At 45.5% G+C, this 225,446-nt stretch carries 229 protein-coding genes, 19 tRNA genes and 1 other annotated feature (1 of these 249 cut by a window edge); of the genes, 167 read left to right on the forward strand and 81 right to left on the reverse strand.

Annotated elements, in window-relative coordinates:
* Positions 1–88 precede the first annotated feature (88 nt).
* On the forward strand, positions 89–820 hold the full coding sequence (locus EYQ95_RS00515; RefSeq protein ID WP_111914724.1) for a 1-acylglycerol-3-phosphate O-acyltransferase: 732 nt from the start codon (positions 89–91) through the stop codon (positions 818–820).
* A gap of 1 nt (position 821) precedes the next feature.
* A complete protein-coding gene (rraB, locus tag EYQ95_RS00520; protein ID WP_111914723.1) occupies positions 822–1,190 on the forward strand; it encodes a ribonuclease E inhibitor RraB in 369 nt (122 codons plus the stop codon).
* Positions 1,191–1,254: 64 nt separating this feature from the next.
* On the opposite strand, the gene EYQ95_RS00525 is transcribed toward rraB, so the two are convergent.
* Positions 1,255–1,992: a MipA/OmpV family protein gene (locus tag EYQ95_RS00525; RefSeq protein ID WP_207916184.1), complete on the reverse strand. Its 738-nt coding sequence runs from the start codon at positions 1,990–1,992 to the stop codon at positions 1,255–1,257.
* Between the two features lie 455 nt (positions 1,993–2,447).
* On the opposite strand from EYQ95_RS00525, the gene EYQ95_RS00530 reads away from it, so the two are divergent.
* The 5 genes from EYQ95_RS00530 to EYQ95_RS00550 all read left to right on the forward strand — a co-directional run bounded on the left by EYQ95_RS00530 (position 2,448) and on the right by EYQ95_RS00550 (position 5,671).
* Positions 2,448–2,723 (forward strand): hypothetical protein, encoded by a 276-nt coding sequence (locus EYQ95_RS00530; protein ID WP_111914721.1) that lies wholly within the window; start codon positions 2,448–2,450, stop codon positions 2,721–2,723.
* A gap of 99 nt (positions 2,724–2,822) precedes the next feature.
* Positions 2,823–3,581, forward strand: coding sequence for a hypothetical protein (locus EYQ95_RS00535; protein WP_111914720.1), 759 nt, complete (start codon positions 2,823–2,825; stop codon positions 3,579–3,581).
* A gap of 107 nt (positions 3,582–3,688) precedes the next feature.
* On the forward strand, positions 3,689–4,672 hold the full coding sequence (locus tag EYQ95_RS00540; RefSeq protein WP_111914719.1) for a hypothetical protein: 984 nt from the start codon (positions 3,689–3,691) through the stop codon (positions 4,670–4,672).
* 126 nt (positions 4,673–4,798) lie between these two features.
* Complete coding sequence (locus EYQ95_RS00545) at positions 4,799–5,032, forward strand: hypothetical protein (RefSeq protein WP_111914718.1); 234 nt, start codon at positions 4,799–4,801, stop codon at positions 5,030–5,032.
* 102 nt (positions 5,033–5,134) lie between these two features.
* Positions 5,135–5,671: a hypothetical protein gene (locus tag EYQ95_RS00550; protein ID WP_111914717.1), complete on the forward strand. Its 537-nt coding sequence runs from the start codon at positions 5,135–5,137 to the stop codon at positions 5,669–5,671.
* 380 nt (positions 5,672–6,051) lie between these two features.
* Here EYQ95_RS00550 and EYQ95_RS00555 read toward each other — a convergent pair whose 3' ends face one another.
* From EYQ95_RS00555 to pepA, 3 genes are read right to left on the reverse strand one after another with little or no spacing between them, the layout of a single operon-like run.
* Positions 6,052–8,895 carry a valine--tRNA ligase gene (locus EYQ95_RS00555; protein WP_111914716.1) on the reverse strand — a complete coding sequence of 948 codons (2,844 nt, stop codon included), beginning with the start codon at positions 8,893–8,895 and terminating at the stop codon, positions 6,052–6,054.
* A complete protein-coding gene (locus EYQ95_RS00560) occupies positions 8,888–9,358 on the reverse strand; it encodes a DNA polymerase III subunit chi (protein ID WP_165831941.1) in 471 nt (156 codons plus the stop codon). Before EYQ95_RS00560 ends, EYQ95_RS00555 begins: the two co-directional genes overlap by 8 nt.
* Positions 9,359–9,360: 2 nt before the next feature.
* Positions 9,361–10,863 carry a leucyl aminopeptidase gene (pepA, locus tag EYQ95_RS00565; RefSeq protein WP_111914714.1) on the reverse strand — a complete coding sequence of 501 codons (1,503 nt, stop codon included), beginning with the start codon at positions 10,861–10,863 and terminating at the stop codon, positions 9,361–9,363.
* A 258-nt stretch (positions 10,864–11,121) separates the two neighbouring features.
* Between pepA and lptF the strand changes: the two genes are divergently transcribed.
* On the forward strand, positions 11,122–12,243 hold the full coding sequence (gene lptF, locus EYQ95_RS00570) for an LPS export ABC transporter permease LptF (RefSeq protein ID WP_111914713.1): 1,122 nt from the start codon (positions 11,122–11,124) through the stop codon (positions 12,241–12,243).
* Positions 12,240–13,310: an LPS export ABC transporter permease LptG gene (gene lptG / locus EYQ95_RS00575; protein ID WP_111914712.1), complete on the forward strand. Its 1,071-nt coding sequence runs from the start codon at positions 12,240–12,242 to the stop codon at positions 13,308–13,310. Before lptF ends, lptG begins: the two co-directional genes overlap by 4 nt.
* Here lptG and EYQ95_RS00580 read toward each other — a convergent pair.
* On the reverse strand, positions 13,307–13,801 hold the full coding sequence (locus tag EYQ95_RS00580) for an RDD family protein (RefSeq protein WP_111914711.1): 495 nt from the start codon (positions 13,799–13,801) through the stop codon (positions 13,307–13,309). The genes lptG and EYQ95_RS00580 overlap by 4 nt on opposite strands.
* A 144-nt stretch (positions 13,802–13,945) precedes the next feature.
* Between EYQ95_RS00580 and EYQ95_RS00585 the strand changes: the two genes are divergently transcribed.
* Positions 13,946–14,032 (forward strand) — tRNA-Leu (locus EYQ95_RS00585).
* Positions 14,033–14,127: 95 nt separating this feature from the next.
* Here the strand turns inward: EYQ95_RS00585 and EYQ95_RS00590 are convergent.
* From EYQ95_RS00590 to EYQ95_RS00600, 3 genes are all read right to left on the reverse strand, one after another.
* The gene (locus EYQ95_RS00590) at positions 14,128–14,832 is read right to left on the reverse strand and encodes a nucleoside-binding protein (RefSeq protein WP_111914710.1); all 705 of its coding nucleotides are present in this window, start codon (positions 14,830–14,832) and stop codon (positions 14,128–14,130) included.
* 16 nt (positions 14,833–14,848) lie between these two features.
* A complete protein-coding gene (locus EYQ95_RS00595) occupies positions 14,849–16,792 on the reverse strand; it encodes a methyl-accepting chemotaxis protein (RefSeq protein WP_111914709.1) in 1,944 nt (647 codons plus the stop codon).
* A gap of 206 nt (positions 16,793–16,998) precedes the next feature.
* On the reverse strand, positions 16,999–18,837 hold the full coding sequence (locus EYQ95_RS00600) for a DUF885 family protein (protein WP_111914708.1): 1,839 nt from the start codon (positions 18,835–18,837) through the stop codon (positions 16,999–17,001).
* 129 nt (positions 18,838–18,966) lie between these two features.
* Between EYQ95_RS00600 and rnr the strand changes: the two genes are divergently transcribed.
* The 8 genes from rnr to alr all read left to right on the forward strand — a co-directional run bounded on the left by rnr (position 18,967) and on the right by alr (position 26,362).
* Positions 18,967–21,297 carry a ribonuclease R gene (gene rnr, locus EYQ95_RS00605; protein ID WP_111914707.1) on the forward strand — a complete coding sequence of 777 codons (2,331 nt, stop codon included), beginning with the start codon at positions 18,967–18,969 and terminating at the stop codon, positions 21,295–21,297.
* Entirely contained in the window at positions 21,294–22,040 is a 747-nt protein-coding gene (gene rlmB / locus EYQ95_RS00610) for a 23S rRNA (guanosine(2251)-2'-O)-methyltransferase RlmB (RefSeq protein ID WP_111914706.1), read from the forward strand. Before rnr ends, rlmB begins: the two co-directional genes overlap by 4 nt.
* 315 nt (positions 22,041–22,355) lie before the next feature.
* On the forward strand, positions 22,356–22,739 hold the full coding sequence (rpsF, locus tag EYQ95_RS00615) for a 30S ribosomal protein S6 (protein WP_111914705.1): 384 nt from the start codon (positions 22,356–22,358) through the stop codon (positions 22,737–22,739).
* Entirely contained in the window at positions 22,739–23,065 is a 327-nt protein-coding gene (priB, locus tag EYQ95_RS00620) for a primosomal replication protein N (RefSeq protein WP_111914704.1), read from the forward strand. Before rpsF ends, priB begins: the two co-directional genes overlap by 1 nt.
* 12 nt (positions 23,066–23,077) lie before the next feature.
* On the forward strand, positions 23,078–23,305 hold the full coding sequence (gene rpsR, locus EYQ95_RS00625; RefSeq protein WP_072155060.1) for a 30S ribosomal protein S18: 228 nt from the start codon (positions 23,078–23,080) through the stop codon (positions 23,303–23,305).
* Between the two features lie 11 nt (positions 23,306–23,316).
* On the forward strand, positions 23,317–23,769 hold the full coding sequence (gene rplI, locus EYQ95_RS00630; protein ID WP_111914703.1) for a 50S ribosomal protein L9: 453 nt from the start codon (positions 23,317–23,319) through the stop codon (positions 23,767–23,769).
* A 107-nt stretch (positions 23,770–23,876) separates the two neighbouring features.
* Complete coding sequence (gene dnaB / locus EYQ95_RS00635) at positions 23,877–25,274, forward strand: replicative DNA helicase (RefSeq protein WP_111914702.1); 1,398 nt, start codon at positions 23,877–23,879, stop codon at positions 25,272–25,274.
* Positions 25,274–26,362 carry an alanine racemase gene (alr, locus tag EYQ95_RS00640; protein WP_111914701.1) on the forward strand — a complete coding sequence of 363 codons (1,089 nt, stop codon included), beginning with the start codon at positions 25,274–25,276 and terminating at the stop codon, positions 26,360–26,362. Before dnaB ends, alr begins: the two co-directional genes overlap by 1 nt.
* A 20-nt stretch (positions 26,363–26,382) precedes the next feature.
* Here the strand turns inward: alr and EYQ95_RS00645 are convergent, their stop codons facing one another.
* Complete coding sequence (locus tag EYQ95_RS00645) at positions 26,383–26,850, reverse strand: chemotaxis protein CheX (RefSeq protein ID WP_111914700.1); 468 nt, start codon at positions 26,848–26,850, stop codon at positions 26,383–26,385.
* Positions 26,851–26,883: 33 nt separating this feature from the next.
* Positions 26,884–27,336: a zinc uptake transcriptional repressor Zur gene (zur, locus tag EYQ95_RS00650; protein ID WP_111914699.1), complete on the reverse strand. Its 453-nt coding sequence runs from the start codon at positions 27,334–27,336 to the stop codon at positions 26,884–26,886.
* A 134-nt stretch (positions 27,337–27,470) separates the two neighbouring features.
* Between zur and dusA the strand changes: the two genes are divergently transcribed.
* The 3 genes from dusA to EYQ95_RS00665 all read left to right on the forward strand — a co-directional run bounded on the left by dusA (position 27,471) and on the right by EYQ95_RS00665 (position 30,399).
* On the forward strand, positions 27,471–28,448 hold the full coding sequence (gene dusA / locus EYQ95_RS00655) for a tRNA dihydrouridine(20/20a) synthase DusA (protein ID WP_111914698.1): 978 nt from the start codon (positions 27,471–27,473) through the stop codon (positions 28,446–28,448).
* A 212-nt stretch (positions 28,449–28,660) separates the two neighbouring features.
* Positions 28,661–28,948 (forward strand): hypothetical protein, encoded by a 288-nt coding sequence (locus EYQ95_RS00660; RefSeq protein ID WP_111914697.1) that lies wholly within the window; start codon positions 28,661–28,663, stop codon positions 28,946–28,948.
* 242 nt (positions 28,949–29,190) lie between these two features.
* The gene (locus EYQ95_RS00665) at positions 29,191–30,399 is read left to right on the forward strand and encodes a dipeptidase (RefSeq protein WP_111914696.1); all 1,209 of its coding nucleotides are present in this window, start codon (positions 29,191–29,193) and stop codon (positions 30,397–30,399) included.
* Here the strand turns inward: EYQ95_RS00665 and EYQ95_RS00670 are convergent.
* Positions 30,396–31,187, reverse strand: a complete 792-nt coding sequence (locus EYQ95_RS00670) for an ABC transporter substrate-binding protein (protein ID WP_111914695.1) — start codon at positions 31,185–31,187, stop codon at positions 30,396–30,398. The genes EYQ95_RS00665 and EYQ95_RS00670 overlap by 4 nt on opposite strands.
* A gap of 187 nt (positions 31,188–31,374) precedes the next feature.
* Between EYQ95_RS00670 and EYQ95_RS00675 the strand changes: the two genes are divergently transcribed.
* The 30 genes from EYQ95_RS00675 (at position 31,375) to rplQ (ending at position 47,287) form a co-directional block, all read left to right on the forward strand.
* Positions 31,375–31,983, forward strand: a complete 609-nt coding sequence (locus tag EYQ95_RS00675; RefSeq protein WP_111914694.1) for a DUF6445 family protein — start codon at positions 31,375–31,377, stop codon at positions 31,981–31,983.
* 211 nt (positions 31,984–32,194) lie between these two features.
* Positions 32,195–32,506: a 30S ribosomal protein S10 gene (rpsJ, locus tag EYQ95_RS00680; protein ID WP_111914693.1), complete on the forward strand. Its 312-nt coding sequence runs from the start codon at positions 32,195–32,197 to the stop codon at positions 32,504–32,506.
* A 35-nt stretch (positions 32,507–32,541) separates the two neighbouring features.
* Positions 32,542–33,180: a 50S ribosomal protein L3 gene (gene rplC / locus EYQ95_RS00685; protein WP_111914692.1), complete on the forward strand. Its 639-nt coding sequence runs from the start codon at positions 32,542–32,544 to the stop codon at positions 33,178–33,180.
* A gap of 18 nt (positions 33,181–33,198) precedes the next feature.
* Positions 33,199–33,804, forward strand: coding sequence for a 50S ribosomal protein L4 (rplD, locus tag EYQ95_RS00690; RefSeq protein WP_111914691.1), 606 nt, complete (start codon positions 33,199–33,201; stop codon positions 33,802–33,804).
* Positions 33,804–34,103, forward strand: a complete 300-nt coding sequence (gene rplW / locus EYQ95_RS00695; protein WP_343142070.1) for a 50S ribosomal protein L23 — start codon at positions 33,804–33,806, stop codon at positions 34,101–34,103. The genes rplD and rplW overlap by 1 nt, the downstream gene beginning before the upstream one ends.
* Before the next feature lie 17 nt (positions 34,104–34,120).
* On the forward strand, positions 34,121–34,945 hold the full coding sequence (rplB, locus tag EYQ95_RS00700; protein ID WP_111914689.1) for a 50S ribosomal protein L2: 825 nt from the start codon (positions 34,121–34,123) through the stop codon (positions 34,943–34,945).
* 16 nt (positions 34,946–34,961) lie between these two features.
* The gene (gene rpsS, locus EYQ95_RS00705; protein WP_072155074.1) at positions 34,962–35,240 is read left to right on the forward strand and encodes a 30S ribosomal protein S19; all 279 of its coding nucleotides are present in this window, start codon (positions 34,962–34,964) and stop codon (positions 35,238–35,240) included.
* A 12-nt stretch (positions 35,241–35,252) separates the two neighbouring features.
* Positions 35,253–35,585, forward strand: coding sequence for a 50S ribosomal protein L22 (rplV, locus tag EYQ95_RS00710; RefSeq protein ID WP_111914688.1), 333 nt, complete (start codon positions 35,253–35,255; stop codon positions 35,583–35,585).
* 10 nt (positions 35,586–35,595) lie between these two features.
* Complete coding sequence (gene rpsC, locus EYQ95_RS00715; protein WP_111914687.1) at positions 35,596–36,288, forward strand: 30S ribosomal protein S3; 693 nt, start codon at positions 35,596–35,598, stop codon at positions 36,286–36,288.
* 11 nt (positions 36,289–36,299) lie between these two features.
* A complete protein-coding gene (rplP, locus tag EYQ95_RS00720) occupies positions 36,300–36,713 on the forward strand; it encodes a 50S ribosomal protein L16 (protein ID WP_111914686.1) in 414 nt (137 codons plus the stop codon).
* Positions 36,713–36,904 (forward strand): 50S ribosomal protein L29, encoded by a 192-nt coding sequence (rpmC, locus tag EYQ95_RS00725; RefSeq protein WP_111914685.1) that lies wholly within the window; start codon positions 36,713–36,715, stop codon positions 36,902–36,904. Before rplP ends, rpmC begins: the two co-directional genes overlap by 1 nt.
* On the forward strand, positions 36,904–37,167 hold the full coding sequence (rpsQ, locus tag EYQ95_RS00730; RefSeq protein ID WP_111914684.1) for a 30S ribosomal protein S17: 264 nt from the start codon (positions 36,904–36,906) through the stop codon (positions 37,165–37,167). The genes rpmC and rpsQ overlap by 1 nt, the downstream gene beginning before the upstream one ends.
* A 111-nt stretch (positions 37,168–37,278) precedes the next feature.
* Positions 37,279–38,520, forward strand: coding sequence for a carbohydrate porin (locus EYQ95_RS00735; RefSeq protein WP_207916185.1), 1,242 nt, complete (start codon positions 37,279–37,281; stop codon positions 38,518–38,520).
* A 265-nt stretch (positions 38,521–38,785) separates the two neighbouring features.
* Positions 38,786–39,154, forward strand: a complete 369-nt coding sequence (gene rplN / locus EYQ95_RS00740) for a 50S ribosomal protein L14 (RefSeq protein WP_111914683.1) — start codon at positions 38,786–38,788, stop codon at positions 39,152–39,154.
* Positions 39,155–39,164: 10 nt separating this feature from the next.
* The gene (rplX, locus tag EYQ95_RS00745; protein WP_111914682.1) at positions 39,165–39,479 is read left to right on the forward strand and encodes a 50S ribosomal protein L24; all 315 of its coding nucleotides are present in this window, start codon (positions 39,165–39,167) and stop codon (positions 39,477–39,479) included.
* 17 nt (positions 39,480–39,496) lie between these two features.
* Positions 39,497–40,036, forward strand: a complete 540-nt coding sequence (gene rplE / locus EYQ95_RS00750) for a 50S ribosomal protein L5 (protein ID WP_111914681.1) — start codon at positions 39,497–39,499, stop codon at positions 40,034–40,036.
* An 11-nt stretch (positions 40,037–40,047) separates the two neighbouring features.
* Positions 40,048–40,353, forward strand: coding sequence for a 30S ribosomal protein S14 (gene rpsN, locus EYQ95_RS00755; protein WP_111914680.1), 306 nt, complete (start codon positions 40,048–40,050; stop codon positions 40,351–40,353).
* Positions 40,354–40,379: 26 nt separating this feature from the next.
* On the forward strand, positions 40,380–40,772 hold the full coding sequence (gene rpsH / locus EYQ95_RS00760) for a 30S ribosomal protein S8 (RefSeq protein WP_111914679.1): 393 nt from the start codon (positions 40,380–40,382) through the stop codon (positions 40,770–40,772).
* Positions 40,773–40,784: 12 nt separating this feature from the next.
* The gene (rplF, locus tag EYQ95_RS00765; RefSeq protein ID WP_111914678.1) at positions 40,785–41,318 is read left to right on the forward strand and encodes a 50S ribosomal protein L6; all 534 of its coding nucleotides are present in this window, start codon (positions 40,785–40,787) and stop codon (positions 41,316–41,318) included.
* A gap of 9 nt (positions 41,319–41,327) precedes the next feature.
* Complete coding sequence (gene rplR / locus EYQ95_RS00770; protein ID WP_111914677.1) at positions 41,328–41,681, forward strand: 50S ribosomal protein L18; 354 nt, start codon at positions 41,328–41,330, stop codon at positions 41,679–41,681.
* A gap of 9 nt (positions 41,682–41,690) precedes the next feature.
* The gene (gene rpsE / locus EYQ95_RS00775; RefSeq protein WP_111914676.1) at positions 41,691–42,191 is read left to right on the forward strand and encodes a 30S ribosomal protein S5; all 501 of its coding nucleotides are present in this window, start codon (positions 41,691–41,693) and stop codon (positions 42,189–42,191) included.
* 7 nt (positions 42,192–42,198) lie between these two features.
* Positions 42,199–42,381: a 50S ribosomal protein L30 gene (gene rpmD / locus EYQ95_RS00780; protein ID WP_111914675.1), complete on the forward strand. Its 183-nt coding sequence runs from the start codon at positions 42,199–42,201 to the stop codon at positions 42,379–42,381.
* Positions 42,382–42,384: 3 nt separating this feature from the next.
* Positions 42,385–42,819: a 50S ribosomal protein L15 gene (rplO, locus tag EYQ95_RS00785; RefSeq protein ID WP_111914674.1), complete on the forward strand. Its 435-nt coding sequence runs from the start codon at positions 42,385–42,387 to the stop codon at positions 42,817–42,819.
* Between the two features lie 7 nt (positions 42,820–42,826).
* On the forward strand, positions 42,827–44,155 hold the full coding sequence (gene secY, locus EYQ95_RS00790) for a preprotein translocase subunit SecY (protein WP_111914673.1): 1,329 nt from the start codon (positions 42,827–42,829) through the stop codon (positions 44,153–44,155).
* Positions 44,156–44,178: 23 nt separating this feature from the next.
* Positions 44,179–44,292, forward strand: coding sequence for a 50S ribosomal protein L36 (gene rpmJ, locus EYQ95_RS00795; protein ID WP_072155090.1), 114 nt, complete (start codon positions 44,179–44,181; stop codon positions 44,290–44,292).
* Between the two features lie 121 nt (positions 44,293–44,413).
* A complete protein-coding gene (gene rpsM, locus EYQ95_RS00800; RefSeq protein ID WP_111914860.1) occupies positions 44,414–44,770 on the forward strand; it encodes a 30S ribosomal protein S13 in 357 nt (118 codons plus the stop codon).
* Positions 44,771–44,782: 12 nt separating this feature from the next.
* A complete protein-coding gene (gene rpsK, locus EYQ95_RS00805; RefSeq protein ID WP_072155091.1) occupies positions 44,783–45,172 on the forward strand; it encodes a 30S ribosomal protein S11 in 390 nt (129 codons plus the stop codon).
* 30 nt (positions 45,173–45,202) lie between these two features.
* On the forward strand, positions 45,203–45,823 hold the full coding sequence (rpsD, locus tag EYQ95_RS00810) for a 30S ribosomal protein S4 (RefSeq protein ID WP_111914672.1): 621 nt from the start codon (positions 45,203–45,205) through the stop codon (positions 45,821–45,823).
* Positions 45,824–45,848: 25 nt separating this feature from the next.
* Positions 45,849–46,838 carry a DNA-directed RNA polymerase subunit alpha gene (gene rpoA / locus EYQ95_RS00815; protein WP_111914671.1) on the forward strand — a complete coding sequence of 330 codons (990 nt, stop codon included), beginning with the start codon at positions 45,849–45,851 and terminating at the stop codon, positions 46,836–46,838.
* Positions 46,839–46,888: 50 nt separating this feature from the next.
* Positions 46,889–47,287 carry a 50S ribosomal protein L17 gene (rplQ, locus tag EYQ95_RS00820; RefSeq protein ID WP_111914670.1) on the forward strand — a complete coding sequence of 133 codons (399 nt, stop codon included), beginning with the start codon at positions 46,889–46,891 and terminating at the stop codon, positions 47,285–47,287.
* 60 nt (positions 47,288–47,347) lie between these two features.
* Here the strand turns inward: rplQ and EYQ95_RS00825 are convergent, their stop codons facing one another.
* On the reverse strand, positions 47,348–47,833 hold the full coding sequence (locus EYQ95_RS00825; RefSeq protein ID WP_111914669.1) for a YajQ family cyclic di-GMP-binding protein: 486 nt from the start codon (positions 47,831–47,833) through the stop codon (positions 47,348–47,350).
* A gap of 172 nt (positions 47,834–48,005) precedes the next feature.
* Here EYQ95_RS00825 and adk point away from each other — a divergent pair, with 172 nt between their 5' ends.
* The 6 genes from adk to EYQ95_RS00855 all read left to right on the forward strand — a co-directional run bounded on the left by adk (position 48,006) and on the right by EYQ95_RS00855 (position 53,235).
* Positions 48,006–48,650: an adenylate kinase gene (gene adk, locus EYQ95_RS00830; protein ID WP_111914668.1), complete on the forward strand. Its 645-nt coding sequence runs from the start codon at positions 48,006–48,008 to the stop codon at positions 48,648–48,650.
* A gap of 9 nt (positions 48,651–48,659) precedes the next feature.
* Positions 48,660–49,052, forward strand: a complete 393-nt coding sequence (locus EYQ95_RS00835) for an MAPEG family protein (RefSeq protein ID WP_111914667.1) — start codon at positions 48,660–48,662, stop codon at positions 49,050–49,052.
* Between the two features lie 3 nt (positions 49,053–49,055).
* Positions 49,056–49,808, forward strand: a complete 753-nt coding sequence (locus EYQ95_RS00840; protein WP_111914666.1) for an alpha/beta fold hydrolase — start codon at positions 49,056–49,058, stop codon at positions 49,806–49,808.
* Positions 49,808–51,157: an MATE family efflux transporter gene (locus tag EYQ95_RS00845; RefSeq protein ID WP_111914665.1), complete on the forward strand. Its 1,350-nt coding sequence runs from the start codon at positions 49,808–49,810 to the stop codon at positions 51,155–51,157. Before EYQ95_RS00840 ends, EYQ95_RS00845 begins: the two co-directional genes overlap by 1 nt.
* A gap of 85 nt (positions 51,158–51,242) precedes the next feature.
* A complete protein-coding gene (locus EYQ95_RS00850; protein ID WP_111914664.1) occupies positions 51,243–52,742 on the forward strand; it encodes a methyl-accepting chemotaxis protein in 1,500 nt (499 codons plus the stop codon).
* The gene (locus EYQ95_RS00855; protein WP_111914663.1) at positions 52,735–53,235 is read left to right on the forward strand and encodes a DUF6436 domain-containing protein; all 501 of its coding nucleotides are present in this window, start codon (positions 52,735–52,737) and stop codon (positions 53,233–53,235) included. Before EYQ95_RS00850 ends, EYQ95_RS00855 begins: the two co-directional genes overlap by 8 nt.
* Here the strand turns inward: EYQ95_RS00855 and hisIE are convergent.
* From hisIE to hisG, 8 genes are read right to left on the reverse strand one after another with little or no spacing between them, the layout of a single operon-like run.
* Positions 53,232–53,861 (reverse strand): bifunctional phosphoribosyl-AMP cyclohydrolase/phosphoribosyl-ATP diphosphatase HisIE, encoded by a 630-nt coding sequence (hisIE, locus tag EYQ95_RS00860; protein ID WP_111914662.1) that lies wholly within the window; start codon positions 53,859–53,861, stop codon positions 53,232–53,234. The genes EYQ95_RS00855 and hisIE overlap by 4 nt on opposite strands.
* Complete coding sequence (gene hisF, locus EYQ95_RS00865; protein WP_111914661.1) at positions 53,858–54,649, reverse strand: imidazole glycerol phosphate synthase subunit HisF; 792 nt, start codon at positions 54,647–54,649, stop codon at positions 53,858–53,860. The genes hisIE and hisF overlap by 4 nt, the downstream gene beginning before the upstream one ends.
* A complete protein-coding gene (hisA, locus tag EYQ95_RS00870) occupies positions 54,631–55,368 on the reverse strand; it encodes a 1-(5-phosphoribosyl)-5-[(5-phosphoribosylamino)methylideneamino]imidazole-4-carboxamide isomerase (RefSeq protein ID WP_111914660.1) in 738 nt (245 codons plus the stop codon). Before hisA ends, hisF begins: the two co-directional genes overlap by 19 nt.
* Complete coding sequence (gene hisH / locus EYQ95_RS00875) at positions 55,362–55,973, reverse strand: imidazole glycerol phosphate synthase subunit HisH (protein ID WP_111914659.1); 612 nt, start codon at positions 55,971–55,973, stop codon at positions 55,362–55,364. The genes hisA and hisH overlap by 7 nt, the downstream gene beginning before the upstream one ends.
* A complete protein-coding gene (hisB, locus tag EYQ95_RS00880) occupies positions 55,974–57,044 on the reverse strand; it encodes a bifunctional histidinol-phosphatase/imidazoleglycerol-phosphate dehydratase HisB (protein WP_111914658.1) in 1,071 nt (356 codons plus the stop codon).
* Positions 57,041–58,132 (reverse strand): histidinol-phosphate transaminase, encoded by a 1,092-nt coding sequence (gene hisC / locus EYQ95_RS00885; protein WP_111914657.1) that lies wholly within the window; start codon positions 58,130–58,132, stop codon positions 57,041–57,043. Before hisC ends, hisB begins: the two co-directional genes overlap by 4 nt.
* On the reverse strand, positions 58,129–59,472 hold the full coding sequence (hisD, locus tag EYQ95_RS00890) for a histidinol dehydrogenase (protein WP_111914656.1): 1,344 nt from the start codon (positions 59,470–59,472) through the stop codon (positions 58,129–58,131). Before hisD ends, hisC begins: the two co-directional genes overlap by 4 nt.
* 2 nt (positions 59,473–59,474) lie before the next feature.
* On the reverse strand, positions 59,475–60,374 hold the full coding sequence (hisG, locus tag EYQ95_RS00895; protein WP_111914655.1) for an ATP phosphoribosyltransferase: 900 nt from the start codon (positions 60,372–60,374) through the stop codon (positions 59,475–59,477).
* Between the two features lie 327 nt (positions 60,375–60,701).
* Here hisG and EYQ95_RS00900 point away from each other — a divergent pair, with 327 nt between their 5' ends.
* Positions 60,702–60,983, forward strand: a complete 282-nt coding sequence (locus EYQ95_RS00900; RefSeq protein WP_126266338.1) for a hypothetical protein — start codon at positions 60,702–60,704, stop codon at positions 60,981–60,983.
* 1 nt (position 60,984) lies between these two features.
* Here the strand turns inward: EYQ95_RS00900 and EYQ95_RS00905 are convergent, their stop codons facing one another.
* Positions 60,985–62,952 carry a YfiR/HmsC family protein gene (locus tag EYQ95_RS00905; protein WP_111914653.1) on the reverse strand — a complete coding sequence of 656 codons (1,968 nt, stop codon included), beginning with the start codon at positions 62,950–62,952 and terminating at the stop codon, positions 60,985–60,987.
* A gap of 72 nt (positions 62,953–63,024) precedes the next feature.
* Here EYQ95_RS00905 and EYQ95_RS00910 point away from each other — a divergent pair, with 72 nt between their 5' ends.
* The 10 genes from EYQ95_RS00910 (at position 63,025) to EYQ95_RS00955 (ending at position 72,251) form a co-directional block, all read left to right on the forward strand.
* On the forward strand, positions 63,025–64,959 hold the full coding sequence (locus tag EYQ95_RS00910) for an ATP-dependent DNA helicase (RefSeq protein ID WP_111914652.1): 1,935 nt from the start codon (positions 63,025–63,027) through the stop codon (positions 64,957–64,959).
* A 3-nt stretch (positions 64,960–64,962) separates the two neighbouring features.
* Positions 64,963–65,700 (forward strand): tRNA (adenosine(37)-N6)-threonylcarbamoyltransferase complex dimerization subunit type 1 TsaB, encoded by a 738-nt coding sequence (tsaB, locus tag EYQ95_RS00915; protein ID WP_111914651.1) that lies wholly within the window; start codon positions 64,963–64,965, stop codon positions 65,698–65,700.
* Between the two features lie 19 nt (positions 65,701–65,719).
* Positions 65,720–66,031, forward strand: a complete 312-nt coding sequence (locus EYQ95_RS00920) for a hypothetical protein (protein ID WP_111914650.1) — start codon at positions 65,720–65,722, stop codon at positions 66,029–66,031.
* A gap of 28 nt (positions 66,032–66,059) precedes the next feature.
* Positions 66,060–66,710 (forward strand): Slp family lipoprotein, encoded by a 651-nt coding sequence (locus tag EYQ95_RS00925; protein WP_111914649.1) that lies wholly within the window; start codon positions 66,060–66,062, stop codon positions 66,708–66,710.
* Positions 66,711–66,724: 14 nt separating this feature from the next.
* The gene (locus EYQ95_RS00930; RefSeq protein WP_111914648.1) at positions 66,725–67,576 is read left to right on the forward strand and encodes an alpha/beta fold hydrolase; all 852 of its coding nucleotides are present in this window, start codon (positions 66,725–66,727) and stop codon (positions 67,574–67,576) included.
* A gap of 117 nt (positions 67,577–67,693) precedes the next feature.
* On the forward strand, positions 67,694–69,355 hold the full coding sequence (fadD, locus tag EYQ95_RS00935) for a long-chain-fatty-acid--CoA ligase FadD (protein WP_111914647.1): 1,662 nt from the start codon (positions 67,694–67,696) through the stop codon (positions 69,353–69,355).
* Positions 69,355–70,500 (forward strand): ribonuclease D, encoded by a 1,146-nt coding sequence (gene rnd / locus EYQ95_RS00940; protein WP_111914646.1) that lies wholly within the window; start codon positions 69,355–69,357, stop codon positions 70,498–70,500. The genes fadD and rnd overlap by 1 nt, the downstream gene beginning before the upstream one ends.
* A 12-nt stretch (positions 70,501–70,512) precedes the next feature.
* Entirely contained in the window at positions 70,513–70,785 is a 273-nt protein-coding gene (locus EYQ95_RS00945) for a YcgL domain-containing protein (protein WP_111914645.1), read from the forward strand.
* Between the two features lie 3 nt (positions 70,786–70,788).
* Positions 70,789–71,766 carry a lytic transglycosylase domain-containing protein gene (locus tag EYQ95_RS00950; protein WP_111914644.1) on the forward strand — a complete coding sequence of 326 codons (978 nt, stop codon included), beginning with the start codon at positions 70,789–70,791 and terminating at the stop codon, positions 71,764–71,766.
* Positions 71,766–72,251 (forward strand): YkgJ family cysteine cluster protein, encoded by a 486-nt coding sequence (locus EYQ95_RS00955; protein ID WP_111914643.1) that lies wholly within the window; start codon positions 71,766–71,768, stop codon positions 72,249–72,251. Before EYQ95_RS00950 ends, EYQ95_RS00955 begins: the two co-directional genes overlap by 1 nt.
* Before the next feature lie 16 nt (positions 72,252–72,267).
* On the opposite strand, the gene dsbB is transcribed toward EYQ95_RS00955, so the two are convergent.
* Positions 72,268–72,786: a disulfide bond formation protein DsbB gene (gene dsbB / locus EYQ95_RS00960; RefSeq protein ID WP_111914642.1), complete on the reverse strand. Its 519-nt coding sequence runs from the start codon at positions 72,784–72,786 to the stop codon at positions 72,268–72,270.
* A gap of 177 nt (positions 72,787–72,963) precedes the next feature.
* Between dsbB and fadR the strand changes: the two genes are divergently transcribed.
* On the forward strand, positions 72,964–73,674 hold the full coding sequence (gene fadR, locus EYQ95_RS00965) for a fatty acid metabolism transcriptional regulator FadR (protein ID WP_111914641.1): 711 nt from the start codon (positions 72,964–72,966) through the stop codon (positions 73,672–73,674).
* A 70-nt stretch (positions 73,675–73,744) separates the two neighbouring features.
* Here the strand turns inward: fadR and sodB are convergent, their stop codons facing one another.
* Positions 73,745–74,326 carry a superoxide dismutase [Fe] gene (gene sodB / locus EYQ95_RS00970; RefSeq protein WP_111914640.1) on the reverse strand — a complete coding sequence of 194 codons (582 nt, stop codon included), beginning with the start codon at positions 74,324–74,326 and terminating at the stop codon, positions 73,745–73,747.
* A 197-nt stretch (positions 74,327–74,523) separates the two neighbouring features.
* Here sodB and grxD point away from each other — a divergent pair, with 197 nt between their 5' ends.
* Together grxD and EYQ95_RS00980 are read left to right on the forward strand one after the other, a co-directional pair.
* Positions 74,524–74,883 (forward strand): Grx4 family monothiol glutaredoxin, encoded by a 360-nt coding sequence (grxD, locus tag EYQ95_RS00975; protein ID WP_305764667.1) that lies wholly within the window; start codon positions 74,524–74,526, stop codon positions 74,881–74,883.
* 74 nt (positions 74,884–74,957) lie between these two features.
* Positions 74,958–75,563, forward strand: a complete 606-nt coding sequence (locus EYQ95_RS00980) for a peroxiredoxin (RefSeq protein WP_111914639.1) — start codon at positions 74,958–74,960, stop codon at positions 75,561–75,563.
* A 58-nt stretch (positions 75,564–75,621) separates the two neighbouring features.
* Here EYQ95_RS00980 and rnt read toward each other — a convergent pair whose 3' ends face one another.
* Complete coding sequence (gene rnt / locus EYQ95_RS00985) at positions 75,622–76,248, reverse strand: ribonuclease T (RefSeq protein ID WP_111914638.1); 627 nt, start codon at positions 76,246–76,248, stop codon at positions 75,622–75,624.
* A gap of 203 nt (positions 76,249–76,451) precedes the next feature.
* Between rnt and EYQ95_RS00990 the strand changes: the two genes are divergently transcribed.
* Positions 76,452–77,279 carry an OmpA family protein gene (locus EYQ95_RS00990; RefSeq protein WP_256432801.1) on the forward strand — a complete coding sequence of 276 codons (828 nt, stop codon included), beginning with the start codon at positions 76,452–76,454 and terminating at the stop codon, positions 77,277–77,279.
* Positions 77,280–77,328: 49 nt separating this feature from the next.
* Here the strand turns inward: EYQ95_RS00990 and EYQ95_RS00995 are convergent, their stop codons facing one another.
* Positions 77,329–78,246, reverse strand: a complete 918-nt coding sequence (locus EYQ95_RS00995) for a LysR family transcriptional regulator (protein ID WP_111914636.1) — start codon at positions 78,244–78,246, stop codon at positions 77,329–77,331.
* A 164-nt stretch (positions 78,247–78,410) separates the two neighbouring features.
* On the opposite strand from EYQ95_RS00995, the gene EYQ95_RS01000 reads away from it, so the two are divergent.
* Positions 78,411–79,097, forward strand: coding sequence for a type 1 glutamine amidotransferase domain-containing protein (locus EYQ95_RS01000; RefSeq protein WP_111914635.1), 687 nt, complete (start codon positions 78,411–78,413; stop codon positions 79,095–79,097).
* A gap of 104 nt (positions 79,098–79,201) precedes the next feature.
* On the opposite strand, the gene nth is transcribed toward EYQ95_RS01000, so the two are convergent.
* The 7 genes from nth to rsxA are packed head-to-tail and all read right to left on the reverse strand — an operon-like array spanning position 79,202 to position 85,543.
* On the reverse strand, positions 79,202–79,837 hold the full coding sequence (nth, locus tag EYQ95_RS01005; protein WP_111914634.1) for an endonuclease III: 636 nt from the start codon (positions 79,835–79,837) through the stop codon (positions 79,202–79,204).
* A gap of 13 nt (positions 79,838–79,850) precedes the next feature.
* Positions 79,851–80,546, reverse strand: coding sequence for an electron transport complex subunit E (locus EYQ95_RS01010; RefSeq protein WP_111914633.1), 696 nt, complete (start codon positions 80,544–80,546; stop codon positions 79,851–79,853).
* Complete coding sequence (gene rsxG, locus EYQ95_RS01015) at positions 80,543–81,190, reverse strand: electron transport complex subunit RsxG (RefSeq protein ID WP_165831938.1); 648 nt, start codon at positions 81,188–81,190, stop codon at positions 80,543–80,545. The genes EYQ95_RS01010 and rsxG overlap by 4 nt, the downstream gene beginning before the upstream one ends.
* Positions 81,187–82,272 carry an electron transport complex subunit RsxD gene (gene rsxD / locus EYQ95_RS01020; protein ID WP_111914632.1) on the reverse strand — a complete coding sequence of 362 codons (1,086 nt, stop codon included), beginning with the start codon at positions 82,270–82,272 and terminating at the stop codon, positions 81,187–81,189. Before rsxD ends, rsxG begins: the two co-directional genes overlap by 4 nt.
* Positions 82,269–84,374, reverse strand: a complete 2,106-nt coding sequence (rsxC, locus tag EYQ95_RS01025; RefSeq protein ID WP_132327464.1) for an electron transport complex subunit RsxC — start codon at positions 84,372–84,374, stop codon at positions 82,269–82,271. The genes rsxD and rsxC overlap by 4 nt, the downstream gene beginning before the upstream one ends.
* The gene (gene rsxB, locus EYQ95_RS01030; protein WP_111914630.1) at positions 84,375–84,962 is read right to left on the reverse strand and encodes an electron transport complex subunit RsxB; all 588 of its coding nucleotides are present in this window, start codon (positions 84,960–84,962) and stop codon (positions 84,375–84,377) included.
* Entirely contained in the window at positions 84,959–85,543 is a 585-nt protein-coding gene (gene rsxA / locus EYQ95_RS01035) for an electron transport complex subunit RsxA (RefSeq protein ID WP_111914629.1), read from the reverse strand. Before rsxA ends, rsxB begins: the two co-directional genes overlap by 4 nt.
* 320 nt (positions 85,544–85,863) lie before the next feature.
* Between rsxA and EYQ95_RS01040 the strand changes: the two genes are divergently transcribed.
* A complete protein-coding gene (locus EYQ95_RS01040) occupies positions 85,864–86,238 on the forward strand; it encodes a phosphatase PAP2 family protein (protein ID WP_243699859.1) in 375 nt (124 codons plus the stop codon).
* Positions 86,239–86,286: 48 nt separating this feature from the next.
* Here the strand turns inward: EYQ95_RS01040 and EYQ95_RS01045 are convergent.
* The 5 genes from EYQ95_RS01045 to EYQ95_RS01065 form a co-directional block, all read right to left on the reverse strand.
* Positions 86,287–86,363 (reverse strand) — tRNA-Asn (locus tag EYQ95_RS01045).
* 21 nt (positions 86,364–86,384) lie between these two features.
* Positions 86,385–86,461 (reverse strand) — tRNA-Asn (locus EYQ95_RS01050).
* A 21-nt stretch (positions 86,462–86,482) separates the two neighbouring features.
* Positions 86,483–86,559 (reverse strand) — tRNA-Asn (locus tag EYQ95_RS01055).
* A gap of 21 nt (positions 86,560–86,580) precedes the next feature.
* Positions 86,581–86,657 (reverse strand) — tRNA-Asn (locus tag EYQ95_RS01060).
* Positions 86,658–87,437: 780 nt separating this feature from the next.
* Complete coding sequence (locus EYQ95_RS01065) at positions 87,438–88,622, reverse strand: pyridoxal phosphate-dependent aminotransferase (protein WP_111914627.1); 1,185 nt, start codon at positions 88,620–88,622, stop codon at positions 87,438–87,440.
* Positions 88,623–88,825: 203 nt separating this feature from the next.
* Between EYQ95_RS01065 and EYQ95_RS01070 the strand changes: the two genes are divergently transcribed.
* The 5 genes from EYQ95_RS01070 to EYQ95_RS01090 all read left to right on the forward strand — a co-directional run bounded on the left by EYQ95_RS01070 (position 88,826) and on the right by EYQ95_RS01090 (position 92,667).
* Positions 88,826–90,172, forward strand: a complete 1,347-nt coding sequence (locus tag EYQ95_RS01070; RefSeq protein WP_111914626.1) for an MATE family efflux transporter — start codon at positions 88,826–88,828, stop codon at positions 90,170–90,172.
* A 1-nt stretch (position 90,173) separates the two neighbouring features.
* The gene (uvrB, locus tag EYQ95_RS01075; RefSeq protein WP_111914625.1) at positions 90,174–92,213 is read left to right on the forward strand and encodes an excinuclease ABC subunit UvrB; all 2,040 of its coding nucleotides are present in this window, start codon (positions 90,174–90,176) and stop codon (positions 92,211–92,213) included.
* A 146-nt stretch (positions 92,214–92,359) separates the two neighbouring features.
* Positions 92,360–92,435 (forward strand) — tRNA-Val (locus EYQ95_RS01080).
* Positions 92,436–92,475: 40 nt separating this feature from the next.
* Positions 92,476–92,551: transfer RNA gene (locus EYQ95_RS01085), tRNA-Val, on the forward strand.
* Between the two features lie 40 nt (positions 92,552–92,591).
* A tRNA-Val gene (locus tag EYQ95_RS01090) sits at positions 92,592–92,667 on the forward strand.
* A gap of 57 nt (positions 92,668–92,724) precedes the next feature.
* Here the strand turns inward: EYQ95_RS01090 and EYQ95_RS01095 are convergent.
* Both EYQ95_RS01095 and EYQ95_RS01100 read right to left on the reverse strand, forming a co-directional pair.
* Positions 92,725–93,120 carry an MAPEG family protein gene (locus EYQ95_RS01095; RefSeq protein WP_111914624.1) on the reverse strand — a complete coding sequence of 132 codons (396 nt, stop codon included), beginning with the start codon at positions 93,118–93,120 and terminating at the stop codon, positions 92,725–92,727.
* Positions 93,117–93,290: a DUF6435 family protein gene (locus tag EYQ95_RS01100; protein ID WP_111914623.1), complete on the reverse strand. Its 174-nt coding sequence runs from the start codon at positions 93,288–93,290 to the stop codon at positions 93,117–93,119. The genes EYQ95_RS01095 and EYQ95_RS01100 overlap by 4 nt, the downstream gene beginning before the upstream one ends.
* A gap of 144 nt (positions 93,291–93,434) precedes the next feature.
* Here EYQ95_RS01100 and gltX point away from each other — a divergent pair, with 144 nt between their 5' ends.
* The 6 genes from gltX to EYQ95_RS01130 all read left to right on the forward strand — a co-directional run bounded on the left by gltX (position 93,435) and on the right by EYQ95_RS01130 (position 97,228).
* On the forward strand, positions 93,435–94,865 hold the full coding sequence (gltX, locus tag EYQ95_RS01105; RefSeq protein WP_111914622.1) for a glutamate--tRNA ligase: 1,431 nt from the start codon (positions 93,435–93,437) through the stop codon (positions 94,863–94,865).
* Positions 94,858–95,496 (forward strand): carbonate dehydratase, encoded by a 639-nt coding sequence (gene can / locus EYQ95_RS01110; RefSeq protein WP_111914621.1) that lies wholly within the window; start codon positions 94,858–94,860, stop codon positions 95,494–95,496. Before gltX ends, can begins: the two co-directional genes overlap by 8 nt.
* A gap of 185 nt (positions 95,497–95,681) precedes the next feature.
* Positions 95,682–95,757, forward strand: a tRNA-Ala gene (locus EYQ95_RS01115).
* 15 nt (positions 95,758–95,772) lie between these two features.
* A tRNA-Glu gene (locus EYQ95_RS01120) sits at positions 95,773–95,848 on the forward strand.
* 172 nt (positions 95,849–96,020) lie between these two features.
* Positions 96,021–96,096, forward strand: a tRNA-Glu gene (locus EYQ95_RS01125).
* A 403-nt stretch (positions 96,097–96,499) separates the two neighbouring features.
* Positions 96,500–97,228: an SDR family NAD(P)-dependent oxidoreductase gene (locus tag EYQ95_RS01130; protein ID WP_111914620.1), complete on the forward strand. Its 729-nt coding sequence runs from the start codon at positions 96,500–96,502 to the stop codon at positions 97,226–97,228.
* On the opposite strand, the gene folK is transcribed toward EYQ95_RS01130, so the two are convergent.
* Positions 97,109–97,648 (reverse strand): 2-amino-4-hydroxy-6-hydroxymethyldihydropteridine diphosphokinase, encoded by a 540-nt coding sequence (gene folK / locus EYQ95_RS01135; RefSeq protein WP_111914619.1) that lies wholly within the window; start codon positions 97,646–97,648, stop codon positions 97,109–97,111. The genes EYQ95_RS01130 and folK overlap by 120 nt on opposite strands.
* A complete protein-coding gene (locus EYQ95_RS01140) occupies positions 97,648–98,298 on the reverse strand; it encodes an arylesterase (protein WP_111914618.1) in 651 nt (216 codons plus the stop codon). Before EYQ95_RS01140 ends, folK begins: the two co-directional genes overlap by 1 nt.
* Between EYQ95_RS01140 and EYQ95_RS01145 the strand changes: the two genes are divergently transcribed.
* Together EYQ95_RS01145 and EYQ95_RS01150 are read left to right on the forward strand one after the other, a co-directional pair.
* Complete coding sequence (locus tag EYQ95_RS01145) at positions 98,278–98,964, forward strand: ABC transporter ATP-binding protein (protein WP_111914617.1); 687 nt, start codon at positions 98,278–98,280, stop codon at positions 98,962–98,964. The genes EYQ95_RS01140 and EYQ95_RS01145 overlap by 21 nt on opposite strands.
* A gap of 78 nt (positions 98,965–99,042) precedes the next feature.
* The gene (locus tag EYQ95_RS01150) at positions 99,043–101,475 is read left to right on the forward strand and encodes an ABC transporter permease (RefSeq protein ID WP_207916187.1); all 2,433 of its coding nucleotides are present in this window, start codon (positions 99,043–99,045) and stop codon (positions 101,473–101,475) included.
* Here the strand turns inward: EYQ95_RS01150 and EYQ95_RS01155 are convergent.
* On the reverse strand, positions 101,467–102,360 hold the full coding sequence (locus EYQ95_RS01155; RefSeq protein ID WP_111914615.1) for a TIGR01777 family oxidoreductase: 894 nt from the start codon (positions 102,358–102,360) through the stop codon (positions 101,467–101,469). The two genes, EYQ95_RS01150 and EYQ95_RS01155, sit on opposite strands and share 9 nt — an antisense overlap.
* 168 nt (positions 102,361–102,528) lie before the next feature.
* Between EYQ95_RS01155 and EYQ95_RS01160 the strand changes: the two genes are divergently transcribed.
* Positions 102,529–103,623: an AI-2E family transporter gene (locus EYQ95_RS01160; RefSeq protein WP_111914614.1), complete on the forward strand. Its 1,095-nt coding sequence runs from the start codon at positions 102,529–102,531 to the stop codon at positions 103,621–103,623.
* A complete protein-coding gene (locus tag EYQ95_RS01165) occupies positions 103,616–103,867 on the forward strand; it encodes a hypothetical protein (RefSeq protein WP_111914613.1) in 252 nt (83 codons plus the stop codon). The genes EYQ95_RS01160 and EYQ95_RS01165 overlap by 8 nt, the downstream gene beginning before the upstream one ends.
* A gap of 9 nt (positions 103,868–103,876) precedes the next feature.
* Here the strand turns inward: EYQ95_RS01165 and trpA are convergent, their stop codons facing one another.
* Genes trpA through EYQ95_RS01195 form a run of 6 tightly spaced genes read right to left on the reverse strand, consistent with a single transcriptional unit; the run spans position 103,877 to position 110,552 of the window.
* Positions 103,877–104,683 carry a tryptophan synthase subunit alpha gene (gene trpA, locus EYQ95_RS01170; RefSeq protein WP_111914612.1) on the reverse strand — a complete coding sequence of 269 codons (807 nt, stop codon included), beginning with the start codon at positions 104,681–104,683 and terminating at the stop codon, positions 103,877–103,879.
* On the reverse strand, positions 104,683–105,870 hold the full coding sequence (gene trpB, locus EYQ95_RS01175) for a tryptophan synthase subunit beta (protein ID WP_111914611.1): 1,188 nt from the start codon (positions 105,868–105,870) through the stop codon (positions 104,683–104,685). Before trpB ends, trpA begins: the two co-directional genes overlap by 1 nt.
* Positions 105,871–105,872: 2 nt before the next feature.
* Complete coding sequence (trpCF, locus tag EYQ95_RS01180; RefSeq protein ID WP_111914610.1) at positions 105,873–107,330, reverse strand: bifunctional indole-3-glycerol-phosphate synthase TrpC/phosphoribosylanthranilate isomerase TrpF; 1,458 nt, start codon at positions 107,328–107,330, stop codon at positions 105,873–105,875.
* Positions 107,327–108,331: an anthranilate phosphoribosyltransferase gene (gene trpD / locus EYQ95_RS01185; RefSeq protein WP_111914609.1), complete on the reverse strand. Its 1,005-nt coding sequence runs from the start codon at positions 108,329–108,331 to the stop codon at positions 107,327–107,329. Before trpD ends, trpCF begins: the two co-directional genes overlap by 4 nt.
* Positions 108,328–108,945, reverse strand: a complete 618-nt coding sequence (locus EYQ95_RS01190; RefSeq protein WP_165831937.1) for an aminodeoxychorismate/anthranilate synthase component II — start codon at positions 108,943–108,945, stop codon at positions 108,328–108,330. The genes trpD and EYQ95_RS01190 overlap by 4 nt, the downstream gene beginning before the upstream one ends.
* A complete protein-coding gene (locus EYQ95_RS01195; RefSeq protein ID WP_111914608.1) occupies positions 108,945–110,552 on the reverse strand; it encodes an anthranilate synthase component 1 in 1,608 nt (535 codons plus the stop codon). Before EYQ95_RS01195 ends, EYQ95_RS01190 begins: the two co-directional genes overlap by 1 nt.
* Positions 110,553–110,603: 51 nt before the next feature.
* Positions 110,604–110,702 (reverse strand) — a sequence feature (Trp leader region).
* Between the two features lie 230 nt (positions 110,703–110,932).
* Between EYQ95_RS01195 and EYQ95_RS01200 the strand changes: the two genes are divergently transcribed.
* From EYQ95_RS01200 to EYQ95_RS01270, 15 genes are all read left to right on the forward strand, one after another.
* Entirely contained in the window at positions 110,933–111,826 is an 894-nt protein-coding gene (locus tag EYQ95_RS01200) for a PHP domain-containing protein (protein WP_111914607.1), read from the forward strand.
* Between the two features lie 3 nt (positions 111,827–111,829).
* Positions 111,830–112,453: an L-threonylcarbamoyladenylate synthase gene (locus EYQ95_RS01205; protein WP_111914606.1), complete on the forward strand. Its 624-nt coding sequence runs from the start codon at positions 111,830–111,832 to the stop codon at positions 112,451–112,453.
* 2 nt (positions 112,454–112,455) lie between these two features.
* A complete protein-coding gene (locus EYQ95_RS01210) occupies positions 112,456–113,304 on the forward strand; it encodes a ScpA family protein (protein ID WP_207801083.1) in 849 nt (282 codons plus the stop codon).
* 1 nt (position 113,305) lies between these two features.
* Complete coding sequence (gene scpB / locus EYQ95_RS01215) at positions 113,306–113,878, forward strand: SMC-Scp complex subunit ScpB (RefSeq protein ID WP_111914605.1); 573 nt, start codon at positions 113,306–113,308, stop codon at positions 113,876–113,878.
* A complete protein-coding gene (rluB, locus tag EYQ95_RS01220) occupies positions 113,871–114,710 on the forward strand; it encodes a 23S rRNA pseudouridine(2605) synthase RluB (protein WP_111914604.1) in 840 nt (279 codons plus the stop codon). The genes scpB and rluB overlap by 8 nt, the downstream gene beginning before the upstream one ends.
* A 3-nt stretch (positions 114,711–114,713) precedes the next feature.
* Positions 114,714–115,832, forward strand: coding sequence for an agmatine deiminase family protein (locus tag EYQ95_RS01225; RefSeq protein WP_111914603.1), 1,119 nt, complete (start codon positions 114,714–114,716; stop codon positions 115,830–115,832).
* The gene (locus EYQ95_RS01230; RefSeq protein WP_111914602.1) at positions 115,829–116,338 is read left to right on the forward strand and encodes a regulatory protein RecX; all 510 of its coding nucleotides are present in this window, start codon (positions 115,829–115,831) and stop codon (positions 116,336–116,338) included. Before EYQ95_RS01225 ends, EYQ95_RS01230 begins: the two co-directional genes overlap by 4 nt.
* Positions 116,339–116,446: 108 nt before the next feature.
* Positions 116,447–119,050 carry an alanine--tRNA ligase gene (gene alaS, locus EYQ95_RS01235; RefSeq protein ID WP_370451214.1) on the forward strand — a complete coding sequence of 868 codons (2,604 nt, stop codon included), beginning with the start codon at positions 116,447–116,449 and terminating at the stop codon, positions 119,048–119,050.
* A 242-nt stretch (positions 119,051–119,292) separates the two neighbouring features.
* Positions 119,293–119,484 (forward strand): carbon storage regulator CsrA, encoded by a 192-nt coding sequence (gene csrA / locus EYQ95_RS01240; protein ID WP_111914600.1) that lies wholly within the window; start codon positions 119,293–119,295, stop codon positions 119,482–119,484.
* Positions 119,485–119,630: 146 nt separating this feature from the next.
* Positions 119,631–119,723: transfer RNA gene (locus EYQ95_RS01245), tRNA-Ser, on the forward strand.
* Positions 119,724–119,734: 11 nt separating this feature from the next.
* Positions 119,735–119,811 (forward strand) — tRNA-Arg (locus EYQ95_RS01250).
* Positions 119,812–119,837: 26 nt separating this feature from the next.
* A tRNA-Arg gene (locus EYQ95_RS01255) sits at positions 119,838–119,914 on the forward strand.
* Between the two features lie 140 nt (positions 119,915–120,054).
* A complete protein-coding gene (locus EYQ95_RS01260; protein ID WP_111914599.1) occupies positions 120,055–120,294 on the forward strand; it encodes an OadG family protein in 240 nt (79 codons plus the stop codon).
* Entirely contained in the window at positions 120,291–122,075 is a 1,785-nt protein-coding gene (gene oadA, locus EYQ95_RS01265; RefSeq protein WP_111914598.1) for a sodium-extruding oxaloacetate decarboxylase subunit alpha, read from the forward strand. The genes EYQ95_RS01260 and oadA overlap by 4 nt, the downstream gene beginning before the upstream one ends.
* 5 nt (positions 122,076–122,080) lie before the next feature.
* A complete protein-coding gene (locus tag EYQ95_RS01270; RefSeq protein WP_111914597.1) occupies positions 122,081–123,211 on the forward strand; it encodes a sodium ion-translocating decarboxylase subunit beta in 1,131 nt (376 codons plus the stop codon).
* Positions 123,212–123,389: 178 nt separating this feature from the next.
* Here EYQ95_RS01270 and EYQ95_RS01275 read toward each other — a convergent pair whose 3' ends face one another.
* A complete protein-coding gene (locus tag EYQ95_RS01275) occupies positions 123,390–126,047 on the reverse strand; it encodes a response regulator (RefSeq protein ID WP_111914596.1) in 2,658 nt (885 codons plus the stop codon).
* A 78-nt stretch (positions 126,048–126,125) separates the two neighbouring features.
* On the opposite strand from EYQ95_RS01275, the gene gshA reads away from it, so the two are divergent.
* A complete protein-coding gene (gshA, locus tag EYQ95_RS01280) occupies positions 126,126–127,742 on the forward strand; it encodes a glutamate--cysteine ligase (protein ID WP_111914595.1) in 1,617 nt (538 codons plus the stop codon).
* 85 nt (positions 127,743–127,827) lie between these two features.
* Positions 127,828–128,451, forward strand: coding sequence for a hypothetical protein (locus EYQ95_RS01285; protein WP_111914594.1), 624 nt, complete (start codon positions 127,828–127,830; stop codon positions 128,449–128,451).
* Between the two features lie 23 nt (positions 128,452–128,474).
* Here EYQ95_RS01285 and EYQ95_RS01290 read toward each other — a convergent pair whose 3' ends face one another.
* Entirely contained in the window at positions 128,475–129,767 is a 1,293-nt protein-coding gene (locus EYQ95_RS01290; RefSeq protein ID WP_111914593.1) for an HlyC/CorC family transporter, read from the reverse strand.
* Positions 129,768–129,848: 81 nt separating this feature from the next.
* Positions 129,849–130,658: an inner membrane protein YpjD gene (locus EYQ95_RS01295; protein ID WP_165831935.1), complete on the reverse strand. Its 810-nt coding sequence runs from the start codon at positions 130,656–130,658 to the stop codon at positions 129,849–129,851.
* A gap of 119 nt (positions 130,659–130,777) precedes the next feature.
* On the opposite strand from EYQ95_RS01295, the gene ffh reads away from it, so the two are divergent.
* The 6 genes from ffh (at position 130,778) to EYQ95_RS01325 (ending at position 134,887) form a co-directional block, all read left to right on the forward strand.
* Positions 130,778–132,145: a signal recognition particle protein gene (gene ffh / locus EYQ95_RS01300; RefSeq protein WP_111914591.1), complete on the forward strand. Its 1,368-nt coding sequence runs from the start codon at positions 130,778–130,780 to the stop codon at positions 132,143–132,145.
* Positions 132,146–132,281: 136 nt separating this feature from the next.
* Positions 132,282–132,530 carry a 30S ribosomal protein S16 gene (gene rpsP / locus EYQ95_RS01305; RefSeq protein WP_111914590.1) on the forward strand — a complete coding sequence of 83 codons (249 nt, stop codon included), beginning with the start codon at positions 132,282–132,284 and terminating at the stop codon, positions 132,528–132,530.
* Between the two features lie 13 nt (positions 132,531–132,543).
* A complete protein-coding gene (gene rimM / locus EYQ95_RS01310) occupies positions 132,544–133,086 on the forward strand; it encodes a ribosome maturation factor RimM (RefSeq protein ID WP_111914589.1) in 543 nt (180 codons plus the stop codon).
* Positions 133,086–133,850 (forward strand): tRNA (guanosine(37)-N1)-methyltransferase TrmD, encoded by a 765-nt coding sequence (gene trmD / locus EYQ95_RS01315; RefSeq protein WP_111914588.1) that lies wholly within the window; start codon positions 133,086–133,088, stop codon positions 133,848–133,850. Before rimM ends, trmD begins: the two co-directional genes overlap by 1 nt.
* A gap of 30 nt (positions 133,851–133,880) precedes the next feature.
* Entirely contained in the window at positions 133,881–134,240 is a 360-nt protein-coding gene (gene rplS / locus EYQ95_RS01320; protein ID WP_111914587.1) for a 50S ribosomal protein L19, read from the forward strand.
* A gap of 59 nt (positions 134,241–134,299) precedes the next feature.
* Positions 134,300–134,887, forward strand: coding sequence for a DNA-J related domain-containing protein (locus tag EYQ95_RS01325; protein ID WP_111914586.1), 588 nt, complete (start codon positions 134,300–134,302; stop codon positions 134,885–134,887).
* A 4-nt stretch (positions 134,888–134,891) separates the two neighbouring features.
* On the opposite strand, the gene EYQ95_RS01330 is transcribed toward EYQ95_RS01325, so the two are convergent.
* The 3 genes from EYQ95_RS01330 to EYQ95_RS01340 are packed head-to-tail and all read right to left on the reverse strand — an operon-like array spanning position 134,892 to position 136,439.
* Positions 134,892–135,251, reverse strand: coding sequence for a response regulator (locus tag EYQ95_RS01330; protein ID WP_111914585.1), 360 nt, complete (start codon positions 135,249–135,251; stop codon positions 134,892–134,894).
* 60 nt (positions 135,252–135,311) lie between these two features.
* Positions 135,312–135,947 (reverse strand): cytochrome b/b6 domain-containing protein, encoded by a 636-nt coding sequence (locus tag EYQ95_RS01335; protein WP_165831934.1) that lies wholly within the window; start codon positions 135,945–135,947, stop codon positions 135,312–135,314.
* A gap of 21 nt (positions 135,948–135,968) precedes the next feature.
* On the reverse strand, positions 135,969–136,439 hold the full coding sequence (locus EYQ95_RS01340; protein ID WP_111914583.1) for a cytochrome c: 471 nt from the start codon (positions 136,437–136,439) through the stop codon (positions 135,969–135,971).
* 175 nt (positions 136,440–136,614) lie between these two features.
* On the opposite strand from EYQ95_RS01340, the gene EYQ95_RS01345 reads away from it, so the two are divergent.
* Together EYQ95_RS01345 and EYQ95_RS01350 are read left to right on the forward strand one after the other, a co-directional pair.
* Entirely contained in the window at positions 136,615–139,725 is a 3,111-nt protein-coding gene (locus EYQ95_RS01345; RefSeq protein WP_111914582.1) for an amidohydrolase family protein, read from the forward strand.
* Positions 139,725–141,011: an amidohydrolase family protein gene (locus EYQ95_RS01350; protein WP_111914581.1), complete on the forward strand. Its 1,287-nt coding sequence runs from the start codon at positions 139,725–139,727 to the stop codon at positions 141,009–141,011. Before EYQ95_RS01345 ends, EYQ95_RS01350 begins: the two co-directional genes overlap by 1 nt.
* 5 nt (positions 141,012–141,016) lie before the next feature.
* Here EYQ95_RS01350 and EYQ95_RS01355 read toward each other — a convergent pair whose 3' ends face one another.
* Positions 141,017–141,817 carry a response regulator gene (locus EYQ95_RS01355; protein WP_111914580.1) on the reverse strand — a complete coding sequence of 267 codons (801 nt, stop codon included), beginning with the start codon at positions 141,815–141,817 and terminating at the stop codon, positions 141,017–141,019.
* 152 nt (positions 141,818–141,969) lie between these two features.
* Here EYQ95_RS01355 and EYQ95_RS01360 point away from each other — a divergent pair, with 152 nt between their 5' ends.
* Both EYQ95_RS01360 and EYQ95_RS01365 read left to right on the forward strand, forming a co-directional pair.
* A complete protein-coding gene (locus EYQ95_RS01360) occupies positions 141,970–142,275 on the forward strand; it encodes an STAS domain-containing protein (protein ID WP_111914579.1) in 306 nt (101 codons plus the stop codon).
* A 5-nt stretch (positions 142,276–142,280) separates the two neighbouring features.
* Positions 142,281–143,948, forward strand: coding sequence for a SpoIIE family protein phosphatase (locus EYQ95_RS01365; protein ID WP_111914578.1), 1,668 nt, complete (start codon positions 142,281–142,283; stop codon positions 143,946–143,948).
* Here the strand turns inward: EYQ95_RS01365 and yciH are convergent.
* From yciH to EYQ95_RS01380, 3 genes are read right to left on the reverse strand one after another with little or no spacing between them, the layout of a single operon-like run.
* Positions 143,934–144,266: a stress response translation initiation inhibitor YciH gene (gene yciH / locus EYQ95_RS01370; RefSeq protein ID WP_111914577.1), complete on the reverse strand. Its 333-nt coding sequence runs from the start codon at positions 144,264–144,266 to the stop codon at positions 143,934–143,936. The genes EYQ95_RS01365 and yciH overlap by 15 nt on opposite strands.
* 3 nt (positions 144,267–144,269) lie before the next feature.
* Entirely contained in the window at positions 144,270–145,031 is a 762-nt protein-coding gene (locus EYQ95_RS01375; RefSeq protein WP_111914576.1) for a hypothetical protein, read from the reverse strand.
* A gap of 53 nt (positions 145,032–145,084) precedes the next feature.
* Complete coding sequence (locus EYQ95_RS01380) at positions 145,085–145,717, reverse strand: sensor histidine kinase KdpD (RefSeq protein WP_207916188.1); 633 nt, start codon at positions 145,715–145,717, stop codon at positions 145,085–145,087.
* Between the two features lie 130 nt (positions 145,718–145,847).
* Here EYQ95_RS01380 and cysB point away from each other — a divergent pair, with 130 nt between their 5' ends.
* Positions 145,848–146,822 (forward strand): HTH-type transcriptional regulator CysB, encoded by a 975-nt coding sequence (gene cysB / locus EYQ95_RS01385; RefSeq protein ID WP_111914574.1) that lies wholly within the window; start codon positions 145,848–145,850, stop codon positions 146,820–146,822.
* Between the two features lie 34 nt (positions 146,823–146,856).
* On the opposite strand, the gene EYQ95_RS01390 is transcribed toward cysB, so the two are convergent.
* The 3 genes from EYQ95_RS01390 to pabB all read right to left on the reverse strand — a co-directional run bounded on the left by EYQ95_RS01390 (position 146,857) and on the right by pabB (position 150,323).
* A complete protein-coding gene (locus tag EYQ95_RS01390) occupies positions 146,857–148,233 on the reverse strand; it encodes an L-serine ammonia-lyase (protein ID WP_111914573.1) in 1,377 nt (458 codons plus the stop codon).
* A gap of 83 nt (positions 148,234–148,316) precedes the next feature.
* Positions 148,317–148,916 carry a CoA pyrophosphatase gene (locus EYQ95_RS01395; RefSeq protein ID WP_111914572.1) on the reverse strand — a complete coding sequence of 200 codons (600 nt, stop codon included), beginning with the start codon at positions 148,914–148,916 and terminating at the stop codon, positions 148,317–148,319.
* Entirely contained in the window at positions 148,917–150,323 is a 1,407-nt protein-coding gene (gene pabB, locus EYQ95_RS01400; protein WP_111914571.1) for an aminodeoxychorismate synthase component I, read from the reverse strand.
* Between the two features lie 117 nt (positions 150,324–150,440).
* Here pabB and EYQ95_RS01405 point away from each other — a divergent pair, with 117 nt between their 5' ends.
* Positions 150,441–151,955, forward strand: a complete 1,515-nt coding sequence (locus EYQ95_RS01405; protein WP_111914570.1) for a fumarate hydratase — start codon at positions 150,441–150,443, stop codon at positions 151,953–151,955.
* Between the two features lie 33 nt (positions 151,956–151,988).
* Here the strand turns inward: EYQ95_RS01405 and EYQ95_RS01410 are convergent, their stop codons facing one another.
* Entirely contained in the window at positions 151,989–152,693 is a 705-nt protein-coding gene (locus EYQ95_RS01410) for a hypothetical protein (protein WP_111914569.1), read from the reverse strand.
* A 186-nt stretch (positions 152,694–152,879) separates the two neighbouring features.
* On the opposite strand from EYQ95_RS01410, the gene smc reads away from it, so the two are divergent.
* The 3 genes from smc to ligA are packed head-to-tail and all read left to right on the forward strand — an operon-like array spanning position 152,880 to position 159,476.
* Complete coding sequence (gene smc / locus EYQ95_RS01415; RefSeq protein WP_111914568.1) at positions 152,880–156,344, forward strand: chromosome segregation protein SMC; 3,465 nt, start codon at positions 152,880–152,882, stop codon at positions 156,342–156,344.
* Positions 156,345–156,365: 21 nt separating this feature from the next.
* Positions 156,366–157,430 carry a cell division protein ZipA gene (gene zipA / locus EYQ95_RS01420; RefSeq protein WP_111914567.1) on the forward strand — a complete coding sequence of 355 codons (1,065 nt, stop codon included), beginning with the start codon at positions 156,366–156,368 and terminating at the stop codon, positions 157,428–157,430.
* A 15-nt stretch (positions 157,431–157,445) separates the two neighbouring features.
* Positions 157,446–159,476 (forward strand): NAD-dependent DNA ligase LigA, encoded by a 2,031-nt coding sequence (gene ligA / locus EYQ95_RS01425; RefSeq protein ID WP_111914566.1) that lies wholly within the window; start codon positions 157,446–157,448, stop codon positions 159,474–159,476.
* On the opposite strand, the gene EYQ95_RS01430 is transcribed toward ligA, so the two are convergent.
* The 3 genes from EYQ95_RS01430 to gloB are packed head-to-tail and all read right to left on the reverse strand — an operon-like array spanning position 159,459 to position 162,451.
* Positions 159,459–159,980 carry a hypothetical protein gene (locus EYQ95_RS01430; RefSeq protein WP_111914565.1) on the reverse strand — a complete coding sequence of 174 codons (522 nt, stop codon included), beginning with the start codon at positions 159,978–159,980 and terminating at the stop codon, positions 159,459–159,461. The genes ligA and EYQ95_RS01430 overlap by 18 nt on opposite strands.
* Positions 159,981–159,982: 2 nt before the next feature.
* Positions 159,983–161,632, reverse strand: a complete 1,650-nt coding sequence (locus tag EYQ95_RS01435; RefSeq protein ID WP_111914564.1) for a LysM peptidoglycan-binding domain-containing protein — start codon at positions 161,630–161,632, stop codon at positions 159,983–159,985.
* 60 nt (positions 161,633–161,692) lie between these two features.
* Positions 161,693–162,451 carry a hydroxyacylglutathione hydrolase gene (gene gloB, locus EYQ95_RS01440; protein WP_111914563.1) on the reverse strand — a complete coding sequence of 253 codons (759 nt, stop codon included), beginning with the start codon at positions 162,449–162,451 and terminating at the stop codon, positions 161,693–161,695.
* Between the two features lie 48 nt (positions 162,452–162,499).
* Between gloB and EYQ95_RS01445 the strand changes: the two genes are divergently transcribed.
* The 6 genes from EYQ95_RS01445 to EYQ95_RS01470 are packed head-to-tail and all read left to right on the forward strand — an operon-like array spanning position 162,500 to position 168,749.
* Complete coding sequence (locus tag EYQ95_RS01445; protein ID WP_111914562.1) at positions 162,500–163,237, forward strand: methyltransferase domain-containing protein; 738 nt, start codon at positions 162,500–162,502, stop codon at positions 163,235–163,237.
* Positions 163,238–163,286: 49 nt separating this feature from the next.
* Entirely contained in the window at positions 163,287–163,688 is a 402-nt protein-coding gene (locus EYQ95_RS01450; RefSeq protein WP_111914561.1) for a rhodanese-like domain-containing protein, read from the forward strand.
* 57 nt (positions 163,689–163,745) lie between these two features.
* Positions 163,746–164,051, forward strand: coding sequence for a metalloregulator ArsR/SmtB family transcription factor (locus EYQ95_RS01455; protein WP_207801082.1), 306 nt, complete (start codon positions 163,746–163,748; stop codon positions 164,049–164,051).
* A gap of 49 nt (positions 164,052–164,100) precedes the next feature.
* A complete protein-coding gene (locus EYQ95_RS01460; protein WP_111914560.1) occupies positions 164,101–164,304 on the forward strand; it encodes a DUF2892 domain-containing protein in 204 nt (67 codons plus the stop codon).
* Positions 164,305–164,345: 41 nt separating this feature from the next.
* A complete protein-coding gene (locus EYQ95_RS01465; RefSeq protein ID WP_111914559.1) occupies positions 164,346–167,681 on the forward strand; it encodes an efflux RND transporter permease subunit in 3,336 nt (1,111 codons plus the stop codon).
* Positions 167,682–167,693: 12 nt separating this feature from the next.
* Entirely contained in the window at positions 167,694–168,749 is a 1,056-nt protein-coding gene (locus EYQ95_RS01470; protein WP_111914558.1) for an efflux RND transporter periplasmic adaptor subunit, read from the forward strand.
* On the opposite strand, the gene rnhA is transcribed toward EYQ95_RS01470, so the two are convergent.
* The gene (gene rnhA, locus EYQ95_RS01475; protein ID WP_111914557.1) at positions 168,701–169,213 is read right to left on the reverse strand and encodes a ribonuclease HI; all 513 of its coding nucleotides are present in this window, start codon (positions 169,211–169,213) and stop codon (positions 168,701–168,703) included. The genes EYQ95_RS01470 and rnhA overlap by 49 nt on opposite strands.
* Positions 169,214–169,266: 53 nt before the next feature.
* Here rnhA and dnaQ point away from each other — a divergent pair, with 53 nt between their 5' ends.
* From dnaQ to EYQ95_RS01500, 5 genes are all read left to right on the forward strand, one after another.
* A complete protein-coding gene (gene dnaQ, locus EYQ95_RS01480; protein ID WP_111914556.1) occupies positions 169,267–170,007 on the forward strand; it encodes a DNA polymerase III subunit epsilon in 741 nt (246 codons plus the stop codon).
* Positions 169,971–171,362 carry a TIGR03503 family protein gene (locus tag EYQ95_RS01485; RefSeq protein ID WP_111914555.1) on the forward strand — a complete coding sequence of 464 codons (1,392 nt, stop codon included), beginning with the start codon at positions 169,971–169,973 and terminating at the stop codon, positions 171,360–171,362. Before dnaQ ends, EYQ95_RS01485 begins: the two co-directional genes overlap by 37 nt.
* A gap of 124 nt (positions 171,363–171,486) precedes the next feature.
* Positions 171,487–171,563 (forward strand) — tRNA-Asp (locus EYQ95_RS01490).
* 42 nt (positions 171,564–171,605) lie between these two features.
* Positions 171,606–171,682, forward strand: a tRNA-Asp gene (locus EYQ95_RS01495).
* Positions 171,683–171,702: 20 nt separating this feature from the next.
* Positions 171,703–171,779, forward strand: a tRNA-Asp gene (locus EYQ95_RS01500).
* A 2-nt stretch (positions 171,780–171,781) separates the two neighbouring features.
* On the opposite strand, the gene EYQ95_RS01505 is transcribed toward EYQ95_RS01500, so the two are convergent.
* Entirely contained in the window at positions 171,782–173,857 is a 2,076-nt protein-coding gene (locus tag EYQ95_RS01505; RefSeq protein WP_111914554.1) for a bifunctional diguanylate cyclase/phosphodiesterase, read from the reverse strand.
* Between the two features lie 184 nt (positions 173,858–174,041).
* Here EYQ95_RS01505 and dnaE point away from each other — a divergent pair, with 184 nt between their 5' ends.
* From dnaE to tilS, 3 genes are read left to right on the forward strand one after another with little or no spacing between them, the layout of a single operon-like run.
* Positions 174,042–177,551 carry a DNA polymerase III subunit alpha gene (dnaE, locus tag EYQ95_RS01510; RefSeq protein ID WP_111914553.1) on the forward strand — a complete coding sequence of 1,170 codons (3,510 nt, stop codon included), beginning with the start codon at positions 174,042–174,044 and terminating at the stop codon, positions 177,549–177,551.
* A gap of 15 nt (positions 177,552–177,566) precedes the next feature.
* Positions 177,567–178,523 (forward strand): acetyl-CoA carboxylase carboxyl transferase subunit alpha, encoded by a 957-nt coding sequence (gene accA, locus EYQ95_RS01515; RefSeq protein WP_111914552.1) that lies wholly within the window; start codon positions 177,567–177,569, stop codon positions 178,521–178,523.
* A 39-nt stretch (positions 178,524–178,562) separates the two neighbouring features.
* Complete coding sequence (gene tilS, locus EYQ95_RS01520; RefSeq protein WP_126266337.1) at positions 178,563–179,498, forward strand: tRNA lysidine(34) synthetase TilS; 936 nt, start codon at positions 178,563–178,565, stop codon at positions 179,496–179,498.
* Here the strand turns inward: tilS and EYQ95_RS01525 are convergent.
* Positions 179,495–180,373, reverse strand: coding sequence for a GGDEF domain-containing protein (locus EYQ95_RS01525; protein ID WP_111914550.1), 879 nt, complete (start codon positions 180,371–180,373; stop codon positions 179,495–179,497). The genes tilS and EYQ95_RS01525 overlap by 4 nt on opposite strands.
* Positions 180,374–180,518: 145 nt before the next feature.
* Positions 180,519–181,664, reverse strand: a complete 1,146-nt coding sequence (locus EYQ95_RS01530; RefSeq protein ID WP_111914549.1) for a patatin-like phospholipase family protein — start codon at positions 181,662–181,664, stop codon at positions 180,519–180,521.
* Positions 181,665–181,855: 191 nt separating this feature from the next.
* On the opposite strand from EYQ95_RS01530, the gene EYQ95_RS01535 reads away from it, so the two are divergent.
* The 9 genes from EYQ95_RS01535 (at position 181,856) to EYQ95_RS01575 (ending at position 192,872) form a co-directional block, all read left to right on the forward strand.
* Positions 181,856–183,070: an efflux RND transporter periplasmic adaptor subunit gene (locus EYQ95_RS01535; protein WP_111914548.1), complete on the forward strand. Its 1,215-nt coding sequence runs from the start codon at positions 181,856–181,858 to the stop codon at positions 183,068–183,070.
* A gap of 3 nt (positions 183,071–183,073) precedes the next feature.
* On the forward strand, positions 183,074–186,217 hold the full coding sequence (locus EYQ95_RS01540; RefSeq protein WP_207916190.1) for an efflux RND transporter permease subunit: 3,144 nt from the start codon (positions 183,074–183,076) through the stop codon (positions 186,215–186,217).
* Positions 186,218–186,264: 47 nt separating this feature from the next.
* Positions 186,265–186,993, forward strand: a complete 729-nt coding sequence (locus EYQ95_RS01545; RefSeq protein ID WP_111914547.1) for a DUF599 domain-containing protein — start codon at positions 186,265–186,267, stop codon at positions 186,991–186,993.
* A 48-nt stretch (positions 186,994–187,041) separates the two neighbouring features.
* Positions 187,042–188,052 carry a succinylglutamate desuccinylase gene (astE, locus tag EYQ95_RS01550; protein WP_207916191.1) on the forward strand — a complete coding sequence of 337 codons (1,011 nt, stop codon included), beginning with the start codon at positions 187,042–187,044 and terminating at the stop codon, positions 188,050–188,052.
* Between the two features lie 119 nt (positions 188,053–188,171).
* Entirely contained in the window at positions 188,172–189,356 is a 1,185-nt protein-coding gene (locus EYQ95_RS01555) for a thiamine pyrophosphate-dependent dehydrogenase E1 component subunit alpha (protein WP_111914543.1), read from the forward strand.
* Positions 189,356–190,333, forward strand: coding sequence for a transketolase C-terminal domain-containing protein (locus EYQ95_RS01560; RefSeq protein WP_111914541.1), 978 nt, complete (start codon positions 189,356–189,358; stop codon positions 190,331–190,333). The genes EYQ95_RS01555 and EYQ95_RS01560 overlap by 1 nt, the downstream gene beginning before the upstream one ends.
* Positions 190,334–190,344: 11 nt before the next feature.
* Positions 190,345–191,931: a dihydrolipoyllysine-residue acetyltransferase gene (locus EYQ95_RS01565; protein WP_111914539.1), complete on the forward strand. Its 1,587-nt coding sequence runs from the start codon at positions 190,345–190,347 to the stop codon at positions 191,929–191,931.
* A gap of 155 nt (positions 191,932–192,086) precedes the next feature.
* Positions 192,087–192,440, forward strand: coding sequence for a hypothetical protein (locus EYQ95_RS01570; protein ID WP_111914538.1), 354 nt, complete (start codon positions 192,087–192,089; stop codon positions 192,438–192,440).
* 42 nt (positions 192,441–192,482) lie between these two features.
* Entirely contained in the window at positions 192,483–192,872 is a 390-nt protein-coding gene (locus EYQ95_RS01575; RefSeq protein WP_207916192.1) for a DUF1801 domain-containing protein, read from the forward strand.
* A 3-nt stretch (positions 192,873–192,875) separates the two neighbouring features.
* On the opposite strand, the gene EYQ95_RS01580 is transcribed toward EYQ95_RS01575, so the two are convergent.
* From EYQ95_RS01580 to EYQ95_RS01600, 5 genes are all read right to left on the reverse strand, one after another.
* On the reverse strand, positions 192,876–193,655 hold the full coding sequence (locus tag EYQ95_RS01580; RefSeq protein ID WP_111914534.1) for an SDR family oxidoreductase: 780 nt from the start codon (positions 193,653–193,655) through the stop codon (positions 192,876–192,878).
* Between the two features lie 10 nt (positions 193,656–193,665).
* A complete protein-coding gene (gene rnhB / locus EYQ95_RS01585; RefSeq protein WP_111914532.1) occupies positions 193,666–194,232 on the reverse strand; it encodes a ribonuclease HII in 567 nt (188 codons plus the stop codon).
* Positions 194,229–195,383 (reverse strand): acetylornithine deacetylase, encoded by a 1,155-nt coding sequence (argE, locus tag EYQ95_RS01590; RefSeq protein ID WP_111914530.1) that lies wholly within the window; start codon positions 195,381–195,383, stop codon positions 194,229–194,231. The genes rnhB and argE overlap by 4 nt, the downstream gene beginning before the upstream one ends.
* A 111-nt stretch (positions 195,384–195,494) precedes the next feature.
* Positions 195,495–197,051, reverse strand: a complete 1,557-nt coding sequence (locus EYQ95_RS01595) for an AbgT family transporter (protein ID WP_111914528.1) — start codon at positions 197,049–197,051, stop codon at positions 195,495–195,497.
* Positions 197,052–197,203: 152 nt separating this feature from the next.
* Positions 197,204–197,785 carry a hypothetical protein gene (locus tag EYQ95_RS01600; protein ID WP_111914526.1) on the reverse strand — a complete coding sequence of 194 codons (582 nt, stop codon included), beginning with the start codon at positions 197,783–197,785 and terminating at the stop codon, positions 197,204–197,206.
* Between the two features lie 152 nt (positions 197,786–197,937).
* Here EYQ95_RS01600 and EYQ95_RS01605 point away from each other — a divergent pair, with 152 nt between their 5' ends.
* Together EYQ95_RS01605 and rrtA are read left to right on the forward strand one after the other, a co-directional pair.
* A complete protein-coding gene (locus EYQ95_RS01605; RefSeq protein ID WP_165831931.1) occupies positions 197,938–200,364 on the forward strand; it encodes a S9 family peptidase in 2,427 nt (808 codons plus the stop codon).
* Positions 200,365–200,423: 59 nt separating this feature from the next.
* Complete coding sequence (gene rrtA / locus EYQ95_RS01610) at positions 200,424–200,972, forward strand: rhombosortase (RefSeq protein ID WP_111914523.1); 549 nt, start codon at positions 200,424–200,426, stop codon at positions 200,970–200,972.
* Here the strand turns inward: rrtA and EYQ95_RS01615 are convergent.
* A complete protein-coding gene (locus EYQ95_RS01615; RefSeq protein WP_207916193.1) occupies positions 200,922–201,656 on the reverse strand; it encodes a 2OG-Fe(II) oxygenase in 735 nt (244 codons plus the stop codon). The two genes, rrtA and EYQ95_RS01615, sit on opposite strands and share 51 nt — an antisense overlap.
* Entirely contained in the window at positions 201,619–202,068 is a 450-nt protein-coding gene (locus tag EYQ95_RS01620; RefSeq protein ID WP_111914520.1) for a hypothetical protein, read from the reverse strand. Before EYQ95_RS01620 ends, EYQ95_RS01615 begins: the two co-directional genes overlap by 38 nt.
* Positions 202,069–202,264: 196 nt before the next feature.
* Here EYQ95_RS01620 and EYQ95_RS01625 point away from each other — a divergent pair, with 196 nt between their 5' ends.
* Together EYQ95_RS01625 and EYQ95_RS01630 are read left to right on the forward strand one after the other, a co-directional pair.
* On the forward strand, positions 202,265–203,194 hold the full coding sequence (locus EYQ95_RS01625; protein WP_111914518.1) for an isopenicillin N synthase family oxygenase: 930 nt from the start codon (positions 202,265–202,267) through the stop codon (positions 203,192–203,194).
* A complete protein-coding gene (locus tag EYQ95_RS01630) occupies positions 203,194–203,736 on the forward strand; it encodes a thioesterase family protein (protein ID WP_111914516.1) in 543 nt (180 codons plus the stop codon). Before EYQ95_RS01625 ends, EYQ95_RS01630 begins: the two co-directional genes overlap by 1 nt.
* A gap of 74 nt (positions 203,737–203,810) precedes the next feature.
* Here EYQ95_RS01630 and fadE read toward each other — a convergent pair whose 3' ends face one another.
* Positions 203,811–206,246 carry an acyl-CoA dehydrogenase FadE gene (gene fadE / locus EYQ95_RS01635; protein WP_111914514.1) on the reverse strand — a complete coding sequence of 812 codons (2,436 nt, stop codon included), beginning with the start codon at positions 206,244–206,246 and terminating at the stop codon, positions 203,811–203,813.
* Between the two features lie 174 nt (positions 206,247–206,420).
* On the opposite strand from fadE, the gene EYQ95_RS01640 reads away from it, so the two are divergent.
* Positions 206,421–207,167 carry a DUF3108 domain-containing protein gene (locus tag EYQ95_RS01640; protein ID WP_126266336.1) on the forward strand — a complete coding sequence of 249 codons (747 nt, stop codon included), beginning with the start codon at positions 206,421–206,423 and terminating at the stop codon, positions 207,165–207,167.
* Here the strand turns inward: EYQ95_RS01640 and purN are convergent.
* Positions 207,164–207,808 (reverse strand): phosphoribosylglycinamide formyltransferase, encoded by a 645-nt coding sequence (gene purN / locus EYQ95_RS01645; RefSeq protein WP_111914510.1) that lies wholly within the window; start codon positions 207,806–207,808, stop codon positions 207,164–207,166. The genes EYQ95_RS01640 and purN overlap by 4 nt on opposite strands.
* Positions 207,805–208,848, reverse strand: coding sequence for a phosphoribosylformylglycinamidine cyclo-ligase (gene purM, locus EYQ95_RS01650; protein ID WP_111914509.1), 1,044 nt, complete (start codon positions 208,846–208,848; stop codon positions 207,805–207,807). Before purM ends, purN begins: the two co-directional genes overlap by 4 nt.
* Before the next feature lie 196 nt (positions 208,849–209,044).
* On the opposite strand from purM, the gene wrbA reads away from it, so the two are divergent.
* The 7 genes from wrbA (at position 209,045) to greA (ending at position 216,765) form a co-directional block, all read left to right on the forward strand.
* On the forward strand, positions 209,045–209,641 hold the full coding sequence (wrbA, locus tag EYQ95_RS01655) for an NAD(P)H:quinone oxidoreductase (protein WP_111914507.1): 597 nt from the start codon (positions 209,045–209,047) through the stop codon (positions 209,639–209,641).
* 42 nt (positions 209,642–209,683) lie between these two features.
* Positions 209,684–210,028 carry a zinc ribbon domain-containing protein YjdM gene (locus EYQ95_RS01660; protein WP_111914506.1) on the forward strand — a complete coding sequence of 115 codons (345 nt, stop codon included), beginning with the start codon at positions 209,684–209,686 and terminating at the stop codon, positions 210,026–210,028.
* 103 nt (positions 210,029–210,131) lie between these two features.
* Entirely contained in the window at positions 210,132–210,887 is a 756-nt protein-coding gene (locus EYQ95_RS01665) for a M48 family metallopeptidase (protein WP_207916195.1), read from the forward strand.
* A complete protein-coding gene (dapB, locus tag EYQ95_RS01670; protein WP_111914504.1) occupies positions 210,884–211,708 on the forward strand; it encodes a 4-hydroxy-tetrahydrodipicolinate reductase in 825 nt (274 codons plus the stop codon). Before EYQ95_RS01665 ends, dapB begins: the two co-directional genes overlap by 4 nt.
* Before the next feature lie 175 nt (positions 211,709–211,883).
* Positions 211,884–213,047 (forward strand): glutamine-hydrolyzing carbamoyl-phosphate synthase small subunit, encoded by a 1,164-nt coding sequence (carA, locus tag EYQ95_RS01675; protein ID WP_305792174.1) that lies wholly within the window; start codon positions 211,884–211,886, stop codon positions 213,045–213,047.
* A 20-nt stretch (positions 213,048–213,067) separates the two neighbouring features.
* Positions 213,068–216,292 (forward strand): carbamoyl-phosphate synthase large subunit, encoded by a 3,225-nt coding sequence (carB, locus tag EYQ95_RS01680; protein ID WP_111914500.1) that lies wholly within the window; start codon positions 213,068–213,070, stop codon positions 216,290–216,292.
* A gap of 11 nt (positions 216,293–216,303) precedes the next feature.
* Positions 216,304–216,765, forward strand: a complete 462-nt coding sequence (greA, locus tag EYQ95_RS01685) for a transcription elongation factor GreA (RefSeq protein WP_207916221.1) — start codon at positions 216,304–216,306, stop codon at positions 216,763–216,765.
* A gap of 73 nt (positions 216,766–216,838) precedes the next feature.
* On the opposite strand, the gene EYQ95_RS01690 is transcribed toward greA, so the two are convergent.
* On the reverse strand, positions 216,839–217,111 hold the full coding sequence (locus EYQ95_RS01690) for a helix-turn-helix transcriptional regulator (RefSeq protein WP_111914496.1): 273 nt from the start codon (positions 217,109–217,111) through the stop codon (positions 216,839–216,841).
* A 123-nt stretch (positions 217,112–217,234) separates the two neighbouring features.
* On the opposite strand from EYQ95_RS01690, the gene EYQ95_RS01695 reads away from it, so the two are divergent.
* A complete protein-coding gene (locus EYQ95_RS01695; protein WP_165924682.1) occupies positions 217,235–217,714 on the forward strand; it encodes a helix-turn-helix domain-containing protein in 480 nt (159 codons plus the stop codon).
* Here EYQ95_RS01695 and yhbY read toward each other — a convergent pair.
* Complete coding sequence (yhbY, locus tag EYQ95_RS01700) at positions 217,698–217,988, reverse strand: ribosome assembly RNA-binding protein YhbY (protein ID WP_111914852.1); 291 nt, start codon at positions 217,986–217,988, stop codon at positions 217,698–217,700. The two genes, EYQ95_RS01695 and yhbY, sit on opposite strands and share 17 nt — an antisense overlap.
* Before the next feature lie 137 nt (positions 217,989–218,125).
* Here yhbY and rlmE point away from each other — a divergent pair, with 137 nt between their 5' ends.
* The 10 genes from rlmE to nusA form a co-directional block, all read left to right on the forward strand.
* Positions 218,126–218,752, forward strand: a complete 627-nt coding sequence (gene rlmE, locus EYQ95_RS01705; protein ID WP_111914492.1) for a 23S rRNA (uridine(2552)-2'-O)-methyltransferase RlmE — start codon at positions 218,126–218,128, stop codon at positions 218,750–218,752.
* A gap of 39 nt (positions 218,753–218,791) precedes the next feature.
* A complete protein-coding gene (gene ftsH, locus EYQ95_RS01710; protein WP_111914490.1) occupies positions 218,792–220,741 on the forward strand; it encodes an ATP-dependent zinc metalloprotease FtsH in 1,950 nt (649 codons plus the stop codon).
* Positions 220,742–220,803: 62 nt separating this feature from the next.
* On the forward strand, positions 220,804–221,616 hold the full coding sequence (gene folP / locus EYQ95_RS01715) for a dihydropteroate synthase (RefSeq protein WP_111914488.1): 813 nt from the start codon (positions 220,804–220,806) through the stop codon (positions 221,614–221,616).
* A gap of 5 nt (positions 221,617–221,621) precedes the next feature.
* Positions 221,622–222,959, forward strand: coding sequence for a phosphoglucosamine mutase (gene glmM, locus EYQ95_RS01720; protein ID WP_111914851.1), 1,338 nt, complete (start codon positions 221,622–221,624; stop codon positions 222,957–222,959).
* 103 nt (positions 222,960–223,062) lie between these two features.
* Positions 223,063–223,800: a triose-phosphate isomerase gene (gene tpiA, locus EYQ95_RS01725; protein WP_111914486.1), complete on the forward strand. Its 738-nt coding sequence runs from the start codon at positions 223,063–223,065 to the stop codon at positions 223,798–223,800.
* Positions 223,801–223,802: 2 nt separating this feature from the next.
* Positions 223,803–224,123 (forward strand): preprotein translocase subunit SecG, encoded by a 321-nt coding sequence (gene secG / locus EYQ95_RS01730; RefSeq protein ID WP_111914484.1) that lies wholly within the window; start codon positions 223,803–223,805, stop codon positions 224,121–224,123.
* 20 nt (positions 224,124–224,143) lie between these two features.
* Positions 224,144–224,230: transfer RNA gene (locus tag EYQ95_RS01735), tRNA-Leu, on the forward strand.
* A gap of 95 nt (positions 224,231–224,325) precedes the next feature.
* A tRNA-Met gene (locus EYQ95_RS01740) sits at positions 224,326–224,402 on the forward strand.
* A gap of 158 nt (positions 224,403–224,560) precedes the next feature.
* The gene (gene rimP, locus EYQ95_RS01745; RefSeq protein ID WP_111914482.1) at positions 224,561–225,019 is read left to right on the forward strand and encodes a ribosome maturation factor RimP; all 459 of its coding nucleotides are present in this window, start codon (positions 224,561–224,563) and stop codon (positions 225,017–225,019) included.
* 21 nt (positions 225,020–225,040) lie between these two features.
* On the forward strand, positions 225,041–225,446 hold the beginning of the coding sequence (gene nusA, locus EYQ95_RS01750; protein ID WP_111914480.1) for a transcription termination factor NusA. The gene runs 1,100 nt beyond the window's last position; the window shows 406 of its 1,506 coding nt (coding positions 1–406); it begins with the start codon at positions 225,041–225,043; its stop codon lies beyond the right edge, outside the window.

The following is a 225,446-nucleotide window of genomic DNA, read 5'->3' on the forward strand; positions in this document are numbered from 1 at the left end:
GTCACACCTGTACCTTGTCTAAAAGCAAAGTTTTTGTCATGCGTAATGGGTATAATACGGCTTCAAATTAATTAACTTTAGTCATTTGATGTTAGCAGCAATTAGAATTTTTATCCTCGGACTTTTTTTTATTTTCGCAGGTGTGTTTGGTAGCTTGTTTTGCCTACTAAGACCCTTCCACCGCAACAATACTAGCTTGTGGGCTAATATATTTGGCTCCTTGCACAAGTTGTTAGGCGTAAAACTCGAAATTCGAGTGCCAGAAGCGGTTAAAAATGGTGGCCCATTCGTGTTTGTCGCCAATCACCAAAACTCTTACGATATTTTCACGCTAAGCCGCTCTTTACTGCCTGGAACGGTAAGCGTAGGTAAGAAAAGCTTAAAATGGATCCCATTTTTCGGTCAGCTATATTGGCTGGCAGGTAATATTCTTATCGACCGTAAAAACAGCAGTAAGGCTCATGGCACTATTGCCAAAACGGTTTCGGCGCTAAAAGACAAGAACCTTTCTATTTGGTTATTCCCAGAAGGAACAAGAAGCTACGGTCGTGGCTTGTTGCCTTTTAAAACTGGCGCATTTCATTCGGCTACGGGCGCACAAGTTCCAATTGTGCCGGTGTGTATGTCGACAACGCATAACCAAATTAAACTGAACCGCTGGAAAAACGGTAAGGTGATTATTGAAATGCTGCCTCCGGTCGATACCATTGGCTTTAAAAGAGAAAATATTCGTGAGCTGATGGCCACTGTTTATGAGAAGATGCGCCTTACCATTGAGCGTATCGACAACGAAGCTCACAAACCAGAAACAGGAGCTTAATATGAATAGCTTGGAAGACTTGCTAGAAGAAGGGCGCGAAACCATAGACGCAATGGTCGAAGACGGCCTTGATCCGGCAGAGATTTATGACATTGAGCACCACGTAGTAAGCCCTAACTTCGACAAGCTAGAAAAAGCTGCGGTTGATCTGGTGAAAGCTGGTTTTCAAGTCGACGACGCTGAAGAGTTTGAAAACGAAGACGGCAAAGTCTGGTATTACTTCGCCGCCGTAATCGAGTCTGAACTTAGTCACGCAAAGCTAGAAGAGCAAACCAAAGCCGTATACGAAATAACCTCTAAAGCAGGTGTAGAGTACGACGGTTGGGGTACTTATTTGGGCGAAGACGAAGAGTTAGACGAAGACGAATAGGGCAAGAATAATAAAAAGGGGTCAGGTGATTAAATCACCTGACCCCTTTTTAGTTGAAAGAAAGCTAGAAGTGGTAAATAAACCCAACACCTACCTCAGCTTCATAGTCGCTACGCGCAATCGGGCTTTCGCGAACGTCGCTACTGAAGTACTCGTATAAAGCTTCACCGTAAATCTGCCAGTTGTCGTTCACGTAGTAGCGGTAGTTGTAATCAATACCAATAGAACGAAGGCCACTACTTAAGTTAGTTTCGTTGTAACCCGAAGCAAGCGACTGCGCAGCGGTAATACCAAAGCTCTTATTCGCATAGTCGCTGTCGTGGAACGACAACACCACATTCACTTCAGAGCCAGAACCATCTGTTTGCTCACCAAAACGACGGCCAATCCCAAATAACCCCAAGTTACCTTCGTCGCTCGCGACCAAACGACCTACAAGCCAGTAGCGCCAGTTGGCATCAAAAGAACGACGCGCCGAAAGTACAAGTTCAGTGCCTTCGTCTTGGTTACCCAAACCATTCAGCCAACCCTCATCAGAATCACTTTCTCTTCGACCTTCCTCGAAACCTAAAACAGCTTCAAGCAACCAGTTGTCCGCACGAAGACCACGCCAACCAATCGCTTCACCAAAGAAGAAGAAAATGTCGTCGCCATTGCGCCACTGCAAACCACCAGCCGGCTCAATCTCGAGACCAAACTCGTCCGAACCCTCGTAAGCCGTCTCGTATTCAACACCAAGACCCAAACCAAAACTCCAACCGTCCTCACCACGGCTAAAGTCCTGCTGTGAAGGTAAAGGCACCAATACCGTATCGCTCTCTTGAGCATGTGCCTGCTGAACAGCCATAGCATTGATAGATACTAAGGCCGCTAAACCAATTAACTTTTTCATGTGAACCTCTGAGGTAATTTTGTACTTTGTGCAATGTTGATTTGCGTTACCTCGGTATTACGGCTGGTTTGGGGAAATGGTTTTTTGGTTAGGTGGATTATTCAGCGCGTACTCTGACTCTGCGAGATGCACCGTTTGCCGTTGTTTATTTCATTTATGTAGTTTAATGTAAAGGAATTGTTGCGAATTTTGCGTTTGATATTGTGCATGTCGTTATCGCGAAAGTGTTCATGCAGGGTATATCACGATACAGCTTACTTGATAAAGTTCTGTCGTCGCTGCTTTTTAGCGGTAGTTACAAATATACGGCTAGGGTGCAAAATGAGCATGCTTAGTATTCAAATGTTATGAAACTAGAGGAAGCCATGAGTCATAAAGAAATCATTCATGCGCTCTTTGATGAAATGGCCAGCGAAATGGCTTCCTTCATTAAAGAGTCTCAAAGTGGTTTTAATGAGGGATGGGTTCCAGCAACCTATATCAAAGACCAACTGCAGCTAAAAAAATCTGCTTACCCTCAAGGGAACAAAATAGATAACGAAACTGGGTGGTTATTTGCAACGTTAGCTCGCTATTTACAAGACAAAGAAAAGGTCGACTTTAAAAAGATTGGTGGTAGGTCATTTTACAAATGCAAATAGTTGCTCTTCATAATAAAGCGCAGCAGTTAGCCGTCTGCGTCGGCCGACTCGCTTCGCTCGTCGCTGTTCGCGTCGTTATGCATTAGGAAGCAAAGAACATTGAGCACTGTCGAGGATTGGGCTAAGCAAATCGTTGCAAAAGAGCTGGGCAAGGTAGTTGAAATCCATGATGATGGTTCCGCATCTGGAATGTATGATCTTAGGATAGGATCAGAGAAAGCTCCTGAATACGCAATTGAATGTGTCGGCGCTGTAGATCCTGTCGCAACTGAAACATGGAATATTGGCCCAGCAAGAGGCCCGATTAAGGTTAACTCAGAAGGGGATTGGATTGTCTCTATTAAGCGTTCTGCAAACATTAAATCGCTTAATCAAAGTGCTGCCAATATTATAGAGCAATGTGAAGATTTAGGTCTTACAGAATATACACCTGTTGATTGGCAGCTGAGGCACTTTAACGCTGAATTATTCAATGCCTTAGATGGTTTGGGAATAACTTCCTTGTATATGTATCGAGCAGCGGGAAGTAGTAATGTTCATTTGACCATGGATGGAGGAGGCGGCCCAGTCAGTCAAGTTGGTGATGATTTAGTCGCTTGGGTGTGCGAGTTTTTAAGCAGCGATGATAAAGCTGATGTCGTAAAGAAACTTCGAAACTCTAGCGCAAAAGAAAAGCATGCCTTTATTCCGATTGTTCTTGGCGGCGCACCTTGGAGCGTTGAGTCTTATTTTATTAGTGAGATGCCGGTTCTGAATATTCCACCAAAATTACCTGAGCCAATAACAGGGGTATGGATAACTTTGAATGGTAAGGGAGTCAGGTACATGGGTGGTCGGTGGCATGTATTTAATTGCTAAAATGCATAATAGGGCCATGCACGGCGACAGCGCATTCGTTAGAAGGCTTCGCCTTCACTACAAAGCTGCGCGTGTTGATGGTGTTATATTCTCTGGAAGGAATCTAGGTGAGCGAGCAACCACAAGACTTAGAAAGGCTTATTCACGAGTCCCTCGAGCAGTTAGGCTGGTCTGCCGATGCAAAAAGTCTTGCTGATAGAGTAAAGCGGCTAAATATTGGCATTCCACTCGAAGATGAGTTTTCAATCATCTGCGGCTGGCTCGGAAAGTGCCAATTAGTGCATAAACTTGACCAGCAACAATACCCCAAAGGTTCAGGCGAAAATTATCAAGTGCCAGACCTTCTCGCGAGCTTCGCTCGAACCGATGGAAGTGAAGCGACAGTGCTTATAGAGGTCAAGTACTGCAAAAAAAATGTAATGTCTTTTAAACCAGATTATTACTCAAAACTAAGGGCTTATGGCAATCTTCTAAATTTACCACTGCTCATTGCCTGGAAGCGCTGGGGTATTTGGTGCCTCGTTTCTATTGATGAATTCCAGAAGGCCACAAAAAACTACAATCTCAGCTTTAATGACGCAATGTGTAATAACTTACTAAGCTCTTTAGCGGGAGATTTTTCATACTCACTTAGTATAAATGCTGGAGTCCATATCAGCGCTAAGAAAGAAAAACTAGTCGATGTGGTTGAGACAAAAGAAGGGCGAAATGAAAGTTGGCACATGCTTATTGACGATGTCTACTTCACAAATGGGAATAATGAGAAGATTCGGGACCTTTCATCAATTGCACAGCAAGTGTTTTTTTCATGGGACCTTACGGAAGAGGAAACACACACAGAAACACATGTGACCTTGCACAATACCTGTAAAGAATCCTCAGGTCTATTTGCCCATATGGCTCTAACGAGGATTCTTTCTTTTCACAGCCGAGAAGATGGAGGCATACATTGGCGCAGTTATCTGCGTGACGACAAGGCTATATCCAATATTAGTGAGTATAGGAAAGGGATTGAGGAAAATATGCGCGCAGGTATTGTGCACCACATATTCGATATACAACCAACTAACGTGCCAAGTTTTATGAAATGAATATAACAAACCAATCAACTGCGCGCCTTTGGCGCCGGGCCGCTAAAAGCATGGCTTCGCCACAACGCGGCCGGTTATTGAGGTGTTAGCCAATGTTAAAAGCGACGATAAGGGATAGGGAGAGATATGAGTAAAGAAGACAATGGCACATCGTGGACGCTGTTCATCGTCCCGTTTATAGTGGCCTATATAGGTTCAAGGTTGATCTTTCATTTCTCTGAATTTGATTACAATTTATTTGCAGAGCCCTTAAGCGCAACAAAGCTTTTTATTGATGTTTCCGTTTTTGGAGGCCTCTTTTTCGCAACCTACATAGCAGCTCGAAAGTTACACCAGAGCTGCGAGCGGGAAGATGGTTAACCATGTCATTAAATTCGCTCCCTGCGGTCGCCGGACGCCCGTTCCTCGCGCCTTTAATGCGAGGTTAAGAACTCAACTTTCCGCAATTCTATGGTGGTTTAAATGATTTTCAGATTGCTAGCATTTTTACTGTTTACTGTTTTCATCTTAACGCCGGTGACTGCTGCTGAACACAACACTGAATTACAGCAACTGTTTGAAGCAGATCAAAATGCTCGTCGTGACCTAGATGTGGGTTGGGATGAAATTGATGCGTTAGATGAAGCGAATCGCGCTGAAGTGTTCTCGATGCTTGCAAAAGGCGAGATAAAAACAGGTTTAGATTATTTTTATGCAGCGGTGATTATGCAGCATAGCGAGAGCGTTGAGCACATTCGACTGGCACATTTCTTTGCTACTATTTCTGCGCAGCTGGGTTATGAGAGAGCCAAGTGGATGCAAGCAGCTTCCTGGGATCGCTTATTAATGTATTTTGAACAACCTCAATGGTACGGAACGCAATTTAGTACGAATGACCAAGGTGAGTGGCGTTTGCATGAGGTTCAAGAAGGGGCCGTGACCGATGAGCAACGGGCTGAGTGGAGAGTTCCCTCGCTTGAAGAGTCAAGAAACCGAGCTATTGAGCGAAATCGTAATTAGGAAAGCAAAGTAGTAATTAACACTATTAGTTCTGACATCCGTTTGGAGACCGCACAGCGGTCCGTACGATCTAAATAGATTCCTAGCAGCCAAGCATTAGAAAGGCACTCGATGTGCCTTTCTAATGCCGTGACTTTGATTTTGTTGCGAGTAACTTTGATGCGGCAACTAACCGATATCAGAGACTTGTGAGGTTTCTGTCACAGAGTCTCTGAGACAGGGATGTCGAAGAGAAGCCCCCATGGATGGGTTTACGGCGTCTCTGTGACAGATTCTCACGAGGCTCGTCGGTTAGTTGTTGATACGTGATCTGATACCTAGTTCACTACACCCGTGCAGACCGCACAGCGGTCCGTACGAGTGGTGATTCTAACTTTCAATTACATCGCAGCGATTTTAGAACGTTGTTGTTCTAACTGTTGCAACGTAGCTTCGTTCTCAGCAGCCTTTGCTTTTTCCTTCTCGATAACATCTGCAGGCGCACGGCTCACAAAGTTTTCGTTAGAAAGCTTACCTTGAACGCGCTTCAGTTCACCTTTAGCCTTGTCGATTGCCTTGTCTAATCGCGCAAGCTCCGCGTCTTTGTCGATTAAGCCAGCCATAGGAATGTGAAGCTCAACACGGCCCACAAGCGCAGTTGCACTTGCTGGCGCTTCTTCGCCAGGCTGCAAGAAGCCAATGCTGTCTAACTTAGCAAGAGCCTTTAAGAACGCTTCGTTTTCGTTAATACGGCGCTGTACTTGTTCGTCAGAGTTCGCAACCAGCACGTCTAAGCTTTGGTTCGGGCTTAAGTCCATTTCCGCTCGAATGGTACGAATAGACGTAATAACCTGCTTCAGCCATTCCATGTCTGCAAGTGATTCCGCATAACGCGAATCTTCAACTTGCGGGTAGGCTTGAACCATAATGCTTTCGGCATGAACACCTGCAAGCGGCGCCACTTTCTGCCAAATTTCTTCCGTAATATACGGTAGTAGTGGGTGAAGCATTTTAAGCAGCTGCTCTAGCACCTGAATTAGCGTGCTACGTGTGCCTTCAAGTTGCGCTTCAGTACCATTTTGCAAAATTGGCTTGGTGAGCTCTAAGTACCAGTCACAGAACTGGTTCCAAGTGAACTCGTATGCAATAGATGCAGCTTGGTCGAAACGGTAGTTGTCTAATGCACTTCTGAACTGCTCAACGGTTTGGTTGAAACGCTCAATAATCCACTTGTCGGCAAGTGAAAGCTCAAGCTCAGAAAGAGGGCGGTCGCACTTATGAGACTCTGTATTCATCAACACATAACGGCTTGCGTTCCAAAGCTTGTTACAGAAGTTTCTGTAGCCCTCTAAACGCTTCATGTCCCAATTAATGTCGCGACCGGTAGAGGCAAGTGCTGCCAGGGTAAAGCGCAATGCGTCTGTACCATGAGCCGCAATACCATTCGGGAATTCTTTCTTGGTACGCTTAGTAATTTTGTCTGCAAGCTTATCTTGCATCATGTTTGCTGTTCTTTTCTCAAGCAAAGCGTCTAAGCTAATACCGTCTATCATGTCGAGTGGGTCGATTACGTTACCCTTAGATTTCGACATTTTGTCGCCGTTCTCGTCGCGAATAAGACCCGTGACATACACTTTCTTAAACGGAACTTGCGGCTTGCCGTCTTCGTCTTTTAGGAAGTGCATGGTCATCATAATCATGCGCGCAACCCAAAAGAAGATAATATCGAAACCGGTCACCAATACATCAGTTGGGTGGAAGGTTTTTAAATCGTCCGTATTCTCAGGCCAGCCGAGTGTCGAGAACGTCCATAACGCAGACGAGAACCAAGTGTCGAGCACGTCGTTGTCTTGTGAAAGTTTACGGTCGCCAAGATTATGCTTTTCACGCACTTCAGCTTCGTTACGACCGACAAAGACATTGCCTTCTTCGTCATACCAAGCTGGAATGCGGTGTCCCCACCACAACTGACGTGAAATACACCAGTCTTGAATGTCGCGCATCCAACTGAAGTACATGTTTTCGTATTGCTTCGGAACAAACTCAATGTCGCCATTCTCTACAGCTTCAGTTGCTGTTTTAGCTAACGGTGCAACACTGACATACCATTGGTCGGTTAGGTACGGTTCAATGACTACGCCACTGCGATCACCATACGGCACGTTGTTGTCGTGCTCTTCAACTTTCTCAAGTAAACCAGCAGCTTCGAATGCAGCAACAATAGCTTTACGCGCTTCAAAACGTTCCATACCAGCAAATTCAGCCGGAATTGAGGCTGCAAACTCAGTGTTTTCTTTACCGTTAAGGTCGAAAACCTCTGGAGCAGAAAGAATATGTGCGTCGTCGGACAGCACATTTATCAGCGGCATGTTATTGCGCTTACCAATTTCGTAGTCGTTAAAGTCGTGCGCAGGGGTAATCTTCACACAGCCTGTACCGAACTCTTGGTCGACATGGTCGTCTGCAATAATTGGAATCTTACGGCCCACTAAAGGCAGTTCAATGTGCTTGCCCACGAGAGCTTGGTAGCGCTCGTCTTTTGGGTGTACCGCTACACAAGAGTCGCCTAACATGGTTTCAGGGCGAGTGGTGGCGACCACTAAATGGTCTTTTCCGTCGGCTGTAGTAACGCCGTCAGCGAGTGGATATTTTAAGTGCCAAATTTTACCGCGGCTTTGCTTGTTCTCAACTTCCAAGTCGGAAATTGCAGTTTTGAGTTTCGGGTCCCAGTTAACTAGGCGTTTACCACGATAAATAAGATTGTCTTCGTACAAGCGAACAAACACTTCTTGTACGGCTTTTGACAAACCTTCGTCCATGGTGAAACGTTCGCGATCCCAGTCGACCGAGTCGCCTAAACGACGCATTTGCTGAGTAATGGTTCCGCCAGACTCTGCTTTCCATTCCCATACTTTGTCGATAAACCCTTCACGACCTAACTCGTGGCGCGTTGGACCATTTTGCGCTGCAAGTTTACGCTCTACCACCATTTGCGTGGCAATACCGGCATGGTCGCTGCCCACTTGCCACAGCGAATTGTAACCGTCCATACGCTTGTAGCGTGTCAGGGTGTCCATTAACGTATGTTGAAACGCATGCCCCATGTGCAAACTACCCGTAACATTGGGTGGTGGGATCATGATGCAGTAAGAAGGGCCGGTTCCAGCAGGTTTAAAATATCCTGCTTTTTCCCAGTTGTCGTAAATACGTTTTTCGATAGCGTCGGGAGTGTAGGTCTTATCCATGGTTTCCTTCGGTTTCGGTATCTGGTTCGAGAACGGCAACAACGTTTGCTAAATTGCATTGCTGTTGGCGGTAGTGTCGATAGTTGTCACGAGCTTTTTCCCGTTGTTCTTTGTGAACAGGAACTAGCTCTATAATTTGCTGGATGCGAAAGGGAGGCTGTAAAGGCTTACCGCTTAAATTGATCACCACATGGCGGTGACTAATGTTCTGCGGAATTTCTCCCCACGCAATAATAGCTGGCGTGCCCTGCGATGGTCCTTCACCTATAAGGTTGTGCGGCACAAAATGGTCGCTGGGCAATTGCCATAATATTTCGTCGTACTGTTCGGCTTGCTCTTGGCTTTCAGCTAACACAAGCACACGTTGGCGTTGACTCACTTTGCTGTGAATCAATTGTGCGACGAAACGTTCTTTTGCCTCGTCGCCAATGGTGTCTAACGTGTAAAAGGTCGCTTGTGCCAAGGTTATTGTGCCTCGTCGTGCAAACGGTTCAGTAAGAACTGTGTAAGCATTGGAACAGGTCGTCCTGTACTGCCCTTATTTTTGCCGCCTTGCCAAGCCGTACCGGCAACGTCTAAGTGTGCCCAGTGGTACTTTTTGGTAAAACGAGACAAGAAGCAGCCCGCGGTAATAGAACCTGCTGCGCGACCACCAATGTTTTGCATGTCTGCAAATGGGCTGTCGATCATCGACTGGTACTCGTCCCATATCGGTAAGCGCCACGCGCGGTCGCCACTTTGCTCTGAAGCATTGAGTAATTCATGTGCTAATGGATTGTGAGTACTCATTAACCCTGTTGCATGGTGTCCTAAAGCAATGACACAGGCACCGGTTAACGTAGCTACGTCGACAACTGTGTCTGGATTAAAGCGCTCAACATAGGTGAGGGCGTCACATAGCACCAAACGGCCTTCAGCGTCGGTATTCAGCACTTCAATAGTTTGCCCAGACATCGAGCGAATAATGTCACCTGGACGGTACGCGTTGCCGTCTGGCATGTTTTCACAGCCTGCAATTACGCCGATAACATTCACTTTGAGCTGTAGGTCGACTAATGCATGCATAGTACCTAAAACACCAGCTGCACCACCCATGTCGTACTTCATCTCGTCCATGTTTTCAGACGGTTTGATAGAAATACCACCTGCGTCGAAGGTTAGACCTTTACCTACCAGTACGATAGGCGCACTGTCGTCGCCAGCACCGTTATAGTGCATAAGTGTCATAACAGCGTCGTTTTCAGAGCCTCGGCTTACCGCTAAGTATGCGTTCATACCTAGTTTTTCCATGTCGGCTTCGGTAACACGCTCAACAGTTAGGTTGTCGTATTGTTTACCTAACTCTTCGGCTTGCTCAGCTAAGTAAATTGGATTACAGATGTTCGGTGGCATGTTCGCCACGTCGCGACACGTTTTGATACCTTTCGATACACTCAAACCATGCGCTACTGCGCGCTCACCAATCGTGAGTTCACGGCGAGTAGGTACATTGAAGATAAGCTTCCGAAGTGGGCGTCTAGGCTCTTCGCGGTGCGACTTTAATTGGTCGAACGTATAAAGCTCATCGTGTGCAGCTTCTACTGCGTGGCGAACTTTCCAGTATGTGTCGCGGCTTTTTACGTGCAATTCACTTAAAAAGCACACAGCTTCCATCGCCCCAGTGTCGTTTAGGGTGCTAATGGTTTTCGCAATGATTTTACGGTATTGGCGCTCGTCTAACTCGCGCTCTTTACCACAGCCTACGAGAAGTACACGTTCGCTTAAAATATTCGGTACGTTGTGAAGAAGTAGGGTTTGCCCTGCTTTACCTTCAATATCGCCGCGGCGAAGAATATTGCTTAAATAGCCATCGCTAATTTTGTCGAGCTGTTCAGCGACTCCAGAAAGCCTACGCGGCTCAAAAACGCCAACCACTACACATGCTGAACGTTGTTTTTCTGGACTACCACTTTTTACACTGAATTCCATGAGAGCTCCGTTGTCTGGTGCGATAAGTTAAATCATGGCATTATTCCCCATGATTTTATTCAAGTTTGTGTGAAAGAAACGCAACACCGCTGAAAGTACGCGAGTGAACTAAAAGAATGATGTCTGCGTCTATTTATGTTCAAATTCACCAAAAGAAGTTAACGTTAGTATACGAATTTGAATTAAACTTGTAAAAATACAGAGTTTACTTAAATATCTGACGATTTCCAGTGAAAAACTAAGTTAAGGCCTAACGAAGTGCTGATTTTTCGATACCTCATCAAGGAGTCTTTTAAAGCGCAAATCGCTGTATTTGCCGTTTTGATGACCATATTTTTGAGTCAGCAGTTTGTTCAAGTGCTTGCAGAGGCTTCTGAAGGTGAATTACCTACCGGTTTGATATTTCAGGTTGTTGGTTTGCAAGTTCCTGGGCTAGCCGCACTTATTCTTCCAATCAGCTTATTTCTTGGGATTTTGCTGGCGCACGGTCGACTTTATACCGACCACGAAATGTCGGTACTGCATGCGTGTGGTATCAGTGAATGGTATGTCACCAGAATCACTTTAGTTTTTGCGCTAGTTGTTGCATTGGTTACTGGAGCTCTTACTTTATGGGGTGGGCCTTTAGCGTTAGCCCAGCAAGAGAGGTTAACCGAGTCTGCACAAAATGAAGCGGGCTTGAATGTTATTCAAAGTGGGCGATTCCAAGCTATTGCAGACAAGCGTGGCGTTATGTTTGTGGAAAGTGTGAACAGCGACCAGCAATTACAGCGTGTTTTTCTGGCACAAATTCCTAACTTAGACGACTTGGAAAATAATAACCTAGACGTTCGCTCTAGTGTGGTGATGGCTTCCACGGGAGAAATCCAAGAAGCGGCTAACGGTGCGCAATTGCTAAAGCTTAATGACGGCCGACGTTATTCGCAAAGCTTACGGTTTTTAGACCATCAAGTTATGAGCTTCGACACTTATCAAATGCAAATTCGAGAGCGTGACGAAACTGTCACAGCACAAGAATTCGAGTCTTTAACTACGTTGGAGTTACTTGCTGACAACTCAGCTCAAGCCAATGCCGAACTACAGTGGCGCATCGCAATTCCACTAGCCATGCCTCTACTTACCCTGATTGCTGTGCCGTTAAGTAGGGTAAATCCACGACAAGGTAAGTTTGCTCGCATGGCGCCGGCAATACTAATTTACTTGGGGTATTTCATGATTCTTATGGCCACTAAGCGGGCTATTGGGGCTGAGCGCGTACCTGAGTGGTTGGGCCTATGGTGGGTTCATTTTAGCTTGCTGTTGATTGGTGTTTCACTGCTGATGAAAGACCGCACTTTAGGGCAAAAAACCTGGGCCAAGCTAACGAGGCGGTTGCAATGATTAGTATTCTCGACCGCTATATTGGTAAAACCGTTATTCTTATGTCGTTTGTAAGCCTAGGCGTGCTTACAGGACTTTCTACGCTTATTCGTTTTGTCGAACAATTACGCGCAATAGGGCGTGGCACCTACGACATGATGGACGTTTTAGCTTTTGTATTATTAAGTGTTCCGCGCGACGTAGAAATGTTTTTCCCTATGGCCACTTTGCTCGGTGGTTTGCTTGGTATGGGGGCATTGGCGAATAACTCTGAGCTCGTAGTGATGATGGCAGCAGGGCGCTCCAAACTTAATTTAATGGGCTCGGTCATGAAGGCTAGCGTGGTGATGATGATCGCTGTGTTAGCCATTGGTGAGTGGGTCGCACCAGAAGCTGAAGCAGAAGCTCGCCAGTTAAGAGCGCAAGCTGTTTCTGGAGGCGCGTTGATTAGTGCCCCCCAAGGAGTATGGGCAAAAGACGGTGACGCGTTTATTCATATTGATCAGGTTGAAAATACCGGTTCATTAAACGACATATCCGTATACGAATTCCAAGACTTAGAGCTGGTTCGCGTTATTAGAAGCGAGCACGCGCGTTATATCAGTAACGATTGGGTATTCGACGACGTAACCATCACCGAGTTTTCAGAGCAGCAGGTGACTACTGAAGAGGTGGTAACAATGCCCTGGAGTTCAGGTTTAACGCCTGAGAAGCTAGGTGTTGTTACAGTGAAGCCAGAGTCGTTACCGATTTCTGGGCTACTCGAATATGTGGGTTACTTAAGAGACAACAACCAAAGCGCAAGTCGTTACGAATTGGCACTGTGGCGTAAAGTATTTGCGCCGGTAACTGTGGCGGTTATGTTGCTTGTGGCGCTGTCGTTTATTTTTGGGCCGCTACGTTCTGTAACGATGGGCGCACGGGTGTTGCTTGGTGTGATCACCGGGTTTGTGTTCTATGTGTCGAACGAGGTGTTTGGACCGTTCGCGCAGGTATACCAAGTACCACCTGCGCTCGCTGCCATTATGCCTAGCTTGTTATTTGCCAGTGCTGCTCTTTATTTCCTGGTGAAACAGCGCAGAGCTTAACGCTGTTGTTCCTTCCAGTTCTTAAACTGGTTAGCTTCTGGAGTAAGGCGTACAACTTCACACTTGGCGATCTTGTCTTGCCACGCAAGCTTGTCTTTAGCCCAAATAACGCGAAGATTACCCAACCCAACAATTGCCGTTACGCTGCGTAAGAAGGCCTGTTTCCAACTAATTCGTTTGCCGTTTTCATTTTGCACACGAAGGCGCCAAGCTTTCATTCCCAGTGTTTGCCCACCACGGTGCCAGAAGAGTGCAAAAAAACCGAATAACACGGTAAGTAAGTACAACGTATACAGAATGCTGCCGGAAAGCCGGTCTGCATGGTCTACAGCTTCTCCCAATGGCCAAATTCCTGTTTTGTCGAGCGCAACACTAAAAGCTAGTGCAACGGCTACTGCAAACATAAGAACCGCAAGAACCACTAAGAAGTCGTATACAATAGCGCCAATGCGAACTAAGAAACCTGCTCTTGGAAACCCGGTACTGCTCATAAATTCATCTCTCGTTTTTATTTTGCGAAAATTCTACCGAATTTTTGAATAGATTGCTTGATTAAGGCAAAGGCTTCCGTATAATTCACCTCGTTCCGCAGGTGACACATTTGTGAAGCAAGCGGTAACGGCACGGATACCAAAGCCAGAGTGGCGGAATTGGTAGACGCAGCGGATTCAAAATCCGCCGCCCGCGAGGGTGTGCCGGTTCAAGTCCGGCCTCTGGTACCATTCGTGCACTACCTTACTTGCAAAAGTAAGCGCAATAAAAAACCGACTCTCGAGTCGGTTTTTTGCGTTTTAGAGCTTGAAAAAGGTCAGCCTGCTTACAAATGCCATTTCACCAATAAATTCGCGTTTCTTTCGTCTACGCCATCAATGCCGAATTTGTTGGTCCAGTAAACATATTCCACGCCAACATAGAGTGGGGTAGACATGCCGAAGTGATGACCTATATCCCATTTTAATTGAGAAGTAAGGTTCATGCTTGCTGCACGGTTGTCGTCGTCGACTTCTGAAGTCCAGTCCATGAATCCGTCGTAAAGCCATTTACTATTGCCGATGGCGAAAGGGATGCCCCATACAACTGTGGTTTGCCAGTTGCTTTCACCACCGTCGTTGTTTCTGCGGTACAGATCAACATTAAAGTAGCTGAAGCCGGGAACTGACCAGTCTGAGCCAATACCATAAAGGTAATGCGTGAAGCCTTGGCCTACCTCTATAGTGCCACTTGCCGAAATAGCCTGAAGAAAACCGCCTTCGTCGAATGACATCATGCGTACCCGCGGAGAGAACTCACCGTAGGTTTCTGTGAAACCGTTAGAGGACTCTAAGCGGTCGAAGAATGTGAATAGGCTACCCCAGCTTGTACCTGCTGCATACTCGAAGGTAAGCACTTCGCGGTCGGGGTCACCAACCTCGTAGTCGGAGCCGTTCAAATACGTCAGGCTGTAGCTAGACCATTGTGTTTCAGCATGTGCTTGGCCAAAGCAAAGCAACGAGAAGGTTAACGACAATATTATTTTTTTCATGTCTTTGTTCCCTTGGTTAAACCTTAAATTGACTCACAATTTCTCTCATGTGCTGAGCTCTTGCTGTCAGTGTTTCTACTTCTTGTATTTGGCTTGTCGCACTTTCGTGAATGCTGTTGGCCATAGACGTAATCTGCTGCGCTGACTCGTTTACATGATCAACAACTGTAGTTTGCTCTTCAGTTGCGGTCGCCACTTGGTGGTTGCCTTCACTAATGCTGTCAAATCTTGCGCGAATAGCTTCTAGTGCGCTAGACGCTTGTTGCGCGCGCTCGGAGAGCTCGATACTGCTTTTCGTGCCGTCCTGTATTGACGTGAGTGAAACTGAAGTTGCTTGTTGCAAGCGCTCAATTTGATTTCTAATTTCCTGAGTAGAATCTTGTGTACGACTCGCTAGCGTTCTCACTTCGTCGGCCACTACGGCAAAGCCTCGGCCTTGCTCACCTGCGCGAGCTGCTTCAATAGCAGCGTTCAGTGCAAGTAAATTAGTTTGTTCTGAAATGCCGTTGATAACGTCGACCACAGAGTTAATGGCTTCAGCCTGGCTAGCCAAATCTGAAATTGAGTTTTCACTCTGTTTCATCGACTCTGCAAGCTCGGTCATGGTTCTTGAGAGGTGCTGCATAACTTCATTGGTTTCATGCGTGTCGTTCACTGCGCTAGTTGTGTCTGAAGCTGTTTTATGTGCAACCGATGAAACGTCTGCGATGGTGTGACCCATCTCGTTAATAGCTGATGCGACAATTTGCGTTTGTTTCTGCTGTTCGTCGGAATAGTCTACCGACTGCTCAGAAGTTTTACGTAAGTTTTTAACGCTCTGGTTAATCGCTTGTTCTGCCTCTTGGATTTCCTTAACCAAGTCAGAGAACTTCGCCAGAATAGCGTTAAAGCCGCCTGCCAAGTATCCAAGCTCGTTGTCGGTTGTGTCGTCTAAACGCTGAGTTAAGTCGCCACCTGAAGCGGACATTTCTTTCAAGCGGTCGCCAACTTGGGTGATATTGGTACTCACTTTGCTGGCAATATACCAAGCGAGCAGTACGAATAATGCTGCGAGTACGATAGCAGACCCAACAGAGAGCCAAACTACGGTACTTACCTTGCCCGTAATCTCACTTTTCGGCATAAGCGTAACAAGTTTCCAGTCTAGTCCTGCTAGGCCTGAAGTCGCTACATAATATTCTTCTCCGTCCACTTCACCGGTGAGTAGTTGGTAGTTTGAGCCCGAATTCAAAATTTGGCGTGACATTTCCCCGTAACGGCTAATCGATGATAGTGACTTGTTCACACTGCTACTGTCGCGGTGAGCAACGATGCTTCCGTTACCGTCTAGCAAGAACATGTAACCGTTTTCACCAACCTGAATGTCGTTGACCAGAGATATAATTGAAGAAACGTCGTAACCAAGGCCGGCAACACCGAGTGCATTGCCTCTATCATCTTCAGCTCTCACATTTACGAATACAGTGAGTGCGCCGGTTTCTTCATTCGGGTCTAGGTTGAGGTTCATGTCTTGGCCACTTTCGATAAAGTTAAAAAACCAAGAGTCTCGCTCAACGCTTCTGGACACTTGCTTGAATAGACCAGATTCGGTGTAGTAATTGTTGCTTCCGTTTACAACCCAAAACACGGTAGCTGCTCCGTTGCGGTCAACAAAGCTTTGCATGTAGTCGAGAACGTCATTTAATTCGGAACGGCTCTCGCCCGATTCAATCCAATCATGAACAAAAGTATTTTGCGCAACACTTTGAGAAAGTGCGATAGGAGTTCGTAATTCCGATTCAATTTGAGACTTTGCGCGTTCAACAACATTCGGCAAATGCTCTTGTTCGGTAACTTCGTAAAACATGGAAGAGAATCCGACGATATTTACGAACGAACTGATGAGAATGGTTAAGAACAGGGCTAAGGTCATGGCCCCTGCCAAAAGGGTTTTCAGCTTTAATTGATTTAAATTGAGCATAAGTAATTCCGATGAAAGAAACGAAATCGCAATTCAAACAGCATAGTTCAGTTGTTTGAAAAATACACGATATACATCGAGCAGATAGATAAAAAACTTTAGGGAAATTGGGGGATTAGTTGTGAGGTGGGAAGCAATAAGAGCAAATAAAAAGGAGCAACATGAAAGCTGCTCCTTTTGCGGATCACTAAATCAAATGCAATTCATTAACGACTTTCTTCAATCCACTGCATAACTCTGCGTTCAAGTAGCGGTAACGGCAATGCACCACCACCTAGAATTGTGTCGTGGAAACCTCTGATGTCGAAGTTTTCACCTAACTCTTGTTCAGCGTGAGCACGCAGCTCTTGGATTTTAATCATGCCCATTTTGTAGGAAGTTGCTTGTCCTGGCATGACCAAATAACGTTGAATTTCAGAGCGGGCTGATGCTTCAGCGGTTGGAACATTCGCCATGAAGTATTCGAATGCTTCTTCCTCTGTCCAGCCTTTGGCATGCATACCAGTGTCTACAACTAAACGAACTGCACGCCAAATTTCTGAACCTAGGCGGCCGAACTCTGAATAAAGTTCTTGGTAACCACCCATTTCAACTGCCAGTTCTTCCGCATATAGTGCCCAGCCTTCAACGAACACGGTAAAGAACATTGTGGTTCTGAACTTCGGAATGTTCTCTAACTCTTGTGCAATAGAGATTTGCATGTGGTGACCAGGATTACCTTCGTGGTAAGCAATCGCTTCCATGTCGGTTTTAGGCATAGAGGTCATGTCTGAAAGGTGTGCATAGTAAACACCAGGTCTGGAACCGTCTGGCGTTCCGCGAGAATAGTGCTGTGCTGCACCGTCTTGCTCACGATAGGCTTCAACACGCTTAACCACTAGGTCTGCTTGCGGAAGAATACCGAAGTACTCCGGAAGCTTTTCGGTGATGGCTTCGATGTATGCCGTAGAATCGTCTAAGTAACCTTGGCGACCTTCATCTGTATCTGGGTAGAAGAAACGTTCGTCGGTTCTCATGTATTCAAAGAATTCGGTAAATGTACCTTCAAAGCCCATTTGCTCTTGAATGTCTTCCATTTGTGCACGAATTCTAGCGACTTCGTCTAAACCAATCTGGTGAATTTGATCAGCAGTAAGATCTGTTGTGGTGTGCTGCTTTAAGCGGTCTTGATAATACGCTAAGCCACCTTCATGACGATTCACACCTGTGGGGTTAACCACGGTGTTCACGATGTCTGCTTCCAGCCAGTTCGCAAGAGCCGCGTAAGCTGGTTGAACTTCGCTCACTAATGCTTCTGAAGCTTGTTGCTTAAGGCTATCAGCTTGATCAGCAGTAATGGTTTCATTTTCTAATAAAGCGTTAACCTTATTATTTACGTCAGACCATAGCGGCGAAGGTCGTTCACTGTCGTCGAATGGTTGTCCAGAAATAAGTCCACGCGTTTCTAAAATAACAGTGTCGTAGGCAAACCGAGGAGCGCGTATACCCGCTTCCGCATTGCTTTGGGCACGTTCTGTTAGCTGACCGATAGCACGAGCAAGTTCGCCTAAGCGAGAAATGTAAGCTTCCATGTCTTCTGCAGTGTCGACACGGTGGTAGGCAATCATAAATTGTACTAGACCCGTATGAGCGCCTTGCATTTGATTAAAGATATAACCGTATTCGTTAAATTCTGCAGACGATTGCTGACGGTCGAGTGAGTATTCAATGATGTCCCAAGACAGTCTTGCGTCTGCAGTTAGCTCGTCGTAGTCGAATGTGTCGCGCATGGTTTGTACCATGTTTTGGTAGAACGCTAAATTTTCAGCTTCACCTTCGACAGACATATCGTCGAGTTCACCGTAGCGGTCTTTGCGACCCATAGTGGTAAGCTGCATAGGACTGCGTTGCAACATGATTTCGTACTGTTCGTCTAACCAAGTATTAAATGCTTCGGTGTGCTCTGCTTGGCTTGCCATAGTATCTTGTTCTTGCGTTTCTGTTTGTGGAGCTTGACCACAGGCGGCAAGAAAAAATACGACAACGAGGGGTATTATTTTTCTCATGAGTGGGTACCTTGTCGTGATTGAATTTGTAATTATCTCGCAGGTCTAGATTGTCACTGTTATACTGCAACAGAATGCCTGAAAAGCCCAGACTTATTAGTGCTGAGGCTTGATTAAACAAGAGAAACTATGTCAGAAGATAAATCGACACCACCACATTACGATGTAGAAATTCCTTCGCGCGACGAACTGCTAGCAACGGTGAAAGCAGAGCTTAAACCCGTTCCGTTTAGTCGCATTGTCGAAAAATATAAACTTACTGATGAACGCCAGCAAATCGGTCTTAAGCGACGGTTACGTGCTATGGAGCGTGATGGGCAACTTGTTTATACCAAAGGTGAAAGCTACGGCTTGCCGGAGCGTATGGATTTAAAAAAAGGTAGAGTTATAGGGCACAGAGACGGGTTTGGCTTTGTGCAACTGGAAACTGAAGGGCCGGATTTGTTCTTACCACACCATCAGATGCAAGGTGTCATGCATGGCGATACGGTGTTGGTTAAAGCCGGAAAGTCAGACGCTAAGGGTCGACAAGAAGCACGAGTAGTGAGAGTTATTGAACAGGGCAAACAAGAAGTAGTAGGACGCTACTTTGTTGAGCAAGGCTTAGGTTTTGTGGTTCCTGACGACAGTCGCCTTAGCCAAGACATTGTTATTCCTCCTGAGTCGAGTCATGGCGCGCGGCAAGGGCAAATTGTAGTTGCTGAACTACTTAACCGACCAACGCGCAGAAGTGCTCCTGTGGGGCGTATTAAAGAAGTGTTGGGCGAACACTTGGCGCCGGGAATGGAAATTGAAATGGCCATTCGCGAGCACGGCATACCGCAAGAGTGGTCGGCTCAGGTTCTAGAAGAAGTCGGAAAAATTGCGGAGGAAGTGCAAGATTCGGACAAAGAAGGTCGTGTTGATCTCAGGGAGTTGCCGTTAATTACCATTGATGGTGAAGATGCACGAGATTTTGATGACGCCGTATATTGTGAGCCCGACGGAAAAGGCTTTCGTTTATGGGTAGCTATTGCTGACGTAAGTCATTACGTGCGGGTTGGAACAGAGCTTGATCGGGAAGCGACTGACCGTGGTAATTCTGTTTACTTTCCGAATCACGTTATTCCCATGCTGCCAGAAAAGCTGTCGAATGGACTGTGTTCGTTAAACCCTGATGTCGACCGTTTGTGTATGGTTGCAGAGATGCAAATTGGCAGTCGCGGTAAGCTGCAAAATTATACTTTTTATCCGGCATTGATGCGTTCTCATGCTCGTCTTACCTACACTAAAGTGGCAAAAATTTTGGAAGGCGACCCTGAGCTGAGGCAGCGTTATCAGCATCAGCTCACTACTATTGAACAATTGCATGCTTTGTACAAAGTATTGCGTGCTAAGCGCGAGCAACGCGGAGCTATAGATTTCGATACAGTTGAAACGCGGTTTATTTTTAATGCTCAGCGCAAGATAGACAAAATAGTGCCGGTAAAACGCAACGACGCGCACATGCTCATTGAAGAGTGCATGATTATGGCCAACGTTGCTGCTGCTCAATTTGTGGAGAAGCACGAGGCGAAAGCCTTATTCAGAATTCACGACCTACCAGACGAAGAGCGTTTGCAAGGTTTCAGATTACTGTTAGGCGAGTTGGGTATAACCATGCCTGGCCATGAGAAGCCAACACCGGCCGACTTTAGTTCGGTGCTCGACCAAGTTAAAGATCGGCCCGACAAAGAACTCATTCAAATGATGCTACTACGTTCGCTTCAGCAAGCTGTTTACAGTGCGGAGAATCGTGGGCACTTTGGACTGGCGTTGGAAGCCTATGGACACTTCACTTCACCTATTCGCCGCTACCCAGACTTGATTTTGCACCGAGTGATTAAACACATTCTGAAGACCAAAAAGGCAGAACTGGCTGGCCTTGAAGGTGCGTGTTTTTATACCGACGAACAATTAGATTTTTTAGGTCCGCATTGCTCGTCTACTGAACGACGCGCCGACGAAGCCACACGCCAAGTGGATGAATGGTTGAAATGTGAATATATGCAGGACCATGTTGGCGATGAATTCTCAGGTGTTGTGAGTTCGGTAACCAACTTTGGTTTATTCATTCGTATTCCAGAGTTGATGATTGACGGGTTGGTGCACATTAGTGAGCTGCCTGGCGATTATTATCATTTTGATGCTGAACGACACTTATTGATCGGTGAGCAGTCGCGCAAGGTTTTCCGCATTGGAGATAGTGCAGAAGTAAGAGTGGCGAGTGTTGACCTAGATGAACGGAAGATTAACTTTATGCTGTTGAGCTCTACAGCGAGTGAGACAGAGTTAGCCACCCCGTCTACACCTAAACGAACGCCGCCAAAAGGGAGAGGGAAGGCTAAAAAGTCAGATTTGCCTCGGTCGAAGAAGCCGACAAAAGGTAAGAAGTTGAAAGCTAAAGCAGGTAAGAAAAAGACAAGGGCTCGCAAGAAATGAGTAAAAAAGAAGAAGTATTTGGGTTGCATTCAGTTGCCGCAATATTAGAGCACGCGCCAACGCGAGTTCTGGAGTTGTTTGTACAAAAGGAAAAAACACAAGACACTGTGCAGCCCGTTGTAGATCTGGCTAAAAAGGCAGGAATTCGTCCGCAGTTCTGTTTAAAGAAAACACTAGATCAACGAGCGGACGGCGGTAACCACCAAGGTGTTTTGGTGGTTGTGCAACCTGCGCCTCAACTTACCGAGTCTGCCTTACCTGACCTAGTTGATAATGCTGCTGGCGCGCCACTATTTCTGGTGCTGGACCAAGTAACGGATCCTCACAATTTAGGTGCGTGTTTACGTACGGCAGATGCAGCCGGCGTAACGGCTGTAATAGTGCCTAAAGACAAGTCTGCGGCGCTCAACAGTACAGTTCGTAAGGTTGCGAGTGGTGCAGCTGAAATTGTTCCTTTTGTTGTGGTAACAAACCTAGCTCGAGCACTAAAAGATTTGCAGCAGTTAGGGGTGTGGATATACGGAACAGCTGGCGAAGCCACAACGTCAGTGTATCAACATGATTACAAAGGCCCGGTTGCATTTGTTATGGGTGCTGAAGGTACGGGTATGCGCCGACTTACTCGAGAGCATTGCGACGAACTCATTTCTATACCGCTCCAAGGAACTGTAAGTAGTTTGAATGTTTCAGTGGCTACTGGGGTTACGTTATTCGAAGCTGTTCGCCAGCGCAGCTCTATGTAGTATGGATATACAAATAGGCCTAAATTGCCAGCCATTGTGGCTGTGTAACTCCATTAAGTGGATGATAGCACTCGTTTTACTTGTCGTTTTGGGCCTGTTTGTGCGTCGACTTTTTCGTGAATGGAAAAAGTTGAAGAACCAAGACCGAGAATAAAACCTTAAAACCTCGCCTATATCGCTGATCCAGGCTTGTATTGTGTGCTTAATTTGCGTACAATCGCCGCGCTTGAATCAGCCCTTTAACTTATCAAGTTCCTTGCCTCAATGTTAGCCGGGCTGAGCTAAACGTAGGCTTTAATCCATAAGGAGCACTTAATGCGTCATTATGAAATCGTATTTATGGTTCATCCGGACCAAAGCGAGCAGGTTCCAGGCATGGTTGAGCGTTACAGCGAAACCATTAACCAAGGTGGTGGTACTATTCACCGTTTGGAAGACTGGGGTCGCCGTCAATTAGCTTACCCAATCAACAAGCTACACAAAGCTCACTATGTTCTTATGAACGTAGAAGCTTCAGCTGAAGTGATTGAAGAGCTGGAAACTACTTTCCGCTACAACGACGCGGTTCTGCGTAACCTGATCATGCGTAAAGACGAGGCTATCAACGAGCCTTCTCCTTTCGCAAAGCCTAAAGAAGGCAAAGAAGACCGTCGCGAAGCGAAGCAAGAAACTACAGAGACTGAATCAGCTAGCGAATAATGGCTGACAAGGTTGATGAGCTGGGAGTGAATCAACTTATTTTAAGTGGTGTGTTGGTAAAACCGCCACGGCAAAGTAAGAGCCCCGCTGGAATACCGCATTTGCACTTGGTGTTAGAACATCGTTCAACACAAGTAGAAGCAGAACTGCCCAGGCAGTGTTACGCAAGAATGCAGGTGATAGCGAGTGGAGAATGGTCCCAGCGATGGTCACAACTTTTAACTCTGGGCGATGCAATAAAAGTAACAGGCTTTATTCAACGACATGAAGATAAACATGGAATGGGTAAGTTGGTACTGCACGCACAGAATATAGAACAGGTTTAACAGGAGAACATCATGGCTCGTTTTTTCCGTCGTCGTAAGTTCTGCCGTTTTAAGGCAGAAGGCGTTAAAGAAATCGATTACAAAGATATCGCAACACTAAAGAACTACGTTACCGAAAGCGGTAAAATTGTTCCTAGTCGTATTACTGGCACTTCAGCTAAGTATCAGCGTCAACTAGCTCGCGCAATCAAGCGTGCTCGTTACCTGAGCTTGCTGCCATACACTGATGGCCACAAGTAAGGAGTAACGCGATGAATGTAATTTTATTAGACAAAGTTGCAAACTTAGGTGGCTTAGGCGACCAAGTAGTTGTAAAACCAGGTTACGCACGTAACTTCCTTTTCCCATCAGGAAAAGCGGTTCCAGCAACTAAAGCAAATGTTGAAATGTTTGAACAGCGTCGTGCTGAACTTGAAGCGAAACTTGCTGCTGACCTTAAAGTTGCAGAAGAGCGCGCTGAAAAAGTAAACGCACTAGAAGCAGTTGTTATTGAGTCTAAAGCAGGTGACGAAGGTAAACTATTCGGTTCTGTAGGTACTCGTGACATCGCTGACGCAGTTACTGCTGCAGGCGTTGAAGTTCAGAAGAGCGAAATCTTGATGCCTCACGGTACTATTCGTGAAACAGGTGAATTCGAGATCGAACTTCATTTGCACGCGGACGTTTTTGCGAAAATCAACTTGGTTGTTAAAGCAGCTGAGTAAGTAAAAAAGTTCGAAAGTAAGAGAAGAAGCAGCACCTTGTGTGCTGCTTTTTTTTTGCTTGGTGTGTATCATCAGTAAGATTCCTATAACGATAACGAAGTTCTTCTATGGCTGAGCAACTCAAGAAAAAAGACTCTAAAATTGAAGCTTTAAAAACAGCGCCACACTCTATAGACGCTGAGCAGTCGGTTTTGGGCGGGTTAATTCTCGACAATCATGCGTGGGACAATGTTTCTGAGCGCGTAATACACGACGATTTTTACCTTAATGCTCACCGCATTATTTTTAAGGCTATAGAAAAGCTTGCGGAGCAAAATCAACCGATCGACCTTGTTACTCTCTCGGAGAGACTTGAAAGTGTCGATGAGCTAGAGCAAGCGGGCGGCTTTGCATACTTACTAGAGATTCAGAAAAACACGCCAAGTGCGGCAAACATTCTAGCTTACGCAGACATTGTTAGAGAGCGCGCTGTACTGCGAGAAATGATTGCTGTAGCGAACGAAATTGCCGAATCGGGTTATGATACTAGTGGCCAAGATAGCCGTGAATTATTAGAAGCTGCGGAAACAAAAGTATTCGCTATCGCCGAAAAGCGGGCGAAGAAAAATGAAGGTCCGAAGCTTGTTCATTCCATTCTCTCTGAAACATTAAAGCGTATCGAAGAACTCGCCGCTCAAGAAGATAATACCGGTATTACCGGACTGTCTACGGGCTTTTATAAACTTGACGAAATGACGGCAGGGTTACAAAACTCTGACTTAATTATTGTTGCAGCACGTCCTTCAATGGGTAAAACCACATTTGCGATGAACTTGGTTGAGCATGCTGCAATGAATGCTGAACATCCTGCTTTGGTGTTTAGTTTGGAAATGCCATCTGAACAGATCATGATGCGTATGTTGGCGTCTCTCTCACGAGTTGATCAAACCAAGATAAGAACAGGTAAGTTAGAAGACGAAGACTGGAACCGAATTGCTTCGGCAGTGCAAATGATGAAGTCTCGCGGTAAGCTTTTGATAGACGACGCTAGTGGCCTTTCACCTTCAGAAGTTCGCTCTAGAGCTAGACGCGTGCATAAAGAGCATGGCGGCGTGAGCATGATTATGGTCGATTATCTTCAGTTGATGAGCGTACCAGGTATGAGTGAGAACCGAACCTTGGAAATTGCCGAAATTTCTCGCTCACTGAAAGCATTAGCGAAAGAATTGAATTGCCCGGTCATCGCTCTTTCTCAGTTAAATCGTTCTTTGGAGCAGCGCTCGGACAAACGCCCTGTGAACTCAGATTTACGTGAGTCGGGCTCAATTGAGCAAGACGCCGACGTGATAATGTTTATATATCGCGACGAGGTGTACAACCCTGATGCCACTGAAGACAAAGGACTAGCAGAAATTATTATTGGTAAACAGCGGAACGGTCCGATTGGGCGGTTGAAGCTGAAGTTCCATGGCTCGCTTTCTCGTTTTGATAATTACACCAATGCAGAAATAGAGGATCTCTATTGATGCGTCCGGCTCGTGCCTACATAAACTTAGCGGCTTTAAGAAATAACCTGCAAGAAATACGCAGAGTAGCGCCAGGAAAGCATATTTTGGCGGTGCTTAAGGCGAATGCTTATGGTCATGGTTTAACGCGCATAGCGAAGACGCTAGACGATGTAGATGCGTTGGGCGTGGCACGCCTGAATGAGGGTATGGAGCTTAGAAAAGACGGCATTACCAAACCTATTGTATTGCTGGAGGGTTTTTTTTCCGAAGACCAATTGCCTCTTCTTGCTGCGAGCAACTTACAACCGGTACTGCACCATCAGTGGCAACTTGATGCCTTGTACGCGGCCAAGAACTTGCCCGCGTCACTTAAAGTGTGGCTGAAAGTAGATTCTGGTATGCACCGGTTAGGGATAGAGCCAAGCCAAGCTAAGCTTCATTTTGAGCAGCTTTCTGCCTGTGAGTGGGTTGTTGGCGAACCGATATTAATGAGCCATTTTGCCTGTGCAGACGAGCCCAAGCATCCACAAAATGCAGAACAATTGGAAATTTTTAAAGGCCTTGTGAACGAGCTTCGACCGACGGGTACTTCCTTGTCGAACTCAGCTGCTATTTTTGCTGGGCTAGGTAACAACACCGACTGGATTCGGCCAGGGCTGGCGATGTATGGCATTTGCCCTTTTGTTAATCAGGTCGATACCGACAGTTACACCTCAAACCTTAAACCGGTTATGAACCTACTTGCGGACGTGATTTCAACGAAGCGTATTCATGAAGGTGATTTTGTAGGGTATGGCGCAACTTGGCAGGCTAGCAAATCGACCAATATAGGTATTGTTTCGATTGGTTATGGTGACGGTTATCCGAGACACGCTCCGGTAGGCACTCCAGTGTGGATAAACGGAAAGCGTTACCCGCTAATCGGTCGAGTTGCAATGGACATGATTACAGTTGATCTAGGCGATGATAACGTAGAGCCTGGTGCTACGGCTGAACTGTGGGGCGATCACTTACCTGTTAAAGAGGTTGCTGAGCACGTAGGTACAATTGCATACGAGTTGCTTTGTAACGTAGCTAAACGGGTGTGGTTGGAATATTCAGAGTAGGTGTAACGACAAGCTCGTAATTAGAGCTTGTCGAAACAAATTTCCAGATGCGCCTTACCTGCAGGGTGAGAGAAAGGCATAATTATTTTCGGTCCTTCAGAGCGGTGGCGAATAGTGTGGTTGTGACCTGAAACAACTACCGGTGATGCCATATCGAAGTCGAAGCCTTTTTCACCCAAGATTCGCTTAGCGCCGCCTGTAACCATGTTGGTAATCTCTCCGACCATGTCAATGACTTCTTCATTTAACTCGGTCGGCTTCTCGCCCAACATTTTGTGCATGATTTCTACGGCTAAACCTTCCTCAAATGATATTGAGAAGGAACCTTTTGTTTTGGGACCAACCATACCGATTAACCCAGAAACATCACCACGCGCTCTGTCGTCTTTTTTCATAGCTGGCTTGCCGGGTTTTAGTTCGACTTGAGCCATCATTGAAAGCACGTTTTGTAGCGACGATAAAAACGGGTTTACAAACTCTACATTCATATTCAATCCATGTATTAACGCAATTTGTTTGAATTAGTTAGCTAATTTTTGACATTGTGCACACACACCGTGCGCTTCAACGGTTTGGTGATGTAAATCAAAACCGTATTTTTCAGCTTGAGCGAGCATTTCGGTGTCTACTTGAGCCGAGTGAATTTCTTGCACTGAGCCGCACTCTTTACATATTAGCATCTGTGCCGGATGTTGCTTCTCAAAATGCGAACATAAAACATAACTATTCGACGTTGACAGTTTGTGGACAAATCCTTGCTCCTGCAAAAAGTCGAGCGCTCGATAGATAGTAGGTGGTTTCGCATTTGGAACTTCACTTTTTAGAAGCTCAAGTAAGTCGTATGCGCCAATTGCACCTTCTTGTTGACTGAGAATAGAAAACACTTCTTTACGGGTAGGGGTCATTCTCACCCCGCGGTGTTCGCATACATTCTCGGCTTTCGCCAGTAATATTTGATTAAGCTCTGTAGTCATAGCTTCAATATACCATGAATTTACAGGTTGTTAATACAGAATCCGCTGCTTTGGAGAGGGCTATACATAAAAGCCGCAGGTATAAATTAGGGTGAATTTATTTTAAAATAAGCTCGCTTAAGAGGAGTTGTAAAATGTTTAGTGTTGCCCCAATGCTCGATTGGACAGATCGCCACTGTCGCTATTTTCATAGGCTCATGTCTAATGAAGTATTGTTATATACCGAGATGGTAACGACCGGGGCGATTATATACGGTAAGTACGACCTTCTTGAGTACCATCAGAGCGAACATCCGGTTGCTTTACAGCTGGGTGGCTCAGACCCCAAAGATCTTGCCCGCTGTACTAAAATAGCCGTGGAGCGCGGGTATGACGAAATTAACCTCAACGTAGGGTGTCCCTCCGACCGAGTTCAGAATGGTAGCTTTGGCGCGTGCTTAATGGAAAAGCCGCAACTTGTGGCAGATTGCATTAAAGCCATGCAAGATGCAGCAGGCAATGTTCCTGTGACCGTAAAAACTCGTTTAGGTATTGATCATAAAGATAGTTATGAATTCCTACAGGAGTTCATTGAAGCCGTTTCGGCTGTCGGTTGTGAACGATTTATATTGCATGCACGGAAAGCTTGGTTAAATGGATTAAGTCCAAAAGAGAACCGAGAAATTCCAGAGTTAGATTATGAGCGTGTCTATCGCGTTAAGAACGAATATCCAAATCTAACCATTGATATTAACGGTGGCGTGAACTCAATAGCGGAGGCAAAAGCCCACTTGGAATTTGTTGACGGCGTGATGATAGGGCGAGCAGCTTATCAAACACCATGGATTGTTTCGCAAGTAGATGAATGTCTAGGTCACACATCACCCGTGAGCGAGCGTGAAGAAGTCGTAGAGAAGATGATTCCCTACATAGAGCAGCATATAAAGGGCGGTGGGAAATTCTGGCATGTAGCACGGCATATGTTGGGTCTATTTCATGGTCAGCCGGGCGCGAAGCAATGGCGCAGATTACTCAGTGAACAAGGCCCAAGAGCAGACTCGTGCGAACCACTATTAAAAGGTTCTGCTTTGCTTGAAGAACATAAAAAACGAGCTGAGTTAACACCACTTTAAGCTGTTGGCGAATTTGACGAAGGCGGTGGTGAAAAACGCTAACAGTAGATATTAACGTTCATGCTGATTTTTTTGGGTTTCCACCTCACTTTAGGAAAGTTCATATAAATCAATTGCTTGCGTATTTTTAAAAAGTTGGCACAAGGTTTGAATTAGAGAGTGTGTCGAAGGGCATCGGGTTCTTCGAAAATACATACTTAATGAGGAAAACCATGAAAACTTTAATTATTGCATCATCAATCGCTTTAACTTTTGCAGCTTCTACTGCTTCAGCAAATCCATTGACTGACTTAGCTCAAGAAGTTCGCCAAGAAGTTCAGGTAACCAACCTAGTTTCTAAAGTTATAGACATGTCAGAAATTCGCAACTCATTGCGTCAAAGTGCGGTAGAACTATACAGTCGTTTGACTCTTGAATCACAAGCTCAAGTTTCTGATGAAGAAGATGACGATGTAGAAGCTGAAAGTGCACCAGAAAGCCAAGAAAAAGCTCCTGAGTAAGGTGACTCCATGCAGTGGATTTCACCTTACGCAGTGGGAATTTGGGCTTTATTGCCAGCACTCAGTATTGTCGCTACTTTAATGGTTACAACGCTAGTGCACCAGGGTTGGCAAAAACAAGTTAAGCACTGGTATAGGAAAGCGATGCGTTAGTTCGATAAGAACATGCGGTTGACGCACTCGCTGAATTCTTAATTATTTGATACGTTGTTGTCCTTCGACTTGGAAATGGAACAACAACAATGAAAACTGCCCTAAAGATTAGTGTACTTTCGGCTTTATCATTCTCTCTTTTAGGTTGTGCTCAAACTATGAGCGTAGCGGAAGAAGATAATCGCCAAAAGGCCGAACGTATCGCTCAAGAATCCCTTATTATTGATACCCACATCGACGTTCCATGGCGTTTGATGAATGACTGGGAAGACGTCACCCAAGCTACAGAGCGTGGTAACTTCGATTATGTACGCGCCACTCAGGGTGGGCTAAACGCTCCTTTCATGGCAATTTACATTCCTGCCTCGTATGAAGATAACGGCGCTTATCGTACCGCGAATCACTTAATCGACTTTGTTGAAAGCTTGGTTTACAAAGCTCCCGAAAAGTTTGCAATTCCTTATTCTGCAGATGACGTGGAAGAGCACTTTGAACAGGGTTTAATCTCATTGCCAATGGGAATGGAAAACGGTGCGCCGATAGAAGGTAAGTTTGAAAATTTACAGCACTTCTTCGACCGTGGAGTGCGTTACATTACATTGACGCACTCAGAAGATAACCATATTAGTGACTCTTCTTATGACATCAGAAACACTTGGGGTGGATTAAGCCCATTTGGTAAAACTTTGATTCCTGAAATGAACAAAGTGGGCATGATGATCGACATCTCACACGTTTCAGACAATGCATTCTATGATGTGCTTGAAATTACCGAAACTCCAGTGATTGCTACGCACTCTTCAGCACGTCGTTACACACCAGGTTGGCAGCGCAATATGAACGACGACATGATTAAAGCTTTAGCTGAAAATGGTGGTGTTATTCAAGTTACTTTTGGCTCGACGTTTGTAACTCGCATGGCGAACCAACATCGCGCGCGTTTACAAAGACTAGCTGATGAAATCAACGAAGAGCTTGGAGAAGGCACAGAAGAAGCCGAAGCGGCTATTGCACAGATGCGTGAAGAGAATCCGTTTCCTTACGCCAACCTAGATGACGTTTTGAACCACATCGACCATATCGTTGAGTTGGTGGGTATTGACCATGTGGGTATAGGGTCTGATTACGACGGGGTAGGCGACTCTCTTCCTGAAGGCCTAAAAGATGTAAGCACTTTCCCTAACCTTATTGAAGGTTTGTTGGAACGTGGTTATTCAGAAGAGCAAATTGATCAAATTCTGCATGGCAACACTTTGCGTGTTTGGCGACAGGTTGAAGCATACGCAGAGGCGCATTAGTTATAACTGCGGTACCTGTCGTATATTGCTCGATATTGGCCGCTCTCTTTGAGGGCGGCTAAACCTTGACGGAAAATGTCGGCTAATTCCTCGTCTTTGAATACAACGCTTGTGCTATGACTTTCATTCCAGAGTCGATGATAAGTCACCTCGTCAGACACATCTAATACCATACCAACCGGTCTTCTGTACCACTCAAAAATATGCTCGTCGAGCAGCACTAAATCTACGCGGTCTGACCAAAACATGGCGTTCTGTTGGTATTGGTTTGACAGCTCAAAGTATTTATCTTGCGATCTTTCTGCATTACCGAATAATGCTATGAATTCCTCGCCAAGCGCCGAACCGCTGCTCGCGGCTCCTTGCCATGCTAATAAACTGTATTCAGTGAGATCAGAAAAGGAATTGATTTCAATATTATTGCGGGTTTTAGAAACAATCACGTTATTAAAAAAGCTAAAATTCGGAATATATGTGAATTGCTCTAAGGTGCGGGTGCTCACTCCTGCTGCCGCATCGATAGACGGGAACGTTTCAAGTGCTTCTTCTAGGTTCTTGTAAGGTATGTAGAGCGCGTTTATTGAAACTCCCACGCGAGCGAACACTTCTTTTATGATGTCTACTTCAATACCACGGTCTGTCTCTTGTATCACGTAAGGCTCTTTATATTGTCCAAACGCTACGGTAATTGATTCGGGTAATTCGCTTGCTTGCGCAAAATGAATAACAAAGCTAGGGAGCAACCCTAGAATAATAAGGCATACCTTTACGGTTTTGATGAGCGGCATCTTGTTTACCTATCCAAACTTTATACGTAATCGTATAAAAAAAGCAGTCGGTAGATTTACATTACTCTTTCGTAACGTAGATAACAACTGCATGTTTTGTGAGCGCTGAAAGGGTTTATAAAGCCAGTGAAACTGGATAGACTCGTAACATCTCCACTACATGACAAAAATTAAGAGAGTAAGCGCTATGCCAACATCCATTATCGTCGTTGATGACTTTTTCGGAAACGCGAAGCAACTTCGAGAAGCAGCGTTAAAGTTTAATTACCCAGAAGGTAACGGACCTTTTCCAGGTCGTAATTCGGTAGAAAGAATTGAACTAGAAGGTCTTAGCCAAGAAGTGTCTCGAATTGTAGGTGAACCGTTAAAACCGATTATAGATGGTCAAGCGCACGGCAAAACGCGTATTTCTTTAGCCTCTGACGTTGCTAAAGCTAAAGTGCACGTAGATGCTTCTCACTGGTCGGGGATACTTTACTTGAGCGACCCGAAAGACTGTAAAGGTGGCACAGAGTTTTTCCGCCATAAAGCAACGGATACAGACCGAGCGCCATATAGCGATGAAGAAGCGATGCAAAAGTTTGGGGCGCCTTCTGCTAAGAAATGGACATCTGACATTTTAGACAACGAGTCGTTAGACGATTCAAAGTGGGAGATGACCATGCGCGTACCTATGCGGTTCAACCGATTGGTTTTGTTACGTCCATGGATGTGGCATACCGCAGGTGAAGCATTTGGCGATAGCATTGAAAATGGTCGCTTGATCTACATGATGTTTTTCCAGTCTGCGCGTTGACATTATTGCCAATAAAGGTATAATCCGCGCCACGTTTCTTTTTGGAACGTGAACTTACAGGCCAAGGATGTTGTATTTGAGGCCTGTCACAACAGCCCCGATTTGGGGTTGAATGGTGGTTAAAAAGACTCCCGCTTCGCACCGAAAGGTGGCTGAGGTGGCGTGTTTTTTTATGCTCTTTTTTAAATGCTCTTTTGGATGAGGCTTTGCTATGTCAAGTCAAAGAATTCGGATTCGCCTGAAAGCATTCGATCACCGCTTAATCGACCTGTCGACAGCGGAAATCGTTGAAACAGCGAAACGCACGGGTGCTCAGGTACGTGGGCCAATCCCATTACCAACCCGTAAAGAACGTTTCACAGTGTTGATCTCACCACACGTGAACAAAGACGCTCGTGACCAGTACGAGATTCGTACCCACAAGCGCCTTATCGATATCATTGAGCCTACAGAAAAAACTGTAGACGCTCTGATGCGTTTGGACCTGGCCGCTGGTGTTGATGTACAAATCAGCCTGGGCTAAGTGAGCAATAGGATTCTGGATAAGAGGTTTTAACAATGGCTATTGGTCTAGTCGGTCGTAAAGTAGGAATGACTCGCATCTTTCAAGAAGATGGCGCATCTGTTCCTGTGACTGTGATCGAAGTAACGGCAAACCGTGTGACCCAGATTAAAACTCTGGAAAACGACGGCTACCGTGCACTTCAGGTGACCACTGGCAGCAAGAAAGCCAATCGTGTCAACAAGCCTTCAGCAGGCCATTTCGCTAAAGCGGGTGTAGAAGCAGGTCGCGGCCTGTGGGAATTCCGTTTGAATGGTGAAGAAGGTTCAGACATCGAAGTAGGCTCTGAGCTGACAGTCGAACTGTTTAATGAAACAAAATTAGTTGACGTAACCGGTACCTCTAAAGGTAAAGGTTTCGCAGGCGCTGTTAAACGCTGGAACTTCCGGACACAGGACGCAACGCACGGTAACTCACTGTCGCACCGCGCTCCGGGTTCAATTGGTCAGAACCAATCTCCGGGTAAAGTTTTCAAAGGTAAGAAAATGGCCGGCCAAATGGGGAACGAGCAGGTTACTGTTCAGTCTCTAGAGGTTGTCCGTATCGACGCAGATCGCAATTTATTGTTGGTTCGAGGCGCGGTACCTGGAGCATCAGGTAACGACGTAATCGTGAAACCAGCGGTAAAAGCGTAACGTCTGAGGAGATTAGTGATGGAATTAGCATTAAAAGACGCGAAAGGCGCTCTTGAAGTTTCCGAAGCTACCTTTGGACGTGAGTATAATGAAGCGCTTGTGCATCAGGTAGTAGTTGCCTATGCGGCAGGTGCACGTCAAGGTAGTCGCGCGCAGAAAACTCGTTCTGAAGTAGCCGGTGGTGGTAAGAAGCCATGGCGTCAGAAAGGTACTGGCCGTGCGCGTGCTGGTACAATTCGTAGCCCAATCTGGCGCTCTGGTGGCGTTACATTTGCTGCGAAACCACAAAGCCATGCACAGAAAGTAAACAAGAAAATGTACCGTGGTGCATTGAAAAGCATTCTTTCTGAGTTGGTTCGTCAGGATCGTTTAACTGTTGTTGAGAATTTCAGTGTTGATTCACCGAAAACTAAACAACTAGTGAGCAAGCTTAAAGATCTCGGTTTACAAGACGTTTTGATTATTACTAAAGACGTTGATGAGAACTTGTTCTTAGCTTCACGTAACCTGCACAAAGTCGACGTTCGTGATGTGCAAGCAATTGACCCTGTCAGCTTGATCGCATTCGAAAAGGTACTCTTCACCGCGGACGCAGTGAAGCAGCTTGAGGAGGCATTGGCATGATGCGCGAAGAACGTTTACTGAAAGTTATCCTTGCGCCTCACGTGTCTGAAAAAGCCACGTTAGCAGCTGAAAACGCAAACACTGTAGTTTTCAGAGTAGCAACGGATGCAACGAAAGCAGAAATTAAAGCTGCTGTAGAGAAACTGTTCGAAGTCGAAGTAACCGGTGTTCGTACACTAAACGTGAAAGGTAAAACTAAGCGTTTTGGTATGCGTTCAGGTAAGCGTAGCGATTGGAAAAAAGCTTATGTAACGCTTAACGAAGGTGCTGATATCGATTTCGTGGGCGGCGCTGAGTAAACAGGAGGATATTGAAAATGGCTGTTGTAAAACAGAAGCCTACATCTCCGGGTCGTCGCCACGTCGTAAAAGTCGTTGGTCAAGACCTGTACAAAGGTAAGCCGTATGCTCCACTTTTGGAGAAGAACAGTAAAAGTGGCGGTCGTAATAATAACGGTCGTATCACAGTTCGTCATATCGGCGGTGGTCACAAGCACCACTATCGTCTAATCGACTTTAAACGCGACAAAGACGGTATCCCTGCGAAAGTAGAGCGTATTGAATACGATCCAAACCGTTCAGCAAATATCGCACTTGTGCTTTATGCAGACGGTGAGCGTCGTTACATTTTGGCACCTAAAGGCTTAAAAGCTGGTGACAAAGTAAGTTCTGGTTCTGATTCACCAATCAAACCAGGTAACACATTACCAATGCGTAACATCCCAGTAGGTAGTGTTGTTCACGCGGTTGAGATGAAGCCAGGCAAAGGTGCACAAATTGCACGTTCTGCTGGTGCTTACGTTCAAATCGTTGCGCGTGAAGGCATGTACGTTACTGTTCGTTTACGTTCAGGTGAAGTGCGCAAAATCCTAGCAGATTGTCGTGCGACTATCGGTGAAGTAGGTAACGCTGAACACATGCTTAAGCAACTTGGTAAAGCAGGTGCTACACGCTGGCGTGGTGTTCGTCCTACAGTTCGCGGTGTTGCAATGAACCCGGTTGATCACCCACACGGTGGTGGTGAAGGCCGTACATCTGGTGGCCGTCATCCGGTATCACCATGGGGTGTTCCTACGAAGGGTTATAAGACTCGTAAGAACAAGCGTACTGACAAGTACATCGTGCGTCGTCGCACTAAATAAGGCAAGGGGTTGAATAATGCCACGTTCTCTTAAAAAAGGTCCATTTATTGACCTTCACCTACTTAAGAAGGTGGAGAAAGCGATGGAAAGCGGGGACAAGAAGCCAATTAAAACTTGGTCCCGTCGTTCAATGATCATTCCAGACATGATTGGATTGACCATCGCTGTACACAACGGTCGTCAGCATGTACCAGTTTTCGTTACAGACGAAATGATTGGTCACAAGCTAGGCGAATTTGCTCCGACTCGTACTTATCGCGGCCACGCTGCTGATAAGAAAGCGAAGAAACGGTAAGAGGTGAATACAATGGAAGCTATTGCTAAACATAAGTTTGCCCGCCTTTCTCCACAAAAGGGTCGTTTGGTTGCGGATCAAATCCGTGGTCAAAACGTAGCGCAAGCTTTAGACATTTTGGCGTACAGCCAAAAGAAAGCAGCTACTCTAATCAAGAAAGTTTTAGAGTCAGCAATTGCGAATGCGGAGCATAACGAAGGTGCCGACATCGATGAGTTGAAAGTTTCAGCCATCATGATCGACGAAGGTCCCACGATGAAGCGCATCAAGCCTCGTGCTAAAGGTCGCGCAGATCGTATCTTGAAGCGTACCAGCCACATTACTGTGGTTGTGTCAGATAGCTAGGAGATTAGTTATGGGTCAAAAAGTACATCCTAATGGGATCCGCCTAGGTATCACTAAACCATATAACGCTACGTGGTACGCGGATTCTTCGGACTTTGCAGACTTCTTAGAAAGTGATCATCAGGTTCGTTTGTACCTGAACAAGGAACTGAAGAATGCTTCAGTTTCACGCATCGTTATCGAGCGTCCTGCTAAGAGTGTTCGTGTGACTATTCACACTGCACGTCCAGGTGTTGTTATCGGTAAAAAAGGTGAAGACGTAGAGAAGTTACGCCAAGCAATTTCAAAAATGACTGGTGTTCCTGCTCAAGTTAACATCTCAGAAGTGCGCAAGCCTGAGCTTGACGCGCAACTGGTTGCTGAAAACATCGCTGGCCAGCTAGAACGCCGTGTAATGTTCCGTCGCGCTATGAAGCGTGCGGTTCAGAACGCTATGCGTCTGGGTGCTAAAGGTATCAAAGTTGAAGTAAGTGGTCGTTTAGGCGGCGCAGAAATCGCACGTACCGAATGGTATCGTGAAGGTCGTGTACCTTTGCATACTCTTCGTGCAGACATCGATTATGCAACTGCTGAAGCATCAACTACTTACGGTATCATTGGCGTTAAAGTATGGGTTTTCCGTGGTGAAGTACTGGGTGGATTGCCTGTTCAAGAAGAACAGCAGCAACCTAAACCAGCGAAGCGCGGGAAAGGACGTAAGTAAGGAGAAGCGATATGTTACAACCTAAGCGTATGAAATTCCGTAAGGTTCATAAAGGCCGTAACCGCGGTATGGCGCAAGCGGGTAACAAAGTAAGCTTCGGTACTTATGCTCTTAAAGCAACTGAACGTGGTCGTATGACTGCGCGTCAGATCGAAGCTGCCCGTCGTGCGATGACTCGTCACGTTAAGCGTCAAGGTAAAATCTGGATTCGTGTATTCCCGGACAAGCCAATTACTCAGAAGCCTCTTGAGGTACGTATGGGTAAAGGTAAAGGTAACGTGGAATACTGGGTATGCCAGATCCAACCAGGTCGCGTACTTTACGAAATGGACGGTGTGCCAGAAGAATTGGCACGTGAAGCATTCCGCTTAGCGGCTGCTAAACTTCCGTTCAAAACCACCTTTGTTACTCGGACGGTGATGTAATGAAAGCAAGCGAATTGAAAAACAAAAGCGTTGAAGAGCTAAATCAGGAATTGATCGAGCTGCTACGTGAGCAATTCAACTTGCGCATGCAGGCAGCAACCGGCCAACTGAATCAGACTCATGTGTTTAAGCAAGTGCGTAAAAACATCGCACGTGTGAAAACTGTGCTTAACGAGAAGGCGGGTGCGTAATGACTGAAGCTAAATCAATCCGTACGTTGCAGGGCCGTGTGGTCAGCGACAAAATGGACAAGTCAATTGTTGTAGCTATTGAGCGTCGGGTTAAACACCCAATCTATGGTAAGTACATCAAGCGTACTACTAAGATTCACGCTCATGATGAGAACAATACAAGCCGCCAAGGCGATTTAGTTACGATTCGGGAAACTGCTCCTGTTTCTAAAACTAAGTCTTGGGCGTTGGTAGACGTTCTTGAGCGCGCAAGCGACATCTAACTCATTGTGAGTTAATGAAAAAAAGCGACCTTAGGGTCGCTTTTTTTTTGCAGCAATGTTTATCATGTCTATACTTAACGAACCTAAGCACAACCAACAAAGGAAAATTGAATGGTTTATTCAAACGTATGTAAGGGTGTAACTGCGTTGGTCGTACTGGGCTTGAGCGCAGCAACTGCGAATGCACAAGACTTGAGTCTAGATGAACTTCGTCAGCAGATAGAGCGCATCAGCGCAGAAAACCAAGAGCTCCAAGAAAAGGTAGATAGCATAGCTCCTGAAATGGATGCCGATGGCATTTCCTTGGGTGGTGCTGTTAGGTGGCAATATGTTTGGACTGACTATGGCGAAGGGAATAAAGATAGAGGCGGAGATATTGACTTTGATATCTTTCGGTTAGATTTAGACGGCAAAATGGGCGATGTAATTTTATCTGCTCAGTATCGTTGGTTCGAATACATGGAAGCATTGAGACATGCATATGCTGGTTACAACTTTGGCGAGGATTGGCAAGCACAGGTTGGTATAGTTATTCAGCCGTTCGGTGTCATGCCTTATAACTCCCATAACTATTTCTTTAGTTCTAACTTCTATATTGGACTCGAAGATAATAATGGTGCCGGTGTTCGATTCACGAAAAGAAGTGACGATTGGGACCTCGACTTTGCATATATACTAAATGACGAGCTTGGTGGTGCTGATGGAGCTGTGCGCAATAAAACGGCTCGATACAACTATGATGTGACCGGGATTCGACTACCTGGTGAGGGCGTATACGACGCGCCTACGCAGTTAGCCGCTGAAAACAACACATTAATGGTGCGCGCAGCGCGTAAGTGGGACTTGGGTGAAGACCGGATGTTCGAACTCGGCGGCTCGTTACAAGCGGGTGACTTCCACGACGGCATGAATAGTGTGGGTGATCGTCGTAACTATGGAATTCATGCTGTTTACCAAACTGGTCCTTGGGAGTTCCACGGACAGTTTGCAACCTATGACTATGACTTAGACATGGCGAATGAAGGTGTAATTGTCGCTGCTTATGGTTACCAAGATACAATAGCAAGCTCAGCGGACAGTTATACTGCCAACGTTGCATATAGTAAGCCGGTGTCTATCGGGCCGATTACAAACCTAACGTTCTACAACAATTATAGCCAAATCACCAACAAGACCGGCTACGAAGAAGACACCGTAATGAATGTTCTCGGTGTTGCCGTAACTTCTGGTGGTTTGTATACATATGTAGATTTGGTCACCGCGAAGAACCAACCGTTTATTGGTGGCACAATGGTTGGAGAAAGTGATAGCTACAATACGCGTTTTAATATAAACTTCGGCTATTACTTTTAGAGTTCTATTTCATGCGCAAAGGTTTAGCCAAAGCGCGTGAATACCACCTAGCAATTAGCTAGAATCAAGTAAGTTTTCTCGGGCATCGTCCGATATGCTCGAGAAGCTTATTTTCTTCAGAAAACACCTATCTTCTCCTATTTTTTTCTGTTACAATTTCGCGCCCTTTTAATATGGGGTCTTCTTTATCGAGATGGTTCGATATCGAAGTTGTAGCTTAAGTCCTTAGAGGCTTAGTTAATTTAAACTCAAGCGGAGCACTGAGATGATCCAAATGCAAACTATGCTGGAAGTAGCCGATAACTCCGGCGCACGCAGCGTACAATGTATTAAGGTTCTAGGTGGTTCGCACCGCCGTTACGCGAACATTGGCGATATCATCAAAATTACTGTTAAGGAAGCAATTCCTCGCGGTAAGGTGAAGAAAGGTGATGTTCTTAATGCGGTGGTGGTACGCACCCGGAAAGGCGTCCGTCGTCAAGACGGCTCTGTTATCCGTTTTGACCGCAACGCGGCTGTGTTGTTGAATGCAAACTCACAGCCAATTGGCACTCGTATATTTGGACCGGTGACTCGTGAATTGCGCGGAGAGCAATTCATGAAAATTATCTCACTGGCGCCAGAAGTACTATAAGGAGCTGACCATGGCGGCAAAAATTAGACGTGATGACGAAGTAATTGTGCTGGCAGGCAAGGACAAAGGTAAGCGCGGTAAAGTGCTGAAAGTCCTTACTGGCGAAGATCGCGTCGTGGTAGAAGGCGTTAACATTGTAAAGAAACATCAGAAATCGAACCCGGCTATGAATGAGCCAGGTGGCATTATTGAAAAAGAAGCCCCGATTCAAGTTTCTAATGTTGCGATTTTCAACCCGACAACCAGCAAAGCAGATCGTGTTGGTTTCAAGATTGAAGACGGCAAGAAAGTTCGCTTCTTCAAATCTAACAATGAAATCATCTAAACATATTGGAGTATACGATGGCGAAACTGCATGGTGTTTATAAAGATACTGTAGTTCCTGAACTGATGAAACAGTTCAGCTACACCAGTGTCATGCAAGTCCCTCGGATTGAGAAAATCACCCTGAATATGGGTGTTGGCGAAGCACTTACTGACAAGAAAGTTTTAGATAACGCTGTTGCGGATCTTGAAGCTATTGCTGGTCAGAAAGTGGTACGCACTAATGCTCGCAAGTCAGTTGCAGGCTTTAAAGTCCGTGAAGGCTTTCCGATTGGTTGTAAAGTAACTCTGCGTGGTGAGCGTATGTGGGATTTCCTACAGCGTCTTATCTCTATCGCAATTCCTCGTGTTCGTGACTTTCGTGGTCTGAATGCGAAGTCTTTCGATGGTCGCGGGAACTACAGCATGGGCGTTCGTGAACAAATCATCTTCCCAGAGATCGACTACGACAAAGTTGATCGGGTACGTGGTTTGGACATCACGATCACGACAAGTGCACAAAGCGACGATGAGGCTCGTGCATTATTGTCTGCCTTTAACTTCCCGTTTAGAAAGTAAGGTGTAGAGTTATGGCAAAAGTTTCAATGAAAATGCGTGAGCTCAAGCGTCAAAAACTTGCAGCAAAGTACGCTGAAAAGCGTAGCGCACTGAAAGCAATTATTGCGGATCCAGCGTCTAGCGACGATCAGCGTTGGGCTGCTGTTCTTGATTTGCAGAAGCTCCCGCGTGATTCTAGTTCTTCTCGTCAACGTAACCGTTGCCGAGTAACTGGACGTCCACATGGTTATCTACGTAAGTTTGGCATGAGCCGTATTAAGGTTCGTGAAAAAGCTATGCGTGGTGAAATTCCTGGCTTGAAAAAAGCTAGCTGGTAAGCGACGAATCACGGGAGAAAGCAAATATGAGCATGCAAGATCCAATTGCGGATATGTTCACTCGAATTCGCAACGCTCAAGCTGCGAATAAAGTAACCGTGGTAATGCCTGCATCTAAGCAAAAAGAAGCAATCGCTAAAGTTTTGCAAGACGAAGGTTATATTACTGGTTATAAAGTCGAGTCAGGCGTTAAGCCGGAGCTGGAAATCACTCTGAAATATTTCGAAGGCAAAGCTGTCATCGATTCAATTCAGCGTGTTAGCCGTCCTGGTTTACGTATTTATAAGAAGCGCAACGAGTTACCAACTGTTATGGGTGGTCTCGGTGTTGCTGTGGTTTCAACTTCTAAAGGCTTGATGACCGACCGCGCTGCACGTAGTGCTGGCTTAGGTGGCGAAATCATCGGCTACGTAGCTTAATGGAGGTAGGATATGTCACGCATTGCTAAGGCACCTGTTGCTATCCCTGCCGGCGTTGAAGTTACGTTGAATGGCCAGGAAGTAACCATTAAAGGTGGTAAAGGCGCATTAACTGTTGTTGTTAACAACGCAGTTGAAGTTGTACAAGAAGAGCAAGAGCTTCGTGCAGTACCTCGTGAAGGTGTTGCGAACTCTGTTGCTCAAGCTGGTACTGCGCGTTCACTATTGAATAACATGGTTCAAGGCGTTACTCAGGGCTTTGAGCGTAAGCTAACACTAGTTGGTGTTGGTTACCGTGCTCAAACTCAGGGTAAGAAACTGAACCTTAACTTAGGCTTCTCACACCCAGTTGAGTTCGAAGTTCCTGAAGGTATTACCATCGAAACTCCGAGCCAAACTGAAGTAGTGGTGAAAGGCGCCGACAAACAATTGGTTGGCCAAGTTGCGGCAAACATTCGCGCATACCGTAAACCTGAACCTTATAAAGGTAAGGGTGTACGTTATAGCGACGAGTACGTGCGTCGTAAAGAAGCCAAGAAAAAGTAGGGTAATACGATGGACAAGAAAGCAGCTCGCTTACGTCGTGCTACTCGCGCACGTAAAAAGATTCAAGAGTTGGGTGGTAACCGTTTGGTTATCTACCGTACCCCGCGGCACATTTATGCCCAGGTGATTGCACCAACTGGTTCAGAAGTATTGGCTAGTGCGTCAACTGTGGAAAGCGATATTCGTGGCCAAGTTAAAGGCACGGGTAACGTTGATGCCGCTAAAGTCGTCGGGAAAGTAATCGCTGAACGCGCGAAAGAGAAAGGTGTTGAAGCCGTATCTTTCGATCGTAGTGGATTCAAGTACCACGGTCGTGTTGCTGCACTGGCAGATGCTGCCCGTGAAGCAGGACTGCAGTTCTAGGAGACGAAAATGGCAAATATCGAAGCTCAAAACGGTGAACTGATGGAAAAACTCATCACTGTCAACCGCGTCTCTAAAGTGGTTAAAGGTGGTCGCATCTTTAGCTTCACTGCGCTGACTGTGGTAGGTGACGGGCAAGGCAAAGTCGGATTCGGCTATGGCAAGGCTCGTGAAGTTCCTGCAGCGATCCAAAAAGCGATGGAAAAAGCTCGTCGCAACATGGTAACCGTACAGCTTGTTAACGGAACATTGCAGCACCCAGTTAAGGGTCGCCACTCTGGTTCTAACGTTTTCATGCAGCCAGCATCTGAAGGTACTGGTATTATCGCCGGTGGTGCGATGCGTGCTGTATTGGAAGTGGCTGGCGTACATAACGTACTGTCAAAAGCATACGGTTCTACAAACCCAATCAACGTAGTTCGCGCAACGATTAAAGCACTAGAGGCTATGAAGTCTCCTGAGCAAATCGCTGCGAAACGTGGACTACCGGTTGACGCGATTACGGGGTAAGTGAACGATGGCTAAAAAGACTATCAAAGTAACACAAACCCGCAGCTCTATTGGTCGTTTGCCAAAGCATAAAGCGACTTTGCGCGGTTTGGGTTTACGCCGTATTAACCACACTGTTGAACTAGAAGATACTCCTTCAGTTCGCGGTATGGTGAATAAGGTTTACTACATGGTTAAGGTGGAGGAGTAAGACATGTTTTTGAACACTCTAGCACCTGCACCAGGCTCTAAGACAGCTAAGAAGCGCGTTGGTCGTGGTATTGGTTCTGGTCTTGGTAAGACTGGTGGTCGCGGTCACAAAGGTCAAAAGTCTCGTTCAGGTGGTTCTGTTAAGCCTGGATTTGAAGGCGGTCAAATGCCGATTCAGCGTCGTTTACCAAAATTTGGTTTTACGTCGCGTAAATCGGTAGTTACTGCTGAAGTTACTTTGACTGAAATTGCGAAAGTAGATGGCGACACAGTAACAGTAGATACGTTGAAGTCTACTGGTTTAATCACGAAGAACATCTTGTTCGTTAAAGTGATGAAATCAGGCGAAATCAATCGTGCAGTTACTGTACAAGGCATTAAAGTCACTAAAGGCGCGCGCGAAGCTATCGAAGCGGCCGGCGGTAAAATCGAAGGATAATTGACCCATGGCTAGACCAGGATTGGAAAAGTCGAGTGCGAAAGGTGGTTTAACAGAGCTCAAATCGCGTCTGCTATTTGTGTTAGGTGCCATCATTATATTTCGCGCCGCATCTTTCGTACCGATTCCTGGTATAGATGCAGCGGTTCTGGCTGATTTGTTCGCACAACAACAGGGTACCATCGTTGCCATGTTTAACATGTTCAGCGGTGGTGCACTGGAACGTGCATCGATTCTTGCGTTAGGCATTATGCCTTACATCACAGCCTCGATTATCATGCAATTGTTGACGGTGGTTCACCCGAAACTTGCAGAGATAAAGAAGGAAGGTGAAGCAGGACGTCGTAAGATCAGCCAATATACGCGTTGGGGTACCTTGGTTTTGGCAATTGGACAATCCATCGGGATTGCAACCGGATTGCCTAACCTGGTTCCTGGGTTGGTGTTGAATCCCGGGTTTGCATTCTATTTCACAGCGATTGTGAGTTTGGTTACCGGTACCATGTTCTTAATGTGGTTAGGTGAACAAATTACAGAGCGCGGAATAGGCAACGGTATCTCAATTATCATCTTCACCGGGATAGTGGCTGGATTGCCTTCGGCTGTAGGTCAAACAGCAGAGCAAGCTCGTCAAGGCGACTTGCACTTGTTGTTACTATTATTGATTGCGGTTGTTGTATTTGCAGTAACCTATTTTGTTGTTTTCGTAGAGCGCGGACAACGCCGAATTGTGGTAAACTACGCGAAACGCCAACAAGGGCGTCGTGTATATGCAGCTCAAAGCTCGCATTTACCACTAAAAGTGAATATGGCTGGTGTTATTCCACCTATCTTCGCTTCAAGTATTATTCTGTTCCCAGGTACAATTGCGACTTGGTTTGGTTCAGGTGATACAGGTGTTGCTAACGTACTTCAGGAGATCGCGTTGACATTGTCACCGGGTCAACCGTTGTACGTAATGTTGTATGCAGCAGCAATTATTTTCTTCTGTTTCTTCTATACCGCGTTGATGTTTAATCCTCGCGAAACAGCAGACAACTTGAAGAAGTCGGGAGCGTTTATCCCTGGTATTCGTCCAGGTGAGCAAACCTCACGTTACATCGATAAAGTAATGACGCGTTTGACACTTGCCGGCGCACTCTACATTACATTTATTTGTTTGGTTCCTGAGTTCATGATGCTTGCATGGAACGTGCAATTCTACTTCGGTGGCACTTCGTTGCTTATTATCGTAGTAGTTATCATGGACTTTATGGCTCAGGTACAGACCCATATGATGTCTCATCAATATGACTCTGTACTTAAAAAAGCGAATCTTAAAGGCTACGGCCGATAAGATTCCCGTTACGGAGAGTAGCAATGAAAGTTCGTGCTTCCGTTAAGAAAATCTGTCGTAATTGCAAGGTCATCAAGCGTCACGGCGTAGTACGTGTGATTTGTACTGACCCTAAGCATAAACAGCGACAAGGTTAACAACGTAAGAACGCAGCCCGGTTAATTAACTGGGCTGTGTTGAATTTGCAATTGGGCGATCGGTTGAGTATCCTATCGGGCTTTTCAAGCCGATGCCCCTTTAACTATAGGAGATATGTTAGTGGCCCGTATAGCTGGCATTAACGTCCCTGACAATAAGCATGCAGTAATTGCATTGACTTCGATTTATGGTGTAGGCCGTACTCGCTCTTCAGCGATCTTGGCTTCAGTAGGCATTGCCGAAAACACTAAGATTGGCTCTTTGTCAGAGGCCGAATTAGATAAGATTCGTGAAGAAGTTGCTAAATACGCAGTAGAAGGTGACCTTCGTCGCGAAATTTCAATGAACATTAAACGTTTGATGGACCTCGGTTGTTTCCGTGGTTTGCGTCATCGTCGTAGCTTACCTCTACGTGGTCAGCGCACTAAAACTAATGCGCGTACTCGTAAAGGTCCGCGTAAGCCGATTAAGAAGTAAGGAGAATAGGCAATGGCTAAAACACCTACTCGCACTCGGAAGCGCGTTAAAAAGCAGGTAACCGACGGAATGGCGCACATCCATGCGTCTTTCAACAACACCATTATCACTATTACTGACCGTCAAGGTAACGCTCTTTCGTGGGCAACTTCTGGTGGGTCTGGCTTCCGCGGTTCGCGTAAGTCTACGCCGTTCGCAGCTCAGGTAGCAGCAGAACGTGCAGGTGAAATGGCGAAGGAATACGGATTAAAGAACTTGGAAGTGTTTGTTAAAGGTCCAGGGCCAGGTCGTGAATCATCAATTCGCGCTTTGAACGCTGTGGGTTACAAAATTACGAACATTACCGATGTGACACCGATTCCTCACAACGGTTGTCGTCCGCCTAAAAAACGTCGCGTTTAATTGGCGTGATACGATAGTTGGAGAAAGAACATGGCTAGATATTTGGGTCCAAAACTCAAGCTCAGTCGTCGCGAAGGAACTGACTTGTTCCTTAAAAGTGGCGTCCGCGCTATAGATTCCAAGTGTAAACTGGAAACCGCACCAGGACAGCACGGCGCACGTCGTGGTCGCTTGTCTGATTACGGTGTTCAGTTACGTGAAAAACAAAAAGTACGTCGTATGTTCGGCATACTTGAAAAGCAATTCCGCAACTACTACAAAGAAGCGGCACGTATCAAGGGCAACACAGGTGAAAACTTGTTACAGCTTCTTGAAGGTCGTTTAGATAACGTAGTATACCGGATGGGCTTTGCATCAACTCGTGCGGAAGCACGTCAGCTGGTGAGCCACAAAGGTATTGTGGTGAATGGTCGCGTTGTGAATATCCCTTCATTCCAAGTGAAGGCTGAAGACGAAGTTAGCGTTCGTGAAAAAGCAAAGAAACAAGCACGTATCATTGCTGCACTCGAATTAGCAGAGCAACGTGAAAAGCCGACTTGGGTCGAAGTTGATACCAAAGAAATGAAAGGTATCTTCAAACGTGATCCAGAGCGGTCTGACCTATCTGCAGATATTAACGAACAGTTGATCGTAGAGCTTTACTCGAAGTAAGGCCTCAGCATAAAGAGAGGACATAATGCAGGGTTCTGTAACCGAATTTCTGAAACCACGGCTCGTTGATATCGAGCAAATCAGCAACAACCGCGCCAAAGTGACTTTGGAGCCGTTGGAGCGTGGATTTGGTCATACGCTGGGCAATGCGCTTCGCCGTATCTTGTTATCTTCAATGCCGGGATGTGCCGTCACTGAAGTTCAAATTGACGGTGTAGAGCATGAGTACAGCACGAAAGAAGGTGTCCAGGAAGACATCATTGAAATCCTGCTCAACCTGAAAGGTCTCGCTGTAAATTTACACGGCAAAGACGAAGCTACGTTAACTTTATCAAAGTCTGGCTCAGGCGCAGTAACAGCAGGTGACATCACTACTGACGGTGATGTAGAGATCGCTAACCCCGATCACTTAATCTGTACATTGACTGGCGACGTAGAGCTTAAGATGGAGATTAAGGTTGAACGCGGTCGTGGTTACGTCCCTGCAAACGCACGTCAGCAGAATGAAGACGAAGACCGTACCATCGGTAGTCTTTTGGTAGACGCTTCTTTCAGTCCAGTTGAGCGAATTGCATACACTGTTGATTCAGCTCGTGTGGAACAAAGAACGGATTTGGACAAGTTAGTTATCGATATGGAAACTAACGGTACGCTAGATCCAGAAGAAGCGATTCGTCGTGCCGCTACAATTCTAGCTGAACAGCTAGAAGCGTTCGTGGAATTACGCGATGTAAGTGAACCGGAAGAGAAAGAAGAGAAGCCGGAGTTTGATCCGATTCTGTTGCGTCCGGTGGATGATCTTGAGCTGACTGTACGTTCTGCAAACTGTCTGAAAGCAGAAGCGATTCAGTATATTGGTGACTTGGTTCAACGTACTGAGGTTGAGTTGTTGAAAACTCCTAACCTTGGTAAGAAATCGTTGACAGAGATTAAAGACGTTCTAGCGTCACGTGGTTTGTCTTTAGGTATGCGCCTAGAGAACTGGCCACCAGCTAGCTTAATCGACAACGACTAAGTCGTTGTCTAGTCACCTCGGTAAGAGTTTTACTTAGAAGGGTATTTGGTATGCGCCATCGTAAGAGTGGTCGTCAACTTAACCGCAACAGCAGCCATCGCAAAGCGATGTTTAGCAACATGGCAAGTTCATTGGTTCGTCACGAAGTGATCAAAACCACTTTGCCAAAGGCTAAAGAGCTGCGTCGCGTAATCGAGCCGTTAATCACAATGGCTAAACAAGACAGCGTAGCAAACCGCCGTTTGGCATTTGCTCGCACTCGCGACAAAGAAGTCGTAGGTAAATTGTTCAACGAGCTAGGTCCTCGTTACTCAGAGCGTCCGGGTGGATACACTCGCATTCTGAAGTGCGGTTTCCGTGCTGGTGACAATGCGCCAATGGCTTTCGTTGAATTGGTTGATCGTCCAGTAAACGAAGAAGTTGCAGAAGAAGCAGTTACTGAAGAGTAAAAGTTTCTCGCAATAAATAAAAAACGGAGCCTAGTGCTCCGTTTTTTGTTTTTAATGCTCTTAGTCTCGGAAATTTTCGTATTGTAGAGGTAGCTCAATATCAGAAGCTTTCATGAGTGCGATAGTTTGTTGTAAATCATCTCGTTTCTTCCCAGTAATTCGTACTTTCTCGCCTTGTATACTGGCCTGAACTTTCAATTTACTTTCCTTCACCATTTTCACAATTTTCTTTGCTAGAACACTGTCTATGCCTTGCTTGAACGTAATGCGAAGTGAATAGGTTTTACCACTATGGGTAGGTTCGTCGTCCATCTCTGTGCCAGATAACGAAATCCCCCGTCGAGTGGCGTTGTTACGTAGAATTTCTACCATTTGTTGGATTTGAAAATCAGACTCTGTAGATAGAACCACAGTTAAGTCGTTAAGCTCAAAAGAAGCCTCTACATTTCGAAAGTCGAAACGTGTTCCAAGTTCGCGTTGAGCGTTGTCTACGGTGTTTTTTAATTCAACCTGATCGATTTCAGAAACGATGTCGAAACTAGGCATTATTTTTCTCCAATAAGGTTTTTCGTTATTAGACCAAAACTTACCGCAAAAGCATACCTGTAACTGGTTAGAGTTGTTCTACTATGGTCTAGCTTTGATTGCCCTTAAAGCCTGTATCGGGTAAAGTTGGCATATTCTAAATTGCCAATAATTATTTGCTAGGGGACATACCATGCGCATTATCCTGCTGGGAGCGCCAGGCGCAGGAAAGGGCACTCAAGCCCAATTCATCATGAACGAATACAAAATTCCTCAAATCTCTACTGGGGACATGCTTCGTGCGGCTATTAAAGCGGGTACGGAGTTAGGCAAGCAAGCTAAAGCCGTTATGGACGCTGGGCAGCTGGTTTCTGACGATATTATGATTGGCCTAGTACAAGAACGTATTAAAGAAGACGATTGCGCGAACGGCTTTTTGCTAGACGGATTTCCAAGAACAATCCCACAAGCTGACGCTATGCAGGACGTAGGCATAAAGATTGATTACGTATTAGAGTTTGATGTTGCTGACGACGTTATTGTAGAGCGTATGGCGGGGCGTCGAGTTCACCCTGGCTCAGGTCGTGTATACCATGTTCAGCACAATCCGCCTAAGCAAGAAAACGTAGACGACGTAACGGGCGAAGAGCTAGTTATTCGTGATGACGATAAAGAAGAAACAGTACGTAAGCGTTTGGCGATTTATCACGAACAAACAGAGCCGTTGGTGGACTACTACCGCTCGCTTGCAGCGCAAGGTGAAGTGAAGTGTGAAAAAATTGATGGTACTCAAAAAGTAGATGCCATCCACCAAGAATTAAAAGCCTTGTTAGGCTAAGAGGTCCCTATGTTTTTACCCGTTACGAGTTTATATGCAGGTCTTCTTGCGCTCCTTTTGATTGTTCTAAGTGTTCGCATTATTCGCGAGCGTTGGATTCATAGAGTAGGTATTGGAACGGGTGAAGCAAAATCTTTAGAGATTGCGGTACGTGTACACGGAAACTTTGTAGAGTTCGTACCGTTCTGTCTAATTTTACTCGCGCTAATGGAGTTGGCTGGTGCATCACCTCAGTTGCTTCATGGACTAGGTGGACTGCTATTCGTAGCACGCATCAGCCATGCGATTGGCTTGACGAAGTCGGCAGGAACAAGTATTTACCGCACTATCGGTGTAGCAGGCACATTTGCGGTGTTATTGCTTCAGTCAGGCTTTTTGATTGGTGCGGTTATCGGTCACTAAGTTATGAAAGATATCGTCGCCCTGCACAGCTCACAAAGCCGTGGAAGTCAGTGGCGAGGGTTAGCAAAATCACTTGCACAAGAGAATCTGGAGTTAGCAACTCCAGATTTGATTGGATACGGTAAGTTCGCCGGTCATCCACTACCCTCACAACCCTTCCGGTTTGCTCACGAAATTTCGGCGTTACAAGACCAAGGCTACATGTTCGAGCAAAAGCCTTTTGTGCTTGTTGGACATTCTTATGGCGGCGCCTTAGCACTTAATATAGCTCTACATTTCCAAGAGCTTGTTAAGGGCTTAGTATTGTACGAGCCTGTTTCGTTTCATACCCTAACTGACGGCTCAGAAGCTCATAATGAAATTGTAAGTGTAGCTACTGCTATGGAAGAACTGTCTATTGAACAGGCTTGCGGACATTTTGTTGACTATTGGAACACTCCGGGCTACTTCGCGGGTTTACCTGAGCCCATTCAGAGGCTGATGATAAGACAACACCAAAAAGTAAACCTAGACTTTGATGCCCTAATTAACCAACCAACGACTCTAGAGGATTATGGTCAGTTGAGTTGTCCGGTCGTATTGTTCTCGGGTCATCACTCTCCTCATTCGAGCCAAGAGGTTGCTCGGTTACTGAAAAATACGCTTCCAAATGCGACCTCTGAGGAAGTTGACGCAGGTCATATGGGACCTATTACACACGCTGAGCTCGTTATGCCTAAATTAAAGCGAGCGGTAATGCGATTGGTCTCCAAGTAATGAAAATTCAAAGCGAGCTTAACCGTTTACTCAAGCTTACCGGCCCTATTCTTATAGCCCAACTTACCCATATGATGATGGGCGTTGTGGATACTTTAATGGCGGGAAGAGTGGGGGCAACCGACCTGGCTGCCGTCGCGGTAGGTTCGGCGATCTGGACACCTCTCACGTTACTTGTCTTTGGTCTCGGTTTAGCACTTGCTCCTGTAATTTCCCATGCTCATGGGGAAAATGACTTAGCTGCAATGCCAAGATACTTGCAACAGTCTCTGTATACCTGCATTGTCGCGGCATTCCTTACCGGCGGTTTACTCTATTTTGCGCCACAGTTTTTGGAGCTGATGACGATTACGCCTGAGTTTAGAGCAATGACGTTGAAGTATCTAAACTTCATTTTCTGGGGACTTCCTGCGTTTGTTCTTTATGTTGTGCTCAGGAACTATTGTGAAGGTGTGTCTCACACCATGCCTTCGTTGGTAATTGGCGTTATCGGATTACTGGTCAATATTCCGGTAAATTATATTTTCATTTATGGCAAATTAGGTATGCCGGCTTTAGGTGGAGCAGGAGCGGGTTTAGCATCGGCTATTGTCCTCTGGGCAATGGCAATTTCGTTCCTAATCTATGTAATGACCGCGATTCGGTACAGAGAGATGCGTCCTTTTCGGCGATTTTATCGACCAGATTGGGATGAAGTTATGTATTTTCTACGCATAGGAACGCCCATTTCTATGTCGCTGTTTTTTGAAACTAGCCTGTTTGCAGCGGTAGCCATTCTTATTGCCCCGCTGGGTGAAATTATGGTTTCAGGCCATCAAATAGCCTTAAGTATTACTTCAATTGTTTACATGTTCCCTTTAAGCCTGAGTATGGCGATAACGCTTCGTGTGGGTTTCGCGTTAGGCGCGAAACAATACCAAGATGCTATCGGTGCGTACAAATTAGCGCTCGTTGTAGGACTCTCGTTTGCAACGGTAAATGGCTTGGGCATGTGGTTAGGGGGAAGCTTCTTGGCACGACTATACACCAGCAACCAAGAGGTCATTGTATTAGCTGCCCAGTTACTTGGATTAGCTGCAATATTTACTGTTTCAGATACCTTCCAAGCACTGTCTATGGGGGCATTACGAGGTTATAAAGATACACGTATGCCGATGATTATTACTCTCGTTGCATATTGGCCCTTGGGTCTTACGATTGGAGCCATATTCGCGCTGACAGACTGGATTGTACCCGCCATGGGCGCAGCAGGTTTTTGGATTGGTTTTATTAGTGGTTTAAGCGTCGCAGCTGTACTACTCACTCTAAGGTTACTGCGAGTACACAAAGCTTACATATCAACCGTTTGATCTTGATCAATAATTGAATCGATTGAGTGATCTAGAAGTTCGATTCAGTTGTATTATTAACCATCATTTCTAAGTTGGTTAATCTATGCAGCAGTTATCTTTTCGAGAAAACGCCTTTCAACTCTCTTTTCTGATAAACATATTGCTCCTAGCGGTTTCAATTGTGCTAGGCATGGTTTACCAAAGCCTTATCCCGGCACTAGTTATTGGCGTACCTGCTGTAGTCGTCCCTGCTTGGTTGTATCGCACGTTAGGCGACCATCCGGTTTCTCGTATTTCTTATGGCGTTGCCTATATGTTTTTCGCGGCACTCCATATTCACCAGTCACTTGGTTTTATTGAGGTTCACTTCGGCATCTTTGTATTGCTGGCGATACTCATTGTGTTTCGTGACTGGGTAGTTGTAGCGGTTGCTGCGGCGACTATAGCCGTGCACCACTTGTTATTCATGTATTTGCAAACTAGTGGCGTAGGGGTTTACCTCGTACCTATGGATCATGCAACGATCCCGATTATTCTATTGCACGCTCTGTATGTAGTGATTGAGTCAGCAGTCCTGATTGTAATTAGCCGCAGAAGTCTTCGTGAAGCTAAAGTAAGCCAATCATTCTTCAATGTTACGGATGCGTTAGTGAACGAGAGAGGCGAGATTAATTTGTCGGTACGCGCTAATCATGTGAAATCGCCATTAATAGACAAATTTAATGGTGTTCTAGACGTTATCGAATCGAGTTTAGTGACTGTTTCCGCCACTATAGATAGCAATGCGGAGATTTCAGAGCGTCTGGTTTCTCAGAGCGAACAGCTCAACCAAGGTATTGAGCGACAAACAAATGAGGTGCGTCGTATAGCCTCAGCGGTGGAAGAAAACACGCATTCTATTTCCGAAACCGAAGATCGCTCAAAAGATGTGTTAAGAACTGCAGAGCGTTCCGGTGAATTGGCTGTCCAAGGGCAAAGTGCTGTGTCCGAAACTAGGGAAAAGGTTACAGACTTAGTAAGCAAGCTGGAAACGTCGAAAACCAAAGTGGCAGACATGGCTGCGGCAGCAGAAGAAATACAAACCGTTTTGGAAGTTATCGACACGATAGCAGAGCAAACTAATTTACTTGCGTTGAACGCTGCAATTGAAGCTGCGCGAGCAGGGGAGTCGGGTCGCGGATTTGCAGTGGTAGCAGACGAAGTTCGTGTGCTCGCCAGTAAAACTCAAGGTTCTACCGAAAAGATACAAAAAACTATTGGGCGCTTAACATCGTCTAGCCAAGAATCTGTTAAAGCGGTTTCTGAGAGTTTAGAAGTAGTACAGCATGCCTCTGCGGCAGCGGGTTCGAGTGAGCAATTGCTTGTAGAAATCACATCTGAGGCGGAAAGGCTCACCAGATTCGTAAATGAAATTACTGGCGCAGTCAGTCATCAAAGACAAGCGAGTAGCGAGATTACGGAGAGTACAAGTACTCTTAGTGATATGGCGTCTGAGCAAGTTGAACAGTCAAATGAACTCAGCCAAATCTCAGACCGTCTTCATGACTTAACCGAAAACCTAAAAGCCAAGGCTGCAACGTTCAAGTTTGAAAAGCATGCCTAAGAAAATCATTTTAGTATTCGTGCTTTGGGTAGGAGTAACCTCAGCGGGCTTATATTTTTGGGCACTCTCAGACTTTGGTTACTTTGATGAGGGTTCGGTTTGGCTCGGACAAACTTCCTTTCCTTTAGAGCAATTAGAGCCAACAGAAGACCAAGGCTGGCTTGTTGTTCATATTCGAAAGCCTAATTGTCGGTGTAACATTCTAGCAGACAGGCATCAACAAACTGTGGAATGGCCTGCAAACGTAACGCATTTAACACTCACCGAAGAGCAAGCTAGAGAGCTAGGATTGCAAGTTCCCGCTGCTCCGATGTTAGTTATGGCGCAAATGAATGACACAAGGCTGCGGGCGCGTTATGCCGGGCCGTATGCTTCCGGCCCACTATGTTCCGCAAACAACAGTTTTATTCCCGAAGTACTCGCGTCTGCAGAATCGCAACAAACGGACATGCTTTGGCTAAACGGCAATGTCAAAGCATGTCGCTGTACTTAGTTTGAACCTTTTCGTGCCTTTAATACGTTGATCACGTCTGCGAGACTCAGCTCTCGCGCCTCTAATACGACAAGTAGGTGATATATTAGATCTGCACTTTCATTTAATAGCGCTTGGTCGTCTTGCGCTACTGCTGCTAAAGCCACCTCGACGCCTTCCTCGCCGACTTTCTGAGCGCACCGGCGTACGCCGCTTTCTAACAACGACGCAGTGTAGCTTTTTTCAGTGTTTGATTCTTTCGCTCGCGACTGAATGGTGCGGGTAAGTGCTGCTAATTCCGCCACACTAGGACTCTCAGACTCTGACCAACAGGTTGTGGAGCCTGTGTGGCATGTCGGCCCATTCGGTTTGGCTAAAACCAACAATGAGTCGAGATCGCAGTCGGCAGCAATACTGCTCCATTCTAGTGTGTGATTAGAGCTCTCTCCCTTAGTCCACAGGCGGCTCTTACTACGACTATAAAAGGTCACTAAGCCTGTCTCTAGCGATTTTTCCAACGCTTCCGGACTCATATATCCTTGCATAAGAACTTCACCGCTGAACTGATCCTGCACAATGCACGGCATCAGGTTGTCCACTTTACTCCAAGACAACTCGTTGATTTGGCTCTGTTGAGTGATTTTCATAGCAATGCTGTCTCCTTTGGCCTTACCGTAATACCTGCTTGTCCAAGCTGTTCTTTTAATTCGTCGATCTCAATAATGTTTTTGTGGAATACAGACGCTGCAAGCGCACCGTCCACATGAGCTTGCGCAAATACATCGATGAAGTGTTGAATCTCCCCTGCGCCTCCTGAGGCAATTAGCGGAACAGGGCAGTGCGCTCTCATTATTTCCAGTTGGTTGGTGTCATATCCTTGGCGAACTCCATCTTGGTTCATGCAGTTCAACACGACTTCACCTGCACCACGGCTGACCACTTCTTGCAGCCACTCTGAGGTTGTCCAGCGGGTTTTCGAAGACTTTGCTTCATCTCCCGTGAATTGATAAACCTCGTATTGGCTAGACTCTTCATTAAAGTGACTGTCTATACCCACAACAATGCACTGCTGGCCGAACGCGTCAACTAGATCAGATATGAGCTCTGGGTTCTCTAGGGCTGGTGAGTTAATCGAAATTTTATCTGCCCCCATAGCCAGAATATCTCTCGCTTGTTCCAATGTTCGAATACCACCCGCCACGGTAAAGGGGATATCTATCACTTGAGCAACTCTGCTGACCCATGATTTATCTACGACGCGTGCGTCAGAAGAGGCAGTTATGTCGTAGAAGACAAGTTCATCGGCGCCTTCTTGAGCGTAACGCTCGGCAAGTGGAACAATGTCTCCAACGATTTCATGGTTTCTAAACTGAACACCTTTTACGACCTGTCCGTTCTTCACATCGAGACAAGGGATTATGCGTTTCGCCAACATGAAAGTGCCTCCTGAAGATTAAACTGACCGGTTAACAAGGCTTTTCCTAATATCGCGCTGTCACAGTTCACGCGCTTTAAGGCAACTAAGTCGTCTAGGCTAGATACGCCGCCCGAGGCCTGCCAGGTAATATTGGGGAACTGTGCTTTTAATTCTTTGTATAATTCAACGTTCGGCCCTTTTAGCGTTCCATCTTTGCTTATATCAGTACATAACACGTGTTTGAGCCCGGCTTGAGTGAAGAAGCGCACGCAATCTTCTAGCGCTGTAGACGATTGCTTCTGCCAACCATGAGTCGCTAGCCACTTATTACCGTCACTGTCGATATTAATATCGAGTGCTAATACTATGCGGTCGGGACCGAATTTGTTCATCCAAGTGGCAACCAACTCTGGTTGAGTTACCGCTAGAGAGCCAATAACTACACGCTGTACGCCCGCTTCGAAGAGTCCCGTAAGGTCTGATTCCTGGCGAATACCTCCGCCGGTTTGTACATTGAGCCCAGACTCCAGAGCGATACGCTCGATTAAGCTGAGCTGTCTCTGTTCCGGGTTTTTAGCACCGTCTAGATCTACTAAATGAATCCATTCACTACCTTGTTGTTGATATGTTTTAGCAACAGCGACAGGGTCTGAGTGATAAGTGGTTTGTTGCTCAAAATCGCCTTGGTGAAGCCGAACAACTTGCCCCTGAATAAGGTCCAGCGCAGGTATTAACATGGGAACTCCATAAAATTCTTAAGTACGACTGAGCCCGCAGGACCAGAGCGTTCTGGGTGAAATTGAACACCCATGAAATTATTTTTTGCGATAGCTGCCGAAAACTTCTGACCATACTCGCAACTTGCGATGGTATTGCCTGTCTCGGGCACCGCAAAGCTGTGAACATAATAGAAGTAGGGGTCTTGCAGCCCATTGAACAAGGGGTGACTTGTTACTTCTGTTTTGTTCCAGCCCATATGTGGCAGAGGAAGCTTATCTAAGTTCGCTAGCTTCTGAACTTCTGCTGGAATCACATTGAGACATGGAATGGTTGTGCGTGAGTCTTTGCGTTTGGTTTCATAAGAAAGCTCAGTCAGAATCTGCATCCCCAAACAAATACCCAGCACGGGTTGTGTTAAACCCTTTAAAGTTCCGATTAATTCTAGCTCCTGCAAAGCATTCATAGCTTCGCTTGCGGTGCCTACACCCGGCAGTACAACGCGTTCGGCATTTTTGAGTTGCTCACTGTTTGCGGTAACTACCGGTGTTTCGCCTAATCGTTCGAAAGCGTATTTCACCGAAGCTAAGTTGGCACAGCGAGTGTTTACAATGGCTAATCGCACTTATAAAACTCCTTTGCTGGAAGGAAGTTCATTGCCTTCCTGTTTAATAGCTTGGCGCAAAGCACGACCAAAAACTTTAAATAGGCTTTCTACCTGGTGGTGAGTGTTCCCCTCTGTCGTGGACAGGTGTAAGCTCATTTTCGTACTGTCACTCATTGAGCGAAAGAAGTGCTCAACCATTTCCGTATTCAGTGTACCCACGTTGTTTTGAGTAAAGTTTGCTTTGAATTCCAACCAAGGTCTACCCGATAAATCGATTAGGCATTCTGCACGGCATTCGTCCATGGGGAGGGCAAAGCCGAACCGACCAATACCTCGTTTATTACCCAATGCCTGGCGCATGGCTTCACCCAGCGCCAAAGCTGTATCTTCCACCGTGTGGTGATCGTCAATGTGTAGGTCGCCTGAAACGTCTATAGCGAGAGAGAAGCCACCGTGTGTAGCGATCTGCTCTAGCATGTGGTCGAAGAACCCCACGCCGGTATTAATCTGAATAGGCTGGGTAGCGTCTAGGTTAACGCTAATATCTATTTGCGTTTCTTTGGTGGCACGTCTCACCTTTGCCGCACGGTTGGCGGTGGTTAGCCGTTGTACAATGTCCTGCCATGAATATTCTTGTGGGTCATATTGGATGCCTTCAATACCCATGTTCTCTGCAAGCTGAATGTCGGTCGCTCTATCTCCGATTACAAAAGAACGTGCGAAGTCGACTCGACCTTGCTGCAGATAGTCTTTGACTAAGCCTAATTTCGGTTTCCGACAACTGCAGTCGTCACTATCAAAGTGTGGGCAAATAAGCACATCGTCAAAGCGAATGCCTTGAGTTATAAAAATATCCATCATCGCGTTTTGAGCAATTTCAAAATCTTCTTGAGGAAAACTTGAAGTGCCCAACCCGTCTTGGTTACTGACCATCACGAGGCGAAAGCCAAAGTCTTGCAAGGACAACAGCGCAGGAATGACGCCCGGTTCAAGCTTAAGTTTGGCTAGTGAATCGACTTGCTTATCGATTTTCGGTTCTTCAATGAGTGTGCCGTCGCGGTCTATAAAAAGAATAGGACTAGCTTTCATTGTGTATCTCCTGGAAATTGACTCAAGGCTTCGATAACTGCGTCGTTCTCCGCAGGACTGCCCACGGTTATTCTTAAGCAGTTCGACAAATTAACTTGTGAAGACTGATTGCGAATTAAAATGCCCTTTGCTTGTAAGTAACTCATTACTTGCTCAGCATTCTCGACTTGAAAAAGAACAAAGTTAGTCACGCTTGGAAATATCAGCTTCACCCAGCTGAAAATTGCCAATTGCTTGGACAAACGCTCTCTTTCTCCTTGCGCTTCAATAATATTTTGTCGAGTTTGTATGAGTGCATCAGCTGTCAAAGCTTGTTGCGCAACTTGAATACTAAGATCTGGCAACGGGTACGGTGCGAGAACAGGTGTTAACGCCGCGATAATTTCAGGGTTTGCTAACGTAAATCCTACTCTTATACCGGCTAAACCAAATGCCTTGGACAAGGTGCGAGTAATTACCAAGTTCGAATACTGCTCTAATAGTTGAGTTGCCGAAGTTGATTCTGAGTATTCAATATAAGCCTCATCAACAACCACGATGCATTTACCTTGACTCGCTTCTAATACTGCATTTAAGTCGCTCTCTTCTATTAGGTTCCCCAGCGGATTAGATGGTGTGCATAAGAACACAATCTTCACGCGTTCTAGGTTAGCCTTAACTTCATCTATGTCGAGCTGCCAAGCGCCATTTTCCTTTCCGTCTTGTAAAAGTGGAACACTTACTACGGAGTTGTTATTTAGCTTGGCTGAAATAGCGTACATGCCATACGTTGGCGGGCAGATCATGACTTTGTCTTGCCCTGGCTCACAGAATGCACGAATGAGTATGTCTATAGCCTCGTCACTACCTCTGTGGCTGAGAACCTGATCAGGGTTAACGCCCGCGTACTGAGCATAAGCTCGATTGAGATCACTGGACTGAAAATTAGGATAACGGTTGAGGTTTTCCGTCGAAACATTCCAGTTCGAGCTATAAGGGTTTTCATTCGCGTTAAGCCAAATATTACCCCCACTCATACTGCGTCTTGCCGACTCATATGCTTGCATTCCCTGTAAGTGAGGGCGCAGTAGTTGCACTACGGAGCTCATAATTGTTCTCCTAAGTCAGCTTGCATGCGCTTGCTTTGCAAGCGGAGAGAAACAGCTCTCGCGTGGGCATCCAGCTTTTCTTCTTCAGCTAAATCAACAATGGTTGTACCCAGTTGCTTTAGCCCCGCAGCTGTAACTCTTTGTGTAGTGTAGCGGCGATAAAAGTCAGCTAACCCCAAACTACTATAGCTGCGCGAGAAGCCATAAGTAGGTAACACATGGTTGGTTCCGGTGGCATAGTCGCCTCCGGCTTCTGGTGTGTAGTGGCCGATAAATATAGAACCAGCGTTACGAAGGTTAGGTAACAGAGCTTCTGGCTCTGAAACCTGCAGACTCAGGTGCTCCGGTGCATACAGCTCACTTACTTGCACGGCTTCTTCTAAGTCGGAAGTATGAATGAATCGGCTTTGTTCCATTGCTTGTATGGCAATTTCTGCTCGCGGCAAGTTACTGAGCTGTCGCTCTAAGGCTTTCGCTGTTTGCTTTAGTATCTCGGCGCTTGAAGACACTAAGATAACTTGGCTGTCTGGACCGTGCTCAGCTTGAGACAATAAATCTGACGCTATAAATTCTGGTTCCGCACTTTCGTCTGCAATCACTAATAGTTCAGATGGGCCGGCAGGTAAGTCGATTGCTGGCCCGCCTGCAACTTGGCTTGCCTGTTGCTTGGCTTCGGTAACATAACTATTGCCTGGCCCAAATATCTTTTGTACTGCGGGTACAGTCTCAGTACCGAATGTCATTGCGGCAATAGCTTGAGCTCCACCGCCGAGTAATATTTTACTAATCCCACATTTTTGCGCAGCGTAGCAAATTGCTGGCGCAACCTCGCCCTGCGGTGTAGGAGGTGTCATTAGAATAACTTCATCACAGCCCGCAATTTGAGAAGGGACGCCAAGCATAAGCACAGTACTGGGCAAGCTAGCACTGCCTCCTGGAATATATAAGCCGACTTTTGCTAACGGCGTGTAACGCAGCGAACAAGTTACACCCGCACTGGTTTCAATACTTTGCTCTTGCGGCTTTTGCATATTGTGGAACTGAGCAATGTTTTGATATGCCTCGTCGATAGCCTTACGAACTTTAAGACTCGTTTGAGCTGCAAGACTAGCAATAGCTTCCTTTGTAAGCGCAAGTGTTGATAGCCGCACACCATCAAACTTTTCGGTATAGCTAAGTAGAGCTTTATCTCCGCTCTGTTTCACGTCACGCATAATGTTCGCAACACTAGCGCTTAACGACTCGCTTACCTTTTGTGTTGGGCGTTGTAACAGTTCTTGCTGCTGTTCCGATGCAAGTGACGCCCAAACCGTGGGGCTTGGTAATTTTATGTTTAACATATTTAACCCATCATCTTTTCAATCGGTAACACCAAGATTGAGCTACAACCTAAATCCTTGAGTTGCTCCATCGTTTCCCAAAATAGATTTTCAGTGCTTACTACATGCACAGCCACTTGTTGGTCGGTGTGACTTAACGGTAGAACAGTGGGGCGCTCGGCTCCAGGTAAGATACGTTCAACAGCTTCTAATTGATCGACAGGAGCGTGCAACATAATGTATTTGCTTTCTTTTGCCAGTTGTACGCCGTCAATACGCGTAAGAATACGGTTCAATAATTCTGCTTTTTCCGTAGATAGTTTGTTTGGGCTTTGAATAAGTTGAGCTTGAGATCTAAATATAACTTCTTGTTCAACTAAGCCGTTTGCTTCTAGCGTTGCGCCGGTGGAAACTAAGTCGCAAATAGCTTCAGCCAAGCCTGCTCGCGTTGCAACCTCAACGCTACCGGTAAGCATTACGGTCTGTGCATTTATTCCCTTAGCTTTTAGGTATGCTTCGGTGATTCTTGGGTAAGTTGTCGCAATACGTTTGCCTTCCAAGTCGTTCAAGTCGCTATAACTATCTTCTTTCGGTGTTGCTATACTGAGCCTGCAACCTCCAAATTCGAGTCTGCGAAGCGATGAAAACTGGTCGCTTTGTTGCTTAATTTGTCGCTCTAATTTCTCTTCTTCTAGAACGTTTTCACCAACAAGTCCAAGGTCAACTACACCGTCCATCACTAAACCTGGAATATCGTCGTCACGCACGCGAAGTAGGTCGATAGGGTGATTCGTGCTGTGCGCCATTAGGCGTTGTTCGTGAATATTGAACTTCACACCACACGCTTTAAGTAGTGAGAGTGATTCTTTGCTTAAGCGTCCAGACTTCTGGATAGCGATAGTTAATCTTTGATTCTCAGACATTTTATACTCCTAAAACGAAAAACCCTCGGAAGGAGCGCTTCCAAGGGTTTCTTTGTCCTGAAAGGCTCGCTAATGAAATGGCCTTTCTGGTTTTGTATACACAACAGAAATCGGCCGCTACGTGAAGTGGCGGTGATGATGCACTAAGTTGTATATATAATTGCTCATTTAAATACCGTAAATTCGTTATCTTTCTCACAAGTTGTATAAATGCTATCAAACTAAATCTTGCGCAGCAACGAATTCTGTTAAAAAAGTTAAATTGTTTAATTTTTGTTCATTTGTGCCGATAATATAGGTGTATCGGTGATCAAAGAGAGACCAAAAGTGAGCCAAGATCTAATATTTCCGTTGTTACCGAGGAATACAAAAATTGATTTAGGTAATGACTTAGAGCGCGTAAAGCAGTTGCAGAAGAAGCAACGTATCAAAGGTGTTCGCCCTGAAGAGGGGGGTGACACTCAGCATGCGCGTATTGAAGAGCGGCAGCGTAAAATGCAAGAGGATAGTCGTCGCCAGCATGAAAAAGACCAAAAGCCTGAACAGGAAACTCAATTAGAGCATGACGATGATGACCCAAAAGGTCACAACTTAGACACTTTTGCGTAATTTAAGCTCGTACCGGGCTTACACGAGGAAGTATCAGTGTGAAAGTCGTGCCTTCGTCAGGCTTACTTTCTACTTTGATATCACCATTCAACTTTTGGCGCACAAGGTTGTATACGATAGGCATTCCTAAGCCGGTTCCACCTTCATTGCGTTTAGTCGTGAAGAAGGGTTCGAAGACTTGCTGAACAACTTGTGGCTCCATACCACTGCCGTTGTCTTTAAAGGTAATCTTGATGTTGTCGCCCGGAGCGGGCTCGGCTGCTAAGGTTATTGTTCCGGTACTGCCCTCAAACCCATGGCGAATGGAATTCGTTGTTAGGTTGGTAATAATTTGAGCCATAGCACCAGGAATGGTTGTCATAGTTATTTTACTATCAACTAAAATCTCATACTTAATTTGAGCACGGCGCAATTCAATAGACAGTGTTGACATGATCTCTTCGAGATATTCTCTTAGATCTATTTCACGACGCTCAGACACCATTTGGTCAACGGCAACTTGTTTGAAGTTACTAATGAGTCGGGCAACGCGAGACAAATTCTTTTCGGTAAGAGACAACGACTCTTCTGCTTTACTTAAGAAAGCGTCGAGTTGCTCCCGTGTCAGTTGTTGTGTAGAAATTGTTTCGATGAGTCGCTCACGTCGGTCATTGAGCATAGTCGTTGCCGTTAAAGCGACGCCCAGAGGGGTATTTACTTCATGCGCTACGCCTGCAACTAAGTTACCTAGGGCAGCCATCTTTTCCGACTCGACTAGTTTATCTTGGGCTGCACTAAGCTCATTCAACGTTTTCATGAGCTCATCGGCGGTTTTGCGTTTATTCACGTACATCACAATACTGAGCACTGCAAACACAAACGCAAAGAGTAAACCAATGCCAATATAGAGCAAAAAGTCTTGTTGGCGAGAAATAGTTTGCTCTCTATTTTCGATAAGCTGGAGTTGCTCTTCTATTTCTGCATTCTGAGCGAGTAACCTTTGTTCTTGGTCCGCCAGGATATCTCTATTACTGGCAATCCGCTCACTAAGCACAGCGCTTTCGTCTTGCCGCTCTTGCAGTAACTGCTCTTTCTCGATGAGCTCTTGCTCTTGTTCGTCCAAACGTTGCTGAGACTGTCGAAGCTGCTGCTGGATCGTGGCAAGTTGTTCCTCTCGAACCAAAATACGCTCACGCTGCTCGTCTAGCTCGGTGAGGTACTGAGTAAGTCTGTCTCGTAGGTTGGCAACGGCGATTTCTCTTTCTTCTAGGGTGCCGGCCTGTGCACTTAGGATGTCATCACGCTCGCGTATAGCCTGCTCTAACATTTCAATACGCTCGTTCAGCTGGCGCTCACGCTCTTGCATATTTTCTATTTCGAGTTCGTAAGCCTCTACTTGTTCAGTAAGCGTCTGTTCTTGAGATTTTTGTCGTCTAAGTTCTACCAGAAGTTCTAATTCATCTCCGGTAATGTCGAACAAACCGTTTTGAATTCTCAGTCCTGCCTGCTCGATGAGTTGACTATTAACTTGATAACTTAGCTCTAAATTCTCGTTAGAGGCTAGGTTGATCATTGTGTTGCCGCGGATGTCGCCTTGGATAGTAATAACAAGTATATTTCGGCTACGGGCTAACGACTCAATTTGACTGAGTTGCCCTTGGGCACGTGGACCAACGAGTAGGGCGTCAATATCATTGAGTTGGGTTGTTCGAAGAACTTCTCGCAGCCTTAAGGGTAAACCACGAACCGGCTCGAGCTGCACTCTGTTTAATTCTTCTAGGACTTCGGGAGCTTCAATGATACCAAGCTGCAAGGTGTCTTTTTGGTTTTCATCGGGCCAGGCAATAAACTTCACCACGGTTGAAAAATAAGACGCGTATAACTCAGACTCGGAAACGTCCTCAATCGCCTGCTGGGCATTACCCAAAGACGAAAATAAGAGTAAAGTCAGCAGTAAACTAGCAAGAAGTTTCTTGCAGCTTTTTATCATGCGTGTAACCTTTGCTGTATCGAGACGTTTAGCGGCTTATTTGAAGTCCAATATTAACACAATCACCTGTATATGACCCCTATTGATAAAGTTTTTTCAGAAAATGGCGTACTAAGCCAAGCGCTACCCCATTTTTCTCCTCGACCATCCCAATTAGAAATGGCGCGTGCAGTGCATGGGTTGAAAAAAACGGGTGAGCAGTTAGTCGTGGAAGCGGAAACAGGAACGGGGAAGACGTTTGCTTATCTAGCTCCTGCTCTATTAAAAGATGGCAAAGTCATTGTTTCCACCGGTACCAAAAACTTGCAAGAACAGCTATTTCACCGAGACATGCCGGCATTGAGAGATGTATTGTCACCAGACAAGGTTGTCGTGTTGTTAAAGGGGCGGTCTAACTATCTGTGCCTACATCGACTCGAACAAGCTGTTCGACATCCTAAAAACCTTAGGGAAGAAGGTTTAGCTCAACTCCAGTCGGTTAGAACTTGGGCGAATAAAACGCGCACAGGGGACATGGGTGAATTGTCTAGTTTGCCGGAAGACGCAATCGTTCTGCCGCAAGTTACCAGCACGCAAAGCAACTGTTTGGGGCGGGAGTGTCCGCATTATGAAGAGTGTTATTTGGTTAAAGCGCGTAAAGAGGCTTTAGAGGCCGACGTTGTGGTTGTTAACCATCACTTGTTTTGCGCCGACTTAGCGTTAAAGGAAACCGGCTTTGGAGAGCTCATTCCCGACGCCGATTTGGTGATATTTGACGAAGCGCATCAATTACCGGAAATCGCCAGCCAATATTTCAGCACGAGCTTTTCAACTCGGCAGATAAGCGACTTGTGCCAAGATGTCGATGTGCTTTATCGAACCGTTCTTAAAGATGCCAAGGCCGTTTCTCAGATGGCTCAGCAATTAGAGCGAGCTGCTCGTGAGTTAAGGCTGGCATTTTCACCTGACTCGGAACGTTCGAGCTTACGCCAGGTTTTAGCTGAGTCCTCTGTAAGTAGTGCGCTGCAAAACTTTGAGGAACAGTTAGATAAGTTCGAAGTGATTGCGAAAACCCAAGTGGGTCGCGACAAGGCTTTTGACCAGTGTATCGAGCGTGTAGAGTTTATTCGCAAGCAGTTGCAAACGATAACTGCAGTCGAAGAGGTTGGGTATAGCTATTGGTACGAAACCAGTAAGTGGCATGTTAGCTTTAATAGAACACCTTTGTCTGTGGCGGAACCATTCTCTAAAATTATGGCCGACCACCCTGCAAGGTGGGTATTTACATCGGCTACATTGACCGTAAATAATCAGTTCCATTTCTTTACCGACAAGCTGGGTTTGAAAAACGCCCAAACGTTGTTGTTGTCTAGCCCTTTCGACTATCAGCGCCAAGCGGTTCTGTGCTTGCCTCGTTATTTGCCAGAACCGAATGATCGCAGCATGGTGAATCATTTGTTTACGATTGCTAAGCAGGTTATTGAAGCTAACGAGGGTGGAACATTTTTATTGTTTACTAGCTATCGAATGCTAAATTTAGTTGCGGAAAAGCTAGAGAAAGAAACAGAGAGAACTATTTTAGTCCAGGGCGAAACCAGCAAACGTGAATTGTTGGCAACCTTCAGTGAAGAGGGCAATGCAGTACTGCTTGGCACCAGCTCCTTTTGGGAAGGGGTAGACGTTCCGGGTCGAGCATTAAGGTGTGTTCTTATCGATAAACTACCGTTTGCCTCTCCAGACGATCCGTTATTGCAGGCGATGATGGAAGATTGCCGCAGGCAAAACCGTGATCCATTTCGAGAGATTCAAATACCGCAGGCGGTTATTGCAATGAAACAGGGCTCAGGAAGGTTGGTGCGCTCGGTACATGATGAAGGCGTGCTGATTGTCTGCGATAATAGACTTGTTACTCGGCAATATGGACAATTATTTCTGAATAGTTTGCCTAATATGAAACGCACACGAGATTTAAATGTGGCTTTAGATTTTCTACGGCAAGCTGCACCAGAAACAAAAGAGGTGAATTAATCTGTGAAGCACACTGATTCTGGCGAGTTAAAAGTTTTAGCGATCGATACATCTACCGAGTATTGCTCAGTAGCCTACTGCGACGGTGAACAAATTATTTATCGTGGTCGTGAAGCTCCGCGAGAACATGCGGACCTGGTCTTGCAATATGTGGACGAAATATTAAAAGAAGCGCAGGTTTCATTAGACCAATTAGATGGCTTAGCGTTAGGTAAGGGCCCCGGCTCTTTTACCGGGGTCCGAATTGCAGCGAGTATTGGGCAAGGACTCGCGTTTAGCCATAACTTGCCGGTAGTGGGTATTTCAAGTTTAGAAGCGATGGCTTATCAAGCGTATCGATTGCATGATGCAAGCCAAGTTGTTGCCGCGATAGACGCTCGTATGGGTGAAGTGTACTTCGGAACTTACAGTGTGAGTGAGAGTCGAATTAAAGTGTGGGGTGAAGAGTCTGTAGTTCCTCCTAGTAATGTTCTGAGCTGCGTAGCGGATGAATTTAAAAAGCAAGATGGAACTTATTTTGGCGTGGGTACTGGTTGGGTTACATATCCTGACGCGTTGTCCAACGCGCTGGAGAGTTTACCGGATATAGAGCTGTCTCATTCAGTGCGCTTTCCACATGCTATAGATTTGGCAACACTAGGACGTGAGCGCCTCAAACGAGGTGAGGGCGTTGCAGCTGAAGATTTTCAGGTGCATTATGTGCGTAATGAAGTAACTTGGAAAAAGTTGCCCGGGAAGTGATTTTTAGCGAGCTATTTAAATGATAAACAGCACTGACTTATCTAATTTTGCGGTCAATGTTGAACCTAGCCGAGCTGGTCAGGAGCAGCAACGAAGCGCAAATAATGCTGAATCGCAAACGCGTCAACAGAATGCGTCTGAGGTTGGACGTCGTGCGCAGCTGCAGTCAGAGGGCCCGGTATTTGAAGCTGCGTTAAAAGAACGAGAGGCCATTACATACGACGAGCCCGGACAAACTCAACGTTCTGCTGTGGGTAGTTATAGTCAAGTTGCCAGCTTCGAACGCAGAGACTCTATCCAGTCGATGATAGGTATAGATGTTTTTGCCTAATTCAATAGCGTCATAAAGAGGTACTGCAATGCGTCATCTTTTTAAGCACATCAAATTACCTGTTCAAGTTATTGGTTTAATTTGCGCGTTTGCAGTTTTGAGTGGTTGTGCGTCAAGGTATCCTGAAGAATTAAGAACTGATCAAACCGAACTTGTTGAATTCAGTCAGGCTTTTACTGAGTCTCAAGCGCATATTGGCTCGCCAGCTCGCTGGGGTGGTGTGATCGCGGAAGTTAAAAACTTGAGCGAGTCCTCTATCATTGAAGTTGTTCAATTTGAACTTTCCGGTTACGGTCGCCCCCATGTAACCGAGGAAAGCCCCGGTCGTTTCCGTATTCGAGTAGCGGGATTTGTCGATCCGGAGATTTACAAGAAAGGTCGAGAAGTTACGGCGTTTGGATTGTATTCAGGATTGGAGCCTGGGCATATTGGTGAATACGAATACATGTTCCCCATGCTTGAAAGTGAAGGACTGCATTTGTGGCAAGAGCGCCCAGAACGCAGCCGTGTAGATGTTATTTTCCACCATCCATATCCTGCGTACCGATTTCGTTTCTGGGGCCCATATCCTTACTTTCCAGCAGTTGGAAGTGAAGGAGATAATCGGCCTCCCCTTCAGCAAGGGCCTAGAGAGCAAGGTCAGCGCGAGAGCGGTGGCCCACAGCAAAACAAGCAGTAAGCTTTAGGTCATATATGTTAGAAGTTACCGTTCAATGTGCGGGTCTAGAACTGTCCGCACAATCTAGTAAAGCCTTATCCGATTTTGACGCTGAACAACCTGTAGTTCTTTTTCTTCATGGTTGGCTAGATAACTCCGAAAGCCTTGTTCCCTTGGCTAAACAATGTGACGCAGAGCAACTTTTGGTGCTTGATTTACCCGGGCATGGAAAATCTCAGCACCGAAATGAAGGTGCGTACTATTATTTTTCTGAATGGGCGTTAGATATTGCCGCCATTATTGAACACTATAAATGGCATAACGTGATTTTAGTTGGACATAGCATGGGCGGGTTTATTGCTCAGCTCGCAGCGCTTGCTCAACCGGAAAAAATATCTGCTTTGTTCCTCATCGAGGCGTTTGGTTTATTAACCTACAAAGAAGAGGAAACGACAGACAAATTGCGACAAGCATGGGAGTCGAGGCTAGCGTTGAAACATAAAGAGGCACCAGCCTATGCTAGTTTCGATAGAGTTCTTAAAGCGCGTGCAGAACGCGGAGACATAGCAGCTGAAACCATTGAGCCGGTAGTGTTGCGTAACATGATGGAGACATCGAAAGGATGGCAATGGCGTATCGACCCAAGGGTTCGTTTAGGCTCTCCATTTCGTTACTCCTTGAGTCAGGTTGACAATCTAATGTCGAATTTGAAATGTCGTTTAGTGCTTATTCGTGGCTCAAAGGGTTTTCAAGACATAGACCAAGCAGTGAACCGCTGGGGTCAGAATTTACATATAAAGGTGATAGAGGGCGGTCATCACGTACATTTGGAGCAACCAGCGAAAGTTGCCATGCACTTAAACGCATTTATTTTGCATAAAAACTGAATAACTAGGATTCAATGGTCGGATGTGCGAAGATACGGCGCAATTCAATTTAGGTGTCTACCATTGTATAAGAACCTATCAGTAGAATAGAACAAGACAAAAGCAGGAGCTGAAACTGTGGAAAAATCATGGGTAAGTCGCTATCCAAACGGAGTAGCCTCAGAAATCGATCCGGATCATTACGCTTCACTTGCGGACATCTTTGAAGAAAGCGCAGAAAAGTATGCTTCTAATGACGCATTTGTAAACATGGACCGAGTTTTAACCTTCAAAGAACTTGATGAGTTATCAACGCAGTTCGCAGCTTATTTGCAGAGTATCGGCCTTAAAAAAGGCGACCCAGTTGCTATTATGATGCCTAATTTACTGCAGTATCCTGTGGCTATTTTTGGTGCGTTACGTGCAGGTATGGTTGTTGTTAATGTAAACCCGTTGTATACAGCTCGTGAACTTAAGCATCAGCTTACAGATTCTGGTGCGAAAGCGATTGTGATTTTGAAAAACTTCGCAACTACACTGCAAAAAATTCAAAAGGACGTAAACCTAGACAAAGTTATCGTAACGGGTATTGGCGATATGCTGCCTGCGCCAAAGCGTTGGATAGTTAACTTTGTAGTGCGTCATGTGAAGAAAATGGTGCCTCCATATAGTTTAGACAACGCTATTGAATTCAATGCAGCATTGTCGGAAGGATCTCAAAAGTCATTCCAGCGCCCTGAAATTTCAGGTGACGATCTTGCTTTCCTTCAGTACACCGGTGGTACAACAGGTGTTTCTAAAGGTGCAATGCTGACACATCGCAATATGGTTTCAAACCTAGAGCAAGTTTCAGCCATGATCTTGCCATTGGTTGACGATGGTAAGGAAGTGGTGATAACAGCGCTACCGCTTTACCACATCTTTGCGCTTACGGCGAATTGCTTAACCTTTATCAAGCATGGTGGGTTTAATGTTCTAATTACTAACCCTCGAGATATGCCTGGCTTTGTTAAAGAGTTAGGGAAATATAAATTCTCGGTATTGTCAGGTGTAAATACTCTTTTCAATGGCTTATTGAATACCCCAGGTTTCAGTAACTTAGACTTTTCAAAGCTGAAAGTTGCTTTGGGCGGCGGCATGGCCGTGCAAAGACCGGTAGCTGAACAATGGGAGAAAGTCACTGGCTCTGCGTTACTTGAGGGTTATGGTTTAACTGAGTGTTCTCCCGTAGTTACGGTAAACCCTTATGATATTGAACATTACACGGGCAGCATTGGTATTCCAGTACCTTCCACCGACGTGAAAATTGTCGACGAAAATGGTGACGAAGTACCGATGGGTGAGCCGGGTGAGCTTATCGTAAAAGGTCCACAGGTTATGGTCGGTTATTTAGGCCGTCCAGAAGCTACGGCTGAATCTATTAAAGATGGCTGGTTCTATACGGGCGACATGGGTACCGTAGATGAGCATGGTTATTTCAAGATTGTTGATCGTAAGAAAGACATGATTTTGGTATCAGGCTTTAACGTATACCCTAACGAAATTGAAGACGTTGTAGCGAGTCATCCGAAGGTTCTTGAGGTTGCTGCTGTAGGTGTTCCTCATGACTCTTCTGGCGAGGTCGTTAAGATTTTCGTTGTGAAAAAAGACAGCTCGTTAGAAGAAAAAGAACTTCGGGAGTTTTGCCGAGAAAACTTAACGGCGTATAAAGTACCAAAGCTTGTTGAATTTAGAGACGAATTGCCGAAGACCAATGTAGGCAAGATACTCCGTCGAGAATTGCGAGATGAACAAAAGTAATGACTTTGCAATTTGAACAGATAAACGCCACCAATGCATTGGTGGCGTTTTGCGATCAGGCTGGGGATAAAGACTGGCTAGCTGTAGACACTGAATTCGTGCGAACGCGCACCTATTACGCCAACTTGGGGTTAGTACAGTTAGCTACGGAAGAAGCATGTGCGGTGGTTGATCCTTTGCAGGTAGAAGACATGTCTTGCCTTTGGGAGTTGCTGTCTGAGCAAAGAAGAACAACCGTGATGCATGCTGCCGGAGAAGATATTGAAATTCTGCGGCAGAAAAATAGTGAAGCGCCTAGTCAGTTGTTTGATACTCAAATCGCTTGGTCCTTTCTTTCTCAAGGAGACCAGATTGGCTACGCCGGATTAATTGAGCATCACTTTGGTGTTGAACTTGATAAGTCCCTGTCTAGAACAGATTGGCTTGCTCGGCCTTTATCCGCAGCGCAATTACAATATGCAGCCGCAGATACCTACTATTTAGCGAAGGTTTATCCAGAGCTTAAAGCACAGTTGGAGCAGTCAAAATGGGCTGATATTTTCCAGCAAGAGTGTGATTTTCAGTTGAGCAAGAGATCTCGCACCGCAAACCCTGACTATGCTTGGAAAGATATAGGAATATATTCGCAGCTCAATGGGCAGCAACGCGCGGTGTTCGCAAGTGTCGCGAAATGGCGATTGCAAACGGCTCAGAAGGAAAATATCGCGGTACCGTTTTTGTTAAAAGATCCAGCTCTTGCCGAAATTAGCCGTATGCAACCCACAAACAAAAGAAAGCTAGCTGAGGTTGAAGGCGTGCATCCGAGTGTCCTACGAAAAAGAGGCCAAGCGATTTTAGATGCGGTAGCTGAAGGACTGGAGCAAGCAGAAAGTGATTGGCCGCCTGCAATACCAAGGTTAGATGATCATTCCGGTTATAAATCTTGGTTCAAAGCCGCAAAAAAACTGGTTAACGAGCGGGCTAACGAGGTTTCTGTGGCTCCCTCGATGCTGGGTTCTCGAAAGCAAATTAATGAAGTGTTTGTATGGAGTTGTTTTGTCCCCGATGAATTGAAGTCCAAGTTGTTTAAACCCGAACTACTTGAGAGCTGGCGCAGTGATGTTGCTGGTAAAGAGTTATTAGAACTTGCGAATGATTTACGTTAGGAAAGTATTTGAATGTGGTGTGTTGTATTAAGATCGAATAAGAAAGCTGACACTTATTTGTATTTACCAGAGTCAGCTGAATTTGATGACTTGCCAGAGAACTTAAAGGTTTTATTTAAGTCTTATGAGCAGGTGATGAAACTATATTTAAAAGAAGACAAAAAGTTAGCGCGGATTACGGGTGCGGAACTTATCAAGCACTTACAGGAACCTGGATATTATTTACAACTACCTCCGGTTACTGAAAACTTATTGAAACAGCACGCAGCTAACAACAAGGAGTAGATTATGCGTAAGTTTGGGTTGTTTATTATTTCACTTCAGTTATTGCTTTTACCTTGGTCTGTTTCTGCTGTAGACGAAGCAGGTTTTCCTGCGTACGTGGAAACTCTAAAACAAGACGCGCTAGCACATGGTATCTCTGAGCAGACTGTAGAACGCGCATTTAGTAACGTAGAGTTTTATCAACGAGCGGTTTCTGCAGACCGAAATCAACCTGAATTCACCATAACCCTAGACACGTATTTACCCAGAGCAGTACCAGACTGGAAGGTTCGTCAAGGCTTGCAAAATTACAATGAACATCGTGAACTTTTAGAAGAAATTGCTGAAGAATATGGTGTTCAAGCTCGCTTTATCGTCGCTTTGTGGGGGATAGAAACGAACTATGGCGGTTATACGGGTAACTTCAAAGTCATTTCCTCTTTGTCGACCATGGCCTACGAAGGGCGCCGAGAAGAGTTTTTTAAGCGTCAGTTGATGCAGGCGTTAGAGATTATTGATGCAGGGCATATTGAACCGGAGCAAATGATTGGTTCTTGGGCTGGAGCAATGGGTCAGACCCAGTTTATGCCTAGCTCGTTTTTAGCGTATGCAGTAGACCACGACCAAGACGGTAAAATTGATATTTGGAACAGTCACGCAGATGTTTTTGCTTCAGCGGCAAACTATCTTTCTAGCGTGGGTTGGGACGACAGCAAGACTTGGGGCAGACAAGTTCAAATACCGGAAGGATTCGATGTGTCATTAGCCTCGCGAGATAACAAAAAGACACTTGCTGAATGGCAAGAGCTTGGCGTTCGCCGTTACGACGGAAGTGACTTGCCTACTCGAGATATACAAGCTGGTTTAGTTATGCCTGACGACGAGAACGGCCGTGTATACCTCACTTACGACAACTGGGATGTGTTAATGGACTGGAACCGTTCTAATTATTTTGTCGTTGTTGTGGGCTATTTGTCAGACCGGATCAAGTTAGGAAGATAATGCCTTTTTGGGACGACAAGCCCTTAACGGAGCTTGACGAACAAGAGTGGGAACAGTTATGCGATGGCTGCGGTAAGTGCTGCTTGCATAAGGTACTTCCAACCCGCGAAGATCTACCTGAAGATGCGCCGATGCAAGCTGGCGAAGAGTTGCATTATGTGAATGTAACTTGCCAGCTTCTGGACACAGAAACGGGCGGCTGTAAGCATTACCAGAACAGGCTGAGTTATGTGCCGGACTGTGTCGTGTTGTCTGCAGATAATATAGAAAAGATACACTTCATGCCGCCCAGCTGTGCCTATCGTTTACGGGCAGAAGGAAAGCCTATACCCACTTGGCATCCACTTCGTCATAATGGCTCAAGAATACCTATGGTGGAAGCCGGTATGGCTACAACTGGCTACCCATTATATAACGAGCTCGACCCAGAACTATCTGAAAACGAGCTAGAGATTATTCGCTGGCCTCTTCATATTGCCAAATAATACAGCAGCTCTAGGTCTAAATTCGACGCTGCTTAACGAGCCTAATGCCCAAAATAACTAACGCTAGAGCAACATAGAAAGCAAAAATAATACGCATCCATTCGCTCATGACCATACCCAGAAACTGCCAGCTGTAGTCGGTGCATAGGCCGCCTGCACCGAAGAAGAAGGGTATCCATTCATGTAAAGGAAGCCAGCTCGGGAAGTTCGGATAGGGGCTACAGCTTGCAAATAGCGGGTTCGCTGCAGTTTGTAGCCAAACATGATGGTGAGCTACATACAAACCATAACCAGCACTTGCTAGCCAACCAATAAAGCCTACAGCTCGATATGCGACATTTTCTGGTTTAAGCCATGCAATCCCAGTAAAAATAACTAATAGCAGCACAGCTATACGTTGGTAAACACATTGAACACAAGGTTGTAAGCCCATTCCGTGCTGAAAATATAAGGCCGTAACAAGTAAAATTAATGCAGAGCTACAAAGTAGCGCCCATGACCATTTTTGCTCAGGCCATTTAGAAACTGGCGACATGCTTGGTTTTCCTTTACGTGCTGTTTACTCAATTGGGGACTCTAAACTACCACAATAAGTTGCTACACCGCGAGTGAACTAATAAACTTGTCCGACCAATGAGGGCGCGTTACAATCTCGTGTCAAAAATAATTAATTGAGCCCATGCTGTAAGACAGGACTATTACATTGACCCACATGATCATCAAAGCGAAAAGCCCTGCGGGTTTTGCAGAAGAGTTTATTGTTAAGTCTATTTGGAAAGGTGACTTTGCACCGGGCTCTATTTTGCCTGCGGAGCGTGAGCTTTCCGAGCTTATCGGCGTAACTAGAACAACACTGCGCGAAGTATTGCAAAGGCTAGCAAGGGACGGTTGGTTAACGATTCAGCATGGTAAGCCAACTAAAGTGAATAACTTTTGGGAAACTTCGGGCTTAAATATTCTGGAAACATTGGCTCGTCTAGACGAAGAGGGCATGCCTGATCTGGTTGATCAGCTTCTTTCTGCGCGCACAAACATTAGTGCTATCTATATTCGCGCCGCATTACGTCATAACCCAGAAAAAGCTAACGCAATATTGCAGGAGTCTGAAGGGCTAGAAGACGATGCGAAAGCTTACGCAGAGTACGATTATTATCTGAACCATGAACTTGCAATGGCGTCAGAGAATTCGATTTACGTTCTTGTACTTAATGGTTTTAAAGGCTTGTATGCGCGTATCGGTCAATTCTATTTCTCTAAGCCGGAAGCCAGAGCTCTAGCTAAAGAGTATTACAGAAGAATGAGAGCGTTAGCAGAGAGCGGCGACCATCAAGAAGCGTTGAACCTTGTGCGTAAATACGGCTACGACTCTGCCGCAATTTGGAAGCAGTTAAGAGATTCTATTCCAGAAAATTTGGTCGAATAATTTTAAAGAGAATAAAAAAAAGCGAACTTTCAAAGTTCGCTTTTTTTATGCTTAAAAACTAGGAGCTCTATTAACCGAAGTTCTTAGAAGCAAAATCCCAGTTTACAAGTGCCCAGAAAGCTTCCATGTACTTAGGACGAGCATTTCTGTAGTCGATGTAATAAGCGTGTTCCCATACATCAACAGTAAGCAACGGAGTTAAACCGTCTTCAGTAATAGGGGTTGCTGCGTTACTGGTGTTGTGAATATCAACAGAGCCGTCTGATTTTTTCACAAGCCATGTCCAAGCAGAACCGAAGTTGTTCACAGCGCTGTCAGTGAAAGCTTCTTTAAACTTCTCGAAAGAGCCCCACTTAGCGTTAATTGCGTCTGCAAGTGCACCTGTAGGTTCGCCGCCACCATTTGGGCTTAGGCAGTTCCAGTAGAACGTGTGGTTCCAAACTTGAGCTGCATTGTTGAACAAGCCACCACTTGAGTTGCGAATGATGTCTTCCAACGACTTACCAGCCATGTCTGTGCCTTCAACCAAACCATTTAGTTTAGTTACGTAAGTTTGGTGATGCTTGCCATAGTGATACTCAAGAGTCTCAGCAGAGATATGCGGTTCCAATGCATTCTTCTCATACGGTAACGCTGGTAATTCAAATGCCATAATCGGGTCTCCGTTTGTTGAATAAAGCGTGTTTGTAAGTAGACGCTACACAGTATAGCTAAATGCCTGGTCCGTAACCAGTAAACGTCTTACCACTGGTCTCTATACTGGGGATAAAAAGATAAAATTCAAGGGAGAACGAATAATCATTTTATGCTAGGATCTGCGGCAAATTCGCAGTATCGAAGAGGCAACCTATGCAAGAGAATATGTCAGAAGACGTTAAAGCTGTACACGACAAAATTCGTGAGCAAATTGCTGAGCACACGGTGCTTTTGTATATGAAAGGATCTCCAAAACTTCCAAGTTGTGGGTTCTCTTCACAGGCATCTCAAGCCCTAATGAGCTGTGGTAAGCCTTTTGCGTATGTAGACGTATTGCAAAACCCTGATATTCGCGCTGAATTGCCGAAGGTAGCCAATTGGCCAACGTTCCCACAACTCTGGGTTAACGGTGAGCTTGTTGGTGGCTGCGACATTATCATGGAAATGTTTCAGCAAGGCGAATTACAAACGCTTATTACAGAAGCAGTACCAGACGAAAACCCAACTGCTTAAAAAGAAAAGATTTTATATGGGGGGAGCTCTCACTGAGCTCCTTTTTTATGTTCTAACTAAAAATGGAGTAATGCATGGCTGTATTAGTTGGCCGCAAGGCACCTGATTTTACCGCTGCGGCAGTAACTGGAACTGGTGAGATTGTTGAAAACTTTACGTTGAGTGAAGAAATTAAGGGCCAAAAAGCGGTTCTTTTCTTTTACCCACTAGACTTCACATTCGTTTGTCCTTCTGAGTTAATCGCTTTCGACAAGCGTTTAGCTGAATTTGAAGAGCGCGGCGTGAAGGTTATTGGTTGTTCAATCGATTCACAGTTTAGCCATAATGCCTGGAGAAACACTGCTGTTGAGAGCGGTGGTATTGGTGCGGTTAAATACCCACTAGTTGCAGACGTGAAGCATGAAATTGTGAAAGCGTACGATATCGAGCACCCAGAAGCTGGTGTAGCGTTCCGTGCATCTTTCTTAATCGACGAAGAAGGTAACGTACGTCACCAAGTAGTAAACGACTTACCACTTGGCCGTAACATCGACGAAATGCTTCGTATGGTAGATGCATTATTGTTCCATGAAGAGCACGGTGAAGTTTGCCCTGCAGGTTGGAACAAAGGCGACGAAGGTATGAAAGCAGATGCGAAAGGCGTTGCTGATTACTTGAGCAAAAACCAAGCTAAACTTTAATAATTAAAGTTTTACCTTAAGGTTTTAAGAAAAACGGCTCCTCGAAGGGGCCGTTTTTTTATTCTCCTTGCCAGCCTCCAAGCTGACTCCAGCGGTTTACTATCCAGCAGAACAACTCAGCTGTGCGCTCTGTGTCGTAAACAGCCGAATGCGCCTCCTTTTGGTCGAACTCTATACCTGCGGCTTTGCAAGCCTTCACCAAGACCGTTTGTCCGAGCGCTAAAGCAGAAAGTGAGGTGGTATCGAATGTTACGAACGGGTGGAAAGGGTTTCTCTTAAGGTTGGCGCGCTCCGCGGCAGCCATCATAAAGTTGTGATCAAAAGTTGCGTTGTGACCGACCAAAACCGAGCGTTGGCAGCCAGCCTCTTTTTGCGCCTTTCTTACTTCTTTAAATATATCTCTTAACGCTTCGCTTTCACTCACAGCTCCTCGTAAGGGGCTATGTGGATCAATGCCATTAAACTCGATTGCTGCCTGTTCGATATTGGCGCCTTCGAAAGGTTCTACATGAGCATGCACTGTTTTATAGGGCTCAAGGTCTCCACTTTCATTAAATGCTAACAGAACCGCTGCAATCTCTAATAATGCATCGGTTTGAGCATTAAAACCTGCGGTTTCGACATCAATAACAACCGGCAAGTACCCACGAAAGCGAGACTTCATCAAACTAAAATCGAGTGACATGCAAACTCCTTTATTTCTTAGGGTTAAAGTATGCCAGAAGGCACTGCGAATGGCTAAAGGAATGACTAAAGTTAGTAAGGGGAAGGTCGATACATAAGCATAATGTTTTAACCATGATAGAGGGCGTAATGCGACAGATTGTATTCGCAGTGTCATTAGCTTTAGGAGTCACGTCATTTGCGTCGGCCGCAACAGACGTGAGAATGTACCGAGCGAATAATGAACATGCTGAATGGCGCGTGAGCGAATACTCACCTCTGCAATGTACCCTGGCTCATGAAATTCCTCGATATGGTGAAGTGCGCTTTGAAAGTGAAGCGAATCGTCAATCGAATATGCGCGTAATTTTGGATATGCGCAGGCTTCCTGAAACGTATGACAATGCGTTAGTTTATTCTGCCCCACCAGTTTGGCGTCCAGGAGCAGCTCCGAGGTTGTTAGGCGAACTCCCTTTGTATCGTCAGTACGACAGTGAGCTTGGTATGGAAATGTCTTGGGTTTTGTTGACTGAACTGGAAAAAGGTATGGCGCCCACCTTTAGCTATCAAGACTGGCATAACGCGCAAGATGAAGTGCAAGTGCAGGTTTCAGCCGTGAATTTTCAGCAACGCTACGATGACTTTATGGACTGCGTAGCGCAGTTATTGCCTTATGGGTTTGATGATATTTCATTTACGGTTTTAACGTACGAAGAGAAAACGACCGAGCTGACAAACTCTGCGAAGCGCAAGTTGATGCGTGTTGGTAATTTCCTTGTACATGATCAAAATATCGAATTAGTACTGGTCGCCGGTTATACCGACGCTTATGGTAGCTTCGATGAAAACGAGCAGCTCTCTACTGCTAGAGCGCAGTCAGTAAAAGATTTTCTGGTTGAGCAAGGCATAAACGAGTCCCAAATTTCCATTCAAGGGCATGGTGAAATGCGGCACATAGCGGGCAATGAAAATGAGCTCGAGCGCGCTCAAAACAGACGTGTTGTAGTTCAAATTAGCCGCCCGTTTAACGAGGAGCTATTGTCAAGCCGTTAGTGCTTTAAGTGTTTTATATGCCAATAAAGCCTCGATAGACATCATCTGGTTAGTATTGGGTATTCTTTACATTCATTTGCTTCGTGAAATAGGACTGCAAAAAATTAAGTACTAATCTCAATTTTTTCGAATTTGCAGTACCTGGTGGGAAGACACCATAAACATTGATGTCGCTAAAATCATAGTCATCAAGAGCTGTTTGAAGCGTACCAGCCTGTATTTTAGGCCATGCATCGTATAGTGGGATTCGTGCTAATCCATGCCCAGCCTCGACAAATGCAGTTCTAGCTGCCGCATTGTTGGTACTAATACTGCCTTTGGTAGCAACCTTATAAGAGCGGCTGCCTTTAGTGATGTTTAGTTCGCTAGAGGTTAACTTGTACATCACCCATTGGTGATCAACCAAGTCATTAGGGTGGTCAGGTTGCCCATATTTCAAAAAGTATTCTGGAGAACCGCATAGACAAGTCTTCAACGTAGCGAGTTTACTTGCCTGTAACCCAGAGTCTGGCAATGGTGCTCCACGTACTGCTAAGTCGATTCCCTCTTTCATGATATTAACCACTTCGTCCGTCAGCATGATATCGAGACTAATCCTAGGATATATTCGTTTAAACTCGTTGAGAGCCGGCACTATAGTCTGCAAGCCAACATTGACTGGGCAAGTTATTCTAAGCAAGCCGGCAGGCTCGCTTTTTGTATTCTCAATTTGCTGATTGGCTGCATTGGCTTGCTCTGCGATAGCATGACAACGTTCATAATATGCTCGGCCAGCCTCTGTGAGGTTAATGGTTCGAGTTGAACGGTTGAGCAATTTCACGTCGAGTTGGTCTTCAAGTTTTTTCAAGTGGTAACTCACCACTGCTCGAGAGAGCCCTAAATGCGTAGCTGCTGCGCTTAGACTGCCTTGTTCAATCACCTGAGCAAAAACAACCATGCTTTTGAGTCGCTCTAAGGAAACATTCATATATTGTCCACAAAAGAAATAGCGAAGTTAATTGTATCAATTATTCATACAATGTTTTTAGTTTTATCTGCATTGTTCACTTAAGTTAGTGACCCTATACTTTACAGCAATGAAATAGAACTAAAATTGAACAAATAAATTTAGTTGATAACGGGGTAATAAATATGACGAAGAAGATTTTGATGGTGCTAACTTCACACGATCAACTAGGTGACACGGGCAAAAAAACAGGTTTTTGGGTTGAAGAATTTGCTGCCCCATATTATGCGTTTATTGACGCTGGAGCCGAGGTTACTTTGGCTACACCGAAAGGCGGTCAAGCTCCAATTGATCCAACAAGCACATTAGAGGACTTCCAAACAGAGGCGACTGAACGGTTCGATGCTGATAGAGATGCTCAGGCTAAAATTGCGGCAACGTTAAAACTATCTGACATAAATGAAAGTGACTACGACGCCGTTTTTTACCCGGGCGGTCATGGCCCACTTTGGGATCTCACCGACAATAGGGAATCAATCGCTTTAATTGAGAGTTTTTTGAACTCAGGTAAAGCTGTATCGGCAGTATGTCATGCTAGTGCCGCATTGCTTAACGTAAAAAACGCTTCTGGTGACTTCGTTATCAAAGATAAAAAGGTGACCGGCTTTACCAACAGTGAGGAAGAAGCAGTTCAATTGACAGAAGTTGTGCCTTTCTTGCTGGAAGATGAGCTTGTTAAACGTGGTGGTGACTATCAAAAAGGGCAAGACTGGGAAGCATTTGCTGTACAAGATGGTCTAATTGTTACGGGTCAAAACCCAGCTAGTTCAGCTTTAGTGGCTGACAAGTTACTCGCTCAAATTTCAGACTGAGCAGAGACTAGTTCTGCGGGAATCACCGACCGGAATGAAGTGGGGAAGTAACTGTTTACAGCGGCTTTCCCCTTTTTTTTCAGTAAGAGACAATTGTAAGAGTCTTAAATCTCTGTTTTATCCTTAAACTCACACAAGTCTTCAATAATGCATGAACCGCAGCGTGGCTTGCGAGCCACGCAGGTGTAGCGTCCATGTAAAATAAGCCAGTGATGTACGTCTACCTTAAACTCTGCGGGCACGACTTTGAGTAGCTTCTGTTCTACCTGGTCTACGTTTTTACCCATGGCGAACTTTGTACGGTTGCTCACCCGGAATATGTGCGTGTCGACTGCAATTGTCGGCCAGCCAAAAGCGGTATTTAGCACTACGTTCGCGGTTTTTCGGCCTACACCTGGTAGCGCTTCTAGCGCAGCGCGGTCTTCAGGAACTTCGCCGTTGTACTTATCAATCAGTATTTTGCAGGTTTTAATTGCGTTTTCTGCTTTGGTGTTAAAAAGGCCTATGGTTTTTATGTAGGACTTTAAACCGTCGACACCAAGTGCATACATGTCATGTGGGTTGTTGGCAATTTTAAAAAGAGGCCCGGTGGCTTTGTTTACGCCCACATCAGTTGCTTGTGCTGACAAAAGAACGGCGATAAGCAACTCAAAAGGGTTTGAGAAGTTAAGCTCCGTGGTCGGATGTGGATTGTTGTCTCTTAAGCGCGTTAGTATTTCTCTTCGTTTTTCTTTATTCATATTGTGATCAAACTTAAGTTTGCCCTGTAACTCGTGCGCGTGTTGCTTTGGTTACGGCTTGTTTTTCTTGTTTTGCTGCATGTAGCCGGTCGATACCATTTTTTATAGCAATAAGGAATCCTAAACCAATAAAGGCTCCGGGTGGAAGAATTGCTAGCAGAAGCGGGTAATCGAATTGAATAACTTCGATGCGCAGTGCGGCAGCCCATTCACCTAGAAGTAATTCAGCGCCATCAAATAGCGTGCCTTGGCCAATAATTTCTCTAACAGCACCTAGCAACACGAGTACGCCACCAAAACCTAAGCCCATGGCAAGACCATCGTAGGCTGCTAAATGCCAAGGATTCTTAGAAGCGTAGGCTTCTGCTCGACCGATAATCGCGCAGTTGGTCACAATGAGGGGAATGAAAATACCTAATGACAAATACAAGCTGTATGCGAAGGCATTCATAAGCAATTCTATCATTGTTACAAAGGTCGCAATGACGATTACAAAGACAGGTATTCTAATTTCGTTCGGAACCCATTCTCTAACTAAAGAAACTGTAATGTTTGAGCCCACCAACACTAAGAGAGTGGCAAGGCCAAGCCCCAAGGCGTTGGTTACTGTAGTGGTTACAGCGAGTAGGGGACAAAGTCCTAATAGTTGGACTAAAGCAGGATTATTTTCCCATAACCCGTTTTTTGACAAGGTTTTAATTTCACTCATCGGCTATCACCTGACTGCTGGCAGTTTGATGGTGCATTAAATAACGATTCTTGTTGCGCGTTTGCCCAAATAATAGTGCGCTCAACCGCATTAATCACTGCTCGTGGCGTAATAGTTGCCCCTGTAAATTGGTCAAATGCGCCTCCATCTTTACGAACTTCCCACCTTGGGCTTTCTTGAGCAGGAATATTCTGTTGGGTGAAAGACAATATCCAATCACTTTTTCGAGTTTCTATCTTGTCACCAAGCCCAGGAGTTTCTCTGTGCTGAAGTACGCGAACGCCCATAACTTTATTGTTTGTATTTATCGCAACAAGCATATCAATGTTTCCACTGTAACCATTTGGCGCCGTGGTTCGAATAGCGATGGCGGTATTGCCGTTGGTTGAGCGAGCCCTGTAGACAGGTTGAGGAGAAGAGCGACCTAGAACATCTGGGTTGGTCACTAAGGTGCAGTCCGCAAACAGGTCATTGCTGTGCATTTCTTCAGGTATCAGTGTATTCAGCGTGCCCATTAATTCTGCGCGTTGTTGTTGTTCAATTCGGTCAGCGGTTAAAAACTGAGTTACCACCAAAAGCCCTGTTGCAGCTAGTGCAAAAGCTCCAAGAATAAGACCGTTCTTTTTCATATTCTTGAAGATCATTCTGCAGACTCCTTGGCTTTGACATTGCCATACGGGCGAGGTTTAGAGAAGTAATCGATAGTGGGCACACATAAGTTAGCCAACAGCACCGCAAAAGCCATAGCGTCTGGGTAACCACCCCAAGTACGGATTACATAAACCAGCACGCCAATGAGAGCCGCGTATATTACTTTGCCTTTATTTGAAGTGGCTGCAGATACTGGGTCTGTGGCTATAAAAAACGCGCCTAGCATGGTTGCGCCACTCAGCAAGTGAATGTTTACTCCGGGCAACTGGTCGATTGCAAACGTAGTACCTAAACCAGAGGCAACGAGTAGAGTGCCTAACAACGCCACCGGTATATGCCATGTGATAACTCGGCGAGCGACAAGATAAGCCCCCCCGAGGAAATACGCCATGTTAACTTCCTGCCAACCCAAACCGGCTAAACCACCAAAAATAGGTGAGTTAAGCGACTCGCTTAGTGTATAGCCTTGCGAAAGCTGATTGCGTATGTGGTCGAGCGGTGTAGCCATAGAAACTGCATCGATGCCTTGCCCTAATTGCACCATTGTTACTTGCATGACACTGAAACCGTCTGTGGTGTACTGCGTGAAAAATAACCATAGACTGTCTATAAAACTTAGGTTAAAAGTAGCGAGGTGGGCTGGGGGCATCCATTGCGTCATTTGCACAGGGAAAGACACCAGAAGTAAAACATAGCCTGCCATTGCTGGGTTAAAGATGTTCTGGCCGACGCCTCCAAAAACTTGCTTGACCACTACGATAGAAAAAATGACACCTATAAATATGACCCACCAAGGCGCGAGCGGCGGAATGCTCACCGCTAGCAATGCCGCAGTAAGAATAGCTGTATTATCTCTTAAAGCGGGTTTAATAGGCTTATCTCTAAAAGCTAGGAACAAAGACTCTGCAACAATCGCAGTAACAATAGCGAAGGCGAGCTGAATAAGTACTCCCCAACCGAAGATCCAAACTTGAGCAAGCACACCTGGCACCATGGCCAGTAAAACCTGTTGCATGACCCACTGGGTATTTCGGCGCACGTGATTATGTGGTGAGGACGCTATAAAAAAACTCATGACGATTCAGAGTCTCCTCGTTCGCTTGTTGTGACACTATTTTGTTGTTTTTGTTGTTCAGCTTTCTTCGCCTTTGCTCTCGCTACAGCTGCTGCCACTCTTCTTTTCTTTTCTGCTTCTGCATTGTCAGACTGCTGTGATGACTGTTTCGCTTTGTCGTCTTCTGGGGTTGCTGATTCTGCTTGTGCAGCCTTTTTAGCTTTCGCGCGAGCTACGGCTTCAGCAACTCTCGCCTTTTTGTCGTCTTCTGCGGTTGCTGATTCTGCTTGCGCAGCCTTTTTAGCTTTCGCGCGAGCTACGGCTTCAGCAACTCTCGCCTTTTTGTCGTCTTCTGCGGTTGCTGATTCTGCTTGCGCAGCCTTTTTAGCTTTCGCGCGAGCTACGGCTTCAGCAACTCTCGCCTTTTTGTCGTCTTCTGCGGTTGCTGATTCTGCTTGCGCAGCCTTTTTAGCTTTCGCGCGAGCTACGGCTTCAGCAACTCTCGCCTTTTTGTCGTCTTCTGCGGTTGCTGATTCTGCTTGCGCAGCGTTTTTAGCTTTGGCTCGCGCTATGGCTGCAGCGACTTTCGACTGCTTCTCACCGTTGTTTGCTGCTGTATCTGCTGTGCTTTGTTCTGTTGGGTCTGCCTCAGCTGCAGCGGCTCTCGCAGCAAGCGCGGCCTGACGTGCCTCAGCCGCTTTCTTGTGCTTTTCTAATCTAGCTTGCTTCTCTCGCTCTAGTCTAGCCTGTCTGGCCTCAAATCGTTGTCGAGCAATATCGGCTTTTTGCTGTTCAATGAGTTCTTCACGAATTTCCGCTTTTGCTTTTCTGTAATAGTGCACAAGTGGAATTTCACTTGGACAAACATAAGCACACGCACCACACTCAATACAGTCTTTTAAGTGGTGTTGTTTAAGAGCATCGTGATCACTTGCTTTTGCGTACCAGTAAAGTTGTTGCGGTAATAATGACGCGGGACACACTTGCTCACACTGACCACAACGAATGCATGCCATTTCGTGGCCTGTAGCTGGCAGTTCTGACTCTGTTGGACACAAAATACAGTTAGTCGATTTAACAACAGGAACTTCTAAATCTGAAATCGTGTAACCCATCATTGGGCCGCCGATAATAACTTTTTGCTTAGAGCTTGCCTGTAAGCTAGCACTATCTAGCAAGTGTGACACCGGTGTACCCAATAACGCCCATACCGTGCCTGGTTTTTGTAAGGCCTCACCGGTTAAGGTCACGATGCGCTCCATCAGCGGCTTGCCTAAATAAATAGCCTCATGAATAGCATACGCAGTACCCACATTCTGCATAAGAATACCCATGTCTGAAGGGTAGCCGTTGGAAGGTACCTCTTTTCCTGTAAGTAACTGAATAAGTTGCTTTTCACCGCCCGAAGGGTATTTCGTAGGAACTACCGCCACCGCTGCTTCAATACTAGCGCTTTCTATTGCTTGGCGCATGGCTTGAATGGCTTCAGGCTTATTGTCTTCAATAGCGACAATGGTTTGCTGAGCTTGAAGCGCAGATTGCAAAATAGTGATACCTGATACTATTTCCTCGGCATGCTCTCGCATAAGCCTGTCGTCGGACACGATATAAGGCTCACACTCAACACCGTTGATAATGAGTAATTCAGTATTCTGGGTTTGGCTAAGTTTCTGCGCGGTAGGGTAAGCGGCACCGCCTAACCCTGCGATACCTGCTTCTCGAATATATTTAATAAGTTCTTGTGGACTTTGCTCTAGCGGGTTTTCAACGGCAGTGAACTCGATTGATTCATGTTTACCGTCGAGTTTAATAGTAATCGTTAAGGTCGGAATTCCCGAAGGATGATTACTAGTATGCTCAGCAATATTTATTACGGTTCCAGAACTTGGTGCGTGAACAGGTAAACCACCACTCATTCCCGGTTGAGTGAGTGCTTGCCCTCTAAGCACAGTGTCGCCAGGTTGAACCAAGAGTTGACCTTCTGCACCAATATGCTGTTTAACCGGCACATATACTTTTTCCGGCAATTCTGTTGTAGCAGTAGCCGTTTGGTTAGCTAACGTTTTTCTCTCTGGAGGGTGGACTCCTCCAGGGAAGCTCCAAATTTTGATCGCGGAAGCCACTTATACACCCTCCACTTGTCGGGAAGCTGCGGGCGCAGTGTCAACGTTCACGGGTATCGACTCTAGGTCCCACTTCCAGCGCTCTGCTTTGGTCGGTATCGGAATCATGTCTATGCAGTCTACCGGGCAAGGATCTACACATAGGTCGCATCCGGTGCACTCGTCGGCAATAACCGTGTGCATTTGCTTATTTGCACCCATAATAGCGTCTACCGGACACGCTTGAATGCATTTGGTACAGCCAATGCACTCGTCTTCTCGAATGTAGGCGACTTTCTTAACGTCTTCTACACCATGAGCTTCGTCGAGTGGTTTTGCTTCTTTACCAGTAAGCTCTGAAAGTTTTTGAATAGTTGCTTCGCCACCAGGAGGGCACTTATTAATCTCGTCTCCATTTGCTATCGCTTCTGCATAAGGGCGACAGCCAGGATAGCCACACTGACCGCACTGCGTTTGTGGCAATATTTCGTCGATTTGGTCTACGAGAGGATCGCCTTCCACTTTGAAACGCACTGCAGCAAACCCAAGTACTAAACCGAACACTAGGGCAATAATGGATACAACAAAAACTCCGGTCAATAAGCTCATGAACCACTCACCAAACCGCTAAATCCCATAAAAGCCAGTGACATTAAACCGGCGGTAATCATCCCAATGGCAGCACCTTTAAATACCACGGGAACGTCTGCTGCGGCGATACGTTCGCGCAGAGCTGAGAACAAAACCAATACTAAACTAAAGCCAATGGCGGCACCTAAACCGTAAAACACAGACTCTATAAAGTTATGTTGTTCAGTAATGTTTAGAAGCGCAACACCCAACACGGCACAGTTAGTGGTAATTAAGGGAAGGAAAATGCCTAGTAGCCGGTATAGAGTGGGACTGGTTTTGTGTACAACCATTTCCGTAAACTGAACGACTACCGCGATAACAAGAATAAAGCTAAGCGTTCTTAACGCGGTTAGCTCAAGTGGTAATAAAATGTATTGATTAACAAGATAACTTGAGACCGAGGCAAGCGTAAGTACAAATGTGGTTGCAGCCGACATGCCTATTGCCGTTTCAAGCTTATTTGAAACGCCCATAAACGGACACAAACCAAGGAATTGCACCAATACGAAATTGTTGACCAGTACCGTAGCTATCAGCAGTAATAAAATTTCAGTCATAAATCCACAAGTTGACGAGGCTGTATGTTGTTTGCGGTAGAAGATCCTGTTTTGCTATTATCCTGATTTAAGGCGGTTGACACAACTTTATAGGCATATTCCTATCAAATTCGGTACTATAGGTGTTCACCAATCAGGGACAATGAATAAAAGCTCGCGAGGAACTTACTCTGTCTAACTTTTTCCAACTCATGCGCACAGCCGACGAAACCGCGTTTTACTGGTTATTTGACCGTACTCGTCCGTTGAGAAAGTCTAGGCTAGCGTTTTGGTTGTCTCGAAGCGGAGACGGTCCTTATTACGCATTATTTACGTTGCTCGTGATCATTGCGACATTAGAAGGCAGCTGGTTATTCTTGCAACGAGCTTTACTGGCGTTTGCTATTGAAGTTCCGCTGTTTATTTGGCTAAAGAATATTTTGAAGCGTAACCGTCCTGCTGTGCGTGCTCAGTTTCGTCCCGTTATTAAACCCGCCGATAAATTTAGCTTCCCGTCTGGGCACTCTACGGCAGCATTCTTGTTTGCTGCGCTAGTGATAGCAAGTTTTCCCGTATGGTCTTCTGTAGTTTATGTTTGGGCTTTTGGTGTGGCGATTTCACGTGTTGCACTGGGTGTCCACTTCCCAAGTGATGTTATTGCAGGAGCGATTTTGGGTACATCTATAGGTGCAGCAGTAATGGCTGTACTGCAGTAATTCAAATAGAAAACATTTTAATGTAGAAGTAAAGAGGGAGATTTTTCGTGGCTCCCCAGGTTGGATTCGAACCAACGACACATGGATTAACAGTCCACCGCTCTAACCAACTGAGCTACTGGGGAATCGAAAAGGAATGTTAAGCTTGGCTCCCCAGGTTGGATTCGAACCAACGACACATGGATTAACAGTCCACCGCTCTAACCAACTGAGCTACTGGGGAATCGAAAAGGAATGTTAAGCGTGGCTCCCCAGGTTGGATTCGAACCAACGACACATGGATTAACAGTCCACCGCTCTAACCAACTGAGCTACTGGGGAATCGAAAAGGAATGTTAAGCTTGGCTCCCCAGGTTGGATTCGAACCAACGACACATGGATTAACAGTCCACCGCTCTAACCAACTGAGCTACTGGGGAATCGCTTAACGGTGCGGAATGTTAATGCGGGACTTAGTTGCTGTCAACCATAACAACAATAAATTTAGGCTGAATTGCTTCAACTGAACAAATAATACTCATTTTCTGTTATTTGAGTGTGAAAATGGCACGAAACGCTCATTTTTCATCATTATCTCTAAAGCCCTTGTATTTCGTGAGTTGTTTTCTGACTCGTAAACTCCTCTAAATTTATCCACATTTTTAACAAACCCTTGAAAGTAGTGGGTTGCATGATCTTATCCACGAAATCTGTGGATAACTTTGTGGTTAAGTATGTGAAGGGCTAGTAAAAGCGTAGGATATAGCCGATTGTAGCAATTGCTCAAAATCTGGCATGTTTTTTAAAGGTGATATAAATCAACAACTTAAAGCCAATCTTTTAAGGGGTTAGAAATTGGGCAAGTATTACACAAGTGTGACAGTTTTTGTTCGGATTTGTGGTGTTACTTGTAGTGGCGCGGTGGAAAACTCGACTTTTGGGGCTTTGTGAGTGGTTACTCTCGTTTAAAAGTATATAGAGTGTCTGTTTTAATTTTGTTAAGTAATTTACATCAACTTTTTGGCTTTGTAGGGTTCGCCAAAAAAGTGATTCCGCCATAAAAATTAGGGAAAAATTGCGGCATATCACGGTAAGTTCATTGTATTTTGGGTGTACTTAGCTATTGAAACACCAAAGAACAATGGTTTAGCTAGTTTGTATTAATGTCTAATTGGGGCAGGATGCCCTTGATATACCTTTATCAAGGGCATCGAAGTGAGCTAGGATTTAGCGAAACGAGTGATTCGCTTAATAGCTTCGTCTAGTGTAGAGGTTGCAGCTGCGAAGGAGAGGCGGAAGTGTCCCGGAGCTCCAAAGGCTGAGCCCGGAACTAATGCTACGTTTTCTTCTTCTAGCAACAGCTCACACAGTTCTACGTCAGTGGCTACATTCTTTGCCTGCATTAATACTTCGATATTAGGGAACGTATAAAAGGTACCCTGACCCGCAATCGCTTTGATACCAGGAATATCATTAAGCTGTTGGACTAACCGGTCGTGACGTCCTTTAAATTCAGTAACCATCTCTTCAATAAAGCTTTGATCACCCTGCAACGCAGCAAGGGCTGCATGTTGCGCAATAGAACACGGATTTGAGGTGCTCTGCGATTGCACTTTTTTCATGGCTTTAATAATGGTGGCAGGTCCTGCCGCATAACCAATACGCCACCCTGTCATGGCGTAGGCTTTTGATACGCCGGAAAGAACAATAGTGCGCGACTTTAGCTCTGGTGCCACCATCACAATATTGTGGAATGGCTCTTTGTCCCAGAGTATGTGCTCGTACATATCGTCTGTAGCAATAAGAATATTAGGGTGCTTTTTCAATACAGCGGCCAGACTTTCTAGCTCCGCTTTTGAATAAGCCATTCCGGTCGGATTTGACGGGCTATTTAAAAACAATAACTTGGTATTTTCTGTAATCGCTTGCTCTAGTTGCGCTGCAGTAATCTTGTATTGCTGATCAATACCGGCTTCAATAGTGACTGGTTTGCCACCCAATAATGTGGTCATGTCAGGATAAGACACCCAATACGGGGCGGGAATAATGACCTCGTCACCTTCATTGATCCAAGCGGTTAGTAAATTGAAAATACTATGTTTACCGCCTGCTGAAATAAGAATTTCATCTAGATCGTAAGAAAGACCATTGTCACGTTGAAACTTGTCAGCAACCGCCTTTTTTAGTTCAGGAATACCGTCTACAGCTGTGTACCGTGTAAAGCGTTTGTCGATTGCCTCTTTTGCGGCTTCACAAATGAAGTCTGGTGTACTGAAGTCGGGCTCGCCGACACCAAGACCAATAACGTCTTTACCTAGAGCTTTTAATTCAGCAGCTTTTTGGCTAACAGCAAGAGTAGGTGAGGGCGCAATCGCGTTCACACGATGGGAAAGTTTATAGTCCACGGCGATTCCTGAGTACCTATCAAAAGTACAATGTTAAAGGTGAGTTTTGTCATTTTTCATGACGTCTAAAACAGCCGAAACTATAAGGATTTTATGGCGAAAAGTCTAGTTCTTGCGTTGTGTGAGCGTAGCAATTCATGTTGTTTTTACGTACCATGTTCATCTCTGTAGTCCCTCGTTAAAAGCCAGTTTTAGGAGTACGAATGGCATCCGCTCAAGCATCAAAAGCAATACTGAATGCTCCTGTAGGAAGCAAGCTTTGGTCGATGACTTGGCCGGTCATTTTTGGCGTAGCAACACTAATCAGCTTCAACTTTGTTGATACCTTCTTTATTAGTTTAATTGGTACAGAAGAACTCGCAGCTGTGGGTTTTACATTCCCCGTGAGCTTTACTGTTATTAGCCTCACTATAGGCCTAGGTATTGGTACCTCAGCGGTGATGGCGAGAAAGCTGGGCGGTGACGACCATGAGGGTGCTAGAAGTGTAGGTAGTAGTGCTCTCTACTTGGCAGCTGCATTAGTTGGGACATTAGCATTCATTTTCTTCCTGCTCACCGACTTTATTTTTACCTCGCTCGGCGCAACAGACAGCCTTATGCCGTTGATTAAAGACTATATGTATATTTGGTACGCAGGTGCGGTGTTGCTTGTTACCCCTATGGTGGGGAATAGCATATTACGTGCATCTGGCGACACAAAAACCCCTTCTTTTATTATGGGCGTAGGTGGGCTTCTTAACGCGGTATTAGATCCTATATTCATTTTTGGGCTTGGACCTATCCCTGCTATGGGTATAAAAGGAGCTGCACTAGCCAGTGTGGTTTCTTGGAGCATTGGCTTTAGCCTGATTATTTATCTTCTTGTGGGACGAAAAAAGCTGATCGACTGGATACCTGCAAGTATGCAGTCATTTATGGAATCTTCACGTCAGTTACTTAAAATCGGGATACCCGCAGCTGGCGCAAATATGCTAACGCCTATTTCGGCTGGTGTGCTAACAAGTGTAGTGGCCAACCATGGAACCGCTGCTGTTGCGGCTTTTGGGGTGGGAATTCGCTTAGAGTCGCTTGCTTCGGTGGTTATTCTGGCATTGTCGATGAGCCTTCCGCCTTTTATTAGCCAAAACTTCGGTGCTAATAAAATGGGGCGTGTGCGCGAAGCTTATAGAAAGTCATTAATCTTTATTCTTGCTTTGCAGTTCTTTATTTACCTTGCGTTGCTCGCTTTACTACCCCTATTGCTGGCTGCGTTCGCACGTGATGTTGAAGTTGCTCAAGTACTAGCGTGGTTCGTAGCCATTATGCCGCTAGGTTACGGCTTGCAAGGCTGTATCATTTTAACGAACTCGTCATTTAATGCGTTACATCTACCTATGCAGGCTCTAATGGTGAGCATTGTTAGGTTGTTCGTTATGTATGTGCCTATTTCTATCCTAGGGAATTGGCTATACGGCTTGCAAGGAATGTTCGTGGGGGGCGTAATAGCGAATCTATTGACGGCTATTATTGCGTATAACTGGTTTATGCGCAGAAGCCACAAGGGAGAGTAGTGTGGAAAACGAGAGAAGTGAAAAAGGTCGCCCTTTTGAGTTGGTTTCTGAATATCAACCTGCCGGTGACCAGCCGGCAGCGATAGACAAGATCATTGATAATTTAGAGTCGGGATTAGCTCATCAGACTTTACTAGGGGTAACCGGCTCGGGTAAGACATTTACCATGGCGAATGTGATCGCTAAAACAGGTCGTCCAACGCTTATTCTTGCACACAACAAAACACTAGCAGCTCAGCTATATGGTGAGATGAAGGAGTTCTTCCCAAACAATGCGGTGGAGTATTTCGTTTCTTATTATGACTACTACCAACCGGAAGCTTATGTGCCCACCACGGACACATTTATAGAGAAAGACGCGTCTATTAATGAACACATAGAGCAAATGCGACTCTCCGCAACTAAAGCTCTTATGGAGCGACGCGATGTTGTTCTCATTGCCTCGGTGTCCGCAATTTATGGTTTGGGTGACCCGGACTCTTATATGAAAATGATGTTGCACCTTAGACGCGGGGACATTATTGATCAAAGAGAGATACTAAGAACATTAGCCACGCTTCAATATACTCGTAACGATCAGGCATTTGCGCGAGGAACCTATCGTGTTCGAGGTGAGGTCATAGATATCTTTCCAGCGGAGTCGGACGAGTTAGCGGTAAGGCTAGAGCTTTTTGATGACGAAATAGAACGCATTTCTATTTTTGAGCCGCTAACAGGGCAAATTGTGCAGCCTAATGTGGCACGCTTCACGGTGTACCCAAAAACCCACTACGTAACACCAAGAGATAAAATTGTTGATGCAGTAGAGAGAATTAAAGATGAGCTCAAAGAGCGTCGTCAACAATTCTTAGACACTAGCAAGCTTATTGAAGAGCAACGAATACGAGAACGAACTCAATTCGATATTGAAATGATGTTAGAGCTTGGTTATTGCTCGGGTATCGAAAACTATTCTCGATATTTATCGGGTCGTGCTCCTGGCGAGCCACCTCCAACCCTAATGGACTACTTACCTGACGACGCCTTGCTTATTATTGATGAGTCTCATGTCACAGTGTCGCAAGTAGGAGCTATGTATAAGGGCGATCGCTCTAGGAAAGAAAACTTAGTGAATTTTGGCTTTCGCTTGCCTTCAGCACTAGATAACCGACCGCTCAAGTTTGATGAATTTGAAGCCATAGCACCGCAAACGCTATACGTATCAGCTACACCTGGTAAATACGAGTTAGAACGTTGCGATGGTGAATTTGTTGAGCAAGTTGTACGCCCCACAGGACTTATTGATCCTGAGATTGAAGTTCGTCCAGTAGCTACGCAGGTGGACGATGTAATGTCTGAGATTCGACTTCGAAGCGAGAAGAACGAGCGGGTTCTAGTGACTACTTTAACGAAGAAAATGGCAGAGGATTTAACCGACTACCTCTCTGAACACGACATTAAAGTTCGTTATTTGCATTCGGATATCGACACAGTAGAACGTATGGAGATTATTCGAGACTTACGACTCGGTGAGTTTGACGTGTTGGTAGGTATTAACCTTTTGCGAGAAGGTTTGGATATGCCGGAAGTGTCGTTAGTTGCGATTTTAGATGCGGATAAAGAAGGCTTCTTGCGGGCTGAGCGTTCTCTTATTCAAACCATTGGTCGTGCTGCGCGAAATGTTAATGGTCGCGCTATTTTGTACGGCGATAAAATTACCAACTCTATGCAAAAGGCTATCGACGAAACGAAGCGTCGTCGTGAGAAACAAATGGCTCATAACGCCGCTCACGGAATTGTTCCTAAGGGACTGAATAAACGCGTAACCGATGTTATGGACCTTGGTGGCGATCCAAATAAACGTAAGCGTGCGGAGAAGGCTAAAGCGGCTAAGAAAGATGCAGTATTGAAAGAGTTCTCAAGTACGAAAGAGATTCTTGCTAAGATTGCTGCAGAAGAAAAGGCGATGTATAAAGCTGCGCAGGATCTTGAGTTTGAAAAAGCAGCCGCAATTCGAGATCAGCTTCACGAACTGCGAGAAAATTTAAAGTTATATAGCTAATTTGTTTGTTAATTAGCAAAAATGAATCAATTTTGAGCAGTTGAACTAGAATAGACAAAAAAGGGTAGGAAATGAGTTGACAGTATTTTCCACGTCCCTATAATAGCGCTCCGTGTTCAAGGACAGCCGTTAAGGCAGAACACTTTGGATGGTTAGCTCAGCTGGGAGAGCACCGCCCTTACAAGGCGGGGGTCACTGGTTCGATCCCAGTACCATCCACCATATTCCAGGCTACACGATACGTCGGGTAGCAACCAACTTCGGATGGTTAGCTCAGCTGGGAGAGCACCGCCCTTACAAGGCGGGGGTCACTGGTTCGATCCCAGTACCATCCACCATATTCCAGGCTACACGATACGTCGGGTAGCAACCAACTTCGGATGGTTAGCTCAGCTGGGAGAGCACCGCCCTTACAAGGCGGGGGTCACTGGTTCGATCCCAGTACCATCCACCATATAAGAAAGCCAGACTCGCAAATCGCAGTCTGGCTTTTTTGTTTTTCTGCTTCGGGTTAATTACCCCAAATCGCTCTTCCAGCCATTACGAAAGCGGCAATCATTCCAGTAATCCATATAACAGAGCGAAGGCTCGCTTTGTCAAACCAGTAGCAAATTAAGTACAGCACGCGCGAAGCCACAAACACCCAAGCCAAAGTTACTGTCAACGTATCAATAGTTTGGTTTTGGATAACGCATACCACCGCAAAGATATAAACGATAAGTGCTTCAAAGCTATTGTAATGTGCAGCATTAGCGCGAAGGCCAAACCCTTTTAAGTTTGCTTGTTGTTGCCTTGGGTATTTATTGTTGTAACCACCAGACTCTTTATTCATAGCAAGCACTAGGGGGAGTTTTGCAATGAAAGGTAGTAGGGCAATGATAAACAATGAAGTGAAAAGTTGAGTCATGATTGCTGCTCCATTTCCTGAATTTTTTGCCAAAGCGTGTCTGCTTCAGACGCCAATTCTGAGCTTGTTCTAATATCGCCTTTTCGTTGTGCCTGCATCGACTTTTCCTGCAGTTGTGCCAATTCTTTGCGCAATTTTTTGGTTGGGTTTGGTTTGAATAAGTTAAACATTCGGCTACTCCTCGTTGAACCTGACTTACTAACGTTGGAAAACTGAATTGAGATCTGTTTCCTTTACTATGGTTTGACCTGCCGTTCTTGCACACTTCTGATATAATTCGCGCAATTAATGTTTTTTAATAAGGAATTGAGTTCATGTCTGTGGTTTCTCGTTTTGCCCCTAGCCCAACAGGTTACTTGCACGTTGGTGGTGCGCGTACAGCATTGTATGCATGGTTAGTGGCGAAAGCAGCAGGGGGTAAGTTTGTACTGCGTATTGAAGATACCGACCGCGAGCGTTCAACGCAGCCTGCGATTGACGCCATTTTTGAAGGTATGAAATGGCTCGGCCTGAACTGGGACGAAGAACCTGTTTATCAAACACAACGCTTTGACCGCTACGGCAAGTTAATTGATGAGCTAATGCAAGAAGATAAAGCTTACAAATGCTATTGCTCACAAGAACGTTTAGAGAAAATGCGTGAAGAGCAAATGGAAGCAGGTTTGAAGCCTCGCTATGATGGTAAGTGTCGTCATTTAACTGCTGAACAGAGAGAAGAAAAAGAAGGTCAGCCGTTCGTTATTCGGTTTAGAAACCCGCAAGAGGGAAGTGTGGTGTTTGATGACCACGTTCGCGGTCGGATTGAAATTTCGAACCAAGAATTAGACGACCTTATTATTGCCCGAACAGACGGCACTCCAACCTATAACTTCTGTGTTGTGGTTGACGACTGGGACATGGGTATTACTCATGTGGTTCGTGGCGAAGACCATATCAACAACACACCACGCCAGATTAACATTCTCAAAGCTCTAGACGCGCCAATTCCAGAATATGCGCACGTTTCGATGATTCTTGGCGACGATGGTAAAAAACTATCGAAACGCCACGGTGCGGTAAGCGTAACTGAGTATCGCGATAAGGGATATTTACCGGAAGCGATGATCAACTATTTAGTGCGCTTGGGATGGTCTCACGGTGATCAGGAAGTCTTTAGCCGTGACGAATTGATTCAGCTTTTCAAATTGAGCGATATCAACAAAGCGGCTTCTGCATTTAATACTGAAAAATTGAACTGGCTGAACCAACATTACATGAAAACTTTACCTGCCAAACAAGTGGCGGCTGAGTTGGCGTGGCATTTCGAGCTACAAGGCGTAGACACCAATAATGGCCCAGATCTTGAGAAAGTAGTTCAACTGCAAGCAGACCGAGTGAAAACACTGAAAGAGATGGCTGAAATTAGCCAGTACTTTTATAGCCCTGTAACTGAATTTGAAGCAGGTGCGGCGAAGAAGCACCTACGTCCTGTCGCGAAAGAGGCGTTAGTCGACATTCAACAACGCTTAAGTGACTTAAAATCTTGGGACGCTGAAAGCATTCAACAAGCGATTAAAGACACCTGTGAAGCCCTTGAGATAGGAATGGGTAAAGTCGGTATGCCATTGCGTGTAGCCGTTACAGGTGGCGGCAATTCGCCCTCTCTTGATGCCACCATAGAACTAATTCCACAAAACATCGTAAAAGACCGTATAGAGCTGGCTTTGGACTTTATCCAACAGCGTGAGGAATCGGCAAATGCCTAAAATCCGTGAGTTACTGGATAATAATGTTCGATGGGCTGGTAAGAAGACGGACAACGACCCAGAGTTCTTTGAGCGTCTTGCGGCGCAACAGAAACCCGAATACTTATGGATAGGCTGTGCCGACAGCCGCGTACCTGCAAATGAAATAGTAGGTATGGACCCCGGAGAGCTGTTCGTTCACCGTAATATTGCAAACCAGGTCATACAGACCGATTTTAATTGCCTAGCAGTAGTTGAATATGCGGTGAAGCAATTAAAGGTAAAACATATCCTCGTTGTGGGGCATTACGGTTGTGGTGGTGTGGCAGCATCAATGGGGTCGTCGCGACATGGTATTGTTGACCACTGGCTTCATTCTATTAAGGGCGTATATCGTAAGAATGAAAGTGTGTTGAAAGACTTACCTGCGCCCGCGAAGCTAGACAGAATGTGCGAGTTGAATGTCATGCAACAAGTAGAAAACTTGTCGCAAAATCACATCATTCAAGAAGCTTGGGCTGAAGGGCAAGAGTTAGCTATCCATGGCTGGATTTATTCCATCAAAAATGGGTTAGCTCACGACCTTGGCGTGACCGTGAAAGGAAAGTCTGAGGTTGATCCGATCTATCAATATGGTGACGAGGCCGTTTAGACTTTCGTTATCCAAAGAGAGGAATGGAGCAGGGGATTTAGAGCCGATTTGACTGTATTTTGAATGATTAGCTATAAAATTAAGCAAACGCACCAATAATCTTAAAAAACAGTTGACACTTACCCCCGCTATTTTTAGAATGCGCCTCGCTGTTCAGACAGCCTCGAAATATAGACTCAGGTTTTGGGGCTATAGCTCAGCTGGGAGAGCGCTTGCATGGCATGCAAGAGGTCAGCGGTTCGATCCCGCTTAGCTCCACCAAACCGAAAGTCCAGGGTCCCCTTCGTCTAGAGGCCTAGGACACCGCCCTTTCACGGCGGTAACAGGGGTTCGAATCCCCTAGGGGACGCCATATATTTAACCGCCGTCAGGCGGTGTTGCCACCGCGCTCTCGTTTAGCACGACGGTAACAGGGTGAACCCCTAAGGGGACGCCACATATTCAACCGCCATGAGGCGGTGTTGCCACTGCGCTACCATTTAGCACGGCGGTAATAAACTCTGAAAAGAGAAAGAAAGTCCAGGGTCCCCTTCGTCTAGAGGCCTAGGACACCGCCCTTTCACGGCGGTAACAGGGGTTCGAATCCCCTAGGGGACGCCATCTATTTGAAAGCCTGCTTGGAAACAAGCAGGCTTTTTTGTATCCGCCGTGAGGGCGGTGTAACCACCGCGCTCTCGATTAGCACGGCGGTAACAGGGGTTCGAATCCCGTAGGGGACGCCATCTATTTGAAAGCCTGCTTGGAAACAAGCAGGCTTTTTTGTATCCGCCGTGAGGGCGGTGTAACCACCGCGCTCTCGATTAGCACGGCGGTAACAGGGGTTCGAATCCCGTAGGGGACGCCATCTATTTGAAAGCCTGCTTGGAAACAAGCAGGCTTTTTTTGTACGCGAAATCTGATGGGGTCAGAGCACTTTGTGCTCTGACCCCATCTTGGTTTTCATCGATGATCTTTTTGATGGGCTGTGCTGTAATTAGGTTATCTGATTTAAAGTGTGGTAATTATGGATAACTCTTCTCTTCCTGTTGCAGTGATTACGGGCGCAAGCCGTCGTTTGGGACTACTTATGGTGTCTTCGTTTCTTGCGCGGGGATGGCGTGTAGTGGCTCTTACACGAACAGTTTCCGACGAGCTCAGTAATTTGTCCTGTGACGAGTTAGAGTGTGTGCATTTTGATGCGCTAGATGCTAGCAATATTGAAACTGTAGTAAAGCGTCTTCAGGCTCGATACGAACACATCGACTTCTTACTTCACAATGCCTCAATCTATGAAAAAGACGCCGAGCATGAAGACGATTTTAGTGATTTTTATGACTCGCTTTATAAGATTCATATGAAGACGCCCGCTCAGTTAAACCGAAGACTAGAGGGGCAACTGACCAAATCAATTCGCCCAACCGCGAATGTTATTCATATAACCGACATCTACGTATCAAATCCGAACCCAGATTACGCCCTATATTGCTCGACGAAGGCAGGCCTTGAGAGCTTAATGATTTCTGATGCGAAGAGGCTTGCGCCTAAGGTTCGGGTAAATGCGATACGACCGGGTCCTGTAAAGTTTCTGCCTGAGCACAGTGATAGCGATCAAAAAAAGGTACTGCAAGAAACATTACTTGCTACAGAGGGCGGTTTCGAGGTTCTGGAGCAGGCTATCTGGTCGATCCTCGACAATGAATATATGACTGCCGCCGTGGTCAAAGTGGATGGTGGCCGCTCGGTCGCTCGTTAAGTGGCCTAAAACAGATATTGCATGAGTATTTGCTTTCGCCCCTTGCGCGGCCTCAATACAAATTCGCGTGTAGGGCTCTTCACTAGTTGTAAAGGGCTCAACAGATAGTTTGTCAGACACGGACAGAATGTCGATGTCTAATGGCCTGTCCTTCTGACTGCTAAGCGGGTCTGTTCTATCTCGTCCTTCCTGCTCTTCTAACTCTACAAAGTATGCTTTTAAATCGTCTGGGGCGAGGTCGGTACGAATAATCATGACAGCATTCAGGAATACATTGGAAGTATTAATGTTGCACGGTTGGGTTTGCACAATAGGAGATAAAAACGCCGCACCAAACTTTTCGATAATGGTTTCAATCGCTTTTTGTAAGTGATTTTCGGGTTCGATATTGGCGCCTAGACTCAAATAATACCAATCCATTAGTTTGACCTCTCTAATAGCGCTCGCAGTTGTGGTTCCATGATTCGTGCGATTTTGGGTTGTGCCGATAAGTTGGGGTGAATACCATCGTTTTGCATCCACTCAGGCCGGGTCGCAATTTCTAACATGAAGAACGGCACTAATTCTACGTTGTGCTCTTGAGCAACTTGAACATAGATTTGTTCAAACATTTGGGTATATCGCGGGCCGAAATTGGGTGGTATTGCAACAGCACTAAGTGCCACATTCACATTATTGTTTTTGCTGATTTGAATCATTTCAGATAGGTTTGCCCGTACTTCTGAAATTTGGAACCCTCGTAAACCGTCATTACCACCTAACTCAATAAATACCCAGTCAGGTTGATGCTGCTCGAGAAGACTCGGAAGTCGCCTTAAACCTCCTTCGGTAGTTTCTCCACTAATGCTCGCGTTGATTAGCTCAAAACTTGGTTGTTCCTGTTGCCATTGATCCTGAATGAGCGAAACCCATGCATCGGACTCAGAAAGTCCGTAACCCGCACTTAAACTGTCTCCTAAAATAATCATTGAGACTTTTTCTGCGTTCACCCGTATAGAAAAGCATGTCAAGATAAGAAAACAGACAATAACGAGGAATTGTTGACCACTATGGCGTTTATTGAAGCTCATTCTATTTCCCGAAAAGTTGAAACTGCGACCGGCGAATTACAAATTTTGTCGAATGTAGACCTATCTATTAACCGAGCTGAAACACTGGCCATCGTGGGCGCCTCTGGCTCGGGTAAATCAACACTTCTGTCTTTACTTGCTGGTTTGGACTTACCATCTACCGGTTATGTTGCCATAGATAACGTAAATTTATCAGATTTGGATGAAGAATCCCGCGCAATTCTTCGCGGTGACAAAGTCGGTTTCATTTTTCAGTCGTTCCTTCTGGTTCAGAGTTTAACTGCTCTAGAGAACGTGATGTTGCCGGCAGAACTTGCGGGTGTGCGCAACCCAGAGGACCACGCTAAGGAACTGTTGAAAAAGGTAGGCCTTGCTGAGCGTGTAACCCATTTCCCTAATCAGTTATCAGGAGGAGAGCAGCAGCGTGTCGCGATTGCTCGGGCGTTCATTGGTAAGCCTGAAATTCTTTTCGCGGACGAGCCTACCGGTAATCTGGACCGTGCCACAGGTGAAAAGGTAGAAGACTTACTATTTGAGTTAAACCGTGAATTTGGCACAACACTTGTGGTGGTTACCCATGACGAACGACTCGCAGAGCGTTGTCACCGTATTATCCGCATAGAGCAAGGCACGGTGGTAAACCAAAACAAAGAAGCAGAGGTTTAACTCATGCGTGTTGCAAACTGGCTGAAGATTTCCTTTCGCTTGCTTCGCCACGAGCTTAAACGGGGCGAGCTGACTATTATGGCCATAGCAATTGCGTTTTCTGTGGCGTCGGTGCTTTCTCTATCAGTTTTTAGTGAGCGCCTACAAGCTGGCATTTTGGCTCAAAGTTCAGAGTTCTTAGCAGCTGATCGTGTTTTACGTTCTCGGCAAGAAATTCCCATTCGTTGGATTGAGCAAGCGAGAGAGCAAGGCTTACAGAGTGCAAGAAGAACTACGTTTAACTCCATGGTGTTTGCCTCTAATGAATTGGCATTGGCGGATATAAAAGCCGTAAGTGAGGAATATCCGTTGCGCGGCACCTTGGAAATTGCTGAGCAGCCTTTTGCACAAGGTAATGCGACAGAAAGTTTACCAGTGCCGGGTGAAGCTTGGGTTCATTCAGGTCTTTTCCAACAGCTCCCTATTGAGCTAGGTGATTCGATAGAAGTTGGGAACACGAGCTTTGTTGTTACTAAAGTACTTATTAAAGAGCCTGACAGTGGTTTCAGTGTGTTTGCAGATGCGCCGACAGTACTTATTCCCTACAGCGACCTAGCCGCTACAGGTTTAATTCAACCGGGTAGTCGAGTTAGTTTTAATTACTTATTTGCGGGCGAGCCTGAAGATATAGATACCTATGAGCAGTGGATAATCCCACAACTTGATGACTTAACGCAGAGCTGGCGAGGCATTCGAGACGGTGACTCACCGTTGGCTTCAGCATTGAACCGAGCTGAACGATTTATGTTACTTGCGAGTCTGTTAGGCGTTGTATTAGCGGCGACAGCAGTGGCTGTAGCGGCGCAGAGATATTGTCAGCGTAATTACGACGCAGTCGCAATCATGAAAACATTAGGCGGAAACAATGGGTTTGTTCGTTCGATTTTCGTTACCCATTTATTACTGCTCTCTTTGTTTAGCATATTCATCGGTAGTGTTCTCGGCTACTTCATTCAGCTGGGTGTAGGCCACTGGGTGGCAAAGCAATTAGCTTATAGTTTACCTGCGGCAAGTTGGAAGCCTTGGGGGCTTGCAATTAGTACGGGGTTACTAAGTGCGCTTTTGTTTAGCTTATACCCATTGTTGCGCTTATTAAGCATTCCTCCATTGCGGGTCTTACGTCGTGAGCTGGATGGAGACAACGTAAAGCGAGTTATTCATTGGTTCGCGTGTGGTGGCGGAATACTGTTGCTCATGGTGCTTTATAGCCGAAATTTAACTCTTTCGTTAGCACTATTTGCGGGCGGGGCTTTCGCGGCTATGGTTTTGCTGTTGATAGGGCGATTACTGATTCGCCTTAGCCGACAAGCGGGGATGCAGGCAGGAAGTAGCTGGCGATTAGCTATGGCTGGCATGCAAAGACGCGCGAAGGAAAACAGTTTACAAATGTTGAGCTTTGCTACCGCTATTATGTTGCTTTTGCTGGTATTGGCGCTGAGAACCGAGTTGCTTGACGACTGGCAAAACCAACTGCCTGAAAACGCACCTAACTTTTTTGTCGTGAATGTAGCACCAGAGCAGGTGAGTGATATGCAGACGATGTTCACAGCAGAGAACATTCAGGCAACTGATTTATATCCCATTACGCCTGGGCGCTTGGTTTCAATCAATGGTCAATTAGTTCGCGATGAAGTGAGTAAAGAAGACCGAGACAATAGTGATGTGCGCGAGGGGTTTGGCAGAGAACTTCAGCTTACTTGGCGTAGCACTTTACCACCTGAAAATAACTTGATTTCAGGGCGTTGGTTTGAAGGTGAAGAGTTAGGTGTGTCTGTTGAGTCTGAGGTAGCAGAGCGCTTGGCATTGAAACTCGGTGATATATTGGAATTTCGTGTAGGAGGTGCGGAATTTGAAGTTCCAGTGTTGAGTATCCGTGAAGTTGATTGGAATACAATGCAGCCGAACTTCTACATGATTTTTAATGAAAACACGATTAGCCAGAATTCAGCCACCTATATTGCGAGTTTCTATTTGCCATCGGAGCGAAAAGCGGAGCTGTATGACTTATTTAAGAGTTTTCCCCAAGCGTCACTTATCGATGTAGACGACATAATCCAGCAAATCCGCGGAGTGATCGGCCATGTATCGATGGCAATTACGTTTGTTATGGTATTAGTAATGTTTGCCGGTGGTTTGGTGTTGCTTGCTCAGGTTCAGGCTTCACTGGAAGAGCGAGAACAGGAAATTGTGATTTTAAGAACCTTAGGGGCTCGCAGTAAACTTCTTACTCAGGCAGTGAGTTATGAGTTCATCATTTTGGGAGCATTGGCAGGGTTTATAGCTGCAGTTGCGATGGAAGCGTCAATCTATATTTTGCAAACCCAAGTTTTTGAAATGGCACCAACGATACACTGGCGATTCTGGCTGTTAGGTCCGGTGGTGGGAGCCTCAGTGGTAACGTTGCTAGGTTGGTTCAGCTGTCGTAGCCTTTTACGACAGCGAACCGGAACGCTCATTCGCGCACTAGCGTGAGGGAAAAATAGCTTTAAGGCAGGGCTCTATGTGTTCATATTTAAACGTAAAGCCTTGCTCTTGAAGTTTCTGCGGTAAAACGGCTTGGCCTGTGAGTAGCAAGTCCGCCATCTCTCCAAAAGCTAGCCGCATGGTAAACGCAGGAACGCGAAACAGGCACGGGCGATTTAACGTTTGTGCAAGGCATTTGCTGAATTTTTCATTGCTGACTGGCTGGGGCGCAGTCGCATTAAATACACCTTGGCAGTTCTCGTTTTCCAACAGGAATTGAATCATTTCAATCATGTCTTCGATATGTACCCAAGACATCATTTGTTGACCGTGGCCAATGGGTCCTCCTAAGCCAAGTTTGAACGGTGTAACCATTCGGTTCAATGCACCACCTGATGGCGACAAAACGATACCCGTTCTTAGAAGGCATAATCGGGTTTTGGTTTCTGCTTGTTTCGCTTTGTCTTCCCATGTTTTGCAAAGCTCGTGGCTAAACTCGTCGTGCGCAATGTAATCTCGCTCTGTGACTTTTTCATCTCCCTGGCGCCCGTAATAACCTACCGCAGAGCCTGAAATAAAAGTAGCTGCCGGCTTACTTGAGGCTTCAAATAATGCCACTAGCTCATCAGTGGTTTGCCAACGACTTTTCTCAATTCGCGCTTTATGTTTTTTGGTCCAGCGCTTCTCTGCAATGGGTTCTCCGGCAAGGTTAATTACAGCGTCAAAGTCGTTCAAGTTCTTTAATTCTGACAGACGATTGATATAGGTGTGTTTATCACTCAACTGTCGAGCTGCACTTTCAGGTCGACGCGTCAAAATAGTGTAGTCGTGGTCATACCGTTCGATGAATGCCGAACCAATAAGTCCTGTACCGCCTGTAATCAGTATTTTCACAAAAGCTCCTAGAACCGCAATTTACTCAATATACGTAAGTTTAGCCATTTAGCTCATTTCAGCACCTAGATTGCTTACATTACGTTCAACTTGTCATTGTGACAAGTTGCCCATGATGTGCTTTTCACGTATGTTCGTGATTTAGTTTTTACAATAAAGGGAAAGCTTGTGAATACGCCTCTAGAGTCTTACGGTGCGGTAAGTCGGTTGTTTGTTATTGTCGCCGCAGTTGTTGTTGTGTTGGCAGGCCTAAAAGCTGCTAGCGTAATTATCGTTCCGTTGTTGCTGGCTATCTTTATCGCAGTCATTATGCAGCCGATGCTAGCTTGGTTTAAGTCTAGAGGTTTTCCAACCGTACTGGCCATCGCCGCTGTTTTCGTAATTATTTCTGTTTTCGCATTTGGCTTAACTATGCTTATTGTGCAATCAGTGAATGACTTCTCTGCAAGTTTTCCAGAATACCGAGACCGGCTAACAGGTGAGTTTGCTGGCATCGTTTCATTACTTGCCCGATTCAATATCAATATTAATGTTGAGTTGTTGCAATCGCAGCTAGACCCAAGCCGTATCATGACTTTTTTAATGAGTATGCTTTCTGGGCTTGGTGGCATGATGACCAATGCATTTTTGGTGATTCTGATCGTGGTATTCATTTTAAGTGAAGCTGCAAACCTGCCAAGAAAAATAGCGATGGCTTTCGATAAAGCCGACGACCAATTACACTCACTTACATCGTTACTAAGCTCTATTAATAAATACCTCGCGTTAAAAACCGTAATTAGTTTAGTGACGGGCTTAACAATAGGTTTTGGTTTATGGCTTATGGGCGTAGACCACTATGTACTGTGGGGTGTGCTTGCGTTCGTTTTGAATTACATTCCAAATATCGGTTCTATATTAGCAGCCGTACCAGCAATCCTTTTGGCGCTCATTCAACACCACCCAGCAATGGCTGGCGCTGTAGCTTTGCTATTTTTGGCCGTTAACGTAGTTATGGGTAATTTAGTTGAACCCCGCGTTATGGGACAAAGATTAGGTTTATCAACCTTGGTGGTGTTTTTGTCGTTAATATTTTGGGGGTGGCTACTTGGGCCTGTAGGCATGTTACTTTCGGTGCCTCTGACTATGATGGTGAAGATAGGTCTACAAGAGAACCCAGATACGCGTTGGCTTGCTATTCTTTTGAGTGGTGATGAGGTGTTACACAGCCGCGCACATGCATTAACCGACGAGTCTAAACAACAGAAGCAGAGCGATGATTGATGTAGCAACAGGTCCGCTGTGGAGCACAGCTAGCCAAGTTTTTAGCCAAAGAAATCAGTTTCAAGCGGAACTTGATCGGCAAGATAACCTGCGAAAAACGCCTGAGCGCGAGCGGAGCAGGGTTGCGGACTATTTACGTCAAAATAAAGACTTAAACCGGGCTCAAGTGCGTTATCCGTTTGATAATCTCAACGCTACGGTGAACATTCAAATGCCACCGAGCGTTGTGAATATCTACGTATGAGCAGTTACATTAAGACCTTGTAGCTGCCTTCATTGATGCCGTGAACTCAGCGAGCTGTTCAAGCATTGCCACTTCATTTTCTAAATTATCTGCAATAATTTTCACCACCGCTGAGCCGCTAATTGCTCCAGAAGCGCCACTTTCTAATGCAGTTCGAACATGCTCTGGGGAGCTTATTCCAAAACCGAGAAGTGGGGGACTACTGTTCGCTTGTTGTAACTCCGCAATAGCTTCAGTTGCTGGTTTTTGTAATGTATCGCCCGTTCCGGTTACACCAGCTCTGCTCAGTAAATAAACATATCCTTGGCTATTTTGAGCTACTTGTTTACGTAAATCTGCTGTCGCATCAGGTGGGCATATATAAACCGACTCAACACCGTTGCTATTCGCTATATCTCTGTAACCACTCGACTCTCTCATCGGTACATCGGCTATGAGCACCGAATCTACACCAACTTCAGCGCATAGCTTGAAGAAGTGCTCAACGCCATTCGCGTGAACCAAATTACAATACACTAATAACCCGATGGGTAAGTCTGGGTATTTGTCCCGAACACGCTTAAGCAGTGAAAAGCAGTTTGCAACGGTTGTTCCTGCAGCAAGGGAACGAAAGTTTGCGGCTTGAATTACCGGGCCGTCGGCAACGGGATCAGAAAACGGTAAGCCTAGTTCAAGTGCGTCTGCGCCACCTTCTACTAGCGCATCAATAACTTTTTCGCTGCTCTCCAAATTAGGATCACCAAGCGTGACAAAGGGAACAAATGCGCCTTCATTGGCAGATTTTAGGCGAGAAAACATGGTTGTATATCTAGACATTATTCTGCGCCTCCTTGAGCCATAATTTTTCGTACATGATCAATGTCTTTATCTCCACGGCCTGAAAGGTTGAGTACTAATATTTCAGGCGATGTTGCTTCTTTAACGCGTTTCAATGCATAAGCTATTGCATGTGCAGACTCTAAAGCCGGAATAATGCCTTCTTTCTGACTTAATTGTTTGAACGCATCTAGTGCTTCGTCGTCGGTTACACTGGTGTACTGTGCGCGGCCAATGGATTGCAGGTATGCGTGCTGCGGGCCAACTCCAGGGTAGTCTAATCCTGCAGATACAGAGTAAGACTCTTCTATTTGACCTTCTTGCGTTTGCATAAGATACGAACGACAGCCATGTAATACACCCGGTTTACCTGCACTTAGAGTTGCGCCGTGCTCTCCAGAATCAACACCATGACCGGCAGGTTCAACCCCTGTTAGTTTTACGGAGCTTTCGTCAATAAACTCGGCAAACATACCAATAGCGTTAGAGCCGCCACCCACGCAGGCGATAACTTCATCGGGCAGGCGTCCTTCCGCTTTGAGTACTTGCTCTTTTGCCTCCGCACCTATCATACGGTGAAATTCTCTAACGATAGTTGGGAATGGGTGTGGGCCAGCTGCTGTACCAAGTAAATAGTGGGTTGTGCTATAGCTTGCAGTCCAGTCGCGTAGAGCTTCGTTTACCGCGTCTTTTAGAGTGCCACTACCCGTGTCTACCGGAATAACCTCGGCTCCCATTAGCTCCATTCGAAACACATTGGGTTGTTGTCTTTCGGCATCTTTTTTACCCATGTAAATGACACAGTCTAGGTCTAATAACGCACATGCTAATGCGGTAGCTGTTCCATGTTGGCCTGCGCCGGTTTCGGCGATGATGCGTTTCTTACCCATGCGTTTTGCAAGTAAAGCCTGACCAAGAACTTGGTTAGTTTTATGAGCACCGCCATGAAGCAAATCTTCCCGTTTTAGGTAGAGTTTTACTGGGCTATTTTCAGTTAAGTTTTGGCACAAAGTTAGCGGAGTTGGTCGACCCAAGTAGGTATTTAATAATCCCTGAAACTCTCGTTGAAACTCAGGATCTTCTTGCGCGTTGTAGAAAGCCTGCTCCAGCTGATCAAGCGCAGGTAATAATATCTCGGGGACGTACTGCCCTCCGAACTCACCAAAGTATGCGTCAAACTGTTTCATGATTACTGCTCCTGTTTCCGTTCAACGTGTCGTCCGTATTTACGGATAATTTTGAATAATTGAGAAATTGCATGTGCATTTTTAAAGCCTGGCTGGGTTTCTAAGCGCGAGTTAAAGTCGTAACCACGGCAGCCTGTCGATATTGCCTCTAAAACATTCGAGGACCCAAGACCGCCTGCGAGCATAAGGTTTGCGCGTTGCTTAGGCAGTAATGACCAGTCGAATTGCTGACCTGTGCCTCCGCGACCATGATCTACAACGTAGCGAGCTGCAGTTAAGTCAGGCAAGTTAGGTTTTTCGGAGTTTAAATTGACTGCTGCCCACACTTCACAAGACGCCGGAATTCGGTCTTTAATCTGCTGAATAATTTGGTTCGCGCTGTCTTCCTGCTTTGGAAGGTCGTGAATTTGAACCCCGAATAAACGTGCCTCGCGAACCCACATGACCACCAATTCAGCATTAAATTGGGGATCTTCAGCACTAAAAACGCCGATGTAATTAAGTTCAGGTACTTGTTTGGTAATGGTTGCTGCTTGTGTCAGCTCTACTTTTCGTGGAGAGCGAGACACGTGAATAAATCCACCAAACACTGCTCCACTGGCAGCTGCCACTCTTGCAGTATTCGGGTGAGTGATTCCGCAAACTTTATTTTCACCAAAAATAAGTTGGCGGCATGCTAAGTCTATGTCGACTTGCGCCGTAAGGTGACTGCCCACTAAAAAACCGTCTACAACAGCACCATGTTTCCTGACATCATCGTGCGTTGTATACCCAGACTCGGCAATAAGGACAGCGTCGCTTGGTGCTAATGCGGCAAGTTTATCCGTTTGTGATAAGTCCACAGTTAAATCACGGAGGTTACGATTATTAATGCCAATGATGCTTGCACCTAATTCTTTGGCGCGCTGCATTTCTACCTCGTTACTTACTTCGGTAAGCACTTCCAATTTAAGTTTGGTTGCTAGTTCGCATAGCTCCGCATATTGACGGTCGTCGAGAATGGAAAGCATTAATAAAATAGCGTCTGCACCAAAATATTTCGCTAAAGCAACTTGGTAGGGCAAAACAATAAAGTCTTTGCATAGCAGCGGCAACGAAACTTGAGACCGAACTGCTTGAAGGTAGTCAAAGCTACCTTGGAAAAAATCTGGCTCGGTTAATACTGAAATTGCCGAAGCATAGGGTTGGTAAGTTTTAGCAATAGCTACCGGATCGAAGTCAGAGCGAATCACACCTTTGGAAGGCGACGCTTTTTTACACTCCAAAATAAACCCTGGTTCTCCCTGCAATAAGTTCTCTTTTAGGCTGCGAGAAAATTTTTCCTGACGAACCATATTCATCGCTTGTTGCAAAACATGCTCTGGTGAATAGTGCTGCTCAAGCTTCTTCAAGCTTTCTAACCTTTGCTCGACTATTTTTGTAAGCACAGTGGGCACTGCTGAGCTTGTAGAATAACTCATAAACATAGCTCCGCTTGGAACTGTTGCAGGTGAGTTAGAGCTTGTCCCGAATCTAAAAAGGATATGGCTTCAGCTGTTCCAGCTTTCAGCGTTGTTGCTCGTTGGGTCATATATAAAATGGCTCCTACATTCATTGCTATCGCGTCTCTGTGCGCAACACGGCCTTTGCCGGCAAAAACATCTTTCATAAACTGTGCGTTTCTCTCGGCGTCTCCCCCTTTAAGGTCGTTAACACTTGCCCTTTGAACACCGAAATCTTCAGGGGTAACGGTATATTCGATAATTTCACCTTGATTAAGTTCGGCGATAATTGTTTCGTCATGCAAAGCTAACTCATCTAAACCGCTCCCATGAACAACCATTGCTCGCGGACAGTTGAGCAGTTTGAGTGTTTCTGCAACAGGTGCACAAAGTTCGGGTTTATATACACCAAGTAGTTGTACGTCGGGTTGCGCTGGATTGATTAGAGGCCCAAGCAAATTAAATAGTGTCCGTGTTTTCAAAGCTTGCCTTGCCGGCATCGCGTATCGTACTCCCGGATGATAATGCGGCGCGAAAAGAAAGCAAAACCCATGTTGGTCGAGAAGTTTCCGGTTGTCGTCTGGCGAGCCTTCTAACGGAATGGATAGGGCTTCTAGGACGTCTGCAGAGCCGGAGCGTGAGGACACGCTTCGGTTACCATGTTTAGCAACAGGCACACCCATTGCTGCGGCAACCAAACCAGCAGAAGTAGAAATATTAATGGTATTGCTACCGTCGCCGCCTGTTCCACAAGTATCCGCTAACAGACCTTTTGGGCGTGGAAATGGTTTTGCTGCTTGTCGAAGTGCTTGAGCTGCACCTGCAAGTTCTTCAGGTGTTTCGCCCTTAATTTTTAGTGCCATTAACATGCCGGCAATTTGCGTATCCGAAAGTTGTCCTGCAATAAGGTGGTTGAACAGTTTGTAGGTTTGCTCTTGATTCAGGCTTTCTCCGTTTAAAACCTTAGTTAACTCATTCATTGTGCCACCTCTGTAGTGCTTGATTTGTTCATTAGGTAGTTAACCGTTTGTGCTAAAAGTTGTTCGCCCTGTTGCGAAAGGATGGATTCAGGGTGAAATTGAAATCCCATTACAGGGAGGTGAGAGTGCTCAATCGCCATGGGGATGTCTTGAAAACTGGCTATAACATTCAATTGCTCACTCACTCGATGAGCCATTAACGAGTGATAGCGGGCTACCGGCAGCGGTGCCGCTAGGTTCGAGAAAATGTTGTGAGCTTCGGTATCTATATGCGACGTTTTACCGTGGACGGTCTCATAGCAGCGCGCGACTTGACCTCCGAAGTACTCCACCAAAGCCTGAAAGCCCAAGCAAATACCAAGCATTGGAAATCTATTTTCGCAAAGCCCAATTAATTCGATGAGTACGCCGGCTTCGCGGGGATGCCCAGGTCCTGGTGACATGACAACCAGTACCGGCCCTAATCCTTCAAGCTCTGTTAGCTTTGCTTCTAAGGTATTGATAGGTGTTGTATTTCGGTATACCTCAAGGTGATAACCTAAACTCGCCAAATCATCCACAAGGTTATAAGTAAAGCTGTCTTGATTATCGAGCATAAGAACGGACTGCTGCATTATCGTGTTCCTCTCGTTTGGCTAAGTTTTGACTCTGTAGTCGATATTGCGCTCAGAACTGCTTGCGCCTTTTGTACAGTTTCTTGCAATTCAGATTCAGGATTTGAGTCGTGAACAACACCGGCGCCTGCTTGCACGGTGGCGATACCGTTTTGCACGAAGGCGGAACGAATCACGATACAGGTGTCCATATCACCGTTACCTGTTAGATAGCCGACAGCACCGCCATAACTGCCTCGCCGCTGCTTCTCATGTTCTCGAATGAACCTCGCTGCACTTAACTTTGGTGCTCCAACTAAGGTGCCCATATTCATACAGGCTCGGTACGCATCTACAGCGTCTAACTCTGGCTTGAGGGTACATACCACTCGCGACACAAGGTGCATCACGTGTGAGTAGCGGTCCACTTTCAATAAGTCGGCGACATAACGGGAACCGGGTACGCCAATGCGCGCTAAGTCATTTCTGGCTAAATCAACGAGCATCATGTGCTCTGAAAGTTCTTTTTGATCGCTTCTAAGGGCAACCTCAGTGCGTGCGTCGAGGTCTAGATTTATAGAGCCGTCTTGGTGTTTTCCTCGGGGGAGTGTACCTGCTATGGGATAAAGTTCAGCTTGTCGCGTTGCTGCGGTGTATTTCAAAGCTGACTCTGGTGATGCGCCAAATAGTTCAAAGCTATCTGCTTGCATGTAGAACATGTAAGGACTTGGGTTGTCTTGTTTGAGTTGCGCATAACTTCGAAGTGCATTCGAGCAATTCAGTTTAAATTCCCGTGAGGGTACAACTTGGAATAGTTCTCCGTTTCTTATGTTTTCCTTTAATGCTGTGACCGTATTCATAAAACTTGCTTCATCTGGAGTCACAGAGATATGGACAAGATCTCCCATAAGGTTTTCTTTTTCTTGATGATCCATCTTGGGCATTTGTACGCGCGCCAATATTTCTCCCATTCGACTACAAAGTGTTTGGTAGCGTGCCTTAACGTCTTCACCACCCGGAAGTGTCCCTATCAGCGTGGCATCTTGTTGCTGGTGGTCAATAACAAGTAGTGTCTCGGCAAGGTAGTATTGGAAATCTGGGCATGTGTTAGAACCTTCTGGAACATCAGGAAGTTGTTCAAAAGACGCAAGGTAGTCATAAGCAAATACGCCAGCTAAAAAGGGCATAAGTGGTTCATCGCTTAACGACTTTAGCTTAAGTTGAAGGGTTCTCAGTACATCAATAGAGCTTGGATACAGCAGCCTTTCTGACTCACTGACTCCAACTGGTGGCGTTTGGAATTGAATAGTTAACGTTGACTCTTGAAGCGTGGACAATTCCTCAAACTCGCTTTTTAACCATGTGAGCAATTGTTTACCGTTTTTGGTTAAGGCAGTCACATTTACACTTTGATGAGTGCAGTTAATTCTTAGTGAGGCATCAATAAGAATTAAGCTTTTCAGGTGGTTTCTAGAGTCTATTTCTGCAGACTCTAAAAGAATGTGTTCTCCATTCTCCTCCCGCAAGCTTAAAAAGGCATTTAACGGCTCCTGTTGATACGGAGTAGTTAGGTGAAGGGGAACCACCTGCCCAGGTTTTATTGCGGTTAATGTTTCAAATTGATCCATGTTCTATGACTCGCTATCTCGTAATTTCTGCTAATGATTGGCGAGCCAAATACAAAAAAGCCCGCTTCAGAAGCGGGCTTTTCGAAGTTTGTAATTATAAAAAAGTTACAATACACCGTCACCCGCAAGCTGCGAGTGCCACCAAAAATTATGTTGTGTATTGTTTAAGTAATTCATATTTTCTCTAAATGCTTTTTCTTCTAAATGCGTGAACTCGAGAGAGTTATTATCAACTCGGAACTAATCGAGCTAAGTTGTACAGCGAAAAGATACCGATGCTTGTCATTTGTGTCAATAGAAATTTCAGGCGTTTGCCAGAAAGTTAAAATTAACACGGTAAATGGTGAGTTTATGAGCAAAAGGGCGTACCATATCTCGTTATGAACACGAACGAAGCCAAGACCCCGATGAGAATCGATCTGCACATGCATACCAACATATCTGATGGCGAGCTTACGCCCGAGCTTCTAATGCTTAGAGCCAACCAGATGCAGCTCGATTATATTGCTATTACCGATCACGATGCCGTGAGTGCTACAACACTTGCGCGCCAAGCGAAGACTCAGTATTCATTAAAATCACCGGAAGTTATTAGCGGAATAGAAGTGAGTTGCCGTTGGCATACTTTTGAAATTCACGTGTTGGGCTGGAACTTTGATGAGTCTCACGCCGCGATGGAAGCGTTAGTCCTAGAGCAACAAAACAAACGAGCTGAGCGAGCGAGAAAAATTGCCGAAAAATTAGTAAAGGCTGGCGTTAAAGCCGAACACTTGCCAACTAGTTCTAGCGACATAGACATCTCATCCCCTCGCGTACTCACACGACCTCACTTCGCTGATGCTCTTGTGCGTCATGGCTACGTAAAGACGCATGAGCAGGCATTCAAGCAATACCTAACCAAAGGAGCGCGTGCCTATGTACCTACCGCCTGGACTTCTATTGAAGATGCCGTAGCTGTAATAAAGCAAGCCGGAGGAACAACAGGTCTTGCGCATCCGTTAGCCTATAAAATGAGTTCGAAGTGGTTGCGTCGACTTATACAAGAGTTTAAAGCCGTTGGTGGCGATGCATTAGAAGTTGTATCCTGCCAACAAACAAAAGAACAACGTGCTTGGTTACAGGAGCTGGCCGATACTTATCAGCTTCCCGTATCCGTAGGTTCAGACTTTCACCGTCCGGGTCCATGGAGAGAACTTGGCAGGAATTTACAATTACCTGAGAACGCGACGCCCGTATGGTCGTCATGGAATATTACCCAGCGTCACGTGGAATAGAGCATGAGCGAATACATTGAAATACATCCCGTAAATCCGCAGTCTCGACTTATTCAAGCTGCCGTTACTGCTATTAAGAATGGGGCCGTTGTGGTTTACCCGACTGACTCGGGCTACGCCATTGGCTGTCAGTTGGAAAACAAAAATGCGGTGCAAACCATTTGCAGAATTAGAAACATCGGCAAAGACCATAACTTCACACTAATGTGTCGTGATTTGTCGGAGCTTTCGGTTTACGCGCGAGTAGACAACCAAGCTTTCAGGCTTTTAAAAAATAACACTCCTGGCGCGTATACGTTTGTATTGAAAGGTACCAAAGAAGTACCTCGCCGGCTGTTAAATCCGAAAAGAAAAACGATTGGTTTGCGTGTGCCTGAAAATAAAATAGCACAGGCGTTGCTGGAAGAGCTTGGTGAACCACTGATGTCGACTACGCTTATTTTACCAGGGCAAGATTTTGCTGAGGCTGATCCTGAAGATATCCGCGATAAACTCGACAGCCAAGTCGACGTTATTATTGACGGTGGCCGTATTGGAGAGCAGCCAACGACTGTTGTCGACATGAGCGATGGTGAAGTTAATATTTTGCGAGTTGGGCAAGGTGACCCAGATCCATTTGAGTTCTAAATATGAACGACAACGTTGAACTAACAGCTGATTCAGAATTGGGAGAACAACAGTCCTTACCACTTGGCTTCGTGCGTGGTGAGCCTGTTATTGAACGCCCAGAAGACTTGTATATTCCCCCTGAAGCTTTAGAGATCATGTTAGATGCTTTTTCTGGGCCCATGGATTTGTTGTTGTATCTTATTCGGCGTCAAAAAGTAGATATTCTTGACCTTCCTATACTGTCGATAACGAAACAGTATATGGAGTATGTGGAGCTCATGCGTGAGTTAAAGTTGGAGCTCGCAGCCGACTACTTAGTTATGGCAGCTATGCTTGCTGAGATTAAGAGCCGGTTGTTATTGCCTAAACCTCCTTCTGAAGATGATGAAGAAGAAGACCCAAGAGCCGAGTTAATTCGTAGACTGCGAGAATATGAAGTTATTCGTGAAGGTGCTCATCAACTCGACCAACAGCCACAACTGGAACGTGATTTCTTTTTTGCAGCGGCGACCACTGACGCTAAAGACTTAGCTGCCCATACGCCGCCGGAAGTGTCGATGGAAGAGTTAAGTTTGGCGTTAGCGCGAGTTATGCGGGTTGTACAAGCTCAAACGCACCATCATATAAAAAGAGAAGCACTGTCTACCCGAGAAAGAATGAGCGCAGTGTTAGAACGCTTAGCGGATAATGAAAACGTAGATTTCATTACTTTATTTAAAGTGGAAGAGGGTAAGCCGGGTGTTGTGGTAACTTTCTTAGCTATTTTAGAGCTCAACAAGGAAGGTTTAATTAAACTTGTTCAAGCCGAGCCGTATTCAGATATTTATGTCAGTCGAGCTAGTGAGCAAGCTACTGAGCTAGAGGCGTAATATGATTAACGATAAACAGTTAAAGCAACTGGTTGAAGCAGCTATTTTTTCGTCCGAGCAGCCGGTAACCATTGACCAGTTGCTCACTGGCGTGTTGGCTCAGTACTCATTAAACAAGCCTCGTATTCGCCAGGTAATCGATCAGTTACAAAATGAATACAACGAAAAAGGTGTAAACCTTGTCGAGTTAGCTTCGGGCTATCGGTTTCAAACGCGTCCAGAACTTGGTCCCGCATTATCTCAAATGTGGGCAGAACGCGCACCTCGATACTCAGCAGCGCTGATGGAAACGCTGGCGCTTATTGCATGGCGACAACCCATAACTCGCGGTGAAATAGAAGCGGTTCGTGGCGTTTCGGTAAGCACGCAAATTATGAAAACCTTGCAAGAGCGAGGTTGGGTAAAGGTTGTTGGTCACAAAGAAGTTCCTGGACGTCCAGCTCTTTTTGCCACGACCAAGACATTTTTAGACTATTTTTCTATTCAATCCGTGGCGGATATTCCTGCTTTAGCAGAACCGCCAGAGTCCGACACGCGGGAGCGTGACAATCAAGAGGAAATACCAAGTGGATAACACTGAAAAGTTGCAGAAAGTATTAGCACGAGCTGGCGTTGGTTCCAGACGCGAAGTTGAGTCGATGATTAAGGCTGGAAGAATTCGTGTGAACCAGCAGGTTGCTCACTTAGGAGAGCGTGTGGGTCCCGGCGCCGATATTCGCGTTGACGGACATAAAGTAAAAGTTCCTGATGCTGATGCCGTACCGTGCCGTGTAATTGTTTACCACAAACCAGAAGGGGAGCTAGTTACAAGGAAAGACCCAGAAGGCAGACCCACTGTTTACGAATCGTTACCGAAAGTGAGTAATGGCCGATGGATTGCTATAGGTCGATTAGATATAAATACTTCTGGGTTATTGTTATTCACAACCGACGGTGAGCTTGCGAACCGTATGATGCACCCGAAGTATGAAATTGAGCGTGAATATGCGGTGCGTGTATTCGGTGAAGTTACTGAAGCGAATGTGCAGCAGCTTAGAAAAGGAATTCAGCTCGAAGACGGCATGGCGAGCTTTAAGCAAATTAAGCGTCGCGGTGGTGAAGGCATTAATCAATGGTTCCATGTTGTACTTACAGAAGGACGTAACCGAGAAGTAAGGCGTATGTGGGAAGCATTGGGGCTTACTGTAAGTAGGCTTATGCGCATTAGAATGGGTGACCAATTGCTACCTAAAGGCTTAGTTCAGGGTGGCTGGCTTGATTTGAATTTGAAAGAAGTAAACCATTTACGCAGTTTGGTTAAAATGCCAGAGCTAGAGTCGGCACCGGTGATTACCAAGGAAGATAGGCAACGAGACATGAAAAGAGCCAGACGCTCAAAACAAGCGAAGTATCAAAAGAGGTCCTAAGCCTTGCCAGCAAGTTTGGTCCCCGAATGGATTCCTAGTAAGGCGCTTTGGTTACGTTGGCCGGAGCGCCCCGATGTTTGGCCGAACCACGGGAAAGCTACTCAACAAGAACTTCTATTGTTATGCAAAGCTTTGCGTGACTCTACAGAAGTTAGTGAGATAGCGATTAATCTTATGGTGAGTACCGCATCTAGTAGTTATGTACACAACCAACTCGCACAACATAACCTCACTCACGTCCAGTTATTTGAAGTCGCCTATGCGGACCTGTGGAGCAGAGATTGCGCTCCTTTAGTCTGTTCCGACGGTAGCTTGCACCACTTTAATTTTGATGGCTGGAGTGGCATTGACCATCAATGGCAACTCGATATTTCAGCAAGAAACTGGTTGAGCCAAAAGCTACAAGCTGAAACGCCGAGCTTGCTGATTGCAGAACATGATTTTGTCTTAGAAGGTGGAGCAATTCATACCGATGGGCAAGGAACCGCGCTTGTATGTGCCGGTAGCTTGTTACAAAGGGAAAAGAATAAACATTATTCAACTCAAGATATCGAAGCCTTACTAAAAGACGCTCTGGGTTTGAAGAAAGTGATTTGGCTTCCAGGAACAATGTCCGCTGACGAAACGGGTGGCCATGTGGATAATATGGCATGCTTTTTAGCACCTGGTGTGGTGGCTGTGAACGATACTGATTACTCGAATGAGCTGACTACGCGCCAGACACATCCAGATCATCAACAATGTTTAGCTGTAGAACGCGTGCTTAGCGAGAGAACCGATGCTAACGGCAATGCATTTGAACTGGTGAAATTACCATTGCCTATGCCGCCAAGATTAACTATGGAAGAGTCTTGTGCTATCGAGTCGTCGAGTAGTGTGCGTGAAAGGCCAAGTCAAATGCCTTTGATGGCAACCTACGTAAACTTTATAAGATTGAACAATACTATTGTTTTGCCGGCATTTGGTTGCTCGTTAGATCAAACCGCTAAGTCGATAATGACAACTCACTTTCCACAATTCGAAATTATTCAGACACCTTGTCGCGCCCTTCTGGTAGGTGGTGGAGGCTGGCATTGCGCAAGCTGGAATGAACCTGATTTTGAGAAGCTAGCAAAACTATGAAAAACAAAGACCCGCAACAGGAATTGAACGACGACGAGTCGCAAATTGAAGAGCGTGCAGTTGGATTACTTAGTCGACGTGAACACAGCTATGTGGAGCTGAAGCGTAAGTTAATCCAAAAGGGTTTCGAGAGTGATGCAGTGCTGCGCGTACTTAACAAACTTCAGGAAAGGGGTTGGCAATCCGATCAAAGGTTTAGCGAAGGGTTTGTGCGGCAACGGATTATGCAACGCCGTGGACCTTTGAAGATCAAGTCCGATCTTATGCAAAAGGGAATTCACTCCTCGCAAATGGAAGAGGCGATGAGCGTTGAAGACGTTGACTGGAAAACATTGGCTGTAGAAACATTGGTAAGAAAGTTTAGAGAGCCGGCAAAAGGCGACTTAAAAGCCCTTGCCAAGAGACAAAGGTTTCTTGCTAGCCGAGGCTTTTTGCCTGATCACATTCGTTACGCGATTGACGTTACAGAAAGCGATGATTGGGACTGGGAACACGCTATATTCTAACGCCAAAGCGTGGTATATTTTCGCCTTAATTTCACGCGTTTTCGCATAGTTGCGAGAGCGCTTCAGTTGTAAATCCAATAAGTTAATTCGGGATAGCATTCCATGAGTATGACAAGTGCTGAAATTCGTTCTGCGTTTTTTAAATTTTTTGAAGACCGTGGCCACACTGTGGTTCCTAGTGGTTCATTGATTCCCGGAAACGATGCAACACTGTTATTTACCAATGCCGGAATGGTGCCTTTTAAAGACGTATTTTTAGGGACTGACAAGCGAAACTACACCCGTGCGACAAGCTCTCAGCGCTGCGTAAGAGCTGGTGGTAAACATAATGATTTAGAAAATGTAGGCTATACCGCACGTCACCATACGTTTTTTGAGATGCTGGGTAACTTTAGTTTTGGTGACTACTTTAAGCGCGAAGCTATTCAGTATGCTTGGTCTTTCTTAACTGAAGAACTGAAACTACCTAAAGAAAAGCTTTGGGTAACGGTGTTTGAAGAAGACGACGAAGCATACGATATCTGGGCGCAAGAAATTGGCGTAAATGAAGACCGTATCAGCCGTATTGGCGCAAAAGATAATTTCTGGCAGATGGGTGATACCGGGCCATGTGGTCCATGCTCTGAGATCTTTTATGATCACGGCGAAGAAGTGTGGGGCGGTCCTCCGGGAACTCCTGAAGAAGACGGTGACCGATACATCGAAATTTGGAATTTAGTTTTCATGCAGTACAACCGTCAAGCCGACGGTACGCTAGACCCATTGCCGAACCCTTCAATTGACACCGGTATGGGATTAGAGCGCATTGCGGCGGTAATGCAGCATGTTCACTCGAACTATGAAACTGATACCTTCGTTGCGCTCATCAATAAAGCAGCTGAACTTACGCACACTAGCGATCTTTCGCAGCAGTCTTTACGTGTAATTGCAGACCACATTCGTAGCTGTTCGTTTTTAATTACGGACGGTGTTTTGCCTTCTAACGAGGGACGCGGTTACGTTTTGCGTCGTATTATTCGCCGTGCTATTCGTCATGGGCATAAGCTTGGTACCAGTGAACCATTTTTCCATAAGTTAGTTGCAGAATTGGTTCGTCTTATGGGCGACGCATTCCCTGAATTAGCGAAGGCCGAAAAGGCTATTGTAAAAGCGTTGCAGCAAGAAGAAGACCAGTTTGCTAGAACTGTGCAGCGCGGATTAAGTTTGTTAGAAGACGCTATGTCCGACTTAACTGAAGGTGACGTTCTGGCTGGCGATGTTGCGTTTAAACTTTATGACACATATGGATTTCCGCTTGATTTAACGGCCGACATTACCCGCGAAAAAGGTATTAAAATCGACCAGAAGGGTTTCGATGACGCGATGGCCGAGCAGCGTGAACGCGCGCAAAAAGCTTCAAACTTTGGCGTTGATTACAACGCTCAAGTTACTTCAGCCACTGTAACTGACTTTGTTGGCTATACAGAAACACAAAAAGACCAGGCCGAAGTCGTTGAACTATTCGTTGAGGGTAGTGCGGTAGACGCTGTTGCTCCGGGCACAGAGGCAACTGTTGTGCTGGCGCAAACTCCTTTTTATGCAGAAAGTGGTGGTCAGGTTGGCGACCAAGGCGTGTTTAACAAGGCAAGTAGTGAAGTTTTCGTAGTACAAGACACCCAATACCTAGGAAAGGGGATTGGCCATGTGGGTAAGGCTACTCAAGCTTTGAAAGTGGGTGATAAGGTCGAGGCGGTTATTAATGCTGAGCGCCGAGCGGCTATAAAGCGTAATCACTCCGCAACCCATTTAATTCACGCTGCGTTGAAAAACATTCTTGGCGACCATGTAAACCAGAAAGGTTCGTTAGTTGAAGCTGAGCGTTTCCGCTTTGACTTTTCCCATAGCCAAGCCTTAACAGCGGATGAATTGAAGGCCATTGAACTTCAGGTGAACCAACAGGTGTTGGCAAATCACACTTTGAAAACGCAAGTGATGCCTATCGAAGAAGCAAAAGCAGCTGGCGCAATGGCATTGTTTGGCGAAAAATATGACGACGATGTCCGTGTTGTTTCCATGGGGGAATACTCTATGGAATTGTGTGGTGGCACGCATGTTGAACGCACAGGCGACATTGGCTTATTCCGTATTTTGTCTGAGGGCGGTATCGCATCAGGCGTACGCCGTATTGAAGCGGTTACCGGAGATGCTGCATTGGCATTTATGCAAGGGCAGTCTGAACAGTTGCGAACACTGGCTTCTGTATTGAAAACCGATCCAAATAAAGTTTCGGAGCGTATCCAACAGGTACTTGAGAAGCAAAGAGGCTTAGAGAAAGAACTTGCTGATTTGCAGAAAGCAGCATCGGCTGAAGCTGGAGCCAAGCTCGCAGATTCTCCGGAAATGATTCATGGTGTAAAAACCGTTATTGCTTCTATACCGGGTGCAGATCCTAAGGGCTTGCGCGAGTTAGTAGACCAACTGAAAACACGCTTACAAGAAGGTATTGTACTTATTGCCGTCCCTGGTGATGACAAAGTAAGTTTAATTGCAGGTGTGTCAAAAGGACTAACAGGCAAAGTTAAGGCTGGTGAGCTAGTAAACGTAGCTGCTGGATATGTTGGTGGTAAAGGTGGCGGACGGCCTGATATGGCTCAAGCCGGTGGTAACGAACCAGCACACACAGAGAAAGCATTGGCTGAAGCCAAAACATGGTTAAATGAAAAGCTTGGATAGTTTGGTCGCATAACCTATTAATTTCAGCGCTGTTTTGAAATGTTGTTACTCCTGACTTAATAAGTTGTGCTATGCTTTTTGTTAGAGAGCAAGGTCAGCAGGTGCTGTTTACATAAGTAATAATTAATATACTACTTATGTTATAGTGTCATTCTTAATCAACTTGATACTATGCGTGCGCAGTAGCGCTTCAGTGGGAAACTCGAAGCCTATTTGGAATCGGTATTGAAGGAGCCAACTAAATGCTAATCTTAACCCGCCGGGTAGGTGAAACACTCATGATCGGTGATGACGTCACCGTGACTGTTCTGGGTGTAAAGGGAAATCAGGTGCGTATTGGTGTTAATGCGCCCAAGGATGTCTCGGTACATCGGGAAGAGATATACATGAGAATTCAGCAGGAAAAAGACGGGAACGACACTGCTGACGAATAAAGTTTAAATTTAAGAAACCGGCTCTTCGCCGGTTTTTTTGACCGAAATTGAATCATTTTGGCTATTAAAACCGCAATCAGTGGAAGAATTCCTAAAAAGCGTTGACATATTCGCTAATTTCTCTAGAATTCACGCCCACAAGTCGCGGTGAGGTGGCCGAGAGGCTGAAGGCGCTCCCCTGCTAAGGGAGTATAGGGTTTGTAGCCCTATCGAGGGTTCGAATCCCTCCCTCACCGCCAGTTAAAACAACGCGCTCGTAGCTCAACTGGATAGAGTACCTGGCTACGAACCAGGCGGTTGGAGGTTCGAGTCCTCCCGAGCGCGCCAGTTTTAACACATACCAACTTTATGATGCGCTCGTAGCTCAACTGGATAGAGTACCTGGCTACGAACCAGGCGGTTGGAGGTTCGAGTCCTCCCGAGCGCGCCATTTCCTTGTTTTATATCTACTATTACAAATGACACGGCATTTCCTTGCCTTGTACCCTCGAATATTTCTGCGCGTTCTGTACACTTAGATAATTCATTTACTCGTTGGAGTAAATATTAAATTCAGAAGAGCGCGAGTTTATGTCGAATCAATTAATTACAAACGCAGTTGAACTCATGTTTGCAGGAATGGGCGTAGTCTTTTTGTTCTTGCTCGTATTAACTACGGTCACCTATATCTTAGGTTGGATCGCACCGAGTAAAGAACCCGCTCAACGTGAAACTGCCACATCGACCAATACTTCAGATCATTCTTCCATAGTTGCGGCCATCGCTGTTGCTGTGAAGCAGTACCGTAAGGACAAGGGGAGTCAAAAATGAGTCAGCCATTAAAACTAACAGAACTAGTGCTAAGAGACGCTCACCAATCATTGTTGGCAACGCGGTTTAGACTAGAAGACATGCTTCCTATTGCTGAGAAGCTAGACCAAGTTGGTTATTGGTCTATGGAGAGCTGGGGTGGCGCGACTTTTGACTCTTGCATTCGTTATTTAGGCGAAGATCCTTGGGAGCGCTTAAGAGAAATTAAGAAGGCAATGCCAAACACGCCTCAGCAAATGCTGCTGCGCGGACAAAACCTATTAGGCTATCGTCATTATGCTGATGACGTAGTAAAGCGCTTTGTGGAGCGTGCTAAAACGAATGGTGTAGATGTTTTCAGAATTTTCGACGCCATGAATGATGTACGTAACCTAAAGACGGCTATTCAAGCAACCATAGACAATGACGGACATGCTCAAGGCACAATGTCTTATACAGTGAGCCCGGTGCATACGCTTGAGAAATGGTTAGATATGGCTGAAGAGCTTGAGTCTTTGGGATGTCATTCGATTTGTATCAAAGACATGGCCGGGCTTTTACGTCCGTACGATGCACATGAATTAATCACTGGCTTGAAAAAGCGAGTTTCTATTCCTATCGCCATGCAATGCCACGCAACAACTGGTTTAAGTACTGCAACGTACATGAAAGCCATCGATGCTGGAATAGACATGTTAGACACCGCTGTATCTTCCATGAGCATGACTTATGGCCACACAGCAACTGAAACTATTGTTGCAACAACGGAAGGCTCTGAGCGCGATACAGGTCTTTCTCTCGAGCGTTTGGAAGAGATTGCTACATATTTCCGTGGAGTACGGAAAAAATACGCCAAGTTTGAAGGTGCGCTTAAAGGCATTGATGCGCGAATTCTGTTGGCACAAGTTCCAGGTGGCATGCTTACGAATATGGAAAATCAACTGCGTGAGCAGGGGGCTGCGGATAAATTTGATGAAGTACTCGCCGAGATACCAAAGGTTAGAGAAGATTTAGGTTTTATTCCTCTGGTTACACCAACCTCTCAAATTGTTGGTACTCAAGCTGTATTAAACGTTCTTACTGGGGAACGGTACAAGTCTATTTCGAAGGAAACAGCTGCTGTACTGAAAGGTGAGTATGGCGCTACAGCTGCACCAGTGAACGAAGACATTCAAAAACGCGTGCTTGACGGTGGCGAAGCCATTACATGCAGACCAGCGGATTTGCTTGAGAACGAATTTGATAGCATCAAGAGTGAGCTTCAAGAAAAAGCCAAAGCGTCTAACATCGAACTTGCTGAAGATTTAGATGACGACGTACTCACATATGCGTTGTTCCCACAGGTAGGGCTTAAGTTTCTTGAAAATAGAAATAACCCAGATGCTTTTGAGCCAGCTCCAACGGGAGAAGAAACGACCAGTTCAGCAACTCCTCAATCAAATACCGGCTCAGAAACTTATGATGTGCGAGTGGACGGCAAGGTGTTCAATGTTGAAGTAGGTCCGAATGGTAGTCTGCAAAACATTAAACAAACCTCATCTCAAAAAGAAGATGCTCAACCTGCTCCTAGCACGACTGGAAATGGTGCTGAAATAAATGCTCCATTGTCAGGCAACGTCTGGAAAATCCTTGTGAAGAAAGGTGATCAGGTCGCAGCAGGGGATGTCGTTATTATTCTTGAAGCGATGAAAATGGAAACTGAGATCAGAGCTGAAGAGGGCGGCATAGTTCAAGATTTACACGTCGCAGAAGGCGCAAGTGTTCAGACTGGAGAGGCGTTAATTAGCCTGCAGGGAGAGTAACCAAAATGGACATTCTTAATACACTTTGGGAGTCAACAGGAGTTGGCTCGCTGTCTCTCGGCATGGCTGCGATGATAGCGGTAGGCTTATTGCTTATTTACCTAGCCGTAGTCCATAAGTTTGAACCCTTGCTACTACTTCCTATTGGTTTTGGAGCCATCCTGACCAATATTCCATTGGCCGGATTAAACGAAGACGGTGGCTTGCTGTATTACCTTTATGCGGCGGGTATCAGTACAGGTGTATTTCCGTTGCTGATCTTTATGGGTGTTGGTGCACTGACGGACTTTGGCGCATTGTTGGCTAACCCGAAGGTCATGGTACTTGGCGCCGCGGCTCAATTTGGTATTTTCGCAACCTTGATTGGTGCGGTGGCTTTGAATGTTGTGCCAGGACTCGAGTTTACACTTCAACAAGCATCGGCTATCGCGATTATTGGTGGGGCAGATGGTCCAACCGCTATTTATCTAGCATCACAGTTGGCACCAGAACTATTGGGTCCCATTGCTGTGGCTGCATATTCTTACATGGCTCTTGTACCGATTATTCAACCGCCGGTTATGCGTTTATTAACAAACGAGAAAGAGCGAAAAATTCGTATGGTGCAGCTTAAGCCTGTGTCTAAACGTGCGAAAATTCTATTTCCATTGTTAGTGTTATTACTTACTGCGATGCTGTTGCCTACCGCTGCTCCTTTGGTGGGAATGTTTTGCTTGGGGAATCTGATGCGCGAAAGCGGCGTAGTAGAGCGTCTAAGTGGTGCCGCGCAGAATGAGCTCATTAATATTGTAACGATTTTCCTTGGCTTGTCTGTGGGCGCACAGTTGTCAGCTGCCAAGTTTTTATCGGTGCAAACGCTAGGCATTTTGGTACTCGGTGCGATTGCCTTTGTTATTGGAACAGCAGCCGGCGTGCTTATGGCGAAGCTTATGAACGTATTTAGCAAGCAGCCAATAAATCCGCTTATTGGTGCTGCTGGGGTGTCTGCAGTGCCTATGGCCGCGCGAGTGGTGAACAAGGAAGGCTTAAAAGCCGATCCGCAGAACTTCTTGCTGATGCATGCCATGGGACCAAACGTCGCCGGCGTACTTGGCTCTGCGGTTGCTGCAGGTGTTCTATTGGCACTTGTTGGCTAAATGAACTAGTCGAGCTGCGTAAGCCACATCATTAACGTGTAAAACGCAGCGATAACACAGCTGAAAATGAGGATATACAAGAACCCTTGTTTTCCTTGTTTGAGGCTGTAGCCCCTTGTTTGTAAGTAAAATACCCAAATGAGGCAGAGCACTAGTGGTATTAAGAAGAGTAGTCTAATCATTGCTTTGTCTCGTTGTTTAATTCAGTTTGAACCATCTGTAAGTCATGTGACGCTTGCTCTGCTTGATCGAGCAGGGTCTCTAACCCCATAATTTGGTCTGCAATTGCCCCGGAGTCTTCCGCGCTTGCTGCAGTTTCTAACGCAGCTGCCTTTTTGTGCAATGCATTTAGCCCTAAATTACCAGCCGCACCTTTTAAGGTGTGAAAATAACGTCTGGCTTCATCGTACTTTCCTTTATAAATGAAGTCAGACACTTTCTGAGCACTTTGTCTGTATTGTGCTACAAGTTGCGACACCAATTTAATATAAAGGCCTATGTTCTGATTAAGGCGCTTTAAGGCACCTTCGAAGTCGACACCCTTTACAATCGGGTAACGCACAGTGGGTGCGCTCGTTGTTTCTACTTTAGGTTTAATTTCTTTCTGCTCGTATGGACCTGGTAATGCCCATTTGTTGATCTGGTTAATCAAGAACTCTTCGTCGATAGGTTTAGGAATATGTCCTTGCATACCAGCAGCCAGTGACTTCTCTATATCTCCACTCATTGCATTCGCAGTCATCGCTAATATAGGAAGTTGTTGATAACTAAACTGCTGTCGAATCGACTCTGAAGCTTTATAGCCGTCCATAATAGGCATTTGAATATCCATAAGAACAAGCGCGTAAACGCGGTTTTGAACTTGCTCTACGGCTTCTTGCCCATGATTTGCAATGTCGACCTGAAAACCTAAGTTTTCCAGTATTTCTCGGGCCACATGCTGGTTCACTTCGTTGTCTTCGACGACCAAAATAGGCGCGTTACGTAGTGACTCAGAAATTTTGTGTTCTGATTTCGAAGCCTGCCCGTCTTCAAGCTGTGATTTTGTCTTGAATACCGCTGAAGAAATGACGCGCGCAAGCGTGTTTGTTGTGTAAGGCTTGGTAATAAAGTCTCGGGCCCCAACTTGTTTAACTTTTTCAGCTAATTCTTCAGCATAGTAGCCCGTCGCAATAATCATTTGCGGGCAATTTTCTTCACTAAACTCTTGGTGTACGCGCTCTACTAACGTTACGCCGTCGATGCCAGGTAGCCGCCAGTCGATGAGCATTACCTGGTAGGGCTCTCCGTTTTTCACCGCCTCATGTAGAATATCGAGAGCTTGCTCACCTGTTCGTGCCACTTTTGCGTCCATGTCGTATGAGCGGAGTGTTTCGTATAGCATTTCACGAGTACTTAAATTGTCATCTACGGCAAGAATACGCGTGCCGCTTAGCTTTTCTAATATGAGTTGATGGTGAGACACGTCTTGGTCGCTTTGAATAGGTAACGCCAACTCAATGTAGAAGGTAGAACCTTGTCCTTGCGAACTGGTTACACCCATATCTCCGTTCATAAGGGTAATAAGACGACGCGAAATAGTGAGTCCTAAACCTGTTCCGCCAAACTTCCTCGTGGTAGAAGAGTCGGCTTGGGTGAATGCCTGAAAGAGGTTTGCGCGCTGCTCTTCGCTCATACCTATGCCAGTGTCGGTAACCGAAATACGCAAGTAAATTTGACTGGAAGTTTGCTCGAGCAAAGTACAGGTTACGGAGATTTCACCTTCTTCGGTAAATTTAATGGCATTGCTCACAAGGTTGATCAACACCTGACTTAAGCGCATTGGGTCGCCCAGCAGCATCGTGGGAATATTTGCTGGAAGGTTGATAATAAACTCTAGGTCTTTGTCATAGGCTTTGTAGGCGAACATATCGGCTAGTGTGCCTAAGACTTCGTCGAGGTCGAAAGGAATTCGCTCAATCGTAAGCTTATTAGCCTCGATTTTGGAAAAGTCGAGGATATCGTTAATAACCCCGAGAAGAGCTTTAGAGGAACTGTCTATGACTTTCAAGTAACGCTTTTGCTTAGCGTCGAGCTCGGTTTTTAATGTAAGGTTAGCCATTCCGACAATAGCGTTTATCGGCGTGCGAATTTCGTGGCTCATATTGGCAAGAAAGTCACTTTTAGACTGGTTCGCATGTTCTGCTTCATCTTTCGCTTGTTCCGCAGCTATTTTCGCTTTTTCCATTTGCTCAGAGGCCGCGCGTACACTAGTAATGTCGTAGTAACTACATAACACGCCAATAACTTCGCCATATTCTGAGTATAAAGGAACACAGCTATGCTCTACCCAGCGTTGTTGGTTGTTCGCATCTGTAATTTGTAGCGACAGCTCTCGGGGGAGGTTCTTGTCCTGATTTTTCAAATCTTCTGTGGTGAAGTTGAATAGGGCTTGATTGGCTTGAAAGCTTTCAAAGTTTTCAACACTTTCACCAATGATATCTTCAGGTTGTTGAAAGCCAAAATCTTTGAGGAACGCTTGGTTTGCACCCAAAAAGTTCATATTTTGGTCGAACCAATAAACTCGATTGGGTAAATCGTTAAAAACTTGCTGGAGTAATTGTGTGCTACTTGGTGCAAAAAATGCGGGTGAAGCTGTTGCTGTATGAAGCTCGCTGTCTTTCCAACCCGAACGTGTTTTCCAGCCATAAACCAATGAGGCAAGTAGTAAAACCACCAGCAAACCAACAGCTGGCGTTTTGGGTAACAAAAATACACATACCAAACCTAAGGCATTAAATAACCAGTATCCGTGTTGGAACCAAGTCCAGATTTTTGGACGAGATGTTGCGTTCAATCGCAGCTCCTTTGTATGTATTTTTCTGTAGAGTGTGGCAAACTACGCGGCATCATATCAAACATTAACTGGAACGTTATGCAGTTACATTATGGACTTGCGCCAGACGCTTTGTTGGAGCTACCGGAAATTCGTAGTAGCTTGCAACATTTACAAAGAGGTATTGAACGCGAAGCACTGCGCATAACACCTCAAGGACGTCTTGCAACCACGTTACACCCAGAAAGTCAGTTGGGCGCCACGCTTACGCATCCGCATATCACCACAGATTATGCTGAAGCTCTTATGGAATTTATCACACCTGTGGCAAGGTCGGTACAAGAAACACTGGCTCAGTTGCGTGATCTCCACCGTATTACGTTTAACGCAATTGGTGACGAATTGCTGTGGCCATTGAGTATGCCGTGCTATGTAAACGAATTAAGTGATATTCGCATTGCGCAGTATGGTTCTTCGCACACAGGGCAAATGAAGCAAGTATACCGCAAGGGCTTAACTCATCGGTACGGCGCGATGATGCAAACGATTGCCGGCGTGCATTATAACTTTTCTGTACCAGACTCGTTTTGGAAAGCGTTATCGCAGGCGAACGGAGAAATTGACTCAGTAGAATATCGCTCGAGCCGTTATTTTGCGCTTATACGTAATTTCAAGCGGTTAGCTTGGGTTATTCCATACTTCTTCGGGGCTTCTCCTTTGCTTTGCCAGTCTTTCCTGAAACACGCAAATGGCGATCTTGAGCTAGAAAAATATCCTGGCGGTTGGGCGGGACTGCCATACGCCACTTCATTAAGAATGAGCGATTTAGGCTACACCAACAAAGAGCAAGCTGAGTTGGGTATAACTTACAACTCATTGGAAGAATATGTCGCGGGCTTGCGCAGAGCCGTGTTCACGCCGTCAAAGTCTTTTGAGGCTATTGGCGTTCGTGCGGGTGATGACTGGAAGCAGCTCAATAGCAATATTTTACAAATTGAAAACGAATTCTACTCGCCAATTCGCCCTAAACAAGTTGCGAAATCTGGTGAAACTCCAACACAAGCCCTAGAGCGGGGTGGGGTTGAGTACATTGAGGTTCGAGCATTAGATGTAAACCCGTGGAGCTCAGTAGGTATTACTGAAACCCAAATGCGCTTCCTTGATATGTTTTTATTACATTGTTTAATTTCACCGAGTGCTGACCTGTCTATTGAAGAGCAATTAGATACTGAACGTTTGGTGACTGAGGTTGTACTTGAGGGAAGAAAGCCGCACCTAGTGCTAACCGACGAAGCTGGAGCCATTTCAGTACAAGAGCGTTTGGAAAACCTTTTTGAAGCGTTTCAACCTATCGCTGAAGCATTAGATGAATCTCGTGAAAGCACGCCTTACCACGACGTAATCAATGAACTAACGGTTGCTATCGAAGACCCTGAGCAGACTATGTCTGGCAAGTTGTCTGCGCATCTTCAGAATTCTGTAGGTGATCAAGAGCATCCAGCAATGGTTTGGGCTGAACAGTATAAACAGCAGTTGCAAACTAGCTCGCTGGAGTTTTATACGAGTGAACATGTTGAACAATGGCGAGAAGAGTCTTTAAGCGCAAAAGCCAAAGTAGAGCAAGACTCTGAAGGTTCGTTTGCTGAGTTCTTGGAAGCTTACTTTAATAGGGCTCAGGAAAAAAAACAGCGCGCCGAATGGGGCGCGCTTAAATAAGATTTACAACTTTTCCAGGGGATGAAGGCTTACATCTTAACCTTTCAGTAAGTATGAGTGCGGGATAAGAAAAAGGTTCAAAAAAATGCAGAAAAAATTTTTAGCGCTTACAGCCTCGGCGATTTTAGTGACTTCTCTTGCGGGCTGTACAACGGCTCCGCCCCGAGAGCCGGAAAATATTTGTAATATATTTGAAGAACGTCGCGACTGGTGGAAAGACGCTAAACGAATGCGTGATGAGTGGGGCGCTCCTATTCATGTACCCATGGCGATGATGTATCAAGAAAGCTCCTTCCAAGCTCGAGCTCAGCCTCCTCGCCGCTATGTTCTAGGCTTTATCCCTTGGGGCCGGATTAGTGACGCGTATGGTTACGCTCAGGCAAAAACCATGACTTGGGACGACTATATTCGTGAAACAGGAAGTCGCAGAGCGCGCAGAGACAACTTCGGTGACGCTATCGACTTTATGGGGTGGTTCATTAGCAAGTCTCAGCAAATAAACGGCGTATCGAAGTGGGATGCTTATGCCCAATATCTCAACTATCACGAAGGTTGGGGTGGCTATCAGCGCAGAAGCTATAACCAGAAGCAGTGGCTAATCCGCGTGGCGCGTCAGGTCGATGAGCGCTCTACGCGTTATGCACAGCAGTTAGCGGGTTGTGAGAAAGACTTGAACCGTGGATGGTTATGGCGTTTGTTCTTCGGTTAGAAAAGTAATTTAAAAAAGCGAGCTTAGCTCGCTTTTTTTCTGGACTTTTTCCGAGTGCTAGGCAGGATACGAACCTCTTTAATCACACTATCGGTGACTTCGATAATTTCAATGCGATGGTTCGCTATTTCCACACACATGACGCTGTCTGGAATGTCTCCAATATGCTCTGTTAACAAGCCATTGAGTGTTTTTGGACCGTCGATAGGGAAGTTTAACTGCAACTCTTTATTGAGTTCTCGTAGGTTAGCCGTTCCTTCAACTACCATGCTGCCGTCTTCTTCACGGGTCATGTTATCGGTTGTTTGACCTGCGATTGTTGTCGTGAAGTCACCCACGATCTCTTCAAGAATATCCTCTAGTGTAACTAGACCTTGAATGTCGCCATATTCGTCAACAACTAACCCGATGCGTTCTTTATTTTGCTGGAACTTCACAAGTTGCACGTTCAGCGGCGTTCCTTCTGGAATAAAATAAATGTCACGCGCAGCTCTTACTAACGAGGGTTTGTCGGCTTCATCTTGGTATTTAGTAATGAGTCGAACCATGTCTCTGGCGTGAAGGAAGCCGATTGCGTCGTCTATTTCACCGCGGAACAATACGACCAACGTGTTTTGCATATTAATTAACTGGCGCGTAATTACGCCCCAGTCTGCATTGATATCAATAGCATTGATGTCGTTGCGCGGAATCATGATGTCGTCTACGGTCACTTTTTCTAAATCGAGAATGCTAAGTAACATTTCTTGGTGTCGAGACGGAATGAGTTGGCCTGCTTCGTGAACTACAGTACGAAGCTCTTCAGCGGACAACGTGTCCTTTCCTGCAGCTTGTGGGTTAATACCCATCATGCGCATAAGACCATTGGTAATGAAGTTAACAGCTGCAACTAATGGGTAGAATATTTTGAGCATTGGCTTAAGCAGCCAAGAGCTAGGAAAAGCAATGCGCTCTGGATGCAATGCAGCAATTGTTTTCGGCGTTACTTCGGCAAAAATGAGTACCATAAGTGTCAGTACAACGGTGGCTATAGCGATACCGTAATCACCGTAAAGGCGCATACCAATAATGGTAGCGATAGCCGATGCGGCTATGTTTACTAGGTTGTTGCCGATAAGAATCAGACCGATCAGCCTGTCGGGTCTGTCGAGCAGGAAAGAAACGCGCCTCGCGCCACGGTGGCCGCTTTGTGCTAGGTGTCTCAGGCGATACCTGTTAACCGACATCATGCCAGTTTCAGAGCCCGAAAAGTAACCAGAGATAAGTAACAGAATGCCTAGTGCGATAAACAGCGTACTAAGGGGAAGTTCGTCCAAGTTATTTTCCTGTTATGAATACGAGGTTACTAATGTATGGACGCGCGCGAGGATGTCAAGTTCTCTTTTCAACGAACGTGATTAAGAGATAATCACGTCGCGAACAATTCGGCTACCAAAATACGCAATACTTAGAATAATTGAAGCAATAATCGTCCAAATAACAACTGGACGACCGCGTGCTCCATTGAAGTAATGAACCGCAATAATTGAGCCATAGCCCAGCCAAGCGGCGATAGAAAGTACTGTTTTATGGAGCTGTTCAGAGGCAAACAAGTTATCTACAAACAAGAAACCTGCGACAATAGCTAGCGAAAGCACTATTGTGCCGGCAGTCAGAAGACGAAAGAAATATTGTTCTACAGACATAAGCGGCGGTAAGCGCTCGTCTAACGCTTTTGCAGAACGTTGTTTTAATACCTTGTTCAGGTGAAGGATTTGCAGCGCGTATAAAGTGGCTAGTAATAACAAACTAAATGCCAACAAAGACAATACGATATGTACAACCAATCCTACCGATAAGCTACCGGTGGTTTGGCTCGATGAACCTGCGAACAATAACGCAAGAATAACGCTGACTAAGGCAAAGCCAAATATGGCCGGGCGCAACATAAGCGAAGCAAGCTGTTGCCCTCTACTGAGTGAAAAAACGCCTAATAGCCAAGCAATTGCTGTAAAAGCGGTCAGGAAGTCGAGTGACTCCATTCCCATACTGTTAATAATGATGGCGATAAAGAAACCGTGAAGTACGACTGCACTGACGCTGGTAACGGTAACGCGTTGCTGCAAAGTACGAGAGGCAGTTAATCGCTGGTTAAGGAAATAAATAGAAAATGCGTAAGCGACCAGGCTCAGAAGGGCTAGTGTGCTAGAAAGAATAGGCGCAGTCATTTTATTATCCTGATTTTTGAGAATGATTCGCATTAAGATTTTGAGATTATAAGCGGTTTCATCGCCAAACCCAAATGCTTTAAGTATAATACCGAAAACTTTGTCGACAGGAAGAAAACATGTTTGAGAATTTAAGTGAACGTCTCTCGCAAACTTTAAAGAATATTAGCGGGCGCGGGCGTCTTACTGAAGACAACATCAAAGATACTTTACGTGAAGTGCGAATGGCGCTGTTAGAAGCCGATGTTGCACTTCCTGTAGTAAAAGACTTTATTGCTAAGGTTAAAGAGCGTGCACTGGGTGTAGAGGTCAATAAAAACCTTAACCCTGGGCAAGTATTTGTAAAAATTGTTCGCACCGAGCTAGAAGTAGCCATGGGCGAAGCAAATGTACCGTTAGACCTGTCTACTCAACCTCCGGCCGTAATCATGATGGCGGGCTTGCAAGGCGCGGGTAAAACCACAAGTGTGGGTAAGCTTGCGCGTCATTTGCGAGAGAAACAAAAGAAAAAAGTTTTGGTGGTGAGTGCCGACGTGTACCGCCCAGCAGCGATAGCGCAGCTAGAGCGATTGGCGGAAGAGGTTGAAGTTGAGTTTTTCCCTTCAAGCACAGAACAAAAGCCAGTAGATATTGCTAACGCTGCAATTGCGCACGCGAAGAAAAAGTTTCTTGATGTTGTATTGGTGGATACCGCTGGTCGATTAGCGGTTGATCAAGAAATGATGGAGGAAATTAAAAACCTTCATCAAGCCATTACGCCGATCGAGACTTTATTCGTGGTTGACGCCATGACAGGTCAAGACGCGGCAAACACAGCGAAAGCGTTTAACGAAGCTCTACCGCTTACTGGTGTCATTCTTACTAAAATTGACGGTGATGCACGTGGCGGTGCTGCGCTTTCTATTCGTCATATCACGGGTAAACCCATTAAGTTCCTTGGTGTTGGTGAGAAAAACACTGCGCTAGAGCCATTCCATCCAGACCGTATCGCTGGTCGTATTTTGGGTATGGGCGATGTCCTGAGTCTTATCGAGGAAGTTGAACAAAGAGTCGATAAGGAAAAAGCCGAAAAAGTTGCCAAAAAGGTCATGAAAAGCGGGAAGTTTAGTTTAGAAGACTTTCGTGAGCAGCTGGCGCAAATGCGGAATATGGGTGGCATGATGGGACTAATGGATAAGTTGCCAGGCATGGGACAAATGGCGGGCAAAATGCAGGGGCAACTAGACGACAAGTCGACCTTGCGCATGGAAGCCATTATTAGCTCTATGACCGCGCAGGAACGAAATCATCCTGACATTATTAAAGGCTCAAGAAAACGCAGAATCGCTGCTGGCTCTGGTGTCCAAGTACAAGATGTGAACCGCTTATTAAAGCAGTTCACGCAAATGCAAAAAATGATGAAGAAGATGAAAGGCGGCGGCATGGCTAAAATGATGCGCCAAATGGGCGGAAAAATGCCGCCTGGAATGTTTCCTGGTGGCCGTTAATCAGCCTTTTTACTTGCTTTTTGGCGAAAAATCCGTAGAATCGTGCGACCTCTCAATCTAGGTTGAGGGGTACTTTAACTTTGAACATTCATTTTGCAGTTGAAAAATTGCAAACCAGAACTAATTGAGGACGGTAATGGTAACCATTCGTTTACAACGGGGTGGCGCGAAAAAGCGTCCATTCTACCAAATGGTTGTTACTGACAGTCGTAATGCTCGTGATGGGCGTTTCATCGAAAATGTCGGTTTCTTTAACCCTCTGGCTCGTGGCCAGGAAGAAAAACTACGTATTGACTTAGGTCGCGTTGATCATTGGTTAGGCCAAGGTGCCCAACTTTCTGATCGTGTAGCGAAACTTGTTCGCGAACACAAAGCAGCAGCCTAAGGTTAAATATTCGATGACTTCAGACGCAGTAAAGGACGAAGATCTCGTAGTTTTAGGAACGCTTGGTGCTGTTTACGGGATCAAGGGTTGGCTTCGAATCAACGCGTTTACGGACGAAGCATCAGGAATATTTGAATATGCACCGTGGTTTATTGGCCGTAAAGGTGCATGGCAACAAACTGAAGTCAGCCAATGGCGCTGGCATAATAAAGGTTTAGTTGCGAAATTAGCGGGAATTGAAGACCGAGACGCAGCAGCGCTGTTAACGGGTATGGAGATTGCCGTACCGGCAAGTGAATTGCCGGAGCTTGAAGAGAACGAATTTTATTGGCGTGATCTTGCAGGCATGCGTGTTGTAAATGAAAAAGGTTACGACATGGGTGTTGTGGATCACTTACTGTCCACAGTTGCTAACGACGTTTTAGTGGTAACTGCAAACAGTAACGATGCCTTCGGAAAGCGTGAACGTTTGATTCCGTTTATTCAGTCTCAATATGTGACTGAAGTAAACAAAGAGTCGAACACGATAACGGTAGACTGGCCTGCGGATTTCTAATGGCTAATGAACTACACGTTGGGGTGGTTACACTGTTTCCGGAAATGCTAAGTGCAATTACGGAATACGGCGTAACACGACGCGCAGTTAAAGAAGGTTTGCTTTCAGTAGACGCGTGGAATCCTAGAGATTACACAACTGACAAGCATCGTACCGTGGACGACCGGCCTTATGGTGGTGGTCCTGGAATGCTCATGATGGTAGAGCCTTTAAGAGCGGCGATAGCCGACGCAAAGCAAGCTATTCAAGAGAGCTCTGGTACGAAACCCAAAGTGATTTATTTGTCGCCGCAAGGTCGACGCTTAGATCAAAAGGGTGTTGTTGGTTTAAGTCAAACTCGTTCGCTGGTTCTCGTAGCTGGGCGTTACGAAGGAATTGACGAGCGTGTTATTGAAAGCGATATCGACGAAGAGTGGTCGATTGGCGATTTTGTGCTTTCGGGCGGAGAGTTACCGGCGATGGTTCTTATCGATGCATTGGCAAGGCAGGTTCCTGGTGTATTGGGACATAACGACTCAGCGCAAGAGGACTCTTTTGCAAACGGGCTGTTAGACTTCCCACAGTACACGAGACCTGAAGTTCTTGATGGCAAATCGGTGCCTGCTGTATTACTCAGCGGACATCATGAAGAAATTAACAGGTGGCGGTTAACACAGTCTTTAAAAAGAACGTGGGAACGGCGACCCGACTTAATCAATGACCTAGCTCTGACTGACGAGCAACGAGATATTTTGGCGAAAATTGTCGACCAAGAAGAACGTTAATCGGGTGGTTTATCTAGGAGGAGAAAACAGATGGCTAAAGTAAATAAAGCTATTCTTCTTGAGCTCGAAAACGAGCAATTGAAGCAAGATGTACCGGAGTTCGCTCCAGGTGACACCATTATCGTCAATGTTAAAGTTAAAGAAGGTAACCGTGAGCGTGTACAGGCCTTTGAAGGTGTTGTAATTCGTAAGCGTAACCGTGGTTTACACAGTGCTTTTACAGTTCGTAAAGTATCTAGTGGTGAAGGCGTAGAGCGTACGTTCCAAACTCACAGCCCATTAATCGACAGCGTGAAAGTTAAGCGTCGTGGTGCTGTACGTCGTGCGAAACTTTACTATCTTCGCGAGCGTAGCGGTAAATCTGCACGTATCAAAGAAAAGTTGGGTTAATTCTCGACACGAAAATCCCGGCACTTGCCGGGATTTTTTTTGTCTGTACACTGGCAAATATGAATAAAGAAGCCATACAAACCGCTGTAGAAACTATTCTTTTGGCACAAGTGGGTTCGCTAAAGGAATTTGAGCTTATTCAAAAATTACAATCTCCGCCCTATGAAATTTTGAGTAAGAAAGCTTTACACGGAGAGCTTTCACTCTTTCAAACCCACTTCTTAGTTTTCCATTGCTTATATAAAATTCGCCAACAATGGCGGAAAGAGCAGTTCCTTGATTTGAATATTGACGCTTTAGATATTCGGTTAATGCCATACGACGCCGGGCAGTCGGGTTTAGTTGTCGAAGATAAACTTGAAAAATACTATCTCGACTGGGATGAGTGGGAAAAAACTACACAAGCCGATGTGGAATCTTTACTGAATCAATTCTGGTCAGGGTTTATCGAAGAGAGTCGCCCGCCCAGTGTGTCTAAAGATGATGCATTAGTGACACTTTCTCTGGAAGCCTTGCCAAGTAAAAAGTCCGAATTAAAGGATGCATATCGGCGAGCAATTCATCGTACTCATCCCGACAAAGGTGGAAGCGCAGAAGAAGCCCAAGCCGTGCAACTAGCCTATGAGTCACTGCTGTTTTACGTTTAAGTCGTTATAGGTATTGTTGCATCACTTCGTCTAAAGCGTCTGGGGAAACGGGCTTATGGAGCGTATGGTTCATTCCTGCTTCTCGGCATGCGTTTAGCTCGTTAGAACTCTGATGGCCGGTAAGCGCAATGATTGGAGTGTGTATAAACGCCTCTTGCGTACGCAGCTTTTCGCAGACTTCCGCACCGTTTAGCTTAGGCATTTCATAATCTAAGATAATTAGCGATGGGGTACATGATTGAGCCTTTTCTAAAGCTTCCTCGCCATCGCCCGCAGTTACAATTTGGCACTCGTAAGAGCTTAGCATTGCTTTAAGTACTTCAAGGCTAATAAAGTCGTCATCTGCAATTAAAACAGAATTCATGGCTTGTCCAAATTTGCTTAGTGGCCCTTCAGACTATCATAGCTATATCTAAAATGAGAACTACCCCAAAAGCCATGTTAGCCATGCTGCATTCACAGCAAGCAATAAGTAACCCCACCAGCCAGATACGAGGCGAACTTGAGGTGCGGGGGAAATAGCCTTTTTTCCGTGAATCATGGCCATAGCGAGAGGTTTGCCTAGAAATCTATAAGCTATGATTGCTGAAATATGAAGAATGATGAGTATTTTTAGGACTGACCACAATGAGTGGTGAATTGAAGTAAGCGTATAAGCTAGGTCGGTGCTTACCCAAGGGGCTAAAGGCCCGCGAAAGAATATACCATCGTCTGTAAACAAGCCTGTTATTCCTTGGCTCAGAATGATGACCAGCATGAGTAATACAGACCAACCACCTAGCGGGTTGTGGGTAACACCAAGATCTTTTTGCGTTTCAGATTTAAAATTCTTAATGTAGTTTAAGGTCGCTTTGGGTGAGCTTATAAAATAACTGAAGCGAGCGTTTTCACTTCCGATAAAGCCCCAAATAAAACGAGTGAGTACGAGTGAAAGCATGAGAACACCAATTTGCTGGTGTAAATCGACGTATTCCGGTTTACCGCCGGTAAACCATAAACATAGAATACCGATAATTAGAAGGCCGTGAAAACCACGTATAAATCCGTCCCAAACTTTCACAAGTACAACTCCTTTGTTGATTTAGTCAGCGCGGTAATTGTTATGGCATTCACGGCACGTTTGTACGGTAGCCATAAATTTCGCTCTTATCTGACCCATATTGTCGTCTTCGGCGGCTAACGCTAACTCTGCAGATGCGTCTACTAAAGCTTGTGCTTTTTGTTCAAAGTCACTCCAGTCTTCCCAGATTTCTGGCAGTGCGTCAGTGCCTTCGCTAGTGTTTGCACCCGCGCCGGTAAAGCCGTCCCATGGAATATGTGCTAAGTGAGATAAGTTTTTACTTTTCTGCGCGAATACTGCGGCGTCAAATTCAACATCGCCACGCACCATGTCAGCCATAACGCCGAAGTTGGCGCGAATAAGTTGTAATGCGCTTTGGCGATACTCGATAGCGTCTTGTGCTTCATCCGATTGTGCCAGCGCGGAGGTTGCACTGCTTAATAATAGAACTGTTAAGCCACTTGCTAAAAGCTTATTGAATTTACCTTTCATAGAACATCTCCTGAATGCCTTAGCATTGATGGGTTGAAATTGTATTCCTTTCGTATGACAAGATTATGGCATTTTTTTGGTCGTTCTGTGCTATCCATTCGTCTACGAAGACTTGCTATTCTTCTCAATATAAAGGAGAAATGGGTGTATTAAAATTTCTTGTGAGGAAAAACACATGAGGGGAAAGTTTCAGTTAGCTGCATTGAGTGTTTTGTTAGGAACCTTTCCGGCATTGGCAGATCAAACCACGCCAGTGCAAGGAATTCATAACAACAATCCTTCCGTTGTAGCGTTAACTAACGCAACTATTATCACCGAGCCTGGTGAGCGTATCGAGAATGCAACGCTTGTGGTTCAAGACGGCTTAATTCAGAGCATTGAACGAAGTAATCGAGCTCCTTCTGGAGCGCGTGTTGTAGACGCTACAGGTTACACCGTATATCCAGGTTTTATTGACGCTTACAGTAATTACGGTGTTGAGCAGCCAGGTGATCGTCCACGAGGTGGCAGAAGCAATGCTCCTGTTTATACGAATGAGCGCCAAGGCGGTAATGCGAGTAATGCAGCGGTGCACGCAGAACAGCAGTGGTTCGAAACAGTAACTCCTGATGCTAGCGAAGCACAGTCTTATGTACAGCATGGCTTTACCTCTGTGCAGTCGGTAAGAATGGACGGCATTTTCCGAGGCCGAACCACGACGCTTTCTCTTGCCGATAAACTACCAAACGACATTATTTATAATGCTGTGGGCCACCATGCAGCATCTTTTGACAAAGGTAGCTCAAGTCAACAGTACCCCAACTCTCTTATGGGTAGCATAGCGTTGATTCGTCAAACGCTTTCTGACGCTGCTTGGTATGCAGAAGCTGCAGGCTTAAACACTTTACAGGGCCCTGTAGAGTTTAATAGCGCGTTGGATAGCTTGAAAAGTTTGAATTCAGAGCGCGTCATTTTTGAAGCCTCTGATGATTTAAATCTTTTAAGAGCACGTCGTGTGTTTGCTGAGTTCTCAGTGCCTTTTACTGGTGTCGGTTCAGGTTTCGAGTATTCTCGAATTGATGAAATTAAAGCAGCCGATTTAGACCTAATTCTTCCGGTAAACTTCCCAGCAGCTCCAGAAATGGGTGATCAGTTCTCTGAACTAGACGTTTCTCTTGCTGACTTGCGTCACTGGGAGCGTGCTCCAGCTAACGCAGCGGCTTTGGAGCAAGCTCAAGTGCGCTTCTCGTTCACGATGCACGGTTTAGACAACAAACGAGACTTTTGGAAAAATATCCGCAAAGCAGTGGATTATGGATTGTCTGAGCGACAAGCTCTGGCCGCGTTAACCACAATTCCAGCAGCACAAGCAGGTGTGTCAGGGCAGGTGGGGCGAATTTCTCCAGGATATCGCGCTGACTTTGTTGTGGCTCGTGGAAACTTATTTGAAGACGGGGAAATTGTCTCCGTTTGGTTGCAGGGTGAAGAACAAGAAATTGGTAACATGCATCCGGTTTCTTTCTCTGGTGAATATGCAATGTCGCTGTTTGACCATGACCTTAGCCTGACAGTAAGTGACTCTGGAAGAGTAAGCGCGACGTTAAAGATTTCTGAAGATGAAGAAATTTCAGTACGTGACGCTCGCGTTGAAGACGACAAGTTGAAGTTTTTGGCAGACCTTTCCGCTTTAGATATGCCGGGGACTTATCGTTTCGAATTAGAAAGGGAAACCGTTACTACACTAGCTGGCCGAGCGCAGAGTGCTGGTGGGGCGTTAGACACTATCGTGGCAACGAGCACTGCAAATGATGAGGAAAGTAGCGCTTCTGAGCAAAACTCAGGAGATGCGCAACAGCCTGTGGAGTTCGTTAGCCGTTTAACTTATCCAAATGTAGGTTTTGGTCGCGAAAGTCAGCCAGAGCAAATGAATCTTCATATTCGTAACGCCACGATTTGGACAGCAGACGACCAAGGTGTATTGGAAAACGCTGATATGTTGGTGCGCGACGGACGTATCCATCGTATTGGTCGCGACTTGTCTACGCCTCGTGGTTATGAAGTTATCGATGCGACCGGTATGCATGTGACACCAGGTATGGTTGATGAGCATTCTCATATTGCTATCTCGCAAGGTGTAAACGAGGGTACAGAAGCCGTTACTGCAGAAGTTCGTATTGGTGACGTTGTTAACCCAGATGACATTCATATTTACCGCTCTCTGGCTGGTGGAACAACAGTAGCTCACTTGTTACATGGTTCGGCTAACCCGATTGGTGGACAAGGCCAAGCGATTAAATTGCGATGGGGCGAGAGTGCCGAAGGACTGAAGTTCGACCAAACACCGCCAACTATCAAAATGGCGCTTGGTGAGAACGTGAAACAAAGTAACTGGGGTGACTTATACACCGCACGTTACCCTCAAACGCGTATGGGTGTAGCAGCGATTATGCGTGACTACTTCCAGACCGCACAAGAATATACAGAAGCTCAAGAGCAGTATGCCGACTTAAGCCGTTCAGAGAGACGCAGAACTGCGCCGCCTCGCACGAACTATCGACTGCAAGCTCTAGCTGAAATTCTGCAGGGTGAGCGTTTTACTCACGTACACAGCTATGTGGCATCAGAAGTGTTGTCGTTGCTAACTGTTGCTGAAGACCTTGGTTTTAGAATTCAAACGTTCACGCATATTCTTGAAGGCTATAAAGTAGCAGAAGAACTTGCGGAACATGGCGCCGGCGCCTCAACATTCGCCGACTGGTGGGCCTTTAAGTTTGAGGCCTATGACGCTATTCCATTTAACGCTTGTTTAATGATGGAACAGGGCGTGTTAACGAGTATTAACTCTGACAGCCGTGACTTGCAGCGCCGTTTGAATACCGAAGCTGCTAAATCTGTTCGTTATTGCGATATGGATGAGCATGAAGCTTTAAAAATGGCGACTATTTATCCTGCAATGCAGCTTCGCATTGACGAGTACGTGGGTAGCTTAACGCCGGGTAAACATGCGGACTTTGTGATTTGGAACGAACATCCGTTGTCTGCCTATGCGCAACCACAACAAACTTGGATTGAAGGGCGTAAGTACTTTGACCGTAGTGATGATTTAGCACAACGAGCATTGATCGCTGAAGAGCGAGAAATGCTCATTGAAGCTGTACTTAATGCAGGACAGGAAGCTCACCGCGGTGCACGTGGAGGTTATCGTCAGGCACAGCCAGAATGGCATTGTAACGACAACCATGATGTTTGGTTGGAAGATATTTATCATAGTCACGCGCTTGAGCAGGCAACGAGGGAGCTACACTAATGAAAAAGTTTATATTTAGTATTATCGCATGTGTTTCTTTCTCAGTGAGTGCTCACAACATAGCTCCGGGAAGTTCATCAGAGCAGTCTATTTTGTTACAGGGTGGAACCGTCCATACGGTTTCTAGCGGTACTTACCCTGAAACAGATATTCTAATGACCGGCGACACTATTACCGCTATAGGTCGAGACATCACTGCACCAGAAGGAACACGCGTTATTGATGTTTCAGGCCAGCATATTTACCCTGGTCTGATCGCTATAGACACAACCTTGGGTTTAATTGAGCTAGAACAAGCTCGACCTACCGACGACGTGGAAGAAGTGGGTGACGTGACGCCGGAAGTGGTTGCGCACCATGCATTTAACGCCGACTCCGAGATCATTCCTACGGTTCGCTACCTAGGTATTACTCATTCGTTGATCGTCCCTGAAGGAGACCTTGTGCGAGGTCAGTCTAGCTTAATGCACCTTGATGGTTGGAACTGGCAAGATGCACTGCAATTGGGCTCGCTGGGAATGCATGTAACTTGGCCTAGAACCGGTTTAAACAATGCGTGGTGGGAGTGGAGAACTCCAGCACAGCAACGTGAAGCAAATGCCGAAGCTCGCCGTGAACTCCAAGACGTGTTTACAACTGCTGAGGCTTATCATCATGCTCGTACAAGCGGCAACCAAGACCGTATCGATCAACGCTGGGAAGCTATGCGAGGTTTGTTTTCAGGTGACATGAAGCTATTTATTCACGCCAATGATCGTCGTCAAATTGAAGAAGCCCTCGCGTTCAATGCAGAGTATGGCTTTGACATGGTACTTGTAGGTGGACGTGACGCTTGGATGATGACCGACGTACTGGTTGAAAATGACCTTCCAGTTGTCTTTACATCCCCTTACGGTTTGCCTGCTCGTGAAGACGAAGCTTATGACACGGCATATGCTACACCGGCTAAGCTCTATGAAGCTGGTGTTCAATTTGCGATAGGTTACGCCGGTTACTGGGACAGTCGTAACTTAGCTTTCGGTGCGGGTAATGCCGTAGCGTACGGTCTTGAATACCAACAAGCATTGCGTTCAATTACGCTGTCTGCAGCCGAGATTCTGGGTGTTGAAGATACTCTAGGCTCGATTCAAGTAGGTAAGCAGGCGACGTTGATTGTGTCTCGCGGCGACGTTCTTGATCACCTTGGACAAGACCTGTCAATGATGTTTATAGAAGGGCGAGAAGTAGAACTTACAAGTAAGCAAAAGCAATTGTTCGAGAAGTACCAAGAGAGAATAACGGAATAAGTAATTTATTCGTTATCTAACAATTGTTTTAGTGTTCTACGCAAGATTTCTGGTGCGAATGGTTTATCGGTTAAAGCATTCACACCAGCTTGCTCAATTTGAGTTAACTGTAATTCGTCAGCCCGTGCCGAAACCATAAGAATTGGAATGTGTTCGTGTCCGGGCTGATTTCTCACTGCTTCTGCAAGCTCTCTACCATCCATTTCCGGCATATGATAGTCGGTACAGATTAAGTCAAAGTCATTGTGTTCAGCAGCCGATACACCTTCTTTACCATTCGCGGCTTCTACGATACTCGACACGCCAATACTCTCAAAAACTCGGCGTAAATAATGACGCGATAGATTACTGTCGTCGACAAGTAACACTCTAAGATCTTCCACATCAAAGTGGTCGAGGTTAAAGTCTTCTGGTGCTATAAGGTCTAGCGTGGCGTTTATTGCAGTTTGTAAGTCTTTTGACGTAAAGGGCTTAGGTAATATTGCTATGCAACCGGCTTGTTTGAAGAGTTCTAGATGTTCACGTTTGTGTTCGCTTGAAACCAGCATAAATAGAGTCTGTTCAAGAGCAGGATGCTCGCCAATGAAATGCAGTAAATCCATCGCTTCACCGTCTGCGAAGTACATGGCGCTGGTTACAAGATCCGGTTGGAACGATGGTAATTTCGCTTTAGCTTCTTCAATCGACCCGGCTGACTCTACATGGGTTATGCCTTCTTCTTCTAGATGACGAAGGATAACCTTGCGCTGAACGTCAGAGGGTTCTACAAGAAGAATTGATAACTGGTCAGTCGTTAAATTAGCCATACTTAGGTTCAAAACCCTTTAAACACACATCGTTGTTCTCAGAGAGTATGGCAAACGTCAGAGTTTGACAAGCTTTAAGCATATTCAAAACAGGGGTAGACTAGCAGCATTAGAGCGCATATTTTAATAACAACAGCACTTGAGGTACGAACATGAACCTTTTTACGGAATACTCTAGCGATCGGAAGCAGTTTACCATTCGTGTGAAAGGGAAATTTGACTTTAGTATGGTACAGGAGTTTCGCCAAGCGTACTCTGAGATAGGCAATGAACCCGTTAATATAGTTATCGATTTCCGCGAAACCGAATATATCGACAGTGCCGCATTGGGTATGTTGCTCAATATGCGTAAGGCCTTGGGAACCTCTGCAAAGTCTATTCAGTTGATCAATTGCCGCTCTGAAATCAGAAATATTCTAGATATTTCAAGATTCGACAAGTTGTTTCAAATCGACTAAAGCTTGTGCGTGTTTTAATCGTCGACGACCAGTCTATTATTCGTCACGAACTAGGCACCATGGTTGCTCAGTTTGGTTATACCCCTTTAACTGTAGATAGCGGTTTAGAGGCTATTGAGGTCTATCCGGAATTTAACCCAGACATCGTGTTACTCGACGTTATTATGCCAGGATTAAAAGGCTATGAGGTTGCAGTAGAGCTCAAGAAGCTGGCAGGGCATGTCCATTTACCCATTATATTTATCACAGCACTCGACGACAAAAGAAGCTTGCTTAGAGGATTTGAAGCGGGTGGAGATGACTTCATCAGTAAGCCATTTGATCCTTTAATTTTAAGTGCGAAGTTACGAGCGCACATGCGAACAAGAAGTTTAAGCCAAAGTTTAGAAGAGAAAAATAAGCGGCTAGCGTACTTTAACTCTCGTACTGAGAGAGAGTATCGAATTGTTCAACATATCTTTAGTAACGCGCTGGACAAGAACCTACCGAAACTTAATCAACTTCAATCGTTGTTTCTTCCTCAATCTGAATTTAACGGAGATGTCTTTCTTACCGCGTGTGGGCCACTGGGAAATCTATATTTGTTTTTTGGAGACTTTACAGGCCATGGGCTCGCGGCAGCCATAGGAACATTACCGACGTCACAAACATTTTTCACTATGGCGTCACGAGGTAGTTCAATTACCGAGATAGTTAGCGAACTTAATAAACGGTTGCAGCAACTTTTACCTGAAGATATGTTTTGTGCTGCGGTGGTTATGGAGCTCTCGGCTTCTGGAGAACGGATTTCATATTGGAATGGTGGAATGACGCCACCGGCATTGATTGACCCAGATGGTGGCTTACATAATTATTTGACGCCACAGCACGTTGCGTTGGGTATCCTAGAAAACGAGCAATTCGACTCTGGAATTACCTCTTTCGCCGTAGAGCTAGGTAGTAAAGTTATCCTAACTACAGATGGATTGACTGAGTTCGTGGAGCCTTCGGGTAAAATGATGGGGATGGATGGTGTAATCAATCTGCTCGAAAGACATAGTTACTCTTTTGACAAAATTAAAGAAGATATTTGCGACCGCCTCGAAAACCACCAACAAAAAGACGATATTACGTTAGCGGTATTAGATTGCGTGCCTACGCAACTCAATGTTTCACATACGCCCGAGGCTCTTTCTACCATGCCGTTTGAACTGCGGGTTCATTTGAACGTAGAGCAGATTCGAAGCCATGATCCGGTTACGCGTATATTACGTGCATTTAAAGCCGTAGAGGGTTTCAGAGCTCACGCCACTGCAATATTCACTTTAATGTCGGAAGTATATGTGAATGCCATCGATCATGGTCTTCTGGGTATGGACAGCTCTTTGAAAAACTCCTACGAGGGGTTTGAAAAGTATTACCTTGAGCGGGAGAAGCGGTTAGATAATTTACGAGAAGGTCATGTAGAAATTAACGTAAATTATGTACCTGAAGATAAAAAGATATATTTTGAAGTGACTGATTCAGGGGAGGGGTTAACTAGCCTTCAGCAAAATGAAGCTATTGAATTTTCTGAATTGAGTTATGGCAGAGGTTTGAGCCTCATTAAGGAACTTGCCGCAAATGTAGAATGGTTAAACGAAGGTAAGACTATTCGGGTAAGTTATGACTTGGCCAGGTCAACCACCGGCTAACTTTACGGTATAACCTTCTTGTTCCAGCAATGCCTTGCACACTTCACGCTGATCGCCTTGAATTTCAATGGTAAAGTCTTTCACACTGCCGCCAACACCACATTTCTTTTTAAGCTTTTTAGACAACTGCTTCAGGTCTTCTGAACCTAATTGAAGTCCATCAATCACTGTTACGCCTTTGCCTTTCCGACCCTTAGTTTCTCGACGAATACGAACAATGCCATCACCATCTGGGATGGATTCTGGTTCCTTTTCTTGGTCGATACGTCCGGTGTCAGTGCTGTAAACTAGTTGGCTGAGTTGGTCTTTAAAGCTCATGTACTACCATTTCTTTTTCGGCTGGAATAACTCGTCTAAATCGTCTTTCTTATTACGCTTTTTAGCATCAGCAGCATTAGAGTCTCTGAGTTGCGACATGATTTCTTCGAGTTGAGTGTCGATATAATGCGCCTTTTCAGTTACGTAATCGTCTGTTACCGCTGTGTCTCCTAGCATTTTAACAGCTTTCTCATAGTACTGACGAGCAGAGCCCAACATGTTCGACTTTTTCGCGTTATCACCTCTGCGAACTAAACTCTCTACGCTAATCTTAATAAGGAGCTTTTCGATACGAGTTTCTTCTTCGTGGAAGGTTTGGCTATCGACGCGGTTACGACCGTGTTCAGCACGCAACGTTTGCCTAATTCTTTTTAGTGCTTTAATCATAGTGACAATCTGCTTGTCACCTTCTGGTACGGTAAAGGATTCTAGCAATAGTCCTTTGTCTTCTGGGTTGTATGCCGCAATCGCCTGTTCGTATTCATCTAATCGAGTTTTTAGATCGTTCGACTTGGGTTGAATGTCCACAAGTAGTTTCAGAGCATCGCGAGCTCTAACACGGAGTACTTGAACGATAGATTTGCCTAAGGGGAAGTCGCTACATACTGCAATGAGGTCTTCAGTTTGATCTAATACCCCACGATAGCGCAGCAATTGTTGGCGGCGCTCTAGGTCGGTTTTTTGCTTATGCTGTTGAATCGCGTTTACGCCTACGGCAAGCGCAGATAAAGCGAGTATCAGTATAATTATTATGGTTATAAGCATATTGGCGTTAATCGCTTCCTATTTAATCTAATACTCTACCTGAGTTCATTGTTTTAGGGTAGCCTTAGCGTAAATAAGCTACCTCCTAATGCACTGTCATTACTTAGAAAAATACTGCCATTACGATCTTCCACTTGATGAGCTTGCGCAATCAACTTAGCAAAATATAAGCCCAATCCGGTCCGGCCTGAATCTAATTCCATCGCCTGCGGGCTAGTTCTACTTGCATCGAGCATAGACAGTGGGTAGCCGCTTCCATCGTCTCCAATTTCTATAACTAACTCGTTGTTGATTGTGTCTACACCTATTTCAACCGCAACCTTACTTTTCGCGTAACGTAGAGCGTTAATGATCACATCATTGACTAGAATAAGAATTAAGTTTTGGTCAAAAAACCAACTGCCATCATGCTTAACCGAAGTAGTTAACTCAATTCCATGATGAGCTGCATAAAACTGATTACTCGCCTCAAGCTCTTCCGCTAATTCGTCTAAAAAATGCTCTTCTTTGTTTATTGGAAGCTCATCTTTTTGTTGACGGAAAAGGCTCAGCAGTTGCATTAATCCTGTGTTTAGTCTTTGTGTCTCATAATGAATATCGGCAAGTTGGCGTCGAGGTTGAGGTTTTTCTACTTCTTCAGCCACACTTTCAATAGCTTGCAGCAAAAGAAACAACGAATTTTTCATGTCGTGAACGCTTGCTGCAAGAACGGACGAGAAATCGAGGTTATCGTTTTGTTTGACAGGAGGCATAGATACTGACACTCTCATAAGAATTAGGAATAACAAATCATAGAACAACCTCACGGAATTTCTCATGAAGCTGCAACAGTTGCGTTATATCGTAGAAGTGTTGAATAACAATCTCAATGTTTCTGCAACTGCAGAACACCTTTATACCTCTCAGCCAGGAATAAGCAAACAAGTTCGTATGTTGGAAGATGAACTTGGTATTCAAATTTTTGGACGAAGTGGTAAGCATCTAACGCACGTTACCCCGGCGGGCCAGCAAGTTATCGAGATTGCTCAGAATATTCTAAGCCAGGTAGAGGCTGTAAAGTCTGTAGCGGCTGAGCATACTCACCCGAAGCAAGGTAAGTTGAATATTGCTACTACACACACCCAGGCTCGCTATGCGTTACCCGGTGTAATTCAGGATTTTATAAAAAGATACCCAGATGTAAGCCTACATATGCATCAAGGTTCGCCCTCGCAAATAAGTGAAATGGCGGCGAAAGGTGTTGCCGACTTTGCGATTGCGACAGAGGCACTGCACTTGTATCAAGACCTTATTATGTTGCCTTGTTATCACTGGAATCGCTCGCTGCTGGTTCCAAAGGGACATCCTTTAACCGCGCTTGACACGGTTACAATCAAAGACCTAGCCGAGTACTCATTGGTTACTTATGTTTATGGTTTTACTGGACGTTCGCAACTCGACGAGGCTTTTAACAAAGCACGCTTAGAGCCCAAGATAGTGTTTACAGCGACAGATGCGGACGTGATTAAAACTTATGTTCGTATGGGGTTAGGCGTTGGTGTGTTAGCTACAATGGCTTATGAACCAAGCAGAGACTCTGATTTAGTGGCAATACCCGCAGGGCACTTGTTTGCGCCGAGCACAACCAAAATTGGATTTCGCCGTGGCACCTTTTTACGTGGCTACATGTACGATTTTCTTGAGGGGTTTGCGCCACACCTTACGAAGGATAAAATTGAGCAAGCTATGCCACTTCGACACCAAGAAGATATTGATGCTTTGTTCGATTTAGACAAACTGCCCACGCTTTAACACGTGGGCTTTTGAACCTTACAACTCAGAGTGTTTAGCACTCAGTAATGTTGACCGCTAAACCACCGCGTGCGGTTTCTTTGTATTTTGTCTTCATGTCATTGCCTGTGTCCCACATTGTCTTAATTACTTTGTCTAAAGACACTTTGTGGTCGCCACTGCCTCGAATAGCTAATCGAGCAGCATTAATAGCCTTCACAGCACCCATTGCATTACGTTCAATACATGGAACTTGAACAAGGCCACCCACTGGGTCACATGTTAGGCCTAAGTTGTGCTCCATGCCAATTTCCGCGGCGTTCTCAACTTGGCTAATGTCGCCGCCCATTAATTCAGCTAGCGCGCCTGCTGCCATTGAACAAGCGACACCAACCTCACCTTGGCAACCTACTTCTGCACCTGAAATAGAAGCGTTCTTCTTGTAGAGAATACCGATCGCCGCTGAAGTGAGCAGGAATCTGCAAATTGCGTCATCGTCTAACTTCTCAATGAACTTGTCTGCATAACGCATAACCGCAGGAATAATGCCCGCAGCACCATTAGTCGGAGCTGTAACTACACGACCACCGGCTGCATTTTCTTCGTTCACTGCAAGAGCAAACAGACTCACCCAGTCCATAGCCTGCATAGGATCTGTAGACTTTTCGTTTTTAAGACGCTGATAAAACGCTGGTGCACGACGACGAACTTTCAGTCCACCTGGCAAGATGCCCTCGGTTTTAATTCCGGTGTCGATGCACTGAAACATGGTGTTCCAAATATGGACAAGACCTGAGCGAATTTCGTCTTCGCTTCGGAATACTTTTTCATTCGCCATCATCAAAGAGCTAACACGTAATCCGTTTGTTTTACATTGCTCCATTAACTCGGTTGCCGTGTCAAAGGGATAGGGAATGGGCTTATTGTTCTGCTCAATAGCTTCTTCCAGAGTTTCGTCGAACTCTGCATCACGCACGATAAAGCCGCCACCAATGGAATAATAAAGATCGCTAAACAACTCTTTGTCGTCTTTAAAGAGTATAATTTCCATCGCATTGGCATGTTTAGGCATGGTTTTTCTGCGATGAAATTGAATTGCTCCGCTACGAGGAAACGAAATTTCATGCTTACCGAGCAACTTTAGTGTTTCTTCTTTGTCGACTTGTTCTAAAAAGCTGTCGACTTTAGTTGTGTCACAAGTCTCCGGAGCATCTCCAGCAAGACCCAATATAACGGCTTTCCCGGTACCATGACCTTTACCCGTTTGGCCAAGAGAACCATAGAGCTCGACTTTTATATGAGTAACGTCCGCTAAATTACCTCCTTCATTCTCATATTGCATAAGGAACTCTCGGGCGGCTCTCATTGGGCCAACCGTATGGGAACTTGAAGGGCCAATACCTACTTTGTAAATATCGAAAACACTTATCATATAAATTCTTTTAGTTACTCTTGATGGGTTTGGAAATGAACATGGTGCGTAGTGTGGTGATTTTCAATCAGTATAGCAAGCTTCTAAAACACTGGTCGGTACACTTCTTGGCCAGATGGATTAAGCTGATCGGCTAAGCGGCGAATAATTGCGGCCGTTGCGCCCCAAATCAGACTATTTTGCCATGGAATAAAGTGCACCATTGGATACATGGAATTATTGCGGCTAATTTGCAAATGGTTTGCTTGTTCAACTAATTCCGCAAGCGGAACCACAAGCACTTCTGAAACTTCGTTGGCGTCGGGCACTATTTCAACATGAGTTTCTACGATGCCAATAAAAGGTTGAATAACAAATCGCGTTAAAACGGGCTGCGGAGGTAGTGTACCTATTACATTTACAGCTTCTGGCGCAATCCCCAATTCTTCATGGGTTTCTCTAAGTGCTGTAGCTCTTAAATCTATGTCAGAGGGTTCACGCCGCCCCCCTGGGAAACAAATTTGATTGGCATGGTGTCGCATAAACGCAGGGCGCCGCGTAAGTATCACCTCGAGCTCGCCATTGTTGTCCCGAATAGGCACAAGAACACCGCTTGGCTGCCAGTCTAATTGTGGCCAAGTAGGGTAACTAGGCTGATGAAGAGAAAACCTAGCGTGCAGCTCTTCTAACGTATAGTTTGCCATTCAGTGGGGTTGTTCCATTAAAGGTAAAATTTTAGCAACCTTGTCGAAAGTTTCTCTATATTCAATTTCCGCGGTGGAGTCGATGACAATACCACCACCGGCCCAGCAATAAATATGACCTTCCGTTGTGCAAAGGGTGCGAATAGTTATGCTACTGTCTGCTCGACCATGCCTTGAGAAGTAAGCTAAGCTTCCACAATAAACCGATCGTCGGTGTGGCTCTAACTCTTCAATAATCTCCATCGCTCTTACTTTTGGCGCTCCAGTAATAGAGCCGCCCGGAAACATAGCGCGCATAAGGTCGAAAGCGGAATAATTTGGATTGAGTTCACCTACAACAGTGCTGACTAAGTGATGAACTGCTGGAAAGCTCTCGAGTTTAAAAAGCTCGGGTACATGAACTGTACCTGGCATACAAACGCGACTCATGTCATTGCGAAGTAGATCTGCAATCATGAGATTCTCAGCACGGTCTTTCTCACTTGCCAATAGCGCTTGAGCTTCGGCTTGGTCTTGTTTTTCGGAACTGCCTCGGGGGCGAGTTCCCTTTATGGGGCGTGTTTGAACATGCTTGTTGTCTGTCACCTTCACAAAGCGCTCGGGTGATAGGCTCAGTACAGCACCGTCATTCAGTTGAATATAGCCTGAGAACGGAGCTTTGTTGTGGCTTCTAAGGTGACAATACGCAGACCAACTGGAGCCCTGAAAGGATGCTTGGAAACGTTGTGCAAAGTTGATTTGATACGCGTCCCCAGCCTTCAAGTACTCAATTATTTGCTCAAATTGCTTTTCATATTCAGGCTGAGTCATGTTGCTTTGCCAAGCCGAGGTAAGTTGAAAACTATCGCTTGATTCTTGCTGATACGGTGTTTGCCAAAACTCTATTTCACTGTCGCGGGTGCTTTGCTTTGGAGATACAGCAAAGACTTTTTGGTGTTTGTGGTCTAAAACCAATGCTCGCTGATAAATGCCAAAACATGCGTCAGGTAAATTAATGTCGTGCTTTGCTTTTGTAGGCAAACGTTCAATAGTTCTGCCCATGTCGTATCCAATGTAACCCAAAGCCCCACCTAAAAACGGTAGGTCGCTGTTTTCCATGGAAGTACTTTCTAACGATTCGTTCTCTAGCGACAAGTTTTCGCTAAGTGGATGCACTAAGCTTTCTAAGGTTTCGAAAAACTCAGCTTGGGCGATAGATTTGCCATCCACAAAAGTAACCCCATTTCTACTCTCGATTACTTGGTAAGGCTTTCGTACCAGAATGTCGAAACGACTGTCTGGATGATTTGAATTGGCAGAATCAAAAAGCATGGCATAAGGTTCGTTAGCGAACCGCGAGAAAACTTCTAATGCTTTTCCCCATTTAGCGTAGGGCAATTCAATCAATTTTATTGTATTTGATGACATGGACCTGCTTCTAACGACTGGCGAGAACACGACGAAGAGAGTATCATACCGCACACTTTTCGGCATTAAATCGATACATCATTAGCGTGCAATGATGTTTGTATACAGGAGGTCTAAATGACTGTTATTCGTCAGCAGGACTTTATTGATTCAATTGAAGACGCACTCCAATTTATTTCTTACTACCACCCAATCGACTTTGTTGAAGCGCTTGCTGAAGCATACGAAAAAGAGCAAAGCGAAGCGGCAAAAAATGCTATTGCACAAATGCTCGTGAATTCACGCATGTCGGCGCAAGGGCGCAGACCTTTGTGTCAAGACACCGGTATCGTTACCTGCTTCGTCAAAGTAGGTATGGGTGTGAGCTGGGACAAAACTGACTTAACTGTTCAAGAAATGGTTGATGAAGGAACGCGACGCGCATACACCAATGCAGATAATCCATTGCGAGCTTCGATTGTGGCAGACCCAACAGGGGCAAGAAAAAACACCAAAGACAACACACCGTCGGTGGTGCATATCGATATGGTGCCGGGTGACGAAATTGAAGTCATGATTGCCGCCAAAGGTGGCGGGTCAGAGAACAAAACCAAAATGGCGATGTTGAATCCTAGCGATAACATTGCTGACTGGGTAGTAGAAACCTTGCCGAAAATGGGTGCAGGTTGGTGTCCTCCTGGAATATTAGGCATTGGTGTTGGCGGTACAGCAGAGAAGTCTGCAGTTCTGGCTAAAGAGTCGTTAATGGAACCTGTAGACATTCAGGAACTTATTGCGCGCGGACCACAAAATGCCGAAGAAGAGTTGCGCTTAGAAATCTACGAACGTGTCAACAAGCTTGGTATCGGTGCTCAAGGTTTAGGCGGTTTAACTACAGTCGTTGACGTAAAGATTAATTCTTTGCCAACGCATGCGGCATCTAAGCCTGTAACCATGATTCCGAACTGTGCGGCTACGCGCCATGTTCATTTCCACCTTGACGGTTCAGGGCCGGCTCATTTAGAGCCTCCTAAATTAGAAGATTGGCCGGACATTACCTTTGAAGTGGGCGACAATGCACGCCGTGTAAACTTAGATGAGTTAACGCGAGAAGACATCGCCTCTTGGAAGATGGGCGAAACTGTATTGTTGTCGGGTAAATTACTGACCGGCCGTGACGCTGCTCACAAACGCATTAAAGAAATGTTAGACAAGGGTGAAGAGCTACCTGTCGATTTTACTAACAAGTTCATTTACTACGTGGGTCCAGTTGACCCTGTAGGCGACGAAGTTGTTGGACCTGCAGGGCCGACAACTTCTACTCGCATGGATAAGTTCACCGACATGATGCTGGACCAAACCGGTATTTTAGGCATGATCGGTAAAGCTGAACGGGGCCAAGCAACGGTAGAGAGTATCGCGAAACATAAAGCGGTTTATCTAATGGCCGTTGGTGGTGCAGCTTACCTTGTTGCGAAAGCAATCAAAAAGGCTGAGGTAGTAGCATTTGAAGACTTGGGAATGGAAGCTATTTACGAGTTTGAAGTAGAAGATATGCCAGTAACTGTTGCTGTAGACAGTAATGGACAAAATGCTCACCAACAAGGACCTGCAATTTGGTCAGTGAAAATTGCCGAATTAGAAAACGCCTAAAATTTTCTGAATTTTTTTGATAAAAGAGCGGCTTCAATAGCCGCTCTTTTCGATCTCAACGGGAATATTTTTGGTGCGGTTCGTCGTTATGGGACGTTTTACAGCTCGAATGAATGCGCAGGTTAGTGGCTTATCCTGAATCGGAAGAGTTAACCATAAGTAGCGAATTTTTTGCTTCGAGTGCGCAATTTTTAATGTGACTTGCTGTGGCACATGAGTTTTTTCACATTGCAGCATGGCATACAGTAAACGGTCGCGCTGGCAAGGCTCATACCAACTCAAAAATTGTTGTAGATTTTGTTTGGTGCCATACCGTGGGGACTCGTCGTGAAGTTCTGAAGCTTGATCAGACCAAAAGCAGAGCTGCTTTTGAGCTTCAAAAATCATAAAGCCAAGAGGCTCGTCTTGGTCATGTTGTATGGGAATGATAAAAGCGAAGATATGATGTCCGCCGGCGTCTAGCTTGGTCATGAGTAATGTACCCACTTGTACTTCTCGAGCTGTATTCAGATATGCAATAGACTGCCCCTTGTGCGGAAGGGCTTTACTTTCGAAGTCGGGCTGGTTGAGGCAGTAGTCGTGCCAGCATGTGCGGGTTGGCGTAGTGCGTACACGTTCGCACTGATTGTTTACCGCTAATACAAAACCTTTTTGGCTTAATATAAATGCGGGTAAACACTCATCTTCTAATGTCCGCAACAACGCGTTGTAGCGGGTTTCGTACTGTGATTGAATCATCCTTAATTCCTCTTGCTGCTGTACTGTCCATAGTTGTATTCAAGGGAGATCAAGTATGGTCACGACACGAAAGTTTGCAAAGGTTGGAAGCTTTCTTAAGAGATTGTTGAGTGGATTAGTGAGAAACAGTTGTGCCTAAGTTTTTATGGTTTTACACTGGAACTTCAATAACAACAAAAAGAACAAATGCGTTTAAAATACATCCGACTCGCGGGTTTTAAATCCTTCGTAGATAACACCAAAGTTGCGTTTCCTGAGCAAATGACTTGCATTGTCGGGCCGAACGGCTGTGGCAAGTCGAATGTGATTGACGCAGTGCGCTGGGTGCTGGGTGAAAGCTCTGCAAAGAATCTGCGCGGTGACGCAATGATCGATGTTATTTTTAACGGCTCGCAAGCCCGCAAACCAGTGGGGCAAGCTAGTGTTGAATTAGTATTCGACAACCAAGATCACAGGTTACAAGGTGAGTTTGCTGACTTTGATGAGGTGTCAGTAAAACGAGTTGTTACACGTGACGCTCAGTCGTTGTATTTTTTGAACAATGCAAAGTGTCGCCGACGAGACATAACGGACCTGTTTTTAGGTACTGGGCTTGGACCTCGTAGCTATGCCATTATTGAACAAGGCATGATCTCTCGCCTTATTGAGTCTAAACCACAGGAGCTTCGAGTATTCATCGAAGAGGCTGCTGGGATTTCTAAGTACAAAGAGCGTCGTAAGGAAACGGAGAGTCGTATTGGCCGTACGCGTGAAAATCTCGAGCGCCTGACTGATGTCCGAGAAGAGTTAGGTCAACAACTGGCTAAACTTCAGCGACAAGCTTCGGCCGCAAAGCGTTACCAAACGCTAAAAGCAGAAGAAAGAACCTTTAAAAGCCAGTTGCAAGCTTTGAAATGGCTTCATTACCAGCAGCAATGCGACCGTGTTGAACGAGATCTTCAAGCAGAAGAAACAGAGTTAGAGAAATGGTTAGCCGAACAACGTGGAAGTGAGCGTGGGCAAACTGAATTTCGACAAAAAGAGCTCGACTTACAAGAGCAGGTTGACCAAGTTCAAGAGAAATTTTATCAAGCATCTAGCCAAGTCACTTCGGTGGAGCAGCAAATTCGTCACCAACGTCAACTGGCACAAGAAAAGCGCAAGCAACAAGAAGAAATTTCACAGCAGATAAAATTTGCAAAAGAAGAACTGGCAAGTGAGCAGGAGCAGTTGGCTACTTTAGATAGTGTTATCTCGGATGTTGAAGAAACACTCGCACAGCAGCAAGAGGTTTATGAAGAGCGCCTTATTCACCAAGAGCAAGCACAGGAAAGGTTGAACGCTTGGAACGAAAAATGGCAGCAACTGCAAGCAGATGTTCGGCAAGTTGAACAAGATATTTCTCTCGCGCAAGCTCAGCTTAATGCTAATCAGCAAATGTTACAGCAACAGCAAGCAAGGTTTGACACAGTTGTTTCCGAACTTGAGTTATTGAAAACGGAAGCTCCTGCCAGCCCTAAAGCTCTTGAGGAAGAGCTGACAGAACTTGCTAAAGACGAAGAGAAGCAGAAAGAGCTTTTGCACGCTAAAAAAGAACTCCAAAAAGCCATTAAAGAGCAAATAGCGGAACAGCGAGAAGCTAACGATCATCAACAAGAAGTACTGCATACATTGCAAGGTCAACAAGCTTCGTATAAGCAGTTGATTCAGTCTCAGGAAGTCGAGCTAGATAACTTTTCTAAAGGCTGGCTTGAAGAGAACGGTGTTGTCGGTACAGTTAGTGAGTACCTAGAAGTCCCTGAGCAGTGGCGACAAGCTGTCGAGCTATGGTGTCAAAGCGCACTATCAGCACCCGTTATTTCAGGCGCGGTAACAGATGTCCCGAATCAATTTAAAGGTTTATTCTTCACTTTACCTGCCCAGAGAAACGTTGAGTTGCCTGCTTTGGCGGCGCGATTGAGCGGTAAAATGACGTCTTCAAGTTTATTTAATGGCATTGCTGCGGCTGAAAGTTGGGCAGAAGCGCAAGAACTACTATTGAACTCTGAATGGCGCGCAGTGGCATTACCCGACGGTCGTGTAGTGGGGAAAGACTTTTTACTCTCACAAACCGGTGAGCAAGACAGTGTGCTGGCGTGGCAGTCGGCGCTGTCAGATGTAGAAGAAAACCTTAAAACGACTCAGGCAGAAATTACTCAGAACAAAGCGAGGCTTACTGAGCTTGAACAACAGCTAGCGCAATCCGATATAGATATTGACCAGCAGCAAGAATCGTTAGCAAACGCGCAGCGTGCTGCAACAGAGGCAAGAGAACGCTTTAATTATGCTGCCTCTGCGCTTGAGAGACATGAAAAACAGGTGCGCAAGCTGGCGGATGAGAAGGTTGTGTTGGAAGAGTCGATTGCTTTACTTGTGGCCGAACAAGAAGAAGGCCAAATGAAAATGCTCGGTCTTGAAGAGCAATTAGAAGCGGCTAGACCGACCATGAATGAGCATGAAACCTCAGGTCTTACGGTAAAAGCTAATGCTGAGAGCAGCAGCCAGGCTGTCGCCGACGCGCAAAGCCAACTGCATACTATTCAATTGTCAGAGCAGGAGAAGAAAAGCCAACTTGTTCACGCACAAAAGCATATTCAGCGGTTAGAAAAAACATTGTTAGAGCTTTCTGAAAGGCAAGGCTCACAAGTAGACGATGAAAGCTACGAATTTGAGATTCAGCTTTTAGAAGAACAACTAGCCGAGCACTTAATGCAAAGAGAAAGTGCGGAAACAGAGCTTGTCACTGTAAAAGAACAGTTAAGTGCTATTCAAGAAGAGTTAAGTGTATTAAATAAGGGACAGTCGGCAGTGCACGAGCGCATCGCGGCACAACGAGAGAAGGTGGAAAGCCGGAAGTTGGAACTAGCAGCTTCTCGCGAGCGCGGTCATGCATTGTTAGAGAGTTTTAGTGAGGAACAAGTATCACTAAAAGAGGTCTTAGAAAACATGCCTGAAGAGGCAAATGAAACGGAATGGCAAAAAGCCCTCGACGAACGCGCAAGAAAGATTCAGCAATTAGGTGCAATAAACCTTGCGGCAATAGACGAAGTCGAGGCGCAGTCGGAACGTAAAGAATATTTAGATAATCAATATGAAGACTTATCTTCTTCGCTAGAAACGTTAGAAGACGCCATTAAGAAGATAGACCGTGAAACGAGAAGCCGATTTAAGAAAACTTATGATCAGGTAAACGCTGATTTGCAGGCTTTGTTTCCGAAGGTATTTGGCGGTGGTTCGGCATATTTAGATTTAACCGAGGACGACTTGCTCGAGACGGGCGTAACCATTATGGCGCGACCTCCGGGCAAGAAAAATAGCACCATACACTTGCTGTCTGGCGGGGAGAAAGCTTTGACCGCGTTAGCGTTAGTGTTTGCTATTTTCAGACTGAACCCAGCTCCATTTTGTTTGCTCGACGAGGTTGATGCACCACTCGACGATGTGAACGTAGGGAGATTTTGCCGTTTAGTGCAAGAAATGTCAGAATCGGTGCAGTTTATTTACATTAGTCATAATAAAATCGCGATGGAAATGGCCACTCATCTTGCAGGGGTAACTATGCAAGAGCCAGGTGTGTCAAGGTTGGTTGCAGTTGACGTAGACGAAGCTGTAGCTCTCGCGGAAGCGTCTTAATTATAAGAAACAGGAATAGGAATGGACGGCGTGCGCATAATTCTCATTGTTCTGGGATTAATCGTAATTTTAGGTTTGCTTGGGCATGGCCTTTGGAGTATCCGCAAAGGGCAAGGTGGGGCGCGCAGAAATCCGCGGTCTAAAAAGCAGGGTGCGCATAGAAATACTGAAGCAACGAATAGTCGCCAAGTAGACGCTTCAGGATTCGACCAAGACGGTATAGGCCAAGTACGAACTATTAAAGCAACGAGCTCTAGCGTGTCTGGCGTAGCATCAAATAAAAAGACTGAAGCAAAGCCGGTTAAAGAAAAGCCTTTGGTTGAGAAAGGTCCTAAAGAAAAGAAAGAACCCTCGATTGCTCAACCATCGCTCTCACAGCAAACTCTTTTCGAAGAGCTGGAAGAAGAGCAGGTCACCAAGCAAGAGAAGCCTAGGCAAGAGCCTTCGATTGGCGCAGAACAAATCTCTCTCGGTTTTGATGATGAGCCTGAAATATCCAAGCCCGAGCAGGAAGAACACGAGGCAGAAGAGCCGCATGCTGAGCCCACAAGTGAAGCGGATGACTCGGATGATGAACAGTTACAGGATCATGTTACTGATGAGCAAGAAACGGGCGTTGAAGGCGAGACTGACGGTGAGCATGAGGCTCAAGAGAATGACATAGAAGTGATAACCCTTTTCGTTTCCGGGGATATTCAGGGTGCAATCTTGCTACAAACGCTTACCGAGCTTGGATTGAAGTTTGGAGAAATGGATATTTTCCACCGCCATGAAGATACCGCAGGAAAAGGGCCTAAGCTGTTCAGTATCGCTAATATGTATAACCCAGGCGTATTTGATTTAGACGGTATCGAGAACTTCTCGACTCGCGGGGTCGCGTTATTTATGACTTTGCCTATAGAGTCAGACGGTCACAATGCATTTACCATGATGTACAATGCAGCCAACAAAATAGCAGAGGCTATGCCGCGTGCAGCTGTTCTAGATGGCAATAGAAACCCAATTACTAAACAGTCTGTACAGCATACCTACCAAAAGATTAGAGAATTCGAGCGCAGGCAGAAAATAGCTGGCGCGTCACGATAGTTTTGGAGTTGAGTCGTGCCCTTAAATTTTTCTAGCGTTGAAGAAGAAGTTAGTTACTTACGCGACACCATATTTGAACTTGATTACCAATATTATGTGCAAGATCAACCAACAGTCCCAGACGCAGAATACGACAGACTGTATCAGCGTTTAGTTGATCTTGAAAAGGCAAACCCAGAGTTACGCTCAGAGCAATCACCGACACAACGTGTTGGCGGGGTAGCTTCTGGGCAGTTCCCCTCAGTAACGCATGAGCAACCAATGTTGTCTCTCGACAAAGCAATGTCGGAGGACGACTTCCTAGCTTTCCAGAAACGCGCTCACGAGCGCCTTGATATTCAGACTACGTTGGCCTGGTGTGTAGAACCAAAACTAGATGGTCTTGCGGTAAGCCTGCTATACGAGAACGGCCTACTGGTTCGTGGGGCAACTAGGGGCGACGGTAGTACCGGGGAAAATATTACCGACAATGTTAAAACGATTCGTTCTATTCCGCTTAAACTTCGCGGTGACTTCCCTGAAAGGTTAGAAGTGCGCGGTGAAGTATTTATGCGTAGAGACGTTTTTGAGCATATGAATGAGCAGGCATTGAAGGACGGTAGCAAAGTTTTCGCGAATCCCAGAAATGCCGCCGCCGGAAGCTTACGCCAGCTAGACGCGAGTATAACTGCAAGCCGCCAACTATCTTTTTATGCTTATTCGATGGGTGCGGTGGTACCGGAACGACAACTAAACAACGACAGTCATTATGCTCGGCTACAGCAGCTTAAGGACTGGGGCTTTCCAATGTGTCCAGAGACTAAACGACTAGACTCTGACCAAGCGTGTATTGATTATTATCAGTACATATTAGAGCAACGAGACGCGCTAAATTACGAAATTGATGGTGTAGTTCTTAAAGTGGACGCCATTTCACAGCAGCAAAACCTAGGCTTCTCTGCTCGAGCGCCAAGGTGGGCTGTTGCTTGGAAGTTTTCAGCTCAAGAAGAGTTAACGTGGCTTCGTGGTGTCGACTTTCAAGTAGGAAGAACGGGAGCAATAACGCCCGTAGCACGGTTAGAACCTGTGCAGGTAGCGGGTGTGACGGTATCTAATGCAACACTGCATAATGCTGATGAGATAGAGCGTTTAGACGCTAGAGTCGGCGACCGGGTTACTGTGCGTAGAGCAGGCGATGTTATTCCGCAAATTGTTGGCGTGGTTTTAGAAGAGCGTCCGGAACACACTGAAGTTATTTTATTTCCAGACAGTTGCCCAATTTGCGGCTCTCACGTCGAACGCGTTGAGGGTGAGGCGGTAGCGCGTTGCACAGGTGGTTTATTTTGTGCTGCACAAAGAAAGGAAGCCTTGAAGCACTTTGCCTCTCGAAAGGCTATGGATATCGATGGTCTCGGCGATAAGCTTATTGATGCATTAGTTGAACGGGATTGGGTTAAAGATCCTGCAGACTTGTATGGATTAACTCTACACCAGTTAAGTGTATTGCCTCGGATGGGACAAAAATCTGCGCAAAATCTATTGAATGCTATTCAAAAAAGCCGAGAAACAACCTTGCCAAGGTTCTTGTATAGCCTAGGTATTCGAGAGGTTGGCGAAGCAACTGCGATGAATTTGGCGCATTATTTTGGCGAACTAGAGCCTCTGAGAGAAGCTTCTATGGACGCATTGCAGGAAGTGCCTGATGTAGGTCTTATTGTCGCCAAACATATTTATAACTTCTTCCGAGAAGCACATAACCTTGAAGTGATTCAGCGACTGACGGAAGGTGAACAAGCCGTTTCTTGGTCGAGTATAGAGTCTGTCGAGAAGTCAGACGACTTAGCAGGTAGAACCTATGTGCTTACCGGAACATTGTCAAAAATGACTCGTGACGAGGCCAAAGCAGCACTGCAAGCTCGAGGTGCAAAAGTATCGGGAAGTGTTTCAGGTAAAACAACAGCGGTGGTTGCAGGTGAAAGTGCTGGGTCTAAATTGACTAAAGCTGAGCAACTCGGTGTACCGGTTCTAACCGAAGACGACTTATTAGAGTTACTCAACTCTGCGTGAAGATAAGTCTCGCACAAAGCCGTCACTGGTGATATCAACAATGCCGGTTTCGTCGAGTTCAAACTTAATGCTAGGCGTACGCTTTTCGAAGATAAGCGCGTTGTCGTCAATGGCGACTCGAATTCCGAATAAAACGTTCGCAAGGCTGGGTTCAAGCACTAGCTTATGTTCGCCTATTTCAACGCTAAACGAGCGCATATAACGGTTGGCAAATTCTTGAATATAAACCATTGAGTCAGCTTCCAGCACAGCTAGCTGAAGGTTGTAACTTTGTGGGGGAGAGGACATGGCTACAGCTTGAGAGCCTGCTCGGAAATGCCAAATACCATTGCGTTGCTCGAAAGCTAGTGGATAATTTACGGTAACCTCTGTACCGTCCCCAAGAACGGCCGTGCCGGTAAATGCTAACTGAAAGCCGCGTTCATTTTCGTTTTGTTCTTGGCTGTTTGCGGTTGCCACGAAACCCAACAAAGCAACCAGAAATAGGCTTTTCAAGATATTCATGCTTAACCCCCTTGGGTAATATCCACATGTAATTTAAGTAATTCACCGGGCTGCAGGTAGCGCTCGCGAGTGATTGAGTTCCATCGTTCAATGTCTGCAACAGTAACACGAAATCGACTAGCAATACGTGCTAATGAATCACCTTGGCGAACTCGGTATTCGACAGTACGCGTTATGGCTTGTGGGGTTGGTGCTGATTGAGAGCTAACACTATCGGTATCGTCGTCTATCCAAATGGCTAACTGTTGACCCAAACGCAAAGTATCGCCTGGTGCCATATTATTCCAACGTGCTAATTCATTTACGCCAACACCATGCTGGCGACTAATTTCCCAAAGCGAGTCGCCTGCCTGCACTTCGTGGTTAATTCTGCGGTCACCTTCTGGTTCGTTTTGACGTTGTTGGCGTCGTTGATCGCTCGCCAGCTGGTATACTTCAGCAGCTTCGCTTGCTACAGGAATAAGTAGATAGTCACCTGAACGAATTAAGCTACCCGAGATATTGTTCGCACGCTGAATCGCGCCTGGAGTTGTGTTATAGGTGCGGGCAATGGAAATTAAGCTCTCCCCCCCACGTACACGGTGTCTTTCCCACTCTACCCACTGGGTGCGGTCGGACTCGGCCATGGCACGTTGAAATGACTCGGCAGCAGCCTGCGGCATGAGTAAATGGAAAGGACCGTCCGGAGCCGTCGCCCAGCGGTTATAACCCGAATTGAAGCGATGTAACTCATTCACTTCCATTCCCGCCATGGATGCGGCTAAGGCTAAGTCCATTTGTTGTCCTACATCAACAATTTCGAGTACCGGTTGGTTAGGTGTAAAGCGCCATGCAATATCTTGTTGATGACGTTCCGCAAGTAAACTACTGAGCGCTAATATTTTGGGTACATAATTTCTGGTTTCGCGTGGTAACGATAAACTCCAGAAATCCGTGGGTAAGCCGCGAGATTCATTTCGACGAATCGCGTTGGCTACGCGGCCCTGCCCACCATTGTACGCCGCAATAGCGAGTAACCAGTCACCGTCGAAGGTGTCATTGAGACGTGCAAAATAATCAAGCGCAGTATGAGTTGCAGCAACAACGTCTCTGCGACCGTCGTACCACCAGTTAATATCCAAACCGTAATGCAAGGCGGTGCTTGGGATAAATTGCCATAAGCCACTTGCGCGCCCATGAGAATAGGCAAATGTGTCGAAAGCACTTTCTACGATAGGTACAAACGCCAACTCTAAAGGTAGTCCACGTTTTTCAATTTCTTCGACAATGAAGTACATGAGTGGCGCGGCACGCTGTGTGACGCGAGGAATATAACTAGGGTTATTTAGATACCACTGGCGGTGAGCTTCAATACTTGCTTGGTCAGGTATTTCGATATCAAGTTGTAAACGCACGCGCTCCCATAAGTCTGCCTGTTGTTGAGGAGACAATGTTTGTTGTTCTGGTTGCTGATATGGAGCAGGGCGGCTAAGCGTATATTTTTGAATACCAGTGTCACGGGGAAGTTGTTCAGGTGTAACTGGAGCAAGTTCACTAAAAGGAAGATATTGAGTTAACTGGCAAGCGGTTAACACCATAGACGCTAGTGCTAAAGAAGAAATCTTCAGACATAACCAGCCTTTGGCTTTTCGCCTTAGAGTGTCTTGGCTCATACTTTTCCCCAAAAAATGTTGTGGTGCTTTTGTATATTATTTGACTTGTATTGTATGTAATTATGCTGTGTCTTTCCACTGGCGAACTGCAGCGAAAACGTCAATGGGCGTCGCCAAATTAGAGTTACTGTGCGCTTCTGCAGCTTTGCGAACTGTATTTGTATGAGTTCGCAAAAATGGGTTGGTCGCTAGTTCGTTTTTAAGCAGAGAAGGAACGGTTGCGATACCTTTTTCTCGCATGTTTTTAACGCAACTATATCGCTCTTGTAATGCCTTGTTGTTGGGCTCTACTTGCATCGCAAAGTTAAGATTCGCAAGCGTGTATTCATGCGCGCAGAAAACTTGGGTGTCGGCTGGTAATTGCGCTAGTTTACTGAGCGAGCCATGAAACACTGTAGGTGTACCCTCGAACATACGGCCGCAGCCACCAGCAAATAATGTATCACCGCAAAATAACCATGGTTTAGCATAATAAGCGATGTGGCCGTTGGTATGGCCTGGACAACTGAGCACCTGGAACGATGGAAACCCCTTCACATCTGCGTTCTGTCCTTCTGTTAAAGGATGGGTGATATGTTTAATCTTTTCGTTTTCGGGCCCGAACACTAGAGTATCGCTCGTGGCTAAATCATTCACTCCACCCGTATGGTCGGCGTGATGATGAGTAATAAGAATAGCTTTTAGGTTAAGGCCGTGCTCGCTTATGAACTTTGCAACGCCTGATGCCTCACCGGGGTCAACAACAATACATTCTTGTTGGTCATTTACTAATAACCAAATATAGTTGTCGTTAAAAGCCGAAATGCGATGAATTTGCATCATACCTCCGAAATTTTATGCTATGCGTGCAGTATATGAGGAAATCGAATGTTTTTAAAACCAGCTCGGAACTCAAAACAACGCCGCAAACCTGAAACCTGGGAAGACTTAGAGCATGGGGATTGGTGGTACTCGTCTTTAAGTGCGTGGTTACACGAAAGCGATCCTATTGTATTTGGACAGTATATGGTGTCGCTAGGTCAGTTTGATATTCCTTGGCCAGACTGTCGCATTAAAGCTCATTACTCTGTAGCCCCTGAGCCCGGTGCAGATGTTATTGCAGAATGGACAGAGCTGCCTTTCGCCATTGATTCGGTAGACTGGGTTTCTCTTCCATTTGTACTCGAATATTCATCAGACCCGCACCGGATTTTGAGAGAGGCAGATCGAATGTTGCGGGCGGATGGGCACATGATGATTGTATGTAATAACCCATGGGGTTTGCATAATGCCATTCGGGTCTTACCCAAAATGCGCAAACGAGCACCTTGGAATAGCCGAATGTTCACTGCACAAAGAATTATGGACTGGTTGTCTTTATTAAATTATGAAGTAGTGCATTTCGGCTATTTCGGTTCGGGTTGTCCATGGCCAAGTACAGCGCATAAGCCAGTGAAAGATTCCTTCTTTTATAGTCGGGTACCCTTGTTTAGTGCCGGTTTTGCCATTATTGTTCGTAAACGTGAGTGGCCGATTACTTGGAGTAAGTTGAAAGCCAAGAAACGACAAAGGCTTTCGAGTTCAGAGATTGTTCCTGTCGGTCGTCACGCGTCACAGCGGAACTGAACATAAGCGTTTTAGTCCGAAACATAACCGTAAAGAAATAGGAGACAATATGAAGTCTGCTCAACAGTTAGTCGCAGAGGCTAAAGAGAATATCCAAGAAATGAGCGTGGATGAACTTGAGTCTAGTCTGCAAAAAAGCGATGAATCAGTGGTGATTGATGTGCGTGAACCCGCAGAATACGCCAATGGACACATCGCGCATTCTGTAAATTTACCGAGAGGTATTTTAGAGTTCCAACTTGCATCTTTGCCGCAAGTAGCTTCGGCAAGTTGCGCACCTGAGGTTGCATTAGAACAGCTTCGTCAAAATCGTGTATATCTTATCTGTCGCACAGGCGGTCGCAGTGCACTAGCTGCCCAGTCATTGCAGCAAATGGGATTTAATGACGTTGTTTCTATCGATGGCGGTATGACTGCGTGGGAAGCTTCTGGTAAAGCTATGCATAAATAAATGCACGATTAATCCATTTGACAAAACATTAGTTAATGCTAATATATGGGTATGAATATGACACATATCTCCGTAGAGGAAATGCAGAAAAATGCTTCTGCAGCAGAGAAGTTACTAAAGTCATTGGCGAACAGCCATCGACTTATGGTGTTGTGTCATTTGGTACAGGGAGAGAGTACTGTTGGTGAACTCGAAGCCAAGCTAGATATTTCGCAGTCGTCTCTGTCGCAGCATTTAGCAAAGCTAAGAAGCCAAGGTATTGTAGGTTATCGCAAAGAGGGCACAACGGTGTTTTATCGTATTGAAGACAAGAAAGCATTAGCGGTTCTTGACTCGCTATACGGTATATTTTGTAAGCCGTAAATTTTTTTTTGCGTTTTATTATTAGCATTTTCTAATTTAGGGGTATCTTATGAATATAGATCGTTTTGTTTTAGGTTTTGCAGGAGCAATGGTATTGCTTTCAGCTGTATTAGCTTGGCAGGTAAATACTTGGTGGTTGTTGCTAACTGCGTTTGTTGGACTAAATTTGTTTCAAAGTGCTTTTACTGGGTTTTGCCCACTCGCCATCATATTAGCGAAGCTGGGTATTAAGTCAGGTTGTGCTTTTAAATAATGCTTCGACATATCAACAGTTTAAAATAAGAGGAACGTGACATGGAAAAAGGTCAAAACGGCGGCATTATCGCTAAATTTTTATCGAGCACGTTTCCTCCTATTTTTATTATTTTCGCTATAGTCGCGGGCTTTATCGCGTTATTGTTAACGCCGAAGGAAGAAGACCCACAAATTGTCGTGCCTATGGCCGACATCCTTGTGTCTGCTCCTGGCTTATCCTCTGAGCAAGTCAGCACGCAAGTCACTGAGCCTGTTGAACGCCTAGTGTCGCAGATTGATGGAGTGGAATACGTTTATTCTCAATCACAGCGTGATAGCGCAGTGATTACCGTGAGGTTTTATGTCGGTGAAGAACGTGAAGAATCACTCGTAAAGTTATACAACAAGCTTTATTCCAATCAAGACCAGATTCCAAGTTTTGTTGCCCACTGGGCGATAAAACCGGTAGAGATTGACGATGTACCTATTGTAGTGGCAGCGCTTTACTCAACCTCTCCAGAAACTATAGATTCTCACCATTTACGACGGGTTGCTGAAGAGGCGACACAGACCTTAAAAGCATTGCCGCATACGAACCGTGTTGAGGTTGTAGGTGGCGAGTCGAGAAGAATTCAAATCTCATTAGACAGCTCGGCATTAGCTGCTCATAACACAACAATAGACGATATCTCATTTGCTTTAAGCGCGAGTAATGTGCAGCAAAGCGCGGGTGAGCTGACACAAATGAACGAAGCTATTCGTGTAGAAAGTGGTCAGTTCATTCGGTCTGCAAATGAAATGAAAGACTTGGTGGTGAATGTTGTTAATGGGCGTCCAGTTTATTTGCAAGACGTAGCGTCGATTGTGGATGATGCGCATGAACCTGAAAGCTACACGTTGTTTTATCCCAATATTTCATCGACCTCAGTGCAACAGGATCTTGGTCCGTATCCGGCAGTATTTGTGTCCGTTGCAAAGCAGCGGGGAGCAAATGCCGTTTCAGTTGCGCAAGATGTTCTCACAGCTTTAGATCAAATAGATTCGCAATGGTTGCCCGAGAACGTACAAGTCGAGGTTATACGAAACTATGGTGAAACCGCTGAAAGTAAAGTAGGTGAACTGGTTTCGAGCCTAGCTGTGGCTATTATTGTGGTGGTCGTTTTTGTGGGCTTGTTTTTGAATTGGCGCGCGGCTGCGGTAGTGGCGATCGCCATTCCTATTAGTTATGGCGCTACGCTAGGCGTTGACCTGTTGTTCGGTTACACCATTAACCGCGTAACCATGTTCGCGCTCATTCTAGCGCTTGGGTTAATTGTGGACGACCCTATCGCAGCGATAGACAACATTGAACGCCACATGAGTGAGCAGGGTAAGAAAACTAAATCTGCCATTGTGGGTGGTATGCTAGAAATTCGTAGTGCGCTGTTAATGTCTACTGTGGCAATTATCATCGTATTTACGCCCATGTTTTTTATTACGGGAATGATGGGCCCTTACATGGGCCCCATGGCGTTTAATGTTCCTGTTGCCGTTATATTTTCTACTCTGACCGCGTTTTTGGTAACGCCTTGGTTGGCGTGGAAAATTATGAAAGTGGCTGAAAATAAGGGGGCGTATAATCCGCAGAACTCATTGCTGTATAAAGGCTACAGAAAAATTTTAGAGCCAGCATTAGACACAGCTAAGCGAAGAAAAATATTTTTATGGTCGGTGTTTGGGCTGTTTATCGTAGCAGCAGCCTTACCCGCTTTGCGGTTGGTTCCGCTTAAACTATTACCCCACGACAATAAAAACGAGTTTCAGGTTGTGCTCGATATGCCAGAGGGTACGCCTCTGGAAGCAACTTCTAATGCTCTGAATGATCTTGCTCGTTATTTGCAGCGTGTTCCTGAAGTAGAGTCGGTGTCTAGCTTCGCAGGTGTAGCTTCTCCTATGGACTTTAATGGCATGGTGCGCCATTACTTTAAGCGCTCGTATAGCTATCAAGGCGAACTCAGAATCGTATTGGTCGATAAATTCGAGCGAAGCATGCAGTCCAATGAAGTTGTTACGCGGTTGCGTGATCCCTTGGAGCGAATCGCGGAGCGCCATGAAGCGCATATTGAATTGGTACAGGTTCCTCCGGGACCTCCAGTTTTGGCTACTATTGTTGCTGAAGTGTATGGCGATGAAATGACGTCTTATTACGAATTAGAGCAGGCCGGTGCTACTGTTGCTGAGCGCTTGAGACAAGAAGACTATGTGAGTCAAGTCGATACTTCGGTACCGGCAGCCCAACAAGTCTGGCGTTTTGTTGTGGACCAAGAAAAAGCGGCGCGTTCAGGAATTGCTCCTGCCGACATTCACAGTACATTAGCCGCAGCTATTGAAGGTCGTGATATCGGTATTCTTCATGTACCAGCGGAAGTGAATCCATTACCTATCGAAATTCGCTTACCGCCAGAACAGCGTAATAGCCTAGGAAGACTTTTATCATTAAAAGTACGAGGGCAGCAGGGCTTTGTTACTTCGAGTGAGGGAGAATTAGAGTCTGCTCCAGCTCCGATGGTTGCTTTGTCTGAACTTGGGGAGTTCCAGCAAGAATTCTTAGATCGGCCCATTATGCACAAAAACCTAAAACCCGTAGTTTATGTTTACGGTGAAGTAACCGGTCGCGTTCCTGCCGATGCTGTGGTCGACACAATGGTTGACCAAGGAAGTGATTCTTCGAGTTACCGACCGCGTTGGCTGCGTACGTACTTTAGCAATGGTTCGGGGCTAGGTTGGACCGTGCCGGATGACATTTCCGTAGTTTGGAATGGTGAAGGTGAGTGGAAAATCACACTGGACGTATTTAGAGATTTAGGTATCGCTTATGGCGTCGCTTTGCTCGGTGTATATATTGTTATGGTTCTGCAAACTGGTTTGAAAGCCGTATCAGGTATTATGATGCTTTCTATTCCATTGACCATTATTGGGATAATGCCCGGGTTTTGGTTCTTAAATTTATTTTCAGCCGATATAGCGGGATATCCTAATCCAACATTGTTTACCGCAACCGCCATGATTGGAATGATCGCGTTGGCGGGAATTGTTGTGCGAAATGCTCTGATTCTTATCGAATTTATTCAGCAACGACTACAAACCGGTTGTGAGCTGAAAGATGCCCTTTTTGATGCGGGTGCTGCGAGAACACGGCCGATTTTGCTTACAGCAGGTACAACTATGCTAGCGAACGTGGTTATTACATTAGATCCTATTTTTAATGGATTAGCTTGGGCCGTTATTTTTGGTATTACCGCTTCTACTTTATTTACTCTGCTGGTTATTCCGGTGGTTTATTACAGTATGTATCACGACAGTCCAGGACATGGTCTTCCAGAGTCCGCATTAGCCCAGAACTCTGGCGATCAATAAAGGAGAAAGAAAATGACTAGAACGAAACTAATATCTATTGTCGCGTCGGTGGTCGCTCTTTTGATTGTATTTTCTATTCTCGCTGGAATGTGGGTGCCAAAAGTTGACTCGACAAATTTGGCGGAGCAGCGCACTGAGGCACCTGAAACAATGCGTTTAACGCTTACAACCTCTCCTGAATATCGTTATTTCAGTGGTCAGGTTTACCCTCGTCAAACTTCGTCCTTGTCTTCGCGTATTACCGCGCGCGTGGCCGAAGTTTTGGTGAACGCGGGAGACTCAGTGCAAGCTGGAGATGTATTGCTAAGGCTCGAGAATGACGACCTAAGTGCCCGAGTGCGTCAACAGCAACAAGCTTTAGCTGCTGCTCAGGCTCGTGTAAATGAAGCGCGAACAAGCTTCCAGCGTGTAGAGGCTTTAGTGGCTGAACGCTTACTTCCGCAGGCTGCTTTAGATGAGGCAAGGGCATCGAAAGATACTTCTGAAGCAGAGCTAAACGGCGCGAGAGAAGCTTTGAGTGAAGCCCAAACGAGCGAGAGCTTTAGTGTTATTACCGCACCTTATAGTGGCATCATTAGTGAGCGGAGCGTGTATACCGGTGATATCGCAACTCCTGGAATGCGCTTAGTAAGTATGTATGCGCCAACTAGCTTGCGGTTAGAAGTTCACGTAAGTGAGTCAATCTTAAGTGAGTTACAGCTTGGTGATACGTTAACTGCTGACCTGACGGCTATCGACGCGTCAATGCGTGCCGTAGTAACCGAGATTGAACCGGCAGCCGACCCAGGCTCACGAAGCTTTACCGTGAAGTTGGAGTTAGCAGATACCGCAGGGTTATACCCGGGGATGTATGGGCAAATCAGCGTCGTCAACCAAATGAGTGAGCAACTTTGGGTGCCAAAAGCCTATGTTTTAACCATTGGACAGTTAGACTACCTCGACGTATTTAGCGACGGTCGAACCGAGCGCCGAATAGTGAAGCTTGGCGAGGAGTTCCAGAGGGAGTCGGGTGAGTATGTTCAAGTATTATCTGGCGTTACTGCCGGTGAGTCGGTTGTCATACCTTGATCTTCTTGGGTAGGTTTTCCCGCTGCAATTCGGGCTAGTTCGTCGCACCTTTCATTTTCAGGGTGCCCTGAATGACCTTTCACCCAGTGCCATGAAATATGGTGGCGTTCAGTCGCTTTGTCTAAACGCTGCCATAAATCTGCATTTTTTACAGGTTTCTTCTGGCTGTTTTTCCAACCCTTTTTCTTCCAACCATGTATCCATTGAGTAATACCTTGGCGAACATATTCGCTGTCGGTCCATAACTCTATATGACAACTTCTTGTAAGCGTTTCTAACGCAACTATTGCCGCGAGAAGCTCCATGCGGTTGTTGGTGGTTAAATGAAACCCTGCGCTGAGTTCCTTGCGGTGTTTGCCGTATACTAAAATTGCGCCATAACCACCGGGGCCAGGATTACCTAAGCAAGAGCCATCTGTATATATAGCGACTTCTTTTTTCCCGAATTCTTTTTCCTGACCCATGGAAGCTGATACCATTCATTATTATTTGTGAAGAGTATACTTGGCGAAATCAGATGACTCAATTCGAAAGCCCAAGCCGGCAAATTATTCTGGACACCGAAACTACGGGTATAAACCCAAAAGACGGCCACCGCATTATTGAAATTGGCTGTGTTGAGATGATTGACCGGAAGTTAACGGGTAATCACTTCCACGTTTATATCAACCCTGAACGAGTTGTTGAGCAAGAAGCAATTAACGTTCACGGTATCACGAATGAGTTTTTGGAAGATAAACCTGTATTTGCTCAGGTTGCCTCTGATTTTATTGAATTTATAAAAGGGGCGGAACTTGTTATTCACAATGCCCCGTTCGATGTAGGCTTCTTAGATCATGAGTTTTCGCTATTAAGCCCTGCTCCAGGTGAAATTGCTGACTTCTCTACCGTGTTCGATACTTTGGTATTTGCCAGAAAGCAATTCCCAGGGCAACGAGCCAGTCTAGATGCTCTGTGTAAGCGATATGACATCGACAACTCTCACCGTACCTTGCACGGCGCTTTACTCGATGCGGAAATTCTAGCTGAAGTTTATCTTTTTCTTACAGGAGGACAACGTAAACTAGGGTTTCAAGGTGCACAAAGTGAATCAGATTCTGATGATGCACAAGCGATAGTGAAGCTAGATTCTAACCGCCCGAAATTAAAGGTTTTACGTGCTTCTGCCGAAGAAGATAAAAGACATCAAGAATACCTCGAAGGCTTGGCCAAAAATGGAGAATGCATTTGGTCACAAATAGAATCAGTTTCAGAGTAAAAGAACTTACCAAAGCTGCCGTTAATGGCTTAGCTTTGGTGTTTTGTTGTGCTTTTTTAGGCGCTTTCCCTGTAAATGCACAATCAGACGAGATGAATGAGAACGACCCAAGACGGGCGTTCACGCTGTTAGAACAAGAGCCTCGCCAACAACTCCCATTAGAAAACGACCGCTTCCGTATAGACTACGAAGTTGATGAAATAATTCTCGTATTTTTTCGACTCCCAGACACTGCACCTGTTGTTCTCACACGCCCTGATGGCAGTAAGTGGTATGCTTCTCGTCACCCGCAGGGAGAAGTAACTTGGCACAGCGGTCATGACTTTGACATGATTCGTATTCGAGAGCCCATGCCTGGTCCTTGGCAAGCTACGGGAATGATCAGGCCGAACAGTCGCGCAATGGTCTATACCGACGTACAGTTGCATCCGGAAGACTTCCCAGAACTGGTTTTTGTGGGTGAGCGTTTGCGGCTAGAAGGGCATTTAACCGAGAACGGTGAACCTGTTTCTCAGCTCGACTTTCGTAGTGCGATAAAGCTGGAAATTAAGATGCAAAGCACGAATAACCCGAACTATGACAACTTCGGGCAGCCGCCTTTGCCTGTAGGAGAGTTTTTAGATGATGGCAGGGGAATGGATGCTGTGCCGCGAGACGGAACTTTCACGGGGCAGTTTGAGTTAGATATTGCGTCTGGTGAGTATATTCCTACGTTTTATGTAGAAACACCGTTACATCGTCGAGTTGTGGAAGGCGACGTAATGATGGTTCGACAAGTACCAGTACGGCCTAGAATGGAAGTTTCCGATGAGGAAGGTGAACCTCACCGCATGTTTTTCACAGTGGATGAAGAATATGTTCGTTTAGACGATATTGTAGTGTCTGGTCGTGTCGATTTTCCAAATGGTGAAACAGAGAACATTGCCCTAAGCACAAGGCAGGGCGACGAGCTTTATGCGGAAATCCCAAGCTATACCTTCGGTGTTTTCGAAGTTGTGATGCGTTTAAGCGCTACCGATGTTAATGGTAGAGAGTTCCAATTGAATATTCCTCCATTTGATTTTCGAGCTCAACCGCCTGCGCCACCAGGACCTACCGCAGCTGAAATTGCGGCTGCGGAAGCTGCCGAACAAGAGCGTATCCACCAACAAGAATTGGCGGAAATAGAAGCTGAAAGGCAAAAAGTTCAGAACCGAATTATATTGGTGGTTGGCATCAATTTAGGGATTGTAGCTCTCTGGAGTATCTATATTTTAATTCGTCCCAGTGCAAGTAAACGGAAATTAAAAGCAGCAAAAAAGAAGAAGAAAAAGAAGGATAAAAAAGGAGCAGAAGACGAGATGACAGAGCTTTAATCTCGATATTCGCTGCAAAGATAATCAATTAGCACGAGATTATAGAAAAAGGGGTTGACTAGCCATGCCCTTACTCGTATTATCCTCGCCGCATTGAGGGACACCTTCAAAGCACAAGTAACGTGGAGCGGTAGTTCAGTTGGTTAGAATACCGGCCTGTCACGCCGGGGGTCGCGGGTTCGAGTCCCGTCCGCTCCGCCACTTACTTTTTCGCTTTCCTCTCTTAGATGCAAATTCCAGTGTGGAGCGGTAGTTCAGTTGGTTAGAATACCGGCCTGTCACGCCGGGGGTCGCGGGTTCGAGTCCCGTCCGCTCCGCCACTGCTGGAAGACTTACCGTTGGAGCGGTAGTTCAGTTGGTTAGAATACCGGCCTGTCACGCCGGGGGTCGCGGGTTCGAGTCCCGTCCGCTCCGCCATTTTACGAATCCTCTGTAAGCTCACTATATTCTATGGCTTTGTTTTTGCCCGATTGTTTTGCGGCATACATGGCTCTGTCTGCGTATCGAATCAATAGTTCTGGGTCTTGTGCATCGTCAGGGAAGTTGGCCATACCGATACTTGAAGAAACTCGCACCTTGTTACCTTGTATGTTCACTGGTTGCTGTAAGTACTTTTGAAGCCTTTCAATAAGAGGGTGATAAGCGTTGTCAGACTCATGATTGAGAAGCACAATAAACTCATCCCCACCGATGCGTGCGACAGTGTCGCTTTTGCGAACACTCGTGCTGAGCCGTTTGGCAACAACTTCTAATAGATAGTCACCAGCTGCATGACCATAAGTGTCATTTACCGGCTTGAAATCGTCCAGATCAACGTAGACAAGGGTAAGTGTATTGCCGCTGCGTTTAGCTGCTTCAACCGCCATGTATAGCCTGTCGTTGAGCAAGGTTCTATTGGGTAAGTTAGTGAGTGGATCGTAGTGAGCGAGTTGCTCTAAGCGTTCTTGTTGCTGTTTTAGCAGTGTTACGTCACTAAAAATACCCACAAACTGTTCGATGTTTCCGAGATCGTCATACACCGCCGAGATCGTTTTTCTCTCACAATATATGCTCCCATTCTTCCGACGATTCCAAACTTCACCTTGCCATAAACCGTCATGAAGTAGGCTTTGCCACATATCGGTGTAGAATGCTTTTTCATGCTTACCAGAGGATAAGATACTCGGTTGTTGCCCAATAATTTCATCACGGCTATAGCCTGTGATTCGAGTGAATGTAGGGTTTATTTCAATAATGGTGCCATCGACACTAGTGACCATAATTCCGTCATGGGTGTTTTTGAAAACGCTAGAGGCGACTTTCAGGTCTTTCTCGGCTTCTTTTTCATCGGTAATGTCCATGATGTAACCATGCCAAACCAAATTTCCCGAGGTTTGCTTTTCTGGTCTAGCTTCACCCCTTACCCAGCGCTCACCTTTCCCCGGTAATAAAACTCTGTATTCTTGACGCCACAGGGTGAGTTGTTTACCCGATAAATCGATAGTGTTTAACACTGTATCTAAGTCATCGGGGTGAATCTGGGCTGCTGCGTTCCAAGCGTCTTCCCGGGCTTGTTCAGGAGATACCCCATAAATATCTTTAATATGTGCAGAGGAGAAGGGGAAGTACATGTGCCCATCAGGTTCTTTCACGAATTGATAGAGCATACCAGGAACTTGCTTAGTAATTTGGTTGAGCAACTTTTCGCGCTCTTTCAGTGCGTACTCCCACTCTTTTCTCTCAGAAATGTCGGTATGGAGACCGAGCATCCGCGCGGGGTTTCCATCTTCATCCCACTCTACAACTTGACCACGGCAGGCTATCCAAAGCCAGTAATCGTCCGCATGGTAAAACCGAAACTCGGTGTCTAGTTTATCTCCGTCAATTTTAAGAGCTTCTCTAATGAGTGCCTCGGTTCTTTTTAAATCGTCTGGGTGAACTATAGACTGCCATTTGCTGTAAGAAATGAATGGAAACTCACTACGTTTCATTCCCAGCATGTCGTAATTGGTGGCGCTCCAATATATTTCATTGGTTTTTATGTTCCAGTCCCATAAACCGTCCCCTGTCGCTTGTAGTGTGAAGCGAAGCCGTTCCTCTTGTTCTTCTAATTTTTGCTGAGCTTCCATTTCTGAGGTAATGTCGCGCCAAACCCCATACACACGCGTAGTCTTTGAGTTCTCATCCTGAATAATGCGCATCTCGTCACGTATCCAGTGATAAGTTCCATCTGCGAATTTCCAGCGATATTCGTAAATTAGATAACCTTGAGTGAGCAGGGCTTCGTTGGCTTGGCTCTCCACTTGTCTATCGTCGGGGTGTATTTGCTCACTCCACCAGCCTTTTTTTAGTACGGTTTGCTCGTTGTAACCGGTGATGTCCTTAATATTTTCACTCACCCAGTCGGCTACAGGCTCTTTCTCGTCAACATACATGGTGTAGAGCACTGTAGCGTTAGCACTTTGAGTTAAACGAGAGCTGTGCTCTGTAAGATGAGACTTGTCCGTGTTTTGCATATTTTATTCCGGCAACTGCTTCTTAGGACCTTGACCTATTTATGTGTAGCATGAATTTCTATTGTTTGCTTTTACGAACCTGCAACTTGAGGCACAATAGTGAACTTATTTTTAGATTTCAAACAGCCATGGGTGTGTTGTAACAGGCCCTAAATGCTTATCGGTTTATAACTATAAAAATCAAATGAAAACATCTCCTTTTGTACATCTACATATTCACAGTGACTTCTCGATGCGAGACGGTTTGCAGAAAGTAAAACCGCTTTGCGCTGAAGTTGCGAAAGCAAACATGCCGGCCATGGCTATAACCGATGAGATGAATTTATGTGGACTTGTGCGCTATTACCAGAATGCTCGAAGTGCAGGCATTAAACCAATCGTAGGCGCTGATCTTCGGGTTATTTTTGACGACTGGCCAGATGAAGCTTTGCGTATCACTGCATTGGTGATGAACGACGAAGGCTACAAAAACCTGAAAATTCTTATTTCAGAGGCTTATTTAAAAGGACATCGCTTGGGCTACCCTTGTGTCGACCAAGAATGGTTGAGTAGATACAACGAAGGGCTAATTATTTTGTCTGGCGCTCAATTCGGTGACGTTGGACAAGCTATTCTGAAACGTAATAGGGAAGCGTTGCAGCGCTCAATATCGTTTTATCAGACCTATTTTCCTGACCGTTATTATCTCGAGTTAACACGCACCGGAAGACCTGGTGAAACCGAGTGCGTTAATGGCGCAGTAGACATCGCTGCCGAATTTAACTTACCGGTAGTGGCAACTAACGATGTTGCGTTTATTAATAGTTCGGACTTCGATGCGCATGAGATTCGTGTAGCTATCCATGATGGGTATACGTTAGCTGATCCACGCAGACCCAAAAAGTATACGGAGCAGCAGTATTTGCGTTCCGCTGAAGAAATGGTGGAATTGTTCTCTGACCTTCCAGAAGCTATCGAAAATACGCTGGAGATTGCGAAGCGTTGTAACTTAGAAATTCGATTAAATGAGTACTTCCTGCCTCAGTTTCCCACAGAGGGTATGTCTGAACCTGACTTTTTAGTGAAAAAATCAGAGGAAGGATTAGAAGATCGACTCAGACAACTATTTCCTGACGAGGCTGAAAGAGCAGAAAAAAGACCTCCTTATGACGAAAGGTTGAAAATTGAATTAGATGTAATCAATAGCATGGGATTTCCTGGTTACTTCCTTATCGTGATGGAGTTTATTCAGTGGAGTAAAGACGAAGGGATTCCAGTAGGGCCGGGTCGTGGTTCAGGAGCAGGATCTCTGGTCGCTTATGCGCTTAAAATTACAGATTTAGACCCACTTGAGTTCGAACTACTATTCGAGAGATTTCTAAACCCAGAGCGGGTTTCCATGCCCGACTTCGACGTCGACTTTTGTATGGACCGCCGTGATGAAGTTATCGAGCACGTAGCAGAACTCTATGGTCGAGACGCAGTTTCGCAAATCATTACTTTCGGAACCATGGCAGCAAAAGCAGTAGTGCGCGACGTGGGTAGGGTGTTAGGACACCCTTATGGTTTCGTGGATCGAATTTCCAAGCTTATTCCCGGCACTCCGGGAATGACTCTTGAGGGCGCATTTGAAGAAGAACCGCGGTTACCCCAGCTATACGACTCTGACGATGAAGTTCGCGAAGTGATCGATATGGCGCGAAGGTTAGAAGGGGTAACTCGGAACGCTGGTAAACACGCGGGTGGCGTAGTTATATCTCCGACAACAATAACTGACTTCTCGCCGCTTTATTGCGATGAGGAAGGGAATTATCCAGTTACCCAATTTGATAAGAACGATGTTGAAACAGCAGGTTTGGTTAAGTTTGACTTCCTCGGTTTAAGAACGCTAACCATTATTCAATGGGCTGTGGATATGGCCAATGAGCGTTTACAGCGAGAAGGTAAAAAGGCAATCAATATAGAGTCCATACCTTTAAATGACTCTCGTTGTTACGACGTTCTGAAACGCGGAGAGACAACCGCTGTATTTCAGCTTGAATCTCGCGGCATGAAAGAGCTTATTAAACGTCTGCTGCCAGACATTTTTGAAGATATTATCGCATTGGTTGCTCTATTCCGTCCTGGGCCATTGCAGTCAGGCATGGTCGACAACTTTATTGACCGAAAGCACGGGCGCGAAGAGATTTCTTATCCCGACAAGACTTGGCAACACAAATGCCTAGAGCCAATTCTACAGCCGACCTATGGCGTTATTTTGTATCAAGAGCAAGTTATGCAGATTGCGCAGGAAATGGCTGGGTACACTCTGGGGGGGGCCGACCTATTACGCCGAGCCATGGGTAAGAAAAAGCCAGAAGAAATGGCAAAGCAGCGTGAAGTGTTTCAAAGTGGTGCTGCAAATAACAATATAGACCCCGAGCTTGCGATAAAAATATTCGACTTAGTAGAAAAGTTTGCTGGTTACGGGTTCAACAAATCGCACTCTGCAGCATATGCGTTGGTGGCTTACCAAACGTTGTGGATGAAGGTGCATTTCCCGGCAGAATATATGGCTGCGGTTATGTCTGCTGATATGGATAACACGGACAAAATAGTTACCCTGGTGGATGAATGTGACCGCATGGGCATAAAAATACTGCCACCAGACGTTAATGCAGGCAAATACAAGTTTAGCGTTAATGAAGAGCAGCAAGTAGTTTACGGCATCGGCGCTATTAAAGGGGTGGGTGAAGGCCCGATCGAGAGTATTATAGCTTCTCGTACCGAAGGCGGGCCTTTCGTAGACTTATTTGATTTTTGCCGTCGTGTGGACCTTAAGAAACTTAATCGCCGAGTTATGGAGCGACTTATAAAGGCGGGTGCGCTGGATAATTTAGGGCCACATCGTGCTGCGCTTATGGCAAACCTTGAAAAAGCCATGCGTCAAGCTGATCAGGAAGCGCAAGCTGCTGCTGTAGGACAAGCAGACCTATTTGGGATGTCTGATGATAGCGCCGACAACGAAGCTAAAGGTGGTAACTTTGATGAAGTACCGCGTTGGCAGGAGTCAGTATGGTTAGACGGTGAACGTGAAACCTTGGGGCTTTATTTAACCGGACACCCGATTAATCGTTATGTGTCTGAGCTGAAGTACTATACTCAATTGAAGCTAAAGGACATTGCAGACGCGCGAAAGGGTGACCAAGTTGCTGTCGCAGGCTTAGTTCTTGATGTACGAGCGATGGTGAATAAGAAAGGTCAGCGTTGGGGGCTTGTGACCTTAGATGACAAGTCCGCGCGAATCGATGTAAAGCTGTTTAGTGAAGCATTTGAAGCGTGTGAAGCTTTGTTGCAAAAGGACGCGGTTATATGGATGCGCGGAGAGGTCGGCTTTGATCATTTCAATAGCACGAATACAATGACCGCCAATGAAGTTCTTACGATAGAACAAGCACGAGCACAGTTTGTCAAACGGTTGGCAATCTCGTTAGACTGTGACGAGGTTTCTGAAGATCGCAAACGACCGAATGAAACACGGGTCGACCGTTTATTGAAAGCGATAAAGAATGCACCGCGAGGTACTTGCCCAGTTCTTATGCATTGTAGCATTGAAGGTGCTGTTGGCAGCTATCAGGTAGGGCCTAATTGGTATATTGAGCCACTAGACGATGTGGTTTACGAGTTAAGCCTATTAGTAGGCGAGCAGAACGTACAATTTGAATTTGAATCTTAGGCGGAAAGCGTAAGCATGAATCAGAATTTTTTGGAATTTGAGCAGCCTATTGCAGAGTTGCAAGCGCAAATTGATGAACTTCAAGCCGTAGGCGCAAAAGGCGGCTTGGATATCGATTTAGAGTCGGAAGTTAAACAGCTGAAAAAGAAACGCGGTGAATTAGTGAAGAAAATTTTCTCTAATTTGTCGGCGTGGCAGGTGGCGCAACTGGCTCGTCATCCATTGCGTCCATATACCCAAGACTACATTAAACATATTTTCACTGACTTTGATGAGCTTGCCGGTGACCGCGCATATGCTGACGACAAAGCTATTGTGGGTGGTGTTGCTCGTTTAGACGACTCTCCAGTGATGGTGATTGGTCAACAGAAAGGGCGTGAAACGAAAGAAAAAGTGAAACGTAATTTCGGTATGCCAAAACCAGAGGGCTATCGAAAAGCCATGCGTCTTATGGAAATGGCGGAGCGCTTCAACATGCCTGTAGTCACCTTTATCGATACTCCGGGAGCCTATCCAGGTATTGGCGCTGAAGAACGAGGCCAAAGTGAGGCTATTGCGCGAAACTTGAAGATTATGTCGAGGCTTACTGTTCCTACTGTTTGTACGGTAATCGGTGAAGGTGGTTCTGGAGGTGCTTTAGCTATCGGTGTGGGCGACCGCGTGAACATGCTGCAATACAGTACTTATTCAGTTATTTCTCCTGAAGGTTGTGCATCTATCCTTTGGAAAAGCGCAACGAAAGCTGAGCTTGCCGCTGAAGCTATGGGTGTTACAGCACAACGTTCGTTAGAGCTTGGTTTGGTTGACGCTATTATTGAAGAACCCGTCGGCGGAGCTCATCGAGACCATGAAGAAATGGCGATGCGGGTAAAGCGCCAATTGCGCGAAGACTTAACGTCATTAAAAGAGTCTTCAAAGCAAGAGCTGCTCGAGAAGCGATATCAAAAACTTATGAATTTTGGTTACTGCTAATTGTTAGAAACAGCTTTTTACCAATCCTTTGACAGATTAATGGCGCAGCTGCAGCTGCGCCCAGGGCAACAGGTTGTTGTTGCTTTAGGTGGCGGAGCTGACTCTCAGTCGGTGTTAGCTTTGTGCGACCAATTCAGAAAACTTCATCCAGAATTCCAATATCTCGCAATTCACTTAGACCATGCATTTCACGAAAACTCGCCACAATGGGCAGAGTTTTTGGCTAAGGACTGTAAGCGACGAAATTTTCCGACGCATATTGAGCCATTACGCGTTCCTCAAGGGGCTCGAATTAGCAAAGAAGCAGCGGGTAGAGAAGCTCGTTACCGTCGACTTGCTGAGCTTACTGAAAATGATGCAGTTATTCTGTTGGGGCAACATCGCTCAGACCAAGCGGAAACCTTTTTATTGCAACTAAAGCGCGGTGCAGGACCAAAAGGCCTCTCGGCGATGGCTGTAACCGCTGACTTTACCGCAGAAAGAACATTAGCTAGGCCACTACTTGAGTTTACCAAAGACGAGATCTACGACTTTGCAAACCAATTCGAATTATCGTGGATTGAGGATGACACCAACACTGATACGTCGATTGATCGTAACTTTTTGCGTCATGAAATAATGCCCCGTTTAAAAGCCCGTTGGCCGAGCATAGAGAAAACTATAGCGCGTTCTAGCGAGCTTTGTGCGGAACATGAGGCTTTGCTGCAAGAGCTTCTAGAAGATGAAATGAGGCAAAGGGTAAATGATGACAATAGCTTGAGTTTACTCGATTGGGCTTCACTCTCGGAGGCGAAGCAAAAAGCGATTATTCGTATTTGGTTAGAGCAGTTGGGGGCAACGTTACCGTCACAGTCGATTATGCATGAATTAATGGCTCAACTTGCCCGTTTCCCCCAAGGAAAGGTTGGAGTGCGTTGGGCAAGCTACCAAGTTGTTCGCGTCAAAAAATCGTTGGTATTGCAGCACAACGATTAGTTGGCAAAGCAAATCTTATTTTTACCGCTTAATTTAGCTTCGTAGAGTGCTGTGTCTGCGCGGTTGAGTAAAACTTGTTCTTCTTCAGGTTTGTTTGACATCAACGCAGCCCCAGCGCTGCAGCCGATATTATATTCAGCAAGCATAGAGTCATGCTTCATGCCGAGCTGTATACGTTCAAAAACCTGAGATGCACTTTTCTCGTCTGCATCTTTCAGTAGCAGTACAAACTCGTCTCCGCCATATCTAAATATTTCGTCGTAGCCACGCAGTTGCGCCTTAGCGGTGCGGGCGAAACGTTGCAGAATTCTGTCGCCAACGAGGTGCCCAGCGTTGTCGTTTACTGCTTTGAAACCATCTAAATCAAGAATAACGATTAAGTATGGGATGTCGAAACGCGCTTGACTGGCTTTAGCACGAACAATGGCTTCTTCCATCAGCAAGCGATTACCAACCCCTGTCATGTGGTCGTGCATAGCCTGCCGACGCACTCGCGCATACCGCATTGCATTACGTAGCGGAAAAATAAGTTTCTGGTGGTATTGATTGAGCTTCTTAATATCGTTAGCACTAAAGCCAGATGCTTTGCTGTATACCAGTTGTCCTAGATACTCGCCGTCAGCGTATATTGCTGCGCTATGTTGAGGTTGCTGCTCGACATAGCCAAAAACCGCAAACACTAGTTCGTCGGCAGCGAAAGTTAAGCTACTAATTTGTAGTGTTTGCTGCACTTCTTTACCGTATAGAGCGAGGAGTTGCTCAATGTCTAGTGTGGTTTGCAACTGCTCAGCAAGCTTTCCTCGCTTTTGGAAAGTTTCCGAGCAGGCAAGTACCTGAACCGTATTTTGTTCTTTCTGCAATTCAATAGTTACCACGTTCTTTACCTCTATGGAGGAATTGATGTGGCAAATAAAGCAAATTACGTGCCTATATGCTTAAGTCTTTGTTATTCATTTAATAATTCATCGCTTACGGGGTGCTTTAATGAGCTTCTTTACAAAAGAGGCAAAATATTGCCAATTATTCGACAGGCTTTCCGCCTAGCTCTAAAAATGGGTGAATTTCTTCGCTTTGCTTCATTGCATCTTGGTAGCCCAACTCAATGAGTTCACGGCAATATTCTTTTTCGAAGAGTAAGTAACTAATTAAGCTCGACGGTGTGTCGCGGCTAACACCGAGTATGCTTAATACTCGGCGAACCGCTTTAGGCATGCGTTTGTAATGGCGGTGCGCTATTTCGTTAAAGTCATGGGCAGAATGGATGAGCTGCGAGTCGATACGCCGCAATGTTTCATGAGGCACACCCGCTTGCTCCAGCTGGTGTGTTGTTTTATTGACGCGTTCAAGGCGCTCCAAGTCCGAATTTAGGGTGTCGGCAAAAATAGTATCGAGTAAATGACCGGCAATAGCACCGCCACTGGGTGGCTCGGTTGAAATGGTTTTAGATTCTATTTGCGGTTGCTCTAAGCCAATAACTAGGATTTTGCTGGCGCCCAAGTGAACTGGTGCACTCAACGGTGCCATTTGGTGAATAGAGCCGTCGCCATAGTAGGTTTGATTTACACGTGTGGCAGGAAACAACAAAGGAATAGCTGAAGAAGCCATTAAGTGCTCTGTATTTAATCTTACGCGTGTACCTCTGCGCTTGGCGCGCAACCAGTTTTCATACTGTGGTATGCCCTCAAAAAAGCTTACCGACTCACCTGTGCTATAAGACGATGCCGTCACGGACACTGCGCGTAGATGTCCATTATGAATATGACGATCAATGCGCTTAAAGTCGATGACTTCGGAGAGTAATTCGCGAAGCGGTTGGTTGTTAAACAAACTTGGCGAGTTACGTCTTACACTATCTTGTTGGAATAAGTGACCAATACGACTGAATAATTGCCCAAATATCGCAGAGTTACTGCATTGGTAGACTTGCTCGGTAGTGAAGTTGCTCCACACATGCTCTAAGCGCTTAACTGACAAACGAAAATTAGAGGCGTAACAGGCAAGGGCTGTGGCGTTTATAGCGCCTGCTGAAGTACCACAAAGAATTCTAAAAGGCAGAGGGTGCGCGCGCGGAACCATGGCTGCAATACCTTTCAATACACCAACTTGGTATGCAGCTCTGGCACCACCGCCAGTTAAGAGTAATGCAGGTTCCCTCGATGAAATCATAGCGTTCTGGCAGCCTTATTTGTCACTAGATGTGAACTAAGAAACACTCGGTTACATATTTATGAGAATAGAAACACAACTTCTACGTACTGTATATGTCACACCCGTGTTATTTAATTCATAATATGTCGAGTTGGCTATAGATCTCAATTGGCTCGTTCTTAATTTTATCGAATAAGGAAAGGCATTCGATGGCTGTTCACAAAAGACAAATTATTCTACCGTTTGTAATCATTCTTTTTGCTCTATTTATATTAGTAGTGCTTTCTAGCATGCGACCACAACCTATGCGCGGTCAGCCACCGAGGCCTGCCGTGTTAGTGGAAGTGGTTGAAGTTGAGAAGAAAGACGAAACCTTTGTGGTGGATGGTTACGGTACGGTGAACCCACGCTACCAAACTCAAATTGTAACGGAAGTGAGCGGCCGTGTAGTTCGAATATCCGAAAAGTTTGTGGCAGGTGGTTTCTTTCAAGAAGGCGAAGTACTCCTTGAGATTGACCCTTCTGATTATGAAGCTAATCTCGAAGATGCACGGGCAAACGTTGCGCGCGCGCAGTCTTCGCTGGCAACCGAGCGTGCGCTAGGACGAGTTGCGGAAGCAGAGTGGCGCTCAATTGAAGCGGGTGAAATTCCAGAACTTGGTTTGCGTCAACCTCAATTAGCCAGTGAACTTGCCAATTTGCGTGCAGCAGAAGCACAACTTGATCGAGCAGAGCGTAACTTAGAGCGCACGGTGGTAAGAGCCCCGTTCTCGGGTCTATTACAGGCAAAACAAGCTAATTTAGGCCAATACTTGGGTGTGGGTACGTCTATTGGTATGTTTTACGGCACTGAAGTCGCCGAAGTTCGAGTTCCGCTTACCGACTATGATTTGTCTTTCCTTGACCAACAAATGATTAACTCTGAAACCTCGGCGGGCCCTTCTGTATCGGTCACTGCTGAAGTAGCTGGAGAGTTTCGTAGTTGGCAAGGTCATTTGGTAAGAACAGAGGGTGTATTAGACCCAACGAGCCGCGTGATCTACGGGGTGGTAGAAATTCAAGACCCATATAATCGTGAACATCGAACCCATGAAACCCCATTGCAGTTCGGTCGCTTTGTAACCGCTAACGTTGAGGGGGTTACGGTTCAGGGACTCATCGAATTGCCTCGTCATGCTATTAATACAAACGGAGAAGTATGGGTAGTTACCGAGGAGCGTTTACTTGAGCGTCGCGAAGTCGTTTCTTACCGGCTAGATGAACAAACCGTGTTTGTATCGTCTGGACTAGAGAATGGCGAGCTTGTAATGACAACACAATTAGACAATCCTCTGCCAGGTATGAAAGTTCGCTTGCCTGGAGACCCTTTGATTCCGCAAGAGGAAGCGGCTGAGCCTGAAGCGGAAAACGGAGAGGAGGGTTAAGTCATGAGCGAAGAAAGAGCCATGAGCGAAGAAAAAGGTATTATTGCCTGGTTCACGCGCAATAAAGTGGCCGCCAACTTATTAATGGCGGTTATCATTATCTCCGGTATTTTTGCTGTGTTTGCAATTCGCAAAGAAACATTCCCGATGGGCGAGAGTAACCAGATTACCGTAAGAGTGGTATATCCTGGAGCTGCTCCTCAAGAGGTTGAACAAGGCATAATTATTCGTATTGAAGATGCGATTGATGATGTTCAAGGAATCAAAGAGATTCGCAGCACCGCTAATGAGGGAATGGCTACGGTTTCGATAGAGACTGATACTGACTATGACATTCAGGAAGTTATGGACGAAATCCAAATGAATGTGGACAGTATTTCCAGCTTCCCTGCTCAGATTGAACCTCCGTTAGTATATCGGGGACGCCCAACTACACAAATTCTATGGATGTCTCTTTACGGAGATATTGATGAACGCGCAAGAAAGCTTCTTGCAAACGATATTCGTGATGAGATTCGTAATTTACCTGGAGTAAGTCAGGCGGATGTCGTTGGTACGCGAAATTATGAAATTGCCATAGAAATATCTGAGGAGAACCTACGCCGCTATAACCTAACGTTCCAGCAGGTCGTGCAGGCAGTTCGAGGCACCTCACTTGATGTGCCGGGTGGTTCTATTCGTACGCCCAACGGCGATATTTTATTACGCGCCAAAAACCAAAGCTATGTGGGACGTGAGTTTGAGAATATTGTTTTAATTAGCCGTCAAGATGGAACTGAGCTGACGTTAGGCGAAGTGGCTGAAGTGCAGGATGGATTTGTCGAGCGCCGCTTTTTTGCTGAGTTCGACGGTAAACCCTCCACTTTTATTCGTGTAAATAGTTTAGGTACACAAAACGATTTAGCCATAGCTGAAACAGTTAAAAGCTATATAGAGCGCAAGAAAAGTGAGTTGCCGCAAGGTGTGCAACTGGATTACTGGGGCGACAGTTCTTATTACCTTAAGGGCCGTTTAAACTTAATGCTGAAAAACCTTATTTTTGGGGTTGTTTTAGTACTCGTAGCGCTCTCTCTATTTCTGCAAATTCGCTTAGCGTTCTGGGTAATGGTAGGCATTCCGGTGTGCTTCTTGGGTACATTTGCCATGATGAATTTACCGATGATTGGTGTGTCGGTAAATATGATTTCTTTGTTTGGATTTATATTGGTGCTCGGCATTGTGGTCGATGACGCCATAATTATTGGAGAAAGCGCATATACCGAAATAGAAGAGAAAGGTTCAAGTGACGAAAATGTTATCCGTGGTGCTAAGAAGGTAGCGGTACCTGCAACTTTTGGGGTATTAACGACAGTAGTGGCGTTCCTTCCCATGCTATTTGTGGATGGGCAAATGGAAACCATTTTGCAGTCGATTGCCTTTGTAGTAATTCTTGCGTTGCTGTTTTCTTTGATCGAGTCGAAGTGGATTCTACCTGCCCATATTAGCTCTATGAAATTTTCGAAAGATGGGCAAACCAAACAAAACGGCTTTCAGCGTATGCGCAACGGCATTTCCGACGGACTTAAGCGTTTTGTTGAGTCGAAATACAAGCCTTTTGCGAGAAAATGTGTCGAATACCGCTATACCACCATTGCTACGTTCTTTGCGTTAATGATTGTGATGATAGGTCTTATTCAGTCGGGTGCTGTACGTTGGGTGTTCTTCCCGAACGTACCTAGTGACATGATTTTCAGTAGTATTACGATGCAGCCGGGTACTCATGAGTCGCAAACTATTTCGTCACTTCGTCAGATTGAGAGTGTAATCAGAAATATAGACGAAGAGTATCAAGAAGAATACGGACAAAATCTGATCTCGCATACAGCTATGTTCCTTAACGGTGATAGCGGTGGTCAAATTTTAGTCGAGCTAGAAAAAGGTGAAAACCGAGAAATTAATGGTTTTGAGATTGTAAATCGTTGGCGCCAGCGTGTTCCTGAACTTATTGGCGTGAAGGAACTTAATTTCCAAGCGAGTATTGGACCTGGTGGCGGCGGTTTCGACCTTGAATTTCAGTTGAGCGGCTCTGATTTAGATGAGTTGGCAGCTGCGGCGCAGGAGTTGAAAGAAGTTGTTGGAGGCTACAGTGGTGTGTTTGACGTTTCTGACACGTTCGGTACACCACAAGAGGAAATTCAACTTACCTTGAAGCCGGCTGCGGAGTCTTTAGGCTTGCAACTTCAAGACGTTGCAACTCAAGTGCGTTATGCCTTCTACGGAGCAGAGGCTCAACGTATACCTCGCGATGACGAAGAAGTGCGTGTAATGGTGCGTTACCCACTAGCCGAACGTACGTCGATCGGCAATTTAGAGTCTATGATGATTCGCACCGACGATGGTCGTGAAATTCCGTTTAGAGAAGTAGCTGAAGCTACATTTGCAGATGGGTTTAGCAGCATCAACCGTATTGGTGGGGTGCGCTCAGTTAACGTACGAGCGCGTGTCGACAAAAGTAGCGTAGAACCGCGTGAGGTGGTTATGGACGTTATGATGAATCGCTTGCCTTCTATTCTCGAGAAATATCCTAATGTTCAATTTGGACTGGAAGGTGCGAGCCAAGATGAGCAAGAAGCCTTGGGCTCTCTGATCTTTGGTTTTATCTTAGCTATGTTTGCTATTTACGCGTTGATGGCCATTCCACTGAAGTCGTATTCCCAGCCTCTCATCATAATGTCTGTTATACCGTTTGGTTTCATCGGTGCAGTGTTAGGACACTTGGTTTTGGGCATGTCGATAAGCATTCTAAGCTTGTTCGGACTGATTGCTCTCGCTGGTGTTGTTGTGAACGATAGCTTAATTTTGGTGGACCATGTCAACCAAAATAAAGATGACAAGAAGTCGATCAAAGATGTTGTGGTAGATGCCGGTGGCGCGCGCTTTAGGGCTATCGTGCTTACCTCATTAACAACATTCTTAGGCCTAGCTCCTATGGTGGTAGAAAAGAGTTTACAGGCTAAAATTGTTATACCTATGGCGGTGTCGTTGGCCTTTGGTATTTTGTTTGCAACGGTAATTACCTTGCTGCTTATTCCATGCTTGTACGTGGTTCTTGACGATATTGCGCGTTGGTGGAGAAAAGAACCGAGAACAGTACAGGAAATTGACTAAAAATCAGTTAAACTATGGGCTCCGTTATATGGTCTGATGGAGCCCACATGGAATTTTTGCCACTGTTCGACCTGATTGCGATTGGATGGTTTTTCACGTTTTGGGTTGGCTACACAATTTATGCGCGTAAACGCGCTAAAAAATACAACTCGCTAAGTAGTATTTTATGTACGCTGCGCGTGGACTGGATGAACGCGGTAGTGCGCAAGGAGCAACATATTGCCGACGCCGCTCTAATTGGAAACGTCGAACGTACAGTAACGTTCTTCGCCTCTTCGACCATTCTTGTCCTCGCGGGTGTGCTCACCGTCACTGCGTCAAACGACGCTTTCGTGAGTGTTCTCGATGAACTTCCTTTTACAGCCGAGCAAAGCCATACATTGGTGCTACTGAAGTTAGCAGGTCTTGCTACGGTTATGGTTTATGCTTTTTTCAAGTTTACTTGGTCGGTTCGTCAATTTGGTTTCGTATCTATTTTATTGGGAATGGCTCCATCTGTAATCGGCTCTAAAGTCACTGAAGAAGCTCGTGAACGTTTTTCGCTAAATGCAGCTAAAATACTAGACCAAGCAGGCCATGAATATAACTACGGACTTAGAGCTTATTACTTCGCTTTGGCTTATCTTTGTTGGTTTGTAAGCCCGTGGTTGTTTATGTTGGCCACATTGGTGGTGACCCATGTACTGTTTCGTCGTGAGTACAATTCTAAGGTTCTTCGTGCTTTGTTAGCGGTACACGACAAACAGCCAGGCCCGAAAGCTAACCAGCCTGAATAAACTAATACAAATGAATTGGAGGTAGGTTTGTTACCTACAGAGAACTTTTTGAGTTGGACTCGTAAAAACGAGTGGGGTACTTCTTCAACTTCTAGTGAAATTTTAAGTAATGGAGTAAAGGTAGAAGTTTGGGATAGTGGCGTTATTGCTTTTACTCCTGAACAAGCTAATCAACGTGACTTGGTTCTATCGTCTGCGGTGCACGGAGATGAAACTGCGCCTATTGAAATATGTGACCAATTAATAGAGGCCATTCGAGCCGGTGAGTTAGTGCCTCAATGCAGAGTGTTATTTTTGTTTGCTAACCCTGCAGCAATAAATGTTGGTCGTAGATTTGTAGAAGAAAACATGAACCGTTTGTTCAATGGCGGGCACAGCCAGGGCGAAGGTTTAGTAAATAAAGAGAGAGTGCGGGCGAAGCAAATCGAAAGCTATGTCGCCAAGTTCTTTGATGAAGCTCCAACTGGTGAGCGTGAGCGATTACACTACGATCTACACACGGCTATTCGTGATTCTAAGCATGAAAAGTTTGCAGTTTATCCATTTACTCATGGCAAGCCTTATAAGAAGCGTCAGCTTCAACTACTACATGCTATGGGTGTGCCGGTTATCTTGTTAAATGATGGACCAACGACAACTTTTTCTTACCACTCGGTAAAGCATCATGGTGCTGACGCCTTCACGGTTGAGTTAGGCAAGGTGAAGCCATTCGGCCAAAACGATATGAAAAGCTTTGCACCTACAATAAAAACCTTAAAAGCATTGCTTACAGAGAAAGAGCCGGAACTAGCTCCATTTTCTCCGCAAGATTTCAGTATCTTCCAAGTGCTTAGGAGCATTAATAGAACAGTAGAAGACTTCGAATTAAATTTCTCTGACTCGTTAGCTAATTTTACGCCATTTGAAGAAGGTGAGTTGTTAGCAAGAGACGGTGAAAAGGAATACAGAGCCCAATGTGACGGTGAAGCAGTCATTTTCCCGAATGCAAAGGTGGCATTAGGACAAAGAGCTTTGTTAACAGTGGTTTCCAAGCCCGCAGAGTCTTTTGATCTGGTCTGATGTCAGGTTTGTACACTGAAAGTTTATGTTCAAAATTTGCAACGACCTTTACGTAAAGGTAAAGTTGCGCCCAAATAGCGAATGAAAAGATTCTGAGGAATCGTACAAGAGAAAACGTTATGGCAAATAAAGCAGCAACAACGAACAATATTGTGACCCAATTGGAAGTGATTCCGGGTGACGCAATCAAAATTCCTACGTTTCAGCTTTTGAAAGAAGATGGAACCGTTAATAAAGGTGCGAAGTTACCTGAAATTGACAAAGAGCTCGCACTGAAAATGTTCAGCACCATGCAGTTTATCCGCTTGTTGGACGAACGTATGTTTGCGGCGCAGCGCCAAGGTCGTATTAGCTTTTACTTATCTTCGTTAGGTGAAGAAGCGGCGAGTATTGGCTCTGCTGCGGCACTTAAGTTTGAAGACATGATTATGGGGCAATATCGTGAACAGGGCGCTTTAGCGTACCGAGGTTTTACGGTTGAGCAGTTCATGGATCAGCTTTTCTCAAACGAGAAAGACTTGGGTAAAGGACGTCAAATGCCAGTGCATTATGGCTGTGCTGCATTGAACTTTATGACTATATCTTCGCCTTTGGGCACGCAAATTCCTCAAGCGACGGGTTATGCGTATGGTCAGAAACAAGATGGCAAAGGCGAATGTACGCTTGTTTACTTTGGTGAAGGTGCAGCGTCAGAGGGTGACTTCCACGCTGGCTTAAACATGGCTGCCGTTTCTAAGGTTCCTGTCATTTTCTTTTGTCGTAACAACCGTTATGCCATTTCCACTCCTTCTACAGAGCAATTTGCGGGTGACGGTATTGCGCCTCGCGCAGCTGGTTACGGTATGAAAGCAATTCGTGTCGACGGTAATGATATTTTTGCTGTTTATGCGGCGACTAAAGAAGCTCGCAGAATTGCAGTAGAAGAAAATGAACCAGTGCTTATCGAAGCAATGTCTTACCGTATGGCTGGTCACTCAACTTCAGATGATCCGACGGGCTACCGTACCAAAGAGGAAGAAGAAGAATGGCGTGGAAAAGAGCCTATGATTCGCTTCCGCAATTGGTTGATTAAGAAGGGTTGGATCACCGAGGAAGAAGCTGACGCGCAAATGGCGGAGCATAAAAAAGCGGTACTAGCTGAGCTGAAAAAAGCTGAGCAAGTTCCGGCGCCACATGTTGACGAAATTATTGAAGATGTTTACGACACTCCGCCAGAGCACTTGAAGAAGCAGCTTGAAGCATTAAAAGAGCATATTCGTAAGTATCCTGAAGCGTATCCGGCAACTTCAAAAGGAGTGAAATAATGGCCAAGATGAATTTACTACAAGCCATTAATAGCGCACTTGATGTTGCAATGGCGAAGAACAATAAGGTTTGTATTTTTGGTGAAGACGTAGGGCACTTTGGTGGTGTTTTCCGTGCAACTAGTGGTTTACAAGAAAAATACGGCCGTGATCGTTGTTTCAACACACCATTGGTAGAGCAAGGCATTGCAGGTTTTGCAAACGGATTAGCGGCGCAAGGCGGCTTTCCTATCGCTGAAATCCAGTTTGGTGATTATATTTTCCCTGCTTTTGACCAAATCGTGAATGAAACGGCTAAGTTCCGTTATCGCTCAGGTAATGAGTTTAATGTAGGTGGTTTAACTATCCGTACACCTTATGGCGGTGGTATTCACGGTGGCCATTATCACTCACAATCTCCAGAAGCTTATTTTGCTCACACTCCAGGTTTGAAAATTGTGGTTCCGCGTAACCCGTATCAAGCGAAAGGGTTATTGTTGAGCTCTATTTTTGACCCGAATCCAGTTTTATTCATGGAGCCTAAGCGCTTATACCGTGCTGCGGTTGGTGACGTTCCTGAAGAAGAATACACTTTGCCACTAGGTAAAGCTGAGGTGGTAAAAGAAGGTACAGACGTAACCGTACTGGGCTGGGGTGCACAGGTAGAGGTTATTGAAAAAGCCGTTGAGATGGCAGAAAAAGACGGCGTAAGTGCGGAAATCATCGATTTACGTTCTATTTTGCCATGGGACGTAGAAACAGTAGCTAAATCTGTCATGAAAACTGGGCGTCTTGTTATCAGTCAGGAAGCGCCTCACACCATGGCATTTGGTAGTGAAGTAGCCGCCACAATCCAAGACCAGTGCTTCTTGTACTTGGAAGCACCCATAATGCGAGCTTCGGGCTTAGACACACCTTACCCGTTAGCGCATGAGAAAGAATACTTCTCGGATCACTTAAAAACATACGAAGCCATTAAACGCTCGTTAAATTATTAATAGGAGTGACCATGAGTACTGATTTTATATTGCCGGATATCGGTGAAGGTATTGTAGAGTGCGAAATTGTTGAATGGGTTGTTCAAGAAGGCGACAGCATTCAAGAAGACCAAGTCGTTGTGGAAGTGATGACCGATAAAGCGGTTGTTGAAATTCCTGCAAAATTCGATGGTACTGTGACCAAGCTGTACTACGCGAAGGGTGATATTGCCAAAGTGGGTGAGCCTCTGTTCGCTATTGACGCTGAAGGAAGTGCTTCAGCACCAGCTGAAACAGAAACCAAGCCACAAACCAAAGAGCCTGCACCGACACCTGAAAAAGCTGCGTCTAACGACCAAGCGTCAACAAGTTCAAGTGATTTTATCTTACCGGATATTGGTGAAGGTATTGTTGAGTGTGAAATCGTGGAATGGAAGGTTTCACAAGGCGATACCGTTGAAGAAGACCAAGTTGTTGTAGAGGTGATGACTGATAAAGCGGTTGTTGAGATTCCCGCAAAGTCGGACGGAACCATTGGTAAGCTTTATTACGCGAAAGGCGACATCGCTCGTGTTGGTGAGCCACTGTTCTCGTTAGTTTCAGAAGGTGGCGAAGCAAGCAGTAGCGAGCCTCAGAATGATGCTCCAGCTCAGCCAGCAACGGCTGAGCAAGTTAGTACTCGAGCTGAAGGTGGTGAGTTTGAACCACCACAACCCGCTGCGCCGGGTAAAGTATTGGCCAGCCCTGCTGTGCGCCGACTAGCGCGCGAGAAGGATATCGACTTAACGCAAGTACAAGGCAGCGGTAAGAAAGGCCGCATTCTCAAGGAAGACGTAAAATCGGGCGGAGCCGCACAAGAAGTTAAGTCTTCAGGGACTCAGTCTTCAGCTCCAGCAAAAATGTCTACATCTGGTGGTACTCGCACAGAGCCTATGCGCGGTGTTCGTGCTGCTATGGCGAAGCAAATGGCGGAATCTGTTCGCACCATACCGCACTTTACTTATGCAGAAGAATTCGATTTGACCGAGTTGCGGAAACTTCATGCCAAGTTAAAAGCGCAGTATGCAGAGCAAGGTATTCGCTTAACGTTAATGCCTTTCTTTATAAAAGCTTTGTCTTTGGCGATGAGCGAATTCCCAATCATGAATGCGCAGCTTAACGACGATGCAACCGAAATTACCTATTACGATGACCACAATATCGGTATGGCTGTGGCCACTAAAGTTGGGCTTATGGTGCCGAACATTAAAGGTGTTCAAAACATGTCGTTATTGGAAGTTGCAGAGGAAGTTAACCGTTTAACCGCTTCTGCACGCGAAGGTAAAGTTGCACAAGCAGATATGAAAGGTGGCACTATTACCATCTCTAATATCGGCGTTGTAGGTGGCACGGTAACAACTCCAATCATTAATAAGCCAGAAGCTGCAATTGTTGCATTAGGCAAGGTACAAACCTTACCTCGCTTTGCTGATGACGGCTCTGTGGTTGGACGCGATATGATGACTGCAAGTTGGTCTGGCGATCACCGCATTATTGACGGTGCGACTATTGCGAACTTCAACAAACGTTGGCAGCAATTCTTAGAAGAACCTATGCAAATGCTGACGGTAATGAAATAAAGTTCAGCTATGTTGATGTTTATAAAGGCGCTTTTCACATAAAGCGCCTTTTTTATATCTACAAAAGCTTGCAAGTTTTTGTGTAAACGCTAAAAATGAGTCAACTCAATACAATTAAATTCGCATTGGAAATAACAAAAATACTAAGGACACTTATGAGCGACTATGAACCAAACACAGGTGTATTAACGCCTAGAGAAGAGCAAGCAAAAACCAGTGCGCTTATTGCGTATGGTTTGATGGTTGCAGGAATGTTTACGGGTATTTTCTGGATTGCCGGTGTGATTTGGGCGTTTATAAAACGCGGGGAAGCTGTAGGAACTATCTTTGAAAGCCATTTCACCAATGTAATTAAAATATGGGTTTGGGGCTTAATTTGGCTTGTTGTGGGCACAATACTGCTGATAGTAGGTATCGGCTTCATTATCTATTTTGCGGCATGGGTATGGACTATCTATCGCTTAGTCAAAGGACTTTCTAGGTTGACGTCTCACCAGCCTTATTTATAAGCCTTCATGTACGAGCCAAAGACTAAACCGAATAATAGCAGCGTGAGTTCATTTCTGGCTGCTGTGAAAGATGAGAGTAAGCGAGAGGACTGCTTCAAGCTTCTAGACCTTTTTACTGAAATAACAGGTTGTGAAGCAAAAATGTGGGGCAGTTCTATTGTTGGCTTTGGCTCGTATCAATACCAAAGTAAAAGTGGTTATCAATCGGAATGGATGAGAACTGGGTTTTCGCCAAGAGCGCAGGCTTTGTCGTTGTATATTATGCCTGGGTTTTCGGAAGAGTCGGAGCTTCTGTCCAAACTTGGGAAATATAAGACTGGAAAGTCTTGTTTGTATGTAAAGCGACTTTCAGATATCGACGAGGAGGTATTGAGAGCGCTCATAGTCCAAGGTTTTCAAACAATGAACGAGCGCTACCCAACCGAAGAATAAAACTTATCTGTTCGCGACTAGCTTTCTCACTAAACCAGGAAATAAACGCTGAAGTCTCGGCGCTAACTTACTTAATCCCGAACCGACAACAACTTCTGCCTTGTCTTTTTCGATGGCCTGAACGATCTCTTTGGCGCATTGCTCTGCAGAAATGCCACCAGCGTTGTCTGGGTCTGCTTTATTCAGTTTCTCACCCGTGCCGGTAAGGGCATTGTGAGCGATTTGGGTGTGTACAAAGCCCGGACAAATGGTTGTACACGGGATATTATTTTCTTTCATTTCTGCGCGTATGCAGTCCATATAGCCAATAATGCCAAATTTAGAGCCCGCATAACCACTTCTAAGCTTTGTACCCACCTTACCGGCTACAGAGGACACTGTGACGATATGACCGGATCTACGAGCTACCATCGTTGGAAGTACTGCCTGAGTGAGCGCAACAACGCTAAAATAGTTTATTTCCATAAGATCACGGAAAACTTTTAGGTCGGTTTCAAGGGCTAGGCTTCGCTGAGAGACTCCGGCGTTGTTAATCAGTATATCTATTTCTTTTTCATTCGCTAAAGCTTGTGCTTGCTGAAAAGCAGCTTCTGGCTTCATTAAGTCCATAGGCACGACTTCGTGCGCTCCGGGTAATTTTTCTGCCAGAGCTTTTAACTTATCTTCACTGCGCGCAGTAAGAATGAGTTTTGCTCCACGTGCTGCGAGCGCCTCAGCGAGAGCTAAACCAATGCCTGAAGACGCGCCTGTTAACCAAATTGTTTTTCCCTGAATATGACTCATGCGTTGCCTCTTATGATTTTTCTAATAGCACTTTAACAGGTCTGAAGCTTTTACGGTGAATTGGACATACACCGTGACTTTCTAATAATTCTAGATGTAATTTTGTTGGGTAGGCTTTATGTTTGGCAAATTGATACTGTGGGTACTTTTCGTCCCATGCCAACATTTGGCGGTCACGTTCTACTTTGGCCAAAATCGAGGCTGCACTAATTGCTGGCTCTACAGCGTCCCCACCAACAATTGCTTGTGCTGGAATAGTTAGGCCCGTGGGTACTTTATTGCCGTCAATAAGCGCCTCTTGCGCCTGAATAGGCAAGGCTTCTATTGCACGACGCATGGCTAACAGCGATGCATGCAGAATATTGAGTTCGTCAATTTCTTCAGGATCACATTGAGCAATAGCCCAAGATAGCGCTTTTTCTCGGATCTCAACATTCAGTTTTTCACGTTTCTTTTCACTGATCTTCTTAGAGTCGGCTAACCCTTCAATAGGGTTGTTGGGGTCTAGAATAACCGCAGCAGCAACCACTGGGCCTGCAATAGGACCCCTTCCTGCTTCATCAACACCACAAATCACAAACACATTTCCTTGATCATGCGCTCAATCATATTTAGTGAGGGCTTTATTTCGTCTAAACGAATGAACTCGTCAGGTTGGTGGGCTTGGTTAATTGAGCCAGGACCCATAACTATAGTTTGGCATCCCAAATCATCAATAAAAGGGGCCTCAGTACAATAGTTTGCTGGCTGTGAGCTTTGGCCGCTTACTCGTTCTGCCATTTTGACTAATGCACTGTCGGCAGCACATTGGTAGCCCGGAATAGGTTCATGCATGGCTTCAATAACAAGTGCGTTTGGAAAACGCTTTTGAATTTCACTCAGTTGCTGGTGTAAAAGTTCACTAAGTAAATCTACCGACATGCCCGGGAGAGGGCGCATGTCCATGTGAAGTTCACAGCAGGCACAAATGCGGTTCGCAGCGTCACCACCATGGATATGGCCAAAGTTCATTGTTGGGTAAGGAACTTTGAAAGCGGGCTCATGGTAGTTGTCTTTTAAATGGCTTTTTAGCACTTTTAGTTCGCCTAATACCTCGTGCATGATGTCGATGGCATTCACGCCTGCTTCGGGGTCTGAACTATGTCCAGACTTCCCTAATATGCGAACACAGTCGGTACTGTGTCCTTTGTGCATACGCACGGGAGTCATTGAAGTGGGCTCGCCTATAATGGCGTAGTCTGGCTTTAGGTTGGGAAACTTAGAGAGTTCACGTGCTCCTGCCATGCTGGTCTCTTCGTCGGCGGTGGCGAGCACATAAATAGGCTTTGTGAGCTTGGATAAATCGATATTTTTTAGAGCTTCGAGTACAAAAACGAAAAAGCCCTTCATGTCTGCGCTACCTAACCCGTAAAGCTTGCCGTCGGCTTCAGTTAGCGTAAATGGGTCACGCGTCCAGCGGCCTTCGTCCCAAGGTACTGTGTCTGTATGACCTGACAGTAGAAGTCCGCCTTGAGCATGGGCGGGGCCAATATGTGCAAGCAGATTAAATTTATTGGGCTGGCTCGATAACGGTTCAATTTGCACATGAAAACCAAGCCCTTCTAGCCATTGACCGAGTTGTTGAATAACCTTTTCATTGGACATGTCCCATTGAGGGTTTAAACAACTCACCGACGGTAGGGCAATCAGAGACTTATACATTGAAATAAACTCTGGTAACGCTGCCATGAATAATTCTCCTGCTCACTCTTATAATCGTGTTAAGTCTATCATGATAGATACAAAAAGAGCTGCACAAGGCAGCTCTTTCATTATGCGTTATTGCTATTAGCTATAGCATTAACCGGCTGGGTACAAGTAATTTGATTGAATACCTAGCGGTAGGCCAACAGTCCAATAGATAAGTAGGAAGGTTGTCCAAATGATAAGTAAGCTCACACTGAATGGCAGCATCATAGAAACCAATGTTCCAATACCTGTATTTTTCACGTAGCGCTGACAGTAAACAACGACCAGTGGGAAATAAGGTAGTAGTGGGGTAATTATGTTACTTACGGAATCGCCAACACGGTAAGCCGCCTGAGTAAGGTCGGGTGAAATACCAAGTTGCATAAGCATCGGTACGAAGATAGGTGAAATAAGCAACCATTTAGCACTTGCTGAGCCCACAAATAGGTTAATTACTGCAACCAGTAAAATAATACCGATAAGTGTAACTGGCCCTGGAACGCCCAAGCTTCCAAGGAAGTTAGCGCCTTTCATTGCAATAAGAATACCGAGGTTTGAGTCGCCAAAAGCCTTGATAAATAATGCGCAGAAAAATGCCATAACGAGGTAATAAGCCATGGTTTCCATGGTTTTTGACATCGCCATAATGATGTCTTTTGACTCTTTAAATGCGCCAGACACATAGCCGTGAACGATACCTGGTGCCCAGAACAGCAAGAAGATAAGCGGTACGATTGACTGCATAAGTGGTGCGTCAAAAGCTGCAATTTCACCAGAAGGAGAACGAAGCGCTGAAGTTTCAGGCCATACAGCTGCAACAAGTAAAACCACGCCTAGTAACATAGTTAGACCACCAGCACGGAATGCTTTGCGGTCTTGTGCACTCACTTCTTCAATTTCAGGCATGTCATCTTTGTCACCGTCGATTTCTACCCCTTTTAAGCGAGGCTCAACAATCTTGTCGGTGATATACCAGCCCACCAATACAACGACAATTGAAGACAGACCTGTAAACATCCAGTTATTAAGTGGATTGAGGATAATGTCTGGATCGTATAACTGAGCTGCGGTTTGCGTAATGCCTTGTAGCATTGGGTCGATAGCACTTGGTACAAAGTTGGCACTAAAGCCCCCTGAAACACCGGCAAATGCTGCAGCGATACCTGCTAGCGGGTGTCTGCCGGCAGCATAGAAGATAATACCGCCTAGAGGAATAACCAATACATAACCTGCGTCTACAGCCGTGTGGCTCACAATAGCAACAAGGATAAGAAGCGGTGTAAGTAGGAATTTCGCGGTATTATTTAAAAGCAACTTAATGGCTACATTAATAAAGCCACTGCGCTCTGCAACACCAATACCCAGCATTGCAACAAGTACAACACCTAACGGCGCAAACGAAGTAAAGGTAGTTACCATGCTTGCTAAGAACTGTGCTAAAGCGTCAGGTGCAAGTAGGTTGTTTACAACGATTGGCGCGCCTGTTCTTGGGTCGGCTTCGCCATAGCTGAACTGTGAAAAGATTAAACTTAGAATCCAGACTATGACCAATAGGCCTGCGAACATAACTGCAGGGTCTGGGAGTTTGTTTCCGATGATCTCAACGCGATTGAGAATGCGGTTGAGGAGGCCGTTTTGGTTATCGGCCTGAGCATTATTTTGACTCATTGTTGTTCCCCGTGTTTACGCACGTGTTTTTATATAATGAATTCAAATTCCCTTCGAAATGTATGTGCACATTTCGAAGGAAACGCTAACTAAGAAGCCTAAGAATACATGGAACACCGCTTAGGGGGTAGGGGAAAACACAATTTTGTCGATTAGAAGCTGAATCTTGCGCCGATTCCCCAACTAGAGCCTGAATATACCTCTTCGAATGTCACTCCGAGAGAGAATTGTGGGCTGAAGTACCACCAGCCAGAAGCTACGGCGCCAGAGTCAGAAGGTGCGTTGTCAAAGTTGATATAGCGATAACCCAAACGAGTTTCAAATACCTCAAATCTATTCCTGAAGCTAGTATTTAGAGTGTAGAAATCCATACCGCTTCCGAATAAGTTACCACCGTCGGCTAGTCGGCCAATAGAGGCAGAAAAGTCCATGGTTACGCCGTCAGCTATGGTGAAATACTTACCCACCCCTGCGTCGTAAAGCGACTCTCTTCGTGAGCCTCCACCAACGACTCTGTAACTAGAGTTTTGGTAACGGCCAAACACAAATAACTTGTGGTTGAGCTCATATTCCGCGTCAAAAAATATACCGCTCTCACTGCGGCTACTGTCTAAATATGTGGCATTGATATGCGTATAGTTAGGTTGGCTCATGCTTACGGCTTTTGCCGGTAGTGCAATGGTAGTTGCAGCAGCGATTGTGACTAAAGGTAATAGCTTGATAAGTTGACGCATGAATAACACTCCCTTTTCTATTTGTCGTGGCCGAGTATACCATTCCCAATCGTCAAAAAAGTCCAGTTTGCCGAATTTTTGCGTTTCAAATTGTTGCTTTGTGTTAGCATTTTTACAAAATCGATAAGGTTGGTAAAACTATGAAAACAACAATGAAGTTATCTGTTTTAGTGAGCACTATTTTATGTGGTGGCTTGCTGACTGTTCCTTTGCACGCGATAGAGCGTGAAGATATCCGAGTTAGTGCAGTAGATGCTCCTCGCTACATCTCTTTGGGGGAAAGTGAACATACTCAAGCGCTTCGTGACAGTATTGCCTCGCAATACTTTGGCTTATTGGCACAAGGTCAAGAGCTTTCAGGGATTTCGGGTGCTACTCCGTCCGTTGCTGTATTACAGCTTCCAGTAGGCACTCAAAGGTTTACTCAAGGGGCTCTTGAAGTTGAAGGAGCTGAAAACGTGAGCTTCTATTTGAATGGCGAACGTTTAACGAGTCAGAACGGAACGGTAGACCTAGCTTTGCCAACCGGTGACCATTTATTGACTGTGTTGGCTGAGGGTATTGAGCAATGGTCTAGCGTTGATATGGATTGGCAAGGTAAGGCAGACCATGATGTTATTGACACTAGCTATCAAACGGAAGTTCGATTAGGACAAACCCACTCTTTTGACGCCCCGACGGCAACCGTATTTGCTGCATCCGCAGACGGAAAATATCTAGTCTGGAGAAAGCAGAGCTTCGGACATGAAACGGGAAATAATGCCCAAAACGAACTTGAGATTGTAGACACGACAACAAATCGTACTGTTTATCGTTGGAATCAAGCCAGCGCTCATAGTTTTGCATGGCACCCAGATCAGAACACTTTGGCTTTCATCGATGGCGGTGTAGTTCATCTTCTTGACATTCAAAGCATGAACTTGCGTAGCTTAACTTCTTCATTGGAAAGTATTGGCGGACTTCATTGGTTGGGTAACGACCAGTTGCTCTTTAGTTGGCGTAAAGCTGGAGAGCAAGACGGTGATATGGTCAAACGTTACCGAGCTCTTGAAGATCGTTGGTCTTATTTCCGCGACAATAGCCAGATTTACCTATTAAACACCCAAACAAAACTTATATCGCAAGTGTCGGACTCCTCAGTAAGTACAAGCTTAGAGTCTGTGCATGGCAGCGGCGACCGTATTTTGGTTAGCAGAAGTGTTGTCGATTACCGAGAGCCCGCTCACTATTTAGTTGAACTTTATGAATTGGCGTTAGCTACGGGTGAAGAAACTCAAATAGGCCAATATCGTACTTTTAACCAAGCGATGTACATGGGTGACGACATTTATGTTGTTGCGGGACCTGAGTTTGGTAACGGAGCAGGAAGAAACTTGCCTGAGGGTATGCTGGCAAACAATTATGACGGTCAGTTATACCGCTTAAATGGAAGCAGTGTTGAGCCCTTGAGCCTTGAGTTCGATCCGGCTATCGGTAGCATTGAAAAGTTAAGTGACAACCATTTATTGCTCGACGTAACAGACAAGGACACTTCTCAGTTGTATGTGTTTGACACAGAACAGCGCCAGTTTGAGAAATTAGCGACAAATATGGATGTGGTAAGCACTTACGCTTTGTCAGCAAACAATAAAGAGCGTATCTATTTTGCGGGTACTGATGCGACACAACCCAGCCGCATGGGCGTTGTAGGTGTTAATGGTTCAAATCCTGAAATTCTGTGGGACAGTGCTGATACGCATTATGCGCAGGTAAACATTCATGATATTCGTGAGTGGAACTTCGAAAATGAACGTGGCGATACCATTCACGGTCGTATTTATTTACCGCCAGAGTTCGATCCCTCGGCTCAATATCCTGCTTTAGTCTATTACTATGGTGGAACTTCGCCTGTACAAAGAGCATTCACTGGCCGCTACCCGTTTAATCAATGGGCCGCTCAGGGATATGTGGTTTATGTGTTGCAACCTAGTGGCGCAACAGGTTTTGGTCAAGAGTTCTCGGCTCGGCACGTGAATGCTTGGGGGGAATATACCGCTAATGAAATTATTTACGGTACGGAGCGCTTTCTTGAAGCTCACAGCTTTGTAGATCCAGAAAGAGTAGGCCATTTAGGTGCTTCTTATGGCGGCTTTATGACCATGTTATTAGCTACCATGACAGATATTTACAGTGCTTCTATGTCGCATGCTGGTATTAGTAATATTACGTCGTACTGGGGCCAAGGCTGGTGGGGGTTCCTCTATTCTGGCGAGGCAAGCAAAGGTTCATTCCCGTGGAATAACGAGGAGCTGTACACGCAAAGAAGCCCTATCTATCATGCTGATCAAGTTACCGCCCCAATGCTGTTAATTCACGGAGATGCTGACACAAATGTTCCTCCAGGGGAAAGTCACAATATGTATACGGCATTGAAGTTGCTCGACAAAGAGGTTGAACTCGTAGAGTTCCTAGGGGCTGACCATCATATTATTTATCGCGATGAACGCTTCCGTTGGTGGGATACCTATATGGCGTTTTTCGATAAACATTTGAAAGACGAGCCGCAGTGGTGGGATTACTTGTACCCTGAAGCCGAGTAACCGATCTCTTGCTTAGAGTGAGTTTACCTATACAACCCCAATACGTTCTGCCACCTGTTATGGTGGCAGTTCTATTACTGTTGCTGTTTTGGTTGCCCGACAGTTGGAAGCTACATTTTGTATTTGTGCGTTCAGACATCGAGGCAGGGGAATGGTGGCGAATCATTACCGGCCAATGGATGCACTGGCGGTTCTCTCATCTTGCTTTCAATATTGCGGGGATTGCGATGATTTGGTTTTTGTTCGCCGAACATGCGCCGACGCGAAGGTACCTGCTCTTACTCGCTGTCACTACAATCGGCTGCATGCTGGGAACATATTTGTTTGCAGATAGTATTACCCAATACGTAGGTTTCTCTGGCGCGTTATACGGAATGTTTGCTTGGGGGGCTGTCCGTGATATTCGCGCCAAACGGTATTTGGCTTGGTTATTACTCGCCATTATTTTGGGTAAGGTTTCGTTCGACTACTTCGTTGGGCCTATGAGTTTAGGCTCCACAAATGCAGATGTTTTAGCGACGCCGACACACTTCTTTGGCGTGTTAAGCGGTATAGCGCTAGCGCTTATACAGCGTACTCCCAGTGTTCATAAGCACCCAGCTAGTTAATATATATTTGTCATTACTTTTTGGTGTAGTGCCTCTATGGGTGTGAGTGAAATAGGCTGGAGCAATAACCATCCGGCCCTTCTTGGGCTTTATCTGCCTATCCTGATAGTAGAAGTCTGTTGTTCCACCGTCTTCTACATCATTCAAGTAGTACATAAACAGCAATGTGCGGTGTAAAGCTTCAACGCTTTGGGGTTGCGGGTAAACCTCGCAATGCCAGTAGTTGTAGTTACCTATACCTGCACGATACCTCTGTGCTTGAATGCTCCCCAGTCTATAGAGAAGCTTCATGTACGACTCTTCCTGTCCTTTCGCAACGTCATGGAAGTTTTCGTGCGTTAGGTTCACGACTTTACCTGACCCGGGGTCTTTAACCTTTAAGGCTACTGGCGCAATAAGGCCGAAATGGTATTTCTTAAAGTACGACAATACATGTTGCGCAGTCGTCGCTCGAATATGTTGCAGCGCCGCTTGGTACTCCTGATGCTGATCTAGGTACAAGTCATGACTTACCTTTTTATCTTGCTCTACTCCTGCGCCAGTTCTCCCCTCAACTAAATGAGGGGACTGGTCAAAGGTTTGAATGAATTGATCGCAAAAATCAGCCGGTAAGGCATTATCTATAACTTCTATAAAATCTTGCATGTTATTGGCTGGCGCTTTGGGAGATGGTGCATTGACCATTCACTAATTGTACCGTTGGTTCGGGCATTACTTCGCAAGTAGACATTAGGCCTTCTTGCTCATTAAGTTCAGCCGATAGCGCGTTGTAGCGTTGTGCCAGCATTTCTAAAGTTGCTTGGTCACTCGTTATCGTTGAGTAAGCTAAATATCGCGCTGGTCCACCGCATGGACGTTGTCCGACAGGAAGTACCTTACATTGACTTAACTCGCTTGCTTTGGCCGCACCAATTTCGTTTAGTATGGCGCTCATCAGGTTTTCTTGGTTGTCCTGAGTGACAACACCTGGTTTACCCATATTGGATGGCCCTTCTTGGGAGCTTATTGCACAAGCGGTTAAAGCGAGAGTTGCGCCAAGCAGGGTAGCTAGGTTGATGGTTTGTTTTACCATTTGTTTCATAACAAGCTGTTTCATATTGCCTTCCTTAATCTTTGGCTTTTTTCATTATTTCATTGATTGTATGTGCACTTTTTTGAGGATGAAAGGGTATTTAAAATTCTTTAGCAAAAACGCTGCTTCATTCCTTTCGTATTGGGCTGTTTAACTTGTATAAAACCTACAGTAGTTATAGGATCACAAGGTTATTTTTGAAGTTAATAAAGGCAAAACAATGAGCTCTATTCCTCATGTAAATGTTGGTTTATACGACCAAGATTTTGACAGATTTGTACGTGAACTTGGTGAAGGTTACGAAGAAAATGGATTCGTGGCTTTAACTAGTCATGGTATTGCTGCCGAAAAAATTCACGGTGCTTTAGACACAACGCGTGAGTTGTTCGATTTACCTGAAGACGTGAAAATGCAATATAAGTCCCCACAAGGCGGTGCGCGTGGCTATACGCCGTTTGGAACAGAGATTGCGAAAGACTCTGAGCACGTTGACCTAAAAGAGTTCTGGCATGTGGGAAGAGAGATTGAAGGTGAAGCGCCACACGAACAGTTACTTCCTAACATTTGGCCAAAAGAGCTACCTCAATTTAAAGAGAGAATGTTGGAGCTATACCAAGAGCTAGACGCTTTGGGTAATCGTGTTCTGGAAGGTATTGCTGTTTATTTAAAGCAGCCGCGTGACTACTTTAAACAGCGTGTAAACTTGGGTAACTCAATTCTACGCCCATTACACTACCCACCGATTGTTGAGGAAGGCACACCGTCTGTTCGCGCAGCTGCGCACGAAGACATTAACGTGATCACCTTGTTAGTGGGTTCTCGCGAGCCAGGCTTAGAAGTATTGTCGAAGTCAGGCGCTTGGATTCCAGTGACCATTTTAGAGGGCGCTATTATTTGTAACGTGGGCGATATGCTACAACGTTTAACTAATGGTGTATTGCCTTCGACTACGCACAGAGTGGTTAACCCGCCTGCACCTCATAACAAATCATCGCGTTATAGCATTCCGTTTTTCCTACACTTTAATTCTGACGTTGTGATTGACGCGTTGGACAGCTGTGTGAGTGAAGAAAACCCTAAAAAAGAAGAAGCGATTACTGCGGACGATTACTTGAACGAACGTTTGCGCGAAATCGGTTTACTTAAGTAATGAGTTTACTGGGTCGCTTAGTTTGGATTTTAATCAAGCGATCACGGGTTGGAAAATGTGAGCCTCTCGAAAAACTTCGAGTGCGCTCACGTGTCATGCCTCATGATCTTGATTTAAATTTCCACGTCAACAATGGTCGCTACCTTACTTTTGCAGACTTAGGGCGAATGGACTGGTTTATTCGAACCGGTTGCTTTCAAGCTGCAAGAAAAGAAAAGTGTATGCCGGTTATTGGCGACGTAACTGCACGCTTTATTCGCCAGCTGAAAGCGTTTGACCGGTTTTATGTAGAAACCGAGCTATTGGGTTGGAGCGAAAAGTGGGCGTACATTCAACATACTATTCTAGATAAGCAAAACAGGCCAGCGGCTATCGTGGTTGTGCGGGGAATGTTTTGGAGTAAAGAAAAGGGTGGTATGAAGCCCGTAGACTTACTTGCTGCAACAGGAAACCATAGTTTAACCTCTCCGGAGTTACCTGAGTGGGTACAGAAGTGGGAAGACAGCTTGAATACTTTGTCTGCGAGTTATAAGAAAAAATAGCTTACTTAGCTTGTTGAATGAAAATAAAAAACCCAGCCGAAGCTGGGTTTTTTGTACGTATATATTGAGCTTAATTAAGCTGCGTCTTTGGCTTCACTTTCACCAGACTTTCCTGCAAGCAAGTAGTCGTGGTCGAAGTCATCAACGTTGATCACTCTCAAGCGGCCTTGTTCAGCACGTTGAAGCAATGCAACTTCTTCGTCGTTCAGTACGCCTAGTTCTTTACCTTGCGCTGCTACTTCTTCCAAGCGAGTGAAAGACAAGCGTTTGCCTGCAGCTTTCTCTACTTTTGCATGAAGAGGTTCAGCTGCAATAATGTCTTTAAGCACGGTTTCAAGGTAACCAAATGGTGCGTCTTCAGACAAGCATTGGCCTTCACCTAAACGAGAGCGAACGTCATTTGGCTCCATTAAGATTCTTGAAATCTTGTGTTCAATTACGTCTGACGGAGCTTTTACAAAGCGACCGAACGGATAAGTAACTAAACGTAAGAAGCTACCTACAACACCAAAGTTGTTGTACAGAGCACGCTGGCTTTCTTGTAGCTTGTTCATTGAGTCTTGCATCGCCCAGTGTACGAATGGAAGGTCTTCTTTTGGACGACCATCGTCTTCAAAGCGCTTCAATACCGCCGAACCAATGTACAAGTAACTTAGCATGTCACCTAGACGTGCAGAAATACGTTCTTTACGTTTCAGTTCACCGCCAAGTACGCCCATAGCAACGTCTGACATTAATGCTAGGTTGCTGCTAAAGCGTGTCATTTGTTTGTAGTATTTCGCTGTTGAGTCTTTCGCAGGTGCGTGGCTGAAATGGTAACCACCTAAACCTAACCATAGTGAACGCACGAAGTTACTCATTACGAACCCGATATGGCCAAATAGCGCCTTGTCGAAACGACGTAATCCTTCAGGACCTTTCACGGCTGCTGCTTCCATTTCCTCAAGTACATAAGGATGGCAGCGAATAGCGCCTTGACCGTAAATCATCATGTTACGAGTAAGGATGTTTGCGCCTTCAACCGTAATAGCGATTGGTGTGCCTTGGTAACCGCGTCCAAGATAGTTGTTTGGGCCCAAGCAAATACCTTTACCGCCGTGAATGTCCATCGCGTCGTTCATCACTTCACGAAGTTTCTCGGTCATGTGGTATTTTGCGATAGCAGAGATAACTGAAGGTTTCTCTCCTAGGTCGATACCACCCGTAGACATCTTGGTTACAGAGTCCATTAGGTAAGCATTACCACCAATACGTGCCATCGCTTCTTCAACACCTTCCATTTTTCCGATTGGAAGTTTGAATTGGCGACGAATGCGCGAGTATGCACCGGTAACAAGCGCGATTGATTTGGCACCACCAGCGCTGTTCGAAGGTAGTGTAATAGCACGACCAACTGACAAGCACTCTACTAGCATTCTCCAGCCTTTACCGGCCATGTCTTTACCACCAATAATGTAATCGAGTGGGATAAAAACGTCTTTGCCGCGAATAGGACCGTTATGGAAAGGTACATTTAATGGGAAGTGGCGGCGGCCAATTTCCATACCTTTCGTGTCGCGAGGAAGCAATGCAGCAGTAATACCCAAGTCTTCAGTATCGCCGATTAGGTTTTCTGGGTCGTACAGTTTAAATGCTAAGCCTACAACAGTAGCAATAGGTGCAAGGGTAATGTAACGCTTATTGAAGTTAAGCTTGATACCTACGATTTCTTTACCTTCCCATTCACCTTTGCAAATTACGCCAGTGTCTGGGATAGCACCTGCGTCTGAACCTGCTTCTGGGCTGGTAAGGGCGAAACAAGGAATTTCTTCACCCGTTGCCAAGCGTGGAAGGTAGTGTTGTTTCTGCTCTTCAGTACCGTAGTGTTGAAGTAATTCGCCCGGACCTAAAGAGTTCGGTACACCTACAGTACTTGCCAAAATAGTTGAATGGCCAGCAAGCTTTTGCAATACGCGAGATTGCGCGTAAGCAGAAAACTCTAATCCACCAAATTCTTTCTTGATGATCATCGCAAAGAATTTGTTGTCGCGAAGGAACTGCCATACTTCTGGCGACATATCTGCAAGTTCATGGGTCGACTCCCAGTCGTCCATCATTTTACAAACTTCTTCACACGGACCGTCTAAGAACTCTTGTTCTTCTTTAGATAAGCGAGGAGCAGGGAAGGTATGTAGCTTCTTCCAGTCTGGCTTGCCACGGAAAATTTCGCCGTCCCACCAAACAGTACCTGCTTCGATAGCGTCGCGTTCGGTTTGTGACATCTCAGGCATGATTTTGCGATATACCTTAAGAATGCCGCCCGTAAATAAAGCGCGACGAATAGGGGTGATGAGTAGAGGCAATAGAAGCACGCCTGCAATTACCCAAGGAACCCATAGGAAAATATCTAATGTTGTACCAATAGCTAACATGACAGCAGTACCTGCTGTGAAGGTTAGCAATGACACACGATGGTAGGTTAGTGCGCCTAGCACGATTAATGTAGCTAAACACCAGATTAGGACACTCATTGTTATACTCCTGAATTCGAGGTCTGACCAGTTGCCTTCAAGGTAGATCAAATCTACCTGTTTTGCAAGTTCAAAATCGATGAACTAAACACTAAAAGATATGTCTATCAATACATTCGAGCTTATGAGAAAGTTCACTTTGTGTCCGATGTAGTAGCTGGAGAAAAGTAGTCTGTGGGTACACTAATTCTGAATTCCGTACGAAAAATTGCCGCTAGGGTGATGTTACTCCCTGCGCAGGCTTTCGCCCTGGGCCTTATGATGTTTGCGCTGTCACCACCTCTAGTGGCAGATGAGTCTGTTACTGCGGAAGTGAATCAGCCTTATGTTGCTCATTACGAAGTGACTCGCCGGGGACGTTCTCATGGTGAGGCCATCCGTCGTTTAGAATTATTGGAAAACAGTCAATATCGCTACTACACGGAAACAGAAGTTTCCTTTTTGTTTTTGTCTGATCGACGTGTACAAATTACAGAGTTTGAGTTCGTGCAAGGTCAAATTCACCCTCTAGTGTATGAATATGAGCGCACAGGAACAGGGAGTGACGATCAACTTACTTATGACTTCGCAGAACATTCGAATGAGCAAAATATTCTAGATGCCAACTCTGTGCTCCATCAATTACAGCTCGGCTTGGCGAATGGCCAGTCTGAATTCGAGTTTGACGTACTCAACGAGCATGGAGAAAGAGAAACGTACCGCTTTGAAGTTATGGGAGATGAAACGGTTAGTGTGCCTTATGGAACGCTAGACACGTTAAAAGTTGCTCGAGTGCGTAACTCTCAGCGAAGAGAAACTTACTTTTGGTTTTCGCCGTTGTTGAATTACTCTCTGGTGCAGATGCAACAAATCAAGGAAGGGAAGGAGCAAGCTAAGCTGTCTCTGAAGTCGATACAGCTTAGCGCACTCCAGGAGTCTTAGTCTGCAGCGTAACCTTGTGGCCCTAACAGCGTGCCGTCTAAATGTGCGCCTTGCTCGGTAAGTTTCAGCCGTCCCTCGCATACCCACTTCAGTACAAGTGGGTATATGCGATATTCCTGCTCGTGAACACGTTCTTGCAGGTCTTCAACAGTGTCGCCAGCAAAGATTGGGATTTGTGCTTGCAGCACTACAGGCCCACCGTCTAGTTCTTCACTCACAAAATGCACGCTCACGCCATGAATATCGTCACCGGCGTCTAAAGCTCTCTGGTGTGTATTAAGTCCTTTGTATTTGGGTAACAAAGAAGGGTGGATATTGAGCATTTTACCTGAGAAGTGACGAACCAAATCAGCGGTAAGAATGCGCATGAATCCAGCAAGTACAATAACGTCTGGTTGATAGCTGTCGATAAGCTGCGTTAATGCCTGGTCATAGTCTTCTCGTGTTGCATATTCTTTATGCGAGAGAACTTCGGTGTTTATACCCAGTTGCGCTGCTTTGTCTAAACCTTTTGCGTCGGGTTTATTACTAATCACGGCAACAACTTCACCTGGTATTTGTCCTTCTTGACAGGCCTCAGTTAAATTCACCATGTTGGTGCCTGAGCCTGAAATAAGAATAACGACACGCGCTAAGCTCATTCAGTAAACTCCACCGCTTCTTCCGCGTCATTACGGCTCTCAATGGTTCCGAGTACCCAAGCACTTTCGCCTTGGTCGTTCAGGAATGTTACGGCTTGTTCAGCTTGTTCGGCTGGAACTGCAATAACTAGTCCGACGCCGCAGTTAAAGGTTCTGAACATCTCGTCGCGAGCTATGTTGCCGTTTTCTTGTAACCAACTGAAAATTGTTGGCCACTGCCAACTATTCTTCTTAACAACAGCTTTTGTACCTTCAGGTAGCACACGTGGAATGTTCTCTTGGAAGCCGCCGCCAGTAATGTGAGAAATCGCGTTAACTTGAACGTTCTTGATAAGCTCAAGCACAGGTTTCACATAAATTTTCGTCGGCTCTAGCAAATGCTCTGCGAGAGTTTTCCCTTCTAAGTCTTGATTGATATCGGCACCAGAAACTTCTAATACTTTACGAATCAAAGAGTAACCATTTGAGTGCGGACCAGAAGAAGCCACGCCAATTAATTTGTCACCTGCTTTGACTTGAGTGCCGTCAATAATTTCGCTTTTTTCTACTACACCGACGCAAAAGCCTGCGAGGTCATAGTCGTCGCCTTCGTACATACCAGGCATTTCAGCTGTTTCACCACCAATGAGTGCACAGCCAGATTGCTGACAACCTTCACCTATTCCTGTGACTACGTCGGCTGCAACGTCTACATTTAACTTGCCGGTGGCATAGTAATCTAAGAAGAAAAGAGGCTCTGCGCCTTGAACGATCAGGTCATTCACACACATCGCGACTAGGTCGATACCCACTCCGCTATGTTGTTTTAAATCGATGGCCAATCTTAGTTTAGTACCGACACCGTCTGTGCCAGACACAAGCACGGGCTGCTTGTAACCTGTTGGAATTTCACAAAGAGCACCAAAACCACCAATATTTCCCATAACTTCTGGGCGGTGGGTTTTACGCGTAACGGTTTTGATTCGTTCTACAAGTGCATTTCCAGCGTCGATATCTACGCCAGCGTCTTTATAACTCAAGGAAGGTTTTTGCTCGCTCACGAGTTTGTCCTCAGCACAAAAGTGTCTTCTTGTCGCCCGACAGGCAGGATGTTTGATGTCGGGTGCGAATTCTACCACAATCCTATTCTGCATAAACGACAAATCCTGTTTTTTTATCTTTGTTCACTAGGAAAAGTGGTTCTGTGTCGTTGCAACCGCTAGGATAGTGAAAAGATAGCGCAGCAAGGAGCTTCTCATGGCACGTATTTTAGTACTGTATTATTCCAGTTATGGACACATAGAACGTATGGCTCAAGCTATTGCTGAAGGGGCTCAAGACGGTGGTGTAGACGTAGATATCAAACGAGTACCTGAGTTAGTGAGTAGCGAGATTGCGGAGAAGTCCGGTTACAAGCTCGAGCAAAGTGCGGATATTGCAAAGCCAGAAGATCTCAAAGATTACGATGGTGTTATTTTTGGGACGCCAACTCGCTTTGGCATGATGGCTTCGCAAATGAAAAATTTTTTAGACCAATGCGGTTCACTTTGGGTGAATGGGGACATGGTTGGGAAAGTAGCCGGTGTATTTACGTCTACCGCCACGCAACACGGCGGGCAGGAAGCTACATTACTCAATTTCCACACGGTGCTTTTACATTTGGGTTTCGTTATCGCAGGGTTGCCGTACAGCTTTAAAGGACAAATGGTTATCGATGAAGTGACTGGGGGAAGCCCTTATGGCGCAACAACCTTAGCTGGTGGCGATGGTAGCCGCTGGCCAACAGAAAATGAGCTGGCGGGGGCGAGATTCCAAGGGGAATACATTGCAAAGCTTGCGAGAAAACTTCAATAATATAGACATTAACTTGATGTATTTAACCAGAACGAGACTGATATGAGCGAATCATTGCCGAACTGCCCTAAATGCGACTCCCATTATGTTTATGAAGACCAAGCGTTGTTAATTTGCCCCGAGTGCGGTCATGAATGGAACCCGAGCGAGGTAGTTGGGTCTGATGAGGAAACCTTAGATATTAAAGACACTAACGGACAACCGCTAGTTGAAGGTGACAAAGTCACGTTGGCGAAAGATCTAAAAGTAAAAGGCACTTCACAAACACTTAAAGTGGGTACTAAAGCCGTTATTAAGAGACTTGTAGACGGCGACCACGATATCGACTGTAAGGTTGATGGTGTGGGGCCGATGATGTTGAAGTCTCAATTCGTTAAAAAGGCATGAGGTACTAAAAATGCGTATCAAATTGAAAGTTTTAGCGAGTCTTTGTGCACTAACTGTTGTGGCATGCAGTAGCTCCCCAACCGGCCGCGCAACGATTAACTTCATGAGCAGTGATCAGCTCAATGAAATGGGTCGTGCTTCTTTTACCCAAATGAAAGAAGAGGGCAATGTTACACAAGACCCGGAGTTAAATGCCTACGTACAGTGTATTACAGACCATTTAGTTGCTGTTTTGCCTCAGGAATACCGTGAATATGATTGGGAAGTTGCGGTATTTGAGGAAGAAACGGTTAACGCATTCGCATTACCTGGTGGCTACATGGGCGTATACACAGGAATGATACGACTGGCTGAAAACCAACATCAGCTCGCTGCGGTAATGGGCCATGAGATCGGACATGTGATGGCTGAGCATGGTGGTGAACGCATGAGCGGTAATATTCTAGTGTCTGCTGGATTGTTCGCAGCTGATTTAATCTTGTCTGATCGACCTTCAGAGCAACGGAACTTGATTATGGCTGGGTTGGGTGTAGGGGCTCAAGTGGGAGTGTTGCTTCCATTTAGCCGTACTCACGAGTCTGAAGCCGATGAAATCGGCCTTCAGCTTATGGCTGAGGCTGGGTTTGAACCTGGGCAGTCTGTTCGTTTGTGGGAACTGATGGCTGAGCGGTCACAAGGCAGTGGTCCAGAAATACTCTCTACGCACCCTGCGCCGGAAAGTCGTATCGAAGACTTAGGTGGGCAAGTTCCAAGTGTAATGCCGTATTACCAAGAACGAGCACAACAAGGTAGTTTGCCAAGCTGTGAAAAGCCGCAACTTGACTCGTTGAATACAGACTCAAAAGCGACAAGTAAATGATTAAAGTTGGTTTAGTGGGGGCAACGGGCCGAATGGGGCTACAAGTTGCCCAAGCACTCTTGGGGCATAAAGAAGCGCAGCTTGCAGCTGCTATAACACATAGCCAGTCGACTTCTTTAGGGAAAGAGATAGGCGCTTGTCTTGGCGTGCAAGCTGGGCATTCAGAGCCAGCAGGCCTTCAAATTACAGATCAATATTCAAGTTTGGAAGGTTGTGACGTGGTTATCGATTTTGCCGTTGCCGAGGGTTTGTCGGAACGTTTAAAAACTTACCAAGCAATGAATAAACCTGTAGTGCTTTGTACTACGGGGCTCTCTGAACAAGACACAAATGCTATTCATGAGCTGTCGGAGAGTTTGGCGGTAGTTTATGCAGCAAATACTAGTGTGGGAATCACGTTATTACGACACCTTGTGGAGCAGTCTAGTGCGATATTGGGAATAGACGCCGATATAGAAATTGTTGAGGCGCACCATACTCGTAAGAAAGACGCTCCATCGGGTACTGCATTGTTATTAGGGCAAGCCGCTGCTTCGGGAAGAGGCCAGGATTTGGCACAGGTGAGAGCTTTTGACCGTAATGGCGAGGATATGACGCATGAAAAAGGCTCAATTGGGTTTGCGTCGATTCGTGCTGGAGACATAGTGGGTGAACACACGGTTTACCTAGTTACAGGGTCGGAGAGACTAGAGTTAACCCATAGAGTGGCGTCTAGAGCGACTTTTGCAGAAGGTGCAATTAAGGCTGCGCAATGGCTTGCGGATAAATCTGCAGGAAATTACACCATGGAGGACGTTCTTGGGCTAGACGCAAAGCCGTGAATTTCGTACAATACTAACAATTTGCCGAACGCCGGCAAGCTAACTGTGTCAACGTTCCTTTTTGCGTTCAAAGTAATGTTTAAATAGCGAACGATTTGGCATTGGATACGGTGTTAAAACGGGGAAGTAAGTGCGAAACTTGCCCGTTTTTTTATGTTCGGAGGTTCCCTTGAGTATTCAAGCGAGCAAGACTGCACGCAAAGCAATTTTGGTACTCGCTGATGGCACTGTGTTTTACGGACGCGCAATAGGCGCCGAAGGACACGCCGTCGGAGAAGTCGTCTTCAATACAGCGATGACTGGCTACCAAGAAATTTTAACTGACCCTTCCTATTCAGAACAAATCGTCACCCTGACTTATCCCCACATTGGCAATTACGGCACTAACTCTCAAGACTGTGAATCAAATAGCGTATGGGCTAAAGCGCTCGTTATACGTGAAGAGTCTCCAGTAGCGAGTAATTTCCGTAATGAAATGCCTTTGGGAGAGTATCTAAAGTCGAATAATGTGGTGGGAATTGCGGATATAGATACCCGCAAACTCACGAACAGACTGCGTGAAACGGGTGCACAAAACGGTTGTGTATATACCTACGCCGCAGACGAAGAAGCTCCGGTAGATGAGGCACTGAAACACGCTAAAGCGTTTGGTGGACTAAGCGGCTTAGACTTAGCAAAAGTAGCTACGTGTGACAGCAGCTATCCATGGACAGAGGGCACTTGGACTTTGGAAGATGGCTTCCAAAAGCAACAAGATACTCAGTTCCATGTAGTTGCATACGACTTCGGTGTGAAGCTCAATATTTTACGTATGTTAGCTTCTCGCCACTGCCGCGTTACTGTAGTACCTGCTCAAACGCCTGCGCAAGATGTTTTAGACATGAATCCTGATGGGGTTTTCTTGTCGAATGGTCCTGGTGACCCAGAGCCGTGTGACTATGCTATTTCAGCAATTAAAACGTTCTTAGAGAAAGGTTTGCCGGTATTTGGTATCTGTTTAGGGCACCAACTGCTAGCAATAGCTTCAGGTGCAAAAACCAGCAAAATGAAATTTGGCCACCATGGTGCGAACCACCCAGTGGTAGACCTTGATTCGGGACGTGTGATGATTACCAGTCAAAACCATGGTTTTGCGGTGGACGAAGCTACGTTACCTGAAAACATGAAGGCAACACACAAGTCATTATTTGACGGTTCATTACAAGGTATTCATAGAACAGACAAACCTGCATTCGGTTTTCAAGGTCACCCAGAGGCAAGTCCTGGACCAAACGATGCTGCTCCGTTGTTCGATCACTTTGTTGAACTTATGAAAGCGCACCAAAAAGCCGCGGTTTAAAAAAAGGAAGCAATGTCCCTATGCCAAAGCGTACCGACATAAAAAGTATTCTGATTATCGGCGCCGGTCCAATTGTTATCGGCCAAGCATGTGAGTTCGACTATTCTGGTGCGCAAGCGTGTAAAGCGCTGCGTGAGGAAGGTTATCGCGTAATTCTTGTGAACTCGAACCCTGCAACGATTATGACTGACCCAGAAATGGCTGATGCTACTTACATCGAGCCTATTCATTGGGAAGTTGTAGAGAAAATCATTTCTATTGAAAAGCCAGACGCTATTTTGCCAACGATGGGTGGGCAAACAGCGTTGAACTGTGCGCTAGAGCTTGAAGAGCAGGGTGTACTTAAGAAATATGGCGTGGAAATGATCGGCGCAACGGCTGACGCTATAGATAAAGCGGAAGACCGGGATCGTTTTGACAAAGCAATGAAGGCAATTGGCTTGGAAACACCTCGTGCCGAGATTGCGCAAAGCATGGAAGAAGCATTTGGTGTATTAGACCGTGTTGGCTTCCCATGTATTATTCGTCCGTCATTTACGATGGGCGGAAGCGGTGGTGGTATTGCATACAACCGCGAAGAATTCGAGGAAATTTGTTTACGTGGTTTAGCGTTGTCGCGTACCAACGAATTACTTATTGACGAGTCGTTGATTGGTTGGAAAGAGTACGAAATGGAGGTTGTTCGAGACAAGAACGACAACTGCATTATTGTATGTTCCATTGAAAACTTCGACCCAATGGGTATTCATACGGGTGACTCGATTACGGTAGCTCCGGCGCAAACTTTGTCGGATAAAGAATATCAAATTATGCGCGACGCCTCGATGGCGGTACTACGAGAAATCGGTGTTGAAACCGGTGGCTCAAATGTGCAGTTTGGTATTTGTCCAGACACGGGCCGTATGGTGATCATTGAAATGAACCCGCGGGTAAGCCGTTCTTCAGCACTCGCTTCTAAAGCAACTGGATTCCCGATTGCTAAAGTGGCTGCGAAGCTCGCTGTGGGTTACACGTTAGATGAACTTGAGAACGAAATCACTGGTGGGAAAACACCTGCGTCGTTCGAACCTGCACTTGACTATGTGGTCACAAAGATTCCTCGCTTTAACTTTGAGAAATTTGCTGGCGCCAATGATCGATTAACCACACAAATGAAGTCTGTGGGTGAGGTGATGGCAATAGGCCGTAACCTACAAGAGTCGATGCAAAAAGCGTTGCGCGGACTTGAACTTGGTTCTTCGGGCTTTGATCCAATCGTGGAAGGTGAGGGTGAAGAAGCCAAGGCGCAAATTATTCGTGAATTGAAAGAGCCAGGGGCTGAAAGAATTTGGTATATCGGGGACGCGTTCCGGATTGGTATGAGCGTTGAAGATGTATTCAAACTTACTAAAATCGACCGCTGGTACTTAGTACAAATTGAAGAAATTATTGCGCTAGAAACCGAAATTAAAGAGCTTGGTTTAGCTGGCTTAGATGAACATGCAATGCGTCATATTAAACGCAAAGGGTTCTCGGATTTCCGTATCGCAGCTGTGCTAGGCGTTGCGGAAGACGAAGTACGTGAAAAGCGCCGTAGCTTAAATGTGCTCCCAGTTTATAAGCGTGTGGACACGTGTGCTGCAGAATTCGCCTCTGAAACTGCATACATGTATTCCACCTACGACGAAGAATGTGAGTCGCGTCCGTCGGACAAAGACAAAATCATGGTTATTGGTGGTGGTCCAAACCGAATTGGACAAGGTATTGAGTTCGATTACTGCTGTGTTCATGCCGCCTTAGCTATGCGCGAAGACGGTTACGAAACGATTATGGTGAATTGTAACCCTGAAACCGTGTCTACTGATTACGATACGTCTGATCGCTTATATTTCGAACCTATAACCCTTGAAGACGTTCTTGAGATTGTTCGCGTTGAACAACCTAAAGGGGTTATCGTGCAATACGGCGGTCAGACGCCGCTGAAATTGGCTCGAGCGTTGGAAGCTAACAATGTTCCAATCATCGGTACTTCTCCAGACGCTATCGATATGGCGGAAGACCGTGAACGTTTCCAAAGTGCAGTTAATAAACTGGGCTTGAAGCAACCAGAGAATGCTACGGTAACGGGCTTTGATGAAGCTATTAACGAGTCTCGCCGGATTGGCTATCCGCTTGTTGTTCGTCCGTCTTATGTTCTTGGTGGGCGTGCAATGGAAATTGTGTACGATGAGGCAGACCTGCGCCGCTACCTTACCGAAGCGGTTAAAGTTTCAAATGATGCTCCAGTTCTTCTAGACCGGTTCCTCGATAACGCAATTGAGGTAGATATCGATGCAGTTTGTGATGGCGACACAGTGCTTGTGGGCGGCATTATGCAGCACATTGAGCAGGCAGGGGTTCACTCTGGAGACTCAGCATGTTCATTACCACCATATTCACTGAGTGATGTGATTCAGTCTGAATTACGTGAGCAAGTGCGTAAGTTAGCTCATGAGCTTAATGTTCGCGGTTTGATGAACACGCAGTTCGCTATTCAAGACAATGAGATTTACCTCATTGAGGTAAATCCGCGAGCGGCACGTACTGTACCGTTCGTGTCTAAAGCTACTGGCGTTCCGCTAGCAAAAGTGGCGGCACGTGTAATGGCTGGGCAGTCTTTGAAAGAGCAGGGCCATGTTAGTGAAGTTATTCCTCCGTACTTCTCTGTGAAAGAAGTTGTGGTGCCATTTGCTAAATTCCAAGGCGTGGATCCAATTCGTGGGCCTGAAATGCGCTCTACCGGTGAAGTTATGGGTGTTGGTGAAAGCTTCGAAGAGGCTTACGCCAAGGCTAACTTGGGTTGTGGCCAAGCTTTACCTCGTCAGGGTAAAGCGTTGTTGTCGGTGAGACCAGGCGACAAACATCGTGTAATTGACCTAGCACGCGGACTGATTTCTTTAGGATTTTCTGTAGAAGCTACCCGTGGCACTGCTGCTGCATTGAAAGAAGCGGGTATTCAGTGTTCAGTAGTGAATAAACTACAAGAAGGCCGTCCAAATATAGTCGACGCTATTAAAAATGGTGAGTACAGTTATATTGTAAACACTGTGGAAGGCCGTCAGGCTATAACTGATTCTGTTTATATCCGTCGCGAAGCGCTGCTAAATAATGTAGTCTATACGATTACATTAAATGCTGGGTTTGCCACAGTGAAAGCGCACACGGTCGACGATCGCGCGCGTGTAAGCTCAGTTCAGGATTTACATAAGCGAGTGAAGGAAGTATGAATCAGATACCCATGACAGTTTCTGGCGCGGAAGCATTACGCGCTGAGTTAAAGCGTTTAAAAAGCGAAGAGCGCCCACGCATTATTGAAGCTATTGCGGATGCTCGCGAGCATGGTGATCTTAAAGAAAATGCTGAGTACCATGCTGCGCGTGAGCAACAGAGCTTCTGTGAAGGACGTATTCAAGAAATTGAAGCTAAACTTTCTAACGCTCAAATTATTGATGTAACTAAAATGGCTGAATCTGGCCGTGTTATTTTTGGTGTTACGGTAACCGTATATAACACCAAAACAGACGAAGAAGTTACATACCGTATAGTGGGTGACGATGAAGCGGATATTAAGCAAAACTTAATTTCTGTGAATTCACCTATTGCGCGTGCGTTGATTGGTAAAAGCGTTGATGACGTTGCTGTAGTAGGGACACCTGGCGGTGATGTTGAATACGAGGTGGTAAAGGTAGAACACCTTTAATCGCAACTTAATAAGCAGTAAAAAGCGGCTCAATGCGAATTGAGCCGCTTTTTTTATGCGCTGCTTTTATAAATTATTGGCCTAACAAGTTTCTTAATTCAGATATTTTTGAGGCCCGCTCACTATGAGTGCTTGGAACCTCATGGTTATATTCGGGTACATCCGGAAAAACTTCTTCAACGTTTTTACCGAGTATTTTTGCAATAGCCTCTGCTACACCTTTCGACTTTGCCTGACGTGCAACAACTTTAGATATTAGCGAAGGGCTCTTGTCCAGAGCTTCTGCCACCATTGTGAGGTCGTATCCTTGCGTGGCGAGCTCTTTTTTAATTTGATTTTTGTCCATTTTTGTAATTACATACTGACTCAAATGTGATTCAAATTCGACTCAAATGAAAGTAAAAATATTCAAATGAATAGTTCGGACACTAGACCATATAAGCAGGACGAAAGCAAATCTAAGACTGAGATGGACTTAGACACGGTGATGCGACGCTTAGAGATCATCGTGGGAAGTGATAAACAAGTAGATATTGTGCGTTGGTTAGGGGTGAATCTTTCGAGCATAAACAATTGGAAACGGCGTGGTACGGTTCCCTATAAAGCTATTGTTGAAGCATTGTTGGCACGTAATATCTCGTTAGATTCCTTTTTTGCTCCGAGCAATTCGTTACATGCACCTGAAGCATTGTTACTCCATGAAACTTTGAGTTACCACGGCAAGTCGGTGGAAGCCGAAAAGTCAGACGAAAGAACTCGTATTTTGCATGCGAGTCGTGCGAGTAGCGCGTTTTTGAAGCGTCATGGAATCGAAGAGAATAATGATACGCTAGCTCAGTGCGTAGAACTGTGGTTGTATGACGACGGAGAGTTGATGTCAGAAAAGAGGTTTCAAGAGACTGCTATTAGCCTCTTGAAACGTATGGAGAGCGTTACTTCGGAAGCTTAATCGTCGGCTCTTTTGCTGGACGATAGAACACAGCTACTTTACCGATAGACTGAACCAGGTTCGCGTTCAGGTGTTCGGAGATGGTTGCCTGAATAGCGTCTCGCATCTCTTTTTCTTCTGGAATTTTCACTTTAATTAATTCGTGATGCTCCAGCGCACCATCAATTTCAGCTAACACACCTTCAGTGAGTCCATTTCCGCCAAGTAAAACGACAGGTTTTAGTGGATGAGCTTGTGCTTTCAAAAATTGCTTCTGTTTGTTTGTTAGTTGAATCAATGTGTTTTCCTTACTTACCTTTTCGAATTGTTCAATATTCAAAGCGATTGTTCGATTTCCACTGCTTCTCTATTGAATTTACGATATTCTACCCTCATATCGATTAACGAGCTAGCCAAATACGATAGGTGCCCATGGGCAAGAAAAGAACAGCCAGCAGTAGACGTTGGTTAAAAGAGCATTTTGACGACCCTTTTGTGAAAAAAGCGCAAAAGCAGGGATTTCGTTCAAGAGCTGTATTTAAATTAGAAGAAATTCAGAATAAAGACAAAATTCTGAAGCCGAATCAGATCGTTGTAGATCTCGGAGCTGCTCCGGGTGGATGGTCACAATACGTTGCTTCGCTGCAAGATGGTAAAGGTGAAGTGATTGGCTGTGACATCCTTGAGATGGACCCTTTGCCGGGCGTTGATTTCTTGCAAGGTGACTTTCGAGAAGAAGCGGTTTTGAATGCATTATTGAACCGAATCGGCGGAAAAAACGTTGATGTAGTATTGTCTGACATGGCGCCGAATATGAGTGGAAACGAAGCGGTGGATATTCCGCGTTCCATGTATTTAGTGGAGCTCGCATTAGATATGTGCCATCAAGTATTGAAACCTGGCGGTGCTTTTGCGGTCAAAGTGTTTCAAGGCGAAGGATTCGATGAGTTTTTGAAAGCCGCAAGAGATGCTTTCAAGCAAGTTAAAGTGCGTAAACCCGACTCTTCTCGAGCAAGGTCTAGAGAAGTGTATTTGGTAGCGACTGGATACAAATTATAGTACCCTGCAAGGGATACGAAGTAGTGAGAGGTAAAAGCGTTGAGCGATATGGCGAAGAATCTAATTCTCTGGTTGGTCATTGCCGTTGTGCTAATGAGCGTGTTTCAAGGATTCAACCCGGGTGGAACAGATGCGAATTCATATGCGTACAGTGAATTTGTGCGCAGTGTTAACCGTGGTGATGTTCGAGACGTAACCATTAATGAGCCAAACCGTCTAATTACCGGTAGCATGCGTAGCGGTGAACAATTCCGTACGGTTATGCCGAGTCAAGACCCTGAGTTACTTAATGAGTTACTAACTCAAAGTAATGTACAGGTAAATTTTGTTGAGCCTGAAAAGCGCAGTTTATTAGGAACTATTTTTATTTCTTGGTTCCCAATGCTACTTCTTATCGCGGTGTGGATATTTTTCATGCGACAAATGCAAGGTGGCGGTGGCCGCGGTGCGATGTCGTTTGGTAAGAGCAAGGCACGCCTGATGAGCGAAGATCAAGTGAAAACCACTTTGACCGACGTAGCAGGGTGTGAAGAAGCGAAAGAGGAAGTTGCAGAGCTAGTCGACTTCCTTAGAGACCCTTCAAAGTTCCAACGCCTTGGTGGACGCATTCCGAAAGGTGTTTTAATGGTAGGCCCGCCAGGTACGGGTAAAACTTTGCTCGCGAAAGCTGTTGCGGGTGAAGCAAAAGTTCCATTCTTTACCATTTCTGGTTCAGACTTTGTTGAAATGTTTGTCGGTGTGGGTGCTTCGCGTGTTCGTGATATGTTCGAGCAAGCCAAAAAAGCTGCACCTTGCATTATCTTTATCGACGAAATTGACGCTGTAGGCCGTCAACGTGGTGCTGGTTTAGGTGGTGGTCACGATGAACGTGAGCAAACCTTGAACCAAATGCTGGTAGAAATGGACGGATTTGAAGGTAATGAGGGCATTATTGTTATTGCCGCGACAAACCGTCCTGACGTTCTTGATCCAGCATTACTTCGCCCTGGACGATTCGACAGACAAGTAACTGTTGGCTTGCCAGATGTGCGTGGCCGTGAGCAAATTTTAAAAGTTCACATGCGCAAAGTGCCATTGGCTGACGACGTAGAGCCAGCCCTTATCGCACGTGGTACTCCTGGTTTCTCAGGTGCTGATCTAGCAAACTTGGTGAACGAAGCAGCATTGTTCGCCGCGCGCGGTAATCAACGCATGGTTTCAATGACCGAGTTTGAGAAAGCGAAAGACAAAATATTGATGGGTGCAGAGCGCAAATCAATGGTGATGTCTGAGTCTGAGAAAGAAATGACGGCTTACCACGAATCGGGACATGCCATTGTCGGACGTTTAGTTCCGGAACATGACCCAGTGTATAAAGTTTCTATTATTCCTCGTGGACGTGCTTTAGGTGTAACGATGTACTTGCCAGAGCAAGACCGCGTGAGTCACAGCAAGCGTCACTTGGAAAGTATGCTTTCAAGCTTATACGGTGGTCGTTTAGCAGAAGCAATTATTTACGGCGAAGACGCAGTAACCACAGGTGCGTCCAACGACATCGAACGTGCGACTGATATTGCTCGCAAGATGGTTACTCAGTGGGGCTTATCTTCAAAAATGGGACCTCTATTGTATGCTGAGGACGATGATCAAGTATTTTTAGGTCGTTCTGTAGCGCAGAACAAACAGATGTCTGATGAAACAATGAAGTCTATTGATGCTGAGATTCGTGAAGTTATTGATAGAAACTACACCCGTGCTCAGCAAATTCTGGAAGAAAATATCGATATTCTTCATGCTATGAAAGATGCCTTAATGAAATATGAAACCATCGATGCGGCTCAAATTGATGACTTGATGGCACGACGCCCAGTTCGCGAGCCAGAGAGTTGGCACGATAAGAACGATGGTTCTTCTGAGGGCGACTCTGGTTCTGAGGTGCCTGTAGAAGCTGAGAAGCCGAAGAAGAAAAACGTTGGGCTCGATAAGCCTGGCGAAAATCCGGCAAGTTAAAAAATCACAATGCCCCGTTTTCGGGGCATTTTTTTGAGCATATAAGACTAGAGGAAGGTTTCATGCCAGTGTCTGCTTTTCCTATCGAAGTTATGGGTATTTTAAATGTTACGCCCGACTCGTTTTCAGACGGTGGAAGTTTTAACACAACAGACAAAGCACTGCGTCATGCAGAGAAGATGATTGCAGAAGGTGCGGATTGGTTAGATATTGGTGGAGAGTCGACCCGTCCTGGTGCGAAGGATGTTCAAGAGCAAGAAGAAGTTGATCGCGTACTTCCTGTGCTAGAAAAAATTCGCGATAATTTTGAGGTTAAGGTTTCGGTAGATACCAGTAAAGCCAAAGTCATGTCTGAGTCGATTCGAGTAGGCGTCGACATGATTAATGATGTGAGAGCATTGCGCGAAACTGGGGCATTAGAAGCAGTGGCAGATGCTGACTGTTATGTGTGCTTAATGCATATGATGGGGCAGCCAAGAGTTATGCAAGACAACCCAGAATATGAAGACGTTGTTTTAGAAGTGAAAGCTTTCCTAGAGGAGCGGGTGCGGGTCTGTGAGGCTGCGGGTATTTCTAAAAACCGCGTCATGATAGACCCTGGGTTTGGATTTGGAAAAACCGTAAGGCACAATTATCAATTACTGAATAAACTACAAGCCTTTCATGAAATGGATTTACCGATGCTTATTGGGCTTTCTAGAAAGTCTATGCTTGGCGCAGTGACTGATCGCGCTGTCGATGAGCGCTTGGCAGCCAGTTTGGCTGGAGCAACGATTTCAGCAATGAAAGGCGCAAAAATTTTAAGAGTACATGATGTTGCTCAAACCAAAGACATCGTTCAGGTGGTTATGGCAACAATAACAGGGGAATGTTAGAAGTTATGGGAAAATATTTCGGTACGGACGGAATTCGTGGGCATGTTGGCCAAAGTCCGATTACACCTGATTTTGTATTAAAGCTCGGTTGGGCTGCGGGTAAAGTGTTAGCGGCACAAGGTAATACACGTGTTCTTATCGGTAAAGACACGCGTATTTCTGGATATATGCTGGAGTCGGCACTTGAAGCCGGGTTTTCTGCAGCTGGTGTTAAAGTAGCTTTTCTTGGTCCGATGCCAACACCAGCCATAGCATACTTAACCAGTACGTTCAGAGCGGCTGCTGGTATTGTTATTTCTGCTTCACATAACCCTTATTACGACAACGGCATTAAGTTCTTCTCAGACACCGGCCACAAGCTTTCGGGTGAAATAGAAGCTGCGATTGAAGAGATGATCGATAAGCCTATGGATTGTGTGCCATCGGAACAGTTGGGACGTGCCTCCCGTATCCATGATGCGTCAGGACGCTATATCGAATTCTGTAAAAGCATTTTCCCGTCGGAATTGTCTTTAACTGGTCGTAAGTTAGTTATCGATTGTGCGCATGGAGCTACATATCACATAGCGCCAAGCGTATTTCGCGAATTGGGCGCTGAAGTTGTCGAAATTGGTACACAGCCGGATGGTTTAAATATCAATGCCGGTTGTGGCGCGACAGACACCGCAGCACTCTCTAAAGCGGTTGTGGAGCATAGTGCAGAACTAGGGTTAGCTTTTGATGGAGACGGAGACCGCCTTATGGTGGTTGATCATCAAGGTAAACTCGTAGATGGCGATGAGATAGTTTATATCTTAGCGAAAAACCTATTGGATGACGGTGAGCTAGAGGGCGGAGTTGCAGGTACCCTTATGAGTAATATGGGACTAGAGCTCGCATTAGAGAAACTTGGCGTACCTTTTATTCGCACTGCCGTGGGTGACCGCCACGTAATGGAAGGATTACAAGAACGACGTTGGGCGCTTGGTGGTGAAAACTCAGGTCACATTATTAACCTGAGGCATCATACTACCGGAGACGGAATTCTAGCCGCTATTCAGTTAATGACGGCACTGGTGAGAAAGGGAGCTACTGTACGAGAAATGCTTGCGGGCATGGAAAAGCTACCTCAAGTTTTAGTGAATGTTAGGTTCCAGCAAGGAACGGATCCGCTAAACGCCGACAATGTTATTTCCGCGGTTACTGAAGTTGAGAAGGCCCTTGGTAAAAAAGGGCGCGTACTTCTTCGTAAGTCGGGAACTGAACCTTTAATTCGTGTAATGGTTGAAGGGCAAGACGCGAAAGTAGTTCGCGCGTACGCTCAGCAAATTGCACAAGAAGTTGAAGCAGTGAGTAGCGATTAAACGAACAGCGTGAATTGAGATAAAAAGTTCACGCTGAAGCTTGTATCTGGCGCGGATGTTAGTTAATATCTGCGCCGCTCTGAATACACGACAGGAGACCGGAATGCGTCAACCTTTGGTGATTGCAAACTGGAAGTTAAACGGAAGTTTGAGTCTAGCTAAAGAGTTCTCTGAAGCTTGGTCATCTTTTGTTACTGAAGGCGTTTCAGCCGCCATTTGCCCGCCGATGGTATACATCGGACAAGTTGCTGCGAACTTTCCAGAAGTTATTTGGGGAGCTCAGAATTGTAGCGAATATGAGCAAGGTGCTTATACGGGTGAAGTGAGTGCGAGCATGATTGCAGAAACAGGCGCGCATTACGTGCTTGTTGGACATTCTGAGCGTCGCACTTTATTTGCTGAGTCGAATAGTTCGGTGGCTAAGAAAGCACAAGCAATACAGAGTGCGGGCATGACTCCTGTGGTTTGTATTGGTGAAACTATAGAAGAGCGTGAAGCTGGTAAAGTTTCAGAGGTTATAGAGCAGCAATTGCAACTTGGTTTAACAGATGTTGATTTAACCAATGTTGTGATAGCGTATGAGCCGGTTTGGGCTATTGGTACAGGTGTAACAGCCTCGCCTGAACAAGCACAAGAAGTGCATGCTGAAATTAGAGCTTGGTTATTCAAACAAAGCGAATCAGCGGCTGAGAAAGTACAGATTTTATATGGCGGCAGCATGAAGCCAGAAAATGCTGCTGAATTGTTAAGTCAAACCGATATCGATGGTGGCTTAATCGGTGGAGCAAGTCTCCATGTGGAACAGTTTGCTGCTATATGTAAAGCAGCTCAAGGTAATTAATTATGTATGAAGTTTTACTTGTCATTTATCTAGTTATCGCAATCTCATTAGTTGCGCTTATTCTTTTGCAAAAAGGTAAGGGTGCGGAAATGGGTGCGTCTTTTGGTTCTGGTGCTTCGAACACTGTTTTTGGTTCGTCTGGCTCTGGCAACTTCTTGACAAGAATGACCGCAATTATGGCGGTTAGCTTCTTCCTACTTAGCTTAATCTTGGGTAATATCGCGTCACAAAGCGCTAACCCAACTGACGATTGGTCTGACTTGAGCCTTCCTAGCTCAGAGCAACCAGTACAGCAGGAAGAAGAGTTACCACCAGGTAACTAAGAAAATCCTCATTTGAATTTGCCGAAGTGGTGGAATTGGTAGACACGCCATCTTGAGGGGGTGGTGCTCTAACGGGCGTACGAGTTCAAGTCTCGTCTTCGGCACCAATAGTTAACTTGTTGTTATATCTATCAAAAATGGAATGGGACGACTTACGGTGGTTGCATTCAATAGGTAACAAGGTATAATGCAAGTATTCGGACGCGGGGTGGAGCAGTCTGGTAGCTCGTCGGGCTCATAACCCGAAGGTCGTAGGTTCAAATCCTGCCCCCGCAACCAGTTCGAATTCGGTACAATAAGTAACGAATTCGGGTCGACAGGCTAATAGTTTTCGGGCCCCGACGTAGTACGGGGCTTTTTTCTATCTGGACTGGCGGCAAGATTAAGTTGATCTAAGAACTGGGCTTTATGCCCTTTTTTTGTTTTTGGAGGTTGCGTTGGCAACATTGGTAGATAAGTTAACAGACATGCTTACACCCGCTGTAGAAGCCGCTGGCTTTGAGTTATGGGGTGTAGAGTTTGTAAGAGCGGGTAAGCACTCAACATTACGTCTTTTTATTGATCATGAGAATGGGATCGATGTGGACGATTGTGCGTTAGTAAGCCGCCAAGTAAGTGCAGTGTTGGACGTAGAAGATCCAATTAGCGCTGAGTACAATTTAGAAGTTTCGTCGCCAGGCATGGATCGACCTTTATTTACACTTGCGCATTATGAAATGTTTGTAGGTGAAAAGGTTGCCGTGCAATTAAACATGCCTGTAGATAACCGCCGTAAATTTACGGGGAAATTGGTAGCCGTGGAAGGCGACCAGTTACAGATCGAAATCGATAATGAAATGTTTAACGTAAGCTTCGCTCAGATTAAAAAAGCGAATCTTGTTCCGGTATTTGATTAAGAGTGTTAACGAGGCAAACGCATGAATAAAGAGATTTTGCTAGTTGCAGAAGCGGTTTCAAATGAAAAGGCCGTACCCAAAGAGCGCATTTTTGAAGCTCTAGAAATTGCGATTGCAACGGCTACGCGCAAAAAGAACAGTGGTGACATCGATGTTCGCGTAGAAATTGACCGTACTACAGGCGACTTTGATACATTCAGACGCTGGATGGTTGTTGAAGACCCAGAGGGTGGTTTAGAAAATCCGTATGCGGAGATTTCTTTGTCTGCAGCTCAGTACGACGATCCAAGTCTTCAAGTTGGCGATTACGTTGAAGAACAAATTGAGTCGATTGCTTTTGACCGTATTACTACGCAAACAGCTAAACAAGTTATTTTCCAAAAGGTTCGTGAAGCCGAGCGTGCTCAAGTTGTTGAGCAATATGAAG

It is taken from the genome of Lysobacter sp. N42, from assembly GCF_004344885.1.

What these genes read in the sequence shown, in the direction of transcription:
- EYQ95_RS01435 (WP_111914564.1), bottom strand. Translation starts at nt 161,632, where the DNA reads ATGAGCCAAGACACTCTAAGGCGAAAAGCCAAAGGCTGGTTATGTCTG.
- hisA (WP_111914660.1), bottom strand. Translation starts at nt 55,368, where the DNA reads ATGTTAATACCTGCGCTGGACCTTATTCAGGGGCAAGTTGTTCGGCTT.
- grxD (WP_305764667.1), top strand. Translation starts at nt 74,524, where the DNA reads ATGCAAGAGAATATGTCAGAAGACGTTAAAGCTGTACACGACAAAATT.
- EYQ95_RS00580 (WP_111914711.1), bottom strand. Translation starts at nt 13,801, where the DNA reads ATGAGCAGTACCGGGTTTCCAAGAGCAGGTTTCTTAGTTCGCATTGGC.
- EYQ95_RS01145 (WP_111914617.1), top strand. Translation starts at nt 98,278, where the DNA reads ATGGCGTTTATTGAAGCTCATTCTATTTCCCGAAAAGTTGAAACTGCG.
- carB (WP_111914500.1), top strand. Translation starts at nt 213,068, where the DNA reads ATGCCAAAGCGTACCGACATAAAAAGTATTCTGATTATCGGCGCCGGT.
- EYQ95_RS00555 (WP_111914716.1), bottom strand. Translation starts at nt 8,895, where the DNA reads ATGGATAAGACCTACACTCCCGACGCTATCGAAAAACGTATTTACGAC.
- rpsC (WP_111914687.1), top strand. Translation starts at nt 35,596, where the DNA reads ATGGGTCAAAAAGTACATCCTAATGGGATCCGCCTAGGTATCACTAAA.
- gltX (WP_111914622.1), top strand. Translation starts at nt 93,435, where the DNA reads ATGTCTGTGGTTTCTCGTTTTGCCCCTAGCCCAACAGGTTACTTGCAC.
- EYQ95_RS00825 (WP_111914669.1), bottom strand. Translation starts at nt 47,833, where the DNA reads ATGCCTAGTTTCGACATCGTTTCTGAAATCGATCAGGTTGAATTAAAA.
- rsxA (WP_111914629.1), bottom strand. Translation starts at nt 85,543, where the DNA reads ATGACTGAAATTTTATTACTGCTGATAGCTACGGTACTGGTCAACAAT.
- EYQ95_RS00530 (WP_111914721.1), top strand. Translation starts at nt 2,448, where the DNA reads ATGAGTCATAAAGAAATCATTCATGCGCTCTTTGATGAAATGGCCAGC.
- EYQ95_RS00835 (WP_111914667.1), top strand. Translation starts at nt 48,660, where the DNA reads ATGTTTTTACCCGTTACGAGTTTATATGCAGGTCTTCTTGCGCTCCTT.
- rplV (WP_111914688.1), top strand. Translation starts at nt 35,253, where the DNA reads ATGGAAGCTATTGCTAAACATAAGTTTGCCCGCCTTTCTCCACAAAAG.
- alaS (WP_370451214.1), top strand. Translation starts at nt 116,447, where the DNA reads ATGACAAGTGCTGAAATTCGTTCTGCGTTTTTTAAATTTTTTGAAGAC.
- EYQ95_RS01450 (WP_111914561.1), top strand. Translation starts at nt 163,287, where the DNA reads ATGAAGTCTGCTCAACAGTTAGTCGCAGAGGCTAAAGAGAATATCCAA.
- EYQ95_RS01205 (WP_111914606.1), top strand. Translation starts at nt 111,830, where the DNA reads ATGAGCGAATACATTGAAATACATCCCGTAAATCCGCAGTCTCGACTT.
- EYQ95_RS00905 (WP_111914653.1), bottom strand. Translation starts at nt 62,952, where the DNA reads ATGATAAAAAGCTGCAAGAAACTTCTTGCTAGTTTACTGCTGACTTTA.
- EYQ95_RS01570 (WP_111914538.1), top strand. Translation starts at nt 192,087, where the DNA reads ATGAGCGACTATGAACCAAACACAGGTGTATTAACGCCTAGAGAAGAG.
- rpsJ (WP_111914693.1), top strand. Translation starts at nt 32,195, where the DNA reads ATGTCAAGTCAAAGAATTCGGATTCGCCTGAAAGCATTCGATCACCGC.
- scpB (WP_111914605.1), top strand. Translation starts at nt 113,306, where the DNA reads ATGATTAACGATAAACAGTTAAAGCAACTGGTTGAAGCAGCTATTTTT.
- EYQ95_RS01140 (WP_111914618.1), bottom strand. Translation starts at nt 98,298, where the DNA reads ATGAGCTTCAATAAACGCCATAGTGGTCAACAATTCCTCGTTATTGTC.
- EYQ95_RS01230 (WP_111914602.1), top strand. Translation starts at nt 115,829, where the DNA reads ATGAAAAACAAAGACCCGCAACAGGAATTGAACGACGACGAGTCGCAA.
- EYQ95_RS01345 (WP_111914582.1), top strand. Translation starts at nt 136,615, where the DNA reads ATGAGGGGAAAGTTTCAGTTAGCTGCATTGAGTGTTTTGTTAGGAACC.
- EYQ95_RS01540 (WP_207916190.1), top strand. Translation starts at nt 183,074, where the DNA reads ATGAGCGAAGAAAGAGCCATGAGCGAAGAAAAAGGTATTATTGCCTGG.
- EYQ95_RS00990 (WP_256432801.1), top strand. Translation starts at nt 76,452, where the DNA reads ATGTACCGAGCGAATAATGAACATGCTGAATGGCGCGTGAGCGAATAC.
- rpmD (WP_111914675.1), top strand. Translation starts at nt 42,199, where the DNA reads ATGGCTAAAAAGACTATCAAAGTAACACAAACCCGCAGCTCTATTGGT.
- rplR (WP_111914677.1), top strand. Translation starts at nt 41,328, where the DNA reads ATGGACAAGAAAGCAGCTCGCTTACGTCGTGCTACTCGCGCACGTAAA.
- EYQ95_RS00925 (WP_111914649.1), top strand. Translation starts at nt 66,060, where the DNA reads ATGCGTCATCTTTTTAAGCACATCAAATTACCTGTTCAAGTTATTGGT.
- EYQ95_RS00545 (WP_111914718.1), top strand. Translation starts at nt 4,799, where the DNA reads ATGAGTAAAGAAGACAATGGCACATCGTGGACGCTGTTCATCGTCCCG.
- rplN (WP_111914683.1), top strand. Translation starts at nt 38,786, where the DNA reads ATGATCCAAATGCAAACTATGCTGGAAGTAGCCGATAACTCCGGCGCA.
- EYQ95_RS01295 (WP_165831935.1), bottom strand. Translation starts at nt 130,658, where the DNA reads ATGACTGCGCCTATTCTTTCTAGCACACTAGCCCTTCTGAGCCTGGTC.
- EYQ95_RS01660 (WP_111914506.1), top strand. Translation starts at nt 209,684, where the DNA reads ATGAGCGAATCATTGCCGAACTGCCCTAAATGCGACTCCCATTATGTT.
- folK (WP_111914619.1), bottom strand. Translation starts at nt 97,648, where the DNA reads ATGGATTGGTATTATTTGAGTCTAGGCGCCAATATCGAACCCGAAAAT.
- EYQ95_RS01330 (WP_111914585.1), bottom strand. Translation starts at nt 135,251, where the DNA reads ATGAATTCTGTTTTAATTGCAGATGACGACTTTATTAGCCTTGAAGTA.
- dapB (WP_111914504.1), top strand. Translation starts at nt 210,884, where the DNA reads ATGATTAAAGTTGGTTTAGTGGGGGCAACGGGCCGAATGGGGCTACAA.
- EYQ95_RS00550 (WP_111914717.1), top strand. Translation starts at nt 5,135, where the DNA reads ATGATTTTCAGATTGCTAGCATTTTTACTGTTTACTGTTTTCATCTTA.
- rpsR (WP_072155060.1), top strand. Translation starts at nt 23,078, where the DNA reads ATGGCTCGTTTTTTCCGTCGTCGTAAGTTCTGCCGTTTTAAGGCAGAA.
- EYQ95_RS00910 (WP_111914652.1), top strand. Translation starts at nt 63,025, where the DNA reads ATGACCCCTATTGATAAAGTTTTTTCAGAAAATGGCGTACTAAGCCAA.
- greA (WP_207916221.1), top strand. Translation starts at nt 216,304, where the DNA reads ATGACAGTTTCTGGCGCGGAAGCATTACGCGCTGAGTTAAAGCGTTTA.
- rimM (WP_111914589.1), top strand. Translation starts at nt 132,544, where the DNA reads ATGACTTCAGACGCAGTAAAGGACGAAGATCTCGTAGTTTTAGGAACG.
- accA (WP_111914552.1), top strand. Translation starts at nt 177,567, where the DNA reads ATGAATCAGAATTTTTTGGAATTTGAGCAGCCTATTGCAGAGTTGCAA.
- EYQ95_RS01130 (WP_111914620.1), top strand. Translation starts at nt 96,500, where the DNA reads ATGGATAACTCTTCTCTTCCTGTTGCAGTGATTACGGGCGCAAGCCGT.
- EYQ95_RS01405 (WP_111914570.1), top strand. Translation starts at nt 150,441, where the DNA reads ATGACTGTTATTCGTCAGCAGGACTTTATTGATTCAATTGAAGACGCA.
- yciH (WP_111914577.1), bottom strand. Translation starts at nt 144,266, where the DNA reads ATGAGCTTTAAAGACCAACTCAGCCAACTAGTTTACAGCACTGACACC.
- EYQ95_RS01200 (WP_111914607.1), top strand. Translation starts at nt 110,933, where the DNA reads ATGAACACGAACGAAGCCAAGACCCCGATGAGAATCGATCTGCACATG.
- trmD (WP_111914588.1), top strand. Translation starts at nt 133,086, where the DNA reads ATGGCTAATGAACTACACGTTGGGGTGGTTACACTGTTTCCGGAAATG.
- rnd (WP_111914646.1), top strand. Translation starts at nt 69,355, where the DNA reads ATGACTTTGCAATTTGAACAGATAAACGCCACCAATGCATTGGTGGCG.
- EYQ95_RS01615 (WP_207916193.1), bottom strand. Translation starts at nt 201,656, where the DNA reads ATGGTCAATGCACCATCTCCCAAAGCGCCAGCCAATAACATGCAAGAT.
- EYQ95_RS01625 (WP_111914518.1), top strand. Translation starts at nt 202,265, where the DNA reads ATGAGCTCTATTCCTCATGTAAATGTTGGTTTATACGACCAAGATTTT.
- trpB (WP_111914611.1), bottom strand. Translation starts at nt 105,870, where the DNA reads ATGAAACAGTTTGACGCATACTTTGGTGAGTTCGGAGGGCAGTACGTC.
- EYQ95_RS01270 (WP_111914597.1), top strand. Translation starts at nt 122,081, where the DNA reads ATGGACATTCTTAATACACTTTGGGAGTCAACAGGAGTTGGCTCGCTG.
- hisF (WP_111914661.1), bottom strand. Translation starts at nt 54,649, where the DNA reads ATGTTGGCGAAACGCATAATCCCTTGTCTCGATGTGAAGAACGGACAG.
- rsxG (WP_165831938.1), bottom strand. Translation starts at nt 81,190, where the DNA reads ATGATCTTCAAGAATATGAAAAAGAACGGTCTTATTCTTGGAGCTTTT.
- hisIE (WP_111914662.1), bottom strand. Translation starts at nt 53,861, where the DNA reads ATGAAAATCACTCAACAGAGCCAAATCAACGAGTTGTCTTGGAGTAAA.
- glmM (WP_111914851.1), top strand. Translation starts at nt 221,622, where the DNA reads ATGGGAAAATATTTCGGTACGGACGGAATTCGTGGGCATGTTGGCCAA.
- rrtA (WP_111914523.1), top strand. Translation starts at nt 200,424, where the DNA reads ATGGTGGCAGTTCTATTACTGTTGCTGTTTTGGTTGCCCGACAGTTGG.
- EYQ95_RS01000 (WP_111914635.1), top strand. Translation starts at nt 78,411, where the DNA reads ATGACGAAGAAGATTTTGATGGTGCTAACTTCACACGATCAACTAGGT.
- rpsP (WP_111914590.1), top strand. Translation starts at nt 132,282, where the DNA reads ATGGTAACCATTCGTTTACAACGGGGTGGCGCGAAAAAGCGTCCATTC.
- zipA (WP_111914567.1), top strand. Translation starts at nt 156,366, where the DNA reads ATGGACGGCGTGCGCATAATTCTCATTGTTCTGGGATTAATCGTAATT.
- tilS (WP_126266337.1), top strand. Translation starts at nt 178,563, where the DNA reads ATGGCGCAGCTGCAGCTGCGCCCAGGGCAACAGGTTGTTGTTGCTTTA.
- can (WP_111914621.1), top strand. Translation starts at nt 94,858, where the DNA reads ATGCCTAAAATCCGTGAGTTACTGGATAATAATGTTCGATGGGCTGGT.
- EYQ95_RS00675 (WP_111914694.1), top strand. Translation starts at nt 31,375, where the DNA reads ATGCCAACATCCATTATCGTCGTTGATGACTTTTTCGGAAACGCGAAG.
- EYQ95_RS01690 (WP_111914496.1), bottom strand. Translation starts at nt 217,111, where the DNA reads ATGGACAAAAATCAAATTAAAAAAGAGCTCGCCACGCAAGGATACGAC.
- EYQ95_RS00845 (WP_111914665.1), top strand. Translation starts at nt 49,808, where the DNA reads ATGAAAATTCAAAGCGAGCTTAACCGTTTACTCAAGCTTACCGGCCCT.
- EYQ95_RS01595 (WP_111914528.1), bottom strand. Translation starts at nt 197,051, where the DNA reads ATGAGTCAAAATAATGCTCAGGCCGATAACCAAAACGGCCTCCTCAAC.
- rpoA (WP_111914671.1), top strand. Translation starts at nt 45,849, where the DNA reads ATGCAGGGTTCTGTAACCGAATTTCTGAAACCACGGCTCGTTGATATC.
- EYQ95_RS01165 (WP_111914613.1), top strand. Translation starts at nt 103,616, where the DNA reads ATGATTGATGTAGCAACAGGTCCGCTGTGGAGCACAGCTAGCCAAGTT.
- secY (WP_111914673.1), top strand. Translation starts at nt 42,827, where the DNA reads ATGGCTAGACCAGGATTGGAAAAGTCGAGTGCGAAAGGTGGTTTAACA.
- EYQ95_RS01260 (WP_111914599.1), top strand. Translation starts at nt 120,055, where the DNA reads ATGTCGAATCAATTAATTACAAACGCAGTTGAACTCATGTTTGCAGGA.
- EYQ95_RS01630 (WP_111914516.1), top strand. Translation starts at nt 203,194, where the DNA reads ATGAGTTTACTGGGTCGCTTAGTTTGGATTTTAATCAAGCGATCACGG.
- rplQ (WP_111914670.1), top strand. Translation starts at nt 46,889, where the DNA reads ATGCGCCATCGTAAGAGTGGTCGTCAACTTAACCGCAACAGCAGCCAT.
- rplO (WP_111914674.1), top strand. Translation starts at nt 42,385, where the DNA reads ATGTTTTTGAACACTCTAGCACCTGCACCAGGCTCTAAGACAGCTAAG.
- rlmE (WP_111914492.1), top strand. Translation starts at nt 218,126, where the DNA reads ATGGGCAAGAAAAGAACAGCCAGCAGTAGACGTTGGTTAAAAGAGCAT.
- EYQ95_RS00855 (WP_111914663.1), top strand. Translation starts at nt 52,735, where the DNA reads ATGCCTAAGAAAATCATTTTAGTATTCGTGCTTTGGGTAGGAGTAACC.
- alr (WP_111914701.1), top strand. Translation starts at nt 25,274, where the DNA reads ATGCGTCCGGCTCGTGCCTACATAAACTTAGCGGCTTTAAGAAATAAC.
- rsxB (WP_111914630.1), bottom strand. Translation starts at nt 84,962, where the DNA reads ATGAGCTTATTGACCGGAGTTTTTGTTGTATCCATTATTGCCCTAGTG.
- rplI (WP_111914703.1), top strand. Translation starts at nt 23,317, where the DNA reads ATGAATGTAATTTTATTAGACAAAGTTGCAAACTTAGGTGGCTTAGGC.
- EYQ95_RS01665 (WP_207916195.1), top strand. Translation starts at nt 210,132, where the DNA reads ATGAGCAGTGATCAGCTCAATGAAATGGGTCGTGCTTCTTTTACCCAA.
- EYQ95_RS01580 (WP_111914534.1), bottom strand. Translation starts at nt 193,655, where the DNA reads ATGAGTCATATTCAGGGAAAAACAATTTGGTTAACAGGCGCGTCTTCA.
- EYQ95_RS01445 (WP_111914562.1), top strand. Translation starts at nt 162,500, where the DNA reads ATGTTTTTAAAACCAGCTCGGAACTCAAAACAACGCCGCAAACCTGAA.
- EYQ95_RS01100 (WP_111914623.1), bottom strand. Translation starts at nt 93,290, where the DNA reads ATGTTTAACTTATTCAAACCAAACCCAACCAAAAAATTGCGCAAAGAA.
- rplD (WP_111914691.1), top strand. Translation starts at nt 33,199, where the DNA reads ATGGAATTAGCATTAAAAGACGCGAAAGGCGCTCTTGAAGTTTCCGAA.
- rplP (WP_111914686.1), top strand. Translation starts at nt 36,300, where the DNA reads ATGTTACAACCTAAGCGTATGAAATTCCGTAAGGTTCATAAAGGCCGT.
- tpiA (WP_111914486.1), top strand. Translation starts at nt 223,063, where the DNA reads ATGCGTCAACCTTTGGTGATTGCAAACTGGAAGTTAAACGGAAGTTTG.
- EYQ95_RS00945 (WP_111914645.1), top strand. Translation starts at nt 70,513, where the DNA reads ATGTGGTGTGTTGTATTAAGATCGAATAAGAAAGCTGACACTTATTTG.
- rpmJ (WP_072155090.1), top strand. Translation starts at nt 44,179, where the DNA reads ATGAAAGTTCGTGCTTCCGTTAAGAAAATCTGTCGTAATTGCAAGGTC.
- EYQ95_RS01560 (WP_111914541.1), top strand. Translation starts at nt 189,356, where the DNA reads ATGGCCAAGATGAATTTACTACAAGCCATTAATAGCGCACTTGATGTT.
- rplS (WP_111914587.1), top strand. Translation starts at nt 133,881, where the DNA reads ATGGCTAAAGTAAATAAAGCTATTCTTCTTGAGCTCGAAAACGAGCAA.
- EYQ95_RS00590 (WP_111914710.1), bottom strand. Translation starts at nt 14,832, where the DNA reads ATGAAAAAAATAATATTGTCGTTAACCTTCTCGTTGCTTTGCTTTGGC.
- EYQ95_RS01485 (WP_111914555.1), top strand. Translation starts at nt 169,971, where the DNA reads ATGCATTTGGTCACAAATAGAATCAGTTTCAGAGTAAAAGAACTTACC.
- EYQ95_RS00920 (WP_111914650.1), top strand. Translation starts at nt 65,720, where the DNA reads ATGATAAACAGCACTGACTTATCTAATTTTGCGGTCAATGTTGAACCT.
- trpA (WP_111914612.1), bottom strand. Translation starts at nt 104,683, where the DNA reads ATGTCTAGATATACAACCATGTTTTCTCGCCTAAAATCTGCCAATGAA.
- dnaQ (WP_111914556.1), top strand. Translation starts at nt 169,267, where the DNA reads ATGACTCAATTCGAAAGCCCAAGCCGGCAAATTATTCTGGACACCGAA.
- EYQ95_RS00515 (WP_111914724.1), top strand. Translation starts at nt 89, where the DNA reads ATGTTAGCAGCAATTAGAATTTTTATCCTCGGACTTTTTTTTATTTTC.
- EYQ95_RS01325 (WP_111914586.1), top strand. Translation starts at nt 134,300, where the DNA reads ATGAATAAAGAAGCCATACAAACCGCTGTAGAAACTATTCTTTTGGCA.
- EYQ95_RS00980 (WP_111914639.1), top strand. Translation starts at nt 74,958, where the DNA reads ATGGCTGTATTAGTTGGCCGCAAGGCACCTGATTTTACCGCTGCGGCA.
- EYQ95_RS00955 (WP_111914643.1), top strand. Translation starts at nt 71,766, where the DNA reads ATGCCTTTTTGGGACGACAAGCCCTTAACGGAGCTTGACGAACAAGAG.
- wrbA (WP_111914507.1), top strand. Translation starts at nt 209,045, where the DNA reads ATGGCACGTATTTTAGTACTGTATTATTCCAGTTATGGACACATAGAA.
- EYQ95_RS01455 (WP_207801082.1), top strand. Translation starts at nt 163,746, where the DNA reads ATGACACATATCTCCGTAGAGGAAATGCAGAAAAATGCTTCTGCAGCA.
- argE (WP_111914530.1), bottom strand. Translation starts at nt 195,383, where the DNA reads ATGGCAGCGTTACCAGAGTTTATTTCAATGTATAAGTCTCTGATTGCC.
- EYQ95_RS01010 (WP_111914633.1), bottom strand. Translation starts at nt 80,546, where the DNA reads ATGAGTGAAATTAAAACCTTGTCAAAAAACGGGTTATGGGAAAATAAT.
- rpsH (WP_111914679.1), top strand. Translation starts at nt 40,380, where the DNA reads ATGAGCATGCAAGATCCAATTGCGGATATGTTCACTCGAATTCGCAAC.
- rpsF (WP_111914705.1), top strand. Translation starts at nt 22,356, where the DNA reads ATGCGTCATTATGAAATCGTATTTATGGTTCATCCGGACCAAAGCGAG.
- rsxD (WP_111914632.1), bottom strand. Translation starts at nt 82,272, where the DNA reads ATGAGTTTTTTTATAGCGTCCTCACCACATAATCACGTGCGCCGAAAT.
- EYQ95_RS01545 (WP_111914547.1), top strand. Translation starts at nt 186,265, where the DNA reads ATGGAATTTTTGCCACTGTTCGACCTGATTGCGATTGGATGGTTTTTC.
- EYQ95_RS01535 (WP_111914548.1), top strand. Translation starts at nt 181,856, where the DNA reads ATGGCTGTTCACAAAAGACAAATTATTCTACCGTTTGTAATCATTCTT.
- priB (WP_111914704.1), top strand. Translation starts at nt 22,739, where the DNA reads ATGGCTGACAAGGTTGATGAGCTGGGAGTGAATCAACTTATTTTAAGT.
- smc (WP_111914568.1), top strand. Translation starts at nt 152,880, where the DNA reads ATGCGTTTAAAATACATCCGACTCGCGGGTTTTAAATCCTTCGTAGAT.
- csrA (WP_111914600.1), top strand. Translation starts at nt 119,293, where the DNA reads ATGCTAATCTTAACCCGCCGGGTAGGTGAAACACTCATGATCGGTGAT.
- EYQ95_RS01530 (WP_111914549.1), bottom strand. Translation starts at nt 181,664, where the DNA reads ATGATTTCATCGAGGGAACCTGCATTACTCTTAACTGGCGGTGGTGCC.
- EYQ95_RS01620 (WP_111914520.1), bottom strand. Translation starts at nt 202,068, where the DNA reads ATGAAACAGCTTGTTATGAAACAAATGGTAAAACAAACCATCAACCTA.
- EYQ95_RS00665 (WP_111914696.1), top strand. Translation starts at nt 29,191, where the DNA reads ATGAAAACTGCCCTAAAGATTAGTGTACTTTCGGCTTTATCATTCTCT.
- trpCF (WP_111914610.1), bottom strand. Translation starts at nt 107,330, where the DNA reads ATGAGTTATTCTACAAGCTCAGCAGTGCCCACTGTGCTTACAAAAATA.
- EYQ95_RS01410 (WP_111914569.1), bottom strand. Translation starts at nt 152,693, where the DNA reads ATGATTCAATCACAGTACGAAACCCGCTACAACGCGTTGTTGCGGACA.
- zur (WP_111914699.1), bottom strand. Translation starts at nt 27,336, where the DNA reads ATGACTACAGAGCTTAATCAAATATTACTGGCGAAAGCCGAGAATGTA.
- EYQ95_RS01460 (WP_111914560.1), top strand. Translation starts at nt 164,101, where the DNA reads ATGAATATAGATCGTTTTGTTTTAGGTTTTGCAGGAGCAATGGTATTG.
- EYQ95_RS00850 (WP_111914664.1), top strand. Translation starts at nt 51,243, where the DNA reads ATGCAGCAGTTATCTTTTCGAGAAAACGCCTTTCAACTCTCTTTTCTG.
- rpmC (WP_111914685.1), top strand. Translation starts at nt 36,713, where the DNA reads ATGAAAGCAAGCGAATTGAAAAACAAAAGCGTTGAAGAGCTAAATCAG.
- rpsS (WP_072155074.1), top strand. Translation starts at nt 34,962, where the DNA reads ATGCCACGTTCTCTTAAAAAAGGTCCATTTATTGACCTTCACCTACTT.
- pabB (WP_111914571.1), bottom strand. Translation starts at nt 150,323, where the DNA reads ATGTCATCAAATACAATAAAATTGATTGAATTGCCCTACGCTAAATGG.
- gshA (WP_111914595.1), top strand. Translation starts at nt 126,126, where the DNA reads ATGCAGTTACATTATGGACTTGCGCCAGACGCTTTGTTGGAGCTACCG.
- EYQ95_RS01505 (WP_111914554.1), bottom strand. Translation starts at nt 173,857, where the DNA reads ATGCAAAACACGGACAAGTCTCATCTTACAGAGCACAGCTCTCGTTTA.
- folP (WP_111914488.1), top strand. Translation starts at nt 220,804, where the DNA reads ATGCCAGTGTCTGCTTTTCCTATCGAAGTTATGGGTATTTTAAATGTT.
- rnr (WP_111914707.1), top strand. Translation starts at nt 18,967, where the DNA reads ATGTCAGAAGATAAATCGACACCACCACATTACGATGTAGAAATTCCT.
- cysB (WP_111914574.1), top strand. Translation starts at nt 145,848, where the DNA reads ATGAAGCTGCAACAGTTGCGTTATATCGTAGAAGTGTTGAATAACAAT.
- oadA (WP_111914598.1), top strand. Translation starts at nt 120,291, where the DNA reads ATGAGTCAGCCATTAAAACTAACAGAACTAGTGCTAAGAGACGCTCAC.
- EYQ95_RS01565 (WP_111914539.1), top strand. Translation starts at nt 190,345, where the DNA reads ATGAGTACTGATTTTATATTGCCGGATATCGGTGAAGGTATTGTAGAG.
- rnt (WP_111914638.1), bottom strand. Translation starts at nt 76,248, where the DNA reads ATGTCACTCGATTTTAGTTTGATGAAGTCTCGCTTTCGTGGGTACTTG.
- EYQ95_RS00950 (WP_111914644.1), top strand. Translation starts at nt 70,789, where the DNA reads ATGCGTAAGTTTGGGTTGTTTATTATTTCACTTCAGTTATTGCTTTTA.
- lptG (WP_111914712.1), top strand. Translation starts at nt 12,240, where the DNA reads ATGATTAGTATTCTCGACCGCTATATTGGTAAAACCGTTATTCTTATG.
- dsbB (WP_111914642.1), bottom strand. Translation starts at nt 72,786, where the DNA reads ATGTCGCCAGTTTCTAAATGGCCTGAGCAAAAATGGTCATGGGCGCTA.
- rplE (WP_111914681.1), top strand. Translation starts at nt 39,497, where the DNA reads ATGGCGAAACTGCATGGTGTTTATAAAGATACTGTAGTTCCTGAACTG.
- EYQ95_RS01380 (WP_207916188.1), bottom strand. Translation starts at nt 145,717, where the DNA reads ATGAAAAATTCGTTGTTTCTTTTGCTGCAAGCTATTGAAAGTGTGGCT.
- EYQ95_RS01465 (WP_111914559.1), top strand. Translation starts at nt 164,346, where the DNA reads ATGGAAAAAGGTCAAAACGGCGGCATTATCGCTAAATTTTTATCGAGC.
- adk (WP_111914668.1), top strand. Translation starts at nt 48,006, where the DNA reads ATGCGCATTATCCTGCTGGGAGCGCCAGGCGCAGGAAAGGGCACTCAA.
- EYQ95_RS01600 (WP_111914526.1), bottom strand. Translation starts at nt 197,785, where the DNA reads ATGCGTCAACTTATCAAGCTATTACCTTTAGTCACAATCGCTGCTGCA.
- rraB (WP_111914723.1), top strand. Translation starts at nt 822, where the DNA reads ATGAATAGCTTGGAAGACTTGCTAGAAGAAGGGCGCGAAACCATAGAC.
- secG (WP_111914484.1), top strand. Translation starts at nt 223,803, where the DNA reads ATGTATGAAGTTTTACTTGTCATTTATCTAGTTATCGCAATCTCATTA.
- EYQ95_RS01355 (WP_111914580.1), bottom strand. Translation starts at nt 141,817, where the DNA reads ATGGCTAATTTAACGACTGACCAGTTATCAATTCTTCTTGTAGAACCC.
- rpsK (WP_072155091.1), top strand. Translation starts at nt 44,783, where the DNA reads ATGGCTAAAACACCTACTCGCACTCGGAAGCGCGTTAAAAAGCAGGTA.
- rpsN (WP_111914680.1), top strand. Translation starts at nt 40,048, where the DNA reads ATGGCAAAAGTTTCAATGAAAATGCGTGAGCTCAAGCGTCAAAAACTT.
- EYQ95_RS01555 (WP_111914543.1), top strand. Translation starts at nt 188,172, where the DNA reads ATGGCAAATAAAGCAGCAACAACGAACAATATTGTGACCCAATTGGAA.
- rpsE (WP_111914676.1), top strand. Translation starts at nt 41,691, where the DNA reads ATGGCAAATATCGAAGCTCAAAACGGTGAACTGATGGAAAAACTCATC.
- ffh (WP_111914591.1), top strand. Translation starts at nt 130,778, where the DNA reads ATGTTTGAGAATTTAAGTGAACGTCTCTCGCAAACTTTAAAGAATATT.
- EYQ95_RS00645 (WP_111914700.1), bottom strand. Translation starts at nt 26,850, where the DNA reads ATGAATGTAGAGTTTGTAAACCCGTTTTTATCGTCGCTACAAAACGTG.
- EYQ95_RS01210 (WP_207801083.1), top strand. Translation starts at nt 112,456, where the DNA reads ATGAACGACAACGTTGAACTAACAGCTGATTCAGAATTGGGAGAACAA.
- nth (WP_111914634.1), bottom strand. Translation starts at nt 79,837, where the DNA reads ATGAATAAAGAAAAACGAAGAGAAATACTAACGCGCTTAAGAGACAAC.
- EYQ95_RS01375 (WP_111914576.1), bottom strand. Translation starts at nt 145,031, where the DNA reads ATGCTTATAACCATAATAATTATACTGATACTCGCTTTATCTGCGCTT.
- EYQ95_RS01395 (WP_111914572.1), bottom strand. Translation starts at nt 148,916, where the DNA reads ATGGCAAACTATACGTTAGAAGAGCTGCACGCTAGGTTTTCTCTTCAT.
- rplX (WP_111914682.1), top strand. Translation starts at nt 39,165, where the DNA reads ATGGCGGCAAAAATTAGACGTGATGACGAAGTAATTGTGCTGGCAGGC.
- EYQ95_RS01285 (WP_111914594.1), top strand. Translation starts at nt 127,828, where the DNA reads ATGCAGAAAAAATTTTTAGCGCTTACAGCCTCGGCGATTTTAGTGACT.
- sodB (WP_111914640.1), bottom strand. Translation starts at nt 74,326, where the DNA reads ATGGCATTTGAATTACCAGCGTTACCGTATGAGAAGAATGCATTGGAA.
- hisG (WP_111914655.1), bottom strand. Translation starts at nt 60,374, where the DNA reads ATGTCTGAGAATCAAAGATTAACTATCGCTATCCAGAAGTCTGGACGC.
- EYQ95_RS01350 (WP_111914581.1), top strand. Translation starts at nt 139,725, where the DNA reads ATGAAAAAGTTTATATTTAGTATTATCGCATGTGTTTCTTTCTCAGTG.
- EYQ95_RS01605 (WP_165831931.1), top strand. Translation starts at nt 197,938, where the DNA reads ATGAAGTTATCTGTTTTAGTGAGCACTATTTTATGTGGTGGCTTGCTG.
- EYQ95_RS01195 (WP_111914608.1), bottom strand. Translation starts at nt 110,552, where the DNA reads ATGGATCAATTTGAAACATTAACCGCAATAAAACCTGGGCAGGTGGTT.
- EYQ95_RS01190 (WP_165831937.1), bottom strand. Translation starts at nt 108,945, where the DNA reads ATGCAGCAGTCCGTTCTTATGCTCGATAATCAAGACAGCTTTACTTAT.
- EYQ95_RS01390 (WP_111914573.1), bottom strand. Translation starts at nt 148,233, where the DNA reads ATGATAAGTGTTTTCGATATTTACAAAGTAGGTATTGGCCCTTCAAGT.
- rnhA (WP_111914557.1), bottom strand. Translation starts at nt 169,213, where the DNA reads ATGGGTCAGGAAAAAGAATTCGGGAAAAAAGAAGTCGCTATATATACA.
- EYQ95_RS00595 (WP_111914709.1), bottom strand. Translation starts at nt 16,792, where the DNA reads ATGCTCAATTTAAATCAATTAAAGCTGAAAACCCTTTTGGCAGGGGCC.
- EYQ95_RS01430 (WP_111914565.1), bottom strand. Translation starts at nt 159,980, where the DNA reads ATGAATATCTTGAAAAGCCTATTTCTGGTTGCTTTGTTGGGTTTCGTG.
- gloB (WP_111914563.1), bottom strand. Translation starts at nt 162,451, where the DNA reads ATGCAAATTCATCGCATTTCGGCTTTTAACGACAACTATATTTGGTTA.
- rplF (WP_111914678.1), top strand. Translation starts at nt 40,785, where the DNA reads ATGTCACGCATTGCTAAGGCACCTGTTGCTATCCCTGCCGGCGTTGAA.
- dnaE (WP_111914553.1), top strand. Translation starts at nt 174,042, where the DNA reads ATGAAAACATCTCCTTTTGTACATCTACATATTCACAGTGACTTCTCG.
- fadE (WP_111914514.1), bottom strand. Translation starts at nt 206,246, where the DNA reads ATGAGTGTCCTAATCTGGTGTTTAGCTACATTAATCGTGCTAGGCGCA.
- hisC (WP_111914657.1), bottom strand. Translation starts at nt 58,132, where the DNA reads ATGAGCTCCGTAGTGCAACTACTGCGCCCTCACTTACAGGGAATGCAA.
- rpsD (WP_111914672.1), top strand. Translation starts at nt 45,203, where the DNA reads ATGGCTAGATATTTGGGTCCAAAACTCAAGCTCAGTCGTCGCGAAGGA.
- EYQ95_RS00600 (WP_111914708.1), bottom strand. Translation starts at nt 18,837, where the DNA reads ATGAGAAAAATAATACCCCTCGTTGTCGTATTTTTTCTTGCCGCCTGT.
- EYQ95_RS01150 (WP_207916187.1), top strand. Translation starts at nt 99,043, where the DNA reads ATGGCCATAGCAATTGCGTTTTCTGTGGCGTCGGTGCTTTCTCTATCA.
- rplW (WP_343142070.1), top strand. Translation starts at nt 33,804, where the DNA reads ATGCGCGAAGAACGTTTACTGAAAGTTATCCTTGCGCCTCACGTGTCT.
- EYQ95_RS00930 (WP_111914648.1), top strand. Translation starts at nt 66,725, where the DNA reads ATGTTAGAAGTTACCGTTCAATGTGCGGGTCTAGAACTGTCCGCACAA.
- rplC (WP_111914692.1), top strand. Translation starts at nt 32,542, where the DNA reads ATGGCTATTGGTCTAGTCGGTCGTAAAGTAGGAATGACTCGCATCTTT.
- fadR (WP_111914641.1), top strand. Translation starts at nt 72,964, where the DNA reads ATGATCATCAAAGCGAAAAGCCCTGCGGGTTTTGCAGAAGAGTTTATT.
- EYQ95_RS00670 (WP_111914695.1), bottom strand. Translation starts at nt 31,187, where the DNA reads ATGCCGCTCATCAAAACCGTAAAGGTATGCCTTATTATTCTAGGGTTG.
- rlmB (WP_111914706.1), top strand. Translation starts at nt 21,294, where the DNA reads ATGAGTAAAAAAGAAGAAGTATTTGGGTTGCATTCAGTTGCCGCAATA.
- EYQ95_RS00840 (WP_111914666.1), top strand. Translation starts at nt 49,056, where the DNA reads ATGAAAGATATCGTCGCCCTGCACAGCTCACAAAGCCGTGGAAGTCAG.
- pepA (WP_111914714.1), bottom strand. Translation starts at nt 10,863, where the DNA reads ATGGAATTCAGTGTAAAAAGTGGTAGTCCAGAAAAACAACGTTCAGCA.
- hisB (WP_111914658.1), bottom strand. Translation starts at nt 57,044, where the DNA reads ATGAAAGCTAGTCCTATTCTTTTTATAGACCGCGACGGCACACTCATT.
- rpsQ (WP_111914684.1), top strand. Translation starts at nt 36,904, where the DNA reads ATGACTGAAGCTAAATCAATCCGTACGTTGCAGGGCCGTGTGGTCAGC.
- dnaB (WP_111914702.1), top strand. Translation starts at nt 23,877, where the DNA reads ATGGCTGAGCAACTCAAGAAAAAAGACTCTAAAATTGAAGCTTTAAAA.
- EYQ95_RS00995 (WP_111914636.1), bottom strand. Translation starts at nt 78,246, where the DNA reads ATGAATGTTTCCTTAGAGCGACTCAAAAGCATGGTTGTTTTTGCTCAG.
- rplB (WP_111914689.1), top strand. Translation starts at nt 34,121, where the DNA reads ATGGCTGTTGTAAAACAGAAGCCTACATCTCCGGGTCGTCGCCACGTC.
- EYQ95_RS00660 (WP_111914697.1), top strand. Translation starts at nt 28,661, where the DNA reads ATGAAAACTTTAATTATTGCATCATCAATCGCTTTAACTTTTGCAGCT.
- trpD (WP_111914609.1), bottom strand. Translation starts at nt 108,331, where the DNA reads ATGAATGAGTTAACTAAGGTTTTAAACGGAGAAAGCCTGAATCAAGAG.
- dusA (WP_111914698.1), top strand. Translation starts at nt 27,471, where the DNA reads ATGTTTAGTGTTGCCCCAATGCTCGATTGGACAGATCGCCACTGTCGC.
- EYQ95_RS00735 (WP_207916185.1), top strand. Translation starts at nt 37,279, where the DNA reads ATGGTTTATTCAAACGTATGTAAGGGTGTAACTGCGTTGGTCGTACTG.
- purN (WP_111914510.1), bottom strand. Translation starts at nt 207,808, where the DNA reads ATGAGCTTAGCGCGTGTCGTTATTCTTATTTCAGGCTCAGGCACCAAC.
- EYQ95_RS01070 (WP_111914626.1), top strand. Translation starts at nt 88,826, where the DNA reads ATGGCATCCGCTCAAGCATCAAAAGCAATACTGAATGCTCCTGTAGGA.
- hisD (WP_111914656.1), bottom strand. Translation starts at nt 59,472, where the DNA reads ATGTTAAACATAAAATTACCAAGCCCCACGGTTTGGGCGTCACTTGCA.
- EYQ95_RS01340 (WP_111914583.1), bottom strand. Translation starts at nt 136,439, where the DNA reads ATGAAAGGTAAATTCAATAAGCTTTTAGCAAGTGGCTTAACAGTTCTA.
- EYQ95_RS01470 (WP_111914558.1), top strand. Translation starts at nt 167,694, where the DNA reads ATGACTAGAACGAAACTAATATCTATTGTCGCGTCGGTGGTCGCTCTT.
- EYQ95_RS01095 (WP_111914624.1), bottom strand. Translation starts at nt 93,120, where the DNA reads ATGACTCAACTTTTCACTTCATTGTTTATCATTGCCCTACTACCTTTC.
- EYQ95_RS01360 (WP_111914579.1), top strand. Translation starts at nt 141,970, where the DNA reads ATGAACCTTTTTACGGAATACTCTAGCGATCGGAAGCAGTTTACCATT.
- EYQ95_RS01695 (WP_165924682.1), top strand. Translation starts at nt 217,235, where the DNA reads ATGGACTTAGACACGGTGATGCGACGCTTAGAGATCATCGTGGGAAGT.